We start from the raw sequence: 186,510 nt of genomic DNA, 5'->3' as shown, positions 1-186,510 counted from the left end.
TCGGAACGTTTCCCAGTATACAAGAGGCGCTTTTTTTGTTCAAAGCTCAAATTACTTCATTACAGGAATGGCTCCTCGCTATATAAAACTTGGTTTTAAAGCTGGAATGTATTTTCATATTTTAATATAATTGAAGTAGCGTTCCGATATACGGAATGAGTTGGAGGTTGCCATGCAGAATAAAAACAAAACTGTCGTCAAAGCCAAAGAGATTCTGGATCTCTTTCTAACCTACGAACAGCTATCTTTGCAGGAAATGTCGACGTTGTCGGGACAAGCGAAAACGACCGTGCACCGCATGATCGGCTCGCTCGAGGAAATGGGCCTGCTCGCCAAAACCGCAGAAGGAAAATATGAGCTCGGCTTCATGTTCCTGCAATTCGGGCAGCTGGTCAAGGAGCGTCTCGATATCCGTAAAATCGCCCTGCCGGTCATGAAGCAGCTGCGGGACGACGTGGAAGAGGCCGCCAATCTGGTCATCCGGGAAGGAAACGAAGCGATCTACATCGAGAAGGTGGATACGACCCAGCCGGTAAGGGTGTTCACCCAAATCGGCCGCAGAGCCGCTCTATACGCCGGAGCCTGTCCGCGGATTTTGCTCTCGTTCATGCCGCAGCAGGAGCTGCAAACATATATTGAAGAAACGCCCCTCGTCGCCTACGCGGACGGCACGATCACCGATAAGCCGAAGCTTCTCGAATCGATTCAAGAAGCCAAAGCGCGCGGCTACACGATCAGCCATTCGGAGCTGCGCAATTTTACTTCGGCCGTAGCCGTTCCTATTTATAATTATAGCGGACAAGTGATTGCGGGGCTAAGCATCTCCGGATTGGAAAACCGCTTTACCGAGCAGCGTCTGCCGGAATTAATCGAGAAGACCGTAGCCGCAGGTAAAGCGATTTCCAAAAAGATGGGATATTTAGAGCATTGACACGATGTGCGGCGGACAGCCGTTAAAAAGCGAGAACATACATCAGTACGATATTGGCCGCCAACAAAATCAACGCTGTCGGCACTTGGGCCTTGATGACACTATACTTGGGCAGATCGAGCAGCGCGGCAGGCACGATGTTAAAGTTAGCTCCCATCGGCGTCATCAGCGTCCCGCAGTAGCCGGACAGCATGCCGATGGCGGACATGACCGCCGGATTGGCCCCATGCATGCCTACGAGCAGCGGAAGGCCGATGCCGGCCGTCATGACCGGGAACGCGGCGAAAGCGTTGCCCATGATCATCGTAAATACGGCCATCCCGATAGAATAGGCGGCTACGACGAGCAGACGATTGTCCACCGGAATGGAGGAACCGACCAGCTCCGCGATCACTTTGCCGACGCCCGCAGCCGAGAACAGCGCCCCCAAGCTTGCGAGCGTTTGCGGGAGCACGGCAGCCCAGCCGATCGAATCGAGCAGGCGCCGCGATTCCTTCACCGGGACGATGCTTTTTTGTTTGGTCAGCGTAATGGCCGCGACGAATGCCAGCACACACGCTACGCCAAGGGCTGCCAGCGTTACGTTGGACTTGTCCAGCAGCCGCAAGCCGCCGATGGTCACATCCTTGAGCAAAGTGGCTCCGATCAGCGTGAGGAGCGGTATCATCAGAATCGGCAGGAACAGCTTGTTTTTATATTTCGCCGCCGAAGCCGCCCGTTCTTCATCCGCCACTTGCTTATGCTTGCCCGGCCGAACGCCCCCAAAGCCTGCGATGACCGCCATAACAATGACGATGATTCCCATATACATAGGTGGGATTAACTTGCCGAAAGCAAAGGATATGGCGAAAAGCGCCCAAAATGCCGCCGTCAGCAGCCGTCTCGGATTGCTTGTATCCTTCAAGCTGAGACCTGCAATAACGATCAAAAAGACCGCGGCTACATAATAAACGTATTCCAGATTAACGAGCATGGCTCTGCACCTCTTCCAAGGTTTCTTCGGACGAGCCGGACGGCTCCGAATCGATCATCTGCTTGATTTTACGGTCCAGCAGATACAGCCTTGTGCCATGAATGAGAAACGCCGCGATCGCCGTCGGGATCCCCCAGACGGAGACGTGCAAAGGCTCCACTTGAACGCCATTTTGCGCTAAGAAGCCTTGAATCAGCAATACGGCGCCAAATGCGATAAATACGTCTTCTCCAAAAAACAGGCCCACATTGTCTGTCGATGCGGAATAAGCTTTGATCCGGTCGGAAACGTTTTTGGGCAAGGGTCCGTGCTTATGCGCGGCTGCGCCTTCGGCCATCGGGGAAACAAGCGGACGAACCATCTGCGCATGCCCGCCGAGGCTGGTAAGCCCTATGGCCGCGGTCGCTTGGCGGATCACCAGGTAGACCAGCAGCAGCCGGCCTGTCGTGGCCGCTTTAATTTTACCGATCAGTTCCTGCGACTGCTCCTTCAGACCGTACCGTTCCAGCAGTCCGACAACCGGGAGCGTAAGGATAAACAAGGACAAGTAGCGGTTGGAAACGAAAGCATTGCCGAAGGTTGTCAAAATTTCGCCGAAGGACAGATGGCCGGCAATTCCCGTTACAATCCCGGCCGCGCAAACGACAAGCAGCGGATTAAAGCGCAGGGCGAAGCCGACGATGACGATCAGGACTCCAAGCAGCGTCAACATAAATGTATTCCTCCTTTTAGATGTTGCGGTTATCGTGAGCCGGCACTAGTGTAATTCCTTCGGCTTGGAGCATGTCCCGTATGCCGCGGGCGAACTCTACGGCATGCTTCCCGTCGCCATGGATACAGATCGTCTCGGCCAGGATAGGAACATCCGTCCCCTGCTGCGATCTGACCGTTCCTTCCTTCACCATGGTCATAATTTGCTCGACGGCGGCCGACGGATCGTTGATCATAGCGTCCTGTTGGCTGCGCGGAGTCAGGCTTCCGTCCGATTGATAGGTGCGGTCGGCAAACACCTCGCTTGCCGTCAGCAGGCCGAGCTTAGCCCCCGCGCGAATCAGCTCGCTTCCGGACAGGCCGTACAAGATCAGCTGCGGATTCACTTTATAAACGGCTTCCGCAATCGCCTCGGCCAGCTTGGCGCTGCGGGCCGCCATATTGTATAATGCCCCGTGCGGCTTGACGTGACGCATCACGCCCCCTTCTGCCTGGACGAAGCCGTTCAGCGCCCCGATTTGGTAGACGACCATATCGAACGCTTCCTGCGGCGAGATCTCCATATTCCGCCGGCCGAAGCCGATTAAGTCCGGAAGCCCCGGATGGGCGCCGATGGCCACCTTGTTATCCAGCGCGGACTTGACGGTTTGACGCATCGTGCCGGGATCTCCGGCGTGGAAGCCGCAGGCGATGTTCACCGAAGTGACAAGCCGCAGCATTTCCTCGTCATTTCCCTGCTTATAGGCCCCGAAGCTTTCCCCGAGATCGCAATTTAAATCCACCACATACATAGGCTGCGCCTCCTTTCAAATTTCAGCGGATAACGCACCGCCGGGCGTCACTCACCGGGCCTTCAAATAAAGCTTTATCACCCTGGTCAATCGTTCGAATTCCAGCTCTTTCCGGATATAAAGCTCCTCGGCCTCCTGCAAAGAAACTTCGGCGAAACGGATGCTGTCACCGGGCTTGGCTTGGGCCAAAACGGGAAGATCCGCCGTGATGACCTGCGCGATTCTTGGATAGCCTCCGATCGTTTGCCGGTCCGCCATCAGCACAATCGGATTCCCTTCGGGCGGCACCTGTATGGTACCGAATGAAACCGCTTCAGAAAGTGTCTCCAGCGATTCCTTGAAGGCAAGCGTCTCCCCCTGAAGCCGGTAGCCCATCCGGTCCGACTGCGGTGTAATCCGGAAGGTCCGGGTGACAAACGCAGTTTGGCTTTCTTCCGTAAAAGCATCGTATTCCCGGCCCCGGATCACCCGGATCACGGGATCTTTAGCATAGGCTGGCAGCGCCTCGTTCCCCATAAACCATTCCGCTGCCAGCCACCTCCTAGCACGAAGAGCAGCCTGCCGGGCTTTCAGGTATCCGGCCGCCGTTTCGGAAGGAAGACCAAAGTCAAGCCGGTCGCCGGCCTTCAAGGCTCTCCCTTCATGCCCTCCGATTTTCGCCCGAAGGTACGTGCTCCGGCTGTGCATCACCGGCGGAACATCGATTCCGCCCGCTACCGCCAAATACACGCGGGCGCCCGACCGGCACGGCCCGAATTCCAGCGTCGAACCTTCTTTGATCAAGAGGGGTCTCCATAAAGGAACCGGCTCTCCTTCAATTGTGGGCGACAGATTTCCGCCGCAGACGGAAATGAGCGAATCGGCTTCAAAACGGATGACCGTTCCCATTAACGTAACTTCCAAGGCGGCTGCATTCTCTTCGTTGCCGACCAACACATTCGCCGCACGAAGCGCGAACGTATCCATAGCCCCGCTGACGATAACCCCCTGCTGTTGAAATCCGAACCTCCCTTTATCCTGTATCGTGGTCAAGAGTCCCGGATTGACAATCTGCATGCTCATGTGCTGTCCTCTCTCCACTCTTCGAATTGTTTAAGCCCGATCGGCTGGAATCGCACGATATCTCCCGCCTTCAACAAACTGGGCGAAGAATCGTCGGGGCGAAATAACGGCAGCGGCGTTCTTCCGATCAACTGCCATCCTCCCGGCGTGGAGATCGGATAAATTCCGGTCTGGTTTCCTCCGATGCCTACCGTTCCCGCCTCAATCTGCAGCCGTGGCGTGCTTCGCCGCGGGGTGGCGATGCGTTCGGACAGCCCGCCCAAGTAAGGAAAGCCCGGAGCAAACCCGATCATATAGACCAAATAATCTTGCGACGAATGGATTTCGATGACTTCCTCGGGAGTCAATCCGTGATATTCGGCTACGCTGTTCAAATCCGGCCCCAATTCGCCTCCATAGCATACAGGGATGCGAACAATATTCGAAGCGCTTTCAAAGGTGTTATCCAAATTAGCGGCCGCCCGCTTGACGATGCCTCGGATCAGCTCATACGGGGAGCGGAACCCGCTGCCGTCTCGCGCTCTGCAGCTTTCCCCCGTCGCCGGATCGCGCAGCTTCAAGGGATCGTAAAACACGGTAACCGTCACAAAGGCTGGAACGATTTCGATCAGCCCCGGAAACGGATGCCGCTCAAGATAGGCGGTTAAAGCTTGAACTTGGCGGTGCGTCTTCGGATCGATGCCGCTGCCCAATTGGACGGAAACCGCAGCATCGCCCAACGGGTATATTTCCGGCTCCATCCGCTCTTCGCGCTGGTTGTCAGGCATGCTGCCCACCTCTTTCATCGATGTTCGTTTGCGGATCGTTCCGGATGGATTTCATGCGTTTCCAGAAACTTGGTATCAAAATCACCCGATACGAACGTCTCGTGCTCCATCAATTGCCGATGGAACGGAATCGTCGTCTTGATCCCGTCGATCACAAATTCGTCCAGGGCCCTTCTCATTCGACGAATGGCATCCTGCCGGTCTTTGCCCCATACAATGAGCTTCGCGACCATGGAATCGTAGAACGGCGTAATCTGATAGCCGGCATACACCGAGCTGTCGACCCGGACGCCGAAGCCTCCCGGAGGCGTGTAAGCCGTAACTTTGCCCGGCGAGGGCATGAAATCTTGAGCCGGATTCTCGGCATTGATCCGGCATTCCATCGCCCATCCGTTGATGCGGATGTCCTCTTGCCGGAACGAAAGCGAGCAGCCTGCCGCTACGGTCAACTGTTCTTTGATGAGGTCGATCCCGGTGACCATTTCCGTGACCGGATGCTCGACCTGAATGCGGGTGTTCATTTCCATAAAATAAAATCGCCCATGCCGATCCAGCAAAAATTCCACGGTGCCTGCGCCACGATAACGGACCGCTTTGGCGGCGGCGACGGCCGCAGCGCCCATTCGCTCCCGCAATTCGGCGTCGATCGCAGGGGACGGTGCCTCTTCCACCAGCTTCTGATGGCGTCGTTGAATCGAACAATCCCGCTCGCCAAGATAGACGACTTGGCCCTCTTGGTCGGCCATAATTTGCACTTCGACGTGCCTCGGACCTTCCAAATATTTTTCCAGATAGACGCCGGAATTGCCGAAAGCCGCGTCTGCTTCTTTCCGCGCTTGCTGGATGACCTCGACCAGCTGCTTTTCGTCCTGGGCTACCCTCATCCCTTTGCCTCCGCCGCCGGCGGTTGCTTTCACAATGACCGGATAGCCGATTTCCGCCGCCATCCGAAGGGCGTCTTCCACCCGGTCGATGATGCCGTCCGTGCCCGGAACGACCGGAACGCCTGCCTCCCGCATCGTTTCTTTGGCCACGGCCTTGTCGCCCATCTTGCGGATCGCTTCCGCGTCCGGTCCGATAAACGCGATACCGTATTCTTCGCACGTTTCCGCAAAATCGGCATTTTCGGACAAAAATCCGTAGCCGGGATGAATGGCGTCGGCCCCTGCATGCAAAGCAACTGCGATTAGACGGGCCACATTCAGATAGCTGTCCTTGGCGGCCGTCGGCCCGATACAGTAGGCTTCGTCCGCCATACTCACATGCAAGGAAGGTTTGTCCGCTTGGGAGTATACCGCAACCGTTTTCATATCCAGTTCTTTACATGCCCTTATAATGCGAACGGCGATTTCTCCCCGATTGGCAATCAATACTTTCTTAAACATGAGATGCTCCCTTCCATCCGTTTGATTCACGCGATTACTCGGGTTTGACGATAAAGAGCGGCTGCCCGTATTCCACGAATTGCCCGTTCTCGACGGCGATCTCGACGATTTCTCCCGACACCTTGGCCAATACTTCCGTAAACAGCTTCATGGCCTCCAACACGCAAACCACCTTCTCCGGAGTGACCTTGTCCCCGACTTGCACGTAAGGAGCCGCTCCTTGCTCGGCGGACGTATAAAACGTGCCGACGGTCGGCGCGACGATCTCGATGAGCTTGGGAGCATCCGGCTCCGCGTTCTTTTCGGCCATGGCCGGCTGCGCGCCGTCGGGTTCCGAAGGCTTCGCACCCGCAGCTTCCGCATGCTCCCCCATGGGCTCCGACGCCGCTTTCGTGCTGCGTTTGTCCGCTTTTGGCGATAAGGCGGCGTTGTCTTTCACAATTAATAATTGTGCCGTCCCATCCGAATATTTAAACTTCTGAACGGGTGACCGGCCAATCAATTCGATGATGTCTTGCAGCTCTTGCTTCGTAAACACGTTGCCGCCTCCTTGAAAGGAATTCGTCGAAATGATGAGTCAAAATTTTGTTGTACCGAATTTCGGAATTTAAGTTCCGTTTTTTAATAGTTTGATTGTAACAACATCTTTCTAAAAAAACAAGATGCTATGTGATGTTTTTTAACATCGAAATATAAATTGACAGAGCGCTTCGGTTTACACATCATAAAAACAACATTCTTTTCAACAGTAGTGTAAGATTATTGCAAAATTTCCGTCTAAATCTATTGAACGAGCAAAAATCGGATGAGGCCTCATACCGAAGCTTTGGTTATTGGAGGATGTTGCATGCAGGATGATCTGGCACTTATCGAGCGCGTGCGGCAGGGCGAGCAGGAAGCCTATGCCGGGCTCGTCAACAAATACAAGCACCGGATTTATGTCTTTTTGTTTCGGATGCTCGGTGAAGCGCAAGACGCTCAGGATTTAGCCCAGGAAGTGTTTATCAAGGCATACTTCCAATTGGACACGTTCACAGGGTCCAGTCAATTTTTTACCTGGCTCTATCGCATTGCCTACTGCCGTGCCATCGACGAGCTGCGGCGCCGGAAACCGGTCAAGAGCGTCCCGATCCACGATCTGGAGTTCGCGGACACCCTGACGCCCGAAAGCATATGTCTGGCCAAGGAACAGGCGGCTTCCCTGCGGGAGCAGGTCATGGCCTTGCCGGAGAGCTACCGTACCGTGCTGCTGCTTCGCCATACCCAGGAGCTGAGCTATAAGGAAATTGGCGAGGTGCTGGATCTTCCTCCCGATACGGTGCAAGTCCGCCTGTACCGGGCCCGAAAAAAACTGCGCGAAGTCCTTACGGCAAGCGAGCAAGGAGGCGGTCTGCATGAAATGCTTGATATTTAAACAAATGATTGCATACTTGGACGGGGAAGTCACCCTGCAGGAGCGGCAACGGATGGACGGTCACCTTGCAGCGTGTTCGGCCTGCCGTACGGCGCTTGAAAGCTGCATGAGCGAATTCGCCGCCTTGGACGCCTTGGATGATGCTCCTTCTTTGCCGGACTCGTTCACAAACGAAGTGATGGAAAAAATCTCCACAAAGGCTGCGGAGGACAAGAATGAGCTGAAAATGCTCGATCTTATCTTAAATGCATGTTGGAGAGGCAGTATGAGGAAAAAAATGGCTGTCGCCACCGCCGGCTTGGCCATCGCGATATCCATCGGCACCTATACGTCGCCGACATTCGCATCGTACGTGCAATCGCTGTTGAATCTTCAAGCCGAGACAAAGGATCAGGACATCGTGTTCAAAGTAAAGCGGGCCGTGATCAATCCGAAGGTCATTTCACTTGAAATGGAATTTATCAAAGATGGAAAGCATCTTCCACTTGACGTCCCGGGCGAAGCGTTCAGTTTTAACATGGTGCAGGGTTCGTCGGAGCATCAGTTTCATAAATACAATCTCGAAAATTCGAACAAAAACGACGTATATGTTACAGACGAGAAAGGAAACCGAATTATTAATCGTTCCAAAGTTTCGTACTCTGGCATGCATCCTCAGATTGACAGCATTCCTATCAGCATATTGAATATTTCTTTAGACGACGAAACGTTCGAGAAGCTGCCGGAGCAGGTTATCGTCCACTTTGATTTGAACCGGGTCGACGGCAAACCAGGCAAGTGGCATTTGACCGCTCCTATCAATGTCAAGGAGCTGAAACAAAAATCGAATCTCGTTGTGCTAAATAAAACATATCAAATGCCGGGCAGACCGGCTTTTCATCTCATAGGGTGGCAATCGATCAATGCAATCTCCCAGATCATCACAAGCATCGACGGCAGGGGGAACTATGGATACCAAGTAAAGAACAAGAAAGGAGAGGTTGTGGCTGCCAAAGATCCTTCAAGAGTTCAAAACAAGAACCTGATAACATCCGGCGATGAGAGCGAGAAACTAGGACATGTCGGTACTCAATTCAAACGATTCGAAGAGGATGAAGACCTCACCTTTGAATTAACGGCCTATTATTGGTCGGAGTCCCTTCAACAAACGATTACGATAGACCCGCAGGCCGTATCCCGAATGCCGCAGGTGATTGATCTGGGGGAGGGAAAAACGTTAAAGATAACGAAAGTGGAATTAAAAACGGATGATAGCTTCAGACCATTGCCAAGAAATACTGTTAAAAAGGTATTCGGAGAAACGGAACCGTATCAGGATATGCGTACTTCTGCTAAGGGTGTCTACCTAGAGATGGAAGGCATATTGGACAAAAAAACGGTTGAGTTATTTGATTGGAACATCAAGGTGAACAATCAAGATTGGAAGAGTTTCGATTACACAAGGCGCGAACAGGATGAAAACGGAAAGTATAAGTTCCGAAAAGTAATTCACATTGAAGATCTGGACAAGATGCCAGAGACAATTACTTTGGAGAACCCGGATGTACTCAAAAAAAACACGTCTATCGATTGGAAAGTTCCGCTTGGCAAGCCTATGCCTGAATAACAACCAAACACGCTTTAAAAGCGACGAACCTCAAGCCCCTACGCCGGACTTGAGGTTCGCTTTTTTATTCCGCGGGAACGACCCGCTTCACCATATGATTGTATAAATGGCCGCTGACCTCCAACTGACCGTCCGCTTCGTAGCCTTTGGCCTCGTACAACCGTCTCGCTTTGTCGTTGCTTTCCTCGACGATCAGCGATACCTTGTCGTATCCCCGCCTTGCGGCTTCCGCTTCGAATGCCTCCATCAAAGCCTTGGCAATGCCCTTCCCTTGATAGGCCGGATCGACGGCAAGCGAATCCAAATAAAATTCGTCGTCCCGCGCTTCTTTCGTAAGCTTGACGTCCGTCTGCCCAATTGCGGCCAGCCGCTCGACGAGCGGCCGGTCCAGTTCGTCCGTACGGCTGCCATGGTAGAACAAAATAAAGCCGACCGGACGCCCGTCCCGCTCCGCGACGAGCGTATTCTCGTAGCTGAGCCGGTTGTCCGTGCGCTCGTAAAATTCGCGCAAAATACGCTGCGCCTGCTCCGGGTCGGTGGTGCCCGTCAAAGTAAACGCAATATCGCCGATGGCGGAATAAATGAGCGGTATGACGCAAACGGCGTCCCCCGGTTGAGCTTGTCGTATCATCGGAATCCTCCTCAGGCTTCGGCCGTGCAAGTCAGTCTTACACGGACTGCAGCCAAACATTTTTGAAATCGATCCAGCCGAGCGAATTAATCGTTACCCCGCGCAAGGACGGGTCGTGCACCGTCTGCAGCCCTTTGAACAAGAGGAACAGCGCCACATGCTCATGATTCAGAAGCGCCTCCAGCTCCTGCATCCGGTGCTTGCGGTATTCGGGCGAAGGAGAGGCCAACAGGTCGGACGCAATTTTGTCTACGCGCGCGCTCAATTCTTCGTCCATGACGAGGCGGATGTAGCTGTCTTCGCGCAAATACAGCTCCAGCAGCGACACTTCTCCTTCGTCGATCACGAATTGATGCAGCAGCGCCTCCGCGTTCAAAGTACGGTCCCGGACACGCCGGGCCAGCTCGTCGATCTCGTAGCAGACGACCTCCGCCTCGATCCCGAACTCCCGGCAGCGGTCCCGCAGCCAGTGCGCGTCCGCCAGATGCTTCCAAATAGCTGCGATCCGAAACGGCTCTCCCGTATACCCCATCTCGTCCAAAAGCTTCCGGGCAACGGACGGATCAAACGCATGATCCTCCTGCCCCAAATAATTGTGAGGCTGCATTCCGGTTGCGGGAAAGCGGCGGTTTTCGCCCAACTGCTCCACCATGCTCTTCCGGTCGACCAGATGATGCAGCGCTTTGCGAAAGCGAACGTCCTGCTGCGGTCCGCCCTGCTGCATATTATAGGACAACATCGAACAGCCGTTGTTCAGCAGCTCGATACGCTCCCAGTGATGCCGCACCGGATAGGTGACGCCGTCATGATTGCATAGCATTTTTTCGGAATCGGTAACTTGAAAGCTGTGCAATTCTTCCGGAGGCAGGAACACCACCTCGACCCGGTCCAAGTGCGCCCGGCCCTCGAAATAGGAGGGGTTCGCCGTCAGCACGCACCGATTCTCGTTCCACAACTCCAAGCGGAACGGGCCGCTGCCGACCGGAGCCAGCGCGAACGCCTCTTCCCTGCCGTCCACCAGCTCTTCGGGCAAAATGCTGGTGGCAGGGAAGCACAAATAGCGAAGCAGCAAATGATTCGGCGAGCGCAACCGGATTTCGACGACCCGCTCGTCCAGCACGCGCACTTCGTCGAAGCCTTGAACCAGCCAGCGCTGCGTCAAAGGGTCCGTCTCGCGCATGAGCCGCCGCAGCGAAAAGGCGACGTCGTGAGCCGTTAATTCCCGACCATGGTGGAACATAATGCCTCGCCGTAAGTAAAATTTCCATGTGAGGTGGTCCGGACTGCACTCCCAGTAGTGGGCAACCTTCGGCTCCACCGTCTGGCGCTGCTCGTTAAAGATGACCAGCGTATTATACAGCTGCTTCATCAAATGCACCTCGAACGCATAGATCATCCGCCCGGGATCAAGGGTCAGAATGGACCGAAACACCGGGAAGCGCAGCGTTTCAACCGGCTTGCTGTCCGCTGTTTCCTTCTTGTAGCCGAAATAATCGGACAGCCACGCCATGAACCGTTCCTTCGTATCCGTTCCCTGGCCGAACCGATCCAGCCACTCCAGCGCGTCATTCAGCCGGCCTTCCTGCATCGCCCGTTTGGACAGCTCCAGCAGCAGCTCCTGCGGTTCCATAAGAAACCGGATCCGGGATACATGCCCGCGGCCACGGCCCGGGCTCCACTCGATCCAGCCGGCGCTTTCCAGCTTTTTAAGAACTATTTTCACATTCCGCTCCGTACAAAGCCAGAGCCCTGTAAGGTTGGCCACCGACACTTCCGGCCAAGCTTCCCCCGGTATATGGAAGGTACGATGCAGCTCAAAGTATTGGATTTCCAGCATGATCGTTTCAGCCGCTTTCGTTTGGGTTAAGCTTATTGTACTTCTTTTTGGGCTTGGGGTGAACCCGGGGGGAATGCTTGCGGGATGCGGGGGCTAGACGAGCTGGGCCTTGGCCCGGTGAAACTGCTGGAAATCGCTTGTCAATCGGTACAGCTTGGCTTCGGTTTTTTTCACGAATTTCGGATTGGTGCTCTCCAATATTTCGTCGATATGCCAGTCCAGCTTCCCTTTTAGCTCGACAAGCCAGGAAGCGGGACGATCCTGCCGGAGCCGCCGCAAATCGTCCGCGAAAGCTTCGGATAAAAAACGGAGCTTCGGCGGCTCCAGCCAGCCACGGACGGCAAAGTGGCGCGGGGTCGTATCATACCGGAACTGCTGCCCCGGCACTTGATCCCAGAACTCTTCCCATTCCCGGATCAAGTCGGCTTCGTAATAGATATACTTCAAGAAACCGCACAACCAAGCCGTACAGCTCGTATTACGCTGTCCGCAGCCGACGCCGTCTTCCAAAAACGGGCAGCCTGAGCAGCAGGAGCCGCCGCCCGGAATGCAAACTTTACAGATCAGATCCGCTCCCACACCTTCGAGGTAAGCCAAACCCGCTTCGATCACTTCTTGTTTGGTCGTCGGGCGTGCGAGCTCTTTTTGTTCCCAAGTCCAAAAGCCGGACATACGCCATCGCCTCTTTCTACGAATAACCGCTCAAATCTTTGATTATTTGAATATAACAATATTATACGCTCACGGTTTGTTTTACAACCGGCTTCTTTTCTGTGGTATGATATTCATATATTCAGACGTTCAACGTTTTAAGGGGCTTAGATCCATGAATCGTGAAATCCAGCAGTTTAAAGCGGAGTTTTTCAAGGCGTTGGCGCATCCTATGCGCATCCGGATTCTTGAGGTACTGTGCGAAGGGGACAAAAACGTCAACGAGCTGCAGGCTATTCTGGGAAGCGAAGGCTCCGCCGTGTCGCAGCAGTTGGCCGTGCTCCGCAGCAAAAATGTGGTCAGCGGGACCAAAGAGGGAACCTCCGTTATTTATTCTTTACGCGATCCTCTGATTAAAGACCTCCTCGGGGTAGCCAGACAAATCTTCGATAATCATTTGGTGGACGCCATCTCGCTGCTTGAAAACATACGCAACGAATAATTATGCCGACGAACGATTGCAAATGTCAAAAAACCGGTCTCCTTGTGCTTGCAAGGAGCCGGTTTTTTGGTCGTTATCCGTTGATGCGGCGATAAACCTCGTAGCTACGCCGGGCGCATTCCGAAATCGCGATCGGATGAAAGCCGTTTATTTCCGAATATAACGTATCGTTCAGCTTCGCGGTCCAACGCTCCGGCAGCCGCTTCGCCCCGTCTATCGCGCCCATGATCGAACCGACGGTCGCGCCGTTGCAGTCGGTGTCCCAGCCGCCGAGCACCGCTGTCGTGACCGCGGTCTCGAAATCGCCGCGGCCGAAGACGAGCGCTGCCGCGCATAAGGCGGCGTTGTTGTTCGTATGCACCGGATGGTAATGCTTGAACGCTTCCCAGATCCGGTCAACCAGTTCGACCTGGTCTTTCGCTTCCCGGGCGATCGCCACCGCTTGACGAATATCGCTAGCCAAGCGGCAGTGCTGCGGAATTTCGCTCAAGCCGATCTCAACGATCCGCTCCGGGTCGCTTTCGACGAACGCCGCGGCAATCATCGCCGCCACAAACATGGCGCCATAGATGCCGTTCTTCACGTGGGAGAACGAAGCGTCCCGCCAAGCGAATTCGGCGGCCAGTTCGGGATGCCCGGCCGCACCGTAGGCCAATCCGTCCACGCGAATTTGCGCGCCGATCCATTCGCGGTAAGGATTCAAGTGCATCCGCACCCACTCCTTTTGCGCATCGGAATCGGTTTCCCGCTGCCACCCCATCTGGCTGTTCAGCACCGTAAAGTTGACGTAGGACCGCGCCTCAGCGGTGAACACCTTATGAAACGGCAAATGCTTAAGCCATAGGCCGCCGACGTCCCACGAGTCCCAATCCTTTCCCTTCTCCTCCAGCAGCAGCAGACCGAGCACCGTATAGCGGATATCGTCGTCGGTTTCCATATACCGGATACGCTCCAGCTCGCTTTCCTTTCCGTAAGGAGCAAGTGCCAGACCGTATTGCTCCTGCGCCCGCGACTGTCCCGGCGTGTAATCGCGAATCGGCCAGGCATCCGCTCCTTCGAACCACAGCTTTACGTTGGCCCAGCCGGGATGACTATCCGTACCGTACAGGAACGGCCCAATCTCCAGTGGTTTACCCAGCGCGCAGCCGACGCTTCGTCCGAGCCACGCACCATAAAACTTATCCTTCCACTGCTCCTCCGTCCACTCCGCTTGCAGCTTGCGCGGACCTTCCGGACGCGCCGCTCGGATTTCGTCCAGCCCGTTCGGCTCCGAATACGGGAAATCCGCCGCGATCGGCAATGCGGACAATTCCTCGTACACGGCCGTCAGCCTGACGACATCCTCCCCGGCCTCCTCCAGCTTCGCTTGAAACCCCTCGACGTTGCAGCCTTCTTCCTTCCGCTGCTTGATTTCGTCACGCAGCAAGCCTTGCAGCGCTTGCCAGCCCCAACCTGCCATCTGCTCTCCCCATTTCCGTATCGAATGTACACCTGCCTGACCTAAGTTGTACTTTCATTGTAATCGGCGGGAGAGCGCGTCGTCGTCTTATTTTCACCCGAGTCATTCTCAAAAACGGCTAACTTCCTCGATAGCTCGCGATATTCCAGCGGAGCGGCGCCGACGATTTGCCGAAACGCACGGTAAAACGGCGCATGGCTCTGGAAGCCGCTTGCAAACATCACCTCCGCCATCGGCAGCTCGGTGCTTGCCAGCAACCGCTTGGCTTCGTTCACGCGCAGCCGGAGCAAATACTGCTTAAACCCGACGCCCAGCTTCTCCTGAAAAAGATGCCGCGCCCGGGACGGGCTTAAGCCAAGCCGGGCAGCCGCGTCTTCCAGCGTCAGCGATTCTCGAAAACGCTCGTCGATATAATCGAGCGCCGGTTTGATCCGGTAGTAGGACGAGAGGGTTCGGTTCCATTCCGCAGACGACGTTTGTTCGCTGTAATGCCTGAGCAGCAGCGCGCAAATCTGCAAAATTTTCCCCCGTATCATGCCATGATAGCCCGGCCGCTTGTCCCGCTGCTCGTCTGCGAGCTCATGGAACAGCCCTCCGATTCGGCGGGCCACGTCCAGTTCCCCTGGAATGCGGTTCTGAAACTTCGTCGGCAAATAAACGAACGGCAGCAGCAGCTCCATATCCGCCTGCTCGATCACCATCGGGTCAAAATATAAAAACAGATAATGGCTCGGATTGTCCGCATCCGACGCGGCGGCATGCCGCTCCAGATGGTTGACGACGAAGACATCGCCCGGCTGGGCCGCATAGGCTTTTTGCCCGAAATAAAAGGTGCCGCTGCCCGATAAACAATAACCGATCTCCAAATGGTCGTGGGTATGAAACGGATCGATATGCACGCGCGGGGACCATTCGAACAGATGGATTGCCGGCTCTTTTCGCATCCTTTTTACATCGCTCCTTGCCTGGCGGGTTATTGTGCCCTGTAGGGGTATCTTTCCTTTCATTATACCTGAGATTATGCAAAAATCGGCACTTGTCCGCCCATTGACAAGAACGGATGGCCGGGTGTATATTCCCCATATATTCAAATAATCAAATATATGAAAAGAAGGTCTTGTCATGAAGCGGTCGGGTAGATTTGACGGGTACAGCGCAAATGATTTTCGCCGGGATCTGATCTCAGGCTCGATTGTCGGGGTTATAGCCATTCCTTTGGGGATGGCTTTTGCCATTGCGGCCGGAGTCAAGCCTCAGTACGGCATTTATACGACGGTGATTGCCGGATTTCTCATCTCGCTGCTTGGCGGGTCCAAATTCCAGATCGGCGGGCCGACGGGCGCGTTCGTTCCTATTTTGTTCGCCATTGTGATGCAGCACGGGTATGAAAATTTGCTGATCGCCGGCGGGCTGGCGGGAATCCTCCTTGTCTTGATGGGAGTGTTCAAGCTCGGAGCGCTGATTCAATTTATTCCCCGTCCGGTGACGATCGGCTTTACCGCCGGGATCGCCGTTATCATTTTCACCGGCCAAATCGCGAATTTTCTAGGGCTGAGCGGCATCCGTAAGCATGAGGATTTTATATCCAATATGAAAGAGATCGGGCTGCACCTGTCGACAGTAAACCTATACAGCGTCCTAACAGCGGTCGTGTGTCTCGCTCTGTTATTGGTGACCCCGAAACTGGTGCCTCGGGTGCCCGGATCGCTCATCGGCCTGCTGGTATCCAGCGTGCTGTCGGTGCTACTGTTCGAGGGCCGGGTCGATACGATCGGGTCAACGTACGGCGCCATTCCCGGGACGCTTCCCCAGTTTCACGTGCCGGACGTGACGCTTGAGAAAATCATCCCGCTTCTTGGCCCGGCTTTCATCATCGCGGCGCTCGGAGGAATCGAGTCGCTCTTATCGGCGGTCGTAGCTGACGGCATGACGGGAAGCCGCCATCACAGCAACCGCGAGCTGATCGGACAAGGAATTGCGAACATCGTCACCCCTTTGTTCGGCGGAATTCCGACAACGGGCGCGATTGCCAGAACCGCGGCGAATATTAAGAACGGGGCGGCGAGTCCCGTATCGGGGATGGTGCACAGCGTCTTCGTCCTGCTCGTGCTGATTGTGCTCGCCCCTTTGGCTTCCGCGATTCCGCTGGCCAGCATGGCGCCGATCCTGATGGTCGTGGCCTGGAATATGAGCGAGCGCAGAGAGTTTGTTCATATTGTGAAAACAAGAACAGCCGATTCCGTCGTCCTGATCATTACTTTCTTGCTTACCGTGATGACCGATCTGACAACGGCTGTGATCGCCGGATTGATTCTGGCAGTCGTCCTGTTCGTCCGTCGGATGAGCGGCATGCTCAAGGTTGCCAAGGTATTGCCGGACCCGGCTTCGCACCGCGGGAAAGTAGCCTCTCATATCGTAAACGACAGCCATGACTGCCCGCAGATTGCCATTATTTCGGTGGAGGGAGCGTTGTTTTTCGGAGCGGGAACGCTGTTTGAAAAATCGATTTCGGGGACGCTTGACGAACGGCCGAAAACAGTGATCCTGCGCCTCGGCAAAGTGCTGTTCATGGACACGACGGGGGAATCGTATTTAGCCAGCGTGGTCCGGGATATCGTCCGGCAAGGCGGCATCGTTCTGATCTCGGGCCTGCAGCCACAGCCCCGGGACGTGTTGAAACGAACCGGACTCGACGCGCTGATCGGAAAAGAGCACTTTTTTGCGCATACGGGTGAGGCAATCGATTTTGCTTTGACCCGTTTGGAGCATCCAAAGTGTGTGGGCTGCCGGCATTTTGCTTTTCGGGAGTGCGCCGCCTTGTCTCAACCGGATATTGCAAGCGAGCGTTAAAAAAAGCAGCCCTGCCAATCCGAGCTTGGCGGGGCTGCAGCGTTATTGAATAGCTTAACCTTCAACTAAACTGTTCAGCGGAACCTCTTGCTCCTGCTCCGGCTGATCGAGCGGATAAATTCTGGCAGACTCCCGTTCTTCATCCACATGCTGGATATAAATCGGAACTCCTTCGTACGTCACGTTCGCCATCACCGGCGAAGCGGCGATTTCCTGGGCGCGCTGCTTATTCATGGCTATGACCTCCTTGGATTAGGTGACCGTCATAGTATGCGCCCAAGCGGCTGGAATATGCTTCCCTACTTCCCAGGCTATCGGATAATGACCGCGTATACCTTGCCCGGGCCATGGATGCCGATCGTCAGATCGTTCTCGATGTCGGCGCTGCGGCTCGGCCCGGTAATCAGGTTAAGCGACGAAGCATACTGTGCCGGCAGCTGCTTACCGCGGGTGATCTGCTCGAACGCCTCGCCCATCCGGTACACGAGCTGATCGGCACGGAAGACGGCGAACAAAATTTCCGTCAGCAAGCTCACCGAGCGGCCGCGCTGCGGGGAGCATTGGAGCACCAGAGTGCTCGTATTCGCTACGGCGAAGTCGGGCCAAACGATCCCGAGCTGGCAGCGCTCGGTTCGCTTCAGCAGCTCGCTCCGCTGCGCCCAGTTCGCGCCCCCCGCCGCCTTCGGCCATGCCGCGCTGTCATCCGCTTCCACCGGCCGCCATGGCGCGACGGCGATGCCTGAGGCAGCCAGCGCCTCGTCCAAGCCAAGCGCCGTCAGCCCTTCGTGTTCCCAGCGGGACACATGCGTAACGCCAAGCTCGGCGGCAATGTCACACAGCCAAGCGCCGACTTTGTCCGCCGCCTCGGCTTCATCCACCACCAGCACCTTGCCGGTCAAAGCCTGCCAGTTCCGGGCGAACAGCTCGATCTTTTCCTCCCTTGAAGGCTTGATCTGCTTATAAAACTGCGGCGCGCCGCGAAACGGATGCGCCGGAGCCGCCGCCGGGACCTCCCGGCGTCCGAGCCTCGACGACAAATTCGCGATAAACGCTTCGCGGCCGCGGATCGTGCCGTTACTCATGGCGCTCGCCTCCTTTCGCTGAGCCATCTGTCTCGTCCCGTCCGGGCACAGCTTGCCCGCGGGCTGCTCCGGCTTCGCTCCGGCCGGCCTGCTGCTTCAGCTCCTGCTGGAGTGCCTCCCAGCGGTCGCGGAACGCCAGCTTCGGCTTCATTGGAAAATGGCGGGACTGCGTCCAGCCCGCTGCCGGACCCGGCGCCTTCGTGATCACGCCTTTGCTCACGAAAGGCTTCATCATATAATAGGCGGACTTCGTCGCCATCTTGTACAGCGTGACGTTCCCGAACGTCGTCCGGAACGTCTTGAAGGCGGCGCGCTCCGCCAGCGGCGTCAGCCCGAGCCGCACCTTGCGCGCCCGAAGCTGCACCAGCATGTCGTGCAGCGGAATTTTGACCGGGCATGCCTCGTAGCAGGCCCCGCACAGGCTGGAGGCGTAAGCGAGCTGCCCCGCTTCCTTCATGTCCTGCTGGAGCAGCGGCGTCAGCACCGCCCCGATCGGGCCGCTGTACACGCTGCCGTAGGTGTGGCCGCCCACATGACGGTACACGGGGCACACGTTCAGACAGGCCGCACAGCGGATGCAGTGCAGCACCTCCTGAAACACCGGATCGCCAAGCTGCGCCGACCGTCCGTTGTCCAGCACAATCAGATGCAGCTCCTCCGGCCCGTCGAGCTCGCCTTCACGCCGCGGCCCGGTGATCATCGACGTGTAAGTCGTCAGCTTCTGCCCGGTAGCACTGCGGGCAAGCAGGTTCAGGACGACCTCCAGGTCGTCATAGGTCGGCACGAGCCGCTCCATGCCCATGACGACGACATGGCACTTCGGCAGCGTCGTCACCATCCGTCCGTTGCCTTCATTGGAAACGAGCGTGATCGCCCCCGATTCGGCAACGCCGAAATTACAGCCGGTCAGCCCGATATCCGCTTCCAGGAAATAATTGCGCAGCCGCTGCTTGGCATACTTCGCCAGCACCTTCGTCTCGGGCGCAAACGTCTCGCCCGCTTCCTCCGAGAAAATATCCGCGATCTGCTGCTTGTTTTTGTGAATCGCCGGAATGATCAGATGCGACGGCGTCTCCTTCGCGAGCTGCAAGATATACTCGCCGAGATCCGTCTCGATCGCCTCGATCCCGCGTTCCTCCAAATGACGGTTCAGATGGATTTCCTCCGATACCATCGATTTTCCTTTCGCCACCAGCTTCGCCCGGCGCTTCTCGGCAATTTCCATAAACGTCTTGACCGCCTCGTCCCCCGTCTGGCAAAAATAGACGTGGCCTCCGGCTTTGGAAACGTTATCGGTAAACTGCGTCAAATAATAGTCGAGATGCTCCACGACATGCTTCCGGATCTGTCTCCCCCGCTCCCGCCAATCCTCCCAATGGCCGAAATCGTCCGTCACCTGAAGCTTGGCCGTCTTCAGCTTGTCGGTCGTAAACGCAACCGCCTTGCGGAGAAAATCGTTCGCCAGCGCTTCTTCCGTGCGCTTTTTTAAGCCCGTGCCGATCAATTCCTTCTCACTTGCCATGCCGCTCACCGCGCTTCACTCCTTCCTCCAGCAGCTGGGCCAGATGCATGACGCGCACCGGCTTGTTTTCTTTATTCAAACGGCCCCCGATGTTCATCAGACAGCCCATGTCCGTCCCGATCAACAGCTCGGCCTTCGTCGCGCAGACGTTGGCGGCTTTCTCGCAAACCATCGCTTCCGACATGTCGGCCATCTTGACGGCAAACGTGCCTCCGAAGCCGCAGCAATCTTCCTTGCGGGGCAGCTCGATCAGTTCCAGCCCCTCGATATGCGCCATCAGCTCGCCCGGCTCCTCGCGAACCCCAAGCAGACGACTCGCATGGCAGGACGGATGATATGTCGCTTTGCCCTCGTATACGGCACCGAGATCTTTGATACCCAGCACGTTGACTAAAAACTGGGAAAACTCGTACGTTTTCCCGATCAGCTTCTCCGCCTTGGCCTTCCACTCCGGCTCGTTCTCGAACAGCTGCGGGTAATAATGGTGGACCATTCCGGTACAGGAGCCGGAAGGCGAGACGACATAATCGCTGTGCTCGAACGCGCGGATCAGGTTCCGTGCCACCTCGCGGGCTTCATCCTGGTAGCCGCTGTTGTACGCGGGCTGTCCGCAGCAGGTCTGCATCTGCGGAAAATCAACCTCGCAGCCGTATCGGTGCAGAAGCCTGACAACGCTTTCGCCGACTTCCGGGTAGATCTGGTCGGCCAAACATGTAATGAATAAAGAAACTCGCATACAGGTCCCCACTCCATCCCTCGGATTCTGGTTCCTTCTCTTACTTGTCAGGTTATCAGATAAGTTGTTTTTTGAAAAGAGTCTTCTCCATTAAGGCGAAACTTTTTACCGTGGAAAGGCGTCGAATGAGGTAAGCGATAAAGGATATTTAAGGTGCCCTATCGTTATATTTCCAAGAAAGGAGCGGATTTCCGATGGGCAACCGTTTGAATAAAATTCTCGGGACCGTCTTCCTGCTCGCCAGCGGAGCCTATTACACCGCCGAAAGGATCGGGGCGAAAATTGCTGCAGCGATTCCTGCAGCCGGGTCGGCAACCCGAGGATCATACGATGCGACGCCGTCCAACCCGGCATTTTTTGAAAACTTCTTCGTATGGTTTTTTATGCTGGTCGGCTTCGTGCTGCTTACCTTCGGCTTTCCGAAGGACAAAGACGGATAGGCCGCTCGCTCGGCAACGGCCGTTCCCTCCCCTTGTCCTACTTTTTCAAATAACGGACCAGCACCTGCTCGACATGAAACAAATGCCGCCGCATCTCGTTCTGCGCAGCCCCCGGATTTTGCCGCTTGATCGCCTCGTACACGGCCTGATGCTCCTGCAGCAGCTGCCGGGACACCGTGCGGTCTCCATACATTTGCAGCCGGCGCGTTTCGCGGATCGCGGTCTGCATCTGCGTCGAGATCGATTCGATCATCCGCGCCATGATCGAATTGTGCGTCGCTTGGGCGAGTACAAGATGAAACTCGATATCCGCCCGCTCGCCTTCCTCTTCATCGCCCAGATGCTCCTCCATCCGCTTCAGCACCGCCTCGAAGCGCCGCAGGTCGTCCTCCGTCCGCTTCTCTGCCGCCAGCGCCGCATTGGAAACTTCCAGCGCTTGGCGCGCCTCAATCAGTTCCATCACCGTGTCCCGGCTCATCAGCAGCGAATTGAATTCCGGCAAGTCCACGTCCTGCGACTCGATACTGCGCACATAGCTGCCTTCCCCTTGATGGCTTTCCACCAGGCCCATCGCTTTGAGCGCGCTGAGCGCTTCCCGGATCGTGGAGCGTCCCACTTGGTAGCTCTCCGACAGCTCCTTCGTGGAAGGAAGCTTATCGCCCGGCTTCAGCGCACCGCCGACGATCTGCTCTTTGATTTGCTCGGCGATGGCTTCGGAAATTTTGCGCGGCGTAATTTTTTGAATATCCACCTTCCCGTCCCCCCCCGTTCGTCTTGACGCGTCAGTTCCATTATACCCGCTCTGGCAAGGAGCACAACCGGACGCGTCAGCAGTCCGTCCGGGAAGAACGGGAACGACGCGTCCTCCGGCTCATGAACCGATGTTTTGACGGGCCGTCTGCTCGTCCAGCCAATGGAGAACGTCCTGCATCACTTCATCGCGGTTGATCTCGTTCAGCATCTCATGCCGGCCTTGCGGATACAGCCTGTACGTCACATGCTGCAAGCCCAGCTCCCGGTACAGGCCGGCCAATTCGACAACTCCTTTTCCTCTACGGCCGACCGGATCGAGCTCGCCGGAAAATAAATAGACAGGCATATCGACCGGAATCAGACGCATGTTCCGTTCATCGTGAATCTCTTGCAGCCCGCGGAAGAAATCGATCCAGAAGCCCGCCGTCATCGCAAAGCCGCAATCCGGGTCTGCCGCAAAAAGGTCAACCTCCCGTTCGTCGCGGCTGAGCCAATCGAACGGCGTCCGATTCGGCCGAAACTGGCGGTTATAGCTGCCGAGCGTAAGTCTCATCAGCAGCTCGCTTCGATGCTGCTCCCCTTTGCGGGCCGCCAATCTCCGGGCCAGCGCGCTGCCAATTCCGAGCAGCTTTTGCGGTCCGTTCGTTCCGGACAAGACGATGCCGTCTACTTTCCCGGGAAATAAGTACATATATTTTTGAGTCAAAAACGACCCCATGCTGTGGCCGAATACGTAAAAAGGAACGTCCGAAAATCGTTCGCGAATCAAGTCCGTCAGCTGCCCCATCGCTTCCGCCATGCGCTGAAAACCGTTCTCGCCGATGACGCCGAACCGCTCAAGGCTGCCGGCCGTCCGGCCGTGCCCTCGGTGATCGTTGGCATACACCGCATAGCCCGCTCCCGTCAGCACCCCGGCGAATCGCTCGTAACGAGCGGCCGTTTCGGCCATCCCGTGCGCGATTTGTACCACGCCCTTCACCGGCACATCCTCTTCCGGCAGCCATTCGTAAACGAATATCGCTTCTCCGTCAGCGTCTGGGAATGTAAATTGTCTGTCTCTCATCGGACTCCTCCGTTCTCCCGAATATCCTACCGTCCTATTATAGGACGAATTGCTCTCTCGGGGAAAGATGTCTCCGTCCATAAAAAAACGCCTGATTTGCTCAGTCGTTTTACCTCAAGGCATTTCGGTCAAAACATCCGTACAACCGCGTCCCGGCCCTTCATTCCCGGCACCACGCCAAGCGACTCGGCTCCGTAGGTGACCGACTCCAGCGGCGCTTCCAACAGCTCCTCGATCGTCCGTACTCCCGTCGCCCGGGCGGCGATAATGCCCCGTTCCTTCAGGCGTTCATTCAGCAGTCCCACATCTAGCGCGCCGCACATAATGTACCCTTTGTCAGTCGTCACGGCGAGCAAATTCGTTTTCGGCAGCTTCACCTCGATTGCCAGCGCTGTACGCCCATCCAATTCCACCGGTTCCATGCGCATCATTGACCCAAGCATCCCCTTTAACACCCGTATGCCTACACTATATGCCCATGGGCTTTCATCCGTGCACGAAGTTCGGGGAATTGTATGGAGACTGGTAAAATTGAAATTACTACTTTCTTAACTCCGCAACTACTCCGGCAATCAAAGCTTTAAACTCTTCAAAAGCTATCCCATATCCGTATTCTTTTAAAATTTCGTTTATTTCCTCATTGCTCTCCATCTGTTCAATGCTTTCAAGTTGGGCTATTAATTGTTCCACAATAGGTCTCTCTTCCATCATTTTATAAAGGTCGGCATATTGTTGAAGAGACTCGGAAGAAGGCGGAAGCTCGTAATTGCAGAAATACATCGCCATAAAATGCTCAAATGTGATCATGGATTCGGCCATGATTATCCTCGTTTCTGTTTAACGTCAAGTTGAAATGAAATGCACGATGCCAATAACAATTAACAAAGAAAAATAAATGACGACCAACCATAAAATGATTTTGACAACTCTGGCTAAAAGCGACTCTTTCGTTGGAGAACTCATTTTGCGATCAACTCCAATCCCGGATCGTCCCTCAAATAATATAACAATGCTCGATACGTTGGGCTATAGACAATTTACCATACAATTACAAATATATCCATAATTACTGAAGAACTCAAAAAATTTGACATAGTCCTTTAGATGTAGTATCCTCGCATCATATTTAGTTATTAGGTCCTACCATTTTTTATCCTGAACCTAGTTCCAACATACTGCAGCAGCAGCAAGCCAATTTCACCATCAACCGTCGTTCGGCCTTCAAGTTATTTCCATCGTATACGAACAACCTCAGGATAATAATTCCAGTCTGTTTACTTCTATTTTCCTATAGTAAAAAGTGATATAGTAAAGATTACGCAAGCATCAAATGAGGAGGAGCCGCCTGTGGAAGCCAACAAACTGCAAAAACGAAAGTTTTTGTTCAATGTAGACATCATGATTGAGGAAGATACCAACGGGCGAGCCTTGGAAAAGCTGCTGCATCTGCTCAATTCGGAACTTGTCACCGATTATCAAATCAAGCAAGGGGTAGAATTAGGTAAGACCATCGAGGCCTCGCTGAAAGAATCCATTCTTAAAAAAATCGACATGTCTGCCGAGCTGAAGAAAAGCCGGCCGAACGCCGCTTCTGCCGAAACCGCCCCGAAAGCTCCATCCGCTGCGAACGACAAGACAGCCAAGGCTGCGGAGGAAAAACGCCCGGAAGCCGATCCGTTCAAGCAGATCTGGGAAGAAATGAAAGCATTTCAACAAAGCAATGCGCTTGTACGTTTGTCCATCGTGAAAGAGAAAGGGGTCAAGCTCAGCATGCCGTGCCGTATTCTAAATACGGACCCGCCCAGCGGAAACCTCACGGTCTATCATGTTGACGAGAAGAAAGTCTACCTGCTTAAAATTAACGAAATTGACGATTTTCAGGCCCGCTGAACCGGGCCTTTTTTAATTTAAAGGGGGACTCTCCTCGCCGGCCGCAGCCTGCGCCGAGTAAAGCTTCATCAGATGCTCCGCGTCGGGAACGGCCAGGGGCGGACTCAAATAAAAGCCTTGAATGAGATGGCATTGGTTGTCATGCAAAAATCGGAGCTGCTCCTCGGTTTCGACCCCCTCTGCGATCACTTCCATGTTCAAATGCCGGGTCATGGCGATGATCGAAGCGACGATCGCCGCATCGTTCGGATCGGTCATAATGTCGCGCACGAAGGAGCGGTCGATTTTTAATTTATCGATCGGGAATTTTTTCAAGTAGGACAACGAGCTGTAGCCGGTGCCGAAATCGTCGATGCTGATTTTGACCCCAAGCTTTTTGAGCTCGTGCAGCAAATCGCTGGCATAATCGACATCCATCGTGCAGCTCTCCGTAATTTCAAGCTCCAGCAGGCCGGGATCGAGCCCCGTTTCCCGAAGCGTTCTGCCGATTCTGGCGCACAGTTGATGCTGCATGAACTGCCGGATCGACAAATTGACCGACACCGGTACGACCTCCAGCCCGGCGTCCTGCCACTGCTTGTTCTGCCGGCAGGCTTCCTTCAACGCCCATTCGCCGATGGGCACGATCAGACCGCTGTCTTCCGCGAACGGAATGAACTCTCCCGGCGCAACCAGCCCGCGCTCCGGATGCTGCCACCGGACGAGCGCCTCGAACCCGACTATGCGGCCGGTCGCAATATTGATCTGCGGCTGGTAATGCAGCAGCAATTCGTTCTTGGCCAAAGCCCGGCGAAGCTCGCTTTCCAAAGTTAAGCGTTTCAATGATACGGATTTCATCTCGCTGTTGAACAACTGATAGTTGTTTTTGCCTTTTTCCTTGGCTCGGGTCAATGCCATATCCGCGCATTTCATAAGCGAATCCGCAGACTCGTCTTCCTGCGACAGCAGCGATATGCCGATGCTCGCCGTCAGGTGAACTAAATTTTGCCCCAGTACGAAGGGCTCCTCCAGCAAGTCGAAAATCGCCTTCGCGATCGTTCCCACCGGCTCCGCCTCTTGATCAGGCACTTGGAAGAAAAACGCAAACTCGTCTCCTTCCGTACGCGCGAGGTAATCGTCCGGACTCAAGCAGCGGGAGAACCGTTCCGCTACCTGCAGCAGCAGCATATCTCCGTAGTCGTGCCCAAAGCAATCGTTGACGATCTTGAAACGGTCGATATCGACGAACAGGACGGCCAGCTTTTGTTCGCACCGGGACGCGGTCGCTATGGCGGCATTCAAATGCTGCACGAACAGTCGGCGGTTCGGGAGCCCCGTCATATCGTCATAATAGGCGAGATGCCGGATCTGCTCTTCGGTTCGCGTCGCGGACGTAATGTCTTGGCAAACGATCAGAACCCCTGTCGTGATCCCCTGCTCCATCACCGGGACGACTGTCGTATCGAGATCGACGCGGTATCCGTCTTTATGCAGAAGCGACGTTTTGAACGAAAGTGGCGAGCCATGCAGCGCTTCGGTGAAAAAGTTGGTGGTCCTGCCGGACAACTCTTCCGGAAACAGGGTGCGCAGGTGCTTCCCTCTCAGCTCTTCCTCCCGGTATCCGAACATGCGTTCCGCAGCCGGATTCCATTGCAGAAAATATCCCCCCGGATCGATCAGCCCTACGGCACCCGGATGGTGATGGAATAACGCGTTCAATCGGCTGTCTACCCTCCGAAACCGTTCCTCCGCCGTACGGCTTCGGGCGTCCGATTCGGAGACGGCCCGGGACAGCCGAATAATTCGTTCCCACGAATAAGCCATCAACAGGAAGACGGCGATACCGAATCCCCATAGGATAGCCCCTCCAACCCACCAGCAGACAAGGAATCCGACCGCCGTCCCTCCGCATGCGAACAGCATTGTTCTTTTTTCATCGCGCGGTTGTGCTTCATTTGCTGATTCGTCGGTCCTAGACATGCGGGCCTCCTTTCCCGGAAAGATTCGTTTGTCAGAGTATTCCATTCCCTATCTTGTCCGTAGAAATTCTACGCACAACTGTCTTTTTCCTGCTAAATCGACAAAAAAAGCGAGTTATTCCAGAAAGGTAGGCATAAAAAAATTCGGCATGAAGACCTGCCGAATGTGGAGAAAGAGGCTTAAGACTTATTTTGCCCGAAGGGCCAGAACCAAGGATAACCAACCGAACAAAAAGGCCACCCCGCCGATAGGGGTAATCGCACCCAACTGCTTGATCCCCGTTATACTCAGAACATACAGGCTGCCGGAAAAAACGACAATCCCGACAAACATCGACCAGCCGGCCCGGCGTAAATGTCCGCTGGCCGGAAGCAGGGAGGCAGCTAGTCCAATGGCAATCAGCCCGAGCGAATGCATCATCTGGTACTGGACGCCGGTCTGGAAATTAGCCAGCATATCTGCTGCAAGCTTTCCTTTCAGCGCATGCGCGCCGAATGCTCCGAGCGCCACCGACAGAAATGCGCAAATGCCGCCAAGAGCCACAAACGTTCTGTTCATCAACTTCACCTCCCTATCCATGATATAGTATTTTTTCCCCACTGCCAAATGAACAAAATAAGTCCTGCCTTCTCGCCGAATTCGGCGTTGTCAGCAGGACTTCTCACGTTATGCAAATGATGGATGCGGCGTTACATCTGGCCGATATCGTGCTGGCCCACGATCAACGTAACAGGCTCCAGAAAGACGCGGGTGATCGCAGGCTTCTTGAGCAAGTCAAACTCGATGTCGATAACCTTGAACCGCTCCTGCTTGCCTTCGCGCTTGTCGTACACCACTTCGAACTCTTTTAACCCGAGCTGGTACGAAACGACGGAGCAGCCGATTGATAAGGCCGGCGCCTCATGTTCTCCGTGATCGAACAGCACCTCAGCCATAATCTCTTCGTTCATGTCCACAATTTTGACTGTTTGGCAAATCGCATATTTCATTGCCATCCTCCTCCGGCAGGGGCGAAGCTGATCGTTGCTCTATAGTGACGTGCCCCCGTTTCATATGACGAATTCGACGTTCTGCGTCCAAACTCCTGCTTTTTTCCAATCGGATGAGGGACAAAAGTTCGTTATTTTTTTGAACGAATCCCGCCGCCGGCAGCGGATTACACCGTATGCGGTCCCGATTCGCGGGCGTTTCCACGCGTTTTCCGCTCTTGCCGGGCCCATTGGAACACGATAAAGAGAAGCACGAGCAGCTGCGGAACGAACGTTTCCCAAGTCGGGTAGACGCCGAGCCAATTCCAGGAGGGAAGATAGCCGGGCACATGAGCAGGAACCTGTCCCGCGATTTGCAGGGCGTGAATGCTCTGGCCCAAAAATTTGAGGACCAGGTAATAGATCAGTATCGTGGCTCCCAGAAAAAACGGGCGGATCGGCAGCAGAACGCTTCCCCGGACGATGACAAAGCCGAGCAGGAACAGCAGCACGGCGGCCGAGCCGATGCCTAGCGCAAGCTGCGCGGGATCGATGGAAGGGGCCATGCCGATATAGAAGATGGCCGTCTCCGCACCCTCTCGCAAAATCGAAAGCGCCGCAACCAGGAAGAGCGACCACAGGTTGCCGCTGGCCAGAGCCACGCCGACCTGATTATTAATATACCGATTCCAAGTATCGATATGGGATTTGCGGTGAAGCCATGCGCCCACGGTCAGCATCAGAAACACGGATATAAGGCCCATGACGCCCTCCAACAGCTCGCGAGTGCTCCCGGAGGCCACATTGGCAATCGTGAAAGTAAGCACGACGGCCAGGACGCCGCTGGCGAGCAGCCCTGCCGCTCCGCCGCTCCATACCCATCCTTGCTTGGAGGCGTTGCCGGTCCGGCGCAAAAAGGCGAGCAGCGCGGCCAGCACGAGCAGCGCTTCAAGTCCTTCCCGCAGCAAAATAATCGCGGCATCCCAAGCCGAATAGCTCGTTTGCGCCGTGAACGGCTGAAGCTCCGTCTGCATCCCCGAGACGATGCGGCCCGCCTCCTCCGGCTGCGGGGGATTGGATAGCAGCCGGCTGGCCGCCTCCGTCATCTCCCGTTCGATCCGGTCATACGTGTCCGGAGCTCTTGTGCGAACTTCTCCTTCCACGGAAGGCCAGATCCGGATAAAGGCTTGAAGCTGATCGGCCGCATCCTCGTTGCGGCCCGCGCCGATGGCGTCCGCGGCTTTTTGCAAAATCGCCAGCGCGTCGGATACCGATTGCTTGCCGGAAGCGGCCGCGTCCTCCCGGAGCTTGCCGCTGGCGTAATCGTCGATCAGCTGGATCAATTCGCGGATGCCCTTGTCGGCCGCTTCCGCCTTCGGCGGGTCCGCTTGCAGCGCGATCCGGATCAGACTTAGCTTCGTCTCGATCTCGCCGTACACGCCGGACGGGTCCGACCGGATGGCCGCTTCGTTCTTGGACCACTGGCTGTCGAACTGCTTATAGTGGCTCCGGGCTTTGTCCCAGTTGCTATGCTGTATGTCCGTCTGTGTCTGCCGCAAGATGGGAAGCAGCGCGCCTGCCGCTTGTTTCCCGTCCGCTTTCGACTCTTTTTTCGCTCCGGCTCCGACGAAAGCGCCGACCGCCTTGGTCGGCCTGGTACGCCTCGTCGGGCTTGGAAGCGGCGTCGGTCACCGCCTTCTTCGCCTCGGCCAGAGCCGACGCGACGCTACCCGCCGCTTCGCCGGATGGCGCGTTCAGCTTGCGCCATTCCGTCTCGAACTTCTCCAGCTCCGCGGCCGTTTCCTGCCACTTGTGCTCGCCCGCATGAACCAGCGCTCCGCCGACGAGCGGCATCAGCGAGTCGGGTGCCGCCGCTTCGGCGAGCGTGCGGCCGCTCCAGCCGAACAGAAGCACGGCAGCAGCCAGTAGAAGGACGAAGAAGCTCTGTCTCCCGTGAGAGCATATCCCGTATGCTTTTTCCACCTTCATCCCCCGGATCACTCGAACAGTCCCTCCCCGATGTAGCCGCCTTGCCGCGCACCCGGAAAACAGGCAAACAGCGCGCTGCCGACATGCACGATATATTCGTTCAGCTTGTCGCGCTTCGCGAGACGCTGCTGGATCGGGACAAACTGGGCTCTCGGGTCCCGTTGATAGCAGATGAACAACAGCCCGGCATCCAGCTGCCCCGTTTGACGGTCGATGCCGCTGGAATAGGAATACGAACGGCGCAAAATTTTCTCTGCCGGTTGCTCGCCATGCGCCAAACGGGCATGCGCAGTGAGCGGGACGAGCGGCTGGCCGGCTTCGTCCTTGGCGTCCAGCGGCAGCGGATCGAACTCGTTCTTCGCGCCCAAGGGCGCTCCGCTGCTCCGGTATCTCCCGAACGTCGCCTCCTGATCGCTGAGCGTGGAACGGTCCCACACCTCGATGCGCATCCGGATTCGCCGGACAACCATGTAGCTGCCGCCGCTCATCCATGCCGGCTGCTCCGAAGGCTGCACCCAGACGATATCGTTCATCGCTTGCTTGTCATGAATATCCGGATTGCCCGTGCCGTCCTTGAAGCCCAGCAAGTTGCGGGGCGTCTCGCCAGCCGGACCGGACCCGCCCGTCCGCTGAAACCCTTCCTGGGTCCAACGCAGCACGGCGACGCCGCGGGCAATACGCGCCAGGTTGCGCAGCGCATGGAAAGCGACCTGCAAATCGTCCGCGCACACCTGCACGCCGACATCCCCGCCGCACCATTCGGGCCGCAGGCTGTCTCCGCCAAAGCGGGGCAAATCCGCCAAACCCTCCGGCCGCTTGGCCCCCAGCCCGAATCGGCCGTCGAACATGGAGGGGCCGACGCCGAACGTAATCGTCGTCCGGCACGGATGCAGACCTGCCGCTTCGCCCGTATCCGCAGGCGGCATACTTTGCTGGTCCTCCTCGCCGCCGACCGGCTGCCCCGCCGTCATTTTCGCTGCGGCTTCCGTCCAACGGCGGAACAGATCCTTGACTTCCGACAGCTTCACAGTCGTCAGATCGAAGGCGGCAAAGCAAATAAAATCCTGCGCAGGCGTCACAATGCCCGCCTGGTGCGCATCGTAGAACGGGATAACCTGTTTAGGGTCCGCGTTTGAAGCCGTGGAAGCAGCGGGCGCCGCCAGCTTGACCGTTCCCGCCCACACGCCACCGACGCCGACCGAGCCGAGCAGCAGTCCGACTCCTCCGGCTCCGGCCAGCTTGAGCAGGTCGCGGCGGCTGATGGACGAACGGTCCTTCCCGTCTTGCGGCTTTTCGCCTTCCTGGCTTTTTTCCGTCACTTGCTTATTCGCCTCATCCATGAATTACGCCCCCAGCAGCTTGCCCATGCCCGACAGCGGCTCCGCCAGTGCGTCGATGGCTTGGCTCAGCTTCTTGGTTTGCTCTTGCGTCAGCTCCGTGTACGTCACATAGCCGCTGCCCTTCTTGAAAGGCGCAAGCGTTTGGTTCAATTCCGCGAAGCGCGTTTCGATCGTTTTCGCCAGGTTCGCGTCCTTTTTCTCCAGCTCCGGCTTCAAGAGCTCAAAAATTTTGTTCGCTCCCTCGACATTTGCGGCAAAATCGTACAGGTCCGTATGGGAATAACGCTCCTCTTCCCCGGTCACCTTCGTAGCCGACACTTCGTTCAGCAGCTCCACGGCGCCGGTGACCAGCATATTGGCCTCGATTTCCACGGTCTCGACTTTCGCCCGCAGCAGCTTGCTGTCGCTCAGCAAACGGTCGGCCGTTTCTTCCTGGCCCTTGGTCGATTGCTCGACCCAGAGCGCTTTCTCGAGCCGGTGGAAGCCCCGCCATTCCTTCTCGTCCACGTCGCCTTCCCTCGCATCGATGTTCGGATCCAGGTCTCCGAGCGCTTCGGCAATCGGCTCGATCCGCTCATAGAACATCCGCGTCGGGGCGTACAGCTCCTGACCTTTTTTCAAATCGCCGGATTTGACGGCTGTCGTGAATTCGCCGGTTGCTTTGACGAACGCATCGCACTGCTCAATGACAAACTTCCGGTACTGTTCCGTTGCGTTTTTAAAATCTACCGCCGCAGCTGCCGGTTTCGCACCCGCATCGCTTGCAGACGGCGCAGAGGCCGGCTGGGCCTCTTTCTTGGTATTTCCGCCGCATCCGGCGAGCAGCAGTGCGGAGCAAAGCACGATAGAGGAAACGGCCGTGAACGTCTTCGACATAAATTCAATCTCCCTTTTACCTAATCATTATGGAAACATTTCCGTGATAATGATAATTATTCTCACGGATAAATTATCATAGAAGTCGATGTTTTTCAATGAAAATTTTTAGTAGTAAACATTTTGTCAACATTTGCAAAAAAAAGCCCCAATCTTCTACAATTCCGAAGATTGAGACTCCGTTTCAACTTGCGATCTGTTCGCTTAGCCGGCGTCGGCCGACGGATTGGCGTGCATCTCGGCATACAGCCCCCGCAGCGCCAAAAGCTGCTCGTGCGTCCCCCGCTCGACGATCTCGCCTCCGCGCACGACGAGAATCAGGTCGGCCTCCTGAATCGTGCTGAGCCGGTGGGCGATGACGAAGCTGGTCCGCCCTTGCATGAGCGCCTTCATCGCTTCCTGAATATGCATCTCCGTGCGCGTATCGACGCTGCTGGTCGCTTCGTCCAATATCAGAATGGACGGATCGGAAAGAATCGCCCGGGCAATTGTCAGCAACTGCCGCTGCCCGTGGCTCAGATTGCCGCCTTCCGCCGAAAGCGGCGTATCGTACCCTTGAGGCAGCTTGCGGATGAAGCCGTCCGCGTTCGCCAGCTTGGCTGCCGACCGAATCTCCTCCTCCGTCGCGTCCAGCCGCCCGTACCGGATGTTGTCGCGAATCGTGCCGGAGAACAGGTGCGCGTCCTGCAGCACCATACCGAGACGGCTTCTGAGGCTGTTTTTGTCCCACTCCCGGATATCTTTCCCGTCGATCCGGATCGTCCCTTCGGAAATATCGTAGAAGCGGGTGAGCAGGTTCATGATCGTCGTTTTGCCTGAGCCGGTCGGACCGACCAAGGCAACGACTTGCCCCGGCTGAGCGGCGAACGATACGTCCCGCAGAACCGGCGTGTCGCCGTAGCCGAACGTCACATGATCAAACTCGACTTCCCCGCGGACGGCTTCTTGCGGTTTCCGGCCGCCCTCGCCGCCGAACTCCGTCTCGGTATCCAGAATTTCAAACACCCGTTCCGCTCCGGCCACCCCGGATTGAATCATATTGTACTGGTTCGCCAGCTCGTTGACCGGACCGCTGAATTGCTTGGAGTAATTCAGAAAGCTGACGATAACTCCGATCGTCGTCCATCCGTTGTACGCCATCCAGCCTCCGGCCACCGCCAGCAAAATGAAGCTCGTATGGTTCAACAGGTTCATGAACGGGCCCATCATCCCGGAAAAAATTTGCGCCCTCGTCCCCGCCTGCCGCAGCCGGGCATTAATCTCCTGAAACTGCTGCGCCGCCAGCTCCTCGCGGTTGTAGATTTTGACGACCTTCTGTCCGGATATCGTCTCTTCGATGAAGCCGTTCAGCGCGCCGAGCTGGCGCTGCTGTTCCTTGAACTGGCTTTTGGTGCGCTTGCCGATTTGCCGGGCGACCCCGGTCACGAGCGGAATGATCACGAGCGCGACCAGCGTCAGCCAGCCGTTCAGCAGCAGCATCATCGTCAGCGAGCCGAGCAGCGTAACGACACTCGTGATGAGCTGAAGCAAGCTTTGGTTCAGCGTATTCGAGACGTTGTCGATGTCGTTCGTCGTGCGGCTCATCAGCTCACCATGGGGCGTTTTGTCGAAGAAGCGCACCGGGAGCTCCTGCATGTGGGCAAACAGGTCGCGCCGCAGCTCCCACACCGCCCGCCCGGCGATGCTGGACATAACGTACGTTTGCAGCCACGAAACGGCGCTGCCGCCAATATAGACGGCCAGCAAAAGAGTGCACAGCCGCAGCAGGCCGTTCGGATCGCGAAGCGCAATATAGCGGTCGATCGCCGTTCCGATCAAATACGGTCCTGCGAGCGACAGCGCGAGCCCGAGCAACACAAGCGCGATGACGCCGGCCAACGCCGCCCGCTGCCGCTTCAGATATCCCCACAGCCGCCGAATGGCAGCCCGGGTGTTCTTGGCCCTGACCTTGGGCACCGGTTCGCCCCGGCGTCCGAATCCGAACGCGGCCGCCGGAAGGTCCGCCGTTTTTTTCCCGTCAGGACGGGCTGAGGGTTGAGCTTGAGGTGTCACCGACGCTCGCCTCCTTTCCGTGCTGGGAGCGATAAATATCGCGGTAAATCGCGCTGCTCCGCAGCAGCTCCCGGTGCGTGCCCCGGGCGGCAATCGCGCCGTCCTCCAGCACAAGGATCAGATCCGCTTCCGTCACTGACGCAATGCGTTGGGCAATGACGATGCAGGTCGTTTCGCTCTTCAAAGCTTCCAAAGACTCGCGGATGCGGGCTTCCGTCACCAGATCGACGGCGCTCGTACTATCGTCGAGAATAAGAATTTTGGGCCGCAGCAGCAGCGCCCGCGCGATGGATAAACGCTGCTTTTGGCCGCCCGACAGATTGACGCCTCGCTGGCCCAGCTCCGTATCGTAGCCGTCCGGCATACGTGCGATAAACTCATGAGCCTGCGCCGCTCTGGCCGCCGCCTCGACTTCCTCCTGCGAAGCGTCCGGCCGCCCGTAACGGATGTTGTCGCGAATCGTGCCGCTGAACAAAACCGCCTGCTGCAGCACGATGCCGACTTGACTGCGCAAGTGTTTGGAGTCGATGGCTCTCACATCGGTACCGTCGATTAATACCCGGCCCTCCGTCGCATCGAACAGCCTCGGGATCAGGCCGACCAAGGACGATTTGCCCGAGCCGGTCGCGCCGAGAATGCCGACCGTCTGCCCCGGCTCGACGGCGAAGCTGATGTCTTTCAGCACGAAATCGGTCTTCCCCGGATCGAACGAGAACGATACCCGGTCGAACCTCACGTGCCCCGTCCGGATGGCGCCAGCGTTGGCCTGTTTAGCTTCCGAGATTCCCGGCTGCGTCTCCAGCACTTCGCAGATGCGGTCCGCGGACGCTTTGGCCCGGGAGAACGAAATCAGCAGCATGCCGACGGACAGCAGGGAGAAAAGGAGCTGCGACATATAGCTGAGGTACGCGATCAGGTCGCCCACCGGCATCGCGCCTTCCCACGTCTGCGCGCCTCCGTACCAGAGCACGGCCACGATGCCTGCGTTCAGCACCAGCATCATCAGCGGCATATTGGCGGCAACGGTCCGTGCGGCTTTCAGGGCGACTTCCAAGTGCTCCCGATTCGCCTTCCCGTAGCGCTCGCGCTCGACGGCGGAGCGGACGAACGCTTTCACCACGCGGATGCCCTTGAGGTTCTCCTGAAGCACCGTGTTCAGCCCGTCCAGCTTTTCCTGCACCCGGCCGAACAGCGGAACCGACAGCCGGATCAGCGTGTACAAAATGATAATCAGGAGCGGCACGACCGCAAGCTGCATCAGCGAGAGCCGCGGGCTGAGCGCGATCATCATCGCGATGCTGCCGACCGCCAGCGACGCGCTCCGAACCATGGCGCGCAGCAGGATCTGGATCTGGTTCTGCACCTGCATGACATCCCCCGTGAGCCGGGTTACAAGCGATCCCGTCGTCAGCCGGTCCAAGTTGTCGAACGAAAAGGTCTGTACTTTTTGAAACAGGCTGAGACGCAGATCCGCCCCGAAGCCAAGCGCCGCCCGGCTGGAAAATATCGTGCAGCCCATACCGCCGAGCAGTCCGACGAGCGCAGTTCCGATCATCAGCAGGCCCGTATGCCAAATGTGCGCCAGATCGCTGCGCATGACGCCTTCGTTGATGACGCTCGCCATCAGCCTCGGCTGCAGCAGATCCATGCATACCTCCAGCACCATCAACAGGGGCGCCAGCAGCGCTGCCCATGTATAAGGCTTCAAATAGCTTCTAAGCTTCCACACTTTTTAATTTCCTCCGATTGAGTTATCCTCCGCTTGTTTGTCGGCTAACGATTCATCCTTGAAATTTCGTTGAAACGTCTCCAAATCGTCGCGGACCTGCCACAGCAGCCGGCGGAACAGCATTTTTTCCTCCGGGCTGAAATGCTCGAAGCATTTCGCCTCCAATACCTGCAGCGCTTCCTGAACGCCGGCGGCGGCCTGCCGCCCTTTCCCGGTCAAGTAGACACGGGACACGCGCTGATCGTCCGGGTCCGGCTTCCGTTCAACGAGCCCCGTCTTCTCCATGCGGTTGATCATCACGGTTAACGTAGGCGGTTTGATGAGCATGCTGTCCGCCAGCTCCTTCTGGCTCTGCCCGTCCCGCTCCGCCAACCGCATGAGCAGCGGAGGCTGGCCGGGAAAGACGTCGTATTTCTGAATCATCAGATCGACGCTGTGCCGGTGAAGCTTGAGCACGTGCCGCATCAGGCGGGTCAGTGAATCGTCATGCGACATCGGGTAGCCCTCCTTTTAGTTTGTCGGCTAAATAAATTCAGGTTAGGGGATTTTGGAGCGGCTGTCAATGGGGATTAGGAAATTCGGGTGCGCAAAAAGCCCCGCTTCGGGAGAAGTGGAGCTGAGCTTGTTGAGAAAGTGGTTAATTGAGGTGATAGAGGTTACGAGGGGGTGGGGTATCCACTTCCGACCGCTGTTGTCATCGGGAAATCGTGATTGGAAGCCGCTTGGCGGCGGACATTTCCCGAAGACAAAGGCGGCCGCTATCGCTTCTCCAGTGGATACCCCACCTCCGTATGTATCTCTATTCTTGTTAAAAAACCACTTTCCCAACAGCAAGAGCCCCGCTTCGGGAGAAGCGGAGCCGTCTTACTTTTAAAAGATAGCTAGTATAATATCGAGTCCTTACTGGCCGGTGCCCGGCTGTCGGATTTAAGCAAACTCGTGCGGAATTTTGCGTGCCACGCCGGTTTCCACCGCGGCTTGGGTTACTTTTTTTCTCACCGCTTCCACGACCCGGCTGTTAAAGACGCTCGGAATGATATACTGCTCGTTCAATTCGTCGTCCTCCACGGTCGAGGCGATCGCGTAAGCGGCGGCGAGCTTCATTTCCTCGTTAATCGTCGTCGCCTGGCAATCGAGCGCCCCTCTGAAAATACCGGGGAAGCACAGCACGTTATTTAACTGGTTCGGATAATCCGACCTTCCGGTTGCCATCACACGAACGTACGGTTCCGCAATTTCCGGCAGGATCTCCGGCGTCGGATTGGCCATGGCAAAGACGATCGGATCTTTCGCCATTTTTTTCAAATCCTCGACACCGATCACCCCCGGACCCGACAGGCCGATAAATACATCCGCATCCTGCATCGCATCCGATAAGGTACCCGCAATGTTGTCCGGGTTCGTATGCTCGGCATACCATTGAAACATGGGATTGCTGTACGCTTCACCCCGGCGAATGATTCCGACGGACCGCGAAGCGCCGATGATATGCGTCACTCCGGCAGCCATCAGCATCTTGGTGCAAGCAACTCCGGCAGCGCCGACCCCGCTGAAGACGACTTTAATATCCGTCAGCTTTTTGCCGACCAATTTCAATGCGTTAATCAGTCCCGCCAGCATGACAACGGCCGTTCCATGCTGATCGTCATGAAATACAGGAATATCCAGCTCCCGCTTCAACCGCTCCTCGATTTCAAAGCAGCGCGGAGAGGAAATATCCTCGAGATTGATTCCGCCGAATGCCGGCGCAATGGCTTTCACGATTCGGATAATTTCTTCCGTATCCTTCGTATCCAAACAAATCGGAAACGAGTCGATGCCCGCCATTTCCTTGAACAGCATCGCTTTCCCTTCCATCACCGGCATGGCCGCGATCGGCCCGATATCTCCGAGCCCGAGGACGGCCGTTCCGTCGCTGACGACCGCGACCGTATTTCTTTTGATTGTCAGCGAGTACGCCTTGGCAGGGTCTTCGTGCAGCGCCATACAGACACGGGCTACACCGGGGGTGTACACGTGGGAGAGATCGTCCCGATTCTTGATCGGCACTTTCGAATGGACCTCAAGCTTGCCGCCCAGATGCATCAAGAAGGTGCGGTCGGAAAAGTTAATGATTTTAATTCCCGGTACTTTGGTCACATTCTTAATCAAGGTAGCTTCGTTTTCCGCATTGGACACGTTTACCGTAATATCGCGGATTGTCGTATTTTTACTCCGGTTCACGTTATCGACAGCGACAATTTCGCCCCCGGTTTCGTGAATCGCATTCGCGATATGAATGAATGGAACATTCGGTTCCGTCTCCATCCGCAAAATAATCGTATAGCTCCCGCTCGTTTGAACTCCCATGACAAATTCTCCTCCCCTGATATCCCCTGCAAGTGGATCGACGATTTTAATATTGTATCACATATGAGAAACAACCCCTCATTAATGCGTACTATTAATATATATGATACAATCTTATTCGTAAAGAGTATGATTGCCAAATCATAGCGGAAAGCGGGATGAATCCCGATCACTCGTTAAATCTTCCCATCACGATGGTGTTATAGTAGTTGCCGTCGGAAAGCATTTTGTCGTTTTTCAATAGGCCTTCGACTTCAAAGCCAAGCTTTTTATACAGTTCAACAGCCTTGTCGTTGGTTTCCAGGACATTCAAGGTCATTTTTTTAATGCCGTTCGCGTCAGCCCAAGTAATCGATTCTTTTAAAAGATTTTTCCCGATGCCATATCCCCAAAACTCTTGCAAAACGCATACGCCGAATTCGACTTTATGAGAGAATCGTTTCAAGTACACTCCTTCGCATCTTGAAAACCCGACAATCCGGTCCTGAACGGCGGCGACTAAAAATAAGTTCCTCGGTTTCTCGGTATCCGTTTTAATGATCTGCTCGAAGCCTGCCGGATCGATGAACGCCTCTCCTCTTTCTCTGTCCGTATTTTCGGTTTCTCCGTCTATCTGCAACCTTACTTCGGACAATTGTCCGGCGTCTTTTTCCATTGCGGATCTGATCGTATAATTCAATCCGTTGATGTAAAACTCTTGTGTATTCGCTAGCATGATAGGCTCCATTTCTGTTTAGTTGGTTCTTCCTATGCTTTGTTCCAAGTATACGCATCAAAAAAAACAAAGCCCCGATATCGAAAAATCCATATCGAGGCACGTGCATGCAAGCAAAACATTCAGTTAACCTATTCTATCATAATTTCCATAAAAACCAAAATATCATAGAACCGATAACGGTTCGATAGACGATGCGAAAATGACATTCGTCACCAAGATCGGATTACTTCTTTCACTGTTTGACAACTCCCCGATGAGTGATACTTAATTTACAAATTGATCGAAGGAGTGTTATCACCATGAACGCAACTGTATCTCTAGGAATTTCGGTATTGATCTTTCTTCTCATTATTCGCGGGCAATTCCGCGGCATGGGCACCCCCATCAAGAAGCCGGGGATTTCCTTATTGCTGCCGATTTTATACATCTCGACCTCGTTATTTCAATTAATGGACCCGAACCTGCATCTGCAGTCAGGCCAAGTTCTCATCGCGCTGCTCATCGGTCTGGTCGTTTCCATTCCGCTTATTATGACGACGAATTTTGAAGTCCGGGAAAACGGGGCGGCGTTTATCAAGCGTAATAAAATCGTGTTTGTCATCCTGATCGTCGTCTTTGCGCTTCGGTTCGTGTTTGTCGGCACGGTTAAGGTTATCGATCCGAGTACGCTGGGCTTTTTGTGCAACTTGGTCACCTTCGGTTATGTGGCATGCTGGAGAATCGTAAGCTTCATCAAATTCCGCAATGTGCTCAAATTGGCTTAGCCGTCACCGGATCTTCTCCCGGTACTGTCCGGGAGTTACCCCCTTGAGGGACTTGAACATTTTGGTAAAATACTGCACGTCCTCATACCCGACCCGGCGCGAGATTTCGTAAATCTTCAGCGTCGGGTCGCCCATCAGTTCCGCCGCTTTATTGACCCTGAACTCCATCAAATATTTCGTATACGAAACACCGAGCTCCTCTTTGAAAATTTTGCTGAAGTACGACGCGTTCAAGTAAAACCGCTCGGCCACGGCGTTCAGATTCAGCTCCTCCGGGTAGTGAAGCTCCATATATTCCAACGCTTTCTCGATCACCTTGCGCCTTTTTTTGCACTGCGAATGCTCCAGAAAGTCGATGATTTTCGTAATGGTATCGCCGAGCAGTCCATGAATTTCGTCCGTCGATTGCGACTGCTGCAGCAGCTCGAAAAAATGCAGGCTAAACTTCGAAAAGTCTTTCGCCACTCCGCTGCCCTCCACGGCGGTCCTGACGATCGAATTGACGATATCGATATAAATAAACTTCAAGTCGATCGGGCGGATGCTCCCGTTTTCCCGAACAAGCTGATCCAGGCTTGTCAAAGCTGCAGCCTTGTTCCCCACCCGGATATGGTTGATCAGCGCTTCCGTATCGTAGAGCCGGTATCCTCCCGTTTTGTGCGATCCGATCGCGCTCTTCGTCTCCTTGCTCCGCCCCGTGTCCAAATAGCCGTGGAGCAGCATCTGCTTCGCTTGCCGGTAGGAGGCGGAAATGTCGAGCAGGTCGCCGACCGCTCCGCCTAAGCCGATGACGAGGGAACTGCCGACGATTTTATGAACGATTTTGCGGATATCTTCGAACATCGTCAGGCAGGCGCGGGCCAGCGCGTCGTCCCCCTCGCAGGAGGAAACGATGCACACCACCTCGTCCGCATGGGCGAAGAAGATCTCGTTCTCGCTTAGGTCCGTCAGAAAATCGTTCAACAAATTGCACAGCACGAACTGGGCAAAATTCGCGTCCGGCTTATTTTCCGGTGGAAACGCTTGCGGCTCCGGCACCTGAAGCACGAGGCAAGCATGACGGAGGCCATTATTCTTCAGCCCGAAATCGGCCAAAGTCTCGCGCAATTTTTGCTCGTCGGGCTTATGGCCTATAATCAATTTCGAGAAGAGCATTTCCTTCAATAGAGGCAGCCGCTTGTTGACCTGATCGTCGGCCTTTTTCAGCAAAGCTTCCTTTTGCCGGTCCGTCTCGATCTGCTCCAGGCAACGCGCGACCACATCAAGCAGATCGTCGTCCTCCACCGGCTTCAGAATATAATCGGAAGCGCCCAGGGAAAGCGCCTTTTTTGCGTACTCAAAATCGCTGAAGCCGCTGATAATGACCACTTTGGCGGCAAGCCGCTGCTCCTTGAGCCGCTCGATCAATTCCAGCCCGTCCATACGGGGCATGCGGATATCGGTCAGAATGAGATCCGGCTGCACCTCTGCGGCGAGGGCCAGCGCTTCTTCGCCGCAGGTCGCTTCATGTACGAAGCCGATGCCCAATTTGCCCCAATCGATCGTATGCACGAGCCGTTCGCGAATCCATGCTTCGTCATCGACCACGATCATGCGGTACATCCGAATCTCCCCTTTCTATCGAAATGGCAGGCAGCTTGACGGTCACACGGGTGCCTTGCCCGTAGACGCTTTCCAGCGTAACGCCGTAGGCCGTTCCGTATTTTAACCGAATTTGCCGGTTCAGGTTACGTAAAGCGAAGCCGGACGTTTCTCCCGGACCGTTCCCCTCAAGCATGCTTTGCAGCTTCTCCAGAGCGGCGGGCTCGATGCCGATGCCGTCGTCCTCTACGTACAGGAACAAAGCGTGCGATTGTGTTACGGCGGAGATCGTCAGTTGACCTCCTCCCTTGCGCCGTTCGAGCCCGTGGTAGACGGCATTTTCCACAATAGGCTGCAGCAGCAGCTTCGGCACCTGGCAGGCGTACAGCTCCTCGGGAATATCCAGGTCAAAGGTAATCGCGCCCTTATACCGGACATTGAGGATCGTCAAGTAGTTGATCACGAGCTGCACGGCTTCCTTCAGCGTCACGACCTCTTTGCCCGAGCTCAGGCTGATTCTGAAAAATTTGGACAACGCGGCAACCATCTGCGAAATCTCGTCCACTTTTTTGATTCTGGCGATACTGTAGATCGAATCGAGCGTGTTGTATAAAAAATGCGGGTTGATCTGCGCCTGCAGCAGCTTGATTTCCGCTTCCTGATTTAAAATTTTTTCGTTCTCCAAATCCCGGATCAGGACGTTCAACTCGTCGACCATATCGTTAAACCCTTGATATACCCGCTTGTATTCGTCCCCGCGGTTATCCTTGATCTTGAAATCGAGCCTGCGGTTCTCGATTTTTTGCATCGCCAAGACCAATTTCTCCAGAGGCTTGTAAAAGAAGCGGGACAGCAGCAGCGTAATGCCGAAGATCAAAATCCCGGTCACCGAGATGACGATCAGCATAAATTGCTGCATTTCATTGACTTTCCCCAAAATGTCCGAAGCCGGAATCACAACCACATAGCTCCAATTCGTGTAGTCCGAAACGGAATAAACGGCAAACTTCTCCTCGCCCTGCACGGTGATAAAGAAGCTGCCGCTCTTGCTTTTCATGTTTTGGATCGTATCGTTCATGTGGGAATAATCCGCGGTCCTGCTGCCGACGAGCCGGCTGTCCGGGCACGCCACAACCGTGGAGTTCCGATCCAGCACGACGAACTCGCCGGGGATGCCGCGCTGAATTTTTTTATAATAATCGCGGATAAAGCTCTCGTTGACATTCGCCGCCAATACCGCGATATCGTGGCCGTCCTCGTCGCTCAACGCCGTCGTGAACGAAATCTGCTTCGCGGTTTCCAGCCGCGTTTCGATGCCGTTCAACGAATCGTAATTGACCGGGGCGGATACGAACCAACGGTCCTTCCATTGCCCGCTTTTCGCTTGCTGCACAAAATCGACATGATCTACGTTGACGTCCTCGTAATAGGTCGACTTGGAGTCCATGATCGTATTTTGCTTCACCAGGTACAAGTAGAACGAGTCGATGCCCTCCAATATATTCATCACTTTAATCCGTGTAATGAAAAAGCTCAGCAGATCCATGATGCCGTTATATTTTTCATTTTTCTCTTCCGGCTTCAGCGGTTCTCCTCGCTTGGCGATGGCGATCAGCCGGTTTTCGGTCAGCAGCATCTTGCTCATGCCCGCGACGTTTTCCAGCGCGGAATCGATATTGGTCACGGCAAATTCGATGCTGCTGATGACGACCTTGGAGGTCTGATCCGTGATGGCCTGCTCCGACCATTTGAACAGGATGGTGCTGACCAAAATCATGGGAATGAGAATGACGATAAACATGATCACGAACATTTTCAAGCGAAAGCTCATATTTCGAAGGGCCATGGTGTCTTCGTCCTTTATTCATCGTTCGTATCCACATTATACCGCGGCGATTCCGTTTGCGCTTACCCCTTTTTCTTCATGTATTGAATCGAGGCGATGAGGACAGCGACCAAAATCAGCAGCCCGCGCACGATATACTGCACATATTCGTTCACGTTGAGCAGCGTCATGGCATTGATCAGCACCCCGAGGAAAATAAGACCGATAAACGTCCCCCGCACTTTCCCGATCCCGCCCATCAGGCTCGTGCCGCCGATAATGACGGAGGAAATCGCCATCATTTCCCATCCTTTCCCGAAGGAGAACGATCCGGACATGACTTGGGAGGACACGAGGACGCCGCTGAGCGCCGAACACAGCTGCACCACGATCATGCAAATGATTTTCACCCGCGACACATGAATGCCCGACAGCCGCGCCGATTCCGGATTGCCGCCCACGGCGTAGACCGAGCGTCCGAATTTCGTATAGTTCATCACGATATACACGACGGCGAAGACGAGCAGCAGCAGGATGGCCGGAATCGGAACGGACAAAAATTCGCCCGAGCCCAGCTCGTTGTACCACGAAGGCAGCGTCGTCACGGGGAAGCCCTTGGATACGACCGCCGCCAGGCCGTAGATGACGTTCAGCATCGCCAGCGTGACAATAAAGGACGGCATTTTATACCTGGTCATAATCCATCCGTTGAACAGCCCGATCAGCCCCGCCACGACAAAAGAGAGCACAATACCGACCACGACCGCCTGCTCCATCGGCATCATTCCCGAGCTGCTGAGCCAACCCGTCGTAAGACCGATGATGACCCCCGTCAGAGCGACGGTCGAGCCGATGGACAAGTCGATCTCCCCGGCGATAATGACCATCGTCATCCCGAAAGCGATACAGCCCTGCAGCGCGATGTTGCGAAGAATATTCAGCAGGTTCTCCGACGTCAAAAAGCCGGGAGAAGCGAAGGCCATGGCAATCACGATCACAAGCAAAATAAGTTCGAGCACATATTTGTTCAAGCCTTTGCGGATGTCGATACGGGAACCTTTGTTTACTTCCAGCGTTGTCGATTTCATGCGGTTTCTCCTCCCATACTTAACGCGTACAGCTCGTCGATCTTCAGTTCCTCGGGGATGTATTCCCCTTCGATGCGTCCGTCCCGCAGAATCAAAATCCGGTGGCACACCTCAAGCAGCTCCTCCAGCTCGGACGAAACCATAATGCTCGATATGCCCTTGCGCGACTGCTGCCAGATCACTTGAAAAATCTGCTGCTTGGCGTTCACGTCGATCCCGCGCGTCGGCTCGTCGAAAAACATAATCTTCGGGTCCGTATTCAGCCAGTTGCCGACAACGACCTTCTGCTGGTTGCCGCCGGACAATGAAGACACCGGATGCTCGACGTCGGCCGCTTTAATCTGCAGCTCTTCCATCTGACGGCGCACGAATTCGGCCTCCGTCTTCTTTCGGATCATCGGGCCCTTCGCGATCCGGTCAAGGCTCGCCACACACAGGTTGTCGCGGATCGAAGCGAGCTGGATCAGACCTTCGTGCTTCCGGTCCTCCGGCGTTAAGGCCAAGCCGGCTTTTTTCATCCTCGCGGGAGTCGGCGAATCGATCCGCTGCCCACAGCAATAAATTTCGCCGCTATCGAGCGGGTCGGCGCCGAAGATCGATTTGAGCAGTTCGGTACGCCCGGAGCCCAGCATGCCGGCGATGCCGAGAATTTCCCCTTTTTTCAGCTGGAAGGAGATGTCGCGGAATTTGTTTTTGCGCGTCAGCCCTTTGACCTCCAGCACCACCTCGTCGGTCACGCGCAGATCATCCGGACGCGTCCGGATCTCCACGTCGCCGAACATCATATGAATCAGCTCTTTCCGGGTGAGACCGGCCATCGGAGCCGTGCCGATAAAATGCCCTTCGCGCAGGACGGTGCACGTATCCGCAATCTCCCACAGCTCATGGAGCCGGTGCGAGACGTAAATGATGATGACGTCTTTTTTCTTCAGCTCGCGGATCATGTTGAACAACGAATCGATCTCGTTTTTGGCCAAGGCCGAGGTCGGCTCGTCCAGCTGAAGCACCTTCGGCTTGAACGTCAGCGCTTTCACAATCTCGATCATTTGCGCCTGACCGACACTCAAATTCGCCACCGGCTCGTCCGCAGCGATATCGATGTTGTATTCATTCAGCAGCTCGCGGGTCATCGCATACGCTTTCTTCCAGTCGATGAACGGGCCTTTCATCGGCAGACGGCCCAGGAAAATATTTTCCGCCACCGTCATGCCGGGGACCAGACTGAGCTCCTGATATACGGTGGCAACGCCTTGGGCGAACGCGTCACCGGGATCTTTAATGCGCAGCGCAGTACCATCCAGTACGACTTCTCCTTGCGTCGGCTGGACGGCGCCGGAAAAAATTTTGAGCAGGGTCGACTTGCCGGACCCGTTCTTGCCGAGCAGCGCGTGCACCTTGCCGCTCTCAAACGACACCGACACCTGATCCAAGGCGACCGTGCCGGGATAATGCTTCGTAATGCTACGGGTTTCCAATACGCTCATATGCCTTCCCTCGCGATCTCCTCTGGGGCTTCTACCGGCCATCCGGGGCCGCCGCAGCAGCCCCGTACCTCATACGTCACTTGCTCATTTTGGCATTCAAATCCGCTTCGAACTTGGCGAGGCCTTCGGGATTGGACCGGCTCAGCAAAATCCCGTCGACGCTCGTCGTCTTCCCTTTATTCGCGCTCACATCTTCGCCCTTCAGGCCCTTGATCAGCAGCTCCATCGCTTTATATCCCATGTTGTACGGGTCTTGTCCCGCAATCGCCTGCAAAATATTGTCTTTCTCCTTCAGCATCGCGATCAACTGATAGCTCGCATCGGTGCCGAAGACATACACCTTGCCCGATTTGCCCGCATTCTTCACCGCCATCGCCGCTCCGATCGTGCCGCCCTCGTTGGCCGCCCAGATGACGTTCACGTCCGGGTGAGCCGTCAAAATATCGCCGACGACGGAGACGGCCTTATCCTGCAGCCAAGCGTCTTGATCGGCCACGACCTGCACATCGGGGTTTACTTTCTTCACCTCTTCCAAAAAGCCGTTCACCCGGTCGGTGCTTTGCTGCGGGAGCTGGGACTTGTATTGCAGCACGGCGATTTTGGCTTTTCCCCCAAGCTTCTCTTGGATGAAGCGTGCCGCTTCTTTCCCGGTCACCTGGCCGATATTTTTGTTGTCCGACGTATAGCCGCCGACGATGAACGGCGCGTTGGTCAAGGAAATGTTCGTTACGGAAACCTTCACGCCTTTGTCGTCGGCCCGTTTCAGCGCAGCCACCGAAGAATCCTGATTGAGCGGCGCGATGGCGATTCCGTCCAGCTTTTGCCCGATATACGTGTTGATCAGCTCGGTTTCTTTTCCCTGGTCGTTCCCGGTATTCCCCGTCAAAATTTTGACGCCGGCCGCGTTGGCCGCATCCTGATAGCCGAGCGATAGCAGTTTCATAAACTGGTCTTCCTGAAAGACGACGCCGGCAACCACGAGATTCGCTTTTTTCTCTTCTTTTTGGGCCGCGGTTTTCTCTTCCTTTTTCCCGGAATCGCTCGCCGCCGGTGTCTGCCCGCAAGCCGCTAACGAAAGCGCCAGCGTAAGCAATGCCATGGAAACCAGACCCTTTTTCAATCTCTTCACATTCAGCACCCCTGACTTAGTGTGGATTTGTTCCTGCGGAGCATGCGGTCCGCAGCACCCGAAACCGACTTTTCCAAGGCCGTCCGGCTTCTGTTTTTATTCTAAAATGCACGAAGAAAGCCAACAACAAGACTGTTTTTTTATTTGTTGTATTATTTTTGTTTCTTTAGGGCGGCTTTGCAGAATCGGCGGGATGGAGACCGGCGGATAGCCCAAGGAATATATACCTTGCCATTACAAATAATACCTTTACAAGGCAGGCATTGAGGTGATTTTCTTGACATACGAGCATCCGATCAGCAGCACATTGGCCATGAATATTGCGCATCTGAAGGAAACGTTGGGAAGAAGCGACGACGTGATTATCCGGGAATTTGAGATCGGTTTTGACGAACCGCTCAAAGTCGCGATATGTTTTATTGACCACCTTGTGAACACCGATACGATCAATCAACATATCGTCGGAAATTTGCTCTCCATTCCCGATTCCTTCCGGCTCCGTCCCAACGAAAGCGACGACGGGCGGTTAACCGCCATCCAAAACCGCATCACGAGCTTGAGTCAAGCCGCGGTCATTCAAACCATGAACGAGGCGTTCGACGGCATCTTGTCCGGGGAAACCGTATTACTTGTGGACGGATACGGGTCGGCCATCTCCATCGCGTCAAAGGAGTACGAATCGCGAAGCGTCGAGGAGCCGAAAACCGAGGCGGTTACAAGAGGGCCGCGCGAAGGCTTTACCGAAGATTTGCCCGTCAACATTTCGTTAATCCGCAGAAGAATCAAAAACGCCAAGCTTATCTTCGAAAATACAAAGGTGGGGACGCAGACCCGCACCACTGTTTGTATCGCCTATATCGAAGGCATGGCCGAGCGGCAGCTTGTTCAAGAAGTAAAGAACCGCCTGAACCGGATCGATGCCGCCTCCGTTCTCGATTCGGGACAGGTCGAACAATGGATCGAAGACCATCCGTTTTCTTTTCTGGCCTCAATCGGCAACAGCGAGAAGCCGGATATTGTAGCGGCCAAAATACTTGAAGGCCGGGTCGCCATCTTATGTGAGGGATCTCCTACGGCCCTGACGCTTCCTCATCTGTTTATCGAAAATCTGCAAAACAGCGAAGATTATTACTCCAGAGTGTTGATCGCGACTTTTTCGAGACTGCTGAGAATTTTTGCGTTTTTCGTCTCTACGGCGACTCCGGGCCTTTACGTGGCGCTTACGACGTTTCACCAGGAAATGATTCCAACCGTGCTTCTTGTCACGATGGCCGCATCGCGGGAAGGGACTCCTTTTCCCGCTTTTGTGGAAACTTTGCTGATGGGCATCACGTTCGAGCTGCTTACGGAAGCCGGGGTCAGAATGCCGCGGCCGATCGGACAAACGATAAGCATCGTCGGGGCTCTCGTGCTCGGACAAGCGGCTGTAGAAGCGGGAATCGTAAGCAGCCCCATGATCATCGTAACGGCGCTTACGGGAATCTCCAGTCTGATCGTGCCTTCCTTAAGAAGCATGACGATCCTTTTCCGCATTATCCTCATATTTTTGGCCGGCTCCTTCGGAGGATTCGGCATTTTGATCGGATTTATTTTGATGCTGGCCCATATGTGCTCTTTACGGTCTTTCGGAGTCATGTACATGGCGCCTATCGCTCCGATCATTTGGGCGGACGTCAAGGATTCCTTGATTCGCATGCCTGTCCAATTGTTGCAGAAGCGGCCAAAATCGATTGCCCGGCGGCCCCGGACGACAAAATGAACGGGGGAAACAGATTGAAAAGGACAGTGGTTCTGATCGCGCTTGCCGTACTGCTCTTAACGGGATGCTGGGATCGAAGAGAGCTGAACGATATCGGGATCGTGGTAGCGGTTGCTCTGGATAAAGAGCCGAAAACAGGCAAAATCATCGTCACTTCTCAGATCATCAGACCGGCGGCTTTGGCCAAAGGAGCGTCGCAGAAGGAAGCTCCTGTGGAGATTTTTTCGGCGACAGGCAATACGACCATTGAAGCGGCCAGAAACGTAACACAGGTGTTGGATCGAAGAAACGTGTATTTTCATACCAAATTGCTTGTCATCAGCGAGCAAATTGCGAAGGAAGGGGTCATATCGTACCTGGACGTGTTTTCAAGAGGGAGAGAGTCGAGGGGCTACATTTGGATATGCGTTGCCAAAGACGTACCGTCGCGGGATATTCTGGGGGTTAAAAAAGGGATCGAACAAATTCAGGCCCGGTATCTCGTGAGCTTAATCCGAAATGAAAAATTCCATTTTCGTTCGCACACCTTAAATATACTGCGTTTTTATAAACAAATTTTGGGGACAGGAATTAATCCGGTCACCGGAGCGCTGGAAATCACGGAAAGTCCCGCCTATCCCATTGAACAGAAGCCGGAAAAGACGACCCGGAACATTAGACTTCATCGGTCGGCGGTATTTAAAAAGGACAAATTGGTCGGCTATCTCACACCGCAGGAAGCCCGAGGGTACAATTGGATCATCGGCAAGCCGAAGAACGGCATTATGTCGATGCCTTCCTTCTTGGATCCGGAAAAAAAGTATTCCGTGGAGATCCTTAATTCCAGCTCGGACATTATCCCAAGCTTGAAGGGCGGGAAGGCCTCGTTCGTCATTCGCGTTAAAGCAACGACGGCATTGGCCGAGACCCAAGGTCAAACCAAGCCGCTCAATCCGGGGCAGATGCTTGAATTGATTAAAAAAGCGGAGAAGCGAAATGAAGTCATGATAAAAACGGAAATTGAAACCGCCATCCGGGCGGCCCAAACAAAATTCAAATCGGATATTTTCGGCTTCGGCAGTTCCGTCAGTAAAAAATACCCGAAGGAATGGGTCAAAATGAAATCCCGATGGGAGGAGCTGTTTCCCGAAGCGGAATACACCGTAGAAGTCAAGGCGACGATCAAAAGAACGGAATTGACGATTTCGCCGATGAAGGCTGAAGAGTAACCAGACTTCAGCCTTTACTCTTTTTCTTGGCTTGCGTCCGCTTTCCGGCAACACGCCGAATGGCATAAAAGACGGCGACAACGGCAAGGATGCCGCAATACGCCGCCCCGCCTGCGATCAGAACGGTCGGCAGAAGTCCCGCTTCCTTTAACGTTCCCGCATCAGGCAATCGGATCATCCTTTCTTCAAAGAGCCGCCGGCAGTTCTTTGGGGATCATTTTTCCCATGTTTCAACCACACGATAAGCAGCAGCAAGATTGGCAAAAAGACTTGGAACGGCATGTGAACATACGGAATAAACACTTTCGTGCCAACCCACCGATGAAAGGAAAAGCTGGAAAAAAACACATAGCTGAAACATACGGATAAAATGCCCAAGCATAAGATCAGCCAGGTTTCGCGCCGGAATTTGACGATGGAGTTCAAAGCCTGTACCGATCCGTAGAAAAAGATGGTCATTTTGTAGAAGCCGCCGATAAACATGATGATGACGGCAATAAAATCGAGATTGGTCAAAATTTCCGCAATGTTGATCGTTTTAATCACGATAAAAATAGGAATGGTCGAATTCGCGGCAAATTCGACGCCCAAGACGGAGATGATGGCCACCAGAGAGATGGACAGCATCAGGCCCGATATGCCGACAGCCCAGAAGGAAGGCGGTTTAATTGAAAATTTTGTCGACGCAAAATGCCAGTACATGAAGAAGACGACCATTTCCCCGAACGGAAAGTTGACGATCGTGGGAACGGCTGCTTTTATAACCGGTTTAAAGCCGTGTCCCAGCACAGGCAATAACTGCGACCATTCGGCCTCGCCCGAAGAAGCGACAAGAATATACGCCGTGACAATGAAAAACAATACCATTCCCAGCACGATTTCGCTTGTGCGGGCCAGCACTTCCACCCCCAGCGAAAGCACATAAACGGCTGTCAGGATGACGATGAAAAGCAGCACAAGCAGCGGAGAGGTAGGCAGAATGATCATTTGGATAAAGGCTGTAAATTCCCAAAGATTCGTGCTTCCGATCAGAAAAAAGTATAGCCCGTACAAAAGAACCAGCGGTATGCCGACGGCTTTCCCCAATACGTCGATAAGAATATTACCCAAATTTTGGTTAGGGTAAAAGGTTTGAATAGATAAATAAACCCATAACAGGCCAAGACCTATTACCGTAGCGAACAGAATGGCGATCCAGGCATCCTGTTTCGCTTCGATTCCCAATGCAAAAAGCGTTGTGCTGCCTAATTCAAACAGCAGGATCAAGCTAAAAAGCTGGGATTTGCTCATACGTGCCAAGACAGGCTGCTCCTTTCCCCCTCTAAACAGCTATTGTTTCCTCAAATGGAAACAAATATAATGCAGCACGCATGTGTCATAACATTTTCTCCTTCACCCGCCGGCACGGTGACCAAACGGGCGGGCCGCTCATAGAATGCATCATCCAAGCCGCGGGAGATGAAGACTGTGAGCAAAGCGAAAACTGCCAAAAAGAATGTCCCGGCGTCGTCCATCGACAAGACCAAGTTCAACATGAAGGTGGTGACCTCGGACGTGTGCGCCCGCTGCCGCAAATGCGAGCGCGGACTACGATATCTGGAAAAAATGTCCCAGCCGGGCGCCGTCGGCAACGGGGTGGCGTGCATCCTGACCAAAGGCAAGGCTTACGCTTAGCGCGATGCCTATACGGCAAATCGGGCCCGGCGAAACGAAAAGGGCAAGGCACGCTTCCGGCGGTTCCGGAATTCGTCCCTTGCCCTTTCGTTATGTTAGCTTGCGGTTGATTGCGCTTCCTTGCGGTTGACTACCTGTCCTTCGCTCGTCGGCAGGCTTCTTCTACCCCTTCAGCACGTACGTCCGCCCGCCTTCCGCCCCGAACGTCAGCACGCCGTCGCGGTCCTCGAACGCCACCGCTTCGCCGTCCGCTACAATGGCCGATACTGCCGTCTGTGCCCGAACCCGACATATACCGCTGTATCCGGCGCGAATCGTCGCTTCCGTCAGCCGATGGTCGTCCCAAGTCAGGCCGACCTCGTAACCCCCGCGCGCCCGCAGCCCGTAAACGCGGCCCGACGGCCACGCCTTCGGCAGCGCCGGCAGCAGCGCCAGCTCGCCTCCGTGAGATTGCAGCATCATTTCAGCGATCCCGGCTGTGCCGCCGAAGTTGCCGTCAATCTGGAACGGGGGATGCGCGTCGAACAGATTCGGGTACGTCGATTGGGCCAGCAGCGCCGCTAAGTTATCGTACGCCTGGTTACCTTCGCCGAGCCGCGCCCAGAAGTTGATAATCCACGCCCGGCTCCAGCCGGTATGCCCTCCGCCGTGCGCGAGACGGCGTTCCAGCGTCCGCTTGGCCGCTTCCGCCAGCTCCGGCGTGCGGTGAAGGTGAATCATCTCGCCGGGATGCAGCGCGAACAACTGCGAGATGTGACGGTGACCCGGGTCGGCTTCCTCGTAATCCTCCAGCCACTCCATGATCTGGCCATGCCGCCCGATCTCGGGCTGCGGCAGCTTCGCCATGGCTTCCGCGAGCTGTTGGCGGAACCCCTCGTCCAGACCGAGTGCTGCCGCCGCTTCCCGGCACGCCTCGAACAAGGTGAATGCGATCTGCGAATCCATCGCAGGCGCCATGCATAGATTGCCCGTCACTCCGTTTGGCAGCACAAACTTGTTCTCGGGCGATATCGACGGTCCCGACAACAGCCGTCCTTGCCCGTCCTCCAGCAAATAGTCCAGCAGGAACTGCGCCGCTTCCTTCATGACCGGATACGCCCGGTCCGCAAGGAAAGACCGGTCAAGCCTGAAACGATAGTGCTCCCACAGATGCAGCGACAGCCACGCTGCGCCCATTGGCCAGATCGAGGCGCTGACCGGTATGCCTTCTATATGCGTATCGCCCCACAGATTCGTGTTGTGGTGCGCCATAAAACCGCCGCAGCCATATACCTCCCGCGCGGTGACCCGGCCATTTTCACGCATCCGCTCGATCAAGTCGAATAGCGGCTCGTGGCATTCCGGCAAATGGCACAATTCCGCAGGCCAGTAGTTCATCTGTGTGTTGATATTAATCGTATACTTCGATTCCCAAGGAGGAGTATAGTTATCGTTCCATATGCCCTGCAGCGTGGCTGCGAGCGAGCCCGGACGTGAACACGAGAGCAGCAAATACCGCCCGAATTGGAAAAAGATCTCCAGCAGCCCCGGATCGTCATGCCCTTCCTTCACACGCTGCAGCCGTTCATCCGTCGGCAAGGAGGCCGCTGCATCCGGCTCCGGCTTCGCCAGCTCCAATCCGACCCGCCGGAAATAGCGGTCGTGATCTTCCGTATGTGCGCGCTTCAACTCTTCATACGGCAGCGATGCCGCCTTGGCTATCTGCTCCAGGCAGACGGCCTTCGGATCGTTATGCCGGAACGTCGTGCCTGCCGCGAGCAAGAGGGTTACCGCATCCGCACCCTCCACCGAGATAAAGTCCCCGATCGACTTCACGCTGCCGCCCTCGGCAATCGCTTTCAAGACCGAGCTGAAGCGGACGCCTTCCGTACCGCACTCGCCGTACATGATCATCGTATCTTCGCCATATTTTTGGCTGCCCATATCGAACGGGCGGCGCATCATATGCGTACTGAACGTGAGACTCCCGGGCCGGTCTGCTGTCAGTCGGACGGCCAGCACCTGATGGACCGCACTGCTGAAATATTCCCGGGTATAGCGGACACCGTCCATGTCATAACGGACCTGTACAAGAGCCCGCTCCAGATCGAGCTCCCGCTTGTAGGCTTGCGGCGGCTTATCGTGCCCGAGCATGTACAGAAGCAGATCGCCGAGCGGCTGGTACGGATGCAAATATTTAGGCGCAGACATCAACGCCATCCGGGCCAAATGCTCCGCTTCATGCTGCTTTCCTTCCATCAGCAGCCGCCTGATTTCCGGCACGTTCGCCCGCGCGTCGGGATTGTTCGCTTTTTTCGGTCCGCCGTACCAGACGGAATCTTCGTTTAATTGAATTTTGTCCTGCCCCACCGTGCCGAATACCATGCCGCCGAGCCGACCGCCCCCGATCGGAAGCGCCTCCTCCCACCTGCGGGCCGGAGCCGAATACGACAGCGCCAATCGGCTGGAACGTTCCTTCATCCGTCATCCCTCCCCTATTCTAATTATTGTAGCCGATAGCTCGGCGCTGGGATATGTACTTTCTTACGATGCATTTGGACAAAAATAAGGTCCGGCTCAGGGACACGCCCGCAATCCGGACTTACGTACGGCATAACGTCAAAGCGATACTTGCTGCTCGCTCAGCCACGACACGATATGCTTTTTGAACTTTCGCGCAGCCGGAGAAAGGTGCTTGAAGGATACGGCCGCGAGCACGATCGTGCGGTACGGGTCGCCTTCAAGACCGATCATGTGAATGCCGTCCAGCGCTTCGTACAGCACCATCGCCGGCAAAATGCTGATCCCGAGCCCGTTTTTCACCATCGCCATGATCGCTTGATCTTCCAGCACCTCGTATTTGATGTTCAGCGACAGCCGGTTGATTTTGATGATGCGCAGCAGGTCGCTTTCCTTGCCCCACTTCGGCATAATGAACGGCTCCGCTTGCAGCTGGGCCAGCGACATGACAGTCATCTCGCGATAAGGGGACTCGTCCGGCACGATGCAGAGCAAGTTGTCCTTGGTCAGCGGAATGATGTCGAAAGGCCGGGCCGCCGTTAACGAAACGAAGCCGAAATCGACCGCGCCGCTCGTAATCCAATCGTTAATTTCGTCGTAGTCGCCCTCCAGCAGCTTAATCTCAATGGCGGGGTGTTCCGCTTGAAACCGCTTCATGATGCCGGGCAGCCACTGGGTGGAAATGCTCGTGAAGGTGCCGATCCGCACCGTACCGGTCTCCAGCCCCTGAATCGAAGCGACCTCCTGCTTGAGCAGCTCGCTTCGCTGGATAATGTCCCGGACATGCTTCAGCACGCGCGCTCCGTTCGGCGTCAGCCCGATCCCTGCGCGTCCCCGGGTCAGCAGGGCAAAGCCCCATTCGGACTCCAGACTGGCGATGGCATGGCTGACCGCCGATTGGGTCAGTCCGAGCTTCTCGGCCGTCCGGGTCAGACTCCCTAACTCAACGACAGTGCTGAATACTTCGTATTTCGCCAATGACATGGATCGTCTTCCTTTTCATGAAAATAATTCACATATTATATGATAAACATTCATTTTTCTTATTCATAGTGTACCGTTATACTAATCGATGTGTAAATACATATCGTGTTGGGAGCCGGACAGATGAGAACGGAAATTAAAGCGGATTTGATGATGCTGGGAGCGACGATGCTATGGGCGTCCTCTTATTTGTTCACCAAAGTCGGATTGCAATCGCTAGAGACATTCAATCTTATTGCTTTGCGGCTGCTGATTGCATTTCTGCTGTCGGCGCTTGTTTTTCATAAGCGGGTACGGAACGCCAGCTGGTCGACGTTGAGTTCGGCTTTTGTGCTAGGCTCGATCTTGTTTCTCTGCTTCGTGTTCATCACCTTCGGAGTCCGGTCGACCTCCGCTTCGAACGCAGGCTTTCTTGTCGGTCTCTCGGTGATTTTCGTTCCGATCCTATCGATCCTTTTCCTGAAAAAAAGACCGGAGGCGCGCCTTCTTCTGTGCATCGGACTCGCTATCATCGGGATCGGCCTGTTGACGCTGACTTCGTCGCTGACGATCAATCAAGGGGATATTTACTGCTTACTCGGCTCGCTGCTCTTCGCCGTGCATATGCTCGTTACGGGCTCGGTCGTCAAACAGGGGGATGCGATCGCCCTCGGCGTGCTGCAGCTCGGGTTTGCCGGACTGTGGGCGCTATCCTTCTCCTTCCTGATGGAGACGCCGAAGCTGCCGGATACGTTCGATGCCTGGACGTCAATCCTCGGCCTGAGCGTCTTATGCAGCGCCGTCGCTTTTGTGCTGCAGGCCAGCGTGCAAAAGTACGCCTCGCCTACGCGCACGGCGCTGATTTTCGGCATGGAGCCGTTGTTCGCGGCGATTTTCGCTTTTGTTTTTGCAGGGGAAACGTTGACGTCCAGAGGGTACGTCGGTGCGGCGCTGCTGCTGCTCAGCGTATTTCTCGCACAAACCGATGTGAAGAAGCTGTTTGACGGGAAACGGCTCGCCGTCAAGAAGCACCGGCCGGTAAGCAAATAGCTTGAAGAATATAGAGGAACGCAGATGTCTTAACGACAGCAAAACCCCATTGATTTGAAAAATAAGACATCTGCGATGCGTTAAGCCGTCCATGCGAAGGCAAAATAATATTATTCGACACACATAGAGGAACATGTGTTCCTCTATCATCCGCGGTCCAAGGTAAAAAGGTACGATAGCGCATCCTGGTTCCTCTAATTTGCGCTACGCACACTTTCCCGGCTGTGGCGTCACGGCCCTGCATGGTGCAGAGTCCCATTAAGCACGCACCCGGTAGCACTCTCGCAAACCACAAGATCCCGCCTGCTCCTTCTGAGAGCATGGGCGGGATCTTTTCATTTCGCCTCAAATCTTAAACCGGTACCCCGCGCCCCAGATCGTATCGATATACTGCGGATTGGACGGGTCCTGCTCGATTTTGTCCCGCAGCTTGTGGATGTGCACGGTGACGGTCGCGATATCGCCGACCGAATCGTAGCCCCAGATGTGCTCGAACAACTGGTCCTTGCTGAACACGCGGTTCGGATTGGAAGCGAGAAACGTCAGCAGATCGAACTCCCGGGTCGTAAACGTCACTTCCTGGTTGTTCACGAACACGCGGCGGGACGACTTGTCGATGAGGAGGCCGCGGATGCGGATTTCCTCCGTCTGCGGAGTTCGACTGCCGAGCAGCCGCTCGTAGCGCGACAAATGCGCCTTCACGCGGGCGACCAGCTCACCCGGACTGAACGGCTTGATGATATAATCGTCGGCGCCGAGGCCAAGGCCGCGGATTTTGTCGATCTCCTCCTTTTTCGCAGACACCATCAGAATCGGAATATCGTGCTTGTCGCGGATTTTCCGGCAAATCTCAAAGCCGTCCACTTTGGGCAGCATCAGATCGAGAATGATCAGATCGTAATTCCCCATGAGCGCCTTCTTCAGTCCTTCGTCCCCGCTGTGCTCCATATCGACCTGATACCCGTTAATTTCGAGATAATCCCTCTCCAGCTCGGCAATGCTCGTTTCGTCTTCGATAATTAAAATATTTTTCATCGCTCAGCCCTCGCCGCCCGTAATTTGATGGAGCGTAAAATAAATGCTCGTGCCTTCGCCAAGCGTACTTTTAGCCTGAATGACGCCGCCGTGCTCCTCGATAATATGCTTCGCAATGGCAAGTCCCAGCCCGCTGCCTCCGGTGCCACTGTTCCGCGACGGGTCCGCCCGGTAAAACCGGTCGAAAATATGCGGCAGCGCCTCCGGCGGAATGCCTTGCCCGTTGTCCCTGACTTCCACAATGACCCGTTCGCCGTCGGACCGCATCCGCAGCGTGATGAGTCCCTCATCCTTATCCATATATTTGATGGCGTTGCCGATCAAATTGACCAGCACCCGCTTCAGCTTCTCCCGGTCGGCCGTAACCCACACCGGAGCTTGCGTCTCCGGAGCGTCGAACCGAAGCGTGACACCTTTCTTTTCAATGTCGGCGTGCAGCTGCATGTCGAGGGTGCAGTCCTGCAAAAAAGCGTTCAAATTCACCGGTTCAAAATGAAACGGCAGCTTCTTCAAATCCAGCTTGGAGAACAAAAACAGCTCATCGATCAAATGATCCATCTGAACGGCTTTGGCATAGATCGTTTTCAAATATTTGTCCAGCTTATCCGGCGAGTTCGATACGCCGTCCATAATGCCTTCGACATAACCTTTTATGGCCGTCACCGGCGTTTTCAGATCGTGCGAGATGTTGGAAATAAGCTCCTTGCGGTTCTCTTCGTACTTGAGCTGCACTTCGACGGATTGCTTCAGCCTCCGGCGCATCTGCTCGAAGGACACCGCCAGTTCGCCGATCTCGTCCTTCGCCTGCGGACTGACTTCAAAGTCAAGATTGCCTTCGCGGATTTCGCCTGCCGCCCGCTGCAATTGACGAAGCGGACGAATCACGCTGCGCGACACCCAATACGTCAGTAAGCCGTTGGTCAACACGAGAATAACGAGCAGCGAAATAAAAAACGCCGAGGTGTAGGTGCGGGCAAACTTGCCGATAAAATTCATGTCAGTGGCGACAAAAACACTCCCCGGACTGCCGTCCTTGAACCGGAAATCGTACTGCCGGGATAAGAACCACGGACCCCGGTCCTTCATCGTCCGACCGCTGCGATCCGAATCCGCCACCCCGTACGGCGGCAAATTACGAAGCAGCCCCGGCTTGTTCAGCTTCTCTGAGACGTAGGCGACGCTCTCCTGCTTGCGGATGACCAGCCCCATATTAATCGGCTTCAGCCGCTCTTCGAACTGCGCCACGACTGCCGGGTCCAGCAGGGAGTCCGGATCTTCCGTCGTCTTAAGCTTTAATTCGGCACTGACGGCGGCTTCCTTCTCGATCACTTCCTCGATGGCATTGTGGCTCTTCATATCGACGTTGTACAGAGACTTGACGTCGCCAAAAAAAGCGGCGACAATGATCAAAAACGCGACGCCGGCAAGGATGACCGGCACGATAAGCATCAAGAAATAGGATAGTACCAATCGGACTTTGATGGACATCGCTTCGGTCTCCTAATATTGTTTTCGCTCGAATAAGGTATAGCCTCCTGTAAAAAACAATATACAACAAGCGGCCAGAAACATAAAGACGTTCAGGATTTTGCCGGACGCCACCGAGGCTCCGAGCCACAGCATATGCCAGTCGGTGTAAGCCGCAGGGGTGTATACCGCCAGCGCGGGCACGAAGTAAGCGCCGAGCTTCGCCGAAGCGTACAGCAGAATGCAGACCGTCAGCGCGCCGCTGCCGTTTTTGAAAAATTGGGCGATAAAGGCCGCAGCCAGTCCGAGCGTGAACAGAGGCAGCAGCGACGTGACATAAGCGGCGGCCGTCCGGCCCAGTCCCTGTACAACCGCATACCCGCCGCCCAGAAACAGAAGGCTTGCCACCGATACGATAAGCGCGATCGCCAAATGCAGCGCTGTATACCCGAGCATGGCGGCCAGCTTGGACGCGAACGCTTGAAATCTTGTGATCGGCCGCGTTAGAAGCAGCTTCATCGTCTTGTCGCCCGCTTCTCCGGCGAACATGTCGGACGCCGTCATGAAGAGGAGCAGCGGCAAGTAGACGGCCGTATAAAAGCCAAGCAGGACGACCGGGAAATCCGCAGAGGTCAGTGCCGCTACGCCGAAGCCGAATTGAAGCCGCGAGGCGGCAGCTGCCGCAACAATCGGGATCAGGGCGGTCAGAACGAGAAAAACAACTGTTTTGCGCCGGGCCAGCAGCTTCGCCAGCTCGTTTACCGTATTCGCATAAAAACTAGGCATGGACTTCCGCCCTCCTTTCTTCGCGCACTTGTTCCATAAAATAATTCTCCAGCGTCATCGGGTTCGCGCCGCGTACGATATCCGCTACGAAATCTTCCCGAACCAGTCTTCCGTTATACAAAATGCCGATCCGGCTGCACAATTGCTCCATCTCCGTAATCAGATGACTGGATAGGAAAAACGTAATGTGCTGCTCGCGGGCCAGCCGGGCGATCAATTCGCGCATCTCCACCATACCCTCGATATCGAGCCCGTTCGTCGGCTCATCCAGAATAAGCAGCTCCGGCTCGGACAGGATCGCCGCGGCCACGCCCAAGCGCTGCTTCATGCCCAGCGAGTATTGGCTTACTCTCTCGTGCTTGAAGGCGGCGAGCCCGACCAGCTCCAGCACCTCGTCGATCCGTTTGCGGGGCAGCTGCGGGTAAAACCGGGCGGCGAGCTCCAAATTTTTGTAGCCGCTCATGTAATCGTAAGCGTCCGCCGTTTCGATTAGCACGCCCACCTTGCTCATCGCTTTCACGAAGTCGGCAGCCGCATCTTGCCCGAACAAGCGCACCTGCCCCCGGTCCGCCCGGCACAGTCCGGCAATGATTTTCATCACGGTCGTCTTGCCGGCTCCGTTTGGACCGAAAAATCCGTAAATATCTCCGCGCTGCACTTGCAGCGTAATATTTTCCACGCCGCGCCGGTTGGGATAAATTTTGGTCAATCCGTTTAGCTCCAGGACAGCTTCCATCGGCTCATCTCCTTATTTATTGAAGCTCAAGTTTTTGCGCGGACGGCGAAGGACGGCTGTCGGGCCGCCCCTCGTCGCGCCGCAGTACCGAGCTTATTCTCCGTGTTTGTTCACATCGATCGTTTTCACTTGCTTGCCGTTCAGATCGACGTGATCCGCCGTCGTGCCGTTGAAGTTGGACAAGCCGAAATCGGCGGCAACGACGACTTCGTGGGAAACGCCTTGCGCATCCTTACCGCTGATCGTCAGCGTCATTTGCTGCTTCTCGATCCGGTTGTCGGCGTTGACTCGGGCAGCCAGATCGAACTTGTCGATCTTCACGTCCTGCGTCAGCTTCGGCATGCTGTCTTGCAGTCCCTGGAGCTTATCGCCGAAAGGCGCTTGAACGCCTTTATGATGCCCCTCTGCGTTTGCTGCCTGCTTCACCACAAGCGATCCGATCGCATTCGCCACCGCCGGAATTTGGCTTCCGCTCAGCTGCATCGAGATGTTCTTCGTCCCATCCGCTTGCGGCGATAAGGTGACATAATCCTTCAGATTGCCGACCAGCGCGTCGACGACATTTTCGACTTCGGCACTAATGCCGTCCGGAGCTTGCCTCCGGTGCTCGCCCGCTTTCCCCTTCCACTCATTTCCTTCTATGATGTTGTATACGTCGTTGTCACTCGCTTTGACGATTTGCTTGCCGTCCTGGTGGTAGAGGCTAACTCCCTGGCTTGCCCCGCCACCGCTGAGGTTGATTTCCGCGCTCATTTCGTCCTTCGCCTTATCGGCTTTAACGGTCGACTGCACGTCGAGCAGCTTCGTTCCGTTATCCTTCACCGTCACATTCATTTGCTTCGTCACGTTTTGTACCGCGAACGTTTGCTTGACGGCCGACTTGTAAGCGTCGTACCCCGGGGCGTCTCCAAGCCCCGCATAGGCGGAACCGATCAAAAGCAGGCTTCCGACGGCTACGCTAACTCCGGTTAATGCGATTCGTTTGTTCATGGTTTCTTCCTCCTTGGGATTGGGGTTTGAAAGCATCTCCGGCTTCCATACTTTCATCCTAACTGGAAGAGCTAAACATTCTAGAAACCAGGGATTAGCCGTTTCTAAACAAATCATTAAAACTTTATTAACCGGGCGCCCCGATTCGACCGGGAATACGAAAAACTCCGGATCGTTCTGATCCGGAGTGGTAGGATTGGATTAAGATTTAACAAAACGCCAGCAATTTTGTTAGGTCTGTCGAACGCCAACCGCCGGTTCAAGCACCGTCACTGTATTGTTGAACGTATTCAGATTCACCATAGCCCCGATAGGAATAGCAGCTTTATAGTGGCCGTGTCCGGTTGCGAGGTTCGTCAGAAGAGGCTTACCGAGAGGAACGACGAATTCGGTGACCACATCTTCATAGGACTTGCCATAGGCAGGCGGACAATCCGTGCATTCGCCCATGACGATGCCAAGACAGTCCCGGAATTTACCGGCCAGCTTCAAATGATTCAGATACCTGTACACCGTATTGGCCGGCTCGTGGGTTTCTTCCAGAAACAACACCTTTCCCCTTGTATCAATCTCGTAAGGCGTACCCAACGTATCGACCACAGAGGTCAGATTGCCGCCGACGATCGGTCCGATGACATTCCCCGGCACACGGCTGACCAGCGGAACATTCGGCGGATTTACAATAGGGCGGTAAGAAGATAATGACGATACGGCGGTAAAAAACTGGTCGAAATTATACGCGGGGGTTTCCGCCTTGAAATCAATCAGCATGAGGCTGTGAAAGGTAATAAGCCCGCCGTACAAGTACAGTGCATTCAGAAGAAACGTCACGTCGCTGTAGCCGGTAATGATTTTCGGATTGGTTCGGATGATGCGAAAATCGAGGTAAGGCAGCATGCCGGCCACGCCTACACCGCCGCGGGTGGGAAGAATCATGTTGACCTGCGGATTGGCGAACATCGTCATCAAGTCGTACGCCCGCTCTTGATCGGTACCGGCAAGAAAGCCGTTGCGGGCATACGCATACCGTCCCAAGACGACCTGAAATCCCATCCCTCTCAACACCTGGACATGCGCATCGATCACGTCAGCCTCCAACGGACTGCCCATGGCAACGACTCCGATGGTATCGCCTCTTCGCAGCGCAGGCGGTCTAATGGCCATATGCCCACCTTCCTCTCCCAAAGCGTCGTGCGACTTCCGTCTTTTCAAGTATATGGGGGTACGTATCCGGGCATCCCTATTTTGCCCGGCAGATAAAAATGATTTATCAGGGACTCGCAATGAGCGCTTTTTGCCCATCCAACAAGGCAATAAATTGCTTGGCTGCCGGCGAAAGATGTTTATTCTTGAGATAGACATAATCGATTCCCCGTTGCAGTGCGACTCCCTTGATCGGAACGGAAACCAATAAGCCGCTTTTGATTTCCTGCTGCACGGCAAACTTGGAAACGATGGAAACGCCGAGCCCGTGAATCACGCCCTGCTTGATCGCTTCAAGGTTACTGATCTCCATATCGCTCGGGAACGAGATTCCGTGTTCCTTGAACTTGCTTTCCAGATAAATGCGAGTGGCCGACTTTTTCGGCTTCAAAATCATCGTCTCCGCCGTGAGCTCCTCCAGCGAACACTCCTCTTCATGGGCAAGGCGGTGATCTGCTTTAACAATCAGCACAAGCTCGTCCTGGTAAAAGGTGACGGCCTGCATACGGGTTTCGTCAACCGGGATTTGATCGGAAACGATCAGAAATTCGACCTTGTTCGTTTCCAGCATGTCGATCAATTGCCGCGATGAGGTAATATTCATATTGATTTTGATGCCGGGGAAGGTTCGGTTAAAATGACCGAGCGCGGCCGGAAGCAAGTAGACGCCGACAAAATTGCTTGCTCCGAAAGACAGCGTGCCGTAGGTCAAATTTTCCAGCTGTTGAAGATGCTCCTTCGCCGATTGGAGCAGGTTGACGATCTGCTCGGCATAGGGCTTTAGCTGCTCGCCTTGTTTGGTCAAATAAAGCTTTTTGCCGACCCGGTCGAATAGCGGAACGCCAAAATCGTGCTCCAGCCCTTGAATTTGCATGCTTACGGCCGGTTGCGAGCAGTACAGCTGCTCGGCAGCCTCGGTAAAGTTCAAGCATTCCGCCAAGGTCAAAAACGTTTGCAGCTTCGTGATATTCATAGAGCGCCCTCTCCTTTTGCGCCGGGAAGTCCTGACCGACCTTCGGGCAACTTCCCGGATATTGCTAACGAAACTATAATTTTTTCTTATGGTTATTACAATTAAATCAAATTGTATTATCATTTTACCCCCGCTATAATGAAAGCGCAACCAAAAAACAGCATAAGGGGGAACGTAAAATGACAGAAGTCGCGCAGCCGGATAACAAGGCTACAGCCGATCCGCCGGAGAAAAAGAAAGGCGGCTTGGAAGCAGCAATGAAAACATGGGGGATTCCCATCGCTATTCTCGTATTCTTGCTGCTGTTCTTTATGCCGACACCGGAAGGCATGAAGCCTGACGCGCAAAAATCGATCGCGATCTTTACAGGGGCTTTGGTGCTGTGGATCACGAATCCGATCCCTATCTACCTGACATCGATCATAGCGATTCTGATGCTGCCTTTAACCGGAGCCGTGAAGGATCAGGAAACCGCCTTCGGTACGTTGGGATTCGATGTCATCTGGCTGATGGTTTCCGCGTTCGTTCTCACTTCCGCCATTATGAAGTCGAATTTGGGCAGACGCCTTGCACTGTGGATGGTAACGAAATTCGGCAGGACGCCGAAGATGACGCTGCTAGTCTTGGTGCTAATCAACTTTATATTAGCGTTCTTCGTTCCTTCCACGACGGCCAGAGCGACGCTGATGGTGCCGATTTGTCTGATCCTGCTTGATATCTATAAAGCGATTCCGGGCAAGGGCAATCTGGGGAAAGTGATGATGCTGCATTTATCGGGTTGAAAATTTTCCCTTTCAAAGGCGAAGCTGCGTTTCATAACACCATTGATACGTTGAAGGACGAGTTAAAAAAACTGGGGGATTTTTCCACAAACGAGAAGAAGGCGACGGTCATTTTCCTGATTACCGTGATCCTCTGGGCAACCGGAGACTATCAAAAAGGCTGGTTCGGCTTTGAAATCAGCACGGAACAAACGGCCGTTCTCGCCGCGCTCCTGTGCTTGCTGCCCCGAGTCGGGTTGCTTACGTGGAAGGAAGCGAACATCAAATGGGAATTGATGATATTCGCCGCGGGCGCCTATGCCGTCGGGAACGCGCTGGACAAATCCAAGGGCGCGGAATGGATCATCAAAAAGGTGGTCAACGGACTGGGACTGGAGCATATGAGCCACGTTGCGGTATATGTGCTGGTTGTTTTCCTGAGCATGTACAGCCATCTCATTTTTACGAGTAAAACCGTCAGAGTCACCATCCTGATTCCCGCTTTTATCGCACTGGCAAAAACACTGGGGATGGACCCCGTAGCGCTAGCGCTCGCATCGGCGATGACGCTAACGTATACGATCACCCTGCCGCCGCATTCGAAGGTGAATACGATTTATTTCTCAACCGGTTATTTCAGTGTATTGGACCAGGTCAAATATGCGGTCGTTACTTGCTTTATCGGCGCCGTCGTCATCAGCCTGTCCTTATTCACTTGGTTCAAAATAATTGGAATCCATTAAATTCTGGAGGATCGCATGCTGCGCAGAAAAGTTATTCTGGCTATCGCCGACGGGTTGGGGGATCGCCCTCATCCCGCTTTAAATCATAAAACACCGCTGGAGTCTGCACAAAGACGAAATCTGGATAAGCTTGCCATTCAAGGCATTACCGGAATGATGGATTTGATCGGGCCCGGCATCTCTGTAGGAACCGACATGGGGCATCTCATCTTGTTCGGTTATCAGCCTGACCATTATCCGGGACGCGGTCCGATTGAAGCCTTAGGCGTAGGAATGGGTGTGGAGCCAGGGGATGTTGTGCTCCGCTGCAATTTCGCAACAGTAAACGACGAAGGAATCGTTGTAGACCGGCGGGCCGGGCGTATTCGCGAGAAGACAGCCGACATCGCAGAAGCCTTGAACGGGATGGTACTCAAAGACGAGGTGCGGGTATATGTAAAAGCGGCTACGGAACACCGTGCCGTCCTAATCCTGCGGGGAAAAGGATTGAGCGACAAAATCAGCGACTCCGATCCGCATGCGCCCAATGACGGCCAGCCTTATCGTGAGGTCCAGGCGCTCGATGCATCGGAGGAAGCACGCAAAACGGCATATTTTCTCAACCTCTTTTTAAAGAAATCCCACGAGCTGTTGAAACGGCACCCCGTGAATATTGAGCGCATGAAGAACGGGAAGCTGCCGGCCAATTACTTATTGACAAGGGGGGCCGGTCAGGCGGCTCATCTTGAACCGATTACAAGCGGGCGAGGCTTCAAAGGCAGCTGTATTGCGGGGGAAAGCACGGTGCTGGGCGTCGCCAAATTAGCCGGTTTTGAGACGTTTACCCATCGCGGCATGACCGGGAACATGGACACCGATATCAAGCTAAAAGCGCAATGGACGATCGAGCAAATTACGGCAAACGACATGGTTTACGTTCATCTGAAAGCCCCCGATCTGAAAGGACACGATAACGATCCGCACGGCAAGGTGCAAGCTATCGAGCTGTTCGATGAGCTTGTCGGTCTCATTGCCAGGCAGTTACCGGAGGATACGTATTTAGCCGTAGCCGCCGATCATTCCACGCCATGCGAGATCGGCGAGCATTCGGGCGATCCCGTGCCGGTGCTGATCTACGGACCGAGCTTGCGAAGAGACCGCGTATTTGAATTCACGGAAATCGACTGTGCCTACGGCGGACTGGGACGCCTCTCCGGACATCAATTTGTGACGACGCTGCACGGCTTGATGGGATGCGTGAAGAAGCAAGGATCGTAGTTGTTACGAACATGGGTCATGCGCTCTACATCCGGAGCGCAGCCCTTATTCCACCTTCGCGCCGTGCGAGCGCAGAAACAAGATCGCTTGCGCCGCATCCATCCGGGCGCCCTTAACCTCAAGCGACTTAAAATCGACGCCGTCCAGGTTCGCTCCGCGCAGATCGGCTCCATACAGCTTGCATTTGGCCAGCTGCGTGCGGGAGAGGTCGGCTTCCCGCAAGTCCGCTTTTTCGAAATTGCTTTCGTACAAATCGGCTTCCGTGAACCGGACTCCTCGCAAGTTTTGCTTGGACAGGTTGGCGTGCCTCAGACTTGTGTAGGACCAGTCACCCCGCTCGATCGTGATTCCGTCGAAGCTGGCCTCGGAGAAGTCGGAGCCGACCATTTTGCACTCCTCAAATTTGGCGACAAACAGATTCGCGCCTCTAAATCGACAGTTTGTGAAAGCCGAGCCGTGATGAACGGACGCGTTAAACTGAGCCCCGGTGAAATCGCAATCGATAAACCGGCAGCCTGACGTCAATAGCTCCTCCAAATGAGCTGTGCGAAACCGGCAGCGCGAGAACGTGCAGTTGCGCAGCTCCCCCTCGCGAAAATCCGCTTGACTGAAATCTTTTTCGGCAAACGATTGATCCTCATATTTAAACATTCGATATCATCCATTCCTATGAATAGTAGGAAAATAGCGAGCAAAGTCCGAACAAAATGAGAACAAACGTTCCTGTTGTTTATATTAGCAGATAGCGGAAAAAGAAACAAGGTTTAGGTCGACAAATTCATCCCTCTATCCTTCTGGCAAGAACCCGGGGTCATACGTTACAATATAGAGCAAAACAAGTCTCAAGGAGTCGTTAACTTATGATCGATCATGCCCGTCTTATGGAGTACGGACTGAAGAAGCCCGGAACGAGCCTCAAGCATCCTTTCGACCCGGACCTGCCCGTCCTGTTCGTCGGCGACAAAATGTTCGCTCTGCTCGGCACCCACCAAGGCATCCCGAGCGTCAATCTGAAATGCGATCCCGACAACGTCTGGATCGTACGGCAAACGTATCCGACCGCCGTGCTCCCCGGCTACCATATGAACAAGCGGCACTGGAATACGGTCGTGCTGAACGGCGAAGTTCCGGACACCGAGGTACTGGACATGCTGGAGGAATCATACCAGCTTGTGTACCGCAAGCTGACCAGAGCCGTGAAAGAAGCGATCAGCGCCGGCTGACGAAACTAAACGAAACAAACCGCTCAGAACCGGGCATCCCGGCTGCCGCAAAATCTCTTTAATTACTAGTAAATGAAAAACAGCATCCGCTTGGATGCCGCTGCTGCCTTATTCCGCTCCCTAAGCCTTAAGCGCGGCCGTCGATTCTCTGATGACCAGCTCGGGCTTCCATTCGACCGTGACGCTTGCCGTCGAGCCGGCTCCGATCCATTTGAGCAGCAGTTCGACGGAGCTCTGGCCGATGCTTTCCGCCGGCTGACGTACCGTCGTCAAATAAGGACGAAGACGGGACGCAATGTACTGATCGTCATATCCGATGACCGACATCGCCTCCGGCACGCGCATCCCCTCCTCCGCCAAAGCGTTTACGATCCCGACCGCGATATAGTCGTCCCCGGCGAATACGGCCGTAGGCAGCTTCCCGCTTCTGATCCAGGACTTTGCCGTTTCGTAGCCGAATCCGATTTCGTAGTCCCCTTGCACCACAGCGAACGGAGAAAGTCTCGCCTCCCGGAGCGCATCCAAAAAGCCTCTCTTTCGCTCCCGCGTGCTCAAAAAATATTCCGGCCCGCATACGTGGGCGATCGAAGTATGGCCTAATGAAAGCAAATGCCTCGCCGCTTCGTAGCCTCCATAGTAATTATCCGTCAGCACCGAAGGGACCATGTGATCCCGTCTTTGATTATCGATGAGCACGAACGGAATGCTCCGCTTCTTCAATTGGGCGACATATCGGTCCTCTTCCGGCAACGACAATAGAATCAAGCCGTCCACCCGGTCTTCGTGCATCAAATCATGACTTTCGCGGGAACGAACATCGTTCGAGACGGAAAGCGCCAGAAAATAACCGTACCGGGCAAGCGTGCGGTTGATTTCGTTGACGACCGTCTCAAAAAAACGATCATGCAGCGCAGTCATGATCAAACCGATAATGCGGGTATGCCCCCGGGCAAGACTTTGTGCTGCGGCATGAGGCCGGTAATCCAAAGCCTCGATGGCGTCCAGCACCTTTCGCCGGTTTTTTTCCCGTACGTTGCCTGTGTTGTTTAACACCCGGGAGACGGTCACTACGGACAACCCGCAATATCTGGCCACGTCGTATATGCTTGCTTTCATGGGGTAGGCTCCTTCCGATACGCGCTATGAAAATTAAACCGCTTTAATTTTGAGAATAGGCAAATCGAATCGCCGGTGGCGGCAAGAAGCGACATTTATTTAGGAAAAATGTAACAATACTTTACTTTTGTGAGCCTATATTACCATCCTCCCCTTTCGATAGCAATGTGTTTTTTTGAATAATCCGGTCGTTCGACAGCGCCGTATCTGTCGGACCCAGCCGCTATGCGGATTAGCGATTGATCGAAAGACGGGCTCCTCATCATTTTCTTCCGCCACGAAAGCAAAAGACGCTTTTCTCTTTCACCGGATTGTTCCGCTGCATGGCCGCTTGGCGCTACAATATGGATAGAAAGCAAATGCAGAAACAATGGAGGTACCGTTCCTATGGAAATTCAACTCATTCGAAACGCAACGCATTATATCGAATACGGCGGAAAAAAGCTGCTCCTGGATCCGATGCTAAGTCCGGCCGGAGCTATGCCTCCTATTGCGAATACGCCGAATTCTTTTCCAAACCCGACCGTGAACCTTCAAGTTCCCGTAACCCATCTGCTGCAAGCCGACGCCGTCCTGCTTACCCATACCCACCCGGATCATTTCGACGCCGTCGCGGCGACGCTGCTGCCGAAGGATATCGTCTTTTTCTGCCAGCCGGAGGATGCCGGGAAGCTTCGGGAGCAGGGCTTTCGGGATGTTCGGCCCGTCGAGTCGGGCATCGTGTGGGATTCCATCAGCATCGTACGCACCTCCGGTCAGCATGGCACAGGCGAGATCGGCAAGCGTATGGGGCCGGTGTCCGGCTTTGTGCTGAATGCGCCCGGCGAGCCCGTTTTTTATATTGCCGGCGATACGATCTGGTGCCCGGAGGTAGAGCAAGCCTTGGCAGAGCATACGCCTGACGTCGTCTTGCTGTTCGGAGGCAGCGCGCAGTTCTTGCAGGGCGGACCGATTACGATGAATGAAGTAGATGTGGCGAAGGCCGCGAGCGCCGTACCGGACGCTCAAGTCATCGTCGCTCATATGGAGGCTCTGAACCACTGCCTGCTGCGGAGAGAAGATTTGAGAGCGTATGTTGCCGGACTCGGTCTCTCCGAAAGAATCCGCGTTCCGGAAGACGGAGAGTCCATCCGCTTCCATCCGTCCTCATCGCACGTGTAGCAGTTGAAGCTTGTTTCCGGCGCGCGGACACGGTACAATCGGTTTGAGCAATTTTCCATACAAGTAGGTGTATTCATGGAACTGGATCAAACCGATATTGAGATTATCCGCCTTCTCCGGCAAAATGCCCGTATCCAGTGGAAGGAGATCGGGGAAAACGTATTTTTGTCGGGGCAAGCGGTCGGAAACCGGATCAAGCGGCTGGAGGATCTGGGAATCATTCAAGCCTACACCGTTCAGGTGAACGAGGAAAAAATGGGCCGCTCCGTTCTTGCCTTCATCACGGTATTTATGAAATCAACGAATCATAGCGGCTTCGAGAGCTTTATTCAGGAACAAGAGGCGGTGCTCGAAGCTTACCGAGTCAGCGGCGAAGGGTGCTACACGGTTAAAGCCGCGGTGTCCGACCCAGCCGCATTGAACGGTTTGCTGGATGCAATTCTCCAGTACGGCAACTACAAGGTCAACCTGGCCATCGGAAAAGTAAAATAGAAGTTGCATTGCCAGTAACGCCCCGAAATACGGGGCGCTATTTCTTTTTTTTCCTGCCGAACCGCTGTACTCCGCCATCGACTGGCTTCTCCCCCGCTTCATTTTCACCCAAACATAAACCTCCCTCTTGTCATTAGTACGAAATCGTAGTAAGATGAAATCGTAAATTAATTCCATATCGTAGCAAATGACTATCGCAGTACATTGGAGGATGCAGCCGTTGATGGAGCAGATGCTGGAGCTATTTTTCAAACACGGTCTCCGGCCCATGACCTTGATGGCGGAGGCGGCCGAGCTGGAGCAAACGCTGAATCGCTCCGAAATTTCCGCGCTCATGTTCCTCGAATATCGCGGCGAGCTGACTATGTCGGAGTTGGCCGCGGAACTGGGAGCGCCGCTCAGCACGGTGACAAGCCTGACGAAACGTCTGGTCCGCAAAGGTCTTGCCGAACGCAATCAATCCGACAAAGATCAGCGCATCATTCTGGTCAGGCTGTCCGACGAAGGCCGCAAGCTGGCAGGTCAGGCGAAAGCCATGATGGAAAACATGTTTGCCCGCGTACAGGCGGCTCTCTCCCCGGAGGAGCTGCAGCAGTTTCTGACACTGGCGGTCAAAGTAGGCAAAGCGCTGCAGCACAAAGAAGATAAAGACAGCGTGTCGTCCGATCGAATCGTCCGGAAAATCCGGATAGACGATTAAATTCGGTCGAACCGCAGCCCCTATTTTTTTAAACAAATACTACGAAATCGTACTAAATGGAGGGATACGATGAGAATCATTCTATATACCGGGAAAGGCGGCGTTGGCAAAACGAGCGTCGCTGCGGCGACGGGCGTTACGCTTGCGGCGCAAGGGCTTCGCACGCTTGTGATGAGTACGGATGCGGCTCACAGTTTATCCGATTCGTTCGATCAGCCGCTAGGCAGCAGCCCCGTTCCCATTACCGAACGTTTATGGGGGCAAGAAGTCGACAGTTTGCGCGAGACGGAAAGGCACTGGGGTGCAGTCCAAGGCTGGTTGGCCGGCTTGATGAACTGGGCCGATCTTAGCGACGTAACGACCGAGGAAATGCTGGTGTTTCCCGGCATGGAAGAGCTGTTCAGCCTGCTGGAAATCAAACGCCATGCTGCCAGCGGCAACTATGACGTCATCGTCGTCGATTGCGCGCCGACCGGAGAGACGCTCCGGCTGCTCAGCTACCCGAACGTGCTCGGCTGGTGGATGGACAAAATTTTCCCGTACGAGCGCCGGTTAGTAAAGCTAGTGCGTCCCGTCGCCAAAATCGTCACAGGCGGGCTGGAGCTGCCCGACGATAACGTCATGAACAGCATCGAGTCGCTCGCCCGCGAACTGGAGCTGCTGCAAAGCCTGATTCTCGATTCGGAGACGACCTCCATCCGCATGGTGCTTAACCCGGAGAAAATGGTTATCTCCGAGGCGCGGAGGGCGTTCACCTATTTGAACTTGTTCGGCTTCAATACCGATGCGGTAGTCGTCAACCGCGTGCTGCCGGAGGAAGCCGCAACCGGTTATTGGGCCGGATGGCGGGCGGCTCAAAATAAATATGAAGAAGAAATTCGCGACTGCTTCAGCCCGCTGCCGATCTTCCGCATCCCGCTGATGAAATCCGAAGTGCATGGCCTGCCGCTGCTGGCTCAAATGGGCGAAGCCGCTTTTGGCGGCCGCAATGTCTCGGAAGTGCTCCACTTGGGGAAGGTGCAGGACATCCGCAAGGAGGACGATTACTTTCTGGATCTGACGCTGCCTTTTATAGACAAAAGCGACTTGTCGCTGAGCCAGAAAGGTGACGAACTGACCGTCCAAGCGGGCCCTTACAAACGCAAAGTGGTGCTGCCGCGCATCCTGCTCGGCCGTCCGATTGCCGGCGCCCGGTTTACGGAGCAGAAGCTGTCGATCCGCTTCGGCGAAAGAGAGCTGCCGCAAGAACCCAAAAAGGAGGAGAACGATGAGAGCCGATAAGGTAACAAGATTGCTGGAAAGCTTGTCGGAGGCGCAAGAAACGTTGATTTCCGAATTCATTCCCGCCGGGGCGCGCGGCCATTTTCTCGCTTCCCGCAGAGAAGCCCTACTCGGCCTTCGCAGCCTACTCGACGCCGCAATCGACCGGACGAAGGAACCATCGGAGGCAGCCGATAAAAAATCACCCCCCAGCCGTTCCCGCGGTGTGATCGACATTTCCGATTGAGCTATAGCACAGTCTGCCGCCCGAAGCTTTAGAGCTTGATACGAGGAGGAATTGCCCATGCTGCTCGATCGCTACTTGCCGGTCTACCACTACCACGAAAAGCATTCGATCGACGTCCGCGCGCCGAGGGATGCGGTCTATCGTGCGATTCGCGAAGTAAAATACGGGGATATTCCCGTGCTGCGCCTGCTGTTCGGCATTCGGATGCTTCCGGCCTGGCTGGCCGGCAAAGTGAAAACAGGGGCTTCGGGTGGCGACGAACCGTTTATAAAGCGAATGATGCGCTATGGATTTATGCTGCTGGAAGAAACCGAAGGGCTGGAGCTTTTGGTCGGCGTAGTCGGCCCATTCTGGAGACCGGTCGGTAACGAGCCGATCCGCTTGGATTCGGCACAGGCTTTTATCGATTATGACTCCCTTCGTCATGCGAAGGCGGTCATGAATTTCCAAGTGCGGGAGCAGCCGAACGGAACGATGAAGGTCTTCACCGAGACGCGGATTCAAACGCAGGACAGGGCGGTGCGGCTGAAATTCGGGCTGTACTGGCTGCTGATCTATCCCGGCAGCGCCTTGATCCGGCGAGGTCTGCTCAGGGCGATCAAAACCAATGCGGAAAAGGAGCGAGTTGTTTATGGCAGCCAAACTTAAATTGTATTCGGGCATGATGCTTGCTTGGACGGCGGTACTGCATACGGTAGTCGGCATTTTCGTCTATTGGCAGCCGCTCGTGGATATCGGACGGAGCGGACTATTTAACAGCATTGATCCTCATTACGACCGGGGTTCGGCGTTCTGGTTCCTGTTATTCGGCGCCCTGCTGTTTATGCTGGCCGGACTGATCCGCTGGCTGACCCAAGTCAAAAAAATGGAAATCCCGAAATTTATCGGCGTCTACATGCTTGGGCTTTGTCTCGTTGGTGTCTTTTTCATGCCGATGTCAGGCTTCTGGCTCGTTATTCCGCAGGCGTTTATCATGATGCGGGATTGAAACGAATGTTATTGAAATAATGACCGCTGTCTTTGGAGGGCGGTCTTTTACATTTTAGTAGAATCACTCAGTCATAATATACATTTAATACATAATATTAACATTTAATTGAATTAATTTAATTTTTATGTTATATTTTGGTAGAGCATCTGGCCAGATCTCATAGAACTCATAAATGGAGGCGTAAAAATGAAAACGATCAAAGCATTAGCCGTATTATCTATTTGTGCTGCTTTAACGACTCCACAATCCATTTTCGCAAGTGATGTAGTTCCAACCCAAGCACAAAATGTTGAGCAAACTGCTAGCCAGCTCAGTACTTACATCTATAGTTTCAACGTCAGTGCCATTGAGGACGGTTCCTGGCATGATACACGCGCCTCAAGCGGAAGTTTTTACCTAGGCTCTAGTCAAACTGTAAGACTCCAAGTTGTGCAGCGCCCTCAGAATCCGCAGGACAACGGCCTAATTAATTCTTCGTATTATATCATGAGGTCTGACGGATCCATTGCGGGGATGTTTTCCGGAGTATTCGGAACTGCTCCTCAATCCCGAGATTTTAATCTTGGCCCGGGATCCTATTATATTATGTATACCACCTATACAAAGTTCCCTATTTACATTAACGGCAGCGTGTCCACTTTGTAATTAGATTTCAATTGATCGGCACCTTACAGGTGCTCAGCGTGTTGAGAAGCCCGGTGTCTTATTCAAAGACATCGGGTTTCCTTTTGTTTTATATCAACGTCCGTTCCTATGAACCTTGCATATTGCATTATATTAATGTTGTGTCTTCATTAAATATAATGAAAATAAAAAAGAGCTGTCGCGAATTTCTCGACAGCTCTGAGGGGCGATTTCTCGCCCCTCACATCAATGCGCTACCGCATTGTAAGTCATAATCCAGATCGAGCCTGCTACGATGGTCAACAGAATAATCATGCCAAGCAGCAGCGCCATCATGTTCCAGCGGGCATTCTCGCCTTCGCGCAGGTGCATGAAGAAGACGAGCTGCACGACGAACTGAAGAATAGCCATCGCAAGAATCACGATCAACGTCGCCGTCTTGCTCAGCATGCTGTTCAATACGATCGTAATCGGAATGATCGTCAAGATGATCGAAAGCACGAACCCGATCGTATAAGACTTCAGCGAGCCATGGGAGCCGTGCTGGTCATGCGAAGAAGCTCCATGCGAGTTCCCCATCTTACATCACCCCCATCAAGTAGACGACCGTGAGGACGAAAATCCAGACGACGTCAAGAAAGTGCCAGTACAGGCTGAGATTTTCCACTTTGCGCTTGGTGACGGGATTAATGCCGCGTTTGCGGAGCTGAAGCATGAGCCCGATCATCCATACCAAGCCAAGCGAAACGTGCAAACCGTGCGTCCCTACCAACGTGAAGAACGCGGATAGAAAAGCGCTGGTGGAAATCGTCGCGCCCTCGTGCACCATATGCACGAACTCCGTCACTTCCAGCGCGATGAACGCCGCGCCGAGCAGCGCGGTGACCGCAAGCCAGCCGATCAGTTGCTGCTTGTTGCCGCGATGCATCGCAAGCACCGCAATCCCGCTCGTAAAGCTGCTTGTCAGCAGGATGAACGTTTCGGCAATAATGCCGGGCATTTGAAACAGTTCCTCGGGCGTCGGTCCCGCATTCGTATTGCCGCGAAGAACGATATAGGTAGCAAACAATGTGCCGAATAAAATAACGTCCGTAATCAGAAAGAGCCAAAAGCCGAACGTCTTCAGCGACTCTTGATCGTGATGATCGTGGTCGTGAGCGTCGTGTCCGTGATTTGCCGCTGTATGTGCCATTAAGCTTTTGCCCCCCTTGCCAGTTGCTCTGTGCGCTTCACTTCATCGACCGGAATGTAATAATCGGTATCGTACGAGAACGAACGCGCCAGCATGCAGATCGCGATGCCGACAAGCGCCGGAATCGTCAGCCACATCCAGTTCCATACGAACCCAAACCCGGCGAAGAACCAGAGCGCGGACTTGATGAACGGAATCGCCGAGTTTTTCGGCATATGGATCGGCTCCAGCTTCGCATCCGGAATCGGAGCGAGCGGCTTCTCGCCTTTCTGCTTCCGCTCCCACCAATCGTCCGTTTCCTGCACGGTCGGCGTAATAGCGAAGTTATACATCGGCGCCGGCGAAGGAATCGTCCATTCGAGCGTGCGTCCGTCCCAGGCGTCGCCTGTCGTGTCTTTCTCATGATTTTTGATGCTGTAAGCGATCTGCCATACTTGGAAAATGAACGCAATCCCCATCAGGAAGCCGCCGATCGTCGAAACGAGGTTGAGCGGTCCCCAGCCCATGTCAAAATCGTACGTATACGTACGGCGCGTCATGCCGTCCAGTCCGAGGAAATATTGCGGCATGAAGCACACGTAGAAACCGATGTTCCAGAACCAGAACGCCCATTTGCCGAGACGCTCGTTCAGCTTGAAGCCGAACATTTTCGGCCACCAGTAGTAAAGACCTGCAAAGTATCCGAATACGACGCCGCCGATCAGCACTTGGTGGAAGTGCGCAATCAGGAAGTAGCTGTTGTGAAATTGGAAGTCAGCCGGAGCAACGGACAACAGCACCCCGGTCATCCCGCCGATGACGAAGCACGGAATGAACGCGACCGCCCACATCATCGGTGTCGTAAACCGGATTCGGCCGCGGAACATCGTAAACAGCCAGTTGAACACCTTGACCCCGGTCGGTATCGCGATCAGCATGGTTGTTATCGCGAAGAACGCATTGACATCCGCGCCGGAGCCCATGGTGAAGAAGTGATGGACCCAAGTAAAGAACGAAAGCACGCTGATCCCGATCATGGCGAATACCATCGAAGAATAGCCGAACAGCTTTTTCCTGGAGAAGGTCGCAACCACCTCGGAGAAAATGCCGAACGCCGGCACGACGACGATATACACTTCGGGGTGGCCCCACATCCAGATCAAGTTGATATACATCATCGGGTTGCCGCCGCCGTCGAGCGTGAAGAAATGCGCGCCCGCAAAACGGTCAAGGAACAGCAGGAACAACGTAACGGTCAAAATCGGGAACGCGAAAATGATCATGATACAGCTGGACAACACCGACCAGGAAAACATCGGCATTTTCATCAGCTTCATGCCGGGCGCGCGCATTTTGAGAATCGTAACGATAAAGTTGATCCCCGTCGCCAAGCTCCCGATCCCCGAGATCTGAATGCCCCAGATGTAGAAGTTTTGACCGACGCCCGGGCTGTGGGACAGCTCGGAAAGCGGCGGGGATGCCAGCCAGCCCGCATCCGGCGAACCGCCGATGACGAACGAAAGGTTGAACAGCATGGCACCGAAAAAGAACAGCCAGAAGCTGAGCGAGTTCAAAAACGGAAAGGCAACGTCGCGCGCGCCGATTTGCAGCGGAACGACGACATTAAACAGACCGAACATGAGCGGCATCGCCATGAACAGAATCATGATGACGCCGTGCGTCGTGAAGATGGCGTTATAGTGATCCGCCTGCAGAAATTCGACGCCGGGCATCGCCAGCTGCAGCCGCATGAGCAGTGCGTCGACACCGCCGCGGAACAGCATCAGAATGGAGCAAATAATATACATGATGCCGATGCGCTTATGGTCGACGGTCGTCAGCCATTCGCGCCACAGCCAGCCCCATTTTTTGAAGAACGTAAGCACGAAGACGATGGCTACCATCGCAAGCCCGATACTTACCTGTGCCCCGAGAATTAGCGGATCCCCGGTGACGAAAAACTCCGATGCGAATTGTTTAATGGTATCCAGCATGAGTGGGCCTCTTTTCTGTTAAAAATAAATCAAGCGTTGCGTTATTTTCCGGAGGCGCTGTGAACCGCTCCATGAGCCCCGTGGCCTTCGCCCGCGGTTACGTCCTCCATCTTGTTGCTGCTGACTGCAGCGCCCTGCTTCCCGCCAGATTCGTTGCCGCTGCCGCCGGATGTCGCTCCGTGAGCGCCATGAGCGCCGTGCGAGCCGCCGACCGCATATTTCGTAACGATGTTGTAGAACAGGTTATCCGGGAACGACGAGAAAAACTGCTCGCCGGAGCGGCCTGGCTTGGCCAATGCGTCATAGCCGGCTTGCGTCAACGGGCCTGCCGATTTTTTGACTCCCGCGGCCCACTTGTCGAACTCTTCCCGCGACGTCGCATGGACGTCAAATTTCATATCGTTAAAATGCTCCCCGCTGAAGTTCGCGGCGGTGCCGAAATATTTGCCAGCTTCGTCCGCTTGCAGATACAAGGTCATCGCCATGCCGGACATCGTGTACATCTGTCCGCCAAGCTGCGGGATCCAGAAGGAGTTCATCGGAGCGTCGGACGTCAATTCGAACTTGATCGGAACGCCCTTCGGAATTTGCAAATAGTTCACCGTCGCAATTCCCTGCTCCGGATAAGTAAACAGCCATTTCCAATCCAACGACGTCGCTTGAACGACAATCGGCTTCTGGTCCGATTGAATCGGCTTGGAAGGCTCCAACGCATACGTATATTTTACCGTCACGCCGCCTAGAATAAGGATGATGATGATCGGAATCCCCCACCAGATCATCTCCAGCTTGGTGCTGTGCGCCCAATTCGGCTTGTAGGCCGCCTTGTTTCCTTTCGCGTCGCGATAGCGCCATACGATGACCGCCGTCATGACCAGCACGGGCACCAATACGATAAGGCAAAGCACGGTCGAGATCACGATCAGGTCTCGCTGGTCTTGGGCAATCGGCCCTTTCGGGTCGAACACCATCATTTCTTGTCCGCAGCCGGTTAGCAGCGCCATCATCAGGATGAACAGCAGCGCTAGCGAAATTCGGCCGATCTTTACCGGTTTTCTCATGTCGATCCTCTCCCAAGCTCTCCGAAATGCATGATTGTTCTGACTGTGAGCCAGATCACTCTATAAAACCACCATAACAGATTACGACAAAATGTTCGCGGCATTTAACAAATACGTCAATGTTTCGTCATTTTTCTGCAAAAAAATTTTCACGAAGCTGACAAATATTTTGCACTTGTTAAAATATGACACTCCAAATAACACCAAAAACCCCTCCGGGAGATCCCGAAGGGGCTAAAATTTGTGTGTTATGTCACTTATTTACTGTCGTCTTCCGCTTTGGCTCTGGAATGAACCAGATGGATGGCCGTACGGATTACATAGATATGAACGCTGCCGACCATGAACCCGACCCCGACCATGAGGGACGTGTTACGATCACTGAAGTCATGCAGATTAAATAAACTAAGCAGCAATCCGATTCCAAGCAGCACCCATGCTGTCGCCGTCATCAAAGCTACCAATCTGCTCACATTGCGCTCGTTTCCGGTTCCTTCGGCCAAAACTGCCGTTTTCGTCGTCATAGCGATCACTCCTAAACCATTGAAAGTGCTTTCTCTTCCAATAGTATACCACACTTTTGCGATTTTGTTCATATAAAATTCAATTTTTGATCAAAATTCAGACAATTTTTTTTTGAAGAGCTCGCTCGATTCACCAGCAGCGATTCGATGCGAATGTCCGCTGCCGGACATAAATAAATCGCCCTCCCCGCCAAGAAGGCAAGCTGGAGGGCGATTGCTTTTCCCTGCAATCCGGATCACTTTTTAACGACTGCCATGCTGATCTCGTAATCGAACGTCTCGATTTGATCATGCGGAATTTCGAACGGATTGACCGGGTTTAGCGGATACGTTTCGATCCAATAGACGTCATCCGATTGATCCAGCTCGTACCCGTTCTCTTTGATCCAGTTGATGAGATCAAAATAAACCGTGTTCAGCTCTTTCCATCCTCCGCGGAAATGAGTCGTTACGTACTCCCGCTCCGGCACTTGGAACAGTTCCATCGGCTGCGCCAGAGTGGCGTGCGACTCGACCTGCACCCCGATTTTTATTTCGAAGCTGCTGATGTCGCTCCCCAGAATGCGCTGCGGGGAGAAGGTGTAGGCCACATCGCCTTGCAGCCGCATCGGATGGCCCTTCGGAATCAGACTGTCTACCTGCTTCCAGGACTTTCTCACTTCCTTGCCCATTTCGGTGTAATTCGCCACTACCGGGTGTACGGCTGCGGTAAAAGCGGGAATGCGTTTGATGGAAGCTTTCAAATCCGTGCTTTTCATGATTGGTTTCCTCCTCGAATCGTGGAATTAATAGGCTTTCACATGAAGTAACGAATCGCAGAAGGAAAACCATACAAGCTGGAGAAAAAAATTTTTTTCGCGGCTTCGGCGACACCCATCACGGGCCCGGCAAAGCCTGGAACAGCGCCTCCATCGTACGGAGCGCTTCCCGGCCGCTGACGGCAGGGGCGCTGCCCGTCCGAATGCTGCGGATGAAATCGTCGGCCACGCCGGAGCACAAGTACCCGTCGCGACGCAGGGAAAGCGCCACGGTTTCCTGTTCCGTCTTCCCGCTGCCGTAATCGGCGAGGGTGATGCCGTCGAATGTCTCTCCCATGACCAGCATCCCCCGCTCCCCGTAGATCACGGTCCGATGATCCTGCAGCGGGTTGCTCCAGCCGACTTGAATCGTGCCGATAGCGCCGCCGGAAAAACGCAGCGCCATCGCCGCATTGTCTTCGATGTCCGTGATAGGGCGCCGATGAGCGGAATAGACGTTCAACTCGGCGATTTCGTCGTCCAGCAGCCATCGCATCAGATCGAGCCGATGGACGCCAAGGTCGCCGATGACGCCAAATCCGGCGCTGCCGCCCTGCAGAAACCAACTCGCGGCTCCGTCTACGCTCCACGTCTCCGGACCGCCGTGCTGGAACTGCGTAGCGAACTGGATGACCGCGCCGATCCGCCCGGAAGCGATCAGCTGCTTGGCCCGCCGGAACACCGGGTGCAGCCTTTGATTATGGCCGACGGCCAAGACGAGCCCGTATTGCTCCGCCGCTTCGACCATGCGGATGCAATCTTCGCGGACAATCGCCAGGGGCTTCTCGACCAGCACATGCTTGCCGGAACGCAGCGCCTGAAGGCTAATCTCGGCATGCAGCGCATTCGGCGCACAGACGACGACCGCGTCGATATCGCTCGATGCGAGGAGGAATTCGTGCGAATCGTATGCCTGCGGGACACCGAACGACTCGGCGACCGTCTTCGCGCGGTTCCCGTCGGGGTCGCACACGGCGGCCAGCTTCGCGTCGGGATTATCGAGCAGCTCCGGGAGATGGCGCGTCTGCGCGATTTTGCCGCAGCCGATGACGCCGACGCGCACCGACGCATGTTCTACGTTCAGTCTCCGCTCCTTCATTTCACACCTGCCGCCGGGACCGGACCATCCGGTTCCGTCACTTTCAGAACCTGATTGGCTTTCACCTGGGTCAACTCCTGCAGTCGGCCGCTCGGCCAGCGGATCGTGATCTTGTCCGCTTGCGCCGCATCCCCAAGACCAAAGTGCAGACGCGGCTCGCTCTGGGCTCCGTGCGAATTGCCGCCGTCCCGCTCCATGACCGTCTTCACGCCTTTGACCTCGAACGTTACACGCGCTCCGACGGCTTCCCGGTTGCTCGGCGCCGTCCCCGTCAGCTCAAGCTTGATCCAATTGTGATTTGTCGTATTGGTCGTCTTATACACTTTGGGCTGGGCGCCTTGATTCGCGAACACGAGATCCAGCACTCCACGGTTCCACAAGTCGACGGCAGCGACACCCCGGCTGTCGGAATCGAACGTAATTCCCGTTTCCTGAGCAATGTCTTTGAACGTTTTTCCGTTATTCCAGAACAGCCGTTTTTTCTCGTAACCGGACAAGCTCTTGTCGGCGAAGGCAGGCCAGTTTTTCATATCCTCGACGATTGTACCAGGGGTTGTGGCCAACGTGCCGAGGTCAAACCAGTAATCCCGTTCTTTGCCCGCCGAGATGAACCCGTTCGTGACCATTAAGCTGAAATTGCCGCTGTTATCTGCGTCGAAAAACCGCGCCCCCCACGAGAACCCCGCCAGATTGATCCCCATTTCCTCCGCGCGGTCGACGTATTGGCCTTGGGCATTCGGATGCCAAAGCTGATTGCCTTCCAAAATATACCTTGATTTGCTCACATTCGTGACATAAATCGCCAGATTGCCGTCGTGAAACACATCGGCAAAGTCCGCATTCATTCCCTTGTACGTGTCGTCTCCGATGCCTCTCGGCTGGATGATGCGTTTAAATCGTTTGCCCTCCTCGTTCAAGTAGAGCACGTCCGGTCCAAAATCGTTGGCGTTATACAGGTCGGGCCAGCCGTCGTTGTTCAAGTCTCCTGCCGCCGTCGCGAGCGTCCAGCCCCGGTCCTCCACTCCGAGCTCGTCGGCTACATCGGTGAACGTGCCGTCCCCGTTGTTGCGAAGCATCACGTTTTTGCCGCCGTTTCGCGCCTTCTCGAAATCGTTGTGCATGATTTTCGTCGTCGTGAGATGGAACAAATTGTTTTTTTCGTGAAAATAGCCTCCTAAATAGATGTCCAAAAGACCGTCGCGATTATAGTCCAGCGAGATGGCTTTGGCGTAGTTTCCAATATAGTTGCTGACGCCGCTTTTCTCGGATACGTCCGTAAACGTGCCGTCCCCGTTATTATGGAATAGTTGGCTCGGCCCGCCCCACTTGCCGATGAAAAGGCTCGGATGCCCGCTGTTGTCGTAATCGATCCACAGCGCCGTCTCGGAGACGGCTTCCCGGTTCACGTCCGCAAGCCCCAGCTTGGGCGCTACGTCGGTAAACGTGCCGTCCCCGTTATTATGGTAAAGGGCGTTCATGCTGTTCGCCTTGGAGCTGATGAAGTACAGATCCATAAGACCGTCTCCGTCGTAATCGCCGACGGCCACGCCCGCGCCTGTCGATTGCAGCCAGGGCATGATGTTGTCCCCTTTGGAATCGAACTGCGCCTTCTCGTGCTTAAATTTAATGCCCGCTTGCTCCGTGACGTCCGTATAGGAGATGCCGTATTCGGTGCTGCGGCCCCCCGTTCCGGCAGAGCAGCCGGCCACTAGAACAAGAGCCGCACTTAAAATGCCCACTACCCGGATTATCGATTTCATCGCATGGTCTCTCCCCTTGTTAACTTTCGTTTGCCAGACGCCGGCGGACGCCATCCAGCCAGTCGGTATAAAAACGAACGGATGCCCCGCTGTCCAGCAGCTCCTGTCTGACCTGGTGCACCGACCGGACATATCCGTGAATCGTATCCGCCGCCTCGGACGAAATGCCTTCCAGCTTCGCCGCAAATCCCGGGGTCTGCAGCCTTCTGGCCTCCCAGCCGAACGCAAGCCCTTGCCGAAAGGCGGGACGCAGCTCCTCAGGCATCGGGCGGCGCAGCTCCAGCGCCCGGTGCGGATCGTCGAACAGGCTGTAAGCGACGGCCAGCCCGACTCCGCTCATCGTGTCGCCGCGACGCTCGGGCGGCAGACGCTGCACGTCTTGCATCACCCGCAGCAGGTTGAATTCGTGCAGAAACCACAGGCACCGGCCAAGCCCTTGATAGCAAACCCGCTGCCCAAACGGTCCGAATTCCGCAAAGCGCGCAACGATCCCCGGATTTGCCCCGAAGCGGAACAGCCCGGTACGGAACCCGACCCCGTCAAACACGATAGGGCCATAGAGCGGGCTTAGATCGCGCAGAAAACGGCGGTAGCCTGTTTGGCGAAAGCCGTAGCGCATCGACAGCCACCAGCCGAGCCCCACGTAATATTGGTACAAATAGCCCGGCGCTACCGCGTTCATGGCTTGTTCGAGCCGCATGCGTTCGGAGCGGAGAAACAGCGTCCGGGCTCCGAGCCCCATGCCGAGCCCCTCATACGCGAAGCCCCGGTAAAACTCGTCGAAACGTCCGTCCAGTTCCTGCCGAACCGCCTCGGGCTCCAGCCGTCGGCTGTTTAGCACGCTGTTGTAGCCGTACAGGAAGGCGGTCAATATCGATTGAAAACGGTCGACAAAAAACGGATCGTCGCTTTGAAGCGGCCGGACTTTCCGCGCGACGGACGCATAATTTTGCCGGAGCCATTGTACCCGCATCTTAGTCTCCTTTAGCTTCGACAAACCGGACGATGTCCTCCAGCGTGCGAATCTGCGTCAGCTCCTGCTCCTCCAGGCGGGTCCCGAATTCGCGCTCCAGGTGCACGGCCAGCTCAAGCGCCGTCAACGAATCGACCCCTAGCTCGGGCAGCGGCGAAGTTAAGTAAACGTCGTAATCCTGGTCTTCGCCGAGCTCCCCTTCTCCGGTAATTTCAAATGCCAGCTCGACCAAGCGTCTCTTCAAAGCTTCCTGATTCCGTTCCATCCCTCGACAGCTCCTTTGTCAATATAATCCCCCGTCCGCCACCAGCACGGAACCGGTCATGTACGAAGCGGAATCCGACAAGAGGAACAGGACCGCCTCGGCGATTTCTTCGGGCCGGCCGAGCCTCCTGAGCGGAATGCCCCGCGTCAGTTTTTTCTTTCTGTCATGCTGCAGATGGCCGAGCATGCCGGTTTCCACATAGCCCGGAGCGATGGCGTTCACCCGTACCCCGAGCGGTCCGGCCTCGCGCGCCAGCGCCTTCGTAAATCCGATGACGCCGGCTTTCGCCGCCGAATAGTTCGTCTGTCCGGCCGTGCCGCTGATGCCGGCAACGGACGCGACGTTAACCATGCTGCCCCGGGAGCGGGCCAACGAAGGAATCGCTGCTTTGGCAACCGGGAATAAAGCGGATAAATTCACCTGCAGCACGTCCTGCCAATGCCGTTCCGGCATCGTGTAAAGCGGTCCGTCGAGAACGATGCCCGCATTATTCACCACGCAATGAATTTCCGGCTCGCGGAAAAGGAGGTCTGTCAGCCGCTCCAAGCCGGATGAGGCCGCAAAGTCCGCTTGTACTGCCGTGACGACGTTCGGACCGCCGCATTCCCGCACCAGCGTCTCCGCCGCTTCGGCATGGCGCGAATACGTAAACAAGACGGAGGCGCCTGCTGCGGCCAACCCCCGGACAATGGCCGCTCCGATGCCTTGCGAGCCCCCGGTGACGACTGCTCGTTTATTGGAAAAATCCCATTGTGTCCGGCTCATTCCTTCCCCCCGTATTCCTCTTTCAGATCTATGGTTTTGAAAAGGCAAGCCGCATGAAACCCTCCGTACGCGGGAACCGCTTTGATGGCGGTACGAATGTCCCGCTTCTCCCAGGCCGCCGTCACGGGGAGCTCGATCTTCGCTCCGGACTCTTCGTAATGAAGCGTCGGCGGAACGAGGCCTTCCTTCATGCAGCGCAGCATTAACAGCATTTCCAGCATGGCGCTTGCTCCCAGCGTATGGCCGAGATAGCCTTTAAACGCCGTCACAAGCGGCGTTGCCATCGACAGCTGCGCGAACGACCGGCGAATTTCGGCCGCCTCATACCGGTCCCAAAGCGGGCTCCCGGCTCCGTGCGGCACCAGCAGATCGACCCCGGCCCCGCCCCATCGGGCGACGGCATCGGCAATGACGGATGAGTAAGTATGCCGGCTGACGTCTGGCAGCGTGAGGCTCCAAGTGTCCTGGCCGAAGCTGCCCCCGGCGTATTCGCAAACCGCACCGGCCCCCCTCCGTGCGGCACGGTCTGCGGACTCCAGCACGAGCGCTCCCGCTCCGTCTCCGAGGATCGAGCCGTCGCGTTTGCGGTCGAACGGGCGAAGCTCGTGTTTTTTGGACAGTGCACCCTTGTCCTGAAGCCATAAATATTCGGTGACATGCGCATAATCCGAGCAGGCGACGATAACGGCGTCCGTGCTGCCGGAGGCGAGCAATTGCCTCCCGAGCTCCAGCGCGTACAATCCGGAAGCGCAGGCGTTGTTCACCGTGTACGTCAACCCGTTCACGCCGAACAGCCGGGCCAAATAAAACAAATAGGGGAACGTTTGAATATGAAAAAACGAGTCCTGAAAGTGCCGGAACGAAGGCAGCGCCTCGTCCGGTCCGGACGGTACGATCCCTCCGCTGCGCAGCAGACGATCGACCAGGAACACGGTGCCCAAATTTTCGTGACCGATCACAAGCGAGAGGTTCATGCCTTCCCGTCCCGCGGAATCCGGATCAAGCCCGGCGGACCGCAGCGCTTCCCGGATCGTGACAATAAGCAGAGCCAGATCGACGTCGCCGGATAGCCCCCACTCGGCCATCGCCTGCCGCTCGGACTCGGTCAACCGGGCCCGCAGTTCGCCTGCGTCGATGCCGTACACCGGATAACGGACGCTCCCGCCGACGCCCGTCTCATATGTTCGCGAAGTGACCGGCGAGCGCTGGTGAAGCACCGCCTCCCAGATCCGGTCTTCTCCGAAGCCGGACGAGGCGGCAAGTCCGGTCCCGGTCACTACCGCACGAAAGGGCGGCGTCCGGCGAGCGTCTCCTTTCCTTGCCTCCTGCCCGCTCAACGCCAACCACCGTCCGCATGCGGAAGCAGCGTGATCCGGACATCGTTTCCGGATTCGTCCGACGTTGCGATCACTGCTTCCCCGCAGCCTTCCTGCCTGATCCGGTGCACGGCGGAGACGATGGCAAGCGGCACCTCGGACGCTGCCGTAGCCGCCAGCGGGCGCCGCTGTTCTGCCTCCGGCGCCGCTTCCGAACGAAGCGCAATTCCCGCTTCGGCATCAGCGGCCGCCGGACCCAGGAGCAAAGCGGCAACCGATTCGCGCTCGTACGCGCACGGAAGCGTCCTCTGCCCGAAGGGCGGCGGGGGCAGCAAATGGACCGTGCACACGATCGCCCGGTCGGCCAGACCGAGACGGAGCAGATCGGCCGCATAGCCGAGCGCCTTCAAGCCGGTTTGGGGGCCGCTGGAGATCGTCACGTTCACCCCGGCGATGCGGAAATAAGAAGAAAGATGCCCGCCGATTACATTCAACACCGTTTCCGGGAACAAAGCCGGATTCGTCCCGTTGACGCCGTAGCGCTTTGCTTCCGCATCCATCGCCAGAATCGCCTCCAGATTGGTGTAGTCGGCTCCGATGACGATCGCCGTCCGCACAGGGTCCGGCTCCGGGTGCCCGGATAACGCCTCGTGAACGGCGAAACAGGCCAACTGGGACGATCTGGACCACTTCTTCATCCGCTTCAGCCGGGCGTCTCCGCTATCCGGTACAAGGGCAGCGCGTTTCATATCGCCGCCCGTTTCGATTGCGGACGGCAGGCTGCCCGCAAATGCCGCGCCGAAGCCTGCCTGCGTTATGGCTCCGACGCCGAGAACCTGAACCTGTACATCGTTCGTCATGATGCGGCTTTCCCTCCTTTCGGACCGGCCAATACGATGGACGAATTGATTCCCCCGAAGGCGTAGGAATTGGACAGAACGGCCTCTACAGGTTCGGACCGGACACTGCGGTTCAACCGGACGCTGTCATGCGTGCATAACGGATCGATGTCCTCCGTATGCAGCGTCGGCGGGAACAGGCCCGTTTCGATCGCCTTCACCGCCATCACGGCTTCGATAGCGCTCGCCGCCCCCAGCGTATGGCCGATATGGCCTTTGATCGAATTGACGGTCACCGTGCGGCCGCTGCCGGCAAACACTTCCGCGATCGCTTTCGTTTCCATCTGATCGTTCGCGATCGTGCCTGTGCCATGGGCGCTCACATGGCTGATATCGCCCGGCGTGAGACCGGACATGGCAAGCGCCTGCCGCATCGCCCGGACCGCTCCTTTGGCAGACGGATCGGGCTGCGTGATATGGTGCGCGTCGCAGCACAGTCCGTAGCCGAGCAGCGTCGCCTTGACCTGCGCCCGGCGTTTTTCCGCGTGCTCTCGCGTCTCCAGCACAAGGACGCCGGCGCCTTCGCCAAGAATAAGCCCCTGCCGCTTCCGGTCGAACGGCCGGCACACGTCCGGCGACATCGCGCGAAGGCTTGCGAAGCCGGTAAACGCCACCCAAGAGAGCGAGTCGACTCCGCTCGCGATCATGATGTCCGCCCGTCCCAGCCGCAGCTCTTCCATACATCTGGCGATGGCAAAATTACCGGCCGAGCAGGCGTTCGTGAAAGTCCATTGGGGTCCGGACAAACGAAGCAGGCGGCTTAAGTGAGCGGCAATCGTATGCGGTCCTCCGGGCGTATCGACCGGGTCCCCGCTCAATGTTTTTTCCAGAGGCTCAATCTCCCCCATCGTCGTTCCGATGCACAGGCCGATCCGATAAGCAGACAGTCCGTCGGGAGCAAGTCCGGCGTCCTGCAGCGCCTCCTCCACGGCCGGCGTGACGATGCCCGTCGTTCTTCCCATGCCGGACACCCGGTCTTGAAAATACGCGGACGGCTGCATCCGCTTGATTTCGCACGCTCGCTTGTGGTTATGGCCGCTCACGTCGAACACGCCGACCGTACCGATGCCGCACGCGCCTTGAAGCAGACCGCTCCAGAACGTCTCCGTGCCGAAGCCGATGGACGTATGCACTCCCATTCCGCTGACGACTACTTCCTTCATTTCCATCCACCTTTGCCGTTTACTTGTTCCAAATGACGCTGAAGTCGGTCATATCGGGCGCCGGACGTTGAAACTGCTCCATGCCCCGTTCCTTCGCGACGATTTGCTCCGCCTGCCCGTTACCGGCCTGAACGCGCCGCTTAAGTTCCTCATGCTCCGGAAATCGCTTCAGTCCGTCCTTCCAGACCTGCATGCCTTCTTTCACGTCGCCTTTCTTGACCAGCGCGTCGCCGAGCGCCGTGTAGGCTTTCGGCCAGAGCACGGGGGAACGGTCGGCGAAGCTGTGCGCCACCGCAACGCAGAACGCTAAATCCTGAATCGATTTATCGATCCGCTGCAGCCCGACAGGCCAGTACAGGTTATTCACTCCGCGGGCGTAATGAGCCATCCAATCGTACGGATTGTCTTCGAGCACCTTATCCAGCACTTCGATGGACAAGTATGATAATTGTCCGAGCGATGCCGTTCCGATTGTCGGCTCCTGCAGCCGGTCGACGAGCGACATCGCCTTTTGCAGGCGCACCTGCGGCAGATCCGCCTCCTTCAGCCCGTCCATGAATTGAACGAAAGCTTCGCCTTGGCCCGCCGCCGCCATTTCGCGCCGGAGCGGCGTGCTGTAGGCCAAATTTCGCGGAACGAGCCTTACGGCTTCCTGCAAATACCGGATTCGCTCGTCCCGTTTCCCGTCGCCGGCCTTGGACAGCGAAAGAGCGTAGGCGTAAGCCCGGTCGGCCGCTTCTTCGCTCGTGAGGGGCAGGGCGGGCGGCTCCGGCTTCTCCCCGAGCGATTTCGCATTGCGGTACGACTTCTCTTCCTTACTGAAATCCAACTGATAAGACGTCCACGGAACGTCGGACGACACGGACGGCAGCTTGTAAGGGCTTGTCCAGGTCATATACGCCCACAAAGCCGCGAGAATGACGATCATCAGAGCTGCCGTCAAGACGATTGACTTTTTCATCCGAGACTCCCCTCCCTGCTTCCCGTTTTTTTCCAATGCATGCTTTTAAACCGGGAAGGCGGCATGCCGACCTTTTTTTGAAACATGCGGCCAAAATGCGTCAAATCCCCGTACCCGACCGCATAGCACACATTGGTCACCGATTCGTCGGTCAGCAGCATTCGTTTGGCCAAATCGATGCGCTCCCGAATAAGAAATTCCCGGAAGGTGATGCCGAATTGCTTCTTGAACATTTTCGAAAAATGCCATTTGCATACGTAGTTTTGCTTCGCTACCTCCTCCAAAGAAAGCTCGCTGTTATCCAGATTGTCATGGATGTATTGAATCGATTTGTTCCAGTCGATCTCGTGCGCGCCGGCAGACGACGGTTGGAGAGGCCGGTTCGAATCCAGCGAGAGCGACGCCAAATAGAACAGAAAAAAACGGATCAGCAGTTTGGCCTGCTTGTCGACGTGCGTAATTAAATATTGCGGAACGCCGGACGGAAGCGCGCCCCCGTCCCCTTCCGGCGGCGGCTCGGTCCGGGAAGTCATTGTAAACAAAGCCCCGCAGCCTTCCTGCACGCTGGCGCTTACCTCTTCCCAATGCGTCGCGCATCGAATAGGAACATATTCCTGCATTTCCTCGATCTCATGCCCGACAATCGTGCCCGAACCTTTTTCATGATCGACATCCCATAAAACAATCAATCGATTCCCTCCTGCCCATGAATAGTTGTGTTGCCGTCCTACCGTTTATGATAGGCGTTTCGTGCGCTGGCAACTCGGCTTTTCTTATCACGGAGTCGGCTTTAATAGGGAAGGAATCGGCTTTTTTCGCCATGTGGAAAATCATGCGTCCGGACCGTGGGGCGACGAAGGTTTCGGGCCCGAAAAAAAAGACATCCTCTCGGATGTCTTGAGCTTGTTGAGAAAGTGGTCGAATAGAATTATAGAGGTTACGAAGGGGTGGGGTATCCACTTCCGACCGCTGTTGTCCTCGGGAAATTTGATTGGAAGCCGCTTATTAGCGGACATTTCCCGAAGACAAAGGCGGCCGCTATCGCTTCTCCAGTGGATACCCCACCTCCGTATGCTTCTCTATTTTTGTAAAAGCCCACTTTCTCAACACTCTGATGACATTCTCTCGGATGTCTTAAACCCAGCCCTTAATCATCACGCCCCGGACCTGAGCCCCTGCGTTGACTTCCGCCTGCGCCTTGCGGAACCCTGCGGCCTGCATCAGCTGCCGCCAGTCCTCGGCAGTCCGGAAGCCGAAGCAAGGCGGGGCCTCCGGCCATGGCTGCACGTTGCCGAACCCTGGCAGCAAGGAGAAGACGAACTCCTGATGAAGCCGGCTGGCATAATCGGCTCTCACGCATTCCGAGACCACAAGGCAGCCGCCTTCGGACAGCAGCTCTCGCAGCATGGCCAGCGTATCCCGAACGGACTCGGCGCAATGAATGACGTTAACCGCATAGATGAAATCAAACGAACAGGCGGACACGCCTTGAATGCGGTTGATGTCGATTCTACGGGACTGGATCGCAACGCGGGGATAGTCCGCTGCCAACATTCCCTTCGCTTTACCGGCCAGGAGGGGACTGACATCGGACAGCAAGTACGTGTCGATCTCCTGAGAGCGCAGCTGGCATTCGGCAAGCAGCGCACGCGCTGCCGACCCGTATCCCACGCCGACCTCCAGCACTTTGGCTTTCCGGTCATCCGGCATTTCGTCGGCCAGCGATTCGGCGGCCCATTGATTGTGAACCGCATACAAGTCGTGGCCGTTGTTGAAATAGCGCTCCCAAAGGGAGGAGCCCTGCGAACCGAACATCACATGAAGCGGATCGGCTTTGCCTTGAACGATCGCGGGCCAACACGAAATGACGTAGTCGATAAGCCTCATCGACGGTTCGATGTTTAAATTCAAGCCCGCCGCCTGGGCCGGACGATACCAAGCCTCCGGACGGACTTCCATATATTCTCCTTGTGCCGAAACAGTCAATGCTTGCTGCTGGACCAGAAAAGCCAGCACCCACCGCACATGCGGACGGTACTGCGGCAAGCAGCCGAGCCGCTGCACGGCTTCCTCTTCCGAAAAGCCGCCGCGAATCGGAACGCCGGCTGTCCTCAGCGCGCGAAGCAGCGAAAATGCCGTATAATCCGAGACGTAATCATAGGCCGCATGGTATGCTTCGTTGAACAGAGTGGTGCTGCCGTTCGTCGTATTCACCTCGCATCGCCTCATAACGCATCAACGATCTTCTTCTTCTCGACATTGTAATCGATATACAAAAACAGCACGCAGCCTTTTTCCGTCGTCACTTCGTGGCTCTCGCCAAGGCCCGCCGTGAGAAAGTCGCCTTCCCGCATAATTTCCGTCTCGTTTAAGATCATCTCGCCCTCCAGCAGCATCGCAATTTCCCGCTGCGGATGATCGTGCATCGGGATGACGCTGCCCGGCTTCATTTTGAGCAGAAACACTCTGCGCTCCAGTTCAGGATCGTCCCACAGATAACACATTTCGGTATTTTCGTAGACGCCGGGACTCCATACCATCTTTTCCTTCGGAATGATCACATGTTTGCTCTCCATCGGCTCTGCTCCTTTTTGGACAATATCAGCATGCGGGGACTGTCCGCCTTCAGCGGGGAGAAATCGAACCCGCCGAATACATCGGTCACCCGCAAACCGGCGTTTTGCGTCATCGCGATTAATTCGGTGGCGGCATACAGCCGCACATTCAACACCGTTCCCTTTTTCTCGCTGCCTTCGAACCAGAAGATCCGCTCGGTCCAGCGTCCGGATACGCTGTCGAATTGCCGTTCCGAGAACACCGGGCGCCCGTTCATCTCGTTCCATGTATTGCGGAGGCCCTGCAGCTTGTAATCCCGGTTCTCCGTCTCCTGCAGAAACGAACCGCCGGGCTTCAGCGCCAATCGCACGCGATTCAATATGCGACGGTCGCCTTCTTCGTCGGCGATATAACCGAAAGCTGTGCCTACGTTAAGAACCGCATCGAATTCCTCGTCGAAGTCGAGGTCCCGCATGTCGCCGTGCAGGAACTTTACGTCCGCTCCGGCCTCTGCCGCCCTGCGCCGAGCAGCCTCCAGCAGCTCAGGGGAACCGTCGTAGCCGGTCACCCGGTAGCCCATCTTCGCCAGCGGAACCGCAATTCTTCCTTGCCCGCACCCCAAATCGAGAATCGACGCGGCCGGCGGCAGGTCCAGCAGCTCCAAAATGCGCTGGACCTCAAACCGGGTTCGCTCAGGGGAAAGAATGACTTCGGAAAAGGTCAAATAGTCCGATCCGAAAAATGCATGCCACACTTCTTCACTCAATGCTTATTCCCTTCCTTTCCTTCGCCATTTTCCATCCTCGGCCGAATCAGCTTGCCCGAGGAAGTTTTTGGCAGGACGGATTTGATTTCGATCGCATCCGGCCACAGCCTCGCATCCCGCTTTGCCCGCAAAATGCGCCGGTACACGTCGCTGCGTTCCAACTCCGGCTCCGTCACCAGCCAAGCGACCGCCCGCATCACGTTCGCGTCCCGGCGGCCGAACACCAAAGCTTCCGTAACGCCTTCGATACCCAGCAGAAACGATTCGATCTCGGCCGGATGAACATTCACGCCCCCGCGGATAATGAGATCGTCGGCGCGGCCGTGCACGTAGAGCATACCGCCGTGGACGGAAGCCAGATCGGACGTGCGCAGCCAGCCGTCCTGCAGCTTGCGGCGGGTGGCCGGCTCGTCTCCGTAATAGCCCAGCATCACGTTCGGACCCGATACCCAGAGCTCGCCCCGTTCGCCTTCCGGCAGCGGTTCTCCCCCCCGGCCGGCGATCTTAACCTTCACTTGGCGTAGCGGTCGGCCGACACAATGCAGCGAATCCGCCTGGCGGATGTCCGGCTGGCAGCTGACGCGCGGAGAAGCCTCGGTCAGCCCGTAGGCGTTGCCTACGGCAGCGGAAGGAAAGGCCGGGGCGATACGATCGTAGTGGGAGGACAGCAGCAGCTCTCCGCTGAGCATAATACTGCGCAGTGACGTCACGTCGTACCGGTCGGCAAAATGCGCGAAAGCGGAGGCGACCGTCGGCGTCGTGCACAGCACCGTTGGCCTCTGCTCCTCGATATCGCGGATGACCCGCAACGGCGAAACGTCATGCGGCTTAACGGCAATGGAACAGCCGCAGTACAGCGCAGGCAGCAGCTCTCCCGTTATAGCGGAAGCATGGGTGAGCGGGCGCACCAGCATCAGGCGGTCCTCCGGACGGAGACCGAAATAGCCGAGAATATCCGTCACGTTGCTCCACAGGTTGCGATACGTGAGCATAACCCCCTTCGGAAACCCTCCCGTACCCGAGGTATACATAATAAGCGCTACGCCGCTCAACGCACCGCCCTGTCGGGAAGGGGGCGTTTCCGGGACCCGGGACAGCGCGATGCGCCCGTCCGTCTCCAACTGCTCTTGGTTGAGAACCAGCAGCGGACGCACCTCCTTCAGCACTCGTGCCGTCAATTCGGGGCTGCGGAACGGATCGACCGGCACGACCGTGACCCCTTCGCGGAGTGCAGCGAGCAGCACGGGCACCGCCCGCCACCCGAGGAGCACATTCAGCGCCACACAACCGCCCCGTCCCGTCGTGCAGCCTAGCTTGCGGAGCGCGCGGGCATTCCAGTCGATCGTTTCGTGCAATCGTTCGTAGGTTTCCTCCCCGTCGTCAGCGTGTACAAAACACACCCCCCGGCGCTGCGCAAGAACGTTCATAAACCCGTACGTATCGAGGTCCGGCAAACTCATGCTAACCCCGATGAATGATTTGATCGAAAAATTTGGCTTCTTTGAATTCAAACAGCGACTCTTTCGTCTCGACCACCCGCGCTGCAGGGTTCAGCTTGCGGCGAACCTTCTCCCCTTTGCGGTTCAGCAGGTAACTGTAATTCAGCGTAATTTTTTCGACGCTTGCGCGCGCGTAGTGCGTAACGATCGCCCGGCGGAACGAATCCCGGGAATGATTGTCCGACGACCCGTGCAAAAGGTTGCCGTTAAAAATAACGACGTCTCCGATGTCGTTGGCGAGCTCCTTCTGCTCGAAGCCTTCGGGCACTTGAATGCGTTTGCCGTAAACGTTCACCTTCTCATGAACGGACTCCGGCGAAACGATGTCAAAAACGTGGGAACCCGGGACGACCCGCAAACCGCCGTTCCGCTCGTCGGATACGTCCAGACTGACCCAGATGGCGTAAGTCGTATCCGGGTAAGCGCCGATGCTGTAGTTGTCCTGGTGCAAAGGCAGCCCTTTGGCGCCCGGCGCTTTGAAATAATAGCTCGTTTGGCAGGCCAGCATCTCCTCGCCGGTCAGCGCTTCGAGCGCGTCCATCGCCCGGTCGTCCAAAATAAACCGGGTAATGGCCTCATTACCGCGGTGATAGTCCCGGAGCCGGGGATACAAGCTGTCGAACGGGCGGTTGGCCGCCTGCACGATTTTGCCGTCCGCCATTAGCTCCATCCATACCTTGTGATAAGCTTCGTTCAGCGCCCTTACGGCTTCCTCGGAAAAAAAGCGCTTGAGCACGAGATATCCTTCCTTCTCGAAAAACGCCTTCTCCGCTTGCCCAATCGTTTGCTGCTCCATGTTCGTCATCTCCTCAGCACATCATATCGTGATCGACGTACGGTTTGCCGTTCATTTCGCTCAGCATATGGATCGCCACGCGAGCGCCGTCTCCCGCCGTAACGGCCACGTGCATGCTCACGCCGGTGCACAACCCTGCGGCCCAAATACCAGGGACGTTCGTTCTCCCCTCGGCATCCACTTTAATATAGCTTCGGCCTTCGCCGGATTTCAGTTCGATGCCGGCCTGTTCGGCAAGCTCCCGGCCCGGACCGGATGCGATCAGCACGTACGCCGCCTCGTACACTTCTTCTTCCGTCACGACACAAAACCCCGTATCCGTCGGTTCGATAGCGATGGCCTCGGCGGTGACGAGCTGCGCCCCGCATTTTTGGGCCTGCAGCTTGCCCGTTTCGTACAGGTCGAACCCCGTCACCCCCATAACGGCATAATGATTGTCTACCCATGCCTTGCTTGTGCCGCTTCGGTCGTTATCCAGCAGCACCGTCTTCTTGCCCGCCCGACCGGCGAAAATCCCGGCGCTTGCCCCGGCGGGACCGGCGCCGATAATCACGATGTCAACTACCATCCCGGTTCACTCCTTCCCTTTGCATCAAATTCGGCATTTGCCGTGCATGGTTCTATCGTACAGCCGAAGCACTCCTCCCGACTCGACTAAGCTTGCGCCGTTTTCGGGTTTATTTGGCCGCGTGCGCTCCCGCGAAAGAAGACCGCCGAGCATGCAGGACGCCGCCCGCGGTGACCGCAATTCAAGAACGGAGCGCGGGGACGGCATACTCGTACTTCTCCCGCACGACAAGCGGCTTTTCGTCCAGCAGAAGCACTTCCCGGGGGAGCGCATGGCTTAGAAAAAGCACCGGGCTCATCGTCAAGCCGTACGCGCCCGAAGCCAAAATGCCAATCAAATCGCCCGGCTCCAAAGGCGGCAGTGTCACCTGATCGCCAAGTGTGTCGCCGGGGGTACAGAGCGGCCCGGCAATGGCGTATTCCCGGAGCTCGCCAGATTCCCGCGTCCAGGCCCGGACCGGAAAGTTGCGCCGCATCAAGCTTCCCGCGCCGCCGGCCGCCGCATGGTGATTCGTACCGCCGTCCGTGACGGCGAACCATTTGCCCTGCGACTGCTTCGTATACAACACGCGGGTCAAATACGTGCCCGACTCGGCGACGACATACCTTCCCGTTTCCATCAGCAGCCGGATACCGGGATGCTTTCCGGCGAACAATTCGAGGAGGCCGTGCGATTTGCGGCTGAGCTCAGACAGGTCCAGCGGAGCTTCGCCTTCGTAGTATGACACGCCGAAGCCGCCGCCAAGCCCGATATAATCGAGCTCCAACGCATGCTCGGCCATCGTGCGTTCGGCAAAGCCTAGAATGTATGCCATATTGGCGGCCACCGTCTCGGCGCTCAAAATCCGTGTGCCGTAATACGCATGAAGACCGGCCAACCGTAAAAATGGAGACGCTTCGATGAGGCGTACGGCGTCGGCAGCCTGTTCCTCGTCGATGCCGAACTGGCGGGCGGCCCCGCCCATCTTCAGGCGAGCCCCATGGATCGCCATCTTCGGGTTGAAGCGGACCCCGACGTCGGCCCGTACCCCTTTCCGCCCGGCAAGACGGTTCATCAGTTCAAGCTCTTGAAGCGATTCGGCCACGATGTACCGGACGCCCAGCGTCAGCAGACGATTGAGCTCGGCTTCGGTTTTCCCCGGACCGACGTACAGAATACGGCGCGGATCGGCTCCCGCCGTCAGGGCGATGTCCAGCTCCAGCGGCGAGCACAGCTCCAGATTCGCGCCGGCCTCGTAAATATGCCGCACAACCGTGGTGTTCGGGTTCGCTTTAATCGAGTAAAATAGCGATATCGACGGATGGAGATGACGGCGGAGCACATCCAGCCGTTCCCGGATCACGCCGAAATCGTAGACATACAGCGGCGTACCGAACCGCTCCGCACATTCGCGGAGCCGATCGCCGCGCTCCGAAGATACGAACATTTGCCCATTCCCCCTTATCTTTCTAATGAAGTGACTGGCCGGAAAGCCGTACCCCCGCAATCGTCTGAAGCCGCTTGCAACATTGCTCGTACCAGTGCAGACATTCGTCCCGGGAATCTCCAATCATCGCCGCGTACAGCCTGCCCTGTCCGCCCGCCTCCCCGCTTATGCCGGCAGGCGCAAACGCGCAGACGAAGATGCCCCGGCCGCCGCGTCTGGTATAAAACGCCTCTCCCAGCGCATCGCGCAGGACGGCAAACGGAAAGGGCGCGACGCTCGTGAACGGCACGGCGCGGATCAACGCATACCGGCCTTCGGGAACGTGCTCGCTCAGCACGCGCGTGTGGTACGTGGACATATTTAATCTCGCGTTGATTTCTACGCACGGGTAGAGCGTTCCGTCCGACCCGACCATCGCGTCCACGCCGACGACGCCGTAATACCCGTCATACGCCAGCTCCCGGCCGATACTCGCTGCCGTGTCGGCCAGCTCGCGCTCCGCTTCCGGCGGCAGCGTATGCGGATGCAGATGTCCCTGATGAACCCCTCCGCGCACCAGGGCGGTCAGCACGCCGAGCATTTCCGTTTGTCCATTTTTCCCCACCAAAAACTGGTAGTTTACATCGGCACTTTTGGAAATCCACTGTTCGACAATGAATTCCGCACGGGCGTAGCCCCGCTTGTCCACCGCTTGACGGAGCATACGGAGCACTTGCCGGCAGCGGGCTTCGTTCTCCAGCAGCAGGATGCCCTTGCCCGACACGCCCATCGCATCCTTGAGCACGAGCGGCGTCTGAAGCAGCAGGGGCGCAAGCTCGCGCAGCGCCCGTTCCAGCTCGTCCAGCGATAGCGCAATGCGGCCTTCCGTCTGCCTAATGCCCAGGCGCGCGCAGAGCCGGCGCGAGTACACCTTGCTGTTGACGCGCCGGGCGACAGCAGAGAGCGGAGCGGCAAGCGGAAGTCCAGACTTCCGCACCAGCTCTTCCTCCAGCGGCGAGACGCCGTGCGGCATTAGCCTGCCGGACGAGGCCTTCGTCCATGCGCGGATCGTCTCGAGAGCCGAAGCGTTTTCCAGCAGCGAACGTGTAAGCGATAGCTCCTCTTCTCCGCCGGCCGCGACGAACGACGGCGTCTTCCAGCCCAGCTCTGCCAAATAAGCGAGAAAATCCGGGTCCGGCGCCTGCTTCAACAGCACCAGGTCTTCAGGAGCGGCGAGCAGCAGCGCAAGCTCCGACAAGCTGTTGTTCAACGCTTCCGAAGCGCGTCCGGGCAGGCCCGGAATTCCTAGGACATCAGCCCGCTTCCAATCGCGCTCCACTTCAAAATTGCCGAGCCATGCCCAGCTTGCGCCGGCCGGCCCCCATCCGCAAGCGCGGGCAAGCTTCGTCCGGAATGTCTCCATCGCTTGTTTCCTCCTTTCGAGTAACCGTTGTATCCGCAGCATAAAGACAGCTAGCCCGGAAGTCTTGCCGAAGGAACCCGCTGAACCAAAATGCAGCCGACTCCCCTCGCAGGCTCGGCCATGTGAAGCAGCGCAAAGCGGGTCGCGCCGGAAGCACGGAACGAGGCGAGCCCGTAATATGGGGCCGCCGTCGCCAGGTTCCGGTTGTCCAGCTCGCAAAGGACGCGTTCGTACCGTCGGCGCAATCGGTCGACATAGCCGGGGGCCACGGCCTGCGTCAAAATCGTCGTCTCGGCCGCATCGACGCCGCACGTCCGCAGCGTATCGTCGATCAGCTCGCAGGCGTCCTCTGCCAGCTCCGATACGCTCAAGCCGCCAGAGGGAAGCTCGTCGCGCTGCACAATGCCGTAGGCGGCCACCCGCAGCTCCCCCGCATGGGGGGACAGCTGGAAAGCTGCGATGGCATCCGATCTGATATATGCGGAAGCGAAATCCGGCTCCTGCGGATCGGCCGCCTGCTCCAAGCAAGCGACCCATACGCACCGGCGCACCGCTTCCGCCCAGTCGACTGCCATAATCGAGCCGAGTGGCCCGGCGTCGGCGATAGAGAAAGTCAAGGCGCTGTTCAATTGCAGCGCCTTCTGCATGGACAAGGCGGCATTGATCTTATCCGTCAGCGGGTAGGATTCGTAGCAGCAGACCAAATAGTCCGGCTGCTCCCGGGCAGAAATCCGCGCAAACAATTCGGGCGCATATTCGCACGGCTCCCGGTCGAAGAAGACGGATTGGCTGCCGGTTCCATCCGGGTGCGCAATGCCTCCCGAAAACGTAAGACCGCTTCCGCCCTGCAGGTCAAAACGATCCGTCTGCGGGGCTGCTTGCTCGCCACGGCCGTAGGCCGCAGCTATTTCGCGGTACAGATGATGTTCGATTGAAGTCAGGGGCCGTCCGTGTCCGTACCGGTTATGGACGGCGGGCCAAGACAGGCGGATCGTTCCCTTTTTGACAAACCGCACAGCCGATCACCCCCCCATTGCCGAGACTGATCATCGCGTAGTAATCGCCGGGACGGAGCTTCCCCTCCAGCGCGAGCCGGGCATAATTGACCGGCAGATCGCACGTGTTCAAATGCCCCGACACCGACGGCCCTTCCGTGTAGAACAGCTCCGGCGAAATTTTGAGCAGCACCGCCAGCTGCCGCCACGTCTCCTGCGTAATATTGTTCGGAATGGCGACCTTGAGATCGCCGAAGTCCAATCCGGCATCGGCCAGCGTCCGGCGAATCATTTTGGCCAGATTGACGAAATAAAAATAATTCGGCACGTCATCCGCCCGGTTTTTCAGCTTGCCCTGCTGCAGCGTGCGGATATCGGTGACGCTGCGGACGGCAAGCACGCGGTCGCCGCCAAGACGCTTGCCGAGCAGCGAAGCGGCGCACGCATCGCCCGTGATCAGAACGCCGCCGCCGTAGCGTTGGCCGGGAAGCAGACACTTCTCCACCGTCAGCAGGACGACCGCAGCCTCGTCTTCGGCAGCCTCCAGCAGCTTGCCTGCAGCGTACATTCCCATCAGGTAGCCCGAGCAGAGCTGATCCCGCAAGGAAAAGCATACCGCTTGCCGGAAGCCGTACTTGCGCCGCAAGCTTCCGAGAACGTCCTTGGTGTACGGGAACGAATAGTACAGATAGGGCATAACGACATACCGGACGCGCTCCGGGTCCACTTCAAACCGGTTCAAAAGCGCATGCAGCGTCAAATCCAGCATGTCCGGCGACGGCAGCGACTTCTCGCAGGGCACCGACGCCATGCCCCGGCCAAGCAGCGACGCCGCTTCGTTTTGCGAAAGAAGCCCTTGGTCCGCCAAGCTCTCCACCGTCAGCCGTTCCTCCGGCACGTAAACCGCCGTCCCCCCGATAACCATCGAGTTCCCCATGCGCGCTTCCTTTATTGTCCCAGACGCGCTACGTAATCGTAGACGTCGGATACTTTTTCCATTTCGTAGAAGTTCAGATTCGCGTCTAATATATCGACGTTCATGACCATTTCCAGCTCAATCAGCACTTCGACCAAATTCGTGGAATCCATCTCCAGCTCCACGAATGAAGATTCCGGCGTAATCCTTTCCTTTCCGCTGATCGTTCGAATGATATCAAGCAAGGTATCGATTTGCAGCATTCCCATTCACCTCATCGCAAGGATTTGTTAACGAGCAGCGATTCAATCGTATCCGCGCCCCGCCGGTTGGATGCCCGGCCGTCCACTTTGGGGGACAGCCTGCGAATGTTCTCTTTTTCCCGGCCTCCGGCCAACAAGCGGCAGACGGCTTTTTCCAGCGTCTCCGCGCTCATCCGCTCCGGTTCGATCGTCTCCGCTATTCCGAGCTCCGTACAGCGGGCGGCTGCCCACGCATGGTCCGGGCCGAGCGGAACGATAACGAGCGGGACGCCGTAGCGGATCGCTTTTTGCAAGGTGCCGCAGCCTCCGTGAGTAATAATCAGATCGGCCTGCGGAAACAGCAGGTCGTGATTCGGCACGGTCGTCACCCATTCCACGTTGTCGGCAAGGGGCGTCTCTCCGGCATAAGGAGCATGGCCGGAGACAAGCAGACGGCCGGGCCGCCCGGAAAACGCCCGCAGCGCCGCTTCCACGTACGCTTCGGTCGTCTCGCGGTAGCCGCTCCGGTCGGCAGACGTAGTGCAAACGACAATGCACGGTCCGTCGTGCCCGCGAGCCGTTACCGGACGCGTTCCGGCATCCGGATCAGGGCCGTAGGAGCACGGACCGATAAAGACCGAGGACAGCGGAACTTCGTCCGGCAACGGATTTAGCTCCCCCAAAATCATCATCAAATGCGCGTCCGGCGACAGCCCGGCCAAATCTCCCCGGGTGCGCGCGAAATCCGCAAGCGGCGGCAAGCCGATGCAAGCCCTCGCTTCATTGGCCGCTTTCTCGAACATGGTCCGCATGCGCGCGTTGACATGCGGCACGCCTGGCATGAGACGGTCCGGCCAGAACGCCGCCGTCATGTAGCTCACCCACGGCACGCCGCGTTTTTCGGCGATATAGGCCGGCGCGCACAGCCCGGAATCGCAAATCATAAGGTCAAACTCGACGGCTTCCAGCACGGCCTGCATTTCAAGCAGCGTCTCGGTGACGAACTTTTGCGGATACTTGCCATGTCGGATTTCGCGAAATTCAAGCCCCGCCTCCTCGATAAGCGGACGGAAGGAGTCCGCGGACAGCACACAAACCGAATGCCCGCGCCTTTGAAGCTCGGTGCCCAGCCCAAGCGCGGGAACGAGATGACCAAGCAGCCACTGGCTGACAATAATGATGCGCGCCATGGTCACTCTCCCAGCCACGTATCCAGAGGCTGAAGATCCGGAGGAAGGAACAGGCCGTCCTTGCGGATCAGTTCGTCGTCGAAAAACAATGCGCCGCCCCCGGACGCTTTCGTTTGCGAAAGCACCAAATCCCAATGCACCGAAGATTCGTTGCCATTGTCCGCCATCGGGTACGCTTGGCCGAGAGCAAGGTGCAGGCTGCCCCGCATTTTCTCGTCAAAGAGCACGTTGTTCATCGGCCGGTCGATGTGAGGATTCAATCCGATCCCGAACTCGCCGATTCGCGATGCCCCTTCGTCGAGTTTCAGCACCGCCTGCAGCCGTCCGGTCCGTTCGGCAACCGAGCACGAAGCGTCGGTCACCACCCCTCGGCGGAAGCGAAGACTTACGTTTTCATAGACAATGCCCATGTACGAGGCGGGCACATTGAAGGTGATGATTCCTTCGGCCGAATCGATGCGCGGAGCCGTGAACAGTTCCCCGTCCGGCAAATTGAAGCGCCCGTCGCAAACCATATGGCCCATGCCCCGGATCGAGAAGGCCAGATCGGTTCCCGGCGCTACGATGCGGACCCGGTCCGTGCGGCTGAGCCGCTCGCAGAGCGGCTGCGTCAGCTCGGCGAACCGCTCGTAATTCAAGCCGCAGGCCCGGTAATACAGCCCGGTGCAAGCGTCCAGACTCATTCCCGCGAGCTGCGCCATGCCAACCGTTGGACTGCGCAGCAGCACCCACCGTCCAAGCCGCGCCATCGCCATCTGCTTGGGCTGCAGGTAAGCGCGCACGTAACGGTCGTAGCGGTCCTCCGGGACGTCGGTCATTTCATAAATGTTGTCGTCGGCGCGAATGCCGACATACGCATTCATGGTACGAAGCCGCTCCCGGTCCATCTCGGCCCACTGGACGAGCTGCTCCTCCGTACACCCGCCAATCAGGCTTTTTAAGTGCCGTACAGGCATCACGTTCAAATACGGCCGCGCTCCCGCTTCGCAGGCCGCTTCAATCATCGCTTCCGTCAAGGCTTCCGCGCGTCCGACGACATCGATGAGGACGCTTTCCCCTTCCCGGAGGCCGAGAGAGCGGGCCATTGTCTGCCGGGCCAGCCGCTGCATTGCCGAATCGGTCATGGCCGTCCCTCCAGCAAGCGCTCCAGCCCGTCGAACAGCTGTCGTTCCGCTTCCAGCGCCTGACGCAAATACCCTGTCAGCCTGCTCCCGTAAGACTTCTCCGGCTGGCGCTTCCATTTCATGAGAACTCCCATCGCATACGACCACTGGTTGCAGGCTTCCGTCAGCGGGCCGGTCCACCGGGAATCGAGGCACACCTTGGGAATGACGCCGCTGCCCGCCGCCGTTTCCCACAGCTTTCGCAGCCGCCGGAAATAATGAATATCGAATTCCAGCTGATCGAGCGACGCCCGAAGCTCGTCTTCCGGCAGCGCTTCGACCGCAGCGACGAAGCCGGCCAGACGGTCCAGCCCTCCCTGCCGCAGCATCTGCTCCACCGAAGTGCGCGCCAGCCGCGCGAACTGCACCTCCATGGATGCGGCCGCTCCGGCATCGTTCCGGCGGACAATGGCAGCGCCGCTTCCCCCGGCGGACTGAAGGGCGGGAAAGAACACATCACTCGGAATGCGCCCGATATAACCTTCGAAATAAGCCGGATCGCCGGTATCGTCGATGACGGTCACGTGCGTCCCGTCATCCTCGATGAGCAGCGCCCAGTGCACGACGTCATGCTTGCGGTAATAGGCGGAGAACGGCACCTCGAAGGCGTTATAATAAATCAGACAATAGCCCTCCGCGTCATAGACGGAACGGACCAAATGCCGCAGTTGATCGGTCGAGAGGGACGGGAAGCGGATCGCAGACCAGCCGTTTTGCAGCACCGGCTCGCTGCGCCTCAGCAGTAGGCCATCGGTCCGGCAATCGAACGCATTCAAGAAGGCGGGGATCGGATTGCGCTCTCCCTGCCACTTCATAATTTCCAAAATGCACAATTGACGGCAGTCCAGATTGCGTTCGCACAGGCCGAATTCGTCTGGAAACCGCCAATCGACTTTGGGTCGCTGCCGAATATACCCGGCAAGCGTAAGCGGCTCGCTCATAAGTTCACCTCAGTTCCTTTGATCCGGTCCGTTTGATCCGGCTCGGTTAATGCGGCCGCGCCCGCACGGGCAAGCCGCGCAGGAATGCGAGCATTCCCCTTGCCCGCGGAGGACAATGCCGGCGATGATCTCAATCGCCTGATCCATCGCAGCGGGATGCTGGAAGTAATAAACGACTCCGTCCAGCAGATGAACCTCTGCTCCGGGAACCGCCTTCCATTGCGCAAGCGCTTCGGTATCGCGTTCCCCGCAGACGACGGCGATACCGGAACGGCCGGCTCCCGGCAAATCTTCCTCGCTCAGCGCATCCAGCTCATCCAGCATCGCCCGGCCGATGCATTGACCGTGCAGGTACAGCAGATGCGCACCGAGCGAGGCGAGATATCCGACTTGATCCATGTCAAAATCGCTCAGTGTATAATAGTCGTAGCCCGGTACCAGCAGTTGCGAGTCCACGCTCCCCTCCCGCGCCAGCGCATTCAGCGCGCCCGCGTCCAGCAGCTCTCCGGAACGCGGAAGCGGCAGCGCGGGCGGCGACAGAAGCACCGGCCGGCACGTTATGCCGGAGCGTTCCTCCCAAGCGAGCGCGGACCGCAGCGCAACCATGGCCCCGAGCGCGTTGCCGACGAAGAAGATCGTGTCCGGCCGGTACCCTGCGGTTGCCTCCTCCACCACTTCGAGCGTGTCGCGGACCATGGACGAAACGGTCGTTTGCCCGAGTTCTCCGGCGCTATCCCCATGACCGCGATAATCAAACTGCACGACCCATGCTCCGGAAGCGGCCAATCTTTTGCGCAGATTGGAAAACAAATAATTTTTCTCGCTCATCGCCTGGCCAAGTCCGGGCAGCGTGACGATCAGCGTCCGGCGTTCCTGCGCTGCCGGCTCCTCCACCAAGCCGACGATGTCACGACTGCGGCCAAACCGGACTTGTTTCCACATCACGTATCCCTCCTTCGCCCGTCTCCGACGCCTGCAGTTCCCGCTTGAGCCATTGCCCCGTCACGTCCATAATCCGCTCTTCGAACAGTCTGGACGTAAACAGATGTCCGGCTCCTTGAACCGCGCATACTTCATGCCCGGCGTCTCCCCGGTAAATCGCATAAGAATCGGTCCGCACCTTCTCGAATTCCTCGCGGATAAGCGGATCGTCGTCGCCATAAACAAGGAGCGACCTGCCCTCGTAGGCGCGCAGCACCGCTTCCTTGTCAAGCTCCTGCAAATCGCGGTAAAACTCCATTGAAATCCACAGGCCGGCCCAAGGCATGACCAGCTTCTCCTTGTCAAGCGCATGCCGCGTAAACCGGGGGGGTTTGCCGCTTGGATGCGCGCCGCCGAATTCGTAAAACAGCGGACTCCACAGCACCACGCGGTCTACGCCCGACCGCTCGGCGGCCATAAGGGCGATCCGCGCCCCGTCGCTAAAGCCCAGATAAGCCGTTCTTCCGGAATCCAGCTCCGGCCTGCGCCGCACCTCGTCCCACGCTTTCAGCACGTTTGACACTTTCGAGGAGGTCGTCATGTCGTAGTAGTGCCCGTCGCTGAGCCCGAGGCCGCAATAGTCGAAACGCAGCATCGCCACGCCTTCGTCCGCAAGCCGCCTTGCCAATTTGACCGCGAGCCGGTGCACCTCGTAGCGCTCGCCGTTTTTGCCGGGACAATAAATGACGATGGGAAAAGGGGGAGTCCCACGGGTCGGCAGATGAAGAATGCCCGCCATCCGCCGGTCTCCGTCCCGCAGCTCGACAAACTGCTCGTCGTTCAATCCGCTTCGCCTCCTTTCCCGAATTCCACGAACGCGCGGACGACTTTCCGGCCGTCTACTGTGCCTTCTGCGGCAAACACTACCGACCGGTGGTCCTCCCGAATTCGTTTCACGGCGTACGTTACCGTGTCGCCGGGCCGCACCGGCTGCAAAAAGCGCGCTTTCATGTCTCTCCTCCCTCCGCCTTCGACAATTCCCCGTTCCATCAGCAGCCCGGCCGCCTGTACGATCCCTTCCAGCAGCAGCATGCCCGGATAAATGCTGTAGCCCGGAAAATGGCCGAGCACGTAAAAGTCGCTGCTCGATACATGCTTGCGGGCGATGACTCCGTCTGTCGCCGAGCACTGCACGATCGTGTCGATCAATACCCATGGTTTACGGTACGGGAGCACGTCCTCCGCTCTCATGGCCCACTCCTTTCGTCTCCGGTCCCGTCCGCTACCGCGACGCAGAGCGTAGCTGTCGCCAGGACGCCGCCGCCCGCCCCGGACATCGTCCCGGACAAGATCGCCTGCGAGCAGGTCATACGGATCGGCCGAATGTCGTAAAGGAGCGGCTCCCGCCAGCTTGCTTCTCTTCGAACGGACGCCTCGGCCTTGCCGAGCAGCGGAATTTCGCCGGGCGCCAACGGCTTTGTCTCCAGCTGAACGAACAGCACGGCAGCTTGGGCCAGCCCTTCGATCATGACCGTGGACGGAACGGTCTGCGTATAGCCGTACATGGAACGGAGCGGTTCCGGCCTGAAGCGGGCCTCCAGCCGCTGCCCCGGTTCATAGCGGGTCACCTCGTCCACAAATCGGAACGGATATTGGTGCGGCAGGAGCGCCGCTATCTCGTCCGGACTCCGGCTACGGCCCGCATCGGGGTTATGGCTCACGTCGGCTCACCACGCGCACCAGCTCGGAAACGGTCGTATTCGAATCGATTTCCAGCATGCCGTCAGGCACCTCGATGCCCAATTCTTCTTCGAGCAGCACGATCAGCTCCATATAACGAAGCGAATCGAATCCAAGGTCGAACAGCTTGCTGTCCCGTCCGATCTCGCTCTGCGGGAGAACGCCGCAGCCTTCGCTGCTGAGCAGCCGGATCATTCGTTGTTCTACGGTCACGGTTTTCATTCCACCTGCTTTCTTTTTCACCCGGAATATGTTGTTGGTTTCATTCTGAATTATAGCCGCCCGGTTCGCCGCGCACTCGGCTTCCGATGCGCCGTAAAGCTCGGCGGAAGCCGAGTGCGGCCGAGGCGCATTTTACATAATGAAGAAAAAAAGGAGTTGAGCATATGCGCGCAAATCACCGCACCGCCTCGCATAGCACGATGCACATCGAAGCTGCGCCGGAGCAGATCTGGGAAGGTCTGGCGACCGCCAGGGGCATGAAGACGTATTTAACCGACGAGGTACACGCGCCGAACGAACATATCTCGGAGGGCGACGAAATCCGGATCGTGATCGGCGACATGATTAACGACGCCGTCTGCCTGGCCAGCGATCGGCCGCGCTTGTTCCGGCTCAAGGACCGCTTTCGTTCCCTTCTGGCGGACGATTCCTACGTCGAATACGAATTGGTCACGACGTTCCGGTTGGAGGAAGAGGAGCATATGACGAGGGTGACCGTCGAGGTGGACGGCTACGACGAAAACAGCGAGCTGCACCGGTGGGTCCGCGAATGCGGAGAATTCGGATGGAAGCAGTCGCTGTTTAATTTAAAGCTCGTGTTGGAGCTCGGTCTGGACTTGAGATACGACGTATTCGGCTATCCCCGGTTCGGCGTCTGCAATTATACCGCTACTCCGGCTCAGCTTCGGGCGCAAGGGCTGTACCCGGACCGCGTTCAAGGGAATTATTTGATGGAGGTGTTTCCCGAAGGCCCTGCCGCCCGGGCGGGGCTGCGCCCCGGGGACATCGTCGTGTCCTTCGGCGGCCGCGACGTTCCGACCTATGCCGAGTTCATCCGCTCGCTCGGCCTGTGCGCCGGGACGAACGGGCCGGTCGGCGTGACGTATTACCGCGAAGGACGCAGACTGCACACGGAAGCCGCGCTGTCGTATGACAAGCTGCTGACGGGACTTGTAGACCCGACGGAAGAGTCGGTGCGGCAAGTGACCGACGGAAAGCGTTCCTCCTGATACAAAAGCCGCTGGCAGCGGGCCGACGAACGCAGTAGCCCCTGCGCCGTTTCGCTCTTGCAGAACGAAGCGGCGTCCGGGGTAACGAGCCGTCATTTCGAATCCGGCACGGATTCGGAACGGACGGCTTCGTCCGTTTTCCACAAGCTGCCGGATCCGGACCGCTGCCTGGCAAGCAGCTCACGTTTCTTTCTCACTTCTTCGAGCGGGGTTTCCTCGATATCGATCAGGCCCGTGAACGTTTCGTCCAGCGACAGCCGCACCGTCGTTTCGCACCGGACCCCGTCCCGCACATATGCCACTACCGGCTCCGCGGTCTTTCCGTAGAACGACGAAATGGCGCGAACGAACGCCGGATAGTCGGGTGTCGGCATTCCTCCGATCTCGACGATGACATCGCCGGCCCGCATGCCCGCCCGGTCGACGGGGCTGTTCGGAAATACCTGCAGCAAGTAGTTCCCTCCCCGGACCGGAACGCACACCATCGGGCTCTGCTCTTCGTTCACCGTACAGTTGGCGACGCCGAGGCGCGGATAGCTGAACATTTCGATGCGCAAATCCAGCCCAAGCTCAAGCACAGACTTCAAATTCATCAACGACCGCCGCCATCCCATTTCCAAACATTCCCGGAACCACTGGCCGTGCGTCGTCGGCTCGAATCCGGTCACCTCCAGGGTCAGCTTGACAAAAGGCCCCTGCTGTTCCAACGTATATGCCGTGCTGACAAGGTATCGGACCGTGCGGCCGTCGGGGTCCATGGAATCGTACGTGTCGGCAAAAGCGATATGATGTGGCGGCTCGCACCGGATCACGACCGATTCGTTGTTAATATCGCCGTAATTAAGCGTGTACCGATCGCCGATTTTCGGCTCATCCTCGGTCCCGGTCGTTCTAGCGTAATACGTCAAATACGAGCTGGAGCCAGGCGCGGTCGCTACCGACCACCACACCCGCTCAAGCGGAGCTTCCAAATACGTAATATTGACGGTCCGGTCCAGCGGACATGGGATCATGGCTCGTTCTCCTCCGTTAATAAGGTATAGATTCGTTCTGCCCGACCGCCCAGCTCTTTGACGAGTCCGGGGAAGGTGCACAGCACGTCCAACGTAGGCCAGTGCGCCTCGGGAATAGGCTGTCCCGCGCGCGCCAGCGTCTTCAGGCAGGCTTCGTACTGCGGTATGATCCGTTCGTCCCGCCGCTCCGTGTAAGCGCTCATCGCCTCGGTCCACGTCCGTTCTCCGCGCATATACGCATCAAGCTCCTCGGCCAGCATCTCGGCGGAGCATACCGCATTGTCGATGCCGACGCCGGACACGGGATGCAGGTGCGCGCCGGCGTCGCCGACCAGTACCCACCCCGGGCCGAACGGTTTGCGAACGTAGCTGCGGAGCGTATCCACTCCGCGAACGCTGCCCTGCAGCCGCGCGTACCGGAGACGGGGGCCCAGCGTGCGGATGCGGCTCAGCCGCTCGACGAACTTGGTAGCGGGATCGCCCGACCAAGAGCGGAACGTCTCCTGCGGCAGCATGACCGCGATGCAGTGCCGTCCCCCGTCAATCGGATTGCATAGCACAATGTCCGTCTCGCTCCAATACCACTCCACAGCCGGAATTGGCAGCGGGTCCGCATGCAGTACGTACGCATAGTACACGCCCAAATGGCGCTCGTCCGAAGCCATCGCCGTTTCGGCTCCGACCCGTCGGGCCACCGACGAATGTCTGCCGTCCGCGCCGATCACGGCCCGCGCCTTGTACGTCTCCACGGAGCCGTCGGGCAATTTGCAGCGGACGCCGCATACGCCGTCCTCCCCTTCGAGCAGATCGATGACCTGCGTCGACAGTTTGGCGTTCACCTCCGGCAGCCCGCAAGCCGCATCCAGAAGCCATCGATCCAACAGCTCCCTCCTTACGCCCAGCGCCCTGGGGGTGACGCAAATATCCGACTCGAACAGCCGTCCCTCCAGATCGATGCGCATCCTCGTCAGGGCGGGAATGCCGCTGGTTTCCATTTTTCGCGCAATGCCAAGCCTTTCATAGACCCCCGTCTCGCCCAAGATGTGCGTTGACAAAGTCGGTCCCGGCACCGTATAACGATCGATCAACAGCGTCCGGTAACCTTTTTGTCCGAGAAAATAAGCGGTGGCCGCCCCGGCGCACCTGGCTCCCACGATAATAAAATCGTACATAGTCCACTCCCTTGCCCAATCGAGTCCGCGGATGCTAAAGCTTTCGCATGTCCGTACGCTTGAAAACGAAAGGGCCATACAGGATGGCCCTCTCGCTGGATAACGATTAGTTGGATTGCAAGCAGCCGTAGATGGTGCCTACTTGGTTGTCTTCCGCATCGAACAACGGAATTACGCTGTCCGAATAGAACGTGGCGTCCTTCGGAGGAAGACCTTTCAATGTGCCTTTCATATGGATCGGTTTTTTGTTGTGGAACTCGCCTTGAGGCGTTTCGATCACCCAGTACAACCAGGACTCTCCTTGTACGCCGTCCGCCATTTTTTTGTTGAACGGAATGGAAGCGCTGGCTTTCATCGTTCTGCCTTGTCCTTGCAGACCGCCGCGCACGCGGATGGTAGCGCCCGGCCAGATGACGGTGGAAGTGGCTACGAGATCGACGTTCATGATTTCCAGATCAACGGTAACGCCCGTTTTCAAGCTGAATTCGGAATCGCTCACCGTGAAGTGAGTCGGAGCGGCTTGTTTGAAGTGCAATTCTTCGCTGCGGCCGTCGAGCAGTTCCAGGTACGTTTTGCTGTTGGAATTTTCGAGCGTCATGCCGATTTTCTTTGTGATGGTTTTCATTGCGATACCTCCGTTTGGATTGGTTTGTTGTCTCCCGGGGACATCCTTATCATCGCATGATTGGGGAAATATCACTCAGCTTTTGACCTGCTGGTTTTTCGTCTTTTGTTGGCTCCGGCAGGGGATATAAGAAAAACGGACCATCCTGTAAAGGAGGTCCGCCAGAGTGTTGAGAAAGTGGTTAATTGAGGTAATAGAGGTGTACGAGGGGGTGGGGTATCTACTTCCGGTCGCTGTTGTCAGCGGGAAATTTTGATTGAAGCCGCTTAGCAGCGGATATTTCCCGCAGACAAAGGCGATCGCTATCGCTCCTACAGTAGATACCCCACCTTCGTTTGTTTCTCTATTTTTATAAAAATCCACTTTCTCAACAAGCTCACGGACCATCCTGTAAAGGAGGTCCGCCCGATTGCCGAAAGCTTGCCGCGTCACACGGTCTTCTGCAAATAGTCCCACACCAGATCGCTGATTTTCGCGACCGAGCTGAAGTTTTCCAGCAAAATGGATTCGTCGGCAAATTCGATCTCGAAGCTGTCTTCAATGGACGCGACAAGCCGGATGAACGTCAGCGAGTTGATCCCCAGCTTCAGCAGCTCGCTTTGCTCGTCCACCGTCACATGCGAAGGCAGAATGTCTTGAATGCAGGCAATGATTTTCGATTGCAAGGATGTATCGTTCACAAGCTTCCCTCACCTTTCCGTTCGAATTTCAAGCGAACCAAATATTCCATCAGCAAAGGAACGGCCCTCTTCTCCTGCTCGTACATCGCTTGGAAATGATCGCCAATGCGCGCCAGCAGACGCGCGTCTCCGGTTTTCTGCGCCTTCAAAGAATCCGCGCGGATGCTCATCAGCCGCTGCTTCGCATTCTCGTAGAGCCGCTTGCTTTTGCCGAGCAAAGGGGAACCGGCCGCACGTTCCAACGCATCAATGCGCTTGAGCATCCATTTATGCCGCTGCATCATCTTGTGCACATTAATGTTCCAGAAGCTGAACTCGCGCGGGTCGAGCGAAACGTCGCCCCCGGCCATTTGATGGAACAAGCCCGCCATATAGTCGTATACGAAATAACCGCTGGCAAACGCATCCTGGGACAAGCCCGGCGCACGAACGCGTCCCCGCTCCAGCGCAAAATACAGGCTGCGGTAATCGAAGCCGGACGGCAGCGAAGGGCTCCGGTGAAGCCGGACAGCGGTGAGCGGAAAGCCGTAGTATGCAAACCAGATATGCGTATCGGCATGACGCTCCGCCACGTGCGCCAGCTCCGCCTCGCACGTCTCGTAAGGCAGACAGACCGAGCCGTAGGCCCGGCCGTTCGTTTCGAAGGCAAGGATGTCCAGCGTCCCGGATTCGTCGTCGTAACCGTAGACCAGCGCGTCGTGCACCATCTCCCGTACGGCGAAAAAATGGGACTGCGGAATGCGCTTCCAGTCCAAGTAAACTAGCACGTAGCTTCCCTCGTCGATCGCCTCGCGAATGGCGGACACGTATCCGCCCGGCTTGACCGCAAGAGGTTCTTCCGCCAGCAGTCCCCCGTACAGCTCCAGATGCTCTTCGAAGCGGACCAGCGGGAATTGTCCCGCGCTTTTGGACTGCACGATCAAATTGACGAAATGGCTGAGGCACCAAGGCATCAGCCGAGGCTCCGTCATGACGATGCTGAGGCGCAAATTATGGTAGCACTCGGTCTCGAAGCCCGGATTCGGCACGACTGGCAGCCGTTTGGCGGTCAGCATAAGCGGATCGCCTCCCCGGCCGCATGCTCCCGCATCGGTTCGAGACCCGGGAACGCTTTCCCCGCCTTCTGGATCGCAATGACCTGCGCAAGCGCATAATCCCCCGAATGCGAGAGGCTGATGCAGAACGACAAGCCGTAATGCGTCGCCGCTTCGCCGGTTGAACCATGCAGCTCAAGCACGGGACGGCCGGAGGGCAGATTTCGGACCTCGACGTCCAAGAAACCGTATTTTCGCGGAAGCACGTCCCCGACCGCCTTGTAGAACGCTTCCTTCGCCGCCCAGCGAACCGCGTAATGCCGGGCCGCCCCGCCATGCTTCGAGCAATAGGCGATCTCGCCCGGAGTAAAAATTTTGCGCAAAAACCGTTCGCCTTGCCGCCCGATGGCTTCGTCCATCTGCGGCACGCTCTGCAAATCGATACCGACGCCGTAAATCACGGCCTCACCTCCCGGCGCGCGAACAGCCCTTCCCATCCGTTTATCGCCACGGCCGGTTTCCTCCTACGCCGCTCCATTCGTCCTTCTTCAACGTATCGTTTTTGAGCTTCGGCGCGGCGTTCAGCCGTCTGCGGACGCGTGCGCCGCTTCGGTCCAGCAAATAATTGTAATTTAAAGCTACCCGCTCTGCGCTCACTCCCATAAAATGGGTCACGTTGGCATAGCGGAACGTGCGGCCGGACAAATTGGCTTCGGACCCGTGAAGCAGGTTGCCGTGGAACGCGACCAGATCGCCCGGCTGCGTCCGCAGCGGCACAGCTTCGTAACCTTCGGGAAGCCCCAGCTTCTCGCCGTATTCCGTGCGGCTCTCCTGAACCGGCTCTGGCGACAAAAGTCCCAGCTTATGGGAGCCGGGCACCACGTAAACCCCGCCGTTATCTTCGTGGCTGACGCTGAGCGACAGCCACAGCGAGCAGGTGGTCGTCGGGGCCGCCCCGACACTGTAGTTGTCCTGGTGCATAGGAAGTCCCCGCGTACCGGGACCTTTAAAATAATAGCTGGTAGAGATGGCCAGCGCCTCCTCGCCCAGCAGTCCTGCGGCCACATCGAACATCTTGCCGCTCAGCAGCAGCGCCGCGATGGCCGGTCTCGTCTGATGGTAATCGCGCAGACGCGGAAACACGCTTTCCAGAGAGCGCCGGTTATCCTGCACGATGACGCCTTCCCTGACCAAATCGAGCCACAGCTTCATAAATTCGCGGTTAATTTCCGCCACTTCCGACCCGCTCAACATGCCTGGAATCACAACATAGCCGTGCTCGTCATAAAAATGCCTCCGCTCGGCGGTCACCCATCCGTTCATAGCTCAACCTCCCGATAATTTGAACGTCTATCCCCAGTGTAGGGAACCTTCCTCCGCGCTTCTCGGCTTTGTTTGCCGGATCGGGCGCCGTACCTTTTGGCCAATTGGAGGGCTGCCGAATCGTAAGCGGGCACCAGCATATACCCGAGGCCCCGGGCGTGCAGCAGCAGGCCGAACGGCGCCTTTTCGGTGCGCAGCTTCCCCCGCAGCCGGTAAATGTATTGACGCGGCATGTCGGAGCCGGTGTATTCATCCCATAGCCCCCGGAGCAGCTCTTCCGTGCTTACGAACCGTCCCCGGCGCCGGAGCAAAAAGCGGAGCAGCTCCAGCTCCTTGCCCGGCAGCGGATGTACGACGCCGTTGTTAATCACGCTGCGGAGCGCCGGATCGAATACGAGTCCCGGCGCCAGCGCAAGCGGCCGTTCTGCGGAATCCTCCGGCGCAGAGTACGCCGCAGGTAAAGCAGAACGCTCCGTTAGCGCAGCTAGCGTGCGCCGGATCGACTCCCCGTCGGCAGCGGACGGCAGAACGATAATGCGCTCTTCGCGTGCGCTTGTCCCGGCGGCAGACGGCTCGTCGGTCAGGCATACAACCCGCAAACGGGGGTATGCTCCGCACAGCCGAAGGATGATGCGCCAATCGTTTCCGTTCCAATTGTGCGCAGACCAGACGACGATCTCGGGAGCCATGGCAGCGCCGAACGAACGCGCCAAGGCATCCGGACTATCCGCGTGCATAACGCCTGTTCCGCCGATGGCTGCGGCTTGGTACAGCCGCGGATATTCTGCCGCCGGACAAATAATTCCTATTCTCATAGCTCACCATCCGCTTTCTTTCAAGTATTGCAGATCGATTGCAGCCGCCCCGTAGTCCAATCCGGCGAACAGCAGACAGACCCGGTCTCCCCGCTTCAGCTCTCCGCTTTCCTCCAGCCCGCGAAGCGAAACGAGCGGATCGGCGCACAGCAAGTTCGCCTCGCTCCATGCCGCCCTCTCGAACAAGCGAATGCGCCCGTCTTGGCGAACGGCGTTCCGTATTTCCCGGAGAAACGCAGCGCTCACCTGCTGCGCGACCAGCCAACTGCGCCGGACATCGCCGCCCCGCAGCCCCGCTGCAAGCCGCAGCGCCGCCTCCGTTACTTGGCGCTCCGCCGCTTCGAAATGCCGGCGCTCCCACTTGAAAGGCGGCTGCGCAAGCGGTCGGCACAGCGCATAGCGCGTCCCGGCCCACCGGTAATCCCCCGGCGGCTCCGTGGAGAGCACACAACACGCCGCCGCGTCTCCCTTCGGGTACGCGCGATGAAAACTGCGGCCGAACAGCGGCTTGACGCAGTCCGCCGCCACAAGCAAAGCGTGCCGCTTGCCTTCCGTTCCGAGAAACGCGGCGAGCAGCTCCACTGCGGATACCGTCGCCAAGCTGCCCTGCTGTCCGACGCCAAACGGCAGGCCAGCTTTCAGGCGCAAAGCCTGCGCCATTTGCATCGCGGGCAGCGTGGCGGGGTGCGGAGCGGACGTTTCGTGGGCCCAGCACAAATAAGCTGGGGTGGGATCTCCGGCCGCCGCCCCGGCCAGCAGCCCGGCCGTCAGCTCGGCTACGCTTCCCTGGAAGGCAGGAATGCCCGCGCAGGAATTCCCAGCGTCATCGGGCAGCGGAACTCCTTCGATGCGATGGAAAGCCTCCGCATACCCGATCTCGGGATCAGCCACCGGGCCGGAAGCCGGAGATGGAACGTCCCGATCGACAGGAACCGCAATGTCGGGCGACGACAGATAGACCGTCATGCCGACTTCTCCTTCCGCATTAATATTGATGCACGGCACAACCGAAGCTTCCCAGTCCGACCGATACCGTCATATAGCGGTCCCCCCGGCGGAGTTTCCCGCGAAGGACCGCGTCGTGCACGTTATACCAAAGATCGGAGCCGTGCAAATGGCCGACCTTCGCTATCGTATCCGTATAAAACAGCCCGATGTCGCAAGGCAGCATGGAAGCTACCTCCTCCCATGTCGTGCGATTGACGTTACTCCCGAAGATGAACCGGAGGTCGCCGACGGTCAGCCCGCATTCCCGCAGCGCTGTGCGAATCAGCTGACGGATCGCAAAATGATACGTCGTCTGAAACCATTTGACGTTCTCCGGTAGAGAATCCAGTCCGGCATCCATGCCTGCGTCGAAGACGCTGCGCAAGTAAAACGTCCGGTGCGGTCCGGCCTCCCGGGTTATATAGCAGGCGCACGCCGCGTCACCGAGCAGCGAATGGGGCAGCCGCTTAAGCGCGGGGTGGAACGCTTTGTCGGCCGTAACGAGCACGATGCCTTCCGCGCTTCCCGCATGCAGCAATTGCCCTGCCGCCTGCATCGCAAGATGCACGGTAGCGCAGTTGTGCTGCGACAAGGCGAACACCGGCGTATCGCCGATCTCCGGCGCATCCCGCAACTCCCGCAGCGCGTGCTCGTCATGCCAGGACAAGTCCAGCGTCCGGGCGATGACGATCCGGTCGACCGGCCGCCCCTGCCGCCGAAGCCGGACGAGCAGCGGCCCGCACGCCTCGGCGAGCATGCCGCCGAGCCGTTTCGAGCGCTCGACCGGCACCCGGTCGAAGCCGTACCGCCCGCGAAAGCGCGCCACGTCCTCCGGTGCAAACGGGAGTCCGGCCTGCCGCAGCTGCTGTGCCACGTCCTCCACGGCTGCAGTCCCGGAAGGAACGTACAGGGAAAGCTCGGGGACGGAAAAACAAACCCGTGTCACGACCCGGCTTCCGGCAGCGCCGCTTCAATATAGTCGAGCAGCTCCGAAAGCGGCCTCCGGTCCCCGTTCCATATATTCCGCACGTCCAATTCCACACCGAAAGCGTTTTCCAACTCGACCATGGCTTGGATGAACCGTACGGAGGAGAGCTCCAGCTCGGGATCTCCGATGCAGCTCTCCTCCGTAAGAATGCTTTCCTCCGCCCCGCAGCCGGCCAAAATCCGCTTCATGCTCTTCCATACCATATCGCGTCGGCTCGTACTCATTCCTGCCCCGCCCCCTCCTGTTCGTCCTCGCAGACGTACCGTTCCTTCCAGCTCGGCAAAGCACCGTCCAGATGAATCTCGTGCGGGATTTTGTAAGCGGCCAGCTGCGTTTTCAAATAATCGCGCACGGCCTTGACGCTCACTCCGGCATCCGCCGTCAGCCACGCGACAATGATTTCCCCTTGCAGCTCGTCCGGACGCCCGGCCACCTTGGCTTCTCGAATCCGGGGCATGTGCTTGAGCACATCTTCGATTTCCTTCGGATTCACTTTGCGGCCGGCTACATTGATGTGCCGAGGCACCCTTCCGATGACCGTCAGCTCTTGCTCCTCGATCGTCGCCAGATCGTCCGTCACAAACCATCCTTTTTGAACGGGACATTCCTTCCCCGAGCCGGTAACGTATCCCCCGAAGAGACTCGCGCTGCGGACGGCAAGCCTGCCATCGTCTTCCATTCGCGCTTCCACCCCGGGCAGCAAATAGCCGCAGCTTCCTTTCCGGTGACGACGATGCGGATGCTCCGCCGCAACCGCCCCGGTCTCCGTACTGCCGTACAATTGCAGCACCCGCTTGCCGAATTTGCCTTCGAACGCCGCGGCCGTGTCCGGCGCGAGCGCCCCTCCCGCGGAGATGGCAAAGCGGAGCCGTCCGGCATGGCCTTGACCGATGTGGCGGGACATGCACAAAAGATGATAAAAGGAAGGAACCCCGAGCAGCACCGTGCCTTGGCAGGCGCGAAGCAAATTGGCCGCCTTGCGGGGAGTCGGATGCCGGCAAATGTGCAGCGTCGCCCCGGCGGTCAGCGAGCCGAACAGCGCTCCCGTCAAACCGTACAAATGATGCAGGGGAACGGTCGCAACCAGCGAATCGTCCGGACGATATCCGAACCAATCGCGGTATTTGCGCCCTTCCCGAAGCAGTGTTTGCATCGGCAGACAGGCCATTTTGGGCAGGCCGGTCGAACCTGAGCTCAGCAGATACAAGCTGACAGGCTCCTCACCCGGCTCTTCCTTGTGACCTGGTCCGCCACTTCCGCCGCCCGCTTTCGGTCCTCCCGGCTCCCGCTTTCCGTCAAGCTCGACCGCTGCCGTTTTGGCGGGGACTAGCAGCCTGGAATACGGGACCACCGGAGCCGTTTTCGCGGTATTCACACCAGCCTGTGCTCGATCTTCAGGCGCGATCCAGTAGGCGACGCGACTGGCCGTGCCGATTCTGGCCAAATCGGATGTTGTCTGCAGGTCGTCAACAGGAAGCACGGCGACGCCCCCATCGAGACAGCTTAACAGAAGAATGACCGAGTCCACGGTTTGGTCCATCACAAGGCCGACGGGTTCAAAATCCTTTCCGCCGGCGGGAAGCCTGCTCCGGACGATTCCGATGCGCTCCGCCAATTGCCTGTACGTGACGGTTTCGTTTCCCTCCGCAAGCGCGATCTTGTCCAAAGGCGCCGTCTGCTCCAAAAGCCGCAATAATTCTCCCATATCCGCTCCCCCTTTCCTGGTCGCTTACCCATCATTATAGAAGCGGCGGGGTCCCGTCCTCTCGGCTTTCGTTGGGTCCGCCCGCCCACTTGCCGTCCACGCACAGTACACGCCGTATTTATGTACAAAACGGCGGGCTCCGCGTTACGTTAAGGAGAGTCTATCCGCAGGAGGGAGGGAGATGCCGATGGCCGGATTAACGCATATCGCCAGTTACATACCCGCGGAACGTCCATCCCTGTGCGAGCTGCGGGAGATGCTGGAAATCAACGATGCCGAGCTGCGCGTCCTGATCCAGTCGCACGGCCTTTGCCGCATTGCGGTCGAGAACAAGCTCCGGGTCCACGAAATGATCGGCGTCGCCGTCGATCTTCTGTTGGAAGGGAGGGCGAAATTGGCGGGGGAGATCGGGCTCATCTTGTGCACGTCTACATTTCCAGCGTTCGTTCCGTATCTGTTCGATCCGTTTGCAGGCATGCAGCGCAAGTGGGGTATGGAGCGGGCGGAGGTCCGGTTCGTATCGCAGCTTAACTGCGCTTCGCTGGACTTCCTGTTCCGGTTGGCCCGCCTTTGGACGGAACGGCGCGGAAGCGGCGTTCTCGTATTGGCCGCAGACAAAATGGGGCTGCCGAGGAGCCGCTATTTGCAGGACAGCACGGTATCGGCCGACGCTGCCGCAGCGGCCGTCGTTACGAAGACAGCGGCCTGCAACCGGATCGTCGGCTCGGCCGTGCAGTCCAACGCTTCCGTATACAACAGCATGCAGGCTTCCCCGGAGGAGTACGCCTGGTTTCAGAACACGTTTACGGTCGGTCTGGTCAAAGTGCTCCGCGACGTATTGCAGCAAGCGGGAGTAACGGCGGAGCGGCTCCGGTACGTGTTTCCGGCGAACGTCAACCGGGGGACGTGGCAGCGGGTTGCCGACGCTTCGGGGATTCCGTTTGACCGGTTTTATTTCCCGACGATGGCGGAAATCGGACATGCTCATAATGCGGACCCGTTGTTGAACGCCGAACACGCCCTGCGGCACGGGATGCTGCAGCCGGGCGATCTGTTCGCTACGCTGACGGTAGGCATGGGGAGCACCTTCGGATGCACGTTATTCCGTCATTGAGAGCAAAACTGAGTACGATTCGGAACGATACGGGAGGATCAACCTTGACCTGGTACTTGTCTCACATCACGCCATATCCCTTCTATGAAGAGCAGCCGGATCGGCTGCTGGCCGGAGGCGTGCCGCAGGTGACGCGTTTTCCGCCTGAAGAACCGCTGCTGACGCTGTACGAACAATACGGTATAAACCAACAGGAACATACGTTCCTTGAACAAGTTCCCTGGGAACTAAAAGCGAGGCCGGTTCCGGCCAGCCGTGCGGAATCGGCGGCGCATATGGGAACGGAGGCGCTCCGCGCTTTGCTGGAGAGCGCCCCCGAAGCGCGGGAGAAATGCCGTTATCTCGTGTATGGCCACGAAACGACGGAACCGAATTTTTATTTGACCCCTTGTCTCTATGTCAAAAAAACGCTCAAGCTGAAACGGCTCTTGCCGTTTGCATTGAGCCGTTGCGGCTCCTGTACGCTGCCGGGCGCCCTGGAGCTGGTGAAGACGCTCCATCCTTCCGCTCCCGGACAGGCTGCGGCGGAATCGCTCTTCGTCACCGCCGACCGGCTGTGTCCCCCGCATCCCCGTTATTGGTTCGACGCCGATCCGAAGGGAGATGCGGCGGCCGCTTGTCTCCTTTCGACCGCCGGCGGCGACTGGGCCGTGGTCGACGCGGTAGCGGACGGCTGGCCGCTTGCCTCGGACGATCCGTACCGGTGGTCGGAAGCTGACTACCGCCGGCACGAGCGGCGGCTGCTCGCCGGATGCCGTCAAGCCGTCTCGGTCCTGCTGCGGCGCAACGCCGCAGACGCCGGACGGATTGTGCTGGCCGTGCCGCAGACGCTAAGCTCGACGTTCCGCCGTTACGTGGAGAAGCTGCTGCCTTATCCCGTTTACCGCCGGATGTATGCGGCAGGCTGCAACCTGCTCGGCAGCGACTGCCTGCTTTCCCTGAAGGAGGCGGAGGACGGCCATTCGTTTCAACCGGGCGACTGTGTCCTGCTCCTTCAAGCCGGACCGCTATCGCACCTTGGGCTGCTGCTGCTTCGCAAAACGAACAAATATGGAGAAACGAACGGAGGGTATGCGAAATGACGACCGATTTGCCGAATGATACGACCTCCCGCATGCTGCTGCGCAGCGACGGTTCGACGACGCTGCTTCTGGAAAGCATGCTGGGGATGGAGCTCGGCGTCCGGGTGATCGGACAACAGACGGTGCGCGGAGAAAGCATCGACGGCAGTATCCGCGACCTGCTTGAGGCAAAGCCGGAAACCGTTTTATTCGAGCGGCATTCCGAGCTGGAAACGCCGAACGGGCAGTGGGTTTCGCGCAACTATGTCGTGGCGCGGATCGACGGAATGGAGCTGTTCCTTGGCCAGTTAAAAAATCACAAGATTCCGCTCGGCAAATTGTTAATGTCGTTCAAGCTGGCGGCGTACCGCAAGCTGCTGGGGTACGGCGCCGAAGAGCGTCCGCTGAACGGCCAGATGGTTCGACTGCCGTACAAGCACTATGTCATCTGCGGCGAAACGGGACCGAAAATCTATATCCGGGAAGCGTTCAATCCGATTTACGTCACCTTCCCCGGGAACAACGATCCGGCTTGCGGGAGCTAGCTTCTGCAAGCCTTTGCCGCCCTGTCCTCGCAACGATAAAACAGCCTGCTTCCGCTTAGGAAAACAGGCTGTTCGCGTTACTATCCCAGCTCATCCCACTCCGCCAGCCAGCGAACTTCCTTGTCCGGGTCGAGACCCATGCTGTAGCCCGGAGTCGGCGGACGGGCGTCGCACCATTCCAGCGAAGCTGCGATCGTATCTTCGAGCGTGCGGAACGTCAAACCGGCGGCTAGCGCTTTTTCCACGCTGATGTTCATATAGTGGGCGAAGCTTTCCAGCCCTGCATGCACGGGAAACCACAGCGGAATTTCGTCCCACGGGCTTGCCCCACGGCTGTGCAAAAACTCGTCGCCGACCCAAACGAGCTCCGGATCGCTCCTTGTCACCCGTGCGCAAGCCTCAAGTAGTCTGCGCATCGTAAGCGGCTCCGCCGGGCCTACCGCGTTGAACGTGCCGGCCGTCTTGGCCTCCGCCATCCGAATGATCCAATCGCTCAAATCGCGGACATCGATGAACTGCAAGCGAGCTTCCGGACGGCCCGGGGCCAATACCCGACCGCCCTTGCGAATGCGGACCGGCCAGTACGCAAACCGGTCCGTCGGGTCCTGAGGACCGACGATCAGCCCGGAGCGGACGTTCAACGCCCGTCCCGGCATCAGCTCTTCCAGCTGTCGTTCGCACAGCGCCTTCAGCTCGCCGTAATACTTGCGGACATTCTCAGACGCCGGATCGTCCAATTCTCCGACCGGATCGCCTTCGTGAACGCCAGGCTTGCTGAAATCCCGGTAAACGGAAATGCTGGAGACGAACGTATAATGCTCCACGCAATCGGCCAGCCGTTCCGCCGACTGTTTGACGATTCTCGGCACATAGGCCGACGTGTCGACGACGGCGTCCCACCGTCGTCCCTTTAAAGCGGATAGATTGCCGTCGCGGTCTCCCCTCAGCTTCTCCGCTTCCGGGAGTACTTCCGGGTTCGTTATTCCTCTCGTGAACAGCGTGACCTCGTGACCGGACCGCAGCGCGGATTGCGCCAAGTGATAGCCCAGAAATACGGTTCCGCCCAAAATTAGCAGCTTCATCGTTCCTCTCCCCCCTATTCGGTTTCCTGCTTATTCGTCGTCTTTCAATGCCTGGATCGTCAAGGACAGGCTTCGGACCGACGCCAAATGCTCAGGGGTCAGCTCCTCCAGATCGAACGCGACGCCGCACGCCTGTTCCAATTCGAGCAGCAGCGAAACGATCGCCGCCGAATCGATGCCCAGGCTCTCGTACAGCCGGTCCTCCTCCCCGATTTCCTCCGGCTTGATGGATAAATAAGCGCTAAGCGTTTCTTTGACCGTCTCCATAATCGGCTTCATGGTGATCCACCTTTCGTTTCAAAATAATACGCAGCCCGCTTCAACGAGCGGTTGAGCGGTTTGTGCCCCGAAGCAGCTGCTGCGCGCACTCGAATACCGAAAGCGCGCCTTGGTACCCGCGCTTTTCCAGCAGCTTTTGCAGGTCCCCGGCATGGTCGCGGTATTCGTCCTGCATGATGTACTTCGACAGATCGTACAAGTGGGAGGGACTGAACGAACGCGGCATCATATACTCGCCGATGCCGAGCTCGTGCAAATGCCTGGCGTTGAATTCCCGCTCCGTATGCGTCGGAATGATCAGCGAAGGGACTCCCCTTGCAATCGATGACATACAGCTGCCGTGTCCGCCATGATGAATGAACAGATCGAACTCGCCGACCCGCTCCTCCTCCACGAAAGGAACAATCCGGATGTTGGACGGCAGGCCCGCGAGCCATGCCTCCGGCAGCGCTTCCGACGTCGCAATAACGACAAAGACGGGGGTTTCGGCGAAGGCGGTTAATACCGCCTTTACCAGATACATGCCGGAATCGCCCGCCGAGTCGGTCAGCCTGCCCGGATAGACGAGCACGGCAGGCCGCCGGAAATTTTTCTCCGGTTCCGTGCCCACGGAGACAGGCATATTCATTGAGATCGGACCGACGTAACGGACCCGGTTATTGTAAATGCGGTCCATCTCGGGAATGCCCGGCACGATATCGACATCCGCCCGGAACAGCTCCTCCATCCGCTCCACCGCCGGCAGTCCGAACGTATGCAGCAGCCGGTTCATGACCGGCGTCACCTTCGGCAAATTACGGGGCGGCGTCCCCCAGAAATACAGCGGTTTTCCATCCGGGTGAAAGCACGATTGGGTGATGGAAACGGACGGAATCCCGAGCACCTTGGCGGCAATCAGCGTATGGGGGCTCATATCGGCAATAACGAGGTCCGCTCCGATGCTCTCCAGCATGCGAATGCGCTGGCGAATCCATGCTTCCGCGAACCGCTCGTCGAGCAATCCCATCTGCGCATAATAATGGTCCAAGTCGTAGATCGCCGGCTGCGGGGGAATGAGCTTGTCCGGATCGGGCATCGTCGGATCGTCATCGACCAGAAGCTTGTATCCGAGACGTTCTACCCATGCCATGCTGCTCTCGCCGTAGATGGACATGTACACCGAGGCCCCCGATTGGATGAAACGTTCTGCGGTCGGCGCATTCCGCATCAGGGGGCCAAGTCCCCCGCTAAGCCCGAAAAAAATATTCGTCATTCTGGCGTTCACCTTCCCGAGTTAATTCGTAGACGGAACGTTCGAAAGCTTGCAGCTGCCCGGGCGTTCCGATCGGATAACAAGCCTCAGCCGGTTCGATCCGGAAGCGGTGTCCTTTGCGGACAAGCTCATGATAAAGGGGAGCCACGTAATATTCGCCGTTTACGGTCTGCTTGCGCTCCAGCGCTTCTTCTGCCGCTTCGACAAAATGCCGCGTGTCGGCAAAATGGTATAAGCCTGCCGTCGCATAGGGCGAAATGACCTCTTTCTCCCGTACCGCCGTTACGATGCCGGCTTCGTCGACCTGCACGTAGCTGAGCTCCGGAGCCTGCGAGCGGAAAACGGGAATAACGCCGTCGATCCCTGCCGTCCGCTCGAAGCAAACGGACAGGTTCATGCGCATATACGTGTCGCAATTGTAAATGAGCAGCGGACGGTCCGGGTTCAGAAACGGCTTCGCCTCCAGCACCGTCAGAGCTTGCCCGCCTGTCGCCCGTTCCAGCTCGATGATGCGGGCAGACGGCGAATAGTCCAGCACCGTCCGGCGCAGCGGGTGGCTCTCGGCATCCTCGGCCAAGCATACGAATATGGCGCTGTCGAGATTCACATGCGGTTTCAGACTGTCCAACGCCCAATAGAGCATCGGCCTCCCGGCCGCCTCAATAAGCATCTTCGGCACGGTAAAGCCGGCCTCGCGGAATCTTGTGCCCCTCCCGGCCATCGGTATGACAATATTCACAGCCTCCCCCCGTTCTGCTCCAGTTTGGTCATGACGGAAGACCAGTCGCGAAACGTCAGCGCCAGATCGTCGATATACACGTGGCCGTAAGGTTTGCCGAAGACGATCTCGTCGTACGGCACCTCGTGCTTGTCCAACCAGGCCAGAGTGAGCGCTCCGATCTGGGCGACGGCCTTGCCGGCGTTGCCGCCCTGTGTCTTCATGTTGCGGGCCGTATGAATAATGATTTCGTGCCCTTCGGCCTTCAGTCTTTGAAGCGCAGCTACGGCTCCCGGCAGCGGGAGGACGTCGCCGTACGATTGCTCCGGCTTCTTGAGCTCGCAGATCGTTCCGTCCAAGTCGACGACGATTCTCATCCCTCTCCCCTCCCGATCAGGCACGATTCCCGCCAGTAGTTGAGCGCCGCCGACATGGAAATTTCCGGATCTTCCCCGGATTCGTCCGCTTCGAGCACAACCCAGCCTTCGTAGCGTATTTTCCCCAGGAAGTCCTTGAGCTCCCGAATATTGCCTTCTCCGAGGCCCGGCGGGCTGTACCTCGTCCTACGTCGGAACCTGCCGGGTGGTGGCGAAGCGATCGTTTGGTAATCCTTTACATGAATCCCCAGGATGCGTGACCCATAGCGTTCCAGCAGTCCGTAAAGATCCAGCCCCGCTTCCGCCGTATGCACGACATCCACCACAAGACCGAGCTCCGTCGGACCTTCATTCATGACCAGCTCGATATCTTCCCCGTCAAAAATGCAGTGACCCCAGTGCGGATGAATGGCAGCGCGAACCCCATGCATCTCGTATCTGGAAACAATTTCCGTGATCATGCGAAGCAGTTTTTGCCGTCCTTCGGGTGTACGGTTTCTGTTATACCGGATGCCGGGACCAAGCACGGCCATTGGAATACTCGCTTGCTTCATGAGACGACCCAAGCGTTCGTGATGCGTATAGATCGCCCGCCGCCCGTGCCAATTCTCAAAATGGCCGAATTCGTAAACGCCGGATACCGAAGTGCCGTACCGGGCCAACAGCTGCTGAAGCTCGGACAGGCGGTGCTCGTACGACATAAGATGCGGGCCTCCGATTTCGACGGCCGGACAGCCTGTCCCGGCCACGAAACGGATAGCTTCCTCCGTCCGGTCACCCCAGACGGATACTTGGCAAGACAGACGCAGCTTGCAGTTCATGTCAGCCTCCTTTTGCACATTGGTTTGGTTCAGGGTAACACGCTTTGGCGGGAGGGCGCTCGGCTTTTGCCGTTCATCGGCAGCTGCCGCCTCCAAACTACGAAACGAACGAAATGCGCGAGCTCAAGTAAAGCAGAGAAGAAGCCGGTCGCTCCACGTATCATGGAAAGAGAACGGGCATCGTTTTCACCTGCAACCACTCAACTGAAACGGAGGAACCAAGCCACATGAACGAACGAAACGCAATAACGGTCGATACGGAAGATTCGCTTGTCTTAGGGTATCCGATGCGCAAACGAATCTATTGGGCGCTGATAGGCATCGCCGTCGGCGTCTTCATCGCCGGGTTCTGGAACTATAAGCTTGTGGACGGCTTCGGCAACGAAATCGTCGCCGGCCACACGATCGGGAAAACGTCCGAGCTGGCGGGCTCCTACGGAGAACGCGGACTCGGCTTCGGCTTCCTGTTCGCATCCGTCGCCGGCTTGGCTGCTACTTTTACCGCTTGCAATTGCGTCGTGTTCGCGATGATTCCCGGTCTGGCCTGCGCGGACCGCCGATTATCCCGATCGGCCGCGCTCCGGGCCTTCGGCGTGTTTGCCTTTGCCGTCGTCGCGGTCTGCCTGCTGTACGGCTTGTACATCGGCAGCCTTGGCACAGCCGGCATCGAGGCGTTTACGGATCGCAGCGTTCGCCTGGGGCGGGCCCAGGTCACCTTTACGTCGCTTGGCATCGTTATGGTCGCTTGGGGCGCGTTTGTCTTCGGATTTATGGACGGACTGAAGTCCCGGCTTCCGGCCGCCGTGCGTTCGTTCTTCGCCCGGCCGCTGACTCAGGCGGGGATCATGGGAACGATGGTCGGCATTTTCTCCATCGGCCGGCCGTTTCCCGTCTTTCGCGACTTTCTCGTCTATGCGGCTTCATCCGGCAATCCGCTCTACGCTTCACTCGCCATGGGCGTGCAGGGACTCGGCCAAATCGCCTTCATGGTGCTCTTGTTCCTCGGCCTCGTCTACGCCTTCGGCAGCCGGCTCCTCCGCTGGGCGGCACAGCGCCCCCACCAGTCGCGACTGGTCAGCTCCGTCGCGCTCTTCATCGGGGGCGCCTATTTCATATACTATTGGGGCCTGGCCCGGGCACTGGATATTGGCAGCTGGGGCTTCAAGCTGGGCTGGTATCACTAGTAGCTCCACACCCAAAGCGCACAAAAAAAGAAGCGAAGTTTGACGCCCGTTCAAAACTTCGCTTCTTTTTTGCCGCTCCGCCTACCGCTCCGGCATGCTCCAATCGGGATGGGCCAGCAGCCACCCGGCCAATGCCTGCGTATGGTCCGCTTCCGCCTCCAGCAAACGCGCAAAGCGGCCTTCGATTCGGTCACGCAGCGATCTCGCTTCCTTGCGCAGCAGCCCTCTGGCGACCATATTGCCCATCACCTGCCAGTGCTGCGAAGCCTCCAACGCTTTTCCGGCGAGCTCCGGCAGTCCGCACAAGCCGAGAAACACATGAAAATGATACCGGGTGAACGAAACTTCCTTAATCATCTTGTGCGTCAGGTCGAGCCATTCGCTCTCGGTTTCCAGCAGCCGCATCAGCTTTTCCCCAAAAACCGGAATCGCCGGCAGCCCGTGCCGCATCGTTTCGTCCAAATCCGCCTCAGGCGGACGCCCCTGCATCGCATCGACGTTTCGCTGAATCGCCCTGCGGTGCCCGAATGAAGCTCCGGCGCAGTTTTGCCCCGCCTGCCGGGCCAAATAAAACAAATGCAAATCCTTATATCCGCCGTATCTCGATTGGTACGACTCCATCGCAGCGAGCAGGTCTCGTCTGGAAATCGGTCCGACATACTGATAATAATGATCGCACACGACGTAACCGTCCGGCGCCGTCCCAATCACCTCGACCGCATGCGAATCGTGCGCTTGCCGGTAATACGCATGGTACGGCAGCTCGTACATGTCCGAGATGACGCCCGCCGTTCTTCCCAACGCCAGCCATTCGTCAAGCTGGACGGCCAGTTCGCCGGCGTCCGGGCTGCAGGCTTCGACCCAATCGATTCCATGATCGTCGGCCAATTGCCGCCGAACCGGCGTATAATACGGATCGACGATGACATAGTCTCCTTCGTCTTTATATCCGAATCCCGCCTGATTCCACACGAGCTCCGTCGGGACGCCGAGCCGTTTCAGCATGGCGGCCACAATAATTTGCATACAATTGTGATAGTTATGAATATACGGTGCGTAATCCATTCGGACTCCTCCGGTATTCCAGCGTCATTGCAAAAATATGCATGGAAGGATTGTCTTCGAACACAAGAGCGCGCGCCGCCCCGGCCTCCCCGGGGTACGGAATCGAACAGATCCACAGATTTGGCCGTACATGCGCATATCGGCCCGATACCATGTGCATGTACGGAAGCGTCATCGCCAAGCGGTCGCCGAAAGCCGGGCGGTCGGACACGAAATCCGTCAGCGCCAGTCGCGCCGTATGAAGCAGCCGGTCCCCCGCGACAAAAGAAACGAGGTCGAACGAATCCCCGTTCGCCGAAACGCCCAGCGCATGAACGCAGTCAAGCGTTCCGGGCATCCACGGCAAAGCGACCGTTTGGCCGGACGTTTCGATATTGTCTCCATCCTCCGACGTCTGATACCGGAACGGAATGCCGCCGAACCGGTACATCCGGCCAAACCGGACCGATTCTGCCGGAAACGAAGAGGAGCCCATGGTGAGTCTGCCTTCCTCGCACCGGGATTCGTAAGTAAATCCCCGGTTGTTGAAATAAGGCCGCAAATCCATCGCATGAAAAAATCGCACGAGCCTGTCCTCCTATGAATCTATTGACTTGTTACGGCGCTTCAGCGATAGGAGACGGTACGGAATGCCGTACAGCACGGTCACAATAAAGGCCGCATAAAACAACGAATTCGTAACCGCCTGAAGGCGGAACAGCGCGTCGACGAACGCAATCAGAAACGCCGCCGTCATCCGTGCCGCCGGGCGGGGAGCCGTCGTCTTCGGATCGGTGATCATGAAAAAGGTGAACAATTGAAACGACGCGCCGAGCATCGGTCCGAAGGCGTAATAAAGCGGTTCGCCGAACAAGTAATGGCGCAGGGCCGCGAACAGCACGAAGCTGAGCACGAACGCGAGCACCGTGTCCAAACGCTTGGCCACGCCCGCTGCGATAAAGCCCAGGACAAGGATCAAGATCATCACATCGATGCCGTTCGTCCACTGCTTCGGCGTGCTGACCGCATATTGGGGCAGCACGAACAGCAGAAACACGATGGCGATGTTGTTCGGATTGAATACATGGCTGCCTCCGATGCGTATGACATATTTCATGACGATCGCCAGGACGGCGGCCAGCACATAAGGCCAAACCAGATAGGAGCTGAGCAGCAGGCTGAGGCCGATGCCAGAAATGATAGCGCTTAACGGAAAAATCCATTTTTTTAGAACAATCCTCGCCAAAAGAAGCTCGGTTGCCACCGCGCTAAGAACGGACGCAAAGAAGCTGTCCCATCGCTGGAAAAAGCCGAGAAAAAATTGTCCCGCGAAGACAAAGCTAATTAAAAACAATAAAATGAAATACCGGGCGTCCCACTTGATTTTTGCGGCCATGACGGCTAGACCTCCTAACGAAATGGGGTGATACTGCCCCGCCGAATAGAAGAAGGACATATGCACCATATGAAACGGACTGCTGTAAAAGTAAGGATCTCGCGGAACTTCCGTTTCCGCGTTGGAGGTGTCCGAGACGGCGTCCGTGCGTTCGGCTTCCTCGCGTATCGCCTCTTCCAGTTCGATGTAGCCGGTCTCCCCGGTCTCTCGTTCAGGCTTCATGTTCAAGCTCCTCCTTAAGCAGAATTAACGTTCGGCTCCCGCATTAACCCGTGTAGGCTTTCGACGGAATACTCATCGGTATGGACGGCGCCGGCTCGAAAATGGATTTCCGGTAAGCGGACGGACTGATACCGACCAGACGCTTGAATATTCTGGAAAAATGCGTCAAGTCGTTGTAGCCGACCGAATAGCAGACGCTTGTCACCGACTCTCCTTTAATCAACAGCTTTTTAGCCGTTTCGATTCTGCGGCTCATAATGTATTCCTTGAAGCCAATTCCCGTTTTTTTCTGAAACACTCTTGAGTAATGATATTTGCTTACAAAAATATGGTCAGACACCGTTTGAAGCGACAGGTCGGTTTCACAAAGGTTTTGATCGATATATTTCAAAGATTCGTCGAACAACGAATGCTCCTCGACGCACTCGGGACAGGGGGCCATCCTCTGCATCCAATCGTTAACCAATTGAATGTGAGATTCTCTGACCTTGGTCAAGATCATGGTTGGACTGTGGTTCGTCACAAGCTCGTGGACATACCATGAAGCCGGGAATGCGTCGTCGAAAGTTAAAAACGCTATCAAATGATAGCGGCGTGCAGTTGCAATTTTCACGACTTCTTGAAAGCATCCCGTAATGACCAGCTGTGTTTTATGGGAGAGCTGACTCATAATCTTGCTGCTTTCTTCGCAATCACCGGGTTTTGGAAATATGAATAACATACTCAAGTAAATCGCTCCTTCCCCTGACCATGATTTTGTTTCATTTTACAACAGGTAAATTTAGGAACGATCTGCATTTGTTGCTAACCTTTAGTCTTAATTTGACATATTTTCTTCATATTCCCCTCTATAGAGCGCAAATTCACCCGACAATCCGACAACAAAAAGCGAGTCCTTCCGTTTCGGCGATCGTATGCTAAAGGCAGCACAAGTAAAGGAGGAACGGTCGTTCATGTATCCATTCGATCGCTTTGAGATCGGGCTGCCCGACCGGCAGGCCGATTATCCGACACAGGTGGCGGATTGCGCTTATGTCCGATGCGCGAACCCGATTTATGCCGGGGAACCGAATTGGCATTATTACGGGGAATGGTTCTGCAGCTCACTGTGCATCGCCAAGCACCTTGGGGCGGATAAACGCTGCGCGAATTAATCGGAATTGACGCGACAGGAGGCCCATACGCAAACTTAGGCTGTCGAGCTGGTCGGCAGCCTTATGTTCGTTCTTGCTTGCCCTTTCGATCACGAGCCCGCGCTCGTATAGAAGCGGACGGACGTCCGCCAAAAATACCAGCTGGCCGCAAACCATACCGGCGCAAGCAGCAGCGTGGCGATCAGCATCTCCGCAGATCCTTTGTCCAGCAGCAGGCCGACCGGAACCGTAAACACGAACAGAACCGGCAGCGCGTAGGAAAAGACGATCCGCGAGACGCCCCCGTATACCGTGGAGGGCACGAACAAAAAGCCGAACAGCGAAAAAAACACCTGATTGACGAACTCCGCCCGCTGGACCCACATCGACAAGGTTACGATCACCATGCACACCGAGTACAGCATGACGAGGCCGATAGCGGTAAACAGCAGCGCCCCTCCGAGCCGAATCCAATCGGTCTCCCAGCCGATATGCGCGGAGCTGTAGAGGATCATGCCCAGCGCCGATACGAGATTCAGCGCAAAGCCCAGATGCGGATCCGACAGCGAAACCATGAACTGGGAGTGGATCGGCTTTAACAGAACAAAATCGAGCCGGCCCGTCGTAATTTTTTCGGGAAGCGTCTGAAGGTTGTTGATCGCGAGCATCAGAAACAGCGTAAAGAACAGCTCGGCGAACCCCCGGTAAAACAGCATTTCATACTTGGTCCACCCCGCAATAGCATCCACATGGCCGTAAATCGTCCGGTAAAAATAGACGAATAAGCCGAAATTCACGGACATCCCGACGCCCCAAAATATAAAATGAAGCGGCGACTGCATTTCCCGAATTAGCGCGATTCGCAAAAACGTCAAATAGACTCTCCCGTACCTTCTCACGCGTTCATCCTCCCACCGCCTGATAACTTTTCACGCCTTTTCGCCAAATCCAATACGAGACGGCCGATAATATGCCGATCCACAGCAGCTGGCAGCCGATCCCCTCCACAATCTGCCGTTCGGTGAGCCCGTTCGTGCAAATTTTCGCGGTAAAATATACTTGATACGGAAATGGAACGAGACGGAAAAGCCATTCCAGCGATGCAAACACATCCGGCGGGAACCACATACCGCTCAAAAACCAGTAAACATTGCTGAAAAATATAAACAGCACATGATACCGCACGAACCAAAAAGCCACCAAGCCCAGGCAGTAAAAGATCAGAAAGCTGATCGCAAGCCCGAGCAGTGCGCTCGCGACCGCCCAGCCCGGCTGCTGCGGAAGCGCATCGGGAGCGAGCAGACCGGCCGCCGTCAATCCGGGCAGCAGCACGACAAGCGGGATGAACAGAAGCGCAAACTGAATGCTTCGGCGTCCCGCATTGACGAAAAACATATACGCGAAATAATGGACCGGTTTGTTCAAATACTGGTTCAGTTTACCGCTCTCGATATCGCCGGCAATCGTGTAATGGATACCGTCCGCCAGGACGACGTATTTCAACAGCGCAATAACGACCAGGTACAGCGTCATGGAATGGGCATTGTAGCCGGCAATGTCCGGCGTTTCGCGGAAAATCATCGCCCACATCGCCAGCGGGATGAGAAGCGTATACAGATTGATCAGCCAGCTTATGACAAAATTTAACCGGTACGTCATCGCATCCTGCACGGTAAGCAGCCAGACAGTCCCGTATTTACGTAACCTCCGCATGCGGATTCTCCTTCCCGTACAGCCGCTCGATCGTATCTTCGATGGGCGGCTCCTCGACGCTGATATCCACCGGCATCCAGCGCCCGGTCGAGGCGATGAAATCCGGTACCCGCTCCCGTTCCAGCCGAAAGGTAAAATCGTAGTCCCGCCAAGACACCAGAACATCCCGCCGCTGATCCAGCCATTCCTTTTCCGGAAGCGAGGCAAAGCGGACCTTGACGATCTGCCCTCCGCCCATCCGGCGTTTGGCCTCCTCCAGACTGCCGTCGTAGACGATCCGGCCTTCGCTAATGACAATAATGCGACGGCAAAGCGTGACGATATCTTCCATGTAATGGCTGGTCAGCATAATCGTCGTCGCGCCGCTTCGGCTGTATTCGCCGACAAAGCTGCGCAAGCTTCGCTGCGAGGTCAGATCGAGTCCGATCGTCGGTTCGTCGAGAAACACGATTTTCGGATCGTGCAGCAGCGAGCCGATGATTTCCATCTTCATCCTTTCGCCAAGCGACAAATTGCGCAGCGGCACGCTCAGCAGCGGCCGGACCGACAGCGCGGAGGACAAGTCGTTCACCCTTTGCCGAAAACGCTTCTCCGGTATTTCGTAGATATCCCGGTTGAGCGTGAACGAATCGATCGCCGGAATGTCCCACCACAACTGGCTGCGCTGGCCCATCACAAAGCTGATCTGCCGCAAATATTCCCGCTTCCGCAGCGAAGGCTCATGCCCGAGTATGCGCACGTAGCCCGACGTGGGGGACAGGATGCCCGAGCACATCTTCAGTACGGTGGTTTTCCCCGCCCCGTTCGGTCCGATGAAACCGACCGTTTCGCCCGGCTCAATGCCGATATCGATGCCTTTGACCGCCTCGTTCACCCGATATTCAGGACGGAAAATACCGCGCAGCGCGCCTCTAATCCCTTCCTGTTTCATCGGGACCTTGTACCGTTTCGTCAAGCTTCTGACATCCACTGCTTTCCGCATAGCTTCGCTCCTTTTGATCGCTCAAGGCTTCGTCTTGTGCCATCTTAGCATGGGAGCAAGCGCATCAATAGGCGTACGTTGGCCTACTGTTCGGCGTTCGCTGTGCATCGCCGCACTCCGCAACAACCCCCGGACGGCCCGGCAACAAACGCCGAGGCAAGCGCTTTCGTTTTCACTTATAGTGGGACAAGCGGCTGCGGGCCGAAATCCGAATATGGGACAAGGCAGGGAAGAAGGATGACCAGATGGATGACAACCGATGAGCGAGCGTTTTTTGAAACAAACGGTTATGCGGTGATTCAAGGGCTGTATACCCGGCAGGAAACGGAAGAGATGAAGCAAGAGCTGGACAAAATTTGGCTCGACCGCATCGTCGCGGGCTCCATTGTACAGCAGCCGAAGCGGCCGCTCGACAGCTTGTTTCCTCCGCTGCGCGACGTGCATCTGACCAGCGAGCACCTGCTCGGCGTTATGACCGATCCGCGCCAGTTCGACCTCGTCGAACAGATCATCGGCGAAGAGGCGCTGGCCATCGGAACCGGTTGCTTTTTCAAGCCCCCCGGGGCGGCAGCGCTTCCGTTTCATCAGGATAATTACGATATCGGGGTGTATCCGGGCACGACCTGTGCCGTATGGATTTCCCTGGATGACACCGATCCGGATAACGGCGGACTTCGTTTCGTGCCGGGAACGCAGCATCTGGGGCTGCTTCCGCCGAAAATTCCAGGTCACGCGTCCGTTTACGGACAGGCGGTACCGGTGCCCCGTGGCTACGAAGTGGCCCATGTGCGGACAAGGCAGGGGGATGCCGTCGTATTCGGCGGAAACATTTTGCACGGATCCAACCCGAATGTGACCAAGTACCGCTTCCGGCGCGCTTTCGTCACGCATTTCGCCGGAGTCGGCACCGAAAAAATCATGGTGCATCACCTCGATTTGCGCAACCGCCATGGCGAGCTGATGCAGCGCCGGATGAACCGCTATCATAAGCTGCAATTTATCGACGAATATCAAAGGAGGAAATGACATGTCCGAATTGTTCAGCCGAGTGGATACCGTATTTCTCATCGCCGAGGAATTTGACCGGTCCATCGAATGGTACGGGGAGAAGCTCGGATTGACGCCGGGATACCGTTCCCGGGGCGCAGCGACCTTCCACGCAGGAAGCGGCACTCCCCTTACGCTGATCGACGCCGCCGTGCTGGAGGAGGAGCATCCGATCTTCAACTTTTACACGCCCGATATCGATGCGGCCCACAAGCATCTGACGGAGCGCGGCGCCGATCCCGGCCCGATCCGCCATTACGGCGATATGGCCACCTTCGACTTCCGCGACGTTGACGGCCGGCTGCTAAATGTCTGTCATTATTGAGGCTTTGCGCGTATAAATCCGGTACCTTTTACGAAAACAGGCGCTAACGTGGTTAGCGCCTTAGCCTGTTAAGAAACCAGCTTCGCGTAGAAATTCTCTGCATACGCCAGTGGGGTATATCCATCCAGCCGCTGCCCTCCCCCGGAAAGTGAAGTAACACTTGGAAGCTTATTCCGATTACTTTCCGTGGCCCCCTATCTACCCGTGAATTTGATTACAATTAGCGGTATTTTCACGGGTTTCAAAGGCTATGGGATATCCCCCACCTCTATTGGGCTGAGTTTTTCTACTTCTAGAGTTTCTCAGCAGCCCAAGGCGCTAACATGGTTAGCGCCTGGAATTGTTGAAAAAGTGGATTTTCACAAAAATAGAGGAACATACGGAGGTGGGGTATACACTGGAGGAGCGATAGCGTTCACCTTTGTCTGCGGGAAATGTCCGCTGTTTAAGCGGCTTCAATCAAATTTCCTGCAGACCCGGGGTCCCCGCAAAGTACTCGGACCAGCTTCTCTGATTTAACTTCACTTTGTGGGGTGGAGCAGCGACCGGAAGTGTATACCCCACCCCCTCGTACTACCTGTAGTGCTCCCCGATCACTTTCCCAACATGCTTAGGCGCTAACGTGGTTAGCGCCTGTTTTCAATACCTGAGGAGTCAGTGCGGCCGATAAACTCTCGCCCCGCCGATCAAAGGACGCTCCCCCCGGTGCCGGCCATTCGACGGGATGGGAAAAAGCGTCTCCCGCACCGTCTGCGGCCACTCCTGGATGACCGGCCCGTGCGTCATGAGCAGCGCCTGTACCCAGCGGTCGATGCCGAAGCCGACGCAGCCCGATTGGAACGTATGGCTGCCGTCGTCGATCCCGAACGATTGGCATAAAAGCGAGCCGCATAAGTTGAACGACGTAATGGCAGCGTCAGTCTGGTCGTCCGGTGTCACCCGCAATTCGTACTTCAGCGCGCCGGTTTGCTGGTAGAACAGCATGGCGCCGTCGTCGTGAAAATAAAACGGGTCTGTCGCCGTTTCCAGATACCCGCGCAACCCCAGCCGCTCGAACAGCGCCCACGAATCCTCCACAAGGGTGGCCCGCATCTGCTCGACCGGCTGTTCCTCCCCGAGAAACACGATTTCGCGCATACGGAATTCGCGCACCCGGACAGGCGACAGACGCGCCCGGTGCTCATGACGGTAACACGGACCGGCGGCGGAGAACAATTCCAGCTTGCCCGGTTTCCGCCGTTCGGCGGCTAACTCCGCATACACGTGGTAGCAGACGCAAGGCTGCAAATACAGCTCGTTATGACGCATCAGCTCCCCGAGCGGCTGCTGCTCGCTCAAATGGGAGCGGCAGCGCTCCAACGTTTCCTGCTCATGCTCCACCTCCGAAACGCCGTACACGTTTTGCGGATAATGGTACATATAGCCGCTGCGCATCATGTGCTCCATCGTCATAAAGGACGGGTAGCGCCTCATCTGCGCGCCGTAGCCTGCCGCCATGTCAAAAAACAACCGGTCCAGCGCCTGCTCGGCCAAAGCGGCATCCCCGGTCAAACGCAGGCTGCCGACCGGCGCGAGCGGGGCCTGCTCCCGGCACGGCCGGGGCGGCTTGGCCATCCGGTTGTCCTTCAGCGTCTTGCGCGGGATAAGCCGGATCTTCAGGTTGTCATGCAGGAAGCGCTCGGCCTTCCGGCGAAAGGCTTCCTCGTCGTCCCCCTCGTAGTCGACCTCAACCTCCGTCTCGCCGACCCGCACCGCCGTGATGCGTTCGGACAAGTAATACATCGACTCCGCCACTTCTTTTGCCTTTTCCCTCGCTTTAGGGCTGGACAAAGCATAACGGAAGCGCATCTCCGTCTCCTCCTCTCCATTCGTGCCTGGATTTAGTTTCGCTTAATATATTGATCGTACAAAGCCGTGTCCTTGTACGTAAAAATCGATTGCTGCATTTCGATGATTTTCGGGGACGAATTGAGCTTGCGCCTTACCCTCCCGCCATGCTTGTCCACCAGATACCCGTAATTCAGGGTTACTTTCTCCAGACTCGCTCCGGCAAAATGCGTGACAAACGAACGGCGATACCGGTACGCCGACTTGTTGCGCGTCGAACCGTGATACATATTGCCGTTGAAAATAACGACGTCGCCCGGAGAGGTGCGGATTTGAACCGGTTCATATCCTTCCGGCACGTACAAAACTTCACTGCTGTAAGCGTTACAGCTTCCCGGCAGAACCTCGGCGGAGACCAGGTCCAGCTTCTGCGTTCCCGGCACGAAGAGCAGGCTACCGTTCTCTTCGTCGGCCGGATCGATGCTTACCCATACCGCATAAGACGTGCCCGGCCACACGCCGATATGGTAGTTGTCCTGATGATACCCGAGTCCCCTTGTGCCCGGCGGCTTGTAATAGTAGCTCGATTGAACCGCAACCGGCTCTTCCCCGATCAGCTCCTCCAGCGTCGCAATAATCCGGGGCTCCAGCATGAACTTTACGATCTTCTCGTTTCCCCGGTGAAAATCCCGCAGCCGGTTCGGGTACAAGCTTTCCAGCGGCCGATCCGGATGCTGCACAATTTCGCCCGACGCAAGCAGCCCGAGCCAGATGGACAAATACTCGGCGCTTATTTCTTCCAATTGCTCCGGATCGTACGCTCCGCGAACGACCAGATAGCCCTGTTCTTCAAAAAACGTCTTCTCCTTCGTACGGACAAGCGATTGGGTCATTTTCGATCCTCCTCCGCGTTAAAAATGGCACACGTTCAGCAGCTGCCCGCTATCATCCCTGAAATCGAACGTTTGTACGGTTCCGTAATCACGAATCGGCCCGACCTCCACTCCGAGAAGCTTCATTTCCTCATAGGTCTCCCGAAGGTCGGACGTGTAAAAATTGAAAAACGGACACTCCTCCTTCACCGCCTCCTGCGGCACGAAGGTGATCGGCGTTCCGTCGCCCGCCTTCAGCGTGGCGATCAAATCGGTACGCCACTTGATTTTCAAGCCGAGCGTCTCCGTATACCACCGTACCGTCCGCTCCAAATCGGGCACGCGCAGCAGCACCGTATCTATCCGTTCCAGCCGATGCTTCACCTGAATCCAACCTCCTGTTATCGGAACTGCCGTGCGCGAAGTCCGCACATTCGCCATCTCCCCCCGGCCTCCGTTCCCTTTCCTTCCGAATTGTAGCACTGGCCGGCGAGCGCTTTCTCTGCCCGGATTGTCCGTCAATCGGGTTTTGTTGCTTTCTTTTCCGGCCGCATCCAAAACCCGATCGCTCGCCAAAAGCCGAGTCGCCCGTGCGGACGAGCGGCTATAATCCGTAACAGCGGCGCCGGGCCGGCGGCCAACTGACGAAAAGAGGTGATTCCGTTGCGCGAAATCAGTGTGGTCATACCCGTATACAATCAGGCGTACCCCCTGTCTTTAACCCTGTACGGCTTTACGCGGCAGCCGCCGCCGTTCGACCGCTGCCGCATCATCGTGGTGGATGACGGCTCGTCCGAGCCGATCGAAGCGGTTGTCGAGGCCTACCGCGACCGACTGAATATCGCTTATGTAAGGCTCCCCCGCAAAGGCCGGGCGGCGGCGAGGAATGAAGGCGTACGCCGAGTGGGCGAAGGGATCGTCGTGTTTTGCGATGCGGACCGTATCCCGCGGCCGGGCTTCTTGCAAGCCCATTACGAGGCGCACTTCGCCGCGGAAACGAGGATGGCCGTCGGCCATGTCCGCGAGCTGTACGTTTCGGAGCCGGAGCGAAACCGGGAGCTGGTGCTGGAACGAATTAGACGGGAAACGCACGACCGGGTGCCCCAATTTTGCCGATTGGTGTACGGCCTGTTCGATGCCGACGGCGGCACCTCCGCGGCCGCGGCCTGGGTGTCGACCTTAAGCGGCAATTTGTCCGTTCCCGTAGAGCTGTTCCGGCGGCTCGAAGGGTTCGACGAACATTTTCACGAGTGGGGGTTCGAGCACATGGAATTCGGCTACCGGGCGCATCTGCAAGGCTGCCGGTTCCGATATGCGCGCCAGGCGGTCAACGTGCATTTGGCCCATCCGCGAAGCGACTCCTCGTACGAAGCGCTCATTCGCCAGAGCCACGCCTACTTTTACCAAAAGCACCCCCAGCCGGTGATCCGGCAGTTTCTCGGCTTTATGCTGGGCCATACGAGCCTGCGGCAGCTCGAACAGACGGCGCTGGCATGCGAGGGAACCGGCAGCGCCGCTTCCGTTCCGGACGGATTTGTCCGGATCACGAATTTTTAACGAATAGCCTCTCCAAGTCCAATGAAAAGAGGAGCTGCGCTCATGACCTATATGACAGAAGACGGTTCTAAGCCGTATCCGGTGCTTCATCCATTTACGTATATGCCCGAGCCATCCGCGTTCGATTCGGGCAGCCCTTATATCCGTCTGTGCCGCGCCCAAGGATGCTGGGCGTACGACGAGCAGAACCGGGCATACCTGTACGCAACGACTGGTGCCACGTCAGTCGGGCTCGGACATCCTCGCGTTCTGGAAGCAATAGCAAAGCAATATGCGGCGCTCAGCTTTGCCTCCACATGCGCGCAAAGCCATCCGCTTGCGGTCCCGCTCGCGGAACGGCTCATTCGACTGTGCGGCGAGCACTACGCCAAAGCGTTCTACAGCGCCGACGGCTCCGGCGCGGTCGAATCGGCCATGCGGCTCGCCAGACAATACTGGATTGCGGCCGGCCAGTCCAAGCGCTCCAAGTTCGTTTCGCTGGAGGGCGGCTATCACGGGACGACGTTCGGCTCCGGTTCCGTCACGCATCTGGGTATCCGCGAAATGTTCGGACCGGGACTTGCGGGGTGTTACAGTGCCGCGACGCCCAATCTATACCGCCCTCCGGTTGAAGGAAAGCCGGAATGGATTGTTTCGTTTTGCCTCGATCATCTGGAGGAAACGATCTTCGAAGCCGGACCGGACGAGGTGGCTGCCGTGCTGCTGGAGCCGGTGCAAGGAGTGAACGGCATCGTTCCCCTTCCCCGGGAATATGTGGCCGGGGTACGCGAGCTGACCCGCAAATACGGTATTCTGCTCGTGATGGACGAGATCGGGACGGGACTCGGACGGGCGGGGCATTGGACCGTATCTCAGCATTTCGGCATCCAACCGGACCTGCTGACGGTTTCCAAAGGGCTGACAGGCGGCTATTTTCCGCTAACCGCCACATTGCTCTCCGCGGAGATGGACCGGCTTCTCTTCGGCCGAGGCGGTTTTTTTCTGCACGGGGTGACGCTAAGCGGACATCCGGTCGGCTGCGCCGCCGCTATGGCCGTACTGGACATTTTGGAGGAGGAAGGGCTTGTGGAGCGCTCCCGCCATGGGGGAGCCGCGATGCTGTCCGAGCTGAAAAGCGGGCTGGGAGATCATCCGTTTGTCGGCGACATCCGGGGCATGGGCATGATGCTCGCTATCGAATTCGTCGCTTGTAAGGACAGCAAGCAGCCGGTAGACGATGCGTTCGGCTTGCAGCTGTCCAAGCTGCTGCGCGAAGCGGGCGTCCTCGGCAGCTTCTTGAGCGGCGTATTAACGCTGTATCCGCCGCTGACGCTCGGGCAGGACGAAGCCCGGCAGCTGACGAACGCCGTGATCGATGCGGTGAGCAAGTTGTCATGAATAGTTGCCGAAACGGAGGAAAGGCATGAGAACAAGTCGCAGCTTGGCCCGCTATGCGCAGGATACGAACGATCTCTTGAGATCGTTATATTCGCCGATGATGCACGCATTGTGGATGGTGATGACGACCGGGGAATGGAAATGGGTGCAGGAGTCGGTGCGCCACGAGAAAGCTTACCAGAAGACGCTTTCGTCCCCGCTCTTCCGGAGGAACTTGCTGCGGCGTATGGAAGATGACTCCGCAGAGCCGCTTCTGCGGCGGCAGCTTGACGTGCTGAGACGGGAAATGCTCGAGCACCGGGCCTCCCCCGTCAAACGCGAACGGATGGCTTCCCTCTGGAACGATCTGCACTATACGCTGGCAACGTTCCAGGCGGAAGTAAACGGCGCGCTGCTGTCCGAGCATTCCATACTCGTCCTGCTCCGTTCGCTGCGGGATACCGGGCTCCGCCGGAAAGTGTGGCTTGCGGGAATGCAGGTCGGCGCTTCCGTCGCTCCCCGGCTGATCGAGCTTGTTACACTGCGCAACGAGGTTGCCGTCAAGCAGGGCTTCGCCAACTTTTACGAAATGAAGCTGTATGCCCAGGAAACCGAGCCCCGGCTGCTGGAGGAGCTCATTCGTACGATCCGGCGCGGGCTCGACGCGGCATACCGGAAGGAGAAGGAACGCATCGACGAGGAACTCGCCGAGACGTTTCGCGTGTCCAAGAGCGCTCTCCGCTCCTGGCACTACGCCCATCCTTTCGTGCAATCGCACAATCCGTTCCTGCTGGGGGAGACGATCGATTCCGATGGCATGGAGGAACGGGTCGCCTCCTGGCTTCACAGCCGCGGGTTCGATATCGGGCCGGTGCTCCTCCGCTCGGATACGGCCCCAAGGAGCGGCAAAAGCCAGGCCAACTGCTGCCTGAACGTCAACCGGGGAGACGACATCCGGCTCTCCTGCCATTTAACGCCGGACCGCAAAGGACTTTCCTTGTTTCTGCACGAACTCGGCCATGCCGTCTACGAGCAGGAGATCGATCCCGCGCTTCCGTTTCTGCTTCATCAGCCCGCGCATCCTTTGCTGAGCGAGGGAACGGCGCTGCTGTTCGAGCGGCTGGCGTGGGACCGGGGCTGGCTTCAGGAGCTGAACGGCGGAATCTCTTTCGTGTCGGAGGAACAGGATACGGGCCCCGCGCTGCGCAGAGAGCTGCTTGTGAAGCTGTACTGGACGATGACTGTCGTCGAATTCGAGAAGCGGATGTACGAAAACCCCAGGCAGCCGTTGAACCGGCTATGGTGGAAGACGGTCGAGCAGATTCAAGGAATCCCCCGGCCGGAAGAATGGGACTTCCCCTACTGGGCGGCCAAAGCCCATCTGACCACGCTGCCTGTCTTTTATTACAATTATTTGCTTGGCGAAGTGGCCGCTTCCCAATTCCAGCATGAGCTTACAGCCCGGTTCGGCACTTGGCGGTCCGCGGAAGCGCTCGGGTATTTGCGGGACAGCGTATTCCGTCCGGGGGCTGCCAGACCTTGGACCGGCCTGTTGGCGGAAGGCTTCTCCGGCAGGCTGGACCCGTTGCCCCTGATCCGGCATCTCCAGAATACGACAACACACGAGGAGCGAAAGGAATGAGCTGCGGGGACAACAGGACAAAGAAGGCGAGGTGATGACGAGTTTGACTAGGATGCGCTCCCGATTTTTCAACGCCGTCGAATACGATCCGGAAACCGGCATCATTACCAAAACGAGCCGGGCCGCGGCGAAGCTGAAAGACGAAATCCGCTGGTATCTCGATCTGCCCGCAGAGCTTCGCAGCCTCATTCCCGAAGTTGTGGATTATTCGCTGGGCAGCAAGCCTTTCCTCCGCCTGATCCACGTTCCCGGCCCGACGCTCTCCGAGCTTTATTTGAACGGCAAGGCTGCGCAGCCGGAATGGGGGGCCGTGTGGGAGCGGATCGATGACATCTTTCGCACCTTTGCCCGGTATCCGGCTGGCGTAACCCGGCATCAGCTCGCGGACATGTATATCCGCAAAACGCGCCAGCGGCTCGCCTCCTTTTTAGCGCGGAGCCATTGGGCGGCGGACGTGCACCGGACGGGGCGGCTTCGTTTGAACGGGGCCGATCTTCCTTGCCCGGTCCGCCTGTTCGAAAGCGGGATCGCCGTATTCCGCGAGCTGTTGACGGATTCCGTTCCTGCACTTCTGCACGGAGACATGTGCTTCGGGAATATACTGTATCACCCGGCAACACGCGAACTAAAGCTGATCGATCCCCGCGGAAGCTTCGGCAAGCGGGGGCTATACGGCGACCAAAGATACGATCTGGCCAAAATCCGGCACAGCCTGAGCGGCTACGAGCATATTTCCCATAACCACTTCTCGCTCGTCCTCGCGCCGGGCCAGCTTGAGCTGGACATTCCGTTTACACCGCTTCAGACCAGCCTGCGCGACGAATGGGACGCAAGGCTCGGCAGCAGGCTGGAAGCGGTGCGCGGGATCGAATGTCTGCTCTACCTCTCCATGCTTCCGCTGCACGAGGAAAGCCGCTCCCGTCAGCTTGCCCTATATGCGGTGGGAGCCCGGCTCCTCCGCGAACTGCTGCCGGAATAACCATCGCGCAAAAAATTTCCGACGAAAGGAGGCCGCTTCGCGACATGTGGGCTAAAACGCTCGTGCGTACCAAGGACCTCCCCCATGAGGAATGGCTGGCTTGGCGGCGCCGCGGCCTGGGGGGAAGCGATGCCGCGGCCGTCTGCGGGGCTGACCCGTGGAAAGGTCCGATGGACGTGTATATGGACAAACTCGGAGAAGCGCTCTCCCCTCCCGAAACCGAAGCGATGCGATTGGGAAAACAGATGAAAGACTTTATCGCCCGCCGGTTCATGGAGCGGACCGGGCTTCAGGCGATTCGCCGCCACTCGCTTTTCCAGCATCCGCACCACCCGTTTATGCTGGCGACCGTCGATCGCTGGCTGGTCGGTCAACAAGCCGGTCTGCTCTGCAAGACCGCAGGCGAATACCGCAAGGACGAGTGGGAGCAGGCCGTCCTGCCGGAGCGCATCGTCATACAGTGTCACCATCTGATGGCTGTCACAGGAGCGGACCATTGGTGGATCGCCGTCCTGATCGGAGGCAACAAGTTCCGCATGTTCCGCTTGGAGCGCGAGGAGAGACGGATAACGGAGCTGATCGAGAAAGAATCCCGCTTCTGGCACGGACATGTGCTGTCGACACGCCCGCCCGCTTGGGACGGTTCGCCCGCCTCCTCGGCGCTGCTGCTCCGGATGTTCCCCCCGGACGAGACACATTCGCATTCGCATCCCGTAGCGCTCTTGAACGACGCCGAAGACTGGATTGAACGGTATCAACAGGCCGACCTCGCGGAGAAGGCGGCTGCGCTGCAAAAGGCGGAAGCCGAAAACCGGTTGAAGGGCATGCTTGGAGAGCACGAACAAGGGGTCACTTCCCGTCACCGGGTCGAATGGAAGACGATCCGGCCGAGGTCCGGCCGTCAACCGGCGTACCGACGGTTTCAAATCCAACCTATATCGAAATGAACGGAGGATTGTATGCGTAACGAACTATCCACCAAACTGCGTACCGTCGTATCCTGGTCGGATTATAAAATCGACCCCCGGTATTTCGTCCTGCTGTTTTTGAGCAGCTTCGCCGTCGCCGGTCAAGTGTATCTCGGCTTTTTCCAGAAATGGGACGCCGTCATTGTCTCTGTGATCGCCTCCGCCGGTACTGAACTTGTCCTGTACCGGCTAAAAAGGGGAACCTGGCAGTTCCCCCTCAGCGCAGTCATCACGGGCATCGGGGTCAGCCTGCTGCTCAGCTCTCATGTCGTTTGGGCTTATGCGCTCACTTCGTTTCTCGCCATTGTCATCAAATATGCGATACGGTTCAAAGGCGGACATATCTTCAATCCTAATAATGTCGCGATGGTGATCATGCTGTTCATGCTTCCCGAGTTTGCGGTCAGCACGCCGAAGCAGTGGACGAATGGCTTGCCCGTCATGGCGGCGATTTTGGCGCTTGGCATCGTCGTCTGCTACATTGCGAACCGGTTGGACTCGGTGCTTACGTTCCTTGGCAGCTTCACGCTGTTTGCGCTGATCCGTCATTTTTATTTCGGCGCCCCGCTGTACGCCGCTTTGGGACCTCTTCTGGGCGCATCGCTGCAGCTCTTCTCCTTCTTCATGATTACGGATCCGAAATCGTCCCCGACAACCTGCAAAGGGCGAATGCTGTTTGCTTTTTCCGTGGCGGCGCTCGATGCCGTTTTTCGTATCAACCGCATTCCGAACCCGCAATTTTATGCGCTCTTTGTCGTTTGCCTTCTGATGCTTATCCCCTACCGGCTGTGGGCCGAACGGAAAGTAAAGGCTGAGGCGGCAATCCAGTCGTGAGCCGTCCATTCGCGGCCTAGTCCCAAAGTAGGATATCCATGCCATTAGACTATGAAATTCGACACGATTTACCAATCATTCCTTTTCAAATCTATTTTTTTGTAATAGAATAAGCAATGTTGCAAAAATAGAGTCAGATTTGGAGAGGGGATCAACACAGATGTACAGGAAGAAAATTGCACTTGCTCTTTGCGCGCTGCTGGTTGTGATGGCAGTCCTTGCCGGCTGCGGAGCAAAGCCAGCACCGAAGGAAACGCTGGAGAAGGCGTTCCAAACGGCTGCGGATATGAAATCGGCGGACTACAAAATGACCTTCGCGATGAACATGGACTTCCCTGCCGACGCTGTGGAAGAAAATCCGCAGCTTGCCGTAGCGGCGCAAATGCTTAAAAACATGGAAGTGGCCGTAACCGGTGCTTACCAGCAAGAACCGTTCCAAATGGAAATGAACATCGAAGCCAAGCTCAAAGGCGATATGGCGATGAACATCAATCTGCCGATCGTGATGACCGATCAAAAAATTTGGGTGAAGGTACCGAACATTCCAATGCTGCCGCTGCCGAAAGATGTGGTAGGCAAATTTGTGGAGCTTGATCCGAAGGAACTGGCGAAGCAATCCGACCAAAAAGTGAATTTCGACGCCGCTACCATTAAAAAGCAGCAAGAGCTGGGCCAAGAAATCGGCAAAATCTTCTTCAAGCACGTGGACGAGAAAACGTTCCTCTCCTCCGTGGACAAGAAGGACGCCAAGCTGCCGGAAACGGTTGAAGCGAATCAAATCGTTAAATTCACGGTTACGAACGAAAATTTGGAGCCGTTCATTACGACGGTCGCCGAAAAAGTGCTGCCGGAAGTGCTTGATCTGATGATGAGCGACAAATACGCGAACGTGTTTGACTTCAAGAAAGAAGACCTGGAGCAAGCGAAGAAAGATTTGACAGCCAACTCCGGAGACAAGCTCAAATCCGAAATCGCCAAAATGAAGGAAGACGTGAAAATCAAGGACCTGCAAATCACGACAGCCGTCAACAAAAAAGGATTCCCGGTTTACCACGATGTAAACGTAGGTCTGGAAGTCAAAGAAAACGGCAAGCCGTCTCAAGTCGGCGCCAACATCAAGGCGGAATATTCCAAGATCAACGAAAAGCCGGAGTTCAAAATCGGCATCCCGAAAGACGTTATTACCCTCGAGCAGCTGATGGCCAAAACAAACGGCATGTAATTCAACGCAAAGGCCGCGCCTCCGATCGGAGACGCGGCTTTTTTTGTAATAGTATCGGCTCATCTTGGAAAATCTAGCACTAGCGGACTTAGGCCGTCGGCTTCAGCGCCTGTTTCGACGTTTCCTTTACTGTAGCGGCGTAAGCGAGTCCTTTTTGCTTGTCGTATTGCCCTTCCCACTTGGACATGACTACTGCTGCCAGAGAGTTGCCAAGCACGTTAACGACCGTGCGGGCCATGTCGAGAAGACGGTCAATCCCGGCAATGAAAGCGAGTCCTTCGACCGGAATTCCAACCGAACCGAGCGTCGCAAGCAGGACAACGAACGAAACTCCCGGTACGCCGGCGATGCCTTTGGACGTCACCATCAGCACAAGCATCAGCGTAATTTGCGTGCTGATCGGCATGTGGATGCCGTACATCTGAGCGATGAACAGCGCGGCAAGCGCCTGATACAAGGTCGACCCGTCGAGATTAAACGAATAGCCGGTCGGGACGACAAATGACGTAATTGCTTTAGGACAGCCGAACTTTTCCATCTTCTCCATCACTTTAGGCATGACCGATTCGGAGCTGGCCGTGGAGTAGGCGAGAATGATTTCGTCCTTAAGCAGCTTGATGATCGTCCAAATGCTGGTGCCGGATATTTTAGCGATAGCCCCGAGGACGACGAAAATAAAGAACAACATGCTGGCATAGACGACAATGACGAGCTTGCCGAGCGGAATAAGCGAGCTTACGCCGAATTTGGCCACGGTAACGCCGATCAAGGCGAATACCCCGAACGGTGCGAATTTCATGACTTGATTCGTAACCCAGAACATCGTGTCGGCAACACCATGGAAGAAGCTAAGCACCGGCTTGCCGCGTTCTCCGATGGCCGCAACGCCAAGTCCGAACATGACGGAGAAGAAAATGATCGCGAGCATATCGCCGTTCATCAAAGATTCGAAGATATTTTTCGGCACGATGTTCACAAAAGTGCTGGCGATGCTGTGGCTTGCTTTTTCGGCCGTATCGACATAGGTTTTGATATCGGTCTTCGCGAGGTGCGACATATCGATCCCGGCGCCCGGCTTGAAGATGTTGGCAAACAGCAGGCCGACGATAATAGCAATTGTGGTAACGATTTCAAAATACAAAATCGTTTTGCCGCCGAGCTTGCCCAGCTTCTTGATATCTCCTACCCCGGCGATGCCGACAATCAGCGAAGAGATAACGATCGGAACGACGATCATTTTAATCAAGCGGATGAAGATGTCCCCAACTGGCTTCAGGTACGTTTCGACAGCGGGATTCCCGTAAAAGATGGCTCCGACGGCGATCCCGAGCATCAAACCGATTACGATTTGCAGAGCCAATCCGAATTTTTTCATGACTGTTTCCCCCTCTTTTGTTACTAAAAGCGCTTCCAAATCAGTTGCGTCTATGAAATAATAGGTTTGAATATTATCATATGGACCGTCTACACTAAACTACAAAAACCTACAATTGCGAGTTGATACGAATTTTGAAAAAGGCTGTATCTTGGCAAAGCCGCCTGTTCCCGCTCGCCCTTGTCGCCATTCTCGTACCGCTGGCCGCCGAGCTGAAATTTTATCCGTTCTCGGATTCGTTCCGCGTCGGCATGGGGCCTCCCGTGCTTTTTTTCAGTTTGCTGTGGCTTCGCGGGTTAACGCCGCTTGCGGCGGGATTCGTAACCGGCCTCACGGTGCCGGCCTTTCGGATCGGACTGGATGCGCTGGGCGGGGCAGCGCTTGAAGCTTCATTCTATCAGCATGTTCCCGCTTTCTTCTTTTATTTCTCTTATGGGGCCTTGTTCACCGCAGCGCAGGTCAACAATTACCGGCAAAGTCCGCTGCTGATCGGGCTGATCGGCATGGGATTGGAAGTCGGCTCCAATGTGGCGGAGCTGTTTTTTCGCTATTCGCTTCCCGGCCGCACGATCATTCTGCACGAGCTGGAGCAAATTATCGTGATCGCCGTGTTCCGTAGCTCGTTCGTGCTGGCGATCTTCAACATCATCCAGCTGAGGCAGGTGCGTGCGCTGCAGGAGCGGGAGCGGCAGGAGAACGAGCATCGGCTGATGCTGATCTCGACGCTGTACGAGGAATCCGTGCATTTGCAAAAAACGCTGCAGCAGGCCGAGCAGATCACCCGCTCGTCCTATGAGCTGTACCGGGGGTTGAAAGACGCGGCCGAGCCCGATTTCGCCCGGCAAGCCTTAGGTATCGCCGGACAAGTGCATGAGATCAAGAAGGACAATCAGCGGATCTACGCCGGATTGTCGCAGCTCATCACAAGCGAGCAGCGGGCCGACTTCGGCCTGGCGGAAGAGCTAGGCGGCGTGGTAGTCCGCTCGAATGAAAAATACGCCCACTTGCACGGCAAAACGATCCGCATTGCGTTGAGGGTGAAAGGGCCGCATCCCCCTTATCACGCCTACACGCTGCTGTCGCTGCTGAACAATCTCGTCTCGAACGCCGTAGAGGCGATTGCGAAGGACGGGGATATCGAAGTCGTCATCGACCGTACGGACGAGCGGACGACGGAGCTGCGCGTCCGGGACGACGGCCCGGGTATTCCGGGGCATTCGCGGGATATCGTTTTTCATCCCGGCTATACGACCAAATACGATGCTTCCGGGGTTCCTTCGACGGGCATCGGCCTTTCCTACGTGCAGGAAACGGTGGAACGGCTCGGCGGAACGATCGCCATTCAGGAAGGAATCGGTGGAAAAGGAACGGAATTTATCATACAATTGCCGTTAGCAAGTTTAACGACAAATAAGGACGGGTGAAAAAGGAGTGCGATTTTTTATAACCGATGACGACCCGGCGGTACGCCGGATGCTGGCGCAACTGATCGAAGACGAAGACCTCGGCGAGGTGGCGGGCGAAGCCGCGGACGGAGCGGATGTGGATGCCGGGCTGCTGGCGGTCACGCGGACCGATATTTGGCTCATCGACCTGCTGATGCCGAAGCGGGACGGGATTGAGACGGTGCGGGAGATCGCCCCGTCGTTTCCCGGCAAAATCATCATGCTGTCGCAGGTCGAATCGAAAGAGATGATCGGCGAGGCATACGCCTTGGGCGTCGAATATTACATAACGAAGCCAATCAACCGGTTGGAGGTGCTGTCGGTCATCCGTAAGGTCGAGGAGCGGATGCGGCTTGCACGGTCCATTCAGAACATTCGCCAGTCGCTGCTCGGACTGGACGACGGCGGCCTAGGGAAGCCTGCGGCCCCGCGCGAGCAGGATCGCGGTTCTGCCGGAATCGGCTCGGCGGGCCGTTATTTGTTCTCGGAGCTTGGCATCACTGGGGAAATCGGCTGCAAAGATTTGCTCGCGATGCTGCAAATTTTGGCGGAGCATGACGACGCCGCTTCGGGCCAACGCGATTTCCCCCAGCTGCGGGAGCTGTTCCGCGCAGCGGCCGTGCGCAAGCTGGGCGATAAGGCGGACGAAGCGGTGATCAAGAAAGAAATCAAAGCAGCCGAACAGCGCGTGCGCCGGACGATTCATCAAGCGTTAAGCCACTTGGCTTCGCTCGGACTGACGGATTATTCGAATATCAAGTTCGAAAATTACGCTTCGAAGTTTTTTGATTTTACGGAGGTTCGCAAGCGGATGATGGAACTGGAGGACGAGAGCGGGGACACCGTCTCGCAAGTGCGGATCAACGTCAAGAAATTCATTCAGGTCCTTTATTTGGAGGCCAAGCAGCACATGCGGGAACATTGATGCGAGAAAGGGCTCTCCCCAGTCTGTATCGGACTTACGGGAGAGCCCTTTTTTCAGTTGATCATCTTACCAATATCTTCTGGAAATGCAATGCTCCTTTTCCAGCTTATAGCCGTCCAACTCGACAAGCTCTATACACCCTTCGGAATCAGGGGAATGAAGCATCCGGTTGTCGCCTGCATAGATTCCGACATGATGCACGCGCCCCTTGCCTTCTTCGTAGGCGAAGAAGAGCAGATCCCCCGGTTCCAGACGGTCCCGCTCCACCCTCTGCCCCCGATCGGCTTGGTCGGAAGCGTCCCGCGGAATGAGAATACCTTGTGATTTGTGCATGCTGTAAGCAAAGCCGGAGCAGTCGTAGCCGAAGGAAGACATGCCTCCCCACAAATAAGGCAGACCGATAAACCGCATCCCCTGCCGGACGAGCCGCTTGCCCGCTTCTTCCGTGCCGCAGGATGCCGGACGGCTAGCGATCCGCACTTGATCCTTCGGCAAAAAGCCCGCTCCGTGTGGGGTATCCACCACGACGCCGTCGTTCGTCTCTTCGATGACAGGCAGCCGGGTCAGGAAGCTCAGCTCAATTTCGGCTTGAAGCGAACGGAGGGTCAACAGCGCCCGGGGAGCGCTCACCTCCGCCCATTGGTCCACGGAAGATTGGGCGCTTGCTTCCGTCAGCTGGCGCTTCGGCACCCATCCGGGATAGCCTGCTCCCTCCTTCCGGGTGCTTTGCTCGGGAATGAGCACCTTGACCCAGTCGCCGCTTTCTTCGTCAACTACCGCCTCGGTTCCGTACAGCATTTGCGTCTGAATGCGATTGGCGCCGTACAAATCCAGCTTATCCTTAACGGTCATAGCTCCCAGCCATTCCGTTATGGCCGCCGGATACCGCAGCGCCGGTTCGTCCAGCGGGCGCGGGGAATCGGGAGACGTCCACACGGTGGCGACGGACACCGCCGCTCTCACTCGCTTCGGTCCGCTCATGATACGGCTCCCATCCCGTCCTGGCAGCGCACGTTCCGGATGCCGAGTCCGGCCTCGTCCGGGAACGTCATGACCCGCCCGTCGTATCGGACGCCGCCGTCGACAATATCGTGAAGCATCATGAGCGGCGCATCGAAATCGAAGCGGGTAATGTTCTTTTTACTCGCCGCAAAATGAGCCGCCGCCGTTACCGCAAGACGGGATTCGATCATGCTGCCCACCATGCATTCCACGCCGTATTCCTCCGCAATTTGGTTGATGATTTGCGCCTTGTAGATCCCGCCCGATTTCATCAGTTTGATATTGATCAGATCGGCCGCGCGCCGCTGCAGCACTTCAAGCGCCTGCACCGGAGAGAACACGCTCTCGTCCGCCATAATCAGCGTTTCGACCGCGTCCGTGACGGCCTTCAAGCCTTCGATATCTCCGGCCTTCACCGGCTGCTCCACAAGCTCGATATTGAGGCCCATGTCTTCCATCCGCCGAATCGATTTGATCGCATCCTTCACCTGCCAGCCTTGGTTCGCATCCAGCCTGATTTTGACCCGGTCGCCTACGCGGCTGCGGATCTCTCTGATCCGTTCGATATCTTCGCCGATATCGTCCTTCCCTACCTTGATCTTCAGCACGTTGAACCCGGATTCCACATAACGGGCCGCATCCTCGCCCATTTCTTTCGGCGAATTGACGCTGACGGTAAAGTCCGTCTCGATCCGATCCTTGTAGCCCCCGAGAAATTGATACAGCGGTACCCCGCAGGCCTGCGCCACCAGGTCGTAGACTGCCATATCGACCGCGGCTTTGCCGCTGCTGCACCCGACCATCGCCTGATGGACGGATTGAATGATTTGTTCGTAGGCCAGCAGGCTTTTGCCGACTAGCAGCGGTGTGAACGTATGGACAATGGCGGATTCGATGCTCTCCAGGCTGTCCCCCGTAATCACTATCGTAGCCGGCGCTTCGCCCCAGCCGACCCGGCCATCGTCCGCCGTGATCCGAACCAGGACGGATTCCGCTTGAAATACGGTCCGCAGCGCGGTTTTGAACGGTTTGACGAGCGGGGTCGACTGCCGCATGACGTCTATTCTTTGAATTTGCATCCAGGGCGCCTCCTTGCGCTTCTACTCTATAGCCGGTTCGATAAGCTCCAGCTTCTTTTGTGCGGTATTTATCCTCGCCTCGATGCCTAACGGAACGGCGATGTTCGGCGAGCAATGGCCGATTTTAAACCCTGCTAGCACGGGTCTTCCCGCCTGAACGAGATGATGCCGGATGACCTGCTCCAGCGTTAGTGAATTTTTGTACTTGTTTGGCTCGCAGTTGTGAAAATCGCAGACGAGAATGCCCGACGCATCGGCCAGCTTTCCGGCCTGCCGCAGTTGGTTCAGCATCCGGTCGACGCGGTACGGCTCCTCGTCAATCTCTTCTATAAACAAAATACATCCGCGGGTATCCAATTCGTACGGCGTCCCGAGCGTGCTTGCGAGCAGGGTCAAATTGCCTCCGACCAGCGGTCCGTCCGCCTCCCCTTCCACCAAGGCAACAAGCGGCGAAATGTTTTCCGTGTAAACGACCGGCTTCGGATAAAACAGCTGCTCAAAGCCCTGCAAGGTCAGCGGGTGGACAGGCTCCTCGGCAAGGCAGGTCAGCATAGGACCGTGAAACGTGACGAGCCCCGACCGGTTTCCGATGGCGGTGTGGAGGAACGTAATATCGCTGTAGCCCCAGAAAATTTTCGGGTTATCGCGGATGCGGTCGTAATCCAGCATGTCGGCTATTCTTGCCGACCCATATCCGCCGCGCGCGCATACGACGGCCCGAATGCCCGGGTCCGCGAACATCGCGTTCAGTTCCGCCGCCCGCTCCTCGTCCGTCCCCGCCAAATAACCGTACTGGCCGGACAGCGTGCCGCCGAAGCGGACGTTCAAGCCCATCCGGTTCAAATAACCGGCCGCCCGCTCGATTCTGCACCAGTCGCCTTGGCTCGCCGGGGCCGTAATGCCTACCGTATCGCCCGCGGCGAGACGCGGAGGTTTGATGCGATTGCACATGGTATCTTCCTCCCTTCGTTAGCGAAGCCGACGATGGCTCGGATTGGTCGATCATGCAGTATTGCAAGAACCATCGCGTAACATGATATGAAGGTTTTTGAGCATCGCAGGAGCTATCGCACGCCCCATTGGACGCTTTTTCAGCATCGCTGGCACTGGTGAGACAGTTCTGTTCTCCTTGCGCTCGCTGGGAGAGGCGCCATGTTGCGGCACTGCCCGGCGAGTAGTCAATCCCCATGTACTACCGTATTCAACATAGAGGAACTGCGATGCGTTATTTGGCCTTATGTCGGCGCCTTGTGCCAAATAGAGGAACTGACGTTCGCTATCACTCCCATTTCGCGGGTCGTGACCATTTTTCGACACAACTAAAGCACCTGCCTTCCGCTATATTCCAACGGACGCTGTATCCTACCCTTTAACGCATCGTACTTCCTTTAATATCAAGTGTAGCTCAGCTGCCCCCAAGATTCGCCAGCCCACCGGCTCCCTCCAACCTCAGAGCAACGGAGCTGCTCGCCCTGCAACCTGCAAGCACCTGACCAACAGGCCGTCGCGCCCCGGTGCCGTCTATTTCAAATCGGCCCACTTGAAGTCGATGTAGCCGTAAGCGTGCCGGACGACTCCTTCCAGCTTGTCGCTTTGCATATAAGCGGAGTTGTAAAAGTACAGCGGCATGATCGGCGCTTCATCCAGCAAGATTTTCTCCGCTTCGTGCAGCAATTTGAATCGTTTGGCATTGTCCGGCTCGTTGTAGGCGTCCTGAATCAGCTTGTCGTACTGCGCATTGCTCCAGCCGGTCCGGTTGTTCGGATTGCCAGTCTGGAAGATGTCCAGGAAATTGATCGGATCGGCAAAATCCGGCAGCCACGACGAACGGGAAAATTGCAATTGCAGCTTCTTCTGCTCGGCCGTCAGCACCTTGCCTTCCTTGCTCTCGATTTTCACGTCGACGCCCAGGTTTTCTTTGAACATCGCTTGAGCCGCTTCGGCAATTTTCTGGTGCAGGTCGTTCGTATTGTAGGTCAGCGCCACCTGCGGGAGCGTTTTGTAGCCGGCCTCGGCCATCCCCTTCTCAAGCAGCTTTTTCGCCTCCGCGGCGTCGAACTTCACCAGTTTACCGCCAACCTTGCGGAAATCGTCCCCTGCCGGATCTTTGAGACCATACGAGACGAACCCGTCGGCCACCTTTTGCTTCTGCTTGACGACGAGGTCGACGATTTTCTGGCTGTCTACAGCCATCTGGAACGCTTTGCGGATGTTGACGTTATCGAACGGCGGCATCTTGGTGTTGAACCGGTAAAAATACGTTCCCGCCGAATCCTCCACCTTGACCTTGCCTTCCGCGAACAGCTTCTGGCTCAAATCAGCCGGAATGACGCCGTCAATATGCAGCCCTCCGCTCTGATACAGCTGATACTCCGTATTCGTGTCGTTGACCATTTTGAACGTAACGCCGTCCAGCTTGACGCTCGCCGCATCCCAGTACTGGTCGTTTTTGACCATTTTCAGCTCGGAATCGTGCTTCCATTCGGTGATTTTGAACGGACCGTTGCTTACAATCGTGGCGGCTTCGCTTGCCCATTTGTCGTTCTTCTCCACGGTTGCCTTATGTACCGGGAAAAATGCCGGGTTGGACACCATCCCAAGCAGCCACGGGGCCGGCTTGGTCAACACGACCTCCAGCGTCTTGTCGTCCGTCGCTTTGATTTTGACGCCGTCGGCCGGACCTTTATCCGAGTTGTACGCTTCCGCTCCTTCGATGACGTAAGCCAGAGGCGCAGCCGGCGAAGGCTTCTTCGGATCGAGCATCCGCTTCCAGGCAAATTCGAAATCGGACGCCTTCACCGGATCTCCGTTGGACCACTTGATGCCGTCCCTCAGCGTAAACGTATACTGCTTGCCGTCGGGACTAATCTTCCATTCCTTGGCCATCGCGGGCTCGGGGGATTGGGTTTTGCCAAGGCGCGTCAAGCCTTCCATGGCGTTGTTCAGGATGTCGTAGGACACCTGATCGAATCCGACCGGCGGGTCCAGCGACGTAGGCTCCCGCAGATTGTTGTATAGCAGGATTTTCGCTTGCTGTTCGTTCCGGGCCGGATCGGTGCCTGCCCCTTCTTTGCCGCTGCAGCCTGCCAGCGCCGTGCCGGATAACAGGATACAGCCGAGGAGTAAAGCCGTTCTTTTCTTCATGCAACGTCTCTCCTTCACATTGTATGATAGGATTCGCTAACCTATTGCCGATCGGATAAAAGTATTCGCGTCCATTGGAACCATCTGCTTGGCGCGCGTGTCCTGCAGCCAACAGGCAACGCCGTGCCCGCTGGGCAAGCAGGACGTTTCCGGCTGGAAGTCACCGCACACTTCCATCGCGTAAGGACAGCGGGCTGCGAACGCGCAGCCTTTGGGCGGCGCGAACAGATCCGGAGGGGTCCCCGGGATCGATTGCAGCGGGGTATTCCGGTCGCTGTCCAAACGCGGCATGGATGCAAGCAGCCCTTTCGTATAAGGATGCTGCGGATGCTGGAACACCTCGTCCACCGTGCCCGACTCGACCACTTTGCCGGCGTACATGACGTTCACGCGGTCCGCAATATTCGCCACCACGCCGAGGTCGTGGGTGATCATGATGATGGATACGCCGGTTTTGCGCTGCAGCAGCTTGAACAGATCGAGAATCTGCGCCTGAATCGTCACATCGAGCGCCGTGGTCGGTTCGTCGGCAATGAGCACCGAGGGCTTGCCGACCGCTGCGATGGCAATCATGATGCGCTGTCTCATGCCGCCGCTGAACTGGTGCAGATGCTGCTTGAGCCGGCTTTCCGGGTTGGAAATGCCGACCAGCTCCAGCATCTCTACCGCCTGCTTGCGGGCTTCGGACCGCGACAGCTTCTGATGGCGGATGATGCCCTCCATAATCTGCTCGCCGATGGTGATCGTCGGATTGAGCGCGGTCATCGCATCCTGAAAAATCATCGTGATGGCCGAGCCCCTGATCTCCCGCATTTGCTTCTCCATCAGCCCGGTCAGCTCCCGTCCCTGAAACCGGATGCTGCCCTGCCTGATCTTCGAGGTTTGCGGGGGCAGCAGCCGCATCAAGCTGCGGGCGGTGACGCTTTTGCCGCAGCCGGACTCGCCTACGATGGCGAGCGTCTCGCCGCGGCGAAGCGTCAAGCTCACGCCGCGGACCGCCTGCACCTCGCCGCCGTACGTGGCGAAGGAGACATGCAGGTCTTTCACTTCGAGCAGGACGTCCGAGGGAGACGATGAATCGGGTCCATTCATGGAGCTTACCTCCTCTGCTTCGGATTAAATGTGTTTTGCAGCCCGTCGCCGAGCAGGTTGAACGCCAGCATCGTCAGCGAAATGAAAAACGCCGGAAAGAACAGCCGCCACCAATAGCCGGATAAAATCGTCGGCAGCGCATCGTTCGCCATCGTGCCCCAGCTGGCCAGCGGAGGCTGAATGCCGAGACCGAGGAAGCTGAGGAACGCTTCCGCGAAGATCGCCGACGGGACGGAGAACGTCACCTGCACGATAATGACGCCGAAAGCGTTCGGCAGCAGATGTCTGCGGATAATGCTCCACGCCCCTGCTCCGAGCGTCCGCGAGGCCAGCACGTACTCGGACGACGCCAGCTGAAGCACCTGCCCCCGCACGATCCGGGCCATGCCGATCCAGCCGGTCGCCGTTAGTGCGATGATGATGGTGAACAAGCCCGGGCCCATGACGACCATCAGCAGAATCACGATCAGCAGGTACGGAATGCCGTACAGGATGTCGACGATCCGCATCATGATGTTATCGACCCGCCCGCCAAAATAGCCAGCGATGCCCCCGTAAACGACGCCGATGAGAAAATCGATGAGCGCCGCGACGACGCCGACGGTTAGCGAAATGCGGGAGCCGAACAAGATGCGCGCGAACACATCCCGACCAAGCTCGTCGGTGCCGAACCAATGCTCGGCGGACGGAGCCTGATTGCCGTTCAGCAGGTTTTGCTTGGAGTAGCTCTGGTCCGTCAGCCAAGGCCCGAAGATCGAAAGTGCCGCCAGCGCAACGATGAAAATAAGCCCGAGCAGAGCCAGCTTATTCTTGAACAGCCGGATGCGCGCCTGTTTCCAGAACGTCAGCTGCGGCCGGACGATCGCTTCCGTAGGGCCGACGCGTTTTTGCATCGGCACAAATAAATGATCGGGAACCGACATCGTCATCCCTCCTTTCTATGCATCCTTTTTATGCATCCCTTCTATGCAGCTTGATGCGGGGATCGATCAGACTGTACGCGATATCGACCAGGAACATCATGAAGATGAGCAAGGTGCTGTAGAACACCGTCGTTCCCATGATGACCGCATAATCCCGGTTGTTGATGCCGTCCACAAAATATTTTCCCATGCCCGGAATCGCAAAAATTTTCTCGATCACAAAGCTGCCCGTCAGCACGTTCGCAAGCAATGCGCCGACTAATGTAACGACCGGCAGCACCGCATTGCGCAGGGCGTGCTTGAACACGATCGTCACTGGAGAAAGCCCTTTGGCCCTGGCCGTCTCGATGTAGTCCTGCGTCAGCACTTCGACCATATTGGCCCGCGTCAGTCTCGCAATGATCGCGATCGGTCCGGTGGACAGCGCGACTGCGGGCAACACGACATGCTTCCATGTCCCCCACGTCGCCACCGGCAGCAGCTCCCATTCCACTGCGATGTATTTGATCAGCAGCGGAGCCACGACGAAATTGGGCACCGCGATACCGCTGACGGCGAGCACCATGGCGATGTAGTCGATCAGGCCGTTTTGCCGGAGTGCGGCGGCCGTTCCGAGCGCAATGCCCGATACGATCGCCAGGAGAAGCGACACGATGCCGAGCTGGAACGAGACCGGGAAGCCGCGTTCGATCATCGTGTTTACGCTTTCCGGATAGTGCGAGATCGACGGCCCGAGATCCAGTGTGAGCAGCGACTTCAAATAAAGCGCATACTGGACGTACACCGGCTTGTCTAGATGGTAGAACGCCATCATGTTCTGGACGACGGCCGGATTGGCCTCCTTGCCGTCCCGGTCGAACGGCGAGCCCGGAATCGTATGCATCAGGAAAAACGTAATCGTGACGATGAGCCACAGCGTCACCAGCATGGACACGAATCTTTTCAATAGGTACGGCGCCACTCGATCACCCGCTTTTTAACAAAATGAAGTTCGCATGGCCAGTTCCGTCATGACCAGCATCGCTTGGTACGCCTCCAGAATGTTTTTGGCTTGAAAGGAAACGACCGGCGAGCCCTGCTCGATCGTCGTTCCCGGCATCAGGTGCGCCCACTCCGCCTGCCCGTAATTGGCGAATTCGATCGACAGCACCGGACTCTCCGGGGGCGTTAAAGGCTTCACGCGGCCGCGGGCCTCGAGCGCTTCTCTCGTTTTGTCGCGAAGCAGCTGGCCGCTTTTCTCCGGCGTCAAACAGAGCGCCGCCGTCCGCGAGATGCGCCGCTTGACGATGGCCGTCGTCACTCCCGGGATCAACGCCTCCGCTTCCTCCGCCGTCTCGTCGTCACCCGCCACGAGCAGCACCGGCACGCCGTAATGACCCGCGACGAACGCATTGAAGCCGAGCTCTCCGACCGCCGTATCGTTGATGTACATGTTCCGCACGCCGAAAATCATCGTATGGCTGAGCACACCCTTCCTTGCCGCCCGCGTATGGTAACCCAGAAAAGCGGCCCCGGCGAAGCTGGCGTCAAGCCCCTGCACCATCGAAAACGGCTTGACGTCCCCCGAAATCAGCTGCGTCTCCGGATGCAGCTTCTCGATCAACAGGTTGTTCATCTTGGAGTGGCTATCGTTGACCACGACTTCCCCGCATCCCTCCTGGAATGCCGTTTCAATGACATGATTGGCCTCCGCAGTCATGATGAGCCGGCCTCTTTCATAGTTGTGCTTGCTGGAATCGACAAACGTCGCATCGACCAGTCCGGTAATGCCTTCCATATCAATCGAAATGTACAGTTTCATCGCTCAATCCTCCAATGTGATAGGTATAAAAAAATCCAGCAAACGACAACCGGCAGCCGCAAGGCTTCCAAGCGTATCGTTTGCTGGATTTTATTTACGCGTATGTCGCCATACTAATAAACAAAGCAGCGTTATCCGGTCCCTGACGCACCGGAATCGCAATCCCGGCCGTTCAAGGCCAATTTGTATTTTTTTTGCGCATCCTTGAAGGCGACAATGATCGCTTTCTGCGACGAACCGTGGTACCTTCGTTTGATTTCGTCGGCGACCGGCTCGAAGGCCAGAATGCTCTGCCCGACGAATAAGGAGCGGACAAATTGCGAGGTTAGCGGAATGGTGGACGAGCAGCCCGCATCCACGATCTTGTGGTTCGTCGTATCCACGACAAGTCCGATAAAAAATGCGCTGTACTGCTGAGTAATCGGATTATTGAGAGATGTCTGCGCATCGCCGACCACGTAAACCGTGTCTTTATCGTAATCCATACTCGACTCCCTTAATCGGCGTCCTTGGACTGGACGAGCAGGGATGAGGGAAGGGATGCTTCCCACGACCTGCCGCCTTCGGACGCACAATGAAGAATATGTAACTTATTCTAACAACAAACTAACATCTTGTAAACATGAAATAAAATATTTTGTATGCGCTTACGTTTTTGATCCCGAAGCTTATCAAAGGAACGATTTGGTACAATTGTTAAACTTTCGTGAAAATTCCCATAACCAATTCTATTATAATCAACTCCGCTGCGTCTGAATAGCTTTATTTCACAATTTTATCAATGATTTGTCGATGATACGACGATGATAGGGTGCAGAAAAAAAGCCGACCATCCCACAAGGACGACCGGCTTGCCGCTTCACACGCTACTCCAGACGGTAATCGTCAATCTTCTCCCCGTCTTCCCACACCTCGACGAACAAGGCGTCGCAATCCTCAAAATCGGACGGCTTGAACGAGAGAGCTTTCTCCTCGTCCTCGCCCACATACACATTTTCCATCCCGTCTTCATTGAACGAGAGGATAACATACAGCTTCATTCCAGAACCTCCAGCAGCTAAGCGTATTTTATAGTGATGCCAAAATAAGCGGACAATTAAACGTTGTTCTTCAAAATTTGACGGCCCAGATGGTATTCCATATGTTCCACGTAATCGTCGATGAGCCACTGCAAGCTTTTCGTTTCCTGATTGGCGGTGACGCATGGGTATGACAGCTTTTCGGCCGGTATGTTTTCAATGGCCTTCAAAATCCGGTTATTCAAGCCGGACCACAAATTCAGGATTTCTTCCGCTGGAGCCTCCTGATAATTCTGCAATGCCACCCATTGGTCCTGGTCGTAAGGGATGAGGACATACGGCTGCTTTTCATATTGAATTTTAATAAATCTCGGAAGATTGTTGACGGCCGAATCGCACAAATGCCCCAGCGCTTCTTTCGGAGACCATTTACCGGGCATGGGCCGCTCGGATACCTCCGCTTCGGACATCCGGCCGAACTGCTCCGGAACCGTACGCAGCCAGCGCTTTAAACGTTCCGCTGCTCTTTCCATCGTACTCCCTCCCTCATCTCAAATGAATAATAGCCTCTCTACATAACTATTTCTCCGTTCGTCCGGGCTCACCTTTTTTCAAATTTAAATAAATCCGACTTCCCGGCAGTACCGCATCATATCGTCCATCTGCTTATCGCTGATCGCCTGCCATTCGAACCCGAGCTTCTTCAGCAGCAGGACCGTTTTCTCCGAAGCGAGCGTAAACCGGGTCTGTTCCTGCTGCTCCAACCAGCCGTAATGAAGCATCAGGCTCTCGATCTCCTCCCGGCAAAAGCCTTCTTCATACCTGCTCTTCATGTAATCGATAAACTCATCAATCGCCCCCGATGCCACCCTTCCTCCCGAGCGCCCATCTGCCAATACACGGTGCATACTCTCATAGTGCGGGTTATACAAATGAAATATTTCGTCCCGCAGGGCAGCGGGCTTCATCAGGAGAACGATCGCTTGGCTGACCCGATCGACACAGGAGAAATCGATATCGGCCTCCAGCCGGGGCACCATGCCGAGACGGACAAACGACTTGAGCGTAGCGTAAAAGGCGTTTTCCTCGATGTTTTGCTGGAACTTGCCCGTATCCGATTGAAAGACGAGGTTTCCTACCCGGTAGATGCTTGTGCGGAGCCCTTGAGCCCGCGCCTGAACGACGCACTTCTCCGCTTCGAACTTGGATTTGGCGTAATAGTTCTCGTACTGCTGCCCCCGGTCCAAGTCGTACTCGGTAAAATAAGCCGCAGCCTGTCCCGGAATATGTCCTGTCGCGACGCCCAGAGTGGAAATATGGTGCACGTCTTTGGCCCGTTGCGTGCCGGCAAAGGCCAGCAGCCGCTCGGTCGCAGCGATGTTATGGCTTTCGAAGTACGAATAGCTGCCGTAATGCTTTACGGTCGCCGCCGAATGCACGATGCAGTCGACGGTGCGCGCGAGTTCCAGATAAACATCCTCTTCGAGCCCCAAGCGATCCTGCGACAGATCTCCCTGGTAAATCCGAACTCGGCGGCCGAATTGCGCTTCTAGGGCATCACCGACGAAATAAAAAGCCAGCTTCGCAAGCAGTCGTTCCCGCGCTTCCGCCTCTGTCGCCGCACGCACAAGAACATGAACCGTCGCCGCAGTTCCGGCTAACAGCTCCCGCAGCAGATGGATGCCCAAATACCCCGTGACTCCCGTCAGCAAAATGTCGCTGTACCCGCTTTCCTGCGTCAGATCAAGCCGAGCGTACCGTTCGTTTCTCGCCCGGTATGCGGCGATCTCTACGTCGAATCGTTCCATCGGCTCGTCATGGCGGGCTATCTTCAGTTGCTCCAGCTTGGCGGTCAAATAGTTGGCCTTCGGCTTCACCTTGGCGGACAAGGATGCAATCGTCTGGTGCTCGAAGACGTCGTTGACCCCAATATCCAAATCCTGCTGCAGCCTTGCGGTCATCGCAGCCGCCTTCAGCGAATGACCGCCGAGCTCGAAGAAGTTGTCGTGGACGCCGATTTCGGCAATGCCCAGAAGCTCCTCCCATACCGCCGCCATCTTCCTCTCGATGTCCGTACGCGGGGCGACGCGTTCGCGCCCCGCTGCGGCACGCTCGCCCGGATCGGGCTCGGGCAGCGCCCTGCGGTCGATTTTGCCGTTGGGCGTGAGCGGCATGCTCTTTAACGACACGAAATACGAGGGCAGCATATACTCCGGCAGCACCTTGGACAAGTGCTCCCTGACAACCTTAACCGGGAGCTCTTCCGTAACGGCGAAATAAGCGCACAACTCCTTTCCGCCGCTGCCAATCTCCCTGGCGATCACAATCGCTTCCCGGATCGAAGGATGGCTCAGCAGCGCGTTCTCAATCTCTCCGAGCTCGATCCGAAACCCCCGGATTTTCACCTGATGGTCCAGGCGGCCCAAAAACTCCAGCGTCCCCTCCGGCGTCCATCGCGCGAGGTCGCCTGTCTTGTACATGCGTCCCTCTCCGGCGAACGGGTCTGGCACGAATTTCTCCGCCGTCAGGCGATCGTCGTTGAAATATCCTCTGCCGACGCCATCCCCCCCGATGTACAGCTCTCCCGGCACGCCGGGCGACTGAACCTGCAACCGGTCGTTCAACAGGTAGATGCGCGTGTTGGCTATCGGCTTTCCAATGGGCGGAAGCTCCGGGATCGGGCCGTTCGGATCGATCGTATGAGCCGTCGCGACATGCGTTTCTGATGGGCCGTAATGATTATGCAGGAACACCCGATGCCGCCGCAGATGCGTCTTGAATTTGTCCGGTACGGTCAACGGCTCTCCGGCCGTTATAATATGGCGCACCGACGCCGGAAGCTTGTCCGCGTACGCGCTCTCGTTCAGGATGAGCTTCAAGTACGAGACGGGCATAAACAAGACGTGAATCTGTCGTTCTTCGATAAGCCGCAGCAGCTTGTCCGGGCTTCGCCGGATTTCGTTCGTCACGAGATGCAGGGTGCCTCCCGCCAGCAGAGCGGACCATATTTCCTGCGAGCTTACGTCGAAGCTGAGCGTCGTAAATTGCAGCACGCTGCCGCTGTAATCGACGTTCGTATGCCGAAACTGATGGTGAAGCATATTGACCATATTGCGGTGCTCGATCATGACGCCCTTCGGCTTGCCGGTCGTTCCCGACGTATAAATCACATACAGCAAATGGCTCGCACGGGTGCGGGGAGGTGGGTTGTCCGCCGCTTCCTCGTAGGCGGCATGCGTATCCAGGCACAGCTTCATGCCGTCAAACTCGACCCGGTCGGCCAATTGCGTCTGTGTCAGCAAAACACGGGTCCGGCTGTTATCCAGCATATATTTTATACGGTCGGCGGGATATTCCGGATCGATCGGAAGGTAGGCCCCTCCCGCCTTCAAAATGCCAAGCAGACCGACAATCATGTCCGGAGACCGCTCGGTCATCAGTCCGACGAGCTGCTCCGGCTGCACGCCGTGGCGAATCAAGGCGGCCGCCAGCCGGTTCGCCCGCTCGTTCAACTGCCGGTAAGTGAGCGCTTCGTCCCCGAATACGACAGCCGGCCGACCCGGCGTCTGCCGCACTTGCTCCTCAAACCATCCGTGAATCGTCAAGTCGCGGTCGTACGCGGATTCGGTTCGATTCCGCCCCTCCACCTGCTCCTTTATTTCCGCTTCCGAAAGCAATCGCAGCTCGGACAGCCGCTTTTCCTCCAAAGCCAACGCATCCTCCAAAATCCGCACATACTGATTCGCCATCCGCTCGACCGTATCCCGCACGAACAGATCGGTGCAGTATTGGAAATCGATCCGAAGCGTATCTTCCGTCTCCTCCGCATCAAGCATCAGATCGTACTTGGAGATCGGGTCCACGTACCGCTGAACGGTGATTCGGCTCCCTTCGATCGACGGCGTCGTCGTGCGGCCCGTATTTTGCATGACAAACATTGTATCGAAAAGCAGGCTGCGTCCCGGCACTCTGGGAATACGCAGCGACTGCAACAGCCGTTCCAGATCGTAGTCCTGATGCTCGAAGGCAGCAAGCAGAATCGACTTCAGCTCCTGCAAATAGTCGGCGAACGTCTTCGTTCGCTCCGGGAAGCTTCGGATTGGCAGCGTATTGACGAACATGCCGATCAGCGGCTGCAGTTCGGCTTGCGGGCGGCTGGCGACTGGAACGCCAACGATGATGTCTTCCTGACCGGAATACCGGGCAAGCAGCACCTTGTAAGCAGCGAGCAGGATCATGTACAGGGTGGCATCCGTCCGTAGGGCGAACTGCTTCAAGCGCGCTGTCAATCCGGCATCCAGCCGAAGCGGGTAAGTATTGCCCTTGAAGCTTTGAAAGCTCGGTCTTTCCTTGTCGGTCGGCAGCTGCAGGACTGGGAGCTCCCCGGACAAGGCCGCCATCCAATACTCGCGCTGCTGCGCCTCCTCTTCCGGTTCTCGGCCGTTCAGCCAGAAGGCATAGTCTTTGAATTGGATTGCCGGGCGAGGAAGCGCATCCCCCCGGTATAATCGGCTCCACTCCTCGTAAAACACATGCATCGAGACGCCGTCCACAATAATATGGTGAAAATCCAGCATCAGAAAATGCAGCTCCTCGGAGCAGCTAATGAGTCCGGCCCGGAATAACGGCGACTTCCCGAGATCGAAGGGAACGACGAACGCGGACATCAGCCGCTCCGCTTCTTCTTCCGCTGCCGCATGAAACTGCATTTGAAACGCCGCACGGGGCCAGACGGTCTGCGCGAGCTCCCCATCTACCCATGCAAAAGCCGTACGAAGCGGTTCATGACGCTCGATCATATGCTCGAAAGCTCGCTCCATCCGCCGCCGGTCGACGTTCCCTTCAATCTTGAGCAGCAGCGGGGTGTTATAGGCCGTCCCCGCCTGCTCCATCTGCCCGATGAAGAAGAGCCGCTTTTGCGCCGGATGAAGGGGATAATGCTCCCGCTCGGGCGCCTTTTCAATCGCCTGACCACCTCCGGCCGGTTTACCCGCTTGACCGATCCGCTCCGCTTGCTTACGGATGGTCGTATGCTCGAACAACTCCGCAATCGACAGCCGGACGCCGAAGCACCGTTCAATTTGTCCGCGCAGGACGGCGACATGCAGCGAATGACCTCCGGCGTCGAAGAAGCGGTCATGCACGCCGACCGTCCGCAAGCCGAGCAGTTCCTTCCACAGCTCCGCCAGCCCCTGTTCCGCCTCACTGGCCGGAGGCGCGTAAGAAGCCGACTCCGCCTCTCTCCCGGGATCGGGCAGCGCGCGCCGGTCAACTTTTCCGTTCGCATTCACAGGCAGCCTCGGAAGCGTGACGAACCAGGACGGAATCATGTAATCCGGCAGCTGCTCCGCCAAAAACGCCGACAGCTCACTGTGGGCGAGAGGCTCTTCGGACACGACGTATGCGCACAGGTACGCACGGCCGGCATCGTCTTCGCGCGCGATCACGATGCAATCAAGCACCCGATCGTGCAGCCGGAGCCGCTGCTCAATTTCGCCTGTTTCGACCCGGAAACCGCGAATTTTCACCTGATGATCGAGGCGTCCCACGTATTCGACGGACCCGTCTGACAGCCACCGGGCCAAATCCCCCGTTCGGTACAGCCGCTCCCCCTCGCAGAACGGATGGGCGACGAATTTCTCCTCCGTCAGCTGCGGCCGGTTCAAGTAGCCCCGGGCCAGACCGACACCGGAAATGCACAATTCCCCCGGAACCCCCACCGGCTGCGGCTGGCCGCAGGCATCCAAAATATACAACCGAACATTGCTCAGCGGCTTCCCGATCGGAATGTTATCCGTCTGCCCCTTGACAAGATGCGTCGTGGTGAAGATCGTATTTTCGGTAGGCCCGTATACGTTGTAAATAAGGTAGCTTTGCGGGTGAAATGTCTTCAGCTTCTCTCCGCCCGTCATCAGCACACGGAGCGAGCGATTAGGAAGTTTCATGAACTGCTCGCCGAGCTGGGTCGGCAAGAAGCTGACGGTAATGCCATGTTGGTTGAAGTACTCGTTCAGCTCCACAGCATCCAGCCGGATGTGTTCGGGAATGACATGAACCGCCGCTCCGGAAATAAGATAGGGGAAAATCTCCAGTATCGAGGCGTCGAACCCGACACTGCAATATTTGCTGCTGACGTCCTCCATCGTGACCTGAAAATGCGAGCAATGCCATTCGCAAAAATTGACCAGCGACCGGTGCTCGATCAGCGTGCCCTTCGGCTGCCCGGTGGAGCCGGACGTATAGATGACATAAGCCAAGCCGGATGGTTCCGCAAGCTCCGGCAAAGGAGACGCATCCCCGTCATGCATCCGCTGGTCCGCGAGATCGACAGCCTGTCCATTAAAGGTAAATGGAAGCTCCGACTGCCCCTCCGTGAGCAGCAGCTTCGCTCCGCTATCCTCCAAAATGTAGCGTATGCGGTCCGGAGGATAACTCGGATCGATCGGCACATACGCCGCACCCGCTTTCAGCACCGCCAGCACACCGGCGAACATCGACAGCGTAGGGCGGGTCATGACGGCGACAAGGGTATTAGCTTGTACTCCAAGTTCGATCAGCGTTCTGGCTATCCGGTTCGATTGCTCGTCGAGCTGCCCGTAAGTCAAGCAGTCGGTCCCGTTAACAATCGCGGGGCGATCCGGCGTCCGCCGCGCCTGCTCCGCGAACAGCCAGTGAATGGTCGCATCCGAGGAAAAAGGCGTATCCGTTTGATTGAACCCGACCAGCAGCTGCTCTCTCTCGTCTTGGCTCAGCAAAGCGATGCGGCCGACAGGCGTATGGGGAGATTCGAACCAGGTCATGACGATATTCTCCAAATGCCCCAGCAGCCTGCGGATCGTCTTCGACTGAAACGAGTCCGGCTTGTACTCCGCGCGAACTTCGATTACATGCGAAAGCACGAACCGGATCGCGAGGTCGCACCCCGGAATGACGGACCACGCCCGGACGGCGCCGGGAGCTTCCACAGCTGCGGCCGTATTGAAAGGAAGCTTCGGTGAGTCGGACCCGCTCAGGTCGCGAAGCTTGCTGCGTGTAAGCGCGTAAGCCTTCGTCTGGGCCAGCGTATCTTCCGCCCGGGCGACCAGCGATTCGAACGGCAGCGAAGCTGCGCCTGCGATTCGGGCAAGGATGATCCGGTCTTCTTCGGGTGTGACCACTGCAAACCGTACCTCTTCGGTCCGCAAATAGCGCTGCAGCAATACGGCCCACGCCGTATAAAGCAAAGTGCTTACTTGAACCCGATGCATGCCGCAAAGCTGACGCAAACGATCTAGCGGCGCATTTTCGAACGTGCGGCTAAGGGTTTGAGGCGCATCCGGATCGCCCGCCGGGCCGCGATCCAAACGGAGAACGGTAGCCTCCTCCGCGTCCTGTATCTCCGTTATCCAGCGGTCAATAATGCTGATCGTCCCTTCATCCACTTTCTGTGACATCCTCTTTCTCCCTCCCGAATTCAATTGGCTGTGAAGACAAAAAGCAACCCGTTCCAAATCCGAAACGAGTTGCTTTTCGAAACGAAGGCGTTTGACGCATACGGCCCCTCCATGGCTCCTCCTGCAATGAAAAGACGAAGCCCTTTTTATTCAATTCGCAGAACTATCGATTTGTGTCGATTCGTTAAATAATATTGCGTATTCAGTTATATTTTACCATATTTCGTCGAATATCCAATATACTTTTTTTAGGTTTCAGCCGTTATTCCCTTAACCGCGCTTTCTGTGCAAACCATCCTACGCGAATGTGATAAATACCACTTTCGGTCCCCTTTTTTTGCGGTAAAATGAGACGACAGCAGGAACTGGGCGTTAGCACATCATTTATTGTGAATATTTTCACAAATAGTATGGAAAGGTCGTGTCTAGGCATGTCGTACCGCAAACCGGAAGAAATTGCGCATATTACCGCAGCCATGGGCGAGAAGAAAGCGAATATGCGTCCGCTGCAAACTTGTACGCTGGGCTTTTTGGCAGGGGCTTTTATCGCCCTGGGCTTCCTTCTGTATCTGAGAGTAGCTGCGGGCGTTCCTGCGGCCTGGAGCGGGCTCGGCTCCTTACTGGGCGCGGCGTTGTTCCCCATTGGCTTGATCCTCACGATTATTGCCGGGGGTGAGCTGTTGACCGGAAACATGATGGCGGTGCCGCTGGCCCGGCTTCAGGGCAAAATAACGACGAAGCAGCTCACCGTCAACTGGCTGCTGATTACGCTATCCAACTTTGCCGGGGCGCTCTTTGTCGCTTACCTGTTCGGTCACGTCGTCGGCTTGACGGAGGCTGAGCCGTACTTATCCAAACTGGTCAAGGTGGCGGGCGCCAAGCTTGACGAAAGCTTTCTGCAAGCCTTTATCTCAGGGATCGGCTGTAACTGGCTTGTCGCCTTGGCCGTCTGGCTCGCTTACGGCGCAGACGACGTCGCGGGCAAAATGCTCGGCATCTGGTTCCCGACGATGACCTTCGTCGCCATCGGCTTCCAGCACGTTGTCGCGAACATGTTCCTGATCCCTGCCGCGATCTTCGCAGGGCACTACACCTGGCAGGAATACCTGGGCAACTTTGTCCCCGTCTTTCTCGGTAATGCCGTCGGAGGCAGTGTCTTCGTCGCCACCGCCTATTGGATAGCGTATTTGAGAGCCAATGAAAAAGCGGTGCTAAACCGAGAAGCAGCTCTTCCGCAGTCGCAGCCTCTACCGACAAACGAGCGAGCGGTGGCTGAAAGTAAGGCCTGAAGGAGCGGTCAGGAACGGTTCATGATCGTAAATAAGCAAAAACAAAGTAAATGCCTTTCGCAACGCGCGCTTCTCCCGGCGCGCGTTGCGGCGCTTTATGACTCCTGCAGTAACCCCTGCCTCCCTAAAAAAATCCGCTCCTCCCCCGCTCACATATCCCTCCGGGACTTGAATATATTTAGTAACAAGCACTTTTTTTTCAAGTACTTGTCATGTTTCGTTACATGCTGCTTTACACGCTATCGTCCATCCGCTCCCCAACACCGTTCAAGCTTTCGACGCCGGCTCAGCCGCTTTTTGACCGCGCTATCGAAGCCAGCTTTGATCCAAAAGCTATCAGGAGGTGTTCCGCATGACAGAGCCTTTATTTACCGTATCCCGCGAGGATTGGTCCCTGCACCGCAAAGGATATCAGGATCAGACCCGCCATCAGCAGAAAGTCCGGGAAGCGATTAAGCAAAATCTGCCTGATCTGGTGACGGACGAAAGCATCATCATGTCGGACGGCAAACAAATCGTCAAAGTGCCCATCCGCAGTCTGGATGAGTACCGTTTCCGCTATAACTACAACAAGAGCAAGCATGTGGGGCAAGGCGACGGGGACAGCCAGGTCGGGGACGTGCTCGGGGTAGACCCGCAGCCCGCTTCCGGTCCGGGCAAGGGCGAGGGCGCCGGCGATCAGCCGGGAGACGACTACTATGATGCCGAGGTGCAGATGGAGGAGCTGCAGTCCTTGCTCTTCGAAGAGCTGGAGCTGCCAAACCTGCAGCAGAAGGAAAAGCACAATGTCACCACCAAAGAAATCGTTTTCAACGATATCCGTAAAAAAGGAATCATGTCCAACATCGACAAGAAGCGGACGATTCTCGAAAATCTGAAACGGAACGCCACCTCGGGGGCTCCCGGCATTCATCATATCAGTCCGGACGATCTGCGTTACAAGACGTGGGACGAAATCGTCACCCCTCACTCGAACGCGCTGGTGCTCGCCATGATGGATACGTCCGGCAGTATGGGGTCCTTCGAAAAATATATCGCACGCAGCTTTTTCTTCTGGATGACGCGATTCCTGCGGACGAAATACGAGCAGGTGGAAATCATTTTCATCGCCCACCATACCGAGGCCAAGCAAGTGACGGAAGAGGAATTTTTCACCAAAGGCGAAAGCGGCGGCACCATCTGCTCTTCGGCCTATCAGCTTGCGGTGGACTTGATCGACCGGCGTTATCCGCCGTCCCGTTTCAATATATATCCGTTTCATTTTTCCGACGGTGATAACTTGACATCGGACAACGAGCGGTGCGTGCGGCTGATCGGCGAGTTGATCAAGCGGGCGAATCTGTTCGGATACGGCGAAGTAAATCAATATAACCGCAGCAGCACGCTCATGTCCGCTTACCGGAACATTCACGATCCGAAATTCGTGCACTACGTCATTCGTGAGAAAGGCGAAGTGTACAAGGCGCTCAAAACCTTTTTCCCGAAGGGCGCGGAGGGGAGGATCGCCCAGTGAATGCGGATGACATCAAGCAATTGGAATACGCCATCGCGGAAATTACCGAGGTCGCCAGCGGCTTCGGTCTTGACTTTTACCCGATGCGTTACGAGATATGCCCTTCCGATATTATTTACACCTTCGGCGCTTACGGGATGCCGACCCGTTTCTCTCACTGGAGTTTTGGAAAAACTTTTCATAAGATGAAAATGCAGTACGATTTCGGACTCAGCAAAATTTACGAGCTTGTCATCAACTCGGATCCGTGCTACGCTTTCCTGCTCGACGGCAATTCGCTCATCCAAAACAAGCTGATCGTGGCGCACGTGCTGGCGCACTGCGACTTTTTCAAAAACAACGTCCGCTTCTCCAAAACGAACCGCAACATGGTCGAGAGCATGTCCGCCACGGCCGAGCGCATCCGCCAGTACGAGATCGCATACGGGACGGACGAGGTGGAACAGTTTATCGATGCCGTGCTTGCCATTCAAGAGCATATCGATCCGCTGATCACGAAGCCGTATCGCGGACGAAGCAGTGGCCGGGAAGAAGCGGCGGACGATCCGAAAAAGCCTTCGGAGCGCAAGTTCGGCTACGAGGATTTGTGGGATTTGGATGAGAAGCCTGCGGCCAAGACGGCGAACACCAAAGAAGCCCCGGCGAAGTTTCCGCCCGAGCCGGAGAAGGATCTGATGCTGTTTATCGAGGAGCATGCCCCTTACCTGAAGGATTGGCAGCGCGACATCATGACGATGCTGCGGGACGAAATGCTGTATTTCTGGCCGCAGCTGGAGACGAAGATTATGAACGAAGGCTGGGCCTCCTACTGGCATCAGCGCATTATGCGGGAGCTCGATCTGACCGACTCCGAAACGATCGAATACTCCAAGCTGAACTCCTCCGTTGTCGTCCCTTCCCGCCATACGCTCAATCCGTATTACCTGGGACTGAAAATTTTCGAGGACATCGAGAAGCGCTGGGATCAGCCGTCACAGGAGGACCGCGACCGCTTCGGCTATAAAGGCGGCGAAGGCCGGCAGAAGATCTTCGAGGTGCGCGAATTCGACTCCGACCTATCGTTCATCCGCAACTACATGACCAAGAAGCTGTGCGACGAGCTCGATTTGTACATTTTCGAGAAAAAGGGGCCGGAATGGAAAATTACCGACAAGTCTTGGGAACAAATCCGCGACCAGCTCGTGTATTCCCGGGTCAACGGCGGCTTTCCTTATATCGTCGTCGAGAATGGGGATTTCGAAAAGAACGGCGAGCTGTATTTGAAGCATATGTACGAGGGTATCGAGCTCGATTTGAAGTATGTGGAACGGACTCTCCCGTATATTCACCGGCTGTGGGGGAAGACGGTGCATCTGGAATCGGTCATCGAAACGAAGCCGGTGCTGTTCACCTACGACGGAAAGAAGCAGAATAGGAAGTTTATGTAAACAAGAACGGAAGCCGCGGCGGCAAATGCTGTTGCGGCTTTTGTGTCGAGCCGAGCGAAGTAGTAGATTGCCGAAGAATAAATGATGTATACTATTTCCTGTACACTAGAACGGCTTGCAAGGGCGGTCGGCTAGCCTCTCGGAAGGGAGGTGATGCCTGTGGAGGTTAAAGACGCTCTGACGCTCATGATCGGCTTCGGTTCGCTTCTTATTGCGCTGCTGACGCTGGTTGTGACCATCGTCATCGTGCTTACCCAAAACAAAAAGAAATAGACCGCCCACTCTGGTAAGGTAACGGTCTATTTCCCTGACTCACTTTACTTTGAAGCCGACCGCCTTTGAAGCGGCCTACTGTACTATAGGAGTCGTGTTAGCCGCACGGCTCCTTATTTATTCTTATGATACAACTTCTTTTTCATACCTGCAAGCCGTCCCCTGCTCATTTACGACATTAAAAAATATGTTCATACTCCGAGGCAACGCTACCAACCTTACTGCTGAATTTCTCGGGAGTACCGCTTGGATACTGGTAGTCGTTTGGTGAAGGGACTTTCTCTACTTTTTCCTGCTTATTCACCCGCTCAACCATTTCCGAGGCAGCAGCCTTAACCTCCTTGGCCGCATTTACGTATTTTTCATATTTATATTTATCGGAACTATCTTTGTCGACCATGACCTGATACTGCTGAGTGACAATCTTGAGATCTTCCACAAGCACGTCGTATTTCGGTTTGAAAGCATTCATATCCAAATCCAGCACGTTGTCAGCCGTAATGCCTTGATGCGACAACTCCGCGGACATCGCTTCGGCATCGACCACCAATTTTAAGGTACTGTACCGGAAATCCTGCTTGTCGCTCGTATAGCTTTCCAGGTGCGCTTTTCTGAGCTCGGCGCCCAGATTTCTCATCGCTGCGGAAAATTCTTCTCTGATTGGGTATAGCGCCGCCCACGCCTGTCTTATTCTCGCATGCAGTTCCTTGCCCTTGGCGAAATTATCGTCGACATAGTTTTTCATCTCGTAGTAATCGTATGCTTCAGCCAACGCGGCCTTCAACTCATTGATCACCGGCCTCATTCGGATCACGATCGGATCGACGGTTGGAAAGACCGGTTTTTTGTCGACATAGCTTAAGCTCCTGTCAAGAAGCTCAGTCTTATTCGTTCGACTTCCTTTATACGTTGAGAACGAGCGCATCTTGTAGTCGAAATCCTTTGGGATCACCGGCTGCTCGCCGTCACCCAGATTTTCGAAGTAATCGGACAGCACTTTTTCTATCAAATGCGAGTCGATGTAATCCTTCATTGCCCAATAAGCCCTTTCCTTTTCCGGCTCTGTTGCCGCCATCGGTCTCGGTCCGCCGCAAGCGGTGATGAGGGCACTTAATAAAATGAGTGTAAGAAACAACTGGACTTTGTTCAATTTTTCCTAAGCCTCCAAGCTGGTAGTAACCTGACACATCCTATAGAAAGGATTCAGCTTGTATATCGGCTTGACAACTAGAAATCTTTAGAGCGAATGCCAATAAAGTGGTAAAAAAAGAAGCCCCAGCAGCAATACGCCGCGGCTTCATAATTCGAACTAACTTATTTTGAAATAAAGAAGATAACATAGTACAACCAAGTTTAAAACCATAATCCACAGATTGGCGGCCTTGCCCTGAATAAACTTGGAGAAAACGAACAGCACCCCAAAGTACAATAGAACGAACAAAGCATTTATCTGCTTGCTAGCCATCACTAGAAATAACACGATTACAATCACAAGAAAAATGTAAAAAAAAGATTTGTAGTTCATTATCCTCACAGTCCTGCCGAATCCGTTTCAATGTAGTATATATATCGGACGATGGACTCCAATTTTTCACCTTATGGCGACACCTCTACCCCGCGCGGGGCTTTCCACCGGGTCAGCGCATACGCAATCCCATAGGCAACCACGGTAAGGCCCGCTGCCGCTTCCGTGACGCCCGCGCCGATGCGCTCCCATTCGCCGATGAGGATAAGAAAAGCGGGAATCGTCGCCGTCACCCACGCTTGAATAAGCGTCACCCAACCGACAAATGCGCCAATATTGCGCTTGAGCGCCAGCAGAACAAAAAACAAGGTCCACAGGAACGACCACATGAGCCAGATGATGCCGAACTTTTCATCGTGAAAGTGAAGAAAATTGATGGCCGCATAGCCGACGGCAAGAACGGCGACCCATAACGAATACCAACCGACGCCGCTCGCATCCACGCCTAACAAGTTCGTAATTCCTACATATAAATAGGTAAGACCAAACAGAAAAATACCGGACGCCTGAAATATCGTCCATGCGTCTCCCCCTGAAGTAAAGATCATATAAAACGGGGTAATCACCTGCATGGCTCCGATAAACAGGTTGAACACGCCTGCGCTCTTGCCATCTATGCGGCCGAGCAGCATCAAGCCGTTCAGAAACAGTACCGCGCCGACATACAGCAGACCAACGGCGCTCATCTTGTCACCTCCTGAGATTCGTATACCAGCCGTTCGTCGTCTTCGTACCACGCCAGCCCTTTACGTCTCCCCCGCACGTAATATGTCACGAACGGATCATCCTGCCGCCGGTTTCCGAGCAGCCCGGCCAGCGGGATTTCGATGCAGGTTCTGACGGCTCTTTTCAGCGAGCGCGCGCCATACTGCTTGTCGAATCCCAGAGAGGCTATGACCTCCTTGGCGGACGGGTCGAGGAGCACCATGCAGCGATGCTTCAGGACCCGGCGGTTGAGCGAATCCAGCAGCGAATCCAGGATCGGTCCGAGCCCGTCGCGCCGTAGCCAGTTAAATACATAGATATCGTCGATGCGGTTGATAAATTCGGGCGATAACCGGCGCTCCGACTTTTTTTGTACGATAGTCCGCAGAAGCTCGCGTTCGGAAGCCCCCCAATGGCGGGGCTGCGCATACCATCCAAGTTTTTTCCAGAAAGCCTTCATGCTCCCGTCGGCAAATTCCGTGATGTCCTGTGCCCCCAAATTACTGGTCATAAAAATAATACTGTTGCGGAAATTGATCGTTTTCTCTCCTGACGACAAGACCATCATCCCGTTGTCCAGCACACCCAGCAGCGAATAGATCACTTGGTCGTTCGCTTTCTCCAGCTCATCGAACAGCACGATGCCGGGTTTGCCGTAAGAGCCCTCGATGCGCTGCGTATCGAAGAGCGACGTGCCTTCCTTGCTTCCTACGTAACCGGGAGGCGCTCCGGTCAACGCGGCGGCATAATGCTCCTGGGCCAGCGTATTCATATCGATCCGGCAAAAGGCCTCGGCGCTGCCGTGAATCGCTTCCGCCAACGCTCTCACCGTTTCGGTCTTCCCTACCCCCGTCGGTCCCAAAAATAACGCCACGTACAAAGGCCGGTTCGGCTCCGAAATGTCGGACCAGACGACCCTCAGCATCTCCTCCAACCGTCCGACGACTTCGTCTTGCCCGAAAATTTTCGACCGGACCTGCTGCATAACGCGATCGACGTCAAAACGAAACCGGGTCACGGTCCGGGGAGAAGAAGAGCGGTCCTCCTCTTCTTCGGTAGCCTGTTCCTGGCGCTGATGGATCGTTTTCAGCTTCTCCGCGATGAACGTCATGTCAGCCTCCAGCCGCCTTTTGCTTGCCCTCGTGAGGAATTCCCTCGATTGGGCATTCGGCGGTTCCGACGGTCGACCGGGTGATCTTCTCTACGTTTTCCCTCGCCTTCTCGGCATCCAGCACCCAGGTACGGTAAAAGTCAAACGGACATTCCGCAATTCCTTTGTCGCCGTCCCCGGAATGAATGAGTCCCGTGTAGCCGCGATGAAGCAGCTTGAACAGATGGTTCTGGGATTGGGCGTTTTTGCGGAAATCGCGGATTAGCGAAACCGACAGCTCGGCGTACTGGATGCCGTTTTCCTCCGTGCCGCATTCCCCAAGCGTGCGCCCGTCAAAGCCGATGATCGAGGAGTGGCCGAAATAAGAATAAACGCCGTCGAAGCCGGCCGCATTGGCTACGGCCACATACGTATTGTTGGTCCAGGCCATCGCTTTCGCCATGATGATTTGCTGGTCCTTCGACGGGTACATATAGCCTTGGCAGCGCACGATCAGCTCGGCTCCCTTCATCGCACAGTCGCGCCATATTTCGGGATAGTTGCCGTCGTCACAGACGATAAGGCTGATTTTGAGCCCCTTGGGCCCTTCCGCGACATACGTACAGTCGCCGGGATACCAGCCTTCGATCGGGCACCACGGGATGATTTTTCTGTATTTTTGAACGATGTCCCCTTTATTGTTCATGAGAATCAAGGTGTTGTACGGAGCTTTGTTCGGATGAGCCTCGTGCCGTTCCCCGGTCAAGGAAAACACGCCCCACGTGTTGGCCTTCCGGCAAGCCTCGGCGAAGATGGCGGTTTCTTCTCCCGGAATGGAGGAAGCGGTTTCATACATTTCCTGCTCGTCGTACATAATGCCGTGGGTGCTGTATTCCGGAAAAACAACGAGGTCCATGCCGGGCAATCCCTGCTTCATCCCAACGATCATATCGGCGATCCTGCGGCAGTTGTCCAGAACCTCCGCCCGGGTATGCAGGCGCGGCATCTTATAGTTCACCACTGCCACCCCTACTGTGTCCTGACTGCTGGAAATGTCTCCATGTCTCATCGAAAACCCCTCCTTGGTGTGTTTTGCATCAGCCGGGACAAATATCTCATCGTCCGACCGACTTAACCGGGATTAAAGCAAAATCCGTGCCAATGAAATTTACCGCCAGATAAAAGAAACCGCTTACAAAACACGCCGCCGATTGTCTTAATTTGATACAATCACAGCCCCGTTCCTGTGCAGAAAGCGTTAAAACCATCCACAGACCAGTGACTGTCGCAAAATGATACACTGTCTTATTTTTACACACGAGCCATAAGAAAAAAGTCAACCCCCAATTTCAAACGGTTCGATTTTTGTTATAATAAAGACACAAACCTACCAAGGAGAGGCGGAGTTCGATGAATACCAGAGTCGGTTTATTGTTTTCATTAACTGGCACGACCGCCCTGACGGAACGAGGACAATGCGATGCGGCCATCCTGGCCATCGAGCATTTTAACCAAAACGGAATGAACGTGGAAGCGATCGTACGGGATATTTGCTCGGACCCGGCCAAAAGCGCGAAAGAAGCGGAAGCGCTTGCAAAAGACGGCGTGAAAGTGTTCATCGGCTGTTATACTTCGGCTTGCCGGAAAGCGATTCTTCCCGTGCTGGAGAAATACGGCTGCCTGCTGGTCTACCCGACGTTGTATGAGGGACGGGAATGCCATTCCAACGTCTTTTATACCGGGGAGGTGCCTAACCAGCAGGTTCATGTGCTACTCGATTACTTGACCGAGCACTTCGGGAAGACTGTCTACTGCATCGGCACGGATTACATTTATCCCCGAGAAACGAACCAGCAGGTCCGCACGTATCTCGCGGAAAAAAACGGCTCGGTCGTCGGCGAAGCCTATGTGCCGTTCGGTCATCAGACCTTCTACGACGTGCTGGAAGACATCATTGTGAAGCGGCCCGACGCCATCTTTACAACGCTCGTCGGGCAGAGCGTCATCCCGTTCTATCGCGCGTACCGGCGAATGGGCTTGAATCCGGATCACCTGCCCATCTTCAGTCCGATCACGAAGGAAACGGAAATTGCGGCCATGGGCGCCGGCTACGGAACGGGGCATTACGGCTCGGCCAGCTATTTTCAATCGCTTCAGAATGAGCCTAATCTGCATTTCGTCAGCGCGTTTCACGAACGCTTCGGCGCGCAGCAGGTGATTTCGTCGGTCATGTTCAACACTTATCTGGGCACGAAAATGATCTTGGACAGCATTCATGAAACCGGGAGCCTGGATTACCGGGACGTCTTTTACCACCTGAGCGACAAGAAGCTTGAAACCGCTTGCGGGACGGTGCTCGTCGAAGGCGACCACCACCATTTGTCCAGACCGGTAAAGATCGGAAGAGCGATGCCGGACGGGCAATTCGAAATTGTTTGGGACTCGCAGCGCAATATTGCCCCGAAGCCGTTTAAAGAAAAAAGCCGGGAGCCCGGCCAACTGAATGAAATCATTCTGGAGTCGTGGGGCCGGATCAGTGATGAAGCGATCGTCGTTCTATCGGAGCGGCAGCATATTGTGTACATGAGCAAAAAAGCGGAAGAGCTGACCCGGTTAACGGAAGGACAGCTCCTCACGCCGACGCTGCTGCAGCAAATCCATCACGCATTCGAGGTGCATCCTTACGGAACAACCGGTCAGCAAATGCTTCTGCTCAAGCCGAAGCCTAGCGTCCGTTCTTCGGGGGCACCTTATCAATTCGACCGCATCCGGACCTTGAACCCCGAATACCAGTTGGAGCTGGAGGTCGCCAAGCTGGCGTCCCAATCGTGCGCCAACGTGCTGATTACCGGAGAGACCGGAACGGGAAAAGAAGTGCTGGTCCAGGCGATTCATCAGCAAAGCGAACGGAAGAACGGCCCGCTGGTCGCCGTTAACACCGGCCTGCTGCCCCGGGAGCTGATCGCGAGCGAGATGTTCGGCTATATCGAAGGAGCGTTCACAGGCGCCAAAAAAGGCGGGGCCATCGGCAAATTCGAAGCCGCGAACGACGGAACTCTTTTTCTCGACGAGATCGGCGACATGCCGTTGGATCTTCAGGTCGTCCTGTTAAGAGCCATCGAGTCGAAGCGGATTATGAGACTGGGGGAAAATAAAGAACGGGCGGTCAACGTAAGGATTATTGCTGCGACGAACCGGAATCTGCAAGAGGAAATCGCCTACAGCGGCTCGTTCCGGTCGGACCTGTTTTACCGTCTGAACGTCTTGTCAATCACGATCCCTCCGCTTCGCGAGCGCCCGGAGGATGTGGAGCATTTAAGCCGGGAATTTCTTCGCGAATTTCAGACAGTCCACGGCGACGGGGCGGACAGCATCAGCGACGAAGCGCTGCAAGCCTTGGTTCAATATCCGTGGCCGGGCAATATCCGGGAACTGCGAAATGTGATGGAACGCGCCTACCTGCTGGCCGGACGGGAACGAGCTGCGATCCGGGTAGAGCATCTGCCGAGAGCGCTCAAAGGATATTATCAGAGAAAGCCGAGGGCGGCCGAGCCGCTCAAGCAAGTCGAGCGAAGGATGATTGAGCAGGTGCTGAGCGAAACGAAGACGATCACCGAGGCGTCTAAGGTGCTTGGCATTACGCGGAGTACGCTCTACCGGAAGCTGAAGGAATTTCAAATGACGCCGTAAGCCGGTACCGGTTTACGAGCGAACAAAGCAAAGGGCAGGCCCGCTTCGTGCAGCGGATCTGCCCCTTTTGTCGTCGACAAGCGGCTTGCCCGCTTTATCTGGCTCTGACGTGCAAGCCTCCGAGAATATCGCAAATGTCTTCGAATACCTTGTCCATTCCGGCCTCTCCGTCCACCGAACGAAGCTGGCCTCTCATTTTATAAAATTTCAGCAGCGGCTTCTGCTGCTTTACATTAATTTCCAACCGAGTCGTTACCGTTTCCTCCGTATCGTCCGGCCGCTGGTACAGCGGTCCTTCGCACTTGTCGCAGCTCCCTTCTTCCTGCGGAGGGCGATACATCACGTGGTACGTCTCGCCGCAGTACCGGCAAATCCGCCGTCCGGTCAGACGTCCGAGCAGCTTGCCGCTGTCTACGTCCAAATGCAACGCAAGGTCGATCCGCCGCCGCCCTTCAACGAGTACCCGCTCCAATTCCAGCGCTTGAGATACCGTTCTCGGAAATCCGTCCAGCAAAAAGCCGCGCGCCGTATCTTCTTGGCTTAGCCGTTCCTTTACGATGCCGATCGTCACCTCGTCGGGCACCAGCTGCCCTTTCTCGACATACGCTTTGGCCTCAAGGCCGAGCTCCGTTCCTTCCGACATCGCGGCACGGAACATGTCTCCGGTTGAAATATGCGGTATGCCGAATTTCGCTTGGATGAATTCGGCTTGGGTCCCCTTGCCCGCACCCGGCAATCCGATAAAAATAATACGCATCCCGTTATATCCCCCATCTCTGTTTATGATCCGAAGCTTAATCCTCTATCGTCGACATGTCGCCGACCGGCAAATTCAATTCCCACGCTTTCAGCACGCGGCGCATAATTTTGCCGCTTCGCGTTTTGGGCAGCTTGTCCTTGAACTCGATTTCACGAGGCGCCGCATGAGCGGACAAGCCGGTTTTGACAAATTGGACAATCTGCTCCTTCAGCTCCTCCGATGCCGTATAACCGTCCCGCAGCGCGATGAACGCTTTGATCACTTCGCCCCGCATCGGGTCCGGCTTCCCGATGACGCCCGCCTCCGCAACCGCCGGATGCTCTACCAGCTTGCTCTCGACTTCGAAGGGGCCGACCCGCTCGCCCGAGGTGTTGATCACATCGTCAACGCGGCCTTGAAACCAGAAGTATCCGTCCTCGTCGCGGAAAGCAGAGTCTCCTGACACATACCAGCCCTGGAAACGGAAATACTCTTCGTACTTGGCAGGATTGTTCCAAATGCGGCGCATCATGGACGGCCATGCTGTTTTGATCGCCAAATTTCCCATGCAGTAAGGCTCCAAAATACGGCCCTCGTCATCCAAAATAGCCGCGTCCACGCCCGGAATCGGTTTGCCCATCGAGCCCGGCTTGATCGCCATCCCGGGGTAATTGCAGATGAGCTGGCCGCCGGTCTCCGTCATCCACCAGGTGTCGTGGATGCGCTGCTTGAATACGTTCAACCCCCAGCGGACGACTTCCGGATTCAAAGGCTCGCCGACGCTGAGCACATGGCGGAGTCTGGAGAGATCGAACCCGGATACCAGCTCGTCTCCGGCTCCCATCAGCATGCGGAAGGCGGTAGGCGCGCTGTACCAGACGGTAATACCGTACTTTTGCAGGGTGGCGTACCAGTCCGCCGGCTTGAACCGTCCCCCGCGGATCACGTTCGTCGCGCCGTTGAGCCACGGAGCAAAAACGCCGTAAGACGTGCCGGTCACCCAGCCCGGATCGGCCGTGCACCAATACACGTCGTCTTCCTTCAGGTCAAGCACGATTTTACCCGTATAATAATGTTGAACCATCGCATCGTGGACGTGAAGCACGCCTTTGGGCTTGCCGGTGGAGCCGGAGGTGTAGTGCAAAATCAGGCCGTCCTCGCGGTCCATCCATTCGAGCTCCAGCTCCTCGGAAGCGCTTTCCATTGCTTTGTGGAAGTCGACTTGCCCCTCCTCCAGCCGAAGATCGTGCCCGACCAGAATCACATGCTTCAGATGGGGCAACTCTTGAACCGGGATGCGCGGAAGCTGGGAAGGCGTCGTGACAATCGCCACGGCTTGACTGTCTTCCAAGCGGTCCTTCACGGCCGTTTCCATAAAGGCTTCGAACAAAGGACCGGCAATCGCGCCGACTTTAATAATCCCGAGAAGCGCGAAGTACAGCTCGGGAGAACGGGGCATGAAAATAAACACGCGGTCCCCTCTTCCAATGCCCAGTTGACGAAGCACGTTGCCGAAGCGGTTGGAGCTGCTTTTCATTTGCCCATAAGTGTGCGCTTCTTCTCTCTCGCCGTCGCTGTAGTACAGTGCGATTTTGTCCCGGCGCGAGGACTCGGCATGCCGGTCGATCGCTTCGTACGCCATATTGATTTTTCCGGTTTCGTGCCAGGTGAACTCGCTCTCCACCTCCTCCCATCGAAACTGTCCCCGCGCCTGCTCGTAATTTCTCAGGTTGGGGCTGACCGCCGTGGCCGCAATACGCTCATTCGTAAACGAACTCATGATGTAGACCCTCCCAATCGATAATAGTTGATTGCCTTTCTGAGCCTAAGTAAAGCAATTATTGTGCCAACCGTCGGAGTGCGGGAAATGAAAGGAACGCGCAAAAAAATGTGTCCCATTTCGGGACACATTCGCCGATTCGATCCGATACAGTGATGCAAAATGGGACACTTGGGGCATCCGCGGCAACCTGCGTGCCTGACGGATTTCTCATTTTTTTCTCAATACAAGTTGAATGACATGCGCTAAACCGGTATGCGCCTTCCCTTCCACCCGTTCTTGCTCGCCATAGAAGAAATGGACCACCTCATGGCCTTCGCACCAGGCAAGAATTTCTTGGGGGTCGTAGAGCAAATCCGGGTCCGGGGGGCCGCCGGTACCGTACTTTAATTGATCCTTGGAGTATACCTCAAGCATCATAATGCCTTCAGGCTTTATGGCGTTTTTCATTTTATTGAGAATCATGGCCTGATCGTCTTTATGAAAATGTCCGAACACCATGATGGCGGCATCATATTCCTCGTTCGGCACATCCTCTGCCAACAGGTCCAGTTTTCGGGTATGCACGTCCACGCCATGCTTCCGGGCCAGTTTTTTCGTTTTGTGCAGGCCGCTCTCCGCATAGTCAATGGCGGTCACTTCATGATTTCGTTTTGCTAAAAAGACGGCATTCCGGCCCTCGCCCTCTGCAAACGCGATAACTTTGGGACATTGTTCTAATCGAAAAGCTTGTTGTTGAATAAATACGTTAGGCTCTTCCCCATAATAATATTCCTCCGAATTAAAACGCTCATGCCATACATTTCCCATCATTCCCGACCTCCTGTGGATAAGATATTGGACATCGAAGACTCAGTATGTCTTTAATAATGCAAAAAAACAGCATGGGTGCAGAGCATACTTCGCCGTTTTAGTAATTTTCGTCATCGATTGTAGAGTTATTATATCTATAATATCTTCGAAATTGGCAGTGTGTCAATAGCGCAAGGCATCGATGACGCGCCGATTTATCCGTATTTTTCCGGCTATGAAAAAAATAAGCCGCGGCACCTATTCGGGGCCACGGCTCGTTGTGCAGTAAGTCGCTCAAAGCATACGAAACTTAAGATTTTTGCAGTCGATGGCGAACGAGAAAGCTCTCTGCTCGCTTCCATCCAACGAAAGCTCCACGATCAAACTCTCCAGCTCTTTCTCCGTTAAAGCTTGGCCGCTGATCCAGCCGTGCCTTTCTTTACCGGGCAGGATCGTCGCACCGGTAAAGTCCGGATTGGTTGGGGAAGCCCCGACCTTTTCGCTTGACTTGTCCGCGTTCGAATGATTCGCCTGTACGGTAAGACGGGTTGGGTCAACCGTAACGGTTTCGTTCGCGGTCCCGTTCTTGATCGTAATTTCGAAATCCGTCGTTTGTACGGTCCGCCGGATGGAATGAACGATAACCTCAACGCCGTTAGTTGTTTGCGTGACCGGCAGTTTCTGTAGCTGAGGCTCCGAGCCGCTTTTATTCGGAGTGGATTTTTCGTTCCCCCCGGCTGTTTCTGCAACATAATTGCTGTCAATCGACACGGGATTGTCGATATCTTGTGCAGCATGCGGGGTCCCGTTCATCAAGACAGCCCCTGTGAACACAATCGAACCGCAGACGAGTCCGAGCATAATTTTTTTCACCATGATAATTTAATCCTCTCTGATGTCGTTAGACCAGCGTTCGACGGTCAGCTCCAACCACGAATCGGCCTCGGCCCGGTAGTGGCGCACCACCGGATTTCCGGCTTGATCCGTTTCCGTCACGCCGTCGGCCCTGCTGATTTGATAAACAAACTCGGTATGAAGCGGAAGCTCAAGCCGCCCGGAATATACAGGCGCATCCGGCTGCTTGCTTAAAGGAAACCAAGCGTATAACGTGACGGAGTCCGGCGTATGCGGCTGGACATGAACCCTTAAATCGAGGGTAACCCGCTCCTTCAATTCCTTGACCACACGGATCGAAAGAGCAGCCTCCATGCCGCAGTAGGTGACCGTCACCGTTGTCTCTCCTTCTTCCTTCGCCACCACGGTCCCGTCCTCTTGCATCTCCAATATCCGAGGGTTCTCCACCCGGTAAGCCGCCCTGAGCAGGGACATCTTCAAGCCGCTGTCAAACTCCGCGATCGCGTTTAACCGGCAGACCGGATCGTGGATGCCGACTTCGTCCCAGCCTTGCAAGGATAAAGAGCGCGCCTGGCCCTTGGCTCCAAATAAATGAAGCAGCGGAGAGGCCAGTCGGGCCGCCCAATCTTTCTCCACATGCGCCGCTTCGGGATCGAAGAAATACATCAGCTCGTCGTCGGCTTCGTATCCGAGGAGGGCAAGCTGCTCCGCCACCTCGCGGACATGCTTTTCCATGATCAGCGTGCCCTCCCTGCCTCCCAGATCGATCCAGATCCGGGAAACCGGCTGCTTCGTGCCGAACGTATGATACTGCCGGAATTCCTCCAGCGTCACGGGATCGACGTAGTAAAAATACGGCGACAGAATCGCCAGCTTTCCGAAAATGTCCGGACGGCGCAAGCCGATATGGTAGGTGACCTGCCCCCCGCGGGAAGACCCCATTAAGCCCGTATGCTCCGGGTCCGACTTCGTCCGGAACAGCGCATCGATGTAAGGCTTGACTTCCTCGATGATGAAGCACTCGTAGAGCTGCCCTTTGGGCTGGATACGGACTTTATCGGACGGGTACAGTACCCCTTCCAGCTCATGGGTAAATTCGTCAGCCCGCTCGACGCCCCGATTCGGGATGCCGACGACGATGATTTCTTCCATGAGGCCGTTCTGAATCAAGCGGTCTGCGGTTTCATGGACGTTCCAGGAGTAGCCGTTGAAGGCGGGGTGGAAAATATTTTGCCCGTCGTGCATATACAGCACCGGATACCGCTTCGCTTGATCCCAGCGATATCTCGGGGGGAGGTAAACAAACAGATCCCGCGTGTTGTCCAAGTGGGCGGAGTAGAAATTTTCCACCTTCAAAATGCTTGATTTGTTCTTGTGCATCCTCATCACCTCTGCTCGCTCACGGGCGCCGCATCCACCCAATTTTCCACTTCGTACTTGAGAACGATGCCGTCCTTGGCCGTAAATTTCCGGTAAGGAATTTCCTGGCCCTGCCGGTCCGTCTCATGCATGCCCAAGCCGCGGGAAATGCGGAATTCGAAGGACATATCCCGCGGTACCTCAAAGGTTCCTCCGTACAGTCCTTCGCGGATCATCGGCAGCTCGATGCCAGCGTATAGCGCAGCTGTTGGCGGCGTAAAGGCCGGCACCTTCACGTACGCTTGGACGGTAACCGTCTCCGAAACCGACGGGACGACGTCAACAGCCAATTCAGCCGTCAGGCTGCCGTTTATGTACCGGACCGTCGTCTCCCCTTCTTTCTTCGGCAGCAGTTTTCCGTCTGCCGTCACGTCCAGCAGCTCGGGATCGACTACTTCATAGCAGGCGTTTAAATCCGTCATCATGAAGCCGCTGTCGTAGTGCACCACCGGATTGAGCGTACGCTTCGGCCCTTCGATCCCAACCGCCTCCGGCCCATGCAAATCGACACGAACAGGAGTTCCGATGCGACCAAAAAAATAAAGCAGCGGCGCATGCACTCTGGCGGCCCAATCCTTCTGCGAATGGCCCGAATTAACGGCATAATAGTACATAAAATCGTCCCCGGGCCGATATCCGGCGCCGATCAGCGTATCCGCGACATGCCGCACATGCTTTTCCATAACGGTAAAGCCTTCGGCATCCCCCACGTCCATCCAAATGCGCAGAGCTTTCTTTTCCGTGTAGACGCGGCTCAACCAGCGGTCCTCCATCGTGCGGAGATCGACGCTTGCGAAGAACGGACACAAAGCCCCGATCATCCCGAACGTCTCGGACCTGCGGAACCCGATATTGTAAGAAACCAGACCGCCCGCGGACGATCCCATCAGCGCCGTATGCTCCTGATCCGGCAGCGTCCGGTATTCCCGGTCGATATAAGGCTTTACTTCGCGGACGAGAAACTCCTCGTACAGCTCGCCTTGATTCGTCGTATCGAAAACCCGGTGTCCGTACGGATTCTCATGCATATATTCCGCAATCCGGGCATCCTCGATATGGGTTACCGCAACGATGATAATTTCCCGCATGCGTCCTTCGGCGATCAGGCGGTCAACCGTTTTGTGTACGTCCCACGATTCGCCCTTCCGGTCCTTGCAGAACGCGTGCTGCCCGTCCTGCATATACAGGACAGGGTACCGCTGCCCCGCGTCCGTTTCATAGCTCGGAGGCAGATATATAAATATATTTCTGGAATTGTCAAGAATCTGGGAATAAAAATGATTGATTTCGATCAGCCGCGACGAACTCACGCCACATTCTCCTCACCGGATCGTCACGTGATGACGGACAGGCAATAAAACTTTTCACGGCTTACCTCATCCGCATCCTGAATATTGCGATCCATCATACGGACAATCTCTTTGTAGTCATTCAAAGCAAACGCAACTTTCGCCACCCCTTGCGGAACGATTTCCGGGCAATGGCTTGTGCACAGAACAGCGAACCGATTATGGGTCTTGGCCGCTTCATGCGCCAAAAATTCATTCAACACGATCCCCGGACGTCCGGCATGCGCAGATAGAAATTCGTTCATACCTTCGATGCTGTCGCACACATGAATCCGTCCCTCATCCAAGCCGGATTCCCGCTTGATAAACTCCACCAGCTCGGCATTGTTATACGAATCCATCACCAGAAACTGCGGGGCTTCGCCCAGCAGGCTGCGGGCCGCTTGAAAGCTCCCTACGAAATCCGGAACGATTTTGTGAAACAACGGGTCTTCGATATAGCTGTCGATCACGAAGACGGGAACGCCGAATCCGAAATAATGCGATATGGTCGTGAATTGTTCTTGATCCACGTTCATCAAGAAGACGCCGTCCAAATTGCGCTCCATAATAATTTTCGAGGACGGGCCCAGGTCGTCGATTTGCATAAAAAGGACATGATACCCCAGCTCGCTGCAGTGCCGCTCGATGGCATTGATCGTTCTCGCATACTTCAATTCGGACCAAATATGACCATCTTTACCTTTAAACCATAAAATGCCGATAAGTCCGGTTTTCTTGACCTTCAGCGACTGCGCCGTACGATTCGTTACGTATTTCAGCTGCTGCGCGGCCTTCAAAACCTTCACGCGTGTTTCATCGGAGATGGATTGGGTCTTCACGTCGTTCAAAATATACGAAACCGTCGCAATGGAAACGCCGGCCGCTTTAGCTATGTCTTTGATCGTTGCTTTTTTCATGGTTTAACCGCCTCTACTTAAACGTTTAGGTCGATTAAAGCATACGGCCCTGTCTTTGTCAAATCATGACAATGGCGCCTTTAAAATAAGCCATCCGTACGGAGGCAAGCTGATAGAAAGCCGCTCGTCCGTCAGTTCGAAGCTTCCGTCGCCCATGGCGATTTCGAGCGGTGCCTGCGAGTCCAAAACGACATTCGTGACGGCCGAATGCCCGCTGTTATTGAAGCCGATGTAAAGCTGCTCGCCAGCATCCGTTCTACGGATGACAAGCTGCCGATCCTTGGCATAGATCACCTGAAAAGTTCCATCGCGCATTGCCCGATGCTGTCGTCGGTACGAAATGATCGTCCGGTAAAACGCAAGCAGCTCCTGGTTTTGCCGGGTCTCGCCCCAAATCATCGGCCGCCTGCAGTCGGGGTCCGCTCCGCCCTGCATCCCGACTTCGTCGCCGTAATAAATGCACGGCACGCCGGGGAACGCAAACTGAAACAGCACGGCGAGCTTCGCTTTCCTTGCCTCCTGCGCGACCGTAAGCAACCGCGGCGTATCGTGGCTTCCGACGATGTTAAAGGCCGCTTCGTTCACCTGCTGCGGATACTGGGCCAGCAGCCGGTTGATCCGGTGGGAAAACTGTCCCGCATCGATCGCATCCTTGGCAAAAAAGTCCAATACGGCCTCCGTCGCCGGATAGTTCATGACTGCATCGAACTGATCTCCCTGCAGCCACGGCATCGCGTCGTGCCAAATTTCGCCCAAGATATAAAAGTCCGGCTTGAGCGACTTCAAGGTTTTGCGGAAATGCCTCCAAAACTCGTGGTCGACCTCATTGGCCACATCCAGCCGCCAGCCGTCGATATCGCATTCCTTCACCCAGTACTGCGCCACGTCCAGCAGGTATTGCCGGACCTCCGGATTCGCCGTATTCAGCTTCGGCATATGCGCCTCGAAAGCGAAGCAGTGGTAGGAAGGTCTGGGCTCCGTCTGCACCGGAAATTGCTTGATATGGAACCAGTCCCGGTAGCGCGATTCCGGTCCGTGGCGGACCACATCTTGAAAAGGAGCGAACAGCGCGCCGCTATGATTGAATACGGCATCCAGAATGACGCG

The 186,510-nt window shown here is 56.4% G+C and carries 184 protein-coding genes (1 of these 184 cut by a window edge); 46 read left to right on the top strand and 138 right to left on the bottom strand.

Annotated features, from left to right (window positions below):
- Positions 1–172 precede the first annotated feature (172 nt).
- Positions 173–931, top strand: coding sequence for an IclR family transcriptional regulator (locus KQX66_RS14475; RefSeq protein ID WP_216793540.1), 759 nt, complete (start codon positions 173–175; stop codon positions 929–931).
- Between the two features lie 22 nt (positions 932–953).
- On the opposite strand, the gene KQX66_RS14470 is transcribed toward KQX66_RS14475, so the two are convergent.
- The 7 genes from KQX66_RS14470 to accB are packed head-to-tail and all read right to left on the bottom strand — an operon-like array spanning position 954 to position 7,158.
- Positions 954–1,904, bottom strand: coding sequence for a DUF979 domain-containing protein (locus tag KQX66_RS14470; protein WP_216793538.1), 951 nt, complete (start codon positions 1,902–1,904; stop codon positions 954–956).
- Positions 1,894–2,616, bottom strand: coding sequence for a DUF969 domain-containing protein (locus tag KQX66_RS14465; protein WP_216793536.1), 723 nt, complete (start codon positions 2,614–2,616; stop codon positions 1,894–1,896). The genes KQX66_RS14470 and KQX66_RS14465 overlap by 11 nt, the downstream gene beginning before the upstream one ends.
- A 16-nt stretch (positions 2,617–2,632) precedes the next feature.
- Positions 2,633–3,406, bottom strand: coding sequence for a LamB/YcsF family protein (locus KQX66_RS14460; RefSeq protein ID WP_216793534.1), 774 nt, complete (start codon positions 3,404–3,406; stop codon positions 2,633–2,635).
- 51 nt (positions 3,407–3,457) lie between these two features.
- A complete protein-coding gene (locus KQX66_RS14455) occupies positions 3,458–4,468 on the bottom strand; it encodes a 5-oxoprolinase subunit C family protein (protein WP_284439811.1) in 1,011 nt (336 codons plus the stop codon).
- A complete protein-coding gene (pxpB, locus tag KQX66_RS14450; protein ID WP_253957138.1) occupies positions 4,465–5,235 on the bottom strand; it encodes a 5-oxoprolinase subunit PxpB in 771 nt (256 codons plus the stop codon). The genes KQX66_RS14455 and pxpB overlap by 4 nt, the downstream gene beginning before the upstream one ends.
- A 14-nt stretch (positions 5,236–5,249) precedes the next feature.
- Positions 5,250–6,620 (bottom strand): acetyl-CoA carboxylase biotin carboxylase subunit, encoded by a 1,371-nt coding sequence (accC, locus tag KQX66_RS14445; RefSeq protein WP_216793532.1) that lies wholly within the window; start codon positions 6,618–6,620, stop codon positions 5,250–5,252.
- Between the two features lie 34 nt (positions 6,621–6,654).
- Positions 6,655–7,158 (bottom strand): acetyl-CoA carboxylase biotin carboxyl carrier protein, encoded by a 504-nt coding sequence (gene accB, locus KQX66_RS14440; RefSeq protein ID WP_216793531.1) that lies wholly within the window; start codon positions 7,156–7,158, stop codon positions 6,655–6,657.
- A 309-nt stretch (positions 7,159–7,467) separates the two neighbouring features.
- Between accB and KQX66_RS14435 the strand changes: the two genes are divergently transcribed.
- Entirely contained in the window at positions 7,468–8,034 is a 567-nt protein-coding gene (locus tag KQX66_RS14435) for an RNA polymerase sigma factor (RefSeq protein ID WP_216793529.1), read from the top strand.
- Positions 8,015–9,640 (top strand): anti-sigma factor family protein, encoded by a 1,626-nt coding sequence (locus tag KQX66_RS14430; protein ID WP_216793527.1) that lies wholly within the window; start codon positions 8,015–8,017, stop codon positions 9,638–9,640. The genes KQX66_RS14435 and KQX66_RS14430 overlap by 20 nt, the downstream gene beginning before the upstream one ends.
- A 64-nt stretch (positions 9,641–9,704) precedes the next feature.
- Here the strand turns inward: KQX66_RS14430 and KQX66_RS14425 are convergent, their stop codons facing one another.
- From KQX66_RS14425 to KQX66_RS14415, 3 genes are all read right to left on the bottom strand, one after another.
- The gene (locus tag KQX66_RS14425; protein WP_216793525.1) at positions 9,705–10,271 is read right to left on the bottom strand and encodes a GNAT family N-acetyltransferase; all 567 of its coding nucleotides are present in this window, start codon (positions 10,269–10,271) and stop codon (positions 9,705–9,707) included.
- 37 nt (positions 10,272–10,308) lie between these two features.
- Entirely contained in the window at positions 10,309–12,108 is a 1,800-nt protein-coding gene (locus KQX66_RS14420) for an ABC transporter substrate-binding protein (RefSeq protein ID WP_216793523.1), read from the bottom strand.
- Positions 12,109–12,201: 93 nt separating this feature from the next.
- The gene (locus KQX66_RS14415) at positions 12,202–12,780 is read right to left on the bottom strand and encodes a hypothetical protein (RefSeq protein WP_216793521.1); all 579 of its coding nucleotides are present in this window, start codon (positions 12,778–12,780) and stop codon (positions 12,202–12,204) included.
- Between the two features lie 154 nt (positions 12,781–12,934).
- Here KQX66_RS14415 and KQX66_RS14410 point away from each other — a divergent pair, with 154 nt between their 5' ends.
- Positions 12,935–13,261, top strand: coding sequence for an ArsR/SmtB family transcription factor (locus KQX66_RS14410; protein ID WP_010492260.1), 327 nt, complete (start codon positions 12,935–12,937; stop codon positions 13,259–13,261).
- 73 nt (positions 13,262–13,334) lie between these two features.
- On the opposite strand, the gene KQX66_RS14405 is transcribed toward KQX66_RS14410, so the two are convergent.
- Together KQX66_RS14405 and KQX66_RS14400 are read right to left on the bottom strand one after the other, a co-directional pair.
- Positions 13,335–14,720 (bottom strand): ADP-ribosylglycohydrolase family protein, encoded by a 1,386-nt coding sequence (locus tag KQX66_RS14405; protein WP_216793519.1) that lies wholly within the window; start codon positions 14,718–14,720, stop codon positions 13,335–13,337.
- Between the two features lie 41 nt (positions 14,721–14,761).
- Positions 14,762–15,664, bottom strand: a complete 903-nt coding sequence (locus KQX66_RS14400; RefSeq protein WP_216793517.1) for an AraC family transcriptional regulator — start codon at positions 15,662–15,664, stop codon at positions 14,762–14,764.
- Positions 15,665–15,842: 178 nt separating this feature from the next.
- Between KQX66_RS14400 and KQX66_RS14395 the strand changes: the two genes are divergently transcribed.
- Complete coding sequence (locus KQX66_RS14395) at positions 15,843–17,570, top strand: SulP family inorganic anion transporter (RefSeq protein WP_216793515.1); 1,728 nt, start codon at positions 15,843–15,845, stop codon at positions 17,568–17,570.
- 54 nt (positions 17,571–17,624) lie between these two features.
- Here KQX66_RS14395 and KQX66_RS14390 read toward each other — a convergent pair whose 3' ends face one another.
- The 4 genes from KQX66_RS14390 to KQX66_RS14375 all read right to left on the bottom strand — a co-directional run bounded on the left by KQX66_RS14390 (position 17,625) and on the right by KQX66_RS14375 (position 20,910).
- Positions 17,625–17,804, bottom strand: coding sequence for a small acid-soluble spore protein H (locus tag KQX66_RS14390; RefSeq protein WP_216793514.1), 180 nt, complete (start codon positions 17,802–17,804; stop codon positions 17,625–17,627).
- A 77-nt stretch (positions 17,805–17,881) separates the two neighbouring features.
- The gene (locus tag KQX66_RS14385) at positions 17,882–18,652 is read right to left on the bottom strand and encodes a LutC/YkgG family protein (protein WP_216793512.1); all 771 of its coding nucleotides are present in this window, start codon (positions 18,650–18,652) and stop codon (positions 17,882–17,884) included.
- Positions 18,645–20,174, bottom strand: a complete 1,530-nt coding sequence (locus tag KQX66_RS14380; RefSeq protein ID WP_253957159.1) for a LutB/LldF family L-lactate oxidation iron-sulfur protein — start codon at positions 20,172–20,174, stop codon at positions 18,645–18,647. The genes KQX66_RS14385 and KQX66_RS14380 overlap by 8 nt, the downstream gene beginning before the upstream one ends.
- Entirely contained in the window at positions 20,164–20,910 is a 747-nt protein-coding gene (locus tag KQX66_RS14375) for a (Fe-S)-binding protein (RefSeq protein ID WP_216793508.1), read from the bottom strand. Before KQX66_RS14375 ends, KQX66_RS14380 begins: the two co-directional genes overlap by 11 nt.
- A 194-nt stretch (positions 20,911–21,104) precedes the next feature.
- Between KQX66_RS14375 and KQX66_RS14370 the strand changes: the two genes are divergently transcribed.
- A complete protein-coding gene (locus KQX66_RS14370; protein WP_216793505.1) occupies positions 21,105–21,350 on the top strand; it encodes a hypothetical protein in 246 nt (81 codons plus the stop codon).
- Positions 21,351–21,387: 37 nt separating this feature from the next.
- Here the strand turns inward: KQX66_RS14370 and KQX66_RS14365 are convergent, their stop codons facing one another.
- The 4 genes from KQX66_RS14365 to KQX66_RS14350 form a co-directional block, all read right to left on the bottom strand.
- Entirely contained in the window at positions 21,388–22,101 is a 714-nt protein-coding gene (locus KQX66_RS14365) for a FadR/GntR family transcriptional regulator (protein ID WP_216793503.1), read from the bottom strand.
- Between the two features lie 120 nt (positions 22,102–22,221).
- Positions 22,222–23,166, bottom strand: coding sequence for an alpha/beta hydrolase (locus KQX66_RS14360; protein WP_216793501.1), 945 nt, complete (start codon positions 23,164–23,166; stop codon positions 22,222–22,224).
- Between the two features lie 128 nt (positions 23,167–23,294).
- Positions 23,295–23,597 (bottom strand): YunC family protein, encoded by a 303-nt coding sequence (locus KQX66_RS14355; RefSeq protein WP_216793499.1) that lies wholly within the window; start codon positions 23,595–23,597, stop codon positions 23,295–23,297.
- A gap of 109 nt (positions 23,598–23,706) precedes the next feature.
- A complete protein-coding gene (locus tag KQX66_RS14350; RefSeq protein ID WP_216793497.1) occupies positions 23,707–23,985 on the bottom strand; it encodes a hypothetical protein in 279 nt (92 codons plus the stop codon).
- Positions 23,986–24,513: 528 nt separating this feature from the next.
- Between KQX66_RS14350 and KQX66_RS14345 the strand changes: the two genes are divergently transcribed.
- The gene (locus KQX66_RS14345; RefSeq protein ID WP_216793494.1) at positions 24,514–25,056 is read left to right on the top strand and encodes a hypothetical protein; all 543 of its coding nucleotides are present in this window, start codon (positions 24,514–24,516) and stop codon (positions 25,054–25,056) included.
- Positions 25,057–25,068: 12 nt separating this feature from the next.
- Here the strand turns inward: KQX66_RS14345 and KQX66_RS14340 are convergent, their stop codons facing one another.
- The 12 genes from KQX66_RS14340 to KQX66_RS14285 all read right to left on the bottom strand — a co-directional run bounded on the left by KQX66_RS14340 (position 25,069) and on the right by KQX66_RS14285 (position 39,033).
- Complete coding sequence (locus KQX66_RS14340; protein ID WP_216793491.1) at positions 25,069–27,015, bottom strand: putative bifunctional diguanylate cyclase/phosphodiesterase; 1,947 nt, start codon at positions 27,013–27,015, stop codon at positions 25,069–25,071.
- A gap of 186 nt (positions 27,016–27,201) precedes the next feature.
- A complete protein-coding gene (locus KQX66_RS14335; RefSeq protein WP_054976961.1) occupies positions 27,202–27,573 on the bottom strand; it encodes a DUF423 domain-containing protein in 372 nt (123 codons plus the stop codon).
- A 131-nt stretch (positions 27,574–27,704) separates the two neighbouring features.
- A complete protein-coding gene (locus KQX66_RS14330) occupies positions 27,705–28,004 on the bottom strand; it encodes a hypothetical protein (protein ID WP_216793489.1) in 300 nt (99 codons plus the stop codon).
- A 167-nt stretch (positions 28,005–28,171) separates the two neighbouring features.
- Positions 28,172–29,542 (bottom strand): FTR1 family iron permease, encoded by a 1,371-nt coding sequence (locus tag KQX66_RS14325; RefSeq protein ID WP_216793487.1) that lies wholly within the window; start codon positions 29,540–29,542, stop codon positions 28,172–28,174.
- A complete protein-coding gene (locus KQX66_RS14320) occupies positions 29,511–29,984 on the bottom strand; it encodes a hypothetical protein (protein WP_216793485.1) in 474 nt (157 codons plus the stop codon). Before KQX66_RS14320 ends, KQX66_RS14325 begins: the two co-directional genes overlap by 32 nt.
- Entirely contained in the window at positions 29,981–31,312 is a 1,332-nt protein-coding gene (efeB, locus tag KQX66_RS14315) for an iron uptake transporter deferrochelatase/peroxidase subunit (protein WP_216793484.1), read from the bottom strand. Before efeB ends, KQX66_RS14320 begins: the two co-directional genes overlap by 4 nt.
- Before the next feature lie 3 nt (positions 31,313–31,315).
- Positions 31,316–32,188 carry an iron uptake system protein EfeO gene (gene efeO, locus KQX66_RS14310; protein ID WP_216793482.1) on the bottom strand — a complete coding sequence of 291 codons (873 nt, stop codon included), beginning with the start codon at positions 32,186–32,188 and terminating at the stop codon, positions 31,316–31,318.
- A gap of 204 nt (positions 32,189–32,392) precedes the next feature.
- Positions 32,393–34,240, bottom strand: coding sequence for an ABC transporter ATP-binding protein (locus tag KQX66_RS14305; RefSeq protein WP_216793480.1), 1,848 nt, complete (start codon positions 34,238–34,240; stop codon positions 32,393–32,395).
- Positions 34,206–35,969, bottom strand: coding sequence for an ABC transporter ATP-binding protein (locus tag KQX66_RS14300; protein WP_216793478.1), 1,764 nt, complete (start codon positions 35,967–35,969; stop codon positions 34,206–34,208). The genes KQX66_RS14305 and KQX66_RS14300 overlap by 35 nt, the downstream gene beginning before the upstream one ends.
- 3 nt (positions 35,970–35,972) lie before the next feature.
- Positions 35,973–36,464, bottom strand: coding sequence for a MarR family winged helix-turn-helix transcriptional regulator (locus KQX66_RS14295; protein ID WP_216793476.1), 492 nt, complete (start codon positions 36,462–36,464; stop codon positions 35,973–35,975).
- A gap of 432 nt (positions 36,465–36,896) precedes the next feature.
- Complete coding sequence (locus tag KQX66_RS14290) at positions 36,897–38,276, bottom strand: NAD-dependent malic enzyme (protein ID WP_438804193.1); 1,380 nt, start codon at positions 38,274–38,276, stop codon at positions 36,897–36,899.
- A gap of 211 nt (positions 38,277–38,487) precedes the next feature.
- Positions 38,488–39,033 carry a GNAT family N-acetyltransferase gene (locus tag KQX66_RS14285; protein WP_216793471.1) on the bottom strand — a complete coding sequence of 182 codons (546 nt, stop codon included), beginning with the start codon at positions 39,031–39,033 and terminating at the stop codon, positions 38,488–38,490.
- Positions 39,034–39,335: 302 nt separating this feature from the next.
- On the opposite strand from KQX66_RS14285, the gene KQX66_RS14280 reads away from it, so the two are divergent.
- Positions 39,336–39,800: a CcdC protein domain-containing protein gene (locus KQX66_RS14280; RefSeq protein WP_216793469.1), complete on the top strand. Its 465-nt coding sequence runs from the start codon at positions 39,336–39,338 to the stop codon at positions 39,798–39,800.
- Positions 39,801–39,803: 3 nt separating this feature from the next.
- Here the strand turns inward: KQX66_RS14280 and KQX66_RS14275 are convergent, their stop codons facing one another.
- The 5 genes from KQX66_RS14275 to KQX66_RS14255 form a co-directional block, all read right to left on the bottom strand.
- Entirely contained in the window at positions 39,804–41,402 is a 1,599-nt protein-coding gene (locus tag KQX66_RS14275) for a response regulator (protein ID WP_216793467.1), read from the bottom strand.
- On the bottom strand, positions 41,377–43,227 hold the full coding sequence (locus KQX66_RS14270) for a cache domain-containing sensor histidine kinase (protein WP_216793465.1): 1,851 nt from the start codon (positions 43,225–43,227) through the stop codon (positions 41,377–41,379). The genes KQX66_RS14275 and KQX66_RS14270 overlap by 26 nt, the downstream gene beginning before the upstream one ends.
- Before the next feature lie 62 nt (positions 43,228–43,289).
- Positions 43,290–44,294: an ABC transporter permease gene (locus KQX66_RS14265; RefSeq protein WP_216793463.1), complete on the bottom strand. Its 1,005-nt coding sequence runs from the start codon at positions 44,292–44,294 to the stop codon at positions 43,290–43,292.
- Positions 44,291–45,778, bottom strand: a complete 1,488-nt coding sequence (locus KQX66_RS14260; protein ID WP_216793461.1) for a sugar ABC transporter ATP-binding protein — start codon at positions 45,776–45,778, stop codon at positions 44,291–44,293. The genes KQX66_RS14265 and KQX66_RS14260 overlap by 4 nt, the downstream gene beginning before the upstream one ends.
- A gap of 76 nt (positions 45,779–45,854) precedes the next feature.
- Positions 45,855–46,907, bottom strand: coding sequence for a substrate-binding domain-containing protein (locus KQX66_RS14255; RefSeq protein WP_216793459.1), 1,053 nt, complete (start codon positions 46,905–46,907; stop codon positions 45,855–45,857).
- Between the two features lie 268 nt (positions 46,908–47,175).
- Between KQX66_RS14255 and KQX66_RS14250 the strand changes: the two genes are divergently transcribed.
- Together KQX66_RS14250 and KQX66_RS14245 are read left to right on the top strand one after the other, a co-directional pair.
- Positions 47,176–48,666: a spore germination protein gene (locus KQX66_RS14250; protein ID WP_216793457.1), complete on the top strand. Its 1,491-nt coding sequence runs from the start codon at positions 47,176–47,178 to the stop codon at positions 48,664–48,666.
- Positions 48,667–48,680: 14 nt separating this feature from the next.
- Positions 48,681–49,874, top strand: coding sequence for a Ger(x)C family spore germination protein (locus KQX66_RS14245; RefSeq protein WP_216793455.1), 1,194 nt, complete (start codon positions 48,681–48,683; stop codon positions 49,872–49,874).
- A gap of 7 nt (positions 49,875–49,881) precedes the next feature.
- On the opposite strand, the gene KQX66_RS14240 is transcribed toward KQX66_RS14245, so the two are convergent.
- Together KQX66_RS14240 and KQX66_RS14235 are read right to left on the bottom strand one after the other, a co-directional pair.
- Entirely contained in the window at positions 49,882–50,043 is a 162-nt protein-coding gene (locus KQX66_RS14240) for a hypothetical protein (protein ID WP_216793453.1), read from the bottom strand.
- Positions 50,044–50,048: 5 nt separating this feature from the next.
- Complete coding sequence (locus tag KQX66_RS14235) at positions 50,049–51,164, bottom strand: GerAB/ArcD/ProY family transporter (protein ID WP_253957153.1); 1,116 nt, start codon at positions 51,162–51,164, stop codon at positions 50,049–50,051.
- 168 nt (positions 51,165–51,332) lie between these two features.
- Between KQX66_RS14235 and KQX66_RS14230 the strand changes: the two genes are divergently transcribed.
- Positions 51,333–51,548: a hypothetical protein gene (locus tag KQX66_RS14230; RefSeq protein ID WP_054972796.1), complete on the top strand. Its 216-nt coding sequence runs from the start codon at positions 51,333–51,335 to the stop codon at positions 51,546–51,548.
- 162 nt (positions 51,549–51,710) lie between these two features.
- On the opposite strand, the gene KQX66_RS14225 is transcribed toward KQX66_RS14230, so the two are convergent.
- Together KQX66_RS14225 and KQX66_RS14220 are read right to left on the bottom strand one after the other, a co-directional pair.
- On the bottom strand, positions 51,711–54,008 hold the full coding sequence (locus tag KQX66_RS14225; protein WP_216793447.1) for a glycoside hydrolase family 95 protein: 2,298 nt from the start codon (positions 54,006–54,008) through the stop codon (positions 51,711–51,713).
- Positions 54,009–54,146: 138 nt separating this feature from the next.
- The gene (locus KQX66_RS14220) at positions 54,147–55,031 is read right to left on the bottom strand and encodes a LysR family transcriptional regulator (RefSeq protein WP_216793445.1); all 885 of its coding nucleotides are present in this window, start codon (positions 55,029–55,031) and stop codon (positions 54,147–54,149) included.
- 123 nt (positions 55,032–55,154) lie between these two features.
- Here KQX66_RS14220 and KQX66_RS14215 point away from each other — a divergent pair, with 123 nt between their 5' ends.
- Positions 55,155–56,060: a DMT family transporter gene (locus KQX66_RS14215; protein ID WP_216793443.1), complete on the top strand. Its 906-nt coding sequence runs from the start codon at positions 55,155–55,157 to the stop codon at positions 56,058–56,060.
- A 345-nt stretch (positions 56,061–56,405) separates the two neighbouring features.
- Here KQX66_RS14215 and KQX66_RS14210 read toward each other — a convergent pair whose 3' ends face one another.
- The 7 genes from KQX66_RS14210 to KQX66_RS14180 form a co-directional block, all read right to left on the bottom strand.
- On the bottom strand, positions 56,406–57,095 hold the full coding sequence (locus tag KQX66_RS14210; RefSeq protein ID WP_216793440.1) for a response regulator transcription factor: 690 nt from the start codon (positions 57,093–57,095) through the stop codon (positions 56,406–56,408).
- 3 nt (positions 57,096–57,098) lie between these two features.
- Positions 57,099–58,583 carry a sensor histidine kinase gene (locus KQX66_RS14205; RefSeq protein ID WP_216793438.1) on the bottom strand — a complete coding sequence of 495 codons (1,485 nt, stop codon included), beginning with the start codon at positions 58,581–58,583 and terminating at the stop codon, positions 57,099–57,101.
- 12 nt (positions 58,584–58,595) lie between these two features.
- Positions 58,596–59,348, bottom strand: a complete 753-nt coding sequence (locus KQX66_RS14200) for an ABC transporter permease (protein ID WP_216793436.1) — start codon at positions 59,346–59,348, stop codon at positions 58,596–58,598.
- Positions 59,341–60,084, bottom strand: a complete 744-nt coding sequence (locus tag KQX66_RS14195; protein ID WP_216793434.1) for an ABC transporter ATP-binding protein — start codon at positions 60,082–60,084, stop codon at positions 59,341–59,343. The genes KQX66_RS14200 and KQX66_RS14195 overlap by 8 nt, the downstream gene beginning before the upstream one ends.
- 93 nt (positions 60,085–60,177) lie before the next feature.
- Entirely contained in the window at positions 60,178–61,074 is an 897-nt protein-coding gene (locus KQX66_RS14190; protein WP_216793432.1) for a hypothetical protein, read from the bottom strand.
- Positions 61,075–61,305: 231 nt separating this feature from the next.
- Positions 61,306–62,238: a S66 peptidase family protein gene (locus tag KQX66_RS14185; RefSeq protein ID WP_216793430.1), complete on the bottom strand. Its 933-nt coding sequence runs from the start codon at positions 62,236–62,238 to the stop codon at positions 61,306–61,308.
- A gap of 106 nt (positions 62,239–62,344) precedes the next feature.
- Complete coding sequence (locus KQX66_RS14180) at positions 62,345–63,250, bottom strand: LysR family transcriptional regulator (RefSeq protein WP_216793428.1); 906 nt, start codon at positions 63,248–63,250, stop codon at positions 62,345–62,347.
- 179 nt (positions 63,251–63,429) lie between these two features.
- Between KQX66_RS14180 and KQX66_RS37400 the strand changes: the two genes are divergently transcribed.
- The 3 genes from KQX66_RS37400 to apgM are packed head-to-tail and all read left to right on the top strand — an operon-like array spanning position 63,430 to position 66,011.
- On the top strand, positions 63,430–64,032 hold the full coding sequence (locus KQX66_RS37400; protein WP_253957137.1) for an SLC13 family permease: 603 nt from the start codon (positions 63,430–63,432) through the stop codon (positions 64,030–64,032).
- Positions 64,029–64,754: an SLC13 family permease gene (locus KQX66_RS37395; protein WP_253957136.1), complete on the top strand. Its 726-nt coding sequence runs from the start codon at positions 64,029–64,031 to the stop codon at positions 64,752–64,754. The genes KQX66_RS37400 and KQX66_RS37395 overlap by 4 nt, the downstream gene beginning before the upstream one ends.
- Positions 64,755–64,769: 15 nt before the next feature.
- The gene (gene apgM, locus KQX66_RS14170; RefSeq protein WP_216793427.1) at positions 64,770–66,011 is read left to right on the top strand and encodes a 2,3-bisphosphoglycerate-independent phosphoglycerate mutase; all 1,242 of its coding nucleotides are present in this window, start codon (positions 64,770–64,772) and stop codon (positions 66,009–66,011) included.
- Between the two features lie 45 nt (positions 66,012–66,056).
- Here the strand turns inward: apgM and KQX66_RS14165 are convergent, their stop codons facing one another.
- On the bottom strand, positions 66,057–66,662 hold the full coding sequence (locus KQX66_RS14165; protein ID WP_216793424.1) for a pentapeptide repeat-containing protein: 606 nt from the start codon (positions 66,660–66,662) through the stop codon (positions 66,057–66,059).
- A 209-nt stretch (positions 66,663–66,871) separates the two neighbouring features.
- Here KQX66_RS14165 and KQX66_RS14160 point away from each other — a divergent pair, with 209 nt between their 5' ends.
- The gene (locus KQX66_RS14160) at positions 66,872–67,234 is read left to right on the top strand and encodes an MmcQ/YjbR family DNA-binding protein (protein WP_216793422.1); all 363 of its coding nucleotides are present in this window, start codon (positions 66,872–66,874) and stop codon (positions 67,232–67,234) included.
- Between the two features lie 120 nt (positions 67,235–67,354).
- Here the strand turns inward: KQX66_RS14160 and KQX66_RS14155 are convergent, their stop codons facing one another.
- Positions 67,355–68,350, bottom strand: a complete 996-nt coding sequence (locus KQX66_RS14155; protein WP_216793420.1) for a LacI family DNA-binding transcriptional regulator — start codon at positions 68,348–68,350, stop codon at positions 67,355–67,357.
- A 387-nt stretch (positions 68,351–68,737) separates the two neighbouring features.
- Between KQX66_RS14155 and KQX66_RS14150 the strand changes: the two genes are divergently transcribed.
- The 8 genes from KQX66_RS14150 to KQX66_RS14115 all read left to right on the top strand — a co-directional run bounded on the left by KQX66_RS14150 (position 68,738) and on the right by KQX66_RS14115 (position 73,846).
- The gene (locus KQX66_RS14150; protein ID WP_216793418.1) at positions 68,738–69,511 is read left to right on the top strand and encodes an MBL fold metallo-hydrolase; all 774 of its coding nucleotides are present in this window, start codon (positions 68,738–68,740) and stop codon (positions 69,509–69,511) included.
- A gap of 75 nt (positions 69,512–69,586) precedes the next feature.
- Complete coding sequence (locus tag KQX66_RS14145) at positions 69,587–70,003, top strand: Lrp/AsnC family transcriptional regulator (protein WP_216793416.1); 417 nt, start codon at positions 69,587–69,589, stop codon at positions 70,001–70,003.
- Between the two features lie 223 nt (positions 70,004–70,226).
- Positions 70,227–70,703, top strand: a complete 477-nt coding sequence (locus KQX66_RS14140; protein WP_216793414.1) for a MarR family winged helix-turn-helix transcriptional regulator — start codon at positions 70,227–70,229, stop codon at positions 70,701–70,703.
- 69 nt (positions 70,704–70,772) lie between these two features.
- A complete protein-coding gene (locus KQX66_RS14135; protein ID WP_216793412.1) occupies positions 70,773–71,984 on the top strand; it encodes an ArsA family ATPase in 1,212 nt (403 codons plus the stop codon).
- Positions 71,971–72,210 carry a hypothetical protein gene (locus KQX66_RS14130; protein ID WP_216793410.1) on the top strand — a complete coding sequence of 80 codons (240 nt, stop codon included), beginning with the start codon at positions 71,971–71,973 and terminating at the stop codon, positions 72,208–72,210. Before KQX66_RS14135 ends, KQX66_RS14130 begins: the two co-directional genes overlap by 14 nt.
- A gap of 57 nt (positions 72,211–72,267) precedes the next feature.
- Entirely contained in the window at positions 72,268–72,858 is a 591-nt protein-coding gene (locus KQX66_RS14125) for a hypothetical protein (RefSeq protein ID WP_216793408.1), read from the top strand.
- Positions 72,842–73,198: a DUF6463 family protein gene (locus tag KQX66_RS14120; RefSeq protein WP_216793406.1), complete on the top strand. Its 357-nt coding sequence runs from the start codon at positions 72,842–72,844 to the stop codon at positions 73,196–73,198. The genes KQX66_RS14125 and KQX66_RS14120 overlap by 17 nt, the downstream gene beginning before the upstream one ends.
- A gap of 189 nt (positions 73,199–73,387) precedes the next feature.
- Positions 73,388–73,846, top strand: coding sequence for a hypothetical protein (locus tag KQX66_RS14115; protein WP_216793404.1), 459 nt, complete (start codon positions 73,388–73,390; stop codon positions 73,844–73,846).
- A 225-nt stretch (positions 73,847–74,071) separates the two neighbouring features.
- On the opposite strand, the gene cyoD is transcribed toward KQX66_RS14115, so the two are convergent.
- The 35 genes from cyoD to KQX66_RS13940 all read right to left on the bottom strand — a co-directional run bounded on the left by cyoD (position 74,072) and on the right by KQX66_RS13940 (position 105,907).
- The gene (gene cyoD, locus KQX66_RS14110; protein WP_054972445.1) at positions 74,072–74,404 is read right to left on the bottom strand and encodes a cytochrome o ubiquinol oxidase subunit IV; all 333 of its coding nucleotides are present in this window, start codon (positions 74,402–74,404) and stop codon (positions 74,072–74,074) included.
- Position 74,405: 1 nt separating this feature from the next.
- Positions 74,406–75,017 carry a cytochrome o ubiquinol oxidase subunit III gene (cyoC, locus tag KQX66_RS14105; protein ID WP_216793402.1) on the bottom strand — a complete coding sequence of 204 codons (612 nt, stop codon included), beginning with the start codon at positions 75,015–75,017 and terminating at the stop codon, positions 74,406–74,408.
- Positions 75,017–76,990, bottom strand: coding sequence for a cbb3-type cytochrome c oxidase subunit I (locus tag KQX66_RS14100; protein WP_216793400.1), 1,974 nt, complete (start codon positions 76,988–76,990; stop codon positions 75,017–75,019). The genes cyoC and KQX66_RS14100 overlap by 1 nt, the downstream gene beginning before the upstream one ends.
- 41 nt (positions 76,991–77,031) lie before the next feature.
- Positions 77,032–78,051, bottom strand: a complete 1,020-nt coding sequence (gene cyoA, locus KQX66_RS14095; protein ID WP_216793398.1) for a ubiquinol oxidase subunit II — start codon at positions 78,049–78,051, stop codon at positions 77,032–77,034.
- Positions 78,052–78,308: 257 nt separating this feature from the next.
- On the bottom strand, positions 78,309–78,575 hold the full coding sequence (locus tag KQX66_RS14090) for a hypothetical protein (RefSeq protein ID WP_216793396.1): 267 nt from the start codon (positions 78,573–78,575) through the stop codon (positions 78,309–78,311).
- A 236-nt stretch (positions 78,576–78,811) separates the two neighbouring features.
- Complete coding sequence (locus KQX66_RS14085) at positions 78,812–79,333, bottom strand: GyrI-like domain-containing protein (protein ID WP_216793395.1); 522 nt, start codon at positions 79,331–79,333, stop codon at positions 78,812–78,814.
- Positions 79,334–79,451: 118 nt separating this feature from the next.
- Positions 79,452–80,471: a Gfo/Idh/MocA family protein gene (locus KQX66_RS14080; RefSeq protein ID WP_216793393.1), complete on the bottom strand. Its 1,020-nt coding sequence runs from the start codon at positions 80,469–80,471 to the stop codon at positions 79,452–79,454.
- Positions 80,468–82,231 carry a CRTAC1 family protein gene (locus KQX66_RS14075; RefSeq protein ID WP_216793391.1) on the bottom strand — a complete coding sequence of 588 codons (1,764 nt, stop codon included), beginning with the start codon at positions 82,229–82,231 and terminating at the stop codon, positions 80,468–80,470. The genes KQX66_RS14080 and KQX66_RS14075 overlap by 4 nt, the downstream gene beginning before the upstream one ends.
- A gap of 19 nt (positions 82,232–82,250) precedes the next feature.
- Entirely contained in the window at positions 82,251–83,204 is a 954-nt protein-coding gene (locus KQX66_RS14070) for a DUF1702 family protein (protein WP_216793389.1), read from the bottom strand.
- Between the two features lies 1 nt (position 83,205).
- Positions 83,206–83,469 carry an acyl carrier protein gene (locus tag KQX66_RS14065; RefSeq protein WP_216793387.1) on the bottom strand — a complete coding sequence of 88 codons (264 nt, stop codon included), beginning with the start codon at positions 83,467–83,469 and terminating at the stop codon, positions 83,206–83,208.
- An 18-nt stretch (positions 83,470–83,487) separates the two neighbouring features.
- On the bottom strand, positions 83,488–84,234 hold the full coding sequence (locus KQX66_RS14060) for an SDR family oxidoreductase (protein ID WP_216793385.1): 747 nt from the start codon (positions 84,232–84,234) through the stop codon (positions 83,488–83,490).
- Positions 84,231–85,571: a beta-ketoacyl synthase N-terminal-like domain-containing protein gene (locus KQX66_RS14055; RefSeq protein ID WP_216793383.1), complete on the bottom strand. Its 1,341-nt coding sequence runs from the start codon at positions 85,569–85,571 to the stop codon at positions 84,231–84,233. Before KQX66_RS14055 ends, KQX66_RS14060 begins: the two co-directional genes overlap by 4 nt.
- Positions 85,568–86,410 carry a beta-ketoacyl synthase N-terminal-like domain-containing protein gene (locus KQX66_RS14050; protein ID WP_216793381.1) on the bottom strand — a complete coding sequence of 281 codons (843 nt, stop codon included), beginning with the start codon at positions 86,408–86,410 and terminating at the stop codon, positions 85,568–85,570. The genes KQX66_RS14055 and KQX66_RS14050 overlap by 4 nt, the downstream gene beginning before the upstream one ends.
- Positions 86,407–87,612 (bottom strand): beta-ketoacyl-[acyl-carrier-protein] synthase family protein, encoded by a 1,206-nt coding sequence (locus tag KQX66_RS14045; protein WP_216793379.1) that lies wholly within the window; start codon positions 87,610–87,612, stop codon positions 86,407–86,409. Before KQX66_RS14045 ends, KQX66_RS14050 begins: the two co-directional genes overlap by 4 nt.
- Before the next feature lie 19 nt (positions 87,613–87,631).
- A complete protein-coding gene (locus KQX66_RS14040) occupies positions 87,632–88,573 on the bottom strand; it encodes a tetratricopeptide repeat protein (RefSeq protein WP_216793377.1) in 942 nt (313 codons plus the stop codon).
- Positions 88,570–89,262 (bottom strand): helix-turn-helix transcriptional regulator, encoded by a 693-nt coding sequence (locus KQX66_RS14035; protein ID WP_216793376.1) that lies wholly within the window; start codon positions 89,260–89,262, stop codon positions 88,570–88,572. Before KQX66_RS14035 ends, KQX66_RS14040 begins: the two co-directional genes overlap by 4 nt.
- Before the next feature lie 445 nt (positions 89,263–89,707).
- Positions 89,708–90,787 (bottom strand): class I SAM-dependent methyltransferase, encoded by a 1,080-nt coding sequence (locus KQX66_RS38095; RefSeq protein ID WP_216793374.1) that lies wholly within the window; start codon positions 90,785–90,787, stop codon positions 89,708–89,710.
- A gap of 11 nt (positions 90,788–90,798) precedes the next feature.
- A complete protein-coding gene (locus tag KQX66_RS14025; protein WP_063181663.1) occupies positions 90,799–91,149 on the bottom strand; it encodes a cupin domain-containing protein in 351 nt (116 codons plus the stop codon).
- Positions 91,131–91,895 carry a class I SAM-dependent methyltransferase gene (locus tag KQX66_RS14020; protein WP_216793371.1) on the bottom strand — a complete coding sequence of 255 codons (765 nt, stop codon included), beginning with the start codon at positions 91,893–91,895 and terminating at the stop codon, positions 91,131–91,133. Before KQX66_RS14020 ends, KQX66_RS14025 begins: the two co-directional genes overlap by 19 nt.
- Positions 91,892–93,355, bottom strand: coding sequence for a class I adenylate-forming enzyme family protein (locus tag KQX66_RS14015; protein ID WP_253957135.1), 1,464 nt, complete (start codon positions 93,353–93,355; stop codon positions 91,892–91,894). Before KQX66_RS14015 ends, KQX66_RS14020 begins: the two co-directional genes overlap by 4 nt.
- Position 93,356: 1 nt before the next feature.
- Complete coding sequence (locus KQX66_RS14010) at positions 93,357–94,190, bottom strand: phytanoyl-CoA dioxygenase family protein (RefSeq protein ID WP_216793370.1); 834 nt, start codon at positions 94,188–94,190, stop codon at positions 93,357–93,359.
- 13 nt (positions 94,191–94,203) lie between these two features.
- Positions 94,204–94,758, bottom strand: coding sequence for an FAD-dependent oxidoreductase (locus KQX66_RS14005; protein WP_216793368.1), 555 nt, complete (start codon positions 94,756–94,758; stop codon positions 94,204–94,206).
- A gap of 181 nt (positions 94,759–94,939) precedes the next feature.
- Positions 94,940–96,184 (bottom strand): type III PLP-dependent enzyme domain-containing protein, encoded by a 1,245-nt coding sequence (locus tag KQX66_RS14000; RefSeq protein WP_216793366.1) that lies wholly within the window; start codon positions 96,182–96,184, stop codon positions 94,940–94,942.
- A 22-nt stretch (positions 96,185–96,206) separates the two neighbouring features.
- Positions 96,207–97,586 (bottom strand): preATP grasp domain-containing protein, encoded by a 1,380-nt coding sequence (locus tag KQX66_RS13995; protein WP_216793364.1) that lies wholly within the window; start codon positions 97,584–97,586, stop codon positions 96,207–96,209.
- A gap of 50 nt (positions 97,587–97,636) precedes the next feature.
- Positions 97,637–98,602 carry a hypothetical protein gene (locus KQX66_RS13990; RefSeq protein WP_216793362.1) on the bottom strand — a complete coding sequence of 322 codons (966 nt, stop codon included), beginning with the start codon at positions 98,600–98,602 and terminating at the stop codon, positions 97,637–97,639.
- Positions 98,550–99,518, bottom strand: coding sequence for a 3-oxoacyl-[acyl-carrier-protein] synthase III C-terminal domain-containing protein (locus KQX66_RS13985; protein ID WP_216793360.1), 969 nt, complete (start codon positions 99,516–99,518; stop codon positions 98,550–98,552). The genes KQX66_RS13990 and KQX66_RS13985 overlap by 53 nt, the downstream gene beginning before the upstream one ends.
- An 11-nt stretch (positions 99,519–99,529) precedes the next feature.
- A complete protein-coding gene (locus KQX66_RS13980) occupies positions 99,530–99,760 on the bottom strand; it encodes a phosphopantetheine-binding protein (protein WP_054975672.1) in 231 nt (76 codons plus the stop codon).
- 11 nt (positions 99,761–99,771) lie between these two features.
- Entirely contained in the window at positions 99,772–100,929 is a 1,158-nt protein-coding gene (locus KQX66_RS13975) for a glycosyltransferase (protein ID WP_216793358.1), read from the bottom strand.
- 2 nt (positions 100,930–100,931) lie between these two features.
- A complete protein-coding gene (locus KQX66_RS13970) occupies positions 100,932–102,053 on the bottom strand; it encodes an aminopeptidase (RefSeq protein WP_216793356.1) in 1,122 nt (373 codons plus the stop codon).
- Entirely contained in the window at positions 102,050–103,033 is a 984-nt protein-coding gene (locus KQX66_RS13965) for a hypothetical protein (RefSeq protein WP_216793354.1), read from the bottom strand. Before KQX66_RS13965 ends, KQX66_RS13970 begins: the two co-directional genes overlap by 4 nt.
- Positions 103,034–103,042: 9 nt before the next feature.
- Positions 103,043–103,975 (bottom strand): alpha/beta hydrolase, encoded by a 933-nt coding sequence (locus tag KQX66_RS13960; RefSeq protein WP_216793352.1) that lies wholly within the window; start codon positions 103,973–103,975, stop codon positions 103,043–103,045.
- Positions 103,941–104,798 (bottom strand): alpha/beta hydrolase, encoded by an 858-nt coding sequence (locus KQX66_RS13955; RefSeq protein WP_216793350.1) that lies wholly within the window; start codon positions 104,796–104,798, stop codon positions 103,941–103,943. The genes KQX66_RS13960 and KQX66_RS13955 overlap by 35 nt, the downstream gene beginning before the upstream one ends.
- Entirely contained in the window at positions 104,795–105,205 is a 411-nt protein-coding gene (locus tag KQX66_RS13950; RefSeq protein WP_216793348.1) for a 3-hydroxyacyl-ACP dehydratase FabZ family protein, read from the bottom strand. Before KQX66_RS13950 ends, KQX66_RS13955 begins: the two co-directional genes overlap by 4 nt.
- Entirely contained in the window at positions 105,202–105,675 is a 474-nt protein-coding gene (locus KQX66_RS13945; RefSeq protein ID WP_216793346.1) for a 3-hydroxyacyl-ACP dehydratase FabZ family protein, read from the bottom strand. The genes KQX66_RS13950 and KQX66_RS13945 overlap by 4 nt, the downstream gene beginning before the upstream one ends.
- The gene (locus KQX66_RS13940; protein WP_179223637.1) at positions 105,665–105,907 is read right to left on the bottom strand and encodes a phosphopantetheine-binding protein; all 243 of its coding nucleotides are present in this window, start codon (positions 105,905–105,907) and stop codon (positions 105,665–105,667) included. Before KQX66_RS13940 ends, KQX66_RS13945 begins: the two co-directional genes overlap by 11 nt.
- 173 nt (positions 105,908–106,080) lie before the next feature.
- Here KQX66_RS13940 and KQX66_RS13935 point away from each other — a divergent pair, with 173 nt between their 5' ends.
- Positions 106,081–106,926 (top strand): PDZ domain-containing protein, encoded by an 846-nt coding sequence (locus tag KQX66_RS13935; protein WP_216793344.1) that lies wholly within the window; start codon positions 106,081–106,083, stop codon positions 106,924–106,926.
- Between the two features lie 92 nt (positions 106,927–107,018).
- On the opposite strand, the gene KQX66_RS13930 is transcribed toward KQX66_RS13935, so the two are convergent.
- The 12 genes from KQX66_RS13930 to KQX66_RS13875 all read right to left on the bottom strand — a co-directional run bounded on the left by KQX66_RS13930 (position 107,019) and on the right by KQX66_RS13875 (position 117,268).
- Entirely contained in the window at positions 107,019–107,939 is a 921-nt protein-coding gene (locus KQX66_RS13930) for an SRPBCC domain-containing protein (RefSeq protein WP_054976211.1), read from the bottom strand.
- Positions 107,936–109,111: an NAD(P)/FAD-dependent oxidoreductase gene (locus tag KQX66_RS13925; RefSeq protein ID WP_216793342.1), complete on the bottom strand. Its 1,176-nt coding sequence runs from the start codon at positions 109,109–109,111 to the stop codon at positions 107,936–107,938. Before KQX66_RS13925 ends, KQX66_RS13930 begins: the two co-directional genes overlap by 4 nt.
- A 106-nt stretch (positions 109,112–109,217) precedes the next feature.
- Positions 109,218–109,736: a hypothetical protein gene (locus KQX66_RS13920; RefSeq protein WP_216793341.1), complete on the bottom strand. Its 519-nt coding sequence runs from the start codon at positions 109,734–109,736 to the stop codon at positions 109,218–109,220.
- A 428-nt stretch (positions 109,737–110,164) separates the two neighbouring features.
- A complete protein-coding gene (locus KQX66_RS13915; protein WP_216793339.1) occupies positions 110,165–110,416 on the bottom strand; it encodes an acyl carrier protein in 252 nt (83 codons plus the stop codon).
- On the bottom strand, positions 110,413–111,471 hold the full coding sequence (locus KQX66_RS13910) for a hypothetical protein (protein ID WP_216793337.1): 1,059 nt from the start codon (positions 111,469–111,471) through the stop codon (positions 110,413–110,415). Before KQX66_RS13910 ends, KQX66_RS13915 begins: the two co-directional genes overlap by 4 nt.
- Positions 111,465–111,911, bottom strand: a complete 447-nt coding sequence (acpS, locus tag KQX66_RS13905) for a holo-ACP synthase (protein WP_216793335.1) — start codon at positions 111,909–111,911, stop codon at positions 111,465–111,467. The genes KQX66_RS13910 and acpS overlap by 7 nt, the downstream gene beginning before the upstream one ends.
- Before the next feature lie 40 nt (positions 111,912–111,951).
- Positions 111,952–112,773, bottom strand: coding sequence for a phytanoyl-CoA dioxygenase family protein (locus KQX66_RS13900; RefSeq protein WP_216793333.1), 822 nt, complete (start codon positions 112,771–112,773; stop codon positions 111,952–111,954).
- Positions 112,770–113,588: a winged helix-turn-helix domain-containing protein gene (locus tag KQX66_RS13895; protein WP_216793331.1), complete on the bottom strand. Its 819-nt coding sequence runs from the start codon at positions 113,586–113,588 to the stop codon at positions 112,770–112,772. The genes KQX66_RS13900 and KQX66_RS13895 overlap by 4 nt, the downstream gene beginning before the upstream one ends.
- 3 nt (positions 113,589–113,591) lie before the next feature.
- On the bottom strand, positions 113,592–114,554 hold the full coding sequence (locus KQX66_RS13890; RefSeq protein ID WP_216793329.1) for a beta-ketoacyl-[acyl-carrier-protein] synthase family protein: 963 nt from the start codon (positions 114,552–114,554) through the stop codon (positions 113,592–113,594).
- 19 nt (positions 114,555–114,573) lie between these two features.
- Entirely contained in the window at positions 114,574–115,521 is a 948-nt protein-coding gene (locus KQX66_RS37385; RefSeq protein WP_216793327.1) for a 3-oxoacyl-[acyl-carrier-protein] synthase III C-terminal domain-containing protein, read from the bottom strand.
- The gene (locus KQX66_RS13880; RefSeq protein ID WP_216793324.1) at positions 115,518–115,787 is read right to left on the bottom strand and encodes a hypothetical protein; all 270 of its coding nucleotides are present in this window, start codon (positions 115,785–115,787) and stop codon (positions 115,518–115,520) included. The genes KQX66_RS37385 and KQX66_RS13880 overlap by 4 nt, the downstream gene beginning before the upstream one ends.
- A complete protein-coding gene (locus KQX66_RS13875) occupies positions 115,784–117,268 on the bottom strand; it encodes a class I adenylate-forming enzyme family protein (protein ID WP_216793322.1) in 1,485 nt (494 codons plus the stop codon). The genes KQX66_RS13880 and KQX66_RS13875 overlap by 4 nt, the downstream gene beginning before the upstream one ends.
- A 187-nt stretch (positions 117,269–117,455) precedes the next feature.
- Between KQX66_RS13875 and KQX66_RS13870 the strand changes: the two genes are divergently transcribed.
- The 3 genes from KQX66_RS13870 to KQX66_RS13860 are packed head-to-tail and all read left to right on the top strand — an operon-like array spanning position 117,456 to position 119,988.
- The gene (locus KQX66_RS13870) at positions 117,456–118,382 is read left to right on the top strand and encodes a 3-oxoacyl-[acyl-carrier-protein] synthase III C-terminal domain-containing protein (RefSeq protein WP_216793320.1); all 927 of its coding nucleotides are present in this window, start codon (positions 117,456–117,458) and stop codon (positions 118,380–118,382) included.
- Positions 118,383–118,426: 44 nt separating this feature from the next.
- Complete coding sequence (locus KQX66_RS13865) at positions 118,427–119,464, top strand: beta-ketoacyl-[acyl-carrier-protein] synthase family protein (protein ID WP_216793318.1); 1,038 nt, start codon at positions 118,427–118,429, stop codon at positions 119,462–119,464.
- The gene (locus tag KQX66_RS13860; protein WP_216793316.1) at positions 119,461–119,988 is read left to right on the top strand and encodes a hypothetical protein; all 528 of its coding nucleotides are present in this window, start codon (positions 119,461–119,463) and stop codon (positions 119,986–119,988) included. The genes KQX66_RS13865 and KQX66_RS13860 overlap by 4 nt, the downstream gene beginning before the upstream one ends.
- 80 nt (positions 119,989–120,068) lie before the next feature.
- Here the strand turns inward: KQX66_RS13860 and KQX66_RS13855 are convergent, their stop codons facing one another.
- The 6 genes from KQX66_RS13855 to KQX66_RS13830 are packed head-to-tail and all read right to left on the bottom strand — an operon-like array spanning position 120,069 to position 124,517.
- Positions 120,069–121,070 carry an NAD-dependent epimerase/dehydratase family protein gene (locus tag KQX66_RS13855; RefSeq protein WP_216793314.1) on the bottom strand — a complete coding sequence of 334 codons (1,002 nt, stop codon included), beginning with the start codon at positions 121,068–121,070 and terminating at the stop codon, positions 120,069–120,071.
- Positions 121,071–121,100: 30 nt separating this feature from the next.
- Entirely contained in the window at positions 121,101–121,349 is a 249-nt protein-coding gene (locus tag KQX66_RS13850) for an acyl carrier protein (protein ID WP_216793312.1), read from the bottom strand.
- 40 nt (positions 121,350–121,389) lie between these two features.
- Positions 121,390–122,601, bottom strand: a complete 1,212-nt coding sequence (locus KQX66_RS13845) for a glycosyltransferase (protein ID WP_216793310.1) — start codon at positions 122,599–122,601, stop codon at positions 121,390–121,392.
- Complete coding sequence (locus tag KQX66_RS13840; RefSeq protein WP_216793308.1) at positions 122,576–123,340, bottom strand: glycosyltransferase family 2 protein; 765 nt, start codon at positions 123,338–123,340, stop codon at positions 122,576–122,578. Before KQX66_RS13840 ends, KQX66_RS13845 begins: the two co-directional genes overlap by 26 nt.
- Positions 123,337–123,696, bottom strand: a complete 360-nt coding sequence (locus KQX66_RS13835) for an HAD family hydrolase (RefSeq protein WP_216793306.1) — start codon at positions 123,694–123,696, stop codon at positions 123,337–123,339. Before KQX66_RS13835 ends, KQX66_RS13840 begins: the two co-directional genes overlap by 4 nt.
- Positions 123,693–124,517, bottom strand: a complete 825-nt coding sequence (locus KQX66_RS13830) for a sugar phosphate isomerase/epimerase family protein (protein ID WP_216793303.1) — start codon at positions 124,515–124,517, stop codon at positions 123,693–123,695. The genes KQX66_RS13835 and KQX66_RS13830 overlap by 4 nt, the downstream gene beginning before the upstream one ends.
- 227 nt (positions 124,518–124,744) lie before the next feature.
- On the opposite strand from KQX66_RS13830, the gene KQX66_RS13825 reads away from it, so the two are divergent.
- Positions 124,745–125,701 carry a hypothetical protein gene (locus KQX66_RS13825; protein WP_216793301.1) on the top strand — a complete coding sequence of 319 codons (957 nt, stop codon included), beginning with the start codon at positions 124,745–124,747 and terminating at the stop codon, positions 125,699–125,701.
- 81 nt (positions 125,702–125,782) lie between these two features.
- Here the strand turns inward: KQX66_RS13825 and KQX66_RS13820 are convergent, their stop codons facing one another.
- Genes KQX66_RS13820 through KQX66_RS13805 form a run of 4 tightly spaced genes read right to left on the bottom strand, consistent with a single transcriptional unit; the run spans position 125,783 to position 129,033 of the window.
- Entirely contained in the window at positions 125,783–126,766 is a 984-nt protein-coding gene (locus tag KQX66_RS13820) for a BtrH N-terminal domain-containing protein (RefSeq protein ID WP_216793299.1), read from the bottom strand.
- The gene (locus tag KQX66_RS13815; protein ID WP_216793297.1) at positions 126,741–127,331 is read right to left on the bottom strand and encodes a beta-sandwich domain-containing protein; all 591 of its coding nucleotides are present in this window, start codon (positions 127,329–127,331) and stop codon (positions 126,741–126,743) included. The genes KQX66_RS13820 and KQX66_RS13815 overlap by 26 nt, the downstream gene beginning before the upstream one ends.
- Positions 127,332–127,343: 12 nt before the next feature.
- Positions 127,344–128,363 (bottom strand): RnfABCDGE type electron transport complex subunit D, encoded by a 1,020-nt coding sequence (locus tag KQX66_RS13810; RefSeq protein ID WP_253957134.1) that lies wholly within the window; start codon positions 128,361–128,363, stop codon positions 127,344–127,346.
- 43 nt (positions 128,364–128,406) lie between these two features.
- Positions 128,407–129,033: a helix-turn-helix transcriptional regulator gene (locus KQX66_RS13805; RefSeq protein ID WP_216793295.1), complete on the bottom strand. Its 627-nt coding sequence runs from the start codon at positions 129,031–129,033 to the stop codon at positions 128,407–128,409.
- Between the two features lie 283 nt (positions 129,034–129,316).
- Here KQX66_RS13805 and KQX66_RS13800 point away from each other — a divergent pair, with 283 nt between their 5' ends.
- The gene (locus KQX66_RS13800; protein WP_054976766.1) at positions 129,317–129,517 is read left to right on the top strand and encodes a hypothetical protein; all 201 of its coding nucleotides are present in this window, start codon (positions 129,317–129,319) and stop codon (positions 129,515–129,517) included.
- Between the two features lie 89 nt (positions 129,518–129,606).
- Here KQX66_RS13800 and KQX66_RS13795 read toward each other — a convergent pair whose 3' ends face one another.
- The 3 genes from KQX66_RS13795 to KQX66_RS13785 are packed head-to-tail and all read right to left on the bottom strand — an operon-like array spanning position 129,607 to position 132,191.
- Complete coding sequence (locus KQX66_RS13795; protein WP_216793293.1) at positions 129,607–130,395, bottom strand: ABC transporter permease; 789 nt, start codon at positions 130,393–130,395, stop codon at positions 129,607–129,609.
- A gap of 4 nt (positions 130,396–130,399) precedes the next feature.
- Complete coding sequence (locus KQX66_RS13790) at positions 130,400–131,209, bottom strand: ABC transporter permease (RefSeq protein WP_216793290.1); 810 nt, start codon at positions 131,207–131,209, stop codon at positions 130,400–130,402.
- The gene (locus KQX66_RS13785) at positions 131,193–132,191 is read right to left on the bottom strand and encodes an ABC transporter ATP-binding protein (RefSeq protein ID WP_216793288.1); all 999 of its coding nucleotides are present in this window, start codon (positions 132,189–132,191) and stop codon (positions 131,193–131,195) included. The genes KQX66_RS13790 and KQX66_RS13785 overlap by 17 nt, the downstream gene beginning before the upstream one ends.
- Positions 132,192–132,428: 237 nt before the next feature.
- Here KQX66_RS13785 and KQX66_RS13780 point away from each other — a divergent pair, with 237 nt between their 5' ends.
- Both KQX66_RS13780 and KQX66_RS13775 read left to right on the top strand, forming a co-directional pair.
- A complete protein-coding gene (locus KQX66_RS13780) occupies positions 132,429–133,217 on the top strand; it encodes a phytanoyl-CoA dioxygenase family protein (protein ID WP_216793286.1) in 789 nt (262 codons plus the stop codon).
- A 1-nt stretch (position 133,218) separates the two neighbouring features.
- Positions 133,219–133,563, top strand: coding sequence for a VOC family protein (locus KQX66_RS13775; RefSeq protein ID WP_216793284.1), 345 nt, complete (start codon positions 133,219–133,221; stop codon positions 133,561–133,563).
- A 654-nt stretch (positions 133,564–134,217) separates the two neighbouring features.
- Here KQX66_RS13775 and KQX66_RS13770 read toward each other — a convergent pair.
- Genes KQX66_RS13770 through KQX66_RS13760 form a run of 3 tightly spaced genes read right to left on the bottom strand, consistent with a single transcriptional unit; the run spans position 134,218 to position 136,646 of the window.
- Positions 134,218–135,411: an aminoacyl--tRNA ligase-related protein gene (locus KQX66_RS13770; protein ID WP_216793282.1), complete on the bottom strand. Its 1,194-nt coding sequence runs from the start codon at positions 135,409–135,411 to the stop codon at positions 134,218–134,220.
- Positions 135,412–135,443: 32 nt separating this feature from the next.
- Complete coding sequence (locus tag KQX66_RS13765; protein WP_216793280.1) at positions 135,444–136,283, bottom strand: phytanoyl-CoA dioxygenase family protein; 840 nt, start codon at positions 136,281–136,283, stop codon at positions 135,444–135,446.
- Between the two features lie 18 nt (positions 136,284–136,301).
- Positions 136,302–136,646 carry a VOC family protein gene (locus KQX66_RS13760; RefSeq protein ID WP_216793278.1) on the bottom strand — a complete coding sequence of 115 codons (345 nt, stop codon included), beginning with the start codon at positions 136,644–136,646 and terminating at the stop codon, positions 136,302–136,304.
- A gap of 270 nt (positions 136,647–136,916) precedes the next feature.
- Between KQX66_RS13760 and KQX66_RS13755 the strand changes: the two genes are divergently transcribed.
- From KQX66_RS13755 to KQX66_RS13725, 7 genes are all read left to right on the top strand, one after another.
- Positions 136,917–137,819 carry a glycosyltransferase family 2 protein gene (locus KQX66_RS13755; protein ID WP_308647236.1) on the top strand — a complete coding sequence of 301 codons (903 nt, stop codon included), beginning with the start codon at positions 136,917–136,919 and terminating at the stop codon, positions 137,817–137,819.
- A 42-nt stretch (positions 137,820–137,861) separates the two neighbouring features.
- Positions 137,862–139,196, top strand: a complete 1,335-nt coding sequence (locus tag KQX66_RS13750) for an aminotransferase family protein (protein ID WP_253957132.1) — start codon at positions 137,862–137,864, stop codon at positions 139,194–139,196.
- A 25-nt stretch (positions 139,197–139,221) separates the two neighbouring features.
- Positions 139,222–140,817 carry a gluzincin family metallopeptidase gene (locus tag KQX66_RS13745; RefSeq protein WP_216793275.1) on the top strand — a complete coding sequence of 532 codons (1,596 nt, stop codon included), beginning with the start codon at positions 139,222–139,224 and terminating at the stop codon, positions 140,815–140,817.
- A gap of 34 nt (positions 140,818–140,851) precedes the next feature.
- A complete protein-coding gene (locus tag KQX66_RS13740) occupies positions 140,852–141,796 on the top strand; it encodes an aminoglycoside phosphotransferase family protein (RefSeq protein ID WP_253957131.1) in 945 nt (314 codons plus the stop codon).
- A gap of 44 nt (positions 141,797–141,840) precedes the next feature.
- Positions 141,841–142,743: a YqaJ viral recombinase family nuclease gene (locus KQX66_RS13735; RefSeq protein ID WP_216793272.1), complete on the top strand. Its 903-nt coding sequence runs from the start codon at positions 141,841–141,843 to the stop codon at positions 142,741–142,743.
- Between the two features lie 12 nt (positions 142,744–142,755).
- Positions 142,756–143,598, top strand: coding sequence for an RnfABCDGE type electron transport complex subunit D (locus KQX66_RS13730; RefSeq protein WP_216793269.1), 843 nt, complete (start codon positions 142,756–142,758; stop codon positions 143,596–143,598).
- Between the two features lie 160 nt (positions 143,599–143,758).
- Complete coding sequence (locus tag KQX66_RS13725) at positions 143,759–144,820, top strand: DUF6612 family protein (RefSeq protein WP_216793267.1); 1,062 nt, start codon at positions 143,759–143,761, stop codon at positions 144,818–144,820.
- An 88-nt stretch (positions 144,821–144,908) separates the two neighbouring features.
- On the opposite strand, the gene KQX66_RS13720 is transcribed toward KQX66_RS13725, so the two are convergent.
- Positions 144,909–146,195 (bottom strand): cation:dicarboxylate symporter family transporter, encoded by a 1,287-nt coding sequence (locus tag KQX66_RS13720; RefSeq protein ID WP_216793265.1) that lies wholly within the window; start codon positions 146,193–146,195, stop codon positions 144,909–144,911.
- A gap of 134 nt (positions 146,196–146,329) precedes the next feature.
- Between KQX66_RS13720 and KQX66_RS13715 the strand changes: the two genes are divergently transcribed.
- Both KQX66_RS13715 and KQX66_RS13710 read left to right on the top strand, forming a co-directional pair.
- The gene (locus KQX66_RS13715) at positions 146,330–147,619 is read left to right on the top strand and encodes an ATP-binding protein (RefSeq protein ID WP_253957130.1); all 1,290 of its coding nucleotides are present in this window, start codon (positions 146,330–146,332) and stop codon (positions 147,617–147,619) included.
- 7 nt (positions 147,620–147,626) lie between these two features.
- Entirely contained in the window at positions 147,627–148,565 is a 939-nt protein-coding gene (locus tag KQX66_RS13710; protein ID WP_216793263.1) for a response regulator, read from the top strand.
- Between the two features lie 66 nt (positions 148,566–148,631).
- Here KQX66_RS13710 and KQX66_RS13705 read toward each other — a convergent pair whose 3' ends face one another.
- The 12 genes from KQX66_RS13705 to KQX66_RS13650 form a co-directional block, all read right to left on the bottom strand.
- Positions 148,632–149,546 (bottom strand): C40 family peptidase, encoded by a 915-nt coding sequence (locus KQX66_RS13705; RefSeq protein WP_216793261.1) that lies wholly within the window; start codon positions 149,544–149,546, stop codon positions 148,632–148,634.
- Complete coding sequence (locus KQX66_RS13700; protein WP_216793259.1) at positions 149,543–150,646, bottom strand: mandelate racemase/muconate lactonizing enzyme family protein; 1,104 nt, start codon at positions 150,644–150,646, stop codon at positions 149,543–149,545. The genes KQX66_RS13705 and KQX66_RS13700 overlap by 4 nt, the downstream gene beginning before the upstream one ends.
- 21 nt (positions 150,647–150,667) lie before the next feature.
- Complete coding sequence (locus KQX66_RS13695; protein ID WP_216793257.1) at positions 150,668–151,597, bottom strand: S66 peptidase family protein; 930 nt, start codon at positions 151,595–151,597, stop codon at positions 150,668–150,670.
- A 570-nt stretch (positions 151,598–152,167) separates the two neighbouring features.
- Positions 152,168–153,790 (bottom strand): peptide ABC transporter substrate-binding protein, encoded by a 1,623-nt coding sequence (locus KQX66_RS13690; protein ID WP_216793254.1) that lies wholly within the window; start codon positions 153,788–153,790, stop codon positions 152,168–152,170.
- Between the two features lie 36 nt (positions 153,791–153,826).
- Positions 153,827–154,882 (bottom strand): ABC transporter ATP-binding protein, encoded by a 1,056-nt coding sequence (locus KQX66_RS13685; protein ID WP_216793253.1) that lies wholly within the window; start codon positions 154,880–154,882, stop codon positions 153,827–153,829.
- Positions 154,883–154,887: 5 nt separating this feature from the next.
- The gene (locus KQX66_RS13680) at positions 154,888–155,805 is read right to left on the bottom strand and encodes an ABC transporter permease (protein ID WP_216793250.1); all 918 of its coding nucleotides are present in this window, start codon (positions 155,803–155,805) and stop codon (positions 154,888–154,890) included.
- Positions 155,806–155,833: 28 nt separating this feature from the next.
- Positions 155,834–156,766 (bottom strand): ABC transporter permease, encoded by a 933-nt coding sequence (locus KQX66_RS13675; RefSeq protein ID WP_216793249.1) that lies wholly within the window; start codon positions 156,764–156,766, stop codon positions 155,834–155,836.
- A gap of 15 nt (positions 156,767–156,781) precedes the next feature.
- Positions 156,782–157,606, bottom strand: coding sequence for a D-aminopeptidase DppA (gene dppA / locus KQX66_RS13670; RefSeq protein ID WP_216793247.1), 825 nt, complete (start codon positions 157,604–157,606; stop codon positions 156,782–156,784).
- Positions 157,607–157,737: 131 nt separating this feature from the next.
- On the bottom strand, positions 157,738–158,091 hold the full coding sequence (locus KQX66_RS13665; protein WP_216793244.1) for a DUF3870 domain-containing protein: 354 nt from the start codon (positions 158,089–158,091) through the stop codon (positions 157,738–157,740).
- A gap of 381 nt (positions 158,092–158,472) precedes the next feature.
- Complete coding sequence (locus KQX66_RS13660; protein WP_010492398.1) at positions 158,473–158,646, bottom strand: hypothetical protein; 174 nt, start codon at positions 158,644–158,646, stop codon at positions 158,473–158,475.
- Between the two features lie 56 nt (positions 158,647–158,702).
- Positions 158,703–159,158, bottom strand: a complete 456-nt coding sequence (locus KQX66_RS13655) for a DinB family protein (protein WP_216793242.1) — start codon at positions 159,156–159,158, stop codon at positions 158,703–158,705.
- Positions 159,159–159,242: 84 nt separating this feature from the next.
- Positions 159,243–166,058 carry a non-ribosomal peptide synthetase gene (locus KQX66_RS13650; RefSeq protein ID WP_216793240.1) on the bottom strand — a complete coding sequence of 2,272 codons (6,816 nt, stop codon included), beginning with the start codon at positions 166,056–166,058 and terminating at the stop codon, positions 159,243–159,245.
- Positions 166,059–166,489: 431 nt separating this feature from the next.
- Between KQX66_RS13650 and KQX66_RS13645 the strand changes: the two genes are divergently transcribed.
- The 4 genes from KQX66_RS13645 to KQX66_RS37380 all read left to right on the top strand — a co-directional run bounded on the left by KQX66_RS13645 (position 166,490) and on the right by KQX66_RS37380 (position 170,560).
- Positions 166,490–167,347, top strand: a complete 858-nt coding sequence (locus KQX66_RS13645; protein WP_216793238.1) for a formate/nitrite transporter family protein — start codon at positions 166,490–166,492, stop codon at positions 167,345–167,347.
- Positions 167,348–167,699: 352 nt separating this feature from the next.
- A complete protein-coding gene (gene yhbH / locus KQX66_RS13640) occupies positions 167,700–168,860 on the top strand; it encodes a sporulation protein YhbH (protein WP_216793236.1) in 1,161 nt (386 codons plus the stop codon).
- The gene (locus tag KQX66_RS13635) at positions 168,857–170,287 is read left to right on the top strand and encodes a SpoVR family protein (RefSeq protein ID WP_216793234.1); all 1,431 of its coding nucleotides are present in this window, start codon (positions 168,857–168,859) and stop codon (positions 170,285–170,287) included. The genes yhbH and KQX66_RS13635 overlap by 4 nt, the downstream gene beginning before the upstream one ends.
- A 159-nt stretch (positions 170,288–170,446) precedes the next feature.
- Positions 170,447–170,560 (top strand): putative holin-like toxin, encoded by a 114-nt coding sequence (locus KQX66_RS37380; RefSeq protein WP_246062970.1) that lies wholly within the window; start codon positions 170,447–170,449, stop codon positions 170,558–170,560.
- 178 nt (positions 170,561–170,738) lie between these two features.
- Here KQX66_RS37380 and KQX66_RS13630 read toward each other — a convergent pair whose 3' ends face one another.
- The 4 genes from KQX66_RS13630 to KQX66_RS13615 all read right to left on the bottom strand — a co-directional run bounded on the left by KQX66_RS13630 (position 170,739) and on the right by KQX66_RS13615 (position 174,949).
- On the bottom strand, positions 170,739–171,710 hold the full coding sequence (locus KQX66_RS13630) for a DUF3829 domain-containing protein (protein WP_216793232.1): 972 nt from the start codon (positions 171,708–171,710) through the stop codon (positions 170,739–170,741).
- 446 nt (positions 171,711–172,156) lie between these two features.
- Positions 172,157–172,771, bottom strand: coding sequence for an AmiS/UreI family transporter (locus tag KQX66_RS13625; protein WP_216793230.1), 615 nt, complete (start codon positions 172,769–172,771; stop codon positions 172,157–172,159).
- The gene (locus tag KQX66_RS13620; RefSeq protein WP_216793228.1) at positions 172,768–173,901 is read right to left on the bottom strand and encodes an AAA family ATPase; all 1,134 of its coding nucleotides are present in this window, start codon (positions 173,899–173,901) and stop codon (positions 172,768–172,770) included. Before KQX66_RS13620 ends, KQX66_RS13625 begins: the two co-directional genes overlap by 4 nt.
- 1 nt (position 173,902) lies before the next feature.
- A complete protein-coding gene (locus KQX66_RS13615; protein WP_216793226.1) occupies positions 173,903–174,949 on the bottom strand; it encodes an aliphatic amidase in 1,047 nt (348 codons plus the stop codon).
- A 341-nt stretch (positions 174,950–175,290) separates the two neighbouring features.
- Between KQX66_RS13615 and KQX66_RS13610 the strand changes: the two genes are divergently transcribed.
- Positions 175,291–177,570 (top strand): transporter substrate-binding protein, encoded by a 2,280-nt coding sequence (locus tag KQX66_RS13610; protein ID WP_216793223.1) that lies wholly within the window; start codon positions 175,291–175,293, stop codon positions 177,568–177,570.
- 94 nt (positions 177,571–177,664) lie between these two features.
- Here the strand turns inward: KQX66_RS13610 and KQX66_RS13605 are convergent, their stop codons facing one another.
- The 8 genes from KQX66_RS13605 to KQX66_RS13570 all read right to left on the bottom strand — a co-directional run.
- A complete protein-coding gene (locus KQX66_RS13605) occupies positions 177,665–178,327 on the bottom strand; it encodes an adenylate kinase (protein WP_216793221.1) in 663 nt (220 codons plus the stop codon).
- A 37-nt stretch (positions 178,328–178,364) separates the two neighbouring features.
- Positions 178,365–180,089 carry an acetate--CoA ligase gene (gene acsA / locus KQX66_RS13600; protein ID WP_216793218.1) on the bottom strand — a complete coding sequence of 575 codons (1,725 nt, stop codon included), beginning with the start codon at positions 180,087–180,089 and terminating at the stop codon, positions 178,365–178,367.
- 210 nt (positions 180,090–180,299) lie between these two features.
- Positions 180,300–180,899: a class I SAM-dependent methyltransferase gene (locus tag KQX66_RS13595; protein ID WP_216793216.1), complete on the bottom strand. Its 600-nt coding sequence runs from the start codon at positions 180,897–180,899 to the stop codon at positions 180,300–180,302.
- Between the two features lie 276 nt (positions 180,900–181,175).
- Complete coding sequence (locus KQX66_RS13590) at positions 181,176–181,757, bottom strand: hypothetical protein (RefSeq protein ID WP_216793214.1); 582 nt, start codon at positions 181,755–181,757, stop codon at positions 181,176–181,178.
- 6 nt (positions 181,758–181,763) lie between these two features.
- Positions 181,764–183,116 (bottom strand): alpha/beta hydrolase, encoded by a 1,353-nt coding sequence (locus KQX66_RS13585; RefSeq protein ID WP_216793212.1) that lies wholly within the window; start codon positions 183,114–183,116, stop codon positions 181,764–181,766.
- Between the two features lie 5 nt (positions 183,117–183,121).
- Positions 183,122–184,465: an alpha/beta hydrolase gene (locus KQX66_RS13580; protein WP_216793210.1), complete on the bottom strand. Its 1,344-nt coding sequence runs from the start codon at positions 184,463–184,465 to the stop codon at positions 183,122–183,124.
- Between the two features lie 23 nt (positions 184,466–184,488).
- Positions 184,489–185,403: a LacI family DNA-binding transcriptional regulator gene (locus KQX66_RS13575; RefSeq protein WP_216793208.1), complete on the bottom strand. Its 915-nt coding sequence runs from the start codon at positions 185,401–185,403 to the stop codon at positions 184,489–184,491.
- A 63-nt stretch (positions 185,404–185,466) separates the two neighbouring features.
- On the bottom strand, positions 185,467–186,510 hold the 3' portion of the coding sequence (locus KQX66_RS13570) for an alpha-glycosidase (protein WP_216793205.1). Its footprint extends 699 nt past the window's final position; the window shows 1,044 of its 1,743 coding nt (coding positions 700–1,743); its start codon lies off the right edge, out of view; its stop codon occupies positions 185,467–185,469.

The sequence above is a fragment of the Paenibacillus oleatilyticus genome (assembly GCF_018998565.1).
Taxonomy (GTDB): domain Bacteria; phylum Bacillota; class Bacilli; order Paenibacillales; family NBRC-103111; genus Paenibacillus_G; species Paenibacillus_G oleatilyticus.
The sequence above is the reverse complement of the archived record's forward strand: the minus strand, read 5'-3'. Positions and strand labels throughout refer to the sequence as shown.

Coding starts and splice junctions, on each gene's coding strand:
- KQX66_RS14475 (WP_216793540.1), top strand. CDS start 173: ATGCAGAATAAAAACAAAACTGTCGTCAAAGCCAAAGAGATTCTGGAT.
- KQX66_RS14470 (WP_216793538.1), bottom strand. CDS start 1,904: ATGCTCGTTAATCTGGAATACGTTTATTATGTAGCCGCGGTCTTTTTG.
- KQX66_RS14465 (WP_216793536.1), bottom strand. CDS start 2,616: ATGTTGACGCTGCTTGGAGTCCTGATCGTCATCGTCGGCTTCGCCCTG.
- KQX66_RS14460 (WP_216793534.1), bottom strand. CDS start 3,406: ATGTATGTGGTGGATTTAAATTGCGATCTCGGGGAAAGCTTCGGGGCC.
- KQX66_RS14455 (WP_284439811.1), bottom strand. CDS start 4,468: ATGAGCATGCAGATTGTCAATCCGGGACTCTTGACCACGATACAGGAT.
- pxpB (WP_253957138.1), bottom strand. CDS start 5,235: ATGCCTGACAACCAGCGCGAAGAGCGGATGGAGCCGGAAATATACCCG.
- accC (WP_216793532.1), bottom strand. CDS start 6,620: ATGTTTAAGAAAGTATTGATTGCCAATCGGGGAGAAATCGCCGTTCGC.
- KQX66_RS14435 (WP_216793529.1), top strand. CDS start 7,468: ATGCAGGATGATCTGGCACTTATCGAGCGCGTGCGGCAGGGCGAGCAG.
- KQX66_RS14430 (WP_216793527.1), top strand. CDS start 8,015: ATGAAATGCTTGATATTTAAACAAATGATTGCATACTTGGACGGGGAA.
- KQX66_RS14425 (WP_216793525.1), bottom strand. CDS start 10,271: ATGATACGACAAGCTCAACCGGGGGACGCCGTTTGCGTCATACCGCTC.
- KQX66_RS14420 (WP_216793523.1), bottom strand. CDS start 12,108: ATGCTGGAAATCCAATACTTTGAGCTGCATCGTACCTTCCATATACCG.
- KQX66_RS14415 (WP_216793521.1), bottom strand. CDS start 12,780: ATGTCCGGCTTTTGGACTTGGGAACAAAAAGAGCTCGCACGCCCGACG.
- KQX66_RS14410 (WP_010492260.1), top strand. CDS start 12,935: ATGAATCGTGAAATCCAGCAGTTTAAAGCGGAGTTTTTCAAGGCGTTG.
- KQX66_RS14405 (WP_216793519.1), bottom strand. CDS start 14,720: ATGGCAGGTTGGGGCTGGCAAGCGCTGCAAGGCTTGCTGCGTGACGAA.
- KQX66_RS14400 (WP_216793517.1), bottom strand. CDS start 15,664: ATGCGAAAAGAGCCGGCAATCCATCTGTTCGAATGGTCCCCGCGCGTG.
- KQX66_RS14395 (WP_216793515.1), top strand. CDS start 15,843: ATGAAGCGGTCGGGTAGATTTGACGGGTACAGCGCAAATGATTTTCGC.
- KQX66_RS14390 (WP_216793514.1), bottom strand. CDS start 17,804: ATGAATAAGCAGCGCGCCCAGGAAATCGCCGCTTCGCCGGTGATGGCG.
- KQX66_RS14385 (WP_216793512.1), bottom strand. CDS start 18,652: ATGAGTAACGGCACGATCCGCGGCCGCGAAGCGTTTATCGCGAATTTG.
- KQX66_RS14380 (WP_253957159.1), bottom strand. CDS start 20,174: ATGGCAAGTGAGAAGGAATTGATCGGCACGGGCTTAAAAAAGCGCACG.
- KQX66_RS14375 (WP_216793508.1), bottom strand. CDS start 20,910: ATGCGAGTTTCTTTATTCATTACATGTTTGGCCGACCAGATCTACCCG.
- KQX66_RS14370 (WP_216793505.1), top strand. CDS start 21,105: ATGGGCAACCGTTTGAATAAAATTCTCGGGACCGTCTTCCTGCTCGCC.
- KQX66_RS14360 (WP_216793501.1), bottom strand. CDS start 23,166: ATGAGAGACAGACAATTTACATTCCCAGACGCTGACGGAGAAGCGATA.
- KQX66_RS14355 (WP_216793499.1), bottom strand. CDS start 23,597: ATGATGCGCATGGAACCGGTGGAATTGGATGGGCGTACAGCGCTGGCA.
- KQX66_RS14350 (WP_216793497.1), bottom strand. CDS start 23,985: ATGGCCGAATCCATGATCACATTTGAGCATTTTATGGCGATGTATTTC.
- KQX66_RS14340 (WP_216793491.1), bottom strand. CDS start 27,015: ATGTCTAGGACCGACGAATCAGCAAATGAAGCACAACCGCGCGATGAA.
- KQX66_RS14335 (WP_054976961.1), bottom strand. CDS start 27,573: ATGAACAGAACGTTTGTGGCTCTTGGCGGCATTTGCGCATTTCTGTCG.
- KQX66_RS14330 (WP_216793489.1), bottom strand. CDS start 28,004: ATGAAATATGCGATTTGCCAAACAGTCAAAATTGTGGACATGAACGAA.
- efeB (WP_216793484.1), bottom strand. CDS start 31,312: ATGGATGAGGCGAATAAGCAAGTGACGGAAAAAAGCCAGGAAGGCGAA.
- efeO (WP_216793482.1), bottom strand. CDS start 32,188: ATGTCGAAGACGTTCACGGCCGTTTCCTCTATCGTGCTTTGCTCCGCA.
- KQX66_RS14295 (WP_216793476.1), bottom strand. CDS start 36,464: ATGTCGCATGACGATTCACTGACCCGCCTGATGCGGCACGTGCTCAAG.
- KQX66_RS14290 (WP_438804193.1), bottom strand. CDS start 38,276: ATGGAGACGGAACCGAATGTTCCATTCATTCATATCGCGAATGCGATT.
- KQX66_RS14285 (WP_216793471.1), bottom strand. CDS start 39,033: ATGCTAGCGAATACACAAGAGTTTTACATCAACGGATTGAATTATACG.
- KQX66_RS14280 (WP_216793469.1), top strand. CDS start 39,336: ATGAACGCAACTGTATCTCTAGGAATTTCGGTATTGATCTTTCTTCTC.
- KQX66_RS14275 (WP_216793467.1), bottom strand. CDS start 41,402: ATGTACCGCATGATCGTGGTCGATGACGAAGCATGGATTCGCGAACGG.
- KQX66_RS14270 (WP_216793465.1), bottom strand. CDS start 43,227: ATGGCCCTTCGAAATATGAGCTTTCGCTTGAAAATGTTCGTGATCATG.
- KQX66_RS14265 (WP_216793463.1), bottom strand. CDS start 44,294: ATGAAATCGACAACGCTGGAAGTAAACAAAGGTTCCCGTATCGACATC.
- KQX66_RS14260 (WP_216793461.1), bottom strand. CDS start 45,778: ATGAGCGTATTGGAAACCCGTAGCATTACGAAGCATTATCCCGGCACG.
- KQX66_RS14235 (WP_253957153.1), bottom strand. CDS start 51,164: ATGAGCAAATCCCAGCTTTTTAGCTTGATCCTGCTGTTTGAATTAGGC.
- KQX66_RS14230 (WP_054972796.1), top strand. CDS start 51,333: ATGAAGACTGTGAGCAAAGCGAAAACTGCCAAAAAGAATGTCCCGGCG.
- KQX66_RS14225 (WP_216793447.1), bottom strand. CDS start 54,008: ATGAAGGAACGTTCCAGCCGATTGGCGCTGTCGTATTCGGCTCCGGCC.
- KQX66_RS14220 (WP_216793445.1), bottom strand. CDS start 55,031: ATGTCATTGGCGAAATACGAAGTATTCAGCACTGTCGTTGAGTTAGGG.
- KQX66_RS14215 (WP_216793443.1), top strand. CDS start 55,155: ATGAGAACGGAAATTAAAGCGGATTTGATGATGCTGGGAGCGACGATG.
- KQX66_RS14210 (WP_216793440.1), bottom strand. CDS start 57,095: ATGAAAAATATTTTAATTATCGAAGACGAAACGAGCATTGCCGAGCTG.
- KQX66_RS14205 (WP_216793438.1), bottom strand. CDS start 58,583: ATGTCCATCAAAGTCCGATTGGTACTATCCTATTTCTTGATGCTTATC.
- KQX66_RS14200 (WP_216793436.1), bottom strand. CDS start 59,348: ATGCCTAGTTTTTATGCGAATACGGTAAACGAGCTGGCGAAGCTGCTG.
- KQX66_RS14195 (WP_216793434.1), bottom strand. CDS start 60,084: ATGGAAGCTGTCCTGGAGCTAAACGGATTGACCAAAATTTATCCCAAC.
- KQX66_RS14190 (WP_216793432.1), bottom strand. CDS start 61,074: ATGAACAAACGAATCGCATTAACCGGAGTTAGCGTAGCCGTCGGAAGC.
- KQX66_RS14185 (WP_216793430.1), bottom strand. CDS start 62,238: ATGGCCATTAGACCGCCTGCGCTGCGAAGAGGCGATACCATCGGAGTC.
- KQX66_RS14180 (WP_216793428.1), bottom strand. CDS start 63,250: ATGAATATCACGAAGCTGCAAACGTTTTTGACCTTGGCGGAATGCTTG.
- KQX66_RS37400 (WP_253957137.1), top strand. CDS start 63,430: ATGACAGAAGTCGCGCAGCCGGATAACAAGGCTACAGCCGATCCGCCG.
- apgM (WP_216793427.1), top strand. CDS start 64,770: ATGCTGCGCAGAAAAGTTATTCTGGCTATCGCCGACGGGTTGGGGGAT.
- KQX66_RS14165 (WP_216793424.1), bottom strand. CDS start 66,662: ATGTTTAAATATGAGGATCAATCGTTTGCCGAAAAAGATTTCAGTCAA.
- KQX66_RS14160 (WP_216793422.1), top strand. CDS start 66,872: ATGATCGATCATGCCCGTCTTATGGAGTACGGACTGAAGAAGCCCGGA.
- KQX66_RS14155 (WP_216793420.1), bottom strand. CDS start 68,350: ATGAAAGCAAGCATATACGACGTGGCCAGATATTGCGGGTTGTCCGTA.
- KQX66_RS14150 (WP_216793418.1), top strand. CDS start 68,738: ATGGAAATTCAACTCATTCGAAACGCAACGCATTATATCGAATACGGC.
- KQX66_RS14145 (WP_216793416.1), top strand. CDS start 69,587: ATGGAACTGGATCAAACCGATATTGAGATTATCCGCCTTCTCCGGCAA.
- KQX66_RS14140 (WP_216793414.1), top strand. CDS start 70,227: ATGGAGCAGATGCTGGAGCTATTTTTCAAACACGGTCTCCGGCCCATG.
- KQX66_RS14135 (WP_216793412.1), top strand. CDS start 70,773: ATGAGAATCATTCTATATACCGGGAAAGGCGGCGTTGGCAAAACGAGC.
- KQX66_RS14130 (WP_216793410.1), top strand. CDS start 71,971: ATGAGAGCCGATAAGGTAACAAGATTGCTGGAAAGCTTGTCGGAGGCG.
- KQX66_RS14125 (WP_216793408.1), top strand. CDS start 72,268: ATGCTGCTCGATCGCTACTTGCCGGTCTACCACTACCACGAAAAGCAT.
- KQX66_RS14120 (WP_216793406.1), top strand. CDS start 72,842: ATGGCAGCCAAACTTAAATTGTATTCGGGCATGATGCTTGCTTGGACG.
- KQX66_RS14115 (WP_216793404.1), top strand. CDS start 73,388: ATGAAAACGATCAAAGCATTAGCCGTATTATCTATTTGTGCTGCTTTA.
- cyoD (WP_054972445.1), bottom strand. CDS start 74,404: ATGGGGAACTCGCATGGAGCTTCTTCGCATGACCAGCACGGCTCCCAT.
- cyoC (WP_216793402.1), bottom strand. CDS start 75,017: ATGGCACATACAGCGGCAAATCACGGACACGACGCTCACGACCACGAT.
- KQX66_RS14100 (WP_216793400.1), bottom strand. CDS start 76,990: ATGCTGGATACCATTAAACAATTCGCATCGGAGTTTTTCGTCACCGGG.
- cyoA (WP_216793398.1), bottom strand. CDS start 78,051: ATGAGAAAACCGGTAAAGATCGGCCGAATTTCGCTAGCGCTGCTGTTC.
- KQX66_RS14090 (WP_216793396.1), bottom strand. CDS start 78,575: ATGACGACGAAAACGGCAGTTTTGGCCGAAGGAACCGGAAACGAGCGC.
- KQX66_RS14085 (WP_216793395.1), bottom strand. CDS start 79,333: ATGAAAAGCACGGATTTGAAAGCTTCCATCAAACGCATTCCCGCTTTT.
- KQX66_RS14080 (WP_216793393.1), bottom strand. CDS start 80,471: ATGAAGGAGCGGAGACTGAACGTAGAACATGCGTCGGTGCGCGTCGGC.
- KQX66_RS14075 (WP_216793391.1), bottom strand. CDS start 82,231: ATGAAATCGATAATCCGGGTAGTGGGCATTTTAAGTGCGGCTCTTGTT.
- KQX66_RS14070 (WP_216793389.1), bottom strand. CDS start 83,204: ATGCGGGTACAATGGCTCCGGCAAAATTATGCGTCCGTCGCGCGGAAA.
- KQX66_RS14065 (WP_216793387.1), bottom strand. CDS start 83,469: ATGGAACGGAATCAGGAAGCTTTGAAGAGACGCTTGGTCGAGCTGGCA.
- KQX66_RS14060 (WP_216793385.1), bottom strand. CDS start 84,234: ATGAGCCGGACACAATGGGATTTTTCCAATAAACGAGCAGTCGTCACC.
- KQX66_RS14050 (WP_216793381.1), bottom strand. CDS start 86,410: ATGACGAACGATGTACAGGTTCAGGTTCTCGGCGTCGGAGCCATAACG.
- KQX66_RS14045 (WP_216793379.1), bottom strand. CDS start 87,612: ATGAAGGAAGTAGTCGTCAGCGGAATGGGAGTGCATACGTCCATCGGC.
- KQX66_RS14040 (WP_216793377.1), bottom strand. CDS start 88,573: ATGAAAAAGTCAATCGTCTTGACGGCAGCTCTGATGATCGTCATTCTC.
- KQX66_RS14025 (WP_063181663.1), bottom strand. CDS start 91,149: ATGGAGAGCAAACATGTGATCATTCCGAAGGAAAAGATGGTATGGAGT.
- KQX66_RS14015 (WP_253957135.1), bottom strand. CDS start 93,355: ATGAGTTTGCCGGACCTCGATACGTACGGGTTTATGAACGTTCTTGCG.
- KQX66_RS14010 (WP_216793370.1), bottom strand. CDS start 94,190: ATGGAGCAGCAAACGATTGGGCAAGCGGAGAAGGCGTTTTTCGAGAAG.
- KQX66_RS14005 (WP_216793368.1), bottom strand. CDS start 94,758: ATGGTAGTTGACATCGTGATTATCGGCGCCGGTCCCGCCGGGGCAAGC.
- KQX66_RS14000 (WP_216793366.1), bottom strand. CDS start 96,184: ATGTTCGTATCTTCGGAGCGCGGCGATCGGCTCCGCGAATGTGCGGAG.
- KQX66_RS13995 (WP_216793364.1), bottom strand. CDS start 97,586: ATGGAGACATTCCGGACGAAGCTTGCCCGCGCTTGCGGATGGGGGCCG.
- KQX66_RS13985 (WP_216793360.1), bottom strand. CDS start 99,518: ATGGGGAACTCGATGGTTATCGGGGGGACGGCGGTTTACGTGCCGGAG.
- KQX66_RS13980 (WP_054975672.1), bottom strand. CDS start 99,760: ATGCTGCAAATCGATACCTTGCTTGATATCATTCGAACGATCAGCGGA.
- KQX66_RS13975 (WP_216793358.1), bottom strand. CDS start 100,929: ATGGCGCGCATCATTATTGTCAGCCAGTGGCTGCTTGGTCATCTCGTT.
- KQX66_RS13970 (WP_216793356.1), bottom strand. CDS start 102,053: ATGACCGATTCGGCAATGCAGCGGCTGGCCCGGCAGACAATGGCCCGC.
- KQX66_RS13965 (WP_216793354.1), bottom strand. CDS start 103,033: ATGAGCGAGCCGCTTACGCTTGCCGGGTATATTCGGCAGCGACCCAAA.
- KQX66_RS13960 (WP_216793352.1), bottom strand. CDS start 103,975: ATGTGGAAACAAGTCCGGTTTGGCCGCAGTCGTGACATCGTCGGCTTG.
- KQX66_RS13950 (WP_216793348.1), bottom strand. CDS start 105,205: ATGAGAGCGGAGGACGTGCTCCCGTACCGTAAACCATGGGTATTGATC.
- KQX66_RS13935 (WP_216793344.1), top strand. CDS start 106,081: ATGCGCGCAAATCACCGCACCGCCTCGCATAGCACGATGCACATCGAA.
- KQX66_RS13930 (WP_054976211.1), bottom strand. CDS start 107,939: ATGATCCCATGTCCGCTGGACCGGACCGTCAATATTACGTATTTGGAA.
- KQX66_RS13925 (WP_216793342.1), bottom strand. CDS start 109,111: ATGTACGATTTTATTATCGTGGGAGCCAGGTGCGCCGGGGCGGCCACC.
- KQX66_RS13920 (WP_216793341.1), bottom strand. CDS start 109,736: ATGAAAACCATCACAAAGAAAATCGGCATGACGCTCGAAAATTCCAAC.
- KQX66_RS13910 (WP_216793337.1), bottom strand. CDS start 111,471: ATGCTGACCGCCAAACGGCTGCCAGTCGTGCCGAATCCGGGCTTCGAG.
- KQX66_RS13900 (WP_216793333.1), bottom strand. CDS start 112,773: ATGAACGGATGGGTGACCGCCGAGCGGAGGCATTTTTATGACGAGCAC.
- KQX66_RS13895 (WP_216793331.1), bottom strand. CDS start 113,588: ATGAGAATAGGAATTATTTGTCCGGCGGCAGAATATCCGCGGCTGTAC.
- KQX66_RS13890 (WP_216793329.1), bottom strand. CDS start 114,554: ATGACGGTCTATCTGTCGTCGCCCGACATTGCGGTTCCTGTCGATCGG.
- KQX66_RS13880 (WP_216793324.1), bottom strand. CDS start 115,787: ATGAGTACGAGCCGACGCGATATGGTATGGAAGAGCATGAAGCGGATT.
- KQX66_RS13875 (WP_216793322.1), bottom strand. CDS start 117,268: ATGGGAGAATTATTGCGGCTTTTGGAGCAGACGGCGCCTTTGGACAAG.
- KQX66_RS13870 (WP_216793320.1), top strand. CDS start 117,456: ATGGCCGGATTAACGCATATCGCCAGTTACATACCCGCGGAACGTCCA.
- KQX66_RS13860 (WP_216793316.1), top strand. CDS start 119,461: ATGACGACCGATTTGCCGAATGATACGACCTCCCGCATGCTGCTGCGC.
- KQX66_RS13855 (WP_216793314.1), bottom strand. CDS start 121,070: ATGAAGCTGCTAATTTTGGGCGGAACCGTATTTCTGGGCTATCACTTG.
- KQX66_RS13850 (WP_216793312.1), bottom strand. CDS start 121,349: ATGAAGCCGATTATGGAGACGGTCAAAGAAACGCTTAGCGCTTATTTA.
- KQX66_RS13845 (WP_216793310.1), bottom strand. CDS start 122,601: ATGACGAATATTTTTTTCGGGCTTAGCGGGGGACTTGGCCCCCTGATG.
- KQX66_RS13835 (WP_216793306.1), bottom strand. CDS start 123,696: ATGAGAATCGTCGTCGACTTGGACGGAACGATCTGCGAGCTCAAGAAG.
- KQX66_RS13830 (WP_216793303.1), bottom strand. CDS start 124,517: ATGAACTGCAAGCTGCGTCTGTCTTGCCAAGTATCCGTCTGGGGTGAC.
- KQX66_RS13825 (WP_216793301.1), top strand. CDS start 124,745: ATGAACGAACGAAACGCAATAACGGTCGATACGGAAGATTCGCTTGTC.
- KQX66_RS13820 (WP_216793299.1), bottom strand. CDS start 126,766: ATGGATTACGCACCGTATATTCATAACTATCACAATTGTATGCAAATT.
- KQX66_RS13810 (WP_253957134.1), bottom strand. CDS start 128,363: ATGAAGCCTGAACGAGAGACCGGGGAGACCGGCTACATCGAACTGGAA.
- KQX66_RS13805 (WP_216793295.1), bottom strand. CDS start 129,033: ATGAGTCAGCTCTCCCATAAAACACAGCTGGTCATTACGGGATGCTTT.
- KQX66_RS13800 (WP_054976766.1), top strand. CDS start 129,317: ATGTATCCATTCGATCGCTTTGAGATCGGGCTGCCCGACCGGCAGGCC.
- KQX66_RS13790 (WP_216793290.1), bottom strand. CDS start 131,209: ATGCGGAGGTTACGTAAATACGGGACTGTCTGGCTGCTTACCGTGCAG.
- KQX66_RS13785 (WP_216793288.1), bottom strand. CDS start 132,191: ATGCGGAAAGCAGTGGATGTCAGAAGCTTGACGAAACGGTACAAGGTC.
- KQX66_RS13780 (WP_216793286.1), top strand. CDS start 132,429: ATGACCAGATGGATGACAACCGATGAGCGAGCGTTTTTTGAAACAAAC.
- KQX66_RS13775 (WP_216793284.1), top strand. CDS start 133,219: ATGTCCGAATTGTTCAGCCGAGTGGATACCGTATTTCTCATCGCCGAG.
- KQX66_RS13770 (WP_216793282.1), bottom strand. CDS start 135,411: ATGCGCTTCCGTTATGCTTTGTCCAGCCCTAAAGCGAGGGAAAAGGCA.
- KQX66_RS13765 (WP_216793280.1), bottom strand. CDS start 136,283: ATGACCCAATCGCTTGTCCGTACGAAGGAGAAGACGTTTTTTGAAGAA.
- KQX66_RS13750 (WP_253957132.1), top strand. CDS start 137,862: ATGACCTATATGACAGAAGACGGTTCTAAGCCGTATCCGGTGCTTCAT.
- KQX66_RS13745 (WP_216793275.1), top strand. CDS start 139,222: ATGAGAACAAGTCGCAGCTTGGCCCGCTATGCGCAGGATACGAACGAT.
- KQX66_RS13740 (WP_253957131.1), top strand. CDS start 140,852: ATGACGAGTTTGACTAGGATGCGCTCCCGATTTTTCAACGCCGTCGAA.
- KQX66_RS13735 (WP_216793272.1), top strand. CDS start 141,841: ATGTGGGCTAAAACGCTCGTGCGTACCAAGGACCTCCCCCATGAGGAA.
- KQX66_RS13730 (WP_216793269.1), top strand. CDS start 142,756: ATGCGTAACGAACTATCCACCAAACTGCGTACCGTCGTATCCTGGTCG.
- KQX66_RS13725 (WP_216793267.1), top strand. CDS start 143,759: ATGTACAGGAAGAAAATTGCACTTGCTCTTTGCGCGCTGCTGGTTGTG.
- KQX66_RS13720 (WP_216793265.1), bottom strand. CDS start 146,195: ATGAAAAAATTCGGATTGGCTCTGCAAATCGTAATCGGTTTGATGCTC.
- KQX66_RS13705 (WP_216793261.1), bottom strand. CDS start 149,546: ATGAGCGGACCGAAGCGAGTGAGAGCGGCGGTGTCCGTCGCCACCGTG.
- KQX66_RS13700 (WP_216793259.1), bottom strand. CDS start 150,646: ATGCAAATTCAAAGAATAGACGTCATGCGGCAGTCGACCCCGCTCGTC.
- KQX66_RS13695 (WP_216793257.1), bottom strand. CDS start 151,597: ATGTGCAATCGCATCAAACCTCCGCGTCTCGCCGCGGGCGATACGGTA.
- KQX66_RS13690 (WP_216793254.1), bottom strand. CDS start 153,790: ATGAAGAAAAGAACGGCTTTACTCCTCGGCTGTATCCTGTTATCCGGC.
- KQX66_RS13685 (WP_216793253.1), bottom strand. CDS start 154,882: ATGAATGGACCCGATTCATCGTCTCCCTCGGACGTCCTGCTCGAAGTG.
- KQX66_RS13680 (WP_216793250.1), bottom strand. CDS start 155,805: ATGTCGGTTCCCGATCATTTATTTGTGCCGATGCAAAAACGCGTCGGC.
- dppA (WP_216793247.1), bottom strand. CDS start 157,606: ATGAAACTGTACATTTCGATTGATATGGAAGGCATTACCGGACTGGTC.
- KQX66_RS13665 (WP_216793244.1), bottom strand. CDS start 158,091: ATGGATTACGATAAAGACACGGTTTACGTGGTCGGCGATGCGCAGACA.
- KQX66_RS13660 (WP_010492398.1), bottom strand. CDS start 158,646: ATGAAGCTGTATGTTATCCTCTCGTTCAATGAAGACGGGATGGAAAAT.
- KQX66_RS13655 (WP_216793242.1), bottom strand. CDS start 159,158: ATGGAAAGAGCAGCGGAACGTTTAAAGCGCTGGCTGCGTACGGTTCCG.
- KQX66_RS13650 (WP_216793240.1), bottom strand. CDS start 166,058: ATGTCACAGAAAGTGGATGAAGGGACGATCAGCATTATTGACCGCTGG.
- KQX66_RS13645 (WP_216793238.1), top strand. CDS start 166,490: ATGTCGTACCGCAAACCGGAAGAAATTGCGCATATTACCGCAGCCATG.
- yhbH (WP_216793236.1), top strand. CDS start 167,700: ATGACAGAGCCTTTATTTACCGTATCCCGCGAGGATTGGTCCCTGCAC.
- KQX66_RS13625 (WP_216793230.1), bottom strand. CDS start 172,771: ATGAGCGCCGTTGGTCTGCTGTATGTCGGCGCGGTACTGTTTCTGAAC.
- KQX66_RS13620 (WP_216793228.1), bottom strand. CDS start 173,901: ATGACGTTCATCGCGGAGAAGCTGAAAACGATCCATCAGCGCCAGGAA.
- KQX66_RS13615 (WP_216793226.1), bottom strand. CDS start 174,949: ATGAGACATGGAGACATTTCCAGCAGTCAGGACACAGTAGGGGTGGCA.
- KQX66_RS13610 (WP_216793223.1), top strand. CDS start 175,291: ATGAATACCAGAGTCGGTTTATTGTTTTCATTAACTGGCACGACCGCC.
- KQX66_RS13605 (WP_216793221.1), bottom strand. CDS start 178,327: ATGCGTATTATTTTTATCGGATTGCCGGGTGCGGGCAAGGGGACCCAA.
- acsA (WP_216793218.1), bottom strand. CDS start 180,089: ATGAGTTCGTTTACGAATGAGCGTATTGCGGCCACGGCGGTCAGCCCC.
- KQX66_RS13595 (WP_216793216.1), bottom strand. CDS start 180,899: ATGGGAAATGTATGGCATGAGCGTTTTAATTCGGAGGAATATTATTAT.
- KQX66_RS13590 (WP_216793214.1), bottom strand. CDS start 181,757: ATGGTGAAAAAAATTATGCTCGGACTCGTCTGCGGTTCGATTGTGTTC.
- KQX66_RS13585 (WP_216793212.1), bottom strand. CDS start 183,116: ATGCACAAGAACAAATCAAGCATTTTGAAGGTGGAAAATTTCTACTCC.
- KQX66_RS13575 (WP_216793208.1), bottom strand. CDS start 185,403: ATGAAAAAAGCAACGATCAAAGACATAGCTAAAGCGGCCGGCGTTTCC.